This is a genomic window from Allobosea sp. NPDC003192, from assembly GCF_050275675.1.
Taxonomy (GTDB): domain Bacteria; phylum Pseudomonadota; class Alphaproteobacteria; order Rhizobiales; family Beijerinckiaceae; genus Allobosea.
Map to the genome: position 1 here is coordinate 57,555 of NZ_JBNNPK010000005.1, position 217,154 is coordinate 274,708.

Sequence of the window (217,154 nt, forward strand, 5' to 3'; positions counted from 1 at the left end):
CGGTCGATTTCGTCGACTACATGGTCTCGGGCGCGCAGTTCTACACCGTCACCGCCTTCGCCTCGACGATCAAGTCGGTCGAGGATCTCTGCGGCAAGAGCGTCGGCGCCAGCCGCTCGACGAACTGGCCGAAGCAGATCGGCGAGTGGAGCGAGGCCAACTGCGTCGCCAAGGGCAAGCCGGCGATCACCGTGGTCGGCACGGAGGGCTCGGTCGACGCCCGAACCCAGCTCAAGACGCAGCGCCTGCAGGGCGGCGTCCAGGGCAGCGAGACGATGAGCCATTTCCAGAAGCTCGAGCCGAACACCTATATCCCGCTCGGCGAGCCCTTCACCCGTTCGCTGACCGGCATCCCGTTCCCGAAGACGGCCGAGGGCGGCCAGCTGCGCGATGCGGTCAAAGGCGCGCTGGAGCGGCTGCAGGCGAACGGCACCTATGACGCGCTGATCGCGAAATACGTCCAGCCGAGCAATGCGCTGAAGCCGATCTCGGTCAACAAGGGCGAGTGAGGCGACTGTAGCGCTTTTTTGGCAGCTTCCCTTTTTGCGGGAGGCTGCCAATGGCCGCCGCGGTCAAGGACGGCGCTGACAGCCGGATGCTTGCCTGTTATACATTTCGTACAACAGACAAGCCCCAGAGCGCGCCATGAACAAGCCCGAGAAGCCGGCAGGCGAGCAGGCCATGGTCCTGCAGGTCCGCAAGATCGGAAACTCGGTGGGGATCATCCTGCCGAAGGAATTGCTGGCGCGGTTGAAGCTCGCAGAAGGCGACAAGCTGACGGTGGTCGAGCAGTCGGAGCTCGGCCTCAAACTGACGCGTTATGACGATACCCATGCGCGCGGGCTCGAAATCGCCCGACGCTCGTTCAAGACCTATGCCAACACTTATCGCGCCCTGGCGAAATGACCGAGCCCGTCTGGGTCAGCGTCGACCTGGTCGTCGATATTCACGCCGAGCAGCTCGCGTTGTTCGGCGGGCCGGCCGGCATTCGCGATCATGGTCTTCTTGAATCGGCGCTGGCACGAGCGCCGAACAAATATGCCTACGGTGAAGACGATCTCGCCGCCCTCGCTGCGGCCTATGCGTTCGGCGTTGCGCGCAATCATCCCTTTGTCGACGGCAACAAGCGGGCCGCATTCGCTTCTATGATCGTCTTCCTCGGGCTCAACGGCATCGACTTCCTCGTGCCCGAACCGGAGGCGACGGCGGCCATCCTCGCGCTCGCTGCCGGCGAGGTCGAGGAGGAGGGGCTGACGCGCTGGATCCGCGACAACTGGCCGAAGGATGCGCCGGCATGAGCAAGCCGATCTGGATCGAGGCTGCGATCAACGGCCCTTGGGGCAAGGAGCGCCAGCCCGGCATCCCCATCGCGATCGCCGACATCGTCGCGGACGGGATCGCTGCGGTCGAGGCCGGCGCCGCGATCGTCCATCTGCATGTCTATGATCTCGAGACCGGCCGCCAGCGCGACGACTGGGAGCTCTATGCCCAGGCGATCGAGGGCATCAGGGCCAAAGTCGATGCGATCGTCTACCCAACCATCCCGATCCTCGGTTCGGGCTATGCCGGCGACATGATCGGCTCGGGCCGCTACACGCATCTGGAGGAGTTGGCGAAGCGCGGCCTGGTCGAATGGGGCGTGCTCGATCCCGGCTCGTGCAACTGGACGACCTTCGCCGGCATCCCAGAGGGCGAGGCCGGCTTCATCTACCAGAACCCCGGCGAGCATATCCGCGAGGGGATGGCGGTGGCTCAGGCCCACAGGATCCATCCGAGCTACGCGATCTACGAGCCCGGTTTCACCCGGTTGGGGGCGGCGCTGGCCAAGGCCTACCCCGGCATGCCGACGCCGATCTACCGGCTGATGTTCTCCGACACCTTCGCCTGGGGCTTTCCGCCGAAGCCCTATGCGTTGGAAGCCCATCTTGCGCTGCTGGCGGACTGCGCGCCACAGGCTCCGGTGATGATCGCTGGGCTCGGCGTCGATCTCACGGAGATCGTCACCCCTGCGGTCGCGCGCGGCGTCCATGTCCGTGCCGGGCTGGAGGATGCGCCCTTCGGCGAGACGCGCAGCAATGCCCAATTGATCGCCGAGACGGCTCGCAAGGTCGAAGCGGCCGGTGGGCGAGCGGCGAGCGCGGCGGAGGTCAGGGCACAACTCGCGGGGTGACCGGAGCAGTAGCGGCGAACGTCACCAGCGATTAGCTTTTCGCGCTTCCGCAAGCGGGGAGGGCGCGATGGCGTCGGTGACTGTCGAGTTGCGCAATGTCGAGGGCACGCAGGCGGCGATGGGCTGGGCCGGCGCGCACACCGTCGTCGTCGATCGTCCCGAGGGCAAGGCCGGCGGCATGGGACTCGGCTTCAACGGAGCGCAATTGCTGGCGCTCGCGCTCGGCGGCTGCTTCTGCAACGATCTGCGCTATGCCGCGCATGAACTCGGCGTCTCGCTTGGGCGGATCGCCGTCTCGGTCACGGTCGAGCTGGAAGGCATGCCCTTGCTGACCAAAGCGGCGACGATGAGCGTCCGGTGCGAGATGCAGGACGGCTCGGACGCCGCTGCGGTCATCGAAAAGGCCAAGGCGATCTGCATGGTCGCCAACTCGCTCGGCCGCGGCTTCCCGGTGGCGATCGAGCAGGCCGGGCGCTCCTGAGACAGCGTGTCGGCTGGCTTTCCCCGCCGGAGCGCCTACATCGGATGCAGCCCGTCATGAGCCGCGCGAGCCCCGATGTCCGAACGCGATAGCGAAGCCAATCGATTCTCCGCCCGCGCGGCGCGCTATGCCCGCGTTGGCGCCAATGTCGGCGGGGTGGCGGCGCGGATCGCCGGCACGAAGCTGTTCGGGCTGGAGGGCCGCAACGCCACCAATGCCGAGGCGCTGGCCAAGGCGCTCGGCGGTCTGAAGGGCCCGCTGATGAAGGTGGCGCAGCTCGTCGCCACCATTCCCGATGTGGTCCCGCCGGAATACGCCGCCGAATTGCAGAAGCTGCAATCGGAAGCGCCGCCGATGGGCGCGGCCTTCGTCAAGCGCCGGATGCAGGCCGAACTCGGTGCCGCCTGGCGCGAGCGTTTCGCCGAATTCGATCTCAAGCCGGCCGCTGCCGCCTCGCTCGGGCAGGTGCATCGGGCGGTCTCGCTGGACGGCGCTCCGCTCGCCTGCAAGCTGCAATATCCCGACATGGAATCGGCCGTCGAAGCCGATATCTCGCAACTCGAAATCCTGTTCGGGCTGCACCGGCGCATGGGCGCGGTGATCGACACCAGCGAGATCGCCAAGGAGATCAGCGCCCGCGTCCGCGAGGAGCTCGACTATCGCCGCGAGGCCAAGCATGTCGCGCTCTACCAGCATATGCTCGCCGCGACGCCCGAAGTGCGCGTGCCTGAGATCGTGTCGGAGCTGTCTACACGGCGGCTCCTGACCATGAGCTGGCTCGACGGCGACAAGATCCTCAACCACAAGCAGGCGAGCCAGCAGGTCCGCGACCGGATCTCGACCGCGATGTTCCGGGCCTGGTGGCGGCCGTTCAGCCATCACGGCGTCATCCATGGCGATCCGCATCTGGGAAACTACACGGTCTTCCAGGAGGACGGCGAGCCTCAAGGCATCAACCTGCTCGACTATGGCTGCATCCGCATCTTCCCGCCGAGCTTCGTCGGCGGCGTGGTCGATCTTTATCGCGGCCTGCTCGAAGGCGACGACACCCGCGTCGTCCATGCCTATGAGGTCTGGGGCTTCAAGGGGCTGACCAAGGAGCTGATCGACATTCTCAACATCTGGGCGAAGTTCATCTACGGCCCGCTGCTGGAAGACCGCACGCGCCGGATCGCCGAAGGCGTCAGCCCGTCGGAATACGGCCGCAAGCAGGCCTTCCAGGTCCATTCGGCGCTGAAGGCGCGCGGGCCGGTGACGGTGCCGCGCGAATTCGTCTTCATGGATCGCGCCGCGATCGGCCTTGGCGGTGTCTTCCTGCATCTCGATGCCGAGCTCAACTTCCACCGGCTGTTCGAGCAGGAGATCGAGGCTTTCAGTGTCGATCGCGTTGCACGCGAGCAGGGCGCTGCTCTGGCCGCGGCCGGGCTTGCGGGCCACTGATCGCCGGAATCGTCAATTTCGCGCCTGCACGGCACAATCCCTCGGTGGAGGGATGCCATGCAGGACGCGAGCAAGGACGTTACAGCGCGGCGCGACTACAGCCTGTTCGTGCGGCGCAATCCCGGCGAGCTCGCGCTCAAGCTGTCGGATGAGGGCGTGGCGATTGCGGGTGGTTGCCTGCTCTGGGTGACCGAGGCCGGAGAGGATTCACGGCCACTTGCTGATGTCAGCGCGGTGCATCTCTCGGTTGCCCACATCGCCCGGCATGGCGATTTCGGCAGCTGCATCATCCACTTTGGTGGGGCTGCGCCGTTGCAGGTGGTCGGCAGCAGCGCCTTCGGCTTTCCGGATGAGGAGCGCGATCCGGCCTATGCCGCCTTCGTGCGTGATCTGCACGAGCAACTGGCGACGCGGCCGACAGGCGCCGTGCGCTTCTCGGCGGGCGTGAGCGATGGGCGGCTGCAGGTCATGCAGGTGATGCTGGTCATTGCCGGACTGTTCTTTGTCGCACTGCCGCTGGTCCTGCTGCTGCTCATCGGTGAACTGATTATGCTGGCCGCAGCTACGGCTGGCGGCCTCTTCGTCACCGGCATCTATGCCTCGATGCAGAAGAATCGGCCGCGCGGTTATGATCCGTGTCATATTCCCGCGGAGCTGCTGCCATAAGTCGCGCCGGCTGACTCAAGGCCCAAATGGCTGCAATCGGCGACATTCGCGCCCTTTTTCCCCGGCATTGGCCGCTGTCGTTCAGAAAATGGTCCTCATCGTTCCGGTGTTCCGTTGCCGACCCTTTTCAGGTGCGCTACAGGGCGTCAGGACAGGTTTGAATTCGGGACTTTCTTCATGGCCGATCACGGACACGCCGCCGACATTCCGGAGATGGATTATCCGGAGCACGAGCGCACCTATACCGGCTTCATCCACTTCGCCGAAGTCGGCACGGTCGCCTGCCTCGCCATCGTCGCGGCGCTCGCGGTCGGCGGCACCAAGCACGCCTGGGGCACTGCCATCATCGGCACGCTGCTGACCCTGGTCGGCACCGGTGTCGGCATCGCCGCCCCGTCGATCGGCTGGCGCGCCACGCTCGTCCCGCTCGTCCTGATGCTGCTGGCGCTGCTGCTCTATTGAGCCGGATGGCCCGGTACTGACGATATCGTCAAGGCGCTGGCCGATCCGGGCCCGGGCTTTCGTCATCGGAACGTTGTAAAGGGCCGGCTCGATGCCGGCCTTTTCGCTTTGGGCGAGGCCTAAGGTTGCGGATGATGCGCAGGCTCCTGAAGTTTCTCGCGGTCAGTGCGCTCTGCGGCTATGTCGCCGTGCTGGGGCTGCTCTATGTCAAGCAGCGCGACCTGCTCTATCCACGCAACCCGGCCCGCGCCGAGGTCGCCAGCGCCAATCTGCCGGGCGTCGAGGAAGCCACGCTGACCGCAGCGGACGGCGAGAAGCTGATCGCCTGGGTGGTGCCGCCGCGCGAGGGCAAGCCGGTGCTGCTGTTCTTCCACGGCAATGCCGGCAATTTCGCGGGATCGGGCAGGCAGTCGCTGTTCCGGCAATTGACCGAGGATGGAACCGGCCTGTTCGCGGTGAACTACCGGGGCTATGGCGGCTCGACCGGCTCGCCGAGCGAGGGCGGGTTGGCGCAGGATGCGCGCGCGGCCTATGCCGCTGCGAGCGCACGGTTCGGCCCAGATCGGCTGGTCGGCTATGGCGAGTCGCTCGGCACCGGCGTGGTGGCGAAGCTGGCGGCCGAGGTTCCGCTCAGGGCGGTGATCCTCCAGGCGCCCTATATGTCCACGGTCTCGGTGGCGCAGCTACGCTATCCCTATGTGCCGGTCGGCGGACTGATGAAGGACCAGTTCCGCTCGGATCTGGTGATCGGCAAGGTCAAGGCGCCGCTGCTCGTCATGCACGGCCAGCGCGACAGCGTCATCCCGTTCAGCCAGGGCGAGGCGCTGTTCGCCCTCGCCAATCCGCCGAAGCGCTTCATCAGCTTTCCCGACGGGAACCACAATGATTTGCGCCTGCATGGCTCGGTCGTAGAGGTCCGGCGCTTTCTCGCCGATCTGGGCGCGAACCGGCTGAGCGGCAGCGCGACGATGACTGCGGCGCGGCAATAGGCGAGGCGCTTCAGAGGCGGAACATGCCGCCACCGCCGCCGAGGCGGGCCGAGCCGGAGCGAGCGATCTGGTTGTTGCCGTCGAGGCCAAGAGCGCGCTGGTAGGCTTCGCTTGCCTCAGTCTTCTTGCCCTGCTTCTCGAAGGCGAAGCCGCGGCCGGCCCAGGCCGCAGCGTTGCGATTGTCGACATTGAGCGCCGCGGTGAAGTCTTCCAGCGCCGAATCGTATTTGCCGAGGGCGTTGAGGCTCTCGCCGCGGGCGATATAGGGCGGGGCGGTATAGGGGTTGCGGTCGATCACCGAGTCGAAATCGGTGACCGCCTGCTGGTGCTGGCCTTCCTTCTGATAGACCAGCCCGCGGGCGTGGAAGGCCTCGGCCGATTCCGGGTTGAGGCGGATCGCGGTGTTGAGGTCGGCCAGCGCCTGCTGGCTGTTGCCCTGCAGACGCAGCAGGTTGGCGCGGGCGACGAAGGCCGGGGCGTAATTCGGATTGGCGGTGGTGGCGCGGTTGAAGTCCTGCAGCGCCGCGTCGTTGCGCCCGCTCTGGCGCAGCGCCAGGCCGCGATTGGTGTAGGCCGGCGCGAAATTGGAATCGATCTGTACCGCCTTGGTGAAATCGGAGATGGCGTCGGAATAGCGGCCGATGCGGGCATAGGCGGCGCCGCGCGTGTTGTAGGCCTGCGGGTCGTTCGGATTGCGGTTGATCACCTCGCTCAGCGAGCCGATGTTGACGCTCGCGGCCTCGGTGTTCTCTGTCTGGAGCTCGGCGACGCCGGCTCCGGAGCTCATGCTCACCGTGTCGCAGCCTGCGAGCGCGAGCGCGAGGCCCGTCGCGATCAGCCAGTTCCTGCCCGTGAACATGCTCTTATCCATCGCCTTAAAACTCTCGTCTGCCATGCGCCGCGCCTGCTCCGATGCGCAGCCCATCCTCCAAAACGCCCAAGCCCTGACAAGGTTTGGTTAACGAGCCTACAAAAACAACAGCGCCCGGAGAAGCTCCAGGCGCCGGTATCAAAATGGCACTGGGGCGGCGGTAGCCAGACCTCTTGCGCGGGTCAGACCGCCGGCCGGGCGGGCCGCTCGGGGCGCTTCGGCTTGACCGGCGCCGGCAGCAGGCCTTCGCGCTGCAGCTTCTTGCGGATCAGCTTGCGGGCGCGGCGGACGGCCTCGGCCTTCTCGCGCGCCTTCTTCTCGGACGGCTTCTCGTAATGGCCGCGGAGCTTCATCTCACGGAAGATGCCTTCGCGCTGCATCTTCTTCTTCAGCGCCCGCAGCGCCTGGTCGACATTGTTGTCGCGAACGAGAACCTGCACGTCTCTTAGTCCGTCGTTGTCGGTGGCCCGGAATCGGGGCGGCGACCTTCCGCTGGGAAGATCGCCGCGAAGGTGGTGCGGATACCAGAATTCCCGTGGCCTGTCCACGCTGCAGCGCGTCAAAACACGCGCAAATGCGCGGTTTTCGCTGCGTTCGCGCCGCGTCCCTCAGCCGGCCTCGGGGAGGACGCGGGTAACGTGACCCATCTTGCGGCCGGGCCTTGCCTCGCGCTTGCCGTAGAGGTGCAGATGCGTGCCCGGCTCGGCCAGGATGGCGCGCCAGTCGTTCGCCTGATCGCCGATCAGGTTCTGCATGGTGACGCGGCCACGCCGCGCCGTCGCGCCCAGCGGGAAGCCGCAGACGGCTCGGACATGCTGGTGGAACTGCGAGGTCTGGGCGCCCTCGCTGGTCCAGTGCCCGGAATTGTGCACGCGCGGGGCGATTTCGTTGACGACGACCTGCTCGCTACTCTCGCCCTCGACCAGGAAGAACTCGACGGCGAAGACGCCGACATAGCCGAGCGCCTCGCCGATGCGCCGCGCCGCCTCGATTGCGGCGTCGGCTGCGGCCACGTCGATGTGGGCCGGCACCTGCGTGAGCGCCAGGATGTGGTCGCGATGCTCGTTCTCGCAGACGTCGAAGGCGGCGAAGGAGCCGTCGACAGCGCGGGCGGCGACGACCGAGACCTCGCGCGCGAAGGTGACGAAGCCTTCGAGGATCGCCGGGAAATGACCAATCTCGTCCCAGGCCTGCGCGAGATCGACGCCCTCGGCGATCTTGACCTGGCCCTTGCCGTCATAGCCGAAGCGGCGCGTCTTCAGCACGGCCGGGCGGCCGAGCCTGGCGACGGCCTTTTCCAGATCGGCGAGCGAGTCGACCGGCTCGAATGGCGCCACCGCGAGGCCGAGATCGGCGACGAAGCGCTTCTCGGTGAGGCGGTCCTGCGTCACCGCAAGGGCGCGCGCTCCCGGATGCAGCGGGGTGCGGGCGGCGAGGAAGGCGGCGGTCGCGGCCGGGACGTTCTCGAATTCGTAGGTCACGACATCGACCGCGTCGGCAAAGCTGGCGAGCGCCGCCTCGTCCTCATAGGCGCCGATGGTGTGGCGGGCGGCGACCTCATAGGCCGGGCTGTCGGGCTCGGGCGCGAAGATATGGGCGCGCACGCCAAGGTCGGCTGCCGCCAGCGCCAGCATGCGGGCGAGCTGGCCGCCACCGAGAATGCCGAGTACGGCGCCGGGACCAAGGCCGCGCGGATCGGGCTGGCTCATGCCTCATCCTTCGGGCGTTCGGCGACGGCGGCGCTCAGCTTGGCGCGCCAGGCGTCGAGGCGTTCGGCGAGCGCGTCATCGGAGAGGGCGAGGACGGCGGCGGCGAGCAAGGCGGCGTTGATCGCGCCGGCCTTGCCGATGGCGAGCGTGCCAACCGGGATACCTCCCGGCATCTGCACGATCGAGAGCAGGCTGTCCTGACCGGAGAGCGCCTTGGATTCGACGGGAACGCCGAAGACGGGGAGGGGAGTGAGCGATGCCGTCATGCCCGGCAGGTGCGCCGCGCCGCCGGCGCCGGCGATGATGACCTTGAAGCCAGCCGCCTTGGCGCCCTTGGCGAAGGCATACATCCTGTCGGGCGTGCGATGGGCCGACATGATGCGCGCATCGAAGGCGATGCCGAGCTCACCCAGTGTATCGGCGGCATGGCGCATCGTCGCCCAGTCGGACTGGCTGCCCATGATGATGGCGACGGGTGGGGTCGGCTCGGCCATGAAATCAGCGCTTCCCGGCAGGAGGGAGGAAGCGCGCGATCTAGACCGGCCGCAGCGTCACAGGCAAGCGCGGAATCGGGATTCCCGCGGAATTTCCGTGCCTAAGCGATGATGTCCGGCGTCAGCTGATCTTCGAGATAGGAGATGCGGTCGCGCAGATAGAGCTTGCGCTTCTTCAGGCGCTGGATCTGGATCTGGTTGACCGGGCCGAGTCGCTCGAGCGCGTCGATGGCGCTGTCGAGGTCGCGGTGCTCCTCGCGCAAGCGGGCCAGTTCCGCCTCCAGGACCTCGATCTCCTCCGCGCTCAATTCGAATCCCATGAAGCCGTCTCATCATCGCCGCGATCGGGCGTGACTATGCGCAGGCGCGGTCGGCGCGGCAAGGGTGCCGACCGGGCAGATGCGGGCCGGCTCGCTCGCATTCACGCGCCTCGGGAAAGGTCCCGGAAGGGATCACAGAAACTCATGGTGCAGTGCACGTCTGCCCCGCAGACGTGAAGCCGGCTCTGTGTCAGAGTTCACTTGCTAGAACGCTCATCAGGAGGATCCAGATGTCGCTGCAGACACATCTCGCCGAGCTCGAACGCAAGCATCGCCAGCTCGAGGAAGCCATCGCCCAGGCGGTGTCGAGCCCCTCGTCCGACGATCTCAATGTTGCCGAGCTGAAGCGGAAGAAGCTGCTGCTGAAGGATGAGATCGAGCGCGTGCGGCTGACCATGCCGTCACCGACATTGCACTGAGAGGACAGGCGGGCCGCGGCGGCTCGTGACGAATTCGCGCAAGGCGCGCTTCACCGGCCCCGAAAGGGGCCGGTTTTTTGTGGCCACGAGCGTTACGACTTGCCGCCGGCGTCGGTGGGAGGCCGGGCTTGGAGGAGATCGCGGGATCGTGCGAGAATGCGCCGAGCCTGGAAGGATACGCCGGTGGCCCGTGTCGATAGACACAATACGACCCGTTACTGGAACGCTCCCGGCGTCGACGGCCTCAGTTGCCTCCATGCCGATTTCACGACGCATGACTACGCGCCGCATCAGCACGACGCCTTCGTCGTCGCCGTGACGGAACATGGCGGTTCCGAGTTCAAGAGTCGCGGCCGCAGCGACGAAGCCCGCGAGAATGTGCTGCTCGTCTTCAATCCCGCCGAGCCGCATTCCGGGCGCATGGGCTGGAGCAAAAGCTGGCGCTATCGCTCGATCTATCTGACGCAACCTGCCATCGATCAGGTGATGGCCGATCTCGGGATCGTCCGGCCGGCTTACTTCATGCGCAATGTCCTTGCCGACACCGATCTGATCGCAGCCTTCGCCCGGCTGCACCGCAGCCTCGACGATGGAAACGACCTGCTCGAAGAACGCGAACTCCTCGTCGCCAGCTTCGGCCAGCTCTTCGTCCGGCATGGCGATGGCACTCGCTCGATCCCGACCGTGCCGCGCGACGAGGCGGCGGTTTCGCGCGTGGCGAGGCGGATGGCCTCGCAGCATGCGCAGAGCGGGCTGAGCCTGAACGAGATGGGGCTGTGGGTCGACATGACCCCATTCCAGCTCATCGGCCTGTTCAAGCGCACGATCGGGCTGACGCCGCACGCCTACCTGACCCAGCTTCGCCTGAAGGCGGCGATTCGGCAGCTCAAGGCAGGCGCACCCATCGCAGATGCGGCCCTGGCGAGCGGCTTCTACGACCAGAGCGCATTGAACAGGCACTTCAAGCGCTCCTTCGGGATCACGCCGCTGCAGTACCAACGGGCCGGCTCTGTCAGCCCGGGCCGCTGACCGTTCAATTTCCGCCAATACCGCGCTGATCGCGACCACCAGACTTCCCCTGAAAAGGAGTCTTCGCGTGACGCGCTATTTCTGCCTGGACGAGCCGGAGGTGTTCGCCCTCGAAACCGTAGTGACCGCTGCCGAGTCGGGGCGGGTGCTGCTCGATCGATCGCCGTTCTATCCCGGCGGCGGTGGCCAGTTGCCCGACAGGGGCACATTGCACTGGTCGGGTGGTGAGGTCGCGATCGCCGGTTTCGAGACACAAGCCGACGGCGTCTGGCACCTGCTCGCCGAGCCGGTGGCGCTTTCGGGTGCTGTCGCTGCGAAGGTCGATCGCCCGTTCCGGCAGCTCATGCGCGAGCTCCATACCGATCTGCATATCGTCAATGCGCTGGTCTATCAGGGTTTCGACGGCGCGCTCGTGACCGGCGTCCAGATGAACGAGGACGGCACGGCGCGGATCGATTTCGATCTGCCGGAAGCCGACAATGAGCGTCTGCGTGGCCTCGAAGGCGCGATCAACGACGTCATCAGGCAGGACCTGCCGGTCCGCGAAACCTATGTCAGCGAGGACGAGGCCTTCGACGAGCCCGGCCTGATCCGCTCGCGCTCGGTCACCCCTCCGCCGACGGCCGATGGCAAGATCAGGGTCGTCGATATCGTCGGGCTCGATCGCCAGGCCTGCGGCGGCACGCATCTGGCGACGACGGGGGCGTCGCGCCCGCTGCGCATCCTGAAGATCGACAACAAAGGCCGGCACAACCGACGCCTGCGCATCGGCCTCGACGGCGTGTGAGACCGGCCATGTCCGCGCTGTTGAAAGGACTCTGGGCGCGCCCGCTCCTGCTGCTCTGGCTGCCGCCGCTGTTCTGGGCGGGCAACCTCGTCCTCGGCCGCGCACTGGGCCCAAGCTTTCCGCCGGTCTCGCTCGCTGTCGGGCGCTGGCTCGTGGCGCTCGCCTGCCTCCTGCCCTTCGTTGGCCGGCAGGCCTGGCGGGAGCGGGCGTTGCTGCGGCAGCATCTTGCCCTGATCGTCGCCTGCGGCGCCTTCGGCATCGCCGGCTATAACGCGCTCGGCTACCTCGCCTTGCGGACGACGCCGGCCGCCAGCGTCGCCTTCCTGAACTCGACCCTGCCGCTGATGGTGCCGCTCGCCGCCTTCGCGCTTGGGGTCGAGCGCGTCTCCGGGCGCACGCTCGCCGGTATCGCAGTCTCCTTCGCCGGCGTGGTCTGGATCGTCGCGCGCGGTGACCTGCAACAACTAGGCGGATTGCGGGCCGATGGCGGCGAATTCCTGGTGCTCATCGCCGTCGCCAATTACGCGATCTATTCCGTCCTGCTGCGGCGCAAGCCCACAGCGTTGAGCCCGCTCATCTTCCTGGCGGCCACGATGGCGGCAGGCTTGCTGGTATTGGCGCCGTTCTGGACGTTCGAGCTGATGCAGGGCGCTCGCATCCCGACCGATGCGGGCTCGATCGCGGCGGTTCTCTATATCGGTGTCTTCGCCTCGCTCCTCGCCTTCATCCTCTGGGGGCATTGCGTCACAACGCTCGGACCTAGCGTCACCGGCGTATCGTTTCATCTGGTCGCGCTGTTCACGGCGCTGCTCGCGGTCGCGGTGCTGGGCGAGCCGGTGCGCGGCTTCCACCTCGCCGGCATGGCGCTGATCCTTGCCGGCTTTTTCCTCGCGACCGGCGGCGGGACGAGTGCCAGGTCGAGGCTGGTACCGCAGCCTGGCCAGTCCAGAGGCTGAGGTCGTGGATACGGTCGAGATCCTGCGCAGGCTTGTCGCCTTCGACACCACCTCGCACCGCTCCAATCTCGATCTGGTCAATTGGGCGGCCGACCATCTCGACAATGCGGGCGCGCGGGTCCGCCTGACCAGCGATGCCTCCGGCGAAAAGGCCAACATCCTGGCGACGATCGGCCCGGAGGGGCCTGGAGGCATCGTCCTCTCCGGCCATACCGATGTCGTGCCGGTCGACGATCAGGGCTGGGCGAGCGATCCGTTCCAGCTCGCGAGCCGGGATGGGCGCCTGCACGGCCGCGGCGCCGTCGACATGAAGGGTTTCGTCGCGGCTTGTCTTGCGGCCGTCCCGGGCTGGCAGGCCCGAAAGTTGCGGCGGCCGATCCATCTGGCTTTGTCCTATGACGAGGAGGTCGGCTGCCTCGGTGTTCCCCTGCTGATCGCCGACATGCTGGCACATTGCCCATCTCCGGCACTTGCCATCATCGGCGAGCCGACGCAGATGCGCATCGGGCTCAGCCATCGCGGCTTCTATGGCTATCGCAGTGTTTTCCATGGCCGTGCCGCCCATTCGAGCGACCCGCGCCTCGGCTCCAGCGCGATCGAGCCGGCGGCTGCCTTCGTCGCAGCGCTCGCCGGCTTCGGAAGGCAGGATGGCCGGGTGGCGACCACCGTCAACATCGGCAAGATCGCGGGCGGCAGCGCCATCAACATCGTACCGGAGCGCTGCGAGGTCGTCTGGGAGTTCCGCCCGCCGGGTGAGGCTGCCGTCGATGCCGTGCTCGCTGACGTCGAGCGCTTCGCGGCCGGGCTGCCTCCCGGCGTGAGCGTCGAGACGGTGCCGCTGGCGCGTGTGCTGCCGCTCGATTGCGCAACGGACAGTCCGGTGGTGGCCCTGACGCGCGAGTTTGGCGGGCTATGGCCGCCGATCACGATGCCATTCGGGACGGAGGCCGGTTTTTTCCAGCAGGCTGGAATTCCGGCCCTGGTCTGCGGCCCCGGCTCGATCGCACAGGCGCATCAACCAGACGAGTGGATCGCGAGCGCCGAGCTGGTGGCGGCGGATCGCTTCCTGGCACGTATTGGGAGTTGGACGGCCGAGAAGGGTGGTGTCTGAAAATTCCTTGTATTCCTTATTGATCCCTAATTTAGAATAAAATAGTTATTATTGGGATCAATAAGGATTTTTCTCGTGAACGTGTTTCATACCGTCGAGCAGGTTGCAGAGCGCCTCAAGCTGCACCCGAAGACCGTGCTTCGCTTCATTCGCGAGGGCCGGCTGCGCGCGACGCGGGTCGGCAAGTCCTATCGCATCGTCGCCTCCGATCTGGACGCTTTTGCCGGGGTGGATGGCGCTGCGCCCGCTGCGAAGCGGGCCGTTCGCGTCACCTCCGTTCTCGAGGTGAGCGATCTCGATCTCGAGGGGGCGCAGAAGATCGCGACCTTCCTGAGCGCGGCGATCATGAGCACGGAGGCGAGGCCGAATCCGATCCAGCTGACGACCGCGTTCGACAACGCCGCCAGGCTTCTGAAAGTCGTTGTGATCGGCACGCCCGCCGACACGAGCCAATTGCTTCAGCTCGTCCAGTTTCAGCTGGAGAACCTGCGGTGACAGTGGGAGCCTTCCGATCGGCCGAGGGCGCTGAAGCCGTACGGCGCCTCTACCGGAAGGTGCTGGACGACTGGCCGGTGCCGGCGTCCGAGTTGCGCCTGCCCACGCGCCAGGGCGAGACCTTCGTGCTGGCATTCGGCCGGGAGGACGGGCCGCCCATTGTCCTCCTTCACGGCGCACAGGCCAATGTCGCGGCCTGGCTCCTCGATGCGATGCCCTGGGCCGAGCGGTTCCGGCTCTACGCCATCGACATGATCGGGGAGGCGGGCTTCAGCGCGCCGGCCCGGCCGCCGCTCGCCTCGGAGGCGTACGCGCTTTGGCTCGACGATGTCATGTCCGGGCTCGGCCTGTCGCGGGCAGCGATTGTCGGCGTCTCGCTCGGCGGCTGGCTGGCATTGGATTATGCCAGCCGCCGGCCGGGTTTCGTCGAGCGCCTCGCCCTGATCTGCCCGGCCGGGATCGGCCGGCAGAAGAACTTCCTGCTGCGAGCCGCGCCCTTCCTGCTGCTCGGTTCATGGGGCAAGCGGCGGATGCGCGAGCTCGTCCTCGGACCGCAGGTGAGCGAGCCGCCGGAGGCGCTGAAGCCTGTCATCGCCCTGATGGAAGCGATCGGACGCTCGATCCGGCTTCGCCTCGGGACGATACCCCGCTTGAGCGACGCCGAGTTGGCGAGGCTGAAGATGCCCATTCTGGCGATCATGGGCGGGCAGGACGTGCTGATCGATTCAGACGATACCTGCCGACGGCTGCAGGAATTCGCGCCCCACGCCGAGATCAGCTTCCTGCCCGACGCCCGGCACTTCATTCCCGGTCAGTCGGAGCCGGTGCTGCGCTTCCTCGCCGACGAGCAGGCCCGCCATGGATAGCACGGTGCTGAAGGTCGCAGGACGCCGCATCCTGGTCTGTGCGTCGGCCGGCGCGGCGCTGGCCAAGCTAGGCGACGCCAATGACTTCCTGGCAGAGGCCTGGGCGCAGGAGGTCGACATGCTCGCCATTCCGGCGGCGCGCCTCGGCGAGGATTTCTTCGACCTGCGGACCGGGCTCGCCGGCGAGATCGGCCAGAAGTTCGCGAACTACCGGATGCCGCTCGCCATCATCGGTGACCTCACGCAATGGATTGCGAAGAGCCGCGCCTTTCGCGACTATGTTCGCGAGGCCAATGCGGGAAGCGGTCTCTGGTTCGTCGCCGATCAGGCCGCGCTGGTCGAGAAGGCGTCCGTGCGGCGCGGCTGATGCCGCTTCCGCCGCCATTGCAGGCCGCTGGCTGCTGCGAAGTCGAAGTAGAGAGGGGCTTGTTCTATTGGCGGGGAGCTCGCTCGCGTTGCCGAGTTTCCCCTGCGCTGCCTGGACCAGCACCTCCAGCGTCGGGCGCGTCGATGCTCTGCGCCTCGATCGGCACTCGGTCCTCGTTCCTTCCCACCCGCCCCGGTGCGGACGGTTTGCGTTTCAGAGAACGATGGCGAGAGAGAGCCTGTGGTCTTGCGGGCCTGAACTGACCGCGGGGGCCTCGACGCGGCAGGCGTCGTAGGTCGACGGCGTGGCGGCGATCCTGGTCAGGTCAAATCTGGAGCACAGCTTACCATGGCCCGGTGTCGCCACTGTGCCCGACATGCTTGAACCGCCTCGCCCGACCCGCCCGTGCAGGTCGACGGTGATGTAGCCGGCCGGCTGCTTGATCCAGCTGTTCCCGATGATATCGACGGCCCCGCGGCTTCCGATGCGGCCCGAGACGGTGAAGCAACCTTCAGGCACCGTGATGTTCTCGCGCACAGGGTAGAATTGGAAGACGCCGGAAAACGTATCGCCGTCCTGCCGATCGATCGTCAGCGTCAGCCCGGTCTTGCCCTGTGCGCAGACATAGGTGCCTCGCCAGTTGCCAGTAAGGGCGGTGGATGCGTCCTGCGCCCGAACCGGCGGCGCCAGCATCGCCATGAGTGCAAGCGCCAGAGCCGTGATCGAGCGCGCCATCACAGCGCCCGCGCCATCTCGCGCAGCTTGAACTTCTGGATTTTTCCCGTCGAGGTCTTGGGCACTTCGACGAAGACCACCGTGCGCGGGCATTTGAACGAGGCGAGCAGCGTCCTGCACCAGGCGATGATCTCGTCCTGCGTGGCGCTCTGCCCCGGCTTCAATTCGACGAAGGCGCAGGGCGTCTCGCCCCATTTCTCGTCGGGGCGGGCGACGACGGCGGCGGCCTGCACGGCCGGGTGCTTGTAGAGCGCGTCCTCGACCTCGATCGAGGAGATGTTCTCGCCGCCGGAGATGATGATGTCCTTCGAGCGGTCCTTGAGCTGGATGTAGCCGTCGGGATGCATCACGCCGAGATCGCCGGAGTGGAACCAGCCGCCCGCGAAGGCGGCGGCGGTCGATTTCGGGTTCTTGAGATAGCCCTTCATCACGACATTGCCGCGGAACATCACCTCGCCGAGGGTTTGCCCGTCGCGCGGGACACGCTCCATCGTCTCGGGGTCGAGCACGTCGAGTCCTTCCAGCGCCGGATAGCGCACGCCCTGGCGGGCCTTCAGCGCCGCCTGCTCGCCGCCGGGCAGCGCGTCCCAGGCGCCGTTCCATTCGTTGACCACGGCGGGGCCGTAGACCTCGGTCAAACCGTAGAGATGCACGACGTTGAAGCCGGCCTGCGCCATGCCGGCGAGCACGGCCTCGGGCGGAGGGGCGGCGGCGGTGAAGAAGTTGACCTTCTGGGGGAAGCTGCGGCGCTCGGCATCGGGCGCGTTGAGCAGCGTCGACATCACGATCGGTGCGCCGCACATATGGCTGACGCCATGGTCGGCGAGGGCGTCGTACATCGCCTTGGCCCTGACCTGGCGCAGGCAGACATGGGTGCCGGCGAGCAGCGAGATCGTCCAGGGGAAGCACCAGCCATTGCAGTGGAACATCGGCAGGGTCCAGAGATAGACCGGGTGCCGTCCCATGCCGCCGGTGAGGACGTTCGAGGTCGCAAGCAGGTTGGCGCCGCGATGATGGTAGACCACGCCCTTGGGATCGCCTGTGGTGCCGGAGGTGTAGTTCAGCGCGATCGCGTCCCACTCGTCCGATGGCATGATCCAGTCGAATTCGGGATCGCCCTGCTTGAGGAAGTCCTCATATTCGATGCTGCCGAGGCGCTCGCCCGGCCCGTCATAGAACGGGTCGTCATAGTCAATGACCAGCGGCTTCACCTTGCAGAGAGCCAGCGCCTCCTTGACCGTCTTGGAGAACTCGCGGTCGGCGATCAGCACCTTGGCCTCGCCATGGTCGAGCGAGAAGGCGATGATCGCGGCGTCGAGGCGGGTGTTGAGCGTGTTCAGCACGGCGCCGCACATCGGCACGCCGTAATGGCATTCGAGCATGGCCGGCGTGTTCGGCAGCATTGCCGCGACCGTGTCGTTCTTGCCGATACCGTGCTTGCTCAGCGCGGAGGCGAGCCGGCGGGTGCGGGCATAGAGCTCGGCGTAGTCACGCTTCAGCGGGCCGTGGATGACGGCGACATGGTTCGGGAAGACGCTCGCGGCGCGCTCGAGGAAGGGCAACGGCGAGAGCGGCTGGAAGTTCGCCGGATTGCGATCGAGATCGGTGTCGTAGGGAGAGAGCGGCATGGCGTTCGGCGTTCCCGGCTGTCGTTATCGACAAGCCTAGAAGCGCGCCCCGCCCGCGGCAATCAGCCGATGAGCGGACGCAGGCCGTCGAAGACCAGTTTCATGCCGACCGCGATCAGCAGCCAGTAGATGATGGTGTAGAAGCGCTCGGCCGGAACGCGCCGGACCAGCCAGACCCCGGCGATGGTCGAGAGGATCGCGACCGGGGCGAGCGCCGCCGAGGCCATCAGGTTCTGCGGGCTGAACTGGCCGAGGATGAAATAGGGCAGCACCTTGATCCAGTTCATCAGCGCGAAGAACAGCGCTCCGGTGCCGACGAAGACCGCCGGCGGCAGGCGCTGCGGCATGGTGTAGATCTGGAAGGGCGGGCCGCCGGCATGGGCGATCATGCTGGTGAAGCCGCAGATCGCGCCCCAGAGCGTGCCGGCCGCGTAGTTCGCCTTGGTGACGGGCTGAGCCGTCTTCTTGCCGGCGAGGAGGCGGCGGAGCGCGAAGCCGATCGAGATCACCCCGACGGCCAGGCCGACGACGGCGTCCGAGACCTTTGCCGCCAGGAGATAGCCGGCGAGCACTCCGAGCAGCATGCCGGGGATCAGGGTCGCGAGGTTCCGGCGGTCGAAGTCGCGGCGATAGGACCAGACCGAGACCACGTCCTGGATGATCAGGATCGGCAGCATGATCGCCGCCGCTTGCACCGGCGAGACGATCAGCGCCATCAGCGGCAGCGAGAGCAGGCTCAAGCCAGCGAAGCCGCCCTTGGACAGCCCCATCAGGATGACAGCCGGAACCATGACGGCGAAGAAGGTGAGGTCGAAGGTCATCGTTCCGCGCGGCTGCCGGCTGGACCGGCTGTGCAGCACAGCCCATGCGGTTGCGCTGAAAGTCTGACAGAGGAGCGCTTGCACGCAAGCGGCGGACATGGGCACGATCCCGCGCCAAATCCGGCCCGCAGACGGCCAGCCCGGAGTTCAGCTCTAGGCTCAATACCCGGCGAAGAGGAACGCTTTTCATGACTGCCAGCCATGCAAGCCGCTATGCGCAAACCTATGCCGCCTGGCAGCGCGACCCTGAAACCTACTGGGCCGAGATCGCCAAGGGGATCGAGTGGATCAAGCCGCCGCAGCAGATCTTCGATGCGAGCGCCGGCATCTATGGCCGCTGGTTCCCGGATGCGAGCTGCAACACCTGCTTCAATGCGCTGGATAGACATGTCCGCGACGGGCGCGCCGAGCAGACGGCGCTGATCTATGACAGTCCGGTCACCGGCACCAAGGCGAGTTATAGCTACGCCGAGATGCTCGACGAGGTGTCGACGCTCGCGGCCGTGCTGCAAGACCAGGGCGTCGGCAAGGGCGATCGCGTCATCATCTACATGCCGATGATCCCGGAAGCGGCCTTCGCCATGCTGGCCTGCGCCCGGATCGGCGCGATCCATTCGGTGGTGTTCGGCGGCTTTGCCGCCAAGGAGCTGGCGACCCGCATCGACGATGCCACGCCCAAGCTGATCATGACTGCGACCTGCGGCATCGAGCCGACCCGCGTGGTCGAATACAAGCCGCTGCTCGACGCCGCGATCGATCTCGCAAGCCACAAGCCCGATGCCTGCATCGTGCTGCAGCGGCCGCAGGTCGATGCCTCCATGCATGTCAGCCGCGACAGGAACTGGCGCACGCTCGTCGCCGCCGCGCGCGCCAATGGCCGCAAGGCGGGTTGCGTCGAGGTCGCGGCGACCGACCCGCTGTATGTGCTCTACACCTCCGGCACCACGGGGCGGCCCAAGGGCGTGGTGCGCGACAATGGCGGGCACATGGTCATGCTGGTCGCGACCATGACGCAGCTCTACGACGTCAGGCCCGGCGAGGTGATGTTCACCGCCTCCGATGTCGGCTGGGTCGTCGGCCACAGCTATATCGTCTATGGCCCGCTGATCCAGGGTGCGACCTCGATCCTCTACGAGGGCAAGCCGGTCGGCACGCCCGATCCCGGCGCCTTCTGGCGGGTGATCTCGGAGTACAAGGCGGTGGCGATGTTCACCGCGCCGACCGCCTTCCGGGCGATCCGCAAGGAGGACCCGCAGGCGACGTTCCTCAAGAACTACGACCTCTCGCAGTTCCGCACGCTCTTCCTCGCCGGCGAACGGGCCGATCCCGATACGCTGAAATGGGCCGAGGATGTGCTGAAGGTGCCGGTGGTCGACCATTGGTGGCAGACCGAGACCGGCGCCTGCATGGTCGGCAACCCAGTGGGACTGGGATTGCTGCCGATCAAGCACGGATCGCCGAGCGTGCCACTGCCCGGCTACGACATCCAATGCCTCGACGAGGGGGGCAGGCCGGTGCCTGCCGGAACGATGGGGGCGATCGTCGCCAAGCTGCCGCTGCCGCCCGGCGCACTGCCGACGCTGTGGCATGACGACGAGCGCTTCCGCAGCGCCTATCTCGAGACCTATCCCGGCTTCTACAACACTTCGGACGCCGGCTTCATCGACGCGGACGGCTATGTCTTCATCATGGGCCGTACCGACGACATCATCAACGTCGCCGGCCACCGGCTCTCGACCGGCGGCATGGAGGAGGTTCTGGCCTCGCATCCGGCCGTGGCGGAATGCGCCGTGGTCGGCATCAGGGACGCGCTCAAGGGCGAGCAGCCCTGCGGTTTCGTCGTGATGAAGGCTGGGGTGACGCAGTCGCCGGCCGAGGTCGAGAAGGAGCTGGTCGGGCTGGTGCGCGACAAGATCGGTCCCGTCGCCGCCTTCAAGCTGGCGATCACCGTGGCACGCCTGCCGAAGACCCGCTCGGGCAAGATCCTGCGCGCGACGATGAAGAAGATCGCCGATGGCGAGGAGTATGCCATGCCGGCGACGATCGAGGATCCGGCCGTGCTCGGCGAAATCGGAACCGCGCTGAAGGGCAGGGGGCTCGGCTGAAAGACCCGCCGCGTGGTCGACGAAAGTACAACTTTACGTTGTTTTAAACAGAGTTGTCCAAGATCGCAGGCGCTTATCCCGCCGGATTTAAACGATGGCGCTGCGCCCACGCGTCGGACCTCTGGCCTTGGCGATCGGTGCGTTGCTCGCGCCGGTCGGCGTCGTCCTCGCTCCGCGTGACGGAGCGCCCGTTCTTGTGCTTGCGGCGAGTTCCGCCGCAGCTGCCGAGGCGGTGAGCCGGGCGGATGGCGTCATCCTTGCGCCGGTCGGCCGCTTCGGCCTGCTGGCCCGCTCGGCGACCCCCAACTTCTCCACGCGCCTCTACCAGTCTGGCGCCGCGCTCGTCCTGGCCGGGCTGGGCGGCGGCTGCTCCGGGCAGGCGCGCGATCCCCTCACCCCAGCGAGACGGTCCCCATGAGCCAGAGCCTCGAGACGTTCCGCCGCGCCTTCGCCAAGCCACTGATGACAGGGCAATGGCTCTTGGTGCCGGTGACCTGCGCCGTCGGTTGGCTCGCCGGCCATCCGGCGCTTCTGGCGATCGGGCTGGTCTCGCTTCTGCTGGCTGCGGCCACGACCCTGGCCTGGCGCTCGGACGGGATTGGCCTGTCGACGCGCCTGATCTCGACCATTGCGATCAACGGGCAGGTCGCTCTGCTGGTCTTCGCCTGCGAGGGCACGCGCTACCAGATCGATATGCACATGGCCTTCTTCGCCGCGCTCGCGGTGATGACGGCCTGGTGCTGCTGGCGCTCGATCCTGGCCGCGACGGCGGTCGTAGCGGTGCACCATCTCGTGCTCAATTTCGCCTATCCGGCGGCGGTGTTCCCCGACGGCAGCGAGTTCGCCCGTGTCGTCGTTCACGCCGTCATCCTGCTGGCCGAGGCGGGCGCGTTGATCTGGATCGCGCATCGGCTCGCCACGGCACTGGACCAGGCAGACGAAGCGGCCTCGACGGCCCTACTCAATCAGGAGCGCGCCGAGACGCTGCGCCATGACAATGTTGCGAGCGAGACCGAGCGCGCCGCGGTCGAAGCGCATCTGCTCGAAGCCGTCGCCGGCGTCGTCGATGCGGCCAAGCGCGGCGATTTCTCGGCCAGGACCGTCCGCACTGACGATCTCGGCCGGTTCAGCGCGCTGGTGAGCGGCATCGACGAACTGACCGAGGCTTGCGAGTCCTTCCTCGACGAAGCCGATCGCGCGCTCTCGGGGCTGGCCAATGGCGATCTCGGCATCCGCATGTCGACGGGCTTCGAAGGGCGGCTCGCTGCCGTCGCCAGCAATTTCAACCGCTCGGCGGAGGCGCTCGCGGGAGCGCTCTCGGCGATGGCTGACAACGCCACGCAGACGCGCAGCGCCGCCGACGACATTCTCTCGGCGACGCTCGACCTGTCGCAACGCGGGCAGAGCCAGGCCAATGCGGTCCAGGATACCTCCAGCGTGATCGAGGAGATCGCGGCCACCGTGCGCCAGACCTCCGACATCGTCCAGGCCGCAGCGCGCAAGGCGCGCTCGACCGCCGACGATGCCGGCGCGGGTGTCGCGGTGGCGGGCCGCGCCGTCGAGGCGATCGACAAGATCGACCAGCAGGCGCGCCGGATCGTCGACATCGTCGAGGTCATGGACGGGCTCGCCTTCCAGACTAACCTGCTCGCGCTCAACGCCTCGGTCGAGGCGGCGCGGGCCGGCGAGGGCGGGCGCGGCTTCGCCGTGGTTGCGACCGAGGTCCGCCGACTCGCCCAGCAATCGGCCGATGCAGCGCGTGATGTCCGGGCGCTGATCAGCGAGACCAAGGTCCATGTCGACGAAGGCGTGAAACTGGTGCGCGAGGCCGGGGCCAGTCTCACCATGATCTCCAGCGAGGTTGAGGAGGTCGCGCAGGCCTTCGGCGAGATCAGCCAGGCGACGGCGGAGCAGTCGCAGGGCGTCGGCGCAATCGAACGGGCGCTGGTCGAGATCGACCGGGCCACGCAGGACAATGCCCAGGCGGCGGAACGCACCGCCGCGGCAGGGCGCGGCATGGCCGAGGCGGCTGAAGCGGTTGCGAGGCTGGCAGGTGGATTCCGGCTGGGCGGCGATCAGGCTTCCGCGGGATTGCGCCGGGCGGCTTGAACGGTTGCTCAGAACCCCAACGAGGCGCCGTTCCAGCGCAGCAGTCGCGCCGGCAGTTCCAGCCGCATCAGATCCTCGCCGACGATCAGCGGGCCGGCATAGCCGCCGGCCCGGATTTCGGCGAAAAGCGCTGCCGTATCGGCTCCCGGCGGGACGAGATGGGTCAGCGCCAGCGCCTTGACGCCGGCGCGGCTGGCGAGGCCGGCCACCACGGCCGGGGTGATGTGATAGCTCTGGACCGATGCCACCGTCTCGGCGGAGCGCACGCCGGCGGTGACCGGCATCTGGCTGTCGATGAAGACCTCGCAGACCAGGAGGTCGCAGCCCTGTGCGGCCTGTTCGAGCGAAGGTGTCAGACGGGTGTCGCCAGAGAAGACGACGCGGCTGCCATTGGCCGACAGTGATAGCCCGAATGCCGGTTCGACCGGCCTGTGATCGACCAGGAAGGCTTCGACGTTGAGATCGGCTAGGCCAGCAACAGGGCCCTGGCGCAACTCCTCGAACACGACTTCCAATCCGGTCGCATCCGGGCGTTTCTCGAAAGCGATGCGCAAGGCGCGCTCGCGGGCGAAGGCCTCGTATTGCCCACGCACATTGGCGAGTGCCGGCTCGGGCGCGATCACGCGCCAGGGCCGGTTGCGGCCCTGATGCCAGGACGAGACGATCAGCTGGTAGAAATCGACCAGATGGTCGGAATGCTCATGGGTGACGATGAGCGCGTCGATCTGCGCTCCGGCATGGCCGGCGGCGACGAGGCGCTGGCTGACGCCCGAACCGCAATCGACCAGAACCTTGACACCGCCCGCCTCGACAAGATGGGCCGGGCCAGCGCGGCGCAGGCTGACGGGTGGCGCGCCGCTGCCGAGAAAGGTGAAGGCGAGATCGGTCATCACGGTCACTCGCCTCCCACCCTTGTTGGCTTCGGCTCAGTAGCCGCCGTCCTCGTCCTCGTCGGCCGGGCGCTTGAGCTGCTTCAGCTTGGCGAAGACCGAATCGACGTCGATCTTCTCCTCGTCCTGCCGCTTCGGCCGGCTCATGTCGGCGAAGGGCTGCGAAGACGGCGCCGGCTCGGGCGCGGTGGTCTCCTCGGCCGGGAGCAGGGTCGAGCCGGTGTCCTGCAGGACCATGGCCGGACGCTCCTTGGCGGCGCGGGCCACCTCGAAGTCGAGGTCGATCTGCGAGGTCAGGCCGAGGCTGACCGGGTCGATCGGCTGCAGCTGCTGGGTGTTCCAGTGCGTGCGATCGCGGATCTGGGCGATCGTCGTCTTGGTCGTGCCGATCAGGCGGATGATCTGCGCGTCCTTGAGCTCGGGATGGTTGCGCAGCAGCCAGAGGATCGCGTTCGGTCGATCCTGGCGCTTCGAGACCGGGGTGTAGCGCGGGCCCTTGGTGCGCTTGATCTCCGGCACCTTGACCTTGCGCTCGGCCAGCTTGAGCTGGTGCGCCGGGTTCTTGGCGGCGCGCTCGAGCTCCTCGCGGGTGAGCTGGCCGGAGGTGATCGGGTCGAGGCCCTTGATGCCGGCAGCGACCTCGCCATCGGCGATGCCGCGCACTTCCAGCGGATGCAGTTTGCAGAACTCGGCGATCTGCTCGAAGGTCAGCGAGGTGTTCTCGACCAGCCAGACCGCAGTGGCTTTCGGCATCAGCGGCGTTTGTGACACGGGCCGTCTCCTGGAATGTCGCGGGCAATAGCTCTCAGGCGCCGACCGGCCGCCCCGGCCGGTCATCCAAATCATCGACGATGAGGAGGATGGCCGCCTTATAGGCAAAGCCGCGATGGCTGTCCATGGAAAGCAGAGATCGCCTCACACCGTCAGCACGATCTTGCCGATATGGGCGTTGCTCTCCATCAGCCGGTGCGCCTCGGCTGCCTGCGCCAGCGGGAAGCGGGCGTGGATCAACGGCTTGCAACGCCCTTCCGTCAGCAGAGGCCAGACCTTCTCTTCGAGCTCGCGCGCGATCGCGGCCTTCTCGGCGATCGTGCGCGGGCGCAGCGTCGAGCCGGTATGGGTCAGCCGCTTCATCATCAGGCGGCGGAAGTCGACCTCGGCCTTCGGCCCGTTGAGGAACGCGATCTGGACGATGCGGCCGCTCTCGGCGGCAGCATCGTAGTTGCGGTTGATATAGTCGCCGCCGACCATGTCGAGGATCAGGTTGACGCCGCGCCCGCCGGTTACAGCCTTGGCCGCAGCGACGAAGTCCTCGGTGCGGTAGTTGATGGCGTAATCGGCGCCGAGAGCACGGCAGGCGGCACATTTGTCCTCGGAGCCAGCGGTCGCCAGCACCGTCGCGCCAAAAGCCTTGGCGAGCTGGATCGCGGTGGTGCCGATGCCCGAGGTGCCGCCATGCACCATGAAGCTTTCGCCCTTCTTCAGGCCGCCGCGCTGGAAGACATTGGTCCAGACGGTGAAGAAGGTCTCGGGGATCGCGCCGGCTTCTTCCAGCGATAGCCCGGCCGGGATCGGCAGGGCGTTGTCCTCGTGGACCACGGCATATTCGGCATAGCCGCCACCGGCGACGAGCGCGCAGACCTGGTCGCCGACCTCGTAGCGCGAGACGCCTTCGCCGAGCGCGACGATCCGGCCTGCTATCTCCAGGCCGGGAATGTCTGAGGCGCCGGGCGGTGGAGCATAGCCGCCCATACGCTGCAACACGTCGGGCCGGTTGACGCCGGCGACCGCGACATGGACCAGGAGCTGGCCGGGGCCAGGCTGCGGCACCGGGCGCTGCTGGGGCTTCAGCACATCCGGGCCGCCGGGGGCATCGAAGCCGATGGCGGTCATGGTCTGGGGCAGGGCGGTCATGCGGTATCTCCTCGCCTGTGGTCTCGGCGCTTCCGTCCGATTAAGCTCCCGCGCTCCGAGGATGCAAGGCGAGGCTATGATGGCTGGATTTCTCGATGACGATCGTCCCGCGCCGAAGCGGGCTCACGAGATCGGGCAGGACCTGTCGCAGCTTTCCGTCGCCGAGCTCGGCGAGCGCATTGCGCTTCTCGAAGCGGAGATCGAACGGCTGAAGGAGATGCGCGAGAAGAAGTCGGCCTCGCGCTCGGCTGCTGACGCGTTCTTCAAGAAGGCCTGAGGCGAAAACGCGGCCGTCAACCAGATCGGCCGGCCCCGCGGTCATTTGCGAGCGGCTGAGTCCTTCCTGCCACGCGACAAGATGCGCCAGCAGATGAACGGATATTCATCTTCGCATCGCTGGCCGATGCATCTATCCTGAGGATGTAGACGAAAGGCGGCCGGATGCCGCCCGCCTGTGCCGATGCGTCGTCTTGGCCGGGACCGCTTCAGACAATGACAGCAGGTGGAAACGAGCGGAGAGACGGCTAGATGCCGTCGCCGGCCGCGCGCCTGCCTTTCGACAGGAGAGAAGACGATGCGCTTGCTCGCGCTCGCCATGGCCTTGCTCGCTGCCATGCCAGCTCTCGCCGTGGAGGACACAGCCCGGATCGGACTGCGCGAGGACGGCGGCAAGCCGCTCGCTGCCCTCCAACTGCGGTGGCCGCAGACCATCGTGATCATGCAGGCGCCGGTCACCGTGCTCGGCGGGCACAGCATCGAGATCCGGCGCGAGATCGCACCCAGCGTCAGCCTGGGAGGCACCTATCGCTATTCGCTGGGCGAGCGATTCCTGAGCGAGCGCTTCGGCCTGAAGCTGACGGTGACCCGGTAGCGAACGGCTTGCGTCAGGATCGTTCGAATTTGTCGCATTTTCGGGCGGCGTTAACGGCCGCTTAACGATTCCAAAGTATGAATCGCATTATCCAGTTTGTCTGGATGTCGAGTGGCTCCTGCCCACTCTGTTTGACGCCTCCCTGTTGACCTTCGAGCCGCCTTCGGGGCGGCTCTTTTTTTGGTCTGCAGCCCGATCCGGCCGGGCAAGGCGTGGCCCGGCCGGACCATCGCATCGTTAACCTTAACGACACGTTACCACGGCGCCGACATGGTCATGGCGTTATCCTTGCGACGTCCCGGCCAGTTCGGCGTCGAGTCTCTCGATCGCACGCCGCTGTACCGATTGGAGACATGGGATGACCGATTTGACGATGCTGAGGCCTGTGGCCGAGGACGGCGCGATCTCGTTTGCACGCGGCTTCGTCAAGTCGGACGCGTTCATGCAGCTGTTCCGCGAGGGGATGGGGCTGGTCGAGGCGACCGCCGCCTATCTCGATGGGGAGGGAAGGGCTGAATCGGCGGCGCTGCCGCGCGAGGTTTCTCTGACCTATGCGACCGAGAGCATGCGCCTGACGACGCGACTGATGCAGATCGCCTCCTGGCTCCTGGTGCAGCGCGCCGTCGCCGAGGGCGAGATGAGCGCCGAGCAGGCACGCAACGAGCACAGCAAGGTGCGCATCGCCGAGCCGATGCTGCAACCGAGCAGCGCCGAGGCGGAGCGCCTGCCGCAGCGCCTGCGCGACCTGATCGGCCATTCGATCCGCCTGCAGGAGCGCATCCGCAACCTCGACGAGCAGATGTCGGGCGCTGTCCGCCCCGCCGCAAACCCGGTGCGTGGCCAGCTCGAAAGCCTGCAGGCGCGCCTTGGCTTGCTGCGCTGACAAGCACGCGCCGCGGCCTATCGTCGCCACCAAAGCAAAAAGCCCGGCCGCGAGGCCGGGCTTTTCTGTTGCGGTCGCAGGCCCCGAAGGGCCGCGAAACCTGCGAATTACTTCTTGCCGAGGGCGCCCAGCGCGCCGAAACGCGAATTGAAGCGCGAGACGCGGCCGCCACGGTCCAGCATGTGCTGGGTGCCGCCGGTCCAGGCCGGGTGGGTCTTCGGGTCGATGTCGAGGTTGAGGGTGTCGCCCTCCTTGCCCAGCGTCGAACGCGTGAAGTATTCGGTGCCATCGGTCATGACGACCTTGATGGTGTGGTAGTCGGGATGAATGCCGGTCTTCATGGCGAAATCCTCAATTCGAAAAGCGGGTGGCCGGAACTCGGCGCACATCGCCGGCTCTTCGAACAATTCGTATGAGCCTGTCGTGAAGTCGGGTGCCCATAGCGCAGCCGCAGCGACGGTGCAAGCTTTTCAGGACAAATGAGCGTGGCGAACGAGAACAAGGAAGACCAGAAGGCGCGGCCGGATTTCAGCGCACTGCGCTCGTTCTGGCCGTATGCGATGGCCCAGAAGCAGCGGATCGCCTTCGCGCTCGTCGCCCTGATCGTCGCCTCGCTCGCGACGCTGGCCCTGCCGATGGCGGTCAGGCGCGTCATCGATGTCGGCTTCTCCGGCGGGGAGCAGCAGCTGGCGAACTCCTATTTCGCCATCCTGATCGCCGTCGTCGCCGTGCTGGCATTGGCGAGTTCGTTTCGATTCTATCTGGTGATGACGGTCGGCGAGCGCGTCGTCTCGCAATTGCGCTCCGATGTCTTCGCGCATCTGACCCGGCTCGAGCCGGCCTTCTTCGATGCCAGCCGCGCCGGCGACCTGGTCTCGCGCCTGACCGCCGACACCACGCAGATCAAGTCGACCTTCGCCTCGACCGCCTCGATCGCGCTGCGCAACGGCATCATGTTCCTCGGCGCGCTGGCGCTGATGATCTTCACCAGCCCGCAGCTCTCGGCGATCGTGATCGGCGCGATCCCGCTGGTGGTGCTGCCGCTGGTTTTCTCGGGCCGCAGCGTGCGCAAGCGCGCCCGCGCTGCGCAGGACCGGCTCGCCGACGCCTCCGCCTTCGCCTCGGAGGCGATCGGTGCGATCCGGACCATGCAGTCCTTCGGGGCCGAGCGCGCGACGACGCAGCGCTTCCAGGGCGCCTCGGACGATGCCTATGCCGCCTCGCGCGATGCGACGCGCTCGCGCGCCTGGCTTTCCGGCATCGCCATCTTCCTGGTCTCGGCCAGTGTCGTGCTGGTGCTCTGGGTCGGCGCGACCGAGGTCTTCGCCGGGCGGATGAGCGGCGGGCGGCTGTCGCAGTTCGTGCTCTACGCCGTGCTGGCGGCGAGCTCGCTCGGCCAGCTGTCCGAGGTCTATGGCGATATCTCCGCGGCTGCGGGCGCTGCCGGGCGGCTCGGCGAGATCCTCGCGACCAAGCCGGCGATTTCAGCGCCGCCGCATCCGAAGGCGCTGCCGACACCGCCGGTCGGGGCGCTCGCCTTCGAGGGCGTTTCCTTCCGCTATCCCGGCCGCAGCAATCTCGCACTCGCCGATCTCGATCTTGCGATCAAGCCGGGCGAGCGGGTCGCGCTTGTCGGCCCGTCCGGCGCCGGCAAGAGCACGGTGCTGCAATTGGCGCTGCGTTTCTACGATCCCTTCGCCGGCCGCGTCGTCGTCGATGGCGTCGCCGGGCCCGAGGCCGATCCGACCGATTGGCGCAGCCGCTTCGCGCTGGTGCCGCAAGAGCCGACCGTGTTCGGCGTCTCCGTGGCCGACAACATCGCCTATGGCCGCCCCGGCGCGAGCCGCGCTGAGATCGAGGAGGCGGCGCAGCTCACCGCTGCCGATGGCTTCATCCGGGCCCTGCCCGATGGCTACGACACCATTATCGGCGAGCGCGGCGTCACCTTGTCGGGCGGCCAGCGCCAGCGCCTCGCCATCGCCCGCGCCGTACTCAAGGATGCGCCGATCCTGCTGCTGGACGAAGCGACCTCGGCGCTCGATTCGGAAAGCGAGCGCGCCGTGCAGGATGCGCTCGACCGGTTGATGCAGGGGCGGACGACGCTGGTCGTCGCCCACCGCCTCGCCACCATCCTCTCCGCGGACCGCATCCTGGTGATGGAGGATGGGCGCGTGGTCGAGGAAGGCACCCACGCCGCCCTCGTCGCCAAGGGCGGGCTCTATGCGCGCCTCGCCGCGCTCCAGTTCGGGCTGGAGGCGGCTTAGCTTCTTTCTCCCGTCGGACCCACCTTCTCCCCCGAGGGGAGAAGGGAAGCTTCCAGCAGCGCCGCCGTATCCAACAACCCCCGTTTGCGCGCGACCTGCGCCGGCGTCAGCCCTTCCGCGTTCTGCACCGCCGGATCGGCACCCGCCGCCAGCAGGAATTCGACGAGGTCGCAGGCGCTGGTGTCGTCGTCGGGCAGGCAGAACAGCGGCGGCTCGCCCGAGCGGGCCGGTGCGTTGGCGAGTGCAGGAGCCTCGACGAAGAGCGTCTCCAGTCGCTCGATCTCGGCGGCCTGGCACAGGGCCTCGATGTCGCGGCTGCGCGAGGCCAGATAGATCTGCGCGGCGCCGGCGCCCTGATGGCGTGCCCAGCCGAGCGGGGTCGAGCCATAGCGGCGCTCGATCGGATCGATCTCCGCGCCCGCCTCGACTAAGAGCGCAACGATCTCGATCGCATCGCTTCCTGCCGCCTCATGCAAGGTGCGAATGCCGTCGTGGGTCTGCGCATCCGGCGAGACGCCAAGGTGTAGCGCCAGCGCTGCGATCTCCGGCTTGCCCTGCCTGATCGCGACGAACAGCGGCGCCGGACTGAGCAGGAAGTCGGGGTTGCCGGAGAGCCGTTGGCGCGCTTCGCCTTCGTCGCCACGAGCTACCGCTGCGGTGAAGGCTTCCTGCCCATCGAGCTTGATGGGACTCGCGCCATTGTCGATCAACAGGCGGACCAGATCGCTGCGGCCGTCGAGCATCGCCTGCTTGACCAGGCTCTGCTTCGAATAGGCGTTGAGTGCCTGTGCCTTTGCGCCATGGGCGAGCAGCCAGGCGGCGCGTCTGGGCTGGCGTGGCACGGCATTGCCGAGCAGATAGTCGAGCGGTGGCGCCGGCAATTCGCGCACTGGCTCGCGCCAGCGCCCGGTCTCGCCGCGCTTCTCCGTCTCGCTCCAGAGCAAATCGAGCCAGGTGACGTCGTCGGCGCCGAGCGAGGAGTTGTAGAGCGCCTGGCCGTTGAGCGGATCGGCGCCGCAAGCAATCAGGAGGCGGGCCAGCGCCTCGGCTTGAGGATGTGGCGGCTGGCCGTTCTCGCCGCCGCCGATGACGCCGGTCAGCGGGCTAAAATGGTTGCTGCCGTCGCTGAAGAGTGCGTTCGGATCGGCACCATGGTCGAGCAGGAACTGCGCGATCGCGATGGCGTTGTGCGCGAGAGCCTCGTTCGGCAGGCGAGTGAAGGCGAGGCGCACCAGCGGCGTCCAGCCATCGAATTCGCTTGGCTTCTCCGCGAGCGTGGCGTCCCTTGAGATGAAGCCGCGGATGGCGCCGAGATCATGCGCGGCGATGGCAGTGTGGATGCTGTCGCCAGCGATCTCGGGATGGCGTTCGAGCAGGCGCTGTGCCAGCGCTCCTCGTGCCGGCCGGTCGGCCTCGTAGTCGCCCCAGCTCTGCGTGCCGGGCCTGACGCCATAGCGCAGCGCCGACTTCTCCAGGAATAGCGCGACGAGTGCGGCGTGGCCGCGCGCGGCTGCTTCGCGCGCGGTAAGCTCCTGCTTCAAGGCTGCCCAGTTCGCCAGCCCGTAGTCGCGGGCGAGCGCGTGCTGGACCACGCGCAGCTTGGCCATGCCTGCATGGTTCGGGATCAGCTTGCGGAAACGGGCGAGTGCCTCGGTATCACCGGCCTCGATCTCCTTCAGCCAGCGCTTGGCCTGGCGACGGACGGTTTCGAGATTGGAACGAGGCGTGAGTTCGCGGGTGGGATCAGACATGGGTCTTCCTTCCGAGAAAAGCCTGATGTCCGCTCGACAGGCCGGAAGAAAGCGAAATGCGAGGTCTTCGCTCAATGTATGGGTGGGAGCAGGCTCCCTTGCCGCGGACTGGTGGCGCCCCATGCGCTCTGCGGCGATGAGAAGCGCAAGGCAGCGGGGAAGTCAATCGCGGGCGATGCCTAGCCGGTTTGGCCCGGCAGCAGGCTCTTCGCCACGGTCTCGATGCGCTCGGCCGCGGCGACGAGAGCCGCCGCCGCCTTCTCCTCGACCTCGCCGGCGCGCTGGTCGGCAAAGCCGGCATCGCCCTGCAGCGACTGCAGGCGGCCTTCCAGCGTCTCGACCTTCTTCTTCAATTCGGTGACCTCGTCGGCGACCATCAGCGCGGCCATGACGTGCAGGCGCATATCGCCGATCTCGCCGAAGGCCTGGCGCATCTCCTCGATCTTGCCGTCATAGAGCTGCGCGAGCGCCTCCAGATGCGGCTCCTCGCCCTCGCCGCAGGCCATGCGGTAGGCCTTGCCGGAGATGGTGACGTTGACCTGGGGCATCAGACGTCCTGCTCGGCTTCTTCGTCGGGGCGGGCTTCGACGCGGGCGATCACTTCGGCGAGCGCCGTCATCGCGCGGTCGAGCTTGCGATCGACCTCTTCCGCCACGCCCTGGACCTGGCCGACCCGGGCCATGGCGCCGTCCAATTCGACGGCTAGGCGAGCGCGGTCGTCCTGCATCAGAGTGAGTTCGGTTTCGAGATTGGCCCGGCCACGCTCGACCTCGAGCCGCCTGCGGGCGGCCGCTTCGAGTTGGCCGAGCGCGCCTTCGAGACGCGACAGGGCGTGATCCAGTCCTGGAGACGCCACGCTTCTTCCTCTGCAGGCCGGCGAAAGCCGGCTCATCCGATTCGGAAGCCTAGTTTAACAAATATCGCCGTGGAAAGCGCTTTGGGCATCCCGGGCTTCTGCATGCCATGTCGGCAGTGGATATCCTGCCCGAGCGTAGTTGTTTCAGGGAGAAGCACCGACGTCGGCTTGCATCTGCAAGGCGTGCTCAGGGCGCGTCCGGCGTGATTTCTCCTGCGCTTACAGCAGAGCCTCATGGTCGCGCGCGCTGTGCAGAACACGGACCACAAAGACCAGATCACCATCGACGCGATAGAAGACCTGATAGTTGTCATGCACGCAGCGACGGATGCCCCGCGCCTCGTAACGCGGGACAATCGCGTGGCCGAGCGGGATGTCGGCGAGGCTGGCGCACTTGTCGGTCAACTCTTTGATGAAGCTGTGTGCACGCGACGGATTGTCTCGCGCGATGTAGTCGCCGATCGCGATCAGATCCCGTCTGGCTTCAGACGAAAGCCGGACTTTCATGCGGTCCTGCTTGCAGCCGAGCCATAGCGCCGGGTGAGCTCATCGGTGACGTCCTCGAGCGCATGGGTGCGGCCCGCGTCGATATCGGCCAGGCCGCGTTCGAGAGCTGCGTCCAGCAGTGCAAGGCGCTTTTCCCTCTCCTCGACCAGCCGCACGCCCTCGCGCAACACCTCGCTTTTCGAGCCATAGCGCCCCGATTCGACCAGTTCCGCGACGTAGGCTTCGAGCTGCTTCCCGAGATCCGCGCTGATCATCAATGATGCCTCCGATACCGCTCGTAGCTAGGGTTGATAATAGTTATCAATAAGAGTGCTGCAAGCTTCACCGACCGGGAGCTTCGATAGCACGCGCCGTGCAGGTCTTGCGCACGGGAAAGGGCTTAGGCAGCTGCCGCAGGCGAATTGACTCCGCTTGAGCGGGCGGCCTATCGAACGCGCGACCTTTTCCATCTTCGCTGCTCGCCGCCGGCCGGCTCCGGCACGAGCCCTGTTCCCGCCCCGCCGGAGAGATTCCATGACGACGTCCGCGATCGACCGCGCCCAGCACGAGCGGCTCGCCAACGCCATCCGCTCCCTCGCCATGGACGGCGTCGAGCAGGCCAAGTCCGGCCATCCCGGCCTGCCGATGGGCGCCGCCGACGTCGCCACGGTGCTCTTCACCCGCATCCTGAAATACGATGCGGCCGAGCCGCGCTGGCCCGATCGCGACCGCTTCGTGCTCTCGGCCGGCCATGGCTCGATGCTGATCTACGCGCTGCTCTATCTCACCGGCACGCCCGGCATGGAGCTCGACGATCTCAAGAAGTTCCGTCAGCTCGAGTCGAAGACCCCGGGCCATCCGGAGAACTTCATGACTGCCGGTGTCGAGACCACCACCGGCCCGCTTGGCCAAGGTCTCGCCACTGCGGTCGGCATGGCGATGGCCGAGCGCATGCTCGCCGCCGAGTTCGGCAGGAAGCTGGTCGACCACAAGACCTATGTTCTCGCCTCCGACGGCGACCTGATGGAGGGTATCAGCCAGGAGGCGATCGCGCTCGCCGGCCATCAGAAGCTGAACAAGCTGATCGTGCTCTGGGACGACAACGGCATCTCGATCGACGGGCCGCTCTCGATCTCCGACTCGGTCGACCAGGTCGCGCGCTTCAAGGCCTGCGGCTGGAAGGCCGAGCGCGTCGACGGGCATGATCCCGATGCGATCGAGGCGGCGATCCGCCGCGCCCAGAAGTCGAACAAGCCGACGCTGATCGCCTGCAAGACCGTGATCGGCTTCGGCGCGCCGAAGAAGGCCGGCACCTCCAAGGCGCATGGCGAGCCGCTCGGCGCCGAGGAGCTTGCCGCCGCCAAGAAGGCGCTCGGCATCACCGGCGGGCCGTTCGAGGTCGCGGCCGATGTGCTCAAGGCCTGGCGCGGCTTCGGCGCCACCGGCTTTGCCGAGCGCAAGGACTGGAATGCGCGTCTGGCTGCGCTCTCCGAGCGCAAGCGCGGCGAGTTCGAGCGTCGCCTGAACCATACCGTGCCGCCCAAGCTCGCCAAAGCTCTGGTCGCGCACAAGAAGGCGCTGGCCGTGAGCCCGGTCACCGTCGCGACCCGCAAGGCATCCGAGCTGGCGCTCGACGTGATCGTGCCCGTGATGCCGGAGCTGGTCTCGGGCTCGGCCGACCTGACGCCGTCGAACAACACCCGCGCCAAGGGCTTCGAGGACTTCACGCCGAAGACCCCGAAGGGCCGCTATGTCCGCTACGGCATCCGCGAGCACGGCATGGCCGCGGCGATGAACGGCATTACCTTGCATGGCGGCTTCCGCACCGCCGGCGGCACATTCCTTGTCTTCGCCGACTATGCCCGTCCGTCGATGCGGCTCGCCGCGCTGATGGGGCTGCCGGTCGTCTACGTCATGACCCATGATTCGATCGGCCTCGGCGAGGACGGCCCGACCCATCAGCCGGTCGAGCAGATCGCCAGCTTGCGCGCGATGCCGAACATGCGCGTGCTGCGTCCCGCCGACGCGATCGAGACAGCGGAAGCCTGGCAGATCGCGCTGGAGCGCACGAACGGCCCGACCGTGCTGGCGCTCTCGCGCCAGAACCTGGCTCCGGTCCGCACCGACGCTTCGGCAACGAACCGCTCGGCCAAGGGCGCCTATGAATTGCTGGCGGCCGAAGGAGGCAAGGCGCAGGTCTCGCTCTTCGCCTCGGGCTCCGAGGTCGAGATCGCCGTGGCCGCCCGCAAGCTCTTGGCCGACAAGGGCATTCGCGCCCGCGTCGTCTCGGTCCCTTCGCTCGAAGCGCTGCTGGAGCAGGACGAGGCGACCAAGGCTGCGATCATCGGCGACGCCCCGATCAAGATCGCGGTCGAGGCTGCCGTGCGCTTCGGCTGGGATGGCGTGATCGGCACTGAGGGCGGCTTCGTCGGCATGTCCTCCTTCGGCGCGAGCGCGCCCTACAAGGAGGTCTATAAGCATTTCGGCATCACGCCGGAGGCGGTGGCCGAGGCTGCGATCAAGCGTCACAACGGCTGATCGCCTCAAATTTTTAAGGCCTGCCCTTGCGTTCCGCCTTGGTTTGGCCGATTTGCCCGCGTGAATGACGCCGGCTCTGCCGGCGAATGGCGAAGGAGAGGATTGAGATGACGGTCAAGGTGGCGATCAACGGCTTCGGCCGTATCGGGCGCAACGTTCTGCGCGCGATCATCGAGTCGAAGCGCAAGGACATCGAGGTCGTGGCGATCAACGATCTCGGCCCGGTCGAGACCAACGCCCATCTCTTCCGCTTCGACTCCGTGCACGGCCGCTTCCCCGGCACCGTCACCGTCTCCGGCGACACGATCGATGTCGGCCGCGGCCCGATCAAGGTCACTGCGATCCGCGATCCCAAGGACCTGCCGCACAAGGCGCTCGGTGTCGACATCGCGCTGGAATGCACCGGCATCTTCACCACCCGCGACAAGGCGGCGGCGCATCTGGCGGCCGGCGCCAAGCGCGTGCTGGTCTCTGCCCCCTGCGACGGCGCCGATCTCACGGTGGTCTACGGCGTCAACAACGAAGCCCTGACCAAGGATCACATCGTCGTCTCGAACGCCTCCTGCACGACCAACTGCCTCGCGCCGGTGGTCAAGGTGCTGCATGACGCCGTCGGCATCGACAAGGGCTTCATGACCACGATCCATGCCTATACCGGCGACCAGCCGACGCTGGATACGATGCACAAGGATCTCTACCGCGGTCGCGCCGCCGCGATGTCGATGATCCCGACCTCGACCGGCGCCGCCAAGGCGATCGGCCTCGTCATCCCCGAGCTCAAGGGCCGGCTCGACGGCACCTCGATCCGCGTGCCGACGCCGAACGTCTCGGTCGTCGACTTCAAGTTCATCTCGAAGCGCAAGACCACGGTCGAGAAGATCAACGAGGCCATCATCAAGGCGAGCAAGCGCGGCGCCCTGAAGGGCATTCTCGCCGTCACCGACCAGCCCAACGTCTCGATCGACTTCAACCACGATCCGGCTTCGTCGACCTTCGCGCTCGACCAGACCAAGGTCATGGACGACAAGTTCGTCCGCGTCCTCTCCTGGTACGACAATGAATGGGGCTTCTCGAACCGCATGAGCGACACCGCCGTCGCCATGGCGAAGCTCATCTGACATCCATGATCGCTGCGGCCGCGCCTTCCCGGTGCGGCCGCGCCCATGCCGCCTAGAGCGGGATGCGAAGAAGCGGGAACCGGCTCTTCGCAGAAATCCTGCTCTAAGATATTGGAATCGATCACGTTTATGATTCTGGATCGGTTCGATCCAGAATCATCGTGATCTCGGAACGGACCGCGCAATGAACAAGATCGAGCCGACCGTCGCCACGCCGGCCACGCCCACCGAGGCAGTCATCGTGCCGCCGGCGCCGAGCATGGCCGAGATCGCCGCTGCGCGCGCCACTGAGGCGAAGCCGGCCGAGCCGCTCGTCTCGAGCGACCCGCGCAAGCTCGACCAGCTTTCGCGCATCGAGGACAAGACGGCGCGGATCGAAGAGAAGTTCGCGCGTTACGAGGCGGTGCTGACCCGCGCCGAGGCCTCGCTGGAGCGCAGCGCCCAGAAGGTCGATCTGGCCGCCGGGACGATGGACTTCGCCGGCCTGCGCGAGGAGCTCTCGGCCCTGCGCCAGCGCGTCAACGCCACGCCGCGCTTCGGCGCGCTGCTGCTCACCGGCATCGTCACGGCGGTGCTGACCGTCATCCTGACGGTGATCGTGCTCAAGACCGGCGTCCCCGGCGTGCTGCCGCCGATCCTGCCGCGATGAGCTTCCGCCCGGCCGCCGATCTCGCGGACGGGCACAGCGTCCGCTGGCGGGCGCTGGAAGGCGACGGGCTCGAACATCTGACCTTGCGCGCTGAGGCGAACGGCCTTCGTGCCGATGCCGCCTTGGTCGGCGAGCGCGATGGGAGCCGCTTCGGTGCGCGCTATCGCATCGATTGCGACGTCGATTTCACGGTGCGTTCCTTCGAGGTCGCGACGACCGACGGGCGCCGGCTCTCCATGACCCGGCGCGACGGTGCCTGGCACGACAGCAGGCGCGGCCATCTGCCGGCCTTCGACGCCTGCATCGACATCGATCTTTCCGCCACGCCCTTCACCAACACGCTGCCGATCCGCCGCTGCGCCTGGCAACCCGGCCAGCAACGGCGCATCGCCATGCTGTTCGTGCCGTTCGACAGTTTCGAGCCCTTCGTCACCGAGCAGATCTACACCTGCCTTGCGCCAAGGCTCTTCCGGTTCGAGACGGCCGATGGCAGTTTCACCGCCGAGCTTCCAGTCGACGAGGACGGCCTCGTCATGGATTATCCCTGTCTGTTTCAACGCCTGTAAGAGAGCCCTCCATGCCCGCTTTCCGCACCCTCGACGACGCCGATCTCGCCGGCAAGCGCGTCCTCGTCCGTGTCGATCTCAACGTGCCGATGGAGGAGGGCAGGGTCACCGACACCACCCGCATCGACCGGATACTGTCGACGATCCGCGAGATCGCGCAGAAGGGCGGCAAGGTCATCCTGCTCGCCCATTTCGGCCGGCCGAAGGGGCGTGACGAGAAGAACAGCCTCAGGCAGGTCGTGCCGGCGCTGGCGCATGCGCTCGGCCAGCCGGTGATCTTCGTCGGCGACTGCATCGGCGCCGAGGCGCCGAAGGCGATCGCCGCCGCCAAGAACGGCGAGATCCTGCTGCTGGAGAACACCCGCTTCCACGCCGGCGACGAGACGAATGACCCCGAGTTCGTCAGGGCGCTCGCCGCCAACGGCGATCTCTATGTCAACGACGCCTTCTCGGCCGCCCACCGCGCCCATGCCTCGACGGAAGGGCTGGCGCATCTGCTACCGGCCTATGCCGGCCGCACCATGCAGGCCGAGCTGGAAGCGCTCTCGGCCGGGCTCGACAACCCGGCCCGGCCGGTAATGGCGATCGTCGGCGGCGCCAAGGTCTCGACCAAGCTCGAACTGCTCGGCAACCTCGTCCAGAAGGTCGAGGTGCTCGCCATCGGCGGCGGCATGGCCAACACCTTTCTTGCCGCGCGCGGCGTCAATGTCGGCAAGTCGCTGTGCGAGCACGATCTCGCTGACACCGCCCGCGAGATCGAGGCGAAGGCCAAGGCGGCCGGCTGCGAGATCCTGCTGCCGGTGGATGCGCTGGTTGCGCGCGAGTTCAAGGCCAATCCCGGCCATCGCGTTGTCTCGATCAACGAGGTCGGGCCTGACGAGATGATCCTCGATGCCGGCCCGCTCAGCGTCGCCGAGGTGGTGCTCAAGCTCAACACCGTGAAGACGGTGGTCTGGAACGGGCCGTTCGGCGCTTTCGAGCTGCCGCCCTTCGACACGGCGACTGTCGCGGTGGCGCAGGCGGTGGCGGAGCGCGTCCGCGACGGCAAGCTCGTTGCCGTCGCCGGCGGTGGCGATACGGTCGCGGCGATGAACCATGCCGGCGTCGCCGAGGACCTGACCTACGTCTCGACCGCGGGCGGCGCTTTCCTGGAATGGATGGAAGGCAAGGCGCTGCCAGGCGTCGAGGCGCTCCGGAAGGGCTGAGCGGCGGCGCAGCCTGCGGTTGCGCTGTGCGATGTTTATGCTATGTTCTCGCGCATGAGCGAGAACGTGCAAACGGCCATGTACGAGATCCTGAAGAAAATTCAGGCGCAGCTCTCCGAGCATGACAAGCGCTTCGACGCGGTCGAGAAGCGCTTTGACGATCTCGGTGATCTCGTTCGCAAGCAGCGCCGCGATACGGCTGGCCTGCTGGTCATGGCGAAGTCGATCACCGGCAACTTCGCCGAGGAACTGGCGGTGATCGAGGAGCGCGTCAGGGTTCTGGAAGCGCGCGGGCGCTGATCGCATTCACTTTTTGGCCGCTTTCGCTTTGCGTCCGCCACAGTTCGATTCTAAACCCTCCGGATAAAGCAGAGCCCAACCGGAGGATCATCGTGGCCCGCATCACGCTTCGCCAATTGCTCGACCATGCCGCCGAGAACGACTACGGCGTTCCGGCCTTCAACATCAACAACATGGAGCAGGCGCTCGCGATCATGGCGGCGGCAGACGCGACGGACGCGCCGGTGATCATCCAGGCCTCGCGCGGGGCGCGCTCCTACGCCAATGACATCATGCTCAAGCACATGATGGACGCGGTCACCGAGATCTATCCGCACATTCCGGTCTGCGTCCATCTCGACCATGGCAACGAGCCGGCGACCTGCATGACCGCGATCCAGGCCGGCTTCACCTCGGTGATGATGGACGGCTCGCTCAAGGCCGACGGCAAGACCCCGGGCGACTGGGACTACAATGTCGGCGTGACCAAGACCGTCACCGACATGGCCCATCTCGGCGGCATCTCGGTCGAGGGCGAGCTCGGCGTGCTCGGTTCGCTCGAAAGCGGCGAGGGCGAGAAGGAGGACGGGCACGGCTTCGAGGGCAAGCTCAGCCACGACCAGCTCCTGACCAACCCCGACGAGGCGGTGAAATTCGTCGCCGAGACCAAGGTCGACGCGCTCGCCATCGCCATGGGCACCTCGCACGGCGCCTACAAGTTCACCCGCAAGCCCGACGGCGCGATCCTGGCGATGCATGTCATCGAGGCGATCCACAAGCTGCTGCCGAACACGCATCTCGTCATGCACGGCTCGTCCAGCGTTCCGCAGGACCTGCAGGACGTCATCAACCAGTATGGCGGCAAGATGCCCCAGACCTGGGGCGTGCCGGTCGAGGAGATTCAGCGCGGCATCAAGCACGGCGTGCGCAAGATCAACATCGACACCGACAATCGGATGGCGATGACCGGCCAGATCCGCAAGATCCTGTCGGAGAACCCTGGCGAGTTCGATCCGCGCAAGTACCTGAAGCCGGCGATGGAGGCGATGACCGCCCTCTGCAAGAAGCGGCTGGAGGAGTTCAATACGGCCGGTCAGGCCTCGAAGATCAAGCGCGTCATCACGCTGGCCGACATGGCCAAGCGCTACGCCAAGGGCGAGCTCGATCCGACCTTCGGCGCCAAGAAGGCTGCCTGAAGACAGCATCGGCCGGTACTCCCGGCTTTGCAGAATGCGACGCCCGGCTCAGGCCGGGCGTTTGTCGTTCTGGTCGAGAGGCTTTGGTGCGGAGCACCCGCTCAGGCGGCGCGGTTCTGCTTCGTCAGATTCTCGAACGCCTCGGTCAGAGTCTCGGCCTGGCGCGTGAGCGCCTGGGCGAGACCGAGCATCTCGCCGAAGCCTGCCCCCGCGGCCTGGGCGGATTCGTTGACGCTGGCGATGGTCTGCGCCACCTCCTGCGTGCCCTGCGAGGCGAAGCTGATGCTGCGGGCGATCTCCTGGGTCGCAGCCCGCTGCTCGTCGACGGAGCTCGCGATCGTCAGCGTCGTCTGGTCCATGTCGCCGACGAAGCCGACGATGCTTTCGATCGCCTCGACCGCCTCCTGTGTCGCGGCCTGCATCGCCGGGACCTGAGCCGCGATCTCGTCGGTCGCCTTGGCAGTGCGGGCGGAGAGCTGCTTCACCTCCTGCGCGACCACCGCGAAGCCTCGTCCGGCTTCACCGGCGCGGGCGGCCTCGATGGTGGCGTTGAGGGCGAGCAGATTGGTCTGCGCGGCGATGTCGCGGATCAGGTCGACGATCGAGCCGATCGTCTGCGCCGACTGCGCCAGGCCCTTGACGATCGCCTCGGTCCGCAGCGCCGCGTTGCTGGCATCGTGGGCCTTGGTCGTGGCGCGGGCGACCTCCCCGGAAATCTCGCTGAGCGAGATGGACAGCTCTTCGGTGGCGCTGGCGACGCTGCCGACATTGTCGGAAGCCTCATCGGAAGCCCGGGCTGCGGCGACGGCCTGCAGGCCGGTCTCCCTGACGACGCTGTTCATCGTGTGCGCCGTCGCCTCGACGACGCGGGCGCCACCGGTCACGGCATCGACGACGTCGCGAACCGTGACCTCGAAAGCCGAGATCTCGCGTTGGACATTCTCGCGGCTCTGCCGCTGGATATGCGAATAGGTTTCGAGCAGCAGCTCGAGATCGAGCTGCACCGCCTTGTTCAAAGCGGCACGCAGGGCGATGCGCCGGTTGTACTCCTTGCTCTGCCAGACATGGCTGAGTTTGGCGAGACCGTCGCGCAGCAGGCCAAGCTCGGCGCCGATCGCATTGCCGACGATGGCATGGCAGATCGCGACGGCATGGGCGGGAACGCCATTGTCGTTGAAGGCGCTGGCGAGAGCATGCGCCGATTGCAGGTAGCCATCCTCGAGTTCGCCCGAGACCAGCCTGATCCAGTGCGCGAGCCGGAGTTCATGGACGTCCGGCCGCTGCATCGCCCGCAGGATCTCAGGCCAGGCCTCGAACTGCCCATGCAATTCCGGCAGCAGGGTCGGCAGGCGCCGGCGCGCGAACTCCGCCTGCTGCCGCAGCAGGCCGATATCGGTGGCGTCGATCCGGAAGGTTCGCAGGCGCGCCGTATGCTCGACGATGGCGTTGTTCATGGTGCGCGCTGGGTTCGCTTCCGCTCGATGGTTCCTTTCCGAACCTTGCAGGCAGTTCGCGAAGAAACGCTTAAGCATGGGGCGCAGCGGGCGTAAGCTGGAAAGGCCGCAGCCGCGCTTGCCTCGCGCCGAGCCGGCTGAGTATAAGCCGGCCGGCGCATAAACAGCGGAGATCAGGGCGTATGGCCGGTCATTCACAGTTCAAGAACATCATGCACCGCAAGGGCAAGCAGGACGCGGTGCGCTCCAAGCTGTTCTCGAAGCTGGCCCGTGAAATCACCGTCGCCGCCAAGATGGGCATGCCCGACCCGAACATGAATCCGCGCCTGCGCATGGCCGTGCTGGCGGCGCGGGCCGAGAACATGCCCAAGGACAATATCGAGCGCGCCATCAAGAAGGCGCTCGGCGGCGATAGCGAGAACTATGACGAGGTCCGCTATGAGGGGTACGGCCCCGGCGGCACTGCCGTGATCGTCGAGGCGCTGACCGATAACCGCAACCGCACCGCCTCCGCCGTCCGCTCCTATTTCACCAAGTCCGGCGGAGCGCTGGGCGAGAGCAATTCGGTCTCATTCATGTTCAACCGGGTCGGCGAGATCAGTTATGCGCCGGAAGCCGGCGATGCCGACAGGGTGATGGAAGCGGCGATCGAGGCCGGCGCCGACGATGTGATCTCGGACGAGAACGGCCACACCATCCTGTGCGCCTTCGACGCCCTGAACGAGGTCTCCAAGGCACTGGAGGCTGCGCTCGGCGCGCCGGCCTCGGCGAAGCCCGTCTGGCGGCCGACGACCACGGCGCCGCTCGACGAGGAGAAAGCCGCGTCGATGATGAAGCTGATGGAAGCGCTCGACAATGACGACGACGTCCAGAACGTCTTCGCCAATTTTGAGATCGCCGACGAGGTGATGGCCAAGCTCGGCGGCTGAGTTAGCGTCCGATCAGCACGTCCCAAAGCGGCAAGCTGACGAGCGCGCTCAGGAATATCGTCAGATAGGCGATGCGGCGGAAGGTCTGCTCCGAGGCCAGGCCAAAGGCGTGGGTGCCGAGCCAGAGACCGACGCCATAGATCGCGAAAAGCGGCAGCGCCATCAGCGCCGAGGCGAGCGTGATGATGCCTTTCAGCGCGAGGATCGCGCCGCTGACGAAGGTGCTCAGGCCGATATAGGCCTGCAGGTTGGCGCGGGTCCTGTGCCGGTCGTTGCGCTGGGCGCTGAGCCAGAACACCGCGAGCGGCATGCCGCCGATGCTGGCGAGGCCGTTGCACAGGCCGGACGCCGCGCCGACGCCCAGCGAGAGCGGGATGCCGGGCTTGCCGTGATAGCGCCAGCCCGAGCCCATCAGGGCGACTGCCGCCAGCACGAGCAGCGCCAGGATCCAGCGCATGGTCTGCTGGTCGAGCCAGGTCAGCAGGGCGATGCCGACCGGCAGGGTCAGCGTCGCGGCGATCAGCAGCGGGATGACCTCGCCCCACTCCGCGCGCTTGGCCGCCCTGAACCCGATGGGCAAGGCGAAGGGCATGTCGATCACCCAGATCAGCCCGAGCGCCGCGACGGGGCCGAGCACAGCCGAGGCCAGCGGCATGAACACCATGGCGAAGCCGAAGCCGGTGAAGCCGCGCACCAGCCCGCCGAGAAAGGTCGCGACGACGAGGACGGCGATACCCTGGGTGGTGACGCCTGGAAAGAGCAGGAGAAGGAGATCGGTCATCACGTCGCCGGAGAAGGATTTTCTTTCCTTCACCCAAGACGCGGGGCGATCAACCCCCTTTGCAGTGATGGCAGCGATGAGCGCTGTTCATCGGTGCGCGACGGGCGTTACGCTCGTCACCCGTTGACTTGGACGGTAGGCTAGACGGCGCGCTCGATACCTTACCAAACTGTAATGGAACCCATCATCCTGCGTTCATCTTGGCGGTCCTAGCGTCCCCTCTGCCGCGTGACCTCCCGGAATGTCCCGCCAGGCCGACGCAGCGCCCACCCGGCCCCATAGGGGGATGACGCTCATGACACGCACCAGATACGCGCTTGCCGCTGGCCTTCTCGCACTCAGCGGCGGCTTCATGCTGCAGACATCGTCGCCGGCGCTCGCGCTGTCGATGAAGGAGTGCAGCACCAAGTACAATGCCGCCAAGACCAACAACACGCTCGGCGGGCAGTCGTGGAACGATTTCCGCAAGGCGCAATGCGGCGACGCGGCTGCTCCTGCCGCTGCAACTCCTGCCACGGCGACCACGACCGCTCCGGCCAAGCCGGTTGCCAGTGCGCCCGCTACTCCCGCCAAGCCCGCAGCGGCCCCCACTTCGGCCGGCAACGCCACGTTCCCGAGCAAGGTCGATCCGAAATACTCGACGCTGTCGGCCGGCAAGCAGCGCTTCAAGACCTGCAACGACCAGTACAACGCCAACAAGGCCAATGGCGGCAATGGCGACTTGAAATGGATCCAGAAGGGTGGCGGCTACTACAGCCAGTGCAACACCCGGCTGAAGGGCGCCTGAGCAAGCCGTTCCGCGGTTGCGTCATGCAAGACGGGGTCGGGGCTCGCGCCTCGACCCCTCTCTCGCGGCGACAGGGTGCGTCGGAGCCAGATCGGGAATAGCGTTCGCGCATGTCCGATCCGATTCGCATTCTCGGCCTCGACCCCGGTCTCAGGAAGACTGGCTGGGGTCTCGTCATCAGTGAGGGAACCAAGCTCTCCTTCGTCGCCTGCGGCGTGGTCGAAAGCGACGAGAAGCAGCCCTTGGCCGATCGTCTCAGGCAATTGCACGAGGGCATAACCGAGGTGATCGCGCGGCATCGGCCGCAGGAGGTCGCAGTCGAGGAGACCTTCGTCAACCGCGACCCGCAATCGGCGCTGAAGCTCGGCCAAGCCCGCGGCATCGCTTTGGTCGTGCCGGCGCTGGCCGGGCTCGACGTCGCCGAATACGCCGCCAACCTGGTGAAGAAGACCGTGGTCGGCGTCGGACATGCCGACAAGAAGCAGGTGCAGGCGATGATCCGCGTGCTGCTGCCCAAGGCCGAGACGCGCAGCGCCGATGCGGCAGACGCGCTCGCCGTCGCGATCTGCCATGCGCAACACCGCGGCGCCCGGGCGCTGCTGGCACAGTATCAGCTGCGGAAGGCGTAGAGCTCGGCGTCCGGATCTGCCTTGCCGAGCAGGCCGGCGCGCACGATCTCTGCGCCGATGCGGCTATAGGTGATGCCGTTGCCGCCAAAGCCCATCACGGCCCAGCAATTCCTGAGGTCCGGCATTGGGCCGATGGTCGGCAGGCCGGTTTCGGAGGTTCCGAAGGTGCCGGTCCAGGCATAATCGACCTCGGTCGAGAGCTGGGGCAGCAACTTGCCGAGCTTGCGCTGGAGGTTTTTCGTCTTCTGCTCGATTAGGGCGTCACGCCTGTCCTCATCGACGAAATCCTCATCCTCGCCGCCGCAGATGACGCGGCCGTCGCGCGTGCTGCGCAGATAGAGGTAAGGGTCGGATGCTTCCCAGATGAAGCAGCAATCCGGCCAGAGCCGGCGCTTCTGCGGTTCTGTCGCCAGAGCCCAGGTCGAGAGGACCCGGTGGCCCTTCGGCAGCTTGCCGAAGGGCAGTTCATAGCCGGTCGCGAAAACGAGGTGGCGGCAACGGATATGGTGGCCGTCCTTGGTGCGCAGGCTTACCGAGCGCGGCCTTGCATCGAGGTCGACGATCTCGACCGGCCAGGCGAGACGTGCGCCTCGGGCGAGCGCAGCGCGCAGGAAGCCAGAGGCGAGACGCACAGGGTCGGCTTCGAGATTGTCGTAGCCGAGCAGAGCGGCGGGGCGTTCGATGCCGAAGCTCTCCTTCAGCGCAGCGGCGTCGAGGAGGGCGGTCTCCAGCCCGGCGCGGTTGCGGGCCTCGTGCTCCGGCGCGAGGGCATCGGCATCGAGCGCATTGCCGGCGAGGTAGAGCGAGTCACGGCGGGTGACCGGGGCGATCGACAGCGCCTTGATCCGTGCCGCCAGCCCGTCGACGGCAAGGCGCGAGCGGCGCCAGGCGCGGATCGCGGCCTCCTCGCCGATCTGCCGCGTCAGCTTGGTCAGAGGCTGGTCGATCTCGTATTGGAGCAGAGCGGTGCTCGCCGGCGTCGAGCCGCGGACCGGGCCGCGCCGGTCGACCACCAGCACGTCGAAGCCGGCGGCGCTCAGCGCGTCGGCCTGCATCGCGCCGGAGATGCCGGCGCCGATGACGACGACGTCGCTTTGCGAATCAGATGTGATCTCGTGCCTCGGAAAGCGCGGTGGCCGCTTGCCCTGCCAGACCGAATGGCCGGTCCGCAGATCCCTCGTCTTGGTCAGCACATCGAGCTCCCCGATTTCGCCGGTGGAGAACGCATGATCGCCGCGAATGATCCGGTCTGGCGGCGGGCTGCCGCCATGCTAACAGGAGGCATGATCGGAAAGCTCAAGGGCCTCATCGATTCGTATGGCGAGGACCATGTCATCGTCGACGTGCAGGGCGTCGGCTATGTCGTGCAATGCTCGTCGCGCACGCTGCAGCGCCTGCCCAAGATCGGCGAAGCCGCGGCCCTCTCGATCGAGACGCATGTCCGCGAGGATGCGATCCGGCTCTACGGCTTCATGTCGGACACCGAGCGCGACTGGTTCCGCCTGATGCAGATGGTGCAGGGCGTCGGCGCCAAGGTCGCGCTCGCCATCCTCTCGACGCTCGAGCCCGGCGCGCTGGCGACCGCGATCGCGACCAACGACAAGGCGGCGGTGGCGCGCGCACCCGGCGTCGGGCCCAAGCTCGCCCAGCGCATCTGCGCCGAGCTCAAGGACAAGGCGCCGGCCTTCGGCCATGTCGACCCGGCGCTGGCGCAGCTCTCAGGTGCGCTGGAGGACAAGAGATTGCCGCAGCCGGTGGCGGACGCCGTCTCGGCGCTGACCAATCTCGGCTATCCTCAGGCGCAAGCGGTGGCAGCGGTCGCGGCTGCCTCGCGCGAGGCGGGTGAGGGGGCCGGCACGGCCCAGCTGATCCGGCTCGGCCTGAAGGAGTTGGCGAAATGAGCAAGGGACCGACGGTGATCTTCCGGGAGATCGCCGACAAGTCGGCCTTTCTCGCGCTGATGATGCGGCACTGGGGCTCGCATCGCATGATGATCGGCTCGAAGCTTTATGACTGCGCCGAACTGCCCCTGATCGGCATGTTCACCGCCGAGGGCGAATTGCTGGCGGTGGCGAGTTGGGCCCGCGACGGCGACATTGCAGTGCTCTGCGCGCTGCATTCGCTGAAACCGGGGGAGGGCGCGGCCTCGCGCATGCTCGAAGCGGTCAAGTCGGCGGCCAAGGCGGCCGGCGCACGCAAACTCCGGGCGATGCTGACCAATGACAACATGCCGGCGCTGGTGTTCTACCAGAAGCACGGCTTCCGCTTCTCCGGGCTCTATATCGAGGCGATCGACGCCTATCGCGCGATGGTTCCGACGATCATCAAGACCGGCTACCAGGACATCCCGGTGCATGATGCGCTGGAGCTGGAGATTGAGCTGTGAGTGAGCCGAAGCGGCCCGGCCTGATGACGGCGGACAAGCGAGACGACGACAGCGAAGCCTCGCTGCGGCCGCTCTCGCTCGCCGACTTTACCGGCCAGGCGGCGGCACGGGCGAACCTGCAGGTCTTCATCAACGCCGCCCGCACGCGTGGCGATGCGCTCGACCACGTCCTGTTCGTCGGCCCACCCGGCCTGGGCAAGACGACGCTGGCGCAGATCGTGGCGCGCGAGCTCGGCGTCAGTTTCCGCTCGACCTCGGGGCCGGTGATCGCCAAGGCCGGCGACCTTGCGGCGCAACTGACCAATCTCGAAGAGCGCGACGTGCTCTTCATCGACGAGATCCACCGCCTCAACCCGGCGGTGGAGGAGATCCTCTATCCGGCGATGGAGGACTACCAGCTCGACCTGATCATCGGCGAGGGGCCGGCGGCGCGCTCGGTCAAGATCGACCTGCCGAAGTTCACGCTGGTCGGCGCCACCACCCGCGCCGGCTTGCTGACGACGCCGCTGCGCGACCGCTTCGGCATCCCGATCCGCCTGCAGTTCTACACGGTCGAGGAATTGCAGGGCATCGTTGCGCGCGGGGCGCGGGTGCTCGGCGTGCCGATGTCGGATGACGGCGCCAACGAGATCGCCAAGCGCTCGCGCGGGACGCCGCGTATCGCCGGGCGCCTGCTGCGGCGGGTGCGCGACTTCGCTATCGTCGACGGCGACGCGATCGTCACCCGCAAGGTCGCAGACAAGGCGCTCGGTCTGCTCGATGTCGACGCCATCGGCCTCGACCAGATGGATCGGCGCTATCTGACGACGGTCGCGATCAATTTCGGTGGCGGCCCGGTCGGGATCGAGACCATTGCCGCCTCGCTCTCCGAGCCGCGCGACGCCATCGAGGAGATCATCGAGCCCTTCCTGCTGCAGCAGGGCTTCATCCAGCGCACGCCGCGCGGCCGCCTGCTGACGCCGCACGCCTTCCGGCATCTCGGCATGCCGGAGCCAAGCCGCGAAGGCGCGCAGTTCGGGCTGTTCGGCAGCGAGGACGAGGACTGACGACCGATGCGCGGTCCCGCATTTGGATGATGCGGTATCCGCTTCACCATGATCTCATCGACATAGGTCAAACGATCCCGAGAGAGACAGCATGCGATCTGCGCTAGTGGCGCTCAGCCTGATGCTGGTTTCCGTGGCTGGCTACGCCGCCGAACCTTCCCCCGATGCTACCGTGCGCAAGGCCTATGAGGTCACGCAGAAGACGCTGGATGGCGGCGGCGAACCGCCCTGGCGGCCGCCGCATCGCGACGTGCTGATGAGCAAGGGCCTCGCGGCGCTGTTCGCCCGGGATGATCGCTACCAGGACGAGAGTGGCGATATCGGCCATGTCGGCGCCGACCCGTTCATCCAGGGCCAGGATGGCGAGGTGAAGAACCTCAAGGTGACGGTCACGCAGGCTCCGGCCGGCGGCAAGGCGCTGGTGACGGCGAGCTTCCGCAGCTTCGGCAAGGCGATGTCCGTGCCGTTCCGCATGGTCGAGGAGGGCGGGGGCTGGCGCATCGACGATATCGGCACGGGCAAGAACTCGGTCCGCCGCGAACTGGCGCAGCCCTATGATTGCGGCTCGTTCATGGGCAAACCCTGCAAGCGGTGAACGGCAAGCAGCTTGACCACGCGGTTGTCCGGGGAGTGCAGAGCGGTCTAGAACGCCCGCACATCTCGCAGAAGGACGACCATGGCCGGCGCCCACAGCATCTCCGTCCGCGTCTATTACGAGGACACCGACTTCTCCGGCGTCGTCTACCACGCCTCCTATCTGCGCTTCATGGAGCGCGGCCGCACCGAGTTGATCCGTAACCTCGGCATCGAGCAGCGCGAGCTCTTCGACGGCGACGCGGCGCTCGGCTTCGCGGTCCGGCGCATGCTGATCGATTTCGTCAGGCCGGCTGTGATGGACGATCTCCTCACGGTCGAAACCAGGCCGACCCTGGCGCGCGGCGCTACCATGGAGCTCGACCAGCGCATCATGCGCGGCGACGAGGTACTGGTCACGGCGCAGGTCAAGGTCGCCTGCGTCGGCGGCGGCAAGGCCCGGCGCATCCCGGACGTGCTGCGGCACCGCCTCGGCCTCGAAATCCTCTGATCGCTCCTGTGGTGGCTGGCATCGACGCTGGCGGATCGCCATGTTAGGGCCCGTAACATGAGCTGGAAGCGCAACGAGCCCGAGCAGCCGCGGGGATACCACCACGGCAATCTCAAGGAGGCGCTGGTCCGCGCCGCCCTCGGCCTGATCGGCGAGAAGGGGCCGAACGGCTTCACCTTCGCCGAGGCCGCGCGCATGGCCGGCGTCAGCCCGGCGGCACCCTACCGGCATTATCGCGATCGTGATGAGCTGCTCGCCGATGTCGCGGCCCGCGGCTTCGTCGCCTTCGAGACGGCGCTCGCCAAAGCCTGGGACAATGGCAGGCCCGATGCGGAGACAGCGTTTCACCGGCTCGGCCGTGCCTATCTCGCCTTCGCTCATGACGAGCCGGCCTTCTATTCGGCGATGTTCGAGGCCGGCGTGCCGCTCGACGCGAGTCCCGAATTGCGCGCTGCCGCCGACCGCTCCTTCCAGCAATTGCGCCAGGCGGCGGAAACGCTGATCGCAGCGCTGCCGCAAGGCAAACGCCCACCAGCGCTGATGATGGCGTTGCATATCTGGGCGATGTCGCACGGCGTCGCCGCCCTGTTCGGCCGCGCCGATGCCGGCCGGCGGCCACTGCCGATGTCAGCCTCCGACCTGCTCGAAGCGGGAATGCTGATCTATCTCAAGGGCCTGGGCCTGCCGCCCGAGCAGGCGGGCTGACTTCACCTCGAAAATTTTGATCCGGCCGTCTTGAAAGGCTTGGCAGTTGCGTCCAGATATGTGAATGTGATTTACATTCACACGGTCGGCGAGGGCCGGATCCGATCGGGTTGGATACCTGATCGGTGAATCCGTCCCTCACTTCAGATGGAGACCGTTTTGCCGATCAGCTTGCCGAGCAAGCTGGTCGGAACGGGCTCCGAGCCGAACGGGAGGTTGGCCGGCAGCGGCATCCGTCGCTGCCATTCAGGTTCGAGAGGAATCGATGCCGATCGTCGCGAAGCTTGATGAATACGGAAAGGGAGCCTGGATCGCGTTTGCGGTGCTCGGCTTCATCATCTTCTGGCCGCTGGGTCTGGCGACCCTGGTCTTTCTTTTCTGGAGTGGACGCATGGGACATGGTTGCGGACAGGCTCGCTACGAGCACCGAATGAGCCGCCTGCAGGACAAGATGGAGCGCCTGCGCGAGCGCATGGGCGGCGCCCAGCAGTGGGGTGGCCGCGGCGGCTTCGGCGGCTGGGGCCGCGGCCCGTCGTCGAGCGGCAACCGTGCCTTCGACGAATATCGCGACGAGACGCTGCGTCGCCTCGAAGACGAGCAGCGCGAATTCCATGATTTCCTCGGTCGGCTGCGTATGGCCAAGGACAAGGCCGAGTTCGACGAGTTCATGAACGAGCGTCGTCGCAACGGTACCGGCACGGATACTGTCGAAAGCGCCTGATCGCCCCTTTTCAGAGCTGTCGACCGTTGGCGACCCGCCTCCTCACGGAGGCGGGTCGTTCGCGTTTCCGCATGCGCGATGACCGATGATTGCTCCGGTTTCGGCTTTGTCGGCGGCTGGCGTGCCCGCGCTGCGCGGGACAGCTGCAAGGCCGTCATAACGCGATATTAACCATGCAGGCCCTTAACCTTGACGCCGACTTAACGGGACACAAGGCCTTTGGCGCACGGGAACATCGCCGTTTGGCCCATCTTTCGCCGAATTCAGCGGCAATTGGTGTCAATGGCATATCCCCGGAGCGCAGAAACGGGCGGCGGCGCGAGTTTCGCGGCGCGAAGAACAGGCTGCGCGGGGCCGCACTCGGTTTCGCGTCGGCCAGAGCCGGCTTCGACCAGGCGCTAACAGCTTGGCCGGTCGGGCTCGAGAGAGAAGGATGACAGGATGAACCCCGCCGTGGAGATCGCGCAGGCCGCGCCGCAGATCGACATGTCGTTCTGGACGCTGTTCTGGCACGCCCACATCGTCGTCAAGCTGGTGATGATGGGGCTGCTGGCCGCCTCGATCTGGTGCTGGTCGATCATCATCGACAAGACCTTGCTCTATCGCCGCACGCGCCAGGACATGGATGCGTTCGAGGAGGTGTTCTGGTCGGGCCGCTCGCTCGAGGAGCTCTATCGCGACCTCGCCAACCGTCCGGTCAACGACATGGCCGCCGTCTTCGTCGCGGCGATGCGTGAATGGAAGCGCTCCTTCGAGAATGGCGGGCGCTCGGTGGCGAGCCTGTCGGCGCGCATCGACAAGGTGCTCGACGTCACCATCCAGCGCGAGGCGGAGCGGCTCGAATCGAAGCTGCTGGTGCTCTCGACCATCGCCTCGGCGGCGCCCTTCATCGGCCTGTTCGGCACGGTCTGGGGCATCATGAACTCGTTTACCGCGATCGCGGTCTCGAAGAACTCCTCGCTCGCCGTCGTCGCGCCCGGCATCGCCGAGGCGCTGTTCGCCACCGCGATCGGCCTGTTCGCCGCGATTCCCGCGCTGATGGCCTACAACAAGCTGCAGGCCGAGGTCGCCAAGGCGCAGAACCGGCTCGAAGCCTTCGCCGACGAATTCTCCGCGATCCTGTCGCGGCAGATCGACGAACGTCTGGCGGCGTGAGGGTCTGAAGCATGGGCATGTCAGCCGCAGCCGGCGGGAAGGCCGGGGGACGCCGCGGGCGCCGGCCTCGTCGCCACGGAGCCATCGCCGAGATCAACATGACGCCGTTCATCGACGTCATGCTGGTGTTGCTGATCATCTTCATGGTCGCCGCGCCGCTGATCGCGACCGGCGTGCCGATCGACCTGCCGCAGACCGGTGCCAAGCCGATCAATGTCGATCAGAAGCCGATCACCATCGCCATCGACGACAAGGGCCAGATCTTCCTGCAGGACCAGCCGACGCTCGAGCCCGACCTGGTGCAGAAGCTGCAAGCCATCGCCAAGCAGGGCACGGACGAACGCATCTATGTGCGTGGCCATAAGCAGGTCGACTACGGCCGTGTCGCCTCGGTGATGGCGACGATCACCAGTGCTGGCTTCAGGCGGGTGGCGCTGGTCACCGAGCCGAACACGCATTGAACGAGGGGGCCCAGTCGCGTTGATGGTGTCTCGCTCCGAACCGGGCTTGGCGGTTTCCGCCCTGGGCCACGCGACCGTTCTGGTCGCGGGGCTGCTGGCCTTTGCCGGTGCGACGCCGCTGCCTGAGCATCAGGAAGCGATCGCCGTCGAAGTGATCGATCCTTCGGCGCTGAACCAGGTGACGCGCGGCGAGCGCCAGGCCGAGAAGGTGCAGGAGCAGCCGCAGCAGCGGGCCGAGCGCCAGTCCGAGATCGTCGAGCGCAAGGAAGCGGGCGAGGCCAAGCAGGACACGCCGGCGCCGCCCTCGCGCCCGCCCGAGCTCAAGGTCGCCGACGACAATGCCGCGGCACCGCTGCCGCCGGCTCGGCCCAATCTGCCCAAGCCCACGCCGCCGGCCGAGCCGGTGAAGCAGCCGCAAAAATCCGAGCAGGCTGCCGCGCAGGAAGCCGAGCAGCGCCGCGAGGAATTGGCGAAACTCGCTGAAGAAGCGGAGCTCGAGCGGAAGGCGAAGCAGGCCGAGCAGGAGGCCAAGGCCGCCGCCAAGGCGAAGGCCGAAGCCGAGGCGCAGGCGCGCGCCGAGGCGGCCAAGGCCGCCAAGCAGAAGGCGGAGGCTGAAGCCAAGGCGAAGGCGGAGGCCGAGCACAAGGCCAAGCTCGCGGCGGAGGCGAAGGCCAAGCGCGAGGCGGAAGCCAAGGCCAAGCGCGAAGCCGAGATCGCCAAGAATTTCAACGCGAACGACATCGCCAAGCTGCTGCAGTCGAAGGAGCAGGCGCAGTCGTCGGGATCGAGTGCACCCCAGATCAACCGCACCGCCTCGCTCGGCACCCAGACCGGCTCCTCGCAGAAGCTCTCGCCGTCGCTCAGGGCGCAGCTGATGGGCATCATCCAGGACCAGCTGCAGAAGTGCTGGAACGTGCCGATCGCGCTGCAGAGCGCCTCGAAGCCGGTGGTGCCGCAGGTGCGGATGAAGCTCAACACCGACGGTTCGCTGATGGGACAGGCGAGCGTGACCAATTCCTCCCCCGATCCGCTCTTCCGGCTCGCGGCGGATTCGGCGCTGACGGCGACGCGCCGTTGCTCGCCGCTGCGCATTCCCGCGCAATTTGCCGCCTATTACGACGATTGGCGCGACGTCATCGTGAATTTCGACGCCAGGGACGTGCTGTGACCGCCATGGACCGTATTGATCATTCCGCTCTTCGTCCGGCCGATACCGCCGCCGGGCTGACCCGTCGACATGCGCTCGCACTGGCCGGCTCGGGTCTGGTCCTGCCTGCACTGGTCGCCCCGGCCCGGGCCGAGCTGGTGATCGACCTGCGCAAGGGCACCTTCCAGCCGATGCCGATCGCGGTCGCCGATTTTGCCGGCGAGGGCGGGGCCCTGGTCTCCGGCATCATCACCAACAATCTGAAGCGTTGCGGCTACTTCCTGCCGATCGAGAAGGCGCGTCACCCGGAGAAGAATCCTCCCTTCGACGCGGCCCCGCAGTTCGAGGCCTGGAAGGCCGCTGGCGTCCAGGCGCTGGTTATCGGGCGGGTCTCGCGCGATGGCGGCCGGCTCCGGGCCGAATTCCGGCTCTGGGACGTGGTCGCCGGCCAGCAGATCGACGGCCAGCAATATTTCACCGACCCGAACAATTCCCGCCGTGTCGGCCACATCATCTCGGACGCGATCTTCACCAAGATCACCGGCGTCGGCGGCTTCTTCGACACCCGTGTCGTCTTCGTCGACGAATCCGGTTCGAAGGAGAGCCGGCGCAAGCGCCTCGCCATCATGGATCAGGACGGCGCCAATGTGCGCTACCTGACCGGTGGCGAGACCTCGGTGGTGACGCCGCGCTATTCGCCGGTGGCCCAGGAAGTGACCTATATGGCGCAGCGCACCGGCGAGCAGCCGCGCGTGCATGTGCTCAACATCGAGACCGGCCAGCGCCAGGTCGTCGGCAACTTCCCCGACATGACCACGAGCCCGCGCTTCTCGCCGAACGGCGCGCGCATCGCGCTCAGCCTGCAGCAGGGCGGCAACGCTAATCTCTATGCGATCGACATCGGCTCGCGCACGACGCAGCGGTTGACCTCGACTTCGGCGATCGACACCTCGCCCTCCTATGCGCCCGATGGGTCGCAGATCGTGTTCGAGAGCGACCGTGGAGGCTCGCAGCAGCTTTACGTGATGGGCGCCGGCGGCGGTGAGGGCAAACGCATCTCCTTCGGTCAGGGCTCCTATTCGCAGCCCTCCTGGTCGCCGCGCGGCGACCTCATCGCCTTCACCCGCCAGGGCGGCGGCAGCTTCGCGATCGGCGTGATGAAGCCGGACGGTTCGGGCGAGCGCATCCTGACCGAAAGCTTCCACAACGAGGCGCCGAACTGGGCCCCGAACGGACAGTACATCATGTTCTTCCGGGATCCCGGCGGACAGTCCGGCGGCAAATTGTACATGGTCGACATCACCGGCCGGGTCGAGGTGCCGGTGCCGACGCCGTCCTTCGCCTCCGATCCGACCTGGTCGCCGTTGCTGACGGCGGCGCGCTAGCGCCTGTCACGCTGATGCAGGAATGCAACATCGCCGAACGGCCGGGTTTCCGGCCACATTTGGTTAACCATACGCCGCAATGCCGCCACTTCGCCTTGTTCTGGCAAGGTCTCGTTTAGGTTGACACATCATTGATTGGGATAACGCGTGACGCCGCCCGGCGCGCTCCGCGCCCGACATTCGGAGAGAATTGACATGCTCGCCTCCTTCGCCGCCAGCGCCCGCACCGTGCGCATCGCCGCCGCCCTGACGGGCGCGCTCGCCCTCGGCGCCTGCGCCAAGGACCAGAATGCCGATGGTTTCGGCGCCGGTGGCGCCGCCACCCCGGGCAGCGCCCAGGACTTCGTCGTGAACGTCGGGGACCGCGTCTTCTTCGAGACCGACTCGACCGACCTGACCCCGACCGCGGTCGCGACCCTCGACAAGCAGTCGGGATGGCTGCAGCGCTATCCGCGCTACACCTTCACGATCGAAGGCCATGCCGACGAGCGCGGCACCCGCGAGTACAACTATTCGCTCGGCGCCCGCCGCGCCCAGACGGTCCGCGACTACCTGGCTTCGCGCGGCATCCCTGGCAACCGCATCCGCACCATCTCCTACGGCAAGGAGCGGCCGGTCGCGGTCTGCAACGACATCTCCTGCTGGTCGCAGAACCGCCGCGCCGTGACGGTGCTCGACGGCGCCGGCGGCGTCTGATCCGGCCGCTCGATAGAGGCTTGACGAAGCCGGCGCTTACCGCAAGGAAAGCGCCGGCTTTTCCATATTTTGGCCGCGGTATTCGCGTGTGATAGCGTTGATCTACGGGGCGATGCGGTTTGCTTGATATGAGCTTTGTGACGACTTCGATTTCGGGCCGGAAGCGGCCCTTGCTGCGGCATGCCCTGCTTGCCGGTCTTTCGGTGCTGGCGATCGGCCTGATCCAGCCTGCCGTCGCGCAGGATGCGGCCGATCTCGTGGTGCGCACCAGCCGGCTCGAAAACCAGCTGCGTCAGCTTTCCGGCCAGATCGAGCAGTTGCAGTTCGAGAACCGGCGCCTGACGGAACAGCTGCGCAAGATGCAGGAAGATGTCGACTTCCGCTTCTCGGAGCGCGGCGGCCAGCGTGGCGGCGCAGCGCCGGCGCCCCAGGCCACCCGCCCGGCCAATCCGCCACCGCCGCAGCCGGGGCGCGAGCGCCGCGGCGACGCTTTCGACCCCGCCGGGCAGCCCGGTGCAGCTGGCGCGCCGCGCCAGCTCGGCCAGGTGATCGACGAGGAATTCGCCGGAGATCAGGGGCAGGGCCCGATGGACCTCTCCAGCGTCGGTCGTCCGGTGCCGGACGGTGCGCTGCCGTCGGCGACGCCGCGCGGCCCCAGCGTCGCGGCGACCGGGCAGGCGGGCAGTCCGCGCGAGCTCTACGACGTCGCCTACGCCCATGTGCTGCGCAAGGAATACGAGCGCGCCGAAATGAGTTTCCGCGAGTTCCTGCAGAGCTATCCGCGCGACCGCCTGGCGGCCGATGCGACCTTCTGGCTCGGCGAGAGCTATTTCCAGCGGCGGCGCTATCGCGAGGCGGCCGAGCAGTTCCTGAAGATCTCGCGCGATTTTCCGAAGGCAGGCAAGGGCGCCGACAGCCTGCTCAAGCTCGGCATGTCCCTGAACGGGCTCGGTGCGCGCGACCAGGCCTGCGCCACCTTCGCCAAGGTCGGCGTCGACTATCCAGGCGCCTCGAACGCGGTGCGCCAGGGCGTCGAGCGCGAGCGGCAGCGCGCCCGCTGCGCTTGACCGCGGCGTCGACAGACCGGCCAGAACCTCGGCCCCTGACGGCGGCGGACGCCGCCGTCCTGTTTCATTCGCTCGCTGGCGATGAAGCGCTGATCGTCGCCGTATCGGGCGGGCCGGATTCCGTCGCCCTCCTCGCGCTGCTGGCCGAGTGGGCCGGCCAGGGGCGCCCGCGTCTCGTGGCGGTCACCGTCGATCACGGCCTGCGCCCGGAGGCGGCGCGGGAGGCGCTGATGGTCGGCGAACTTTGCGCCGGGCTCGGCGTCGAACACCGCATCAAGCGCTGGCTGGGGGATAAGCCGCAGACGGCGCTGCAAGAGAAGGCGCGTGCCGCGCGCTATGCGCTGCTGGCGGAGGAGGTGCGGGCGTTCGGTGCGACGGCGATCGTCACTGCCCATACCGCCGACGATCAGGCCGAGACCCTGTTGATGCGCATGGCCGCCGGCTCCGGCCTTGCTGGCCTCGCGGGTATGGCGCCACGCAGCGCGGTGAGCGGGATCGTGCTGGCAAGGCCGCTGCTTGGAATCGTGAAAGCGCGGCTCGTCGCGACCTGCCAGGCGCGCGGACTTTCCTTCGCGAGCGATCCGTCCAATGACGACCCGCGCTTCACCCGCATCCGCTGGCGCCGGCTGCTGCCGGAACTGGCGGAGGCCGGCTTGAGTGCTGGGCGCCTCGGCCAGCTCGCCCATCGGCTGGCGCGAGCTGACGAGGCCCTGGACAGGCTTGCGCTCCGCGCCCTGGCCGCTCTGCCGGCCGGTGGCGGGGGCGGACAGCGCTGGTTCGATTTCGCGCGGCTCAGCCAGGAGCCGGAGGAGATCGTCATCCGGGGCCTGGCGCTGGTGCTGGCGGCGGCACAGGACAGTGATGCGGAGGCCGAGGTGCCACGGCGTCTGGCGCGGCTCGAGGACTGCACGCAGGCGCTGATCGCCGCGGCGCGCGAAGGTAGGGCGCTGCGGCGCACGCTCGGTGGCTTTCGCCTGTCGCTCGCGGGGAACGGCGTTTTGTCGCTCGCGCGTGAAGGCAGGAGAAGCCGAGGCGTTCACCCTGCGACGGTATAACCCTAAGAAGGGGCAGGCTTCCCTTGGCAAGGGGGCATGGCGGCCCTAGATTAAGCTGCGAAAACCACAGGCTCGCGCGGCAATTCCGCCGGCGAGCGGATCGGAACCATAATGAATCCGAACTTCCGCAATTTCGCCCTCTGGGTGGTGATCTTCCTGCTGGTTCTGGCGCTGGTCACCTTGTTCCAGAGCCCGAGCCAGCGCGCCAGCACCAATGAAATTCCCTACAGCCAGCTGATCAACGAGTCCGAGGCCGGCCGCATCGCCAATGTGGTGGTCGCAGGCCAGGAGATTTCCGGCACCTTCTCGGATGGCCGCAGCTTCGTCACCTATGCTCCCTATGGCGACCCGGCGCTGCTGAAGACGCTGGCGCAGAAGGGCGTGCAGGTCTCGGCCCGCGCCCCGTCCGAAGGCACGCCCTGGTTCATGGCGCTGCTCGTCAATTCGCTGCCCTTCGTGATCTTCATCGGCCTGTGGATCTTCATGTCCCGCCAGATGCAGAACGGTGCCGGCCGAGCGATGGGGTTCGGCAAGTCCAAGGCCAAGCTCCTGACCGAGGCGCATGGCCGCGTCACCTTCGAGGATGTCGCCGGCATCGACGAGGCCAAGGAAGACCTGCAGGAGATCGTCGAGTTCCTGCGCGATCCCCAGAAGTTCCAGCGCCTGGGCGGCCGCATCCCGCGCGGCGTGCTGCTGGTCGGCCCTCCCGGCACCGGCAAGACCTTGACCGCGCGCGCTGTCGCCGGCGAGGCGAACGTGCCGTTCTTCACCATTTCGGGCTCGGATTTCGTCGAGATGTTCGTCGGCGTCGGCGCCAGCCGCGTGCGCGACATGTTCGAGCAGGCCAAGAAGAACGCGCCCTGCATCATCTTCATCGACGAGATCGACGCCGTCGGCCGCCATCGTGGCGCCGGCCTCGGCGGTGGCAATGACGAGCGCGAGCAGACGCTGAACCAGCTGCTGGTCGAGATGGACGGCTTCGAGCCGAACGAGGGCGTGATCATCATCGCCGCGACCAACCGGCCGGACGTGCTCGACCCGGCGCTGCTGCGCCCCGGCCGTTTCGACCGCCAGATCGTCGTGCCGAACCCGGACGTCGCCGGCCGCGAGAAGATCCTGCGCGTGCATGTGCGCAAGGTCCCGCTCGCTCCCGACGTCGACCTCAAGGTGCTGGCCCGCGGTACGCCCGGCTTCTCCGGCGCCGACCTGATGAACCTCGTCAACGAGGCTGCCCTGCTCGCCGCCCGCCGCGGCAAGCGCATGGTGACCCATCTCGAATTCGAGGACGCCAAGGACAAGGTCATGATGGGCGCCGAGCGCAAGTCGATGGCCATGTCCGAGGAGGAGAAGAAGCTGACCGCCTATCACGAGGCCGGCCACGCGATCGTCGGCCTCTATGTCCCGGCCGGCATCCCGGTCCACAAGGCGACGATCATCCCGCGCGGCCGCGCGCTCGGCATGGTCAAGTTCCTGCCTGAGGGCGACCGTTACTCGATGAAGTTCAAGGAGTTCACCTCGCAGCTCGCGGTCGCCATGGGCGGGCGCGTCGCGGAGGAGATTACCTTCGGCAAGGAGAACATCACCTCGGGTGCTACCGGCGACATCCAGCAGGCGACCAAGATGGCCAAGGCCATGGTCACCCAGATGGGTTACTCGGACGAGCTCGGTCTCGTCGCCTATGGCGACCAGCAGGAGGAGGTCTTCCTCGGCATGTCGATGGGCCGGACGCAGAACCTGTCGGAGGCGACCGCGCAGAAGATCGACAGCGAGGTGCGCCGGCTGGTCCATCAGGGCTATGTCGACGCCAAGGAGATCCTCAGCAAGCATCATGACGAGTTCGTCGCGGTGGCCGAGGCGCTGCTCGAATACGAGACGCTGACCGGCGACGAGATCCGCGACCTGATCGCCGGCAAGCGCCCTGCGCGCGACGACGCCGACACGCCGCACGCCCCGCGTGGCTCGGCCGTGCCGAGCGCCGGCAAGGGGCGCAAGCGCGATGAGCCCGATGCCGGGCTGGAGCCGCAGCCGCAGGCCTGAGCGGGCTCGATATCGTCAGCCTGATCGGGAAGGGCGGCTTTCGGGCCGCCCTTTTCGTTGGCCTGTCCCCGCATTTCACTCCGGACCGCGCTACCGGAGCTTGACGGATACGGTCCGACACAATTTGTGAGAAGCTGAGCAGGCGAAGAGCCTGTATGAGCTGAAAAAAAGCAACAGTTCGGACAGGGCTCCGAGGGCATTCCTGATGACACGCAAATATTTCGGCACCGATGGCATCCGTGGGCGCGCCAACGGCGTGATCACGCCCGATCTGGCGCTGCGGGTGGGCCAGGCGACCGGCATCGCCTTTCGCCGCGGCGAGCACCGCCATCGCGTGGTTATCGGCAAGGATACTCGTCTCTCGGGCTACATGATCGAGAACGCGCTGGTGGCGGGCTTCACCTCGGTGGGCATGGATGTGCTGCTGCTCGGCCCGATGCCGACGCCGGCGGTGGCGATGCTGACCCGTTCGATGCGCGCCGATCTCGGCGTGATGATCTCGGCCTCACACAACCCGTACGAGGACAACGGAATCAAGCTGTTCGGCCCCGACGGCTACAAGCTCAACGACGAGCTTGAGACGGAGATCACTCGACTGATCGATTCCGATCTCGGCAAACAGCTCTCGCCCTCGGCACTGCTCGGCCGGGCCAAGCGCATCGACAGCGCTCATGCCCGCTATATCGAGTTCGCCAAGCGCACGCTGCCGCGCAATCTCGGCCTGGACGGCCTGCGCATCGTGCTCGATTGCGCCAATGGCGCCGCCTACAAGGTCGCTCCGGAAGCGCTCTGGGAGCTGGGCGCCGAGGTCATCACCATCGGCGACGAGCCCGATGGCTTCAACATCAACAAGGATGTCGGCTCGACCCGGCCGGAGGCGCTCTCGAGCAAGGTGCGCGAATTGCGCGCCGATCTTGGCATCGCGCTCGACGGCGACGCCGACCGCGTCCTGATCGTCGACGAGCACGGCCAGATCGTCGATGGCGACCAGCTCATGGGCGTGATCGCGCGCAGCTGGCAGGAGGACGGGCGGCTGTCCGCACCGGGCATCGTCGCGACCGTGATGTCCAATCTCGGCCTGGAGCGCTATCTGGCGGGCCTCGGCCTGTCGCTGGCGCGCACGGCGGTCGGCGATCGCTATGTGCTGGAGCATATGCGCGCCCACGGCTTCAATCTCGGTGGCGAGCAATCCGGCCACATCATCCTTTCCGACTACGGCACGACCGGCGACGGGCTGGTCGCGGCGCTGCAGCTCCTCGCGGTGGTCAAGCGGCAGGAGAAGCCGGTCTCCGAGGTCTGCCATTGCTTCGAACCGCTGCCGCAGATCCTCAAGAACGTTCGCTACAAGCAGGGGCGGCCGCTGGAGGAGAAGCCGGTGGTCAGCGCGATCAAGGCGGCCGAGCAATTGCTCGGCGAGAGCGGACGGCTGGTGATCCGCCCGTCCGGTACCGAGCCGGTGATCCGCGTCATGGCCGAAGGCGACGATCGCGACCTTGTCTTGCGCGCCGTCGACGAGGTGGTCGAGGCGGTGGCCAAGGCGGCTGCCTGACGCATTCCGTCAGGGCTTCTTGGCTGTGCTTCTTGCCTCGCCTGGTCGGGGCCGGAAGGACAGCGTGTTCTCGAAAGAGTGGTCCGCCTCGATCGAACGGGCTTCGTGAAAACTGGCCTCCGGAAGTTGAAACGCCAGCGTTTACGGTTCGATAGGGTTAGTTTTTAGGGTTAAGTGTCGTTTAAGAAATCCGTGGCAAGGTTTCCCCATCGGTAACTCGCGCGCACTCGAGTCCAGCTGCGCGCAAACTCGAAGGGACCTGCCATGGGCAGCCTGAAAACCCTTGCGCTCGCAGGCGCCATGGCATTGAGCGCCTCCGCCATCGCCAGCGCCGCAGACTTTCCGGTCGCCCAGCCGATGGCCCCGCCGCCGCCGCCGGAACTACGCGGCACGATCTCGTCGGGTATCTATCTGCGCGGCGACGTCGGTGTCGGCTACCAGCAGATCGACAAGTACGAGCAGGCGAACGTCCGCGCCGATGGCGGCACCTTCTTCGGTGCGACGGATCAGAACACGACCTTCTTCGGCGGCGTCGGTATCGGCTATCGCTTCAACAACTGGTTCCGTGTCGACGGCACCTTCGAATATCGCGGCGGTGGCTCGATCGGCGTCAATGACCGCATCGACTACACCAATGCTGTAGGTAATCCGGGTATTCTCACCAATACCTACAAAGGCAACCTGTCCTCGATGGTCGCCTTGTTCAACGCCTATGTCGATCTCGGCACGTGGAACTGCCTGACGCCCTATATCGGCGCCGGTATCGGCTTCGCGAGCAACCGGATCACCGGCCTGACCGACCAGGGCGCCAACTGGGTCGACACCACGACCGCCATCATCCAGCCGACGCTCGGGACCGCCAGCAGCGGAACCAAGACCGGTGTCGCCTGGGCCCTGATGGCTGGTGTCGGCTACGAGGTGAACAAGAACCTGACGCTCGAAGTCGGCTATCGCTATCTCAACCTCGGCGACGCCCAGTCCGGGCCGATCCGCAACGCTTTCCTGAACGACACCTACGCACCGCTGAAGGTGAAGTCGCTCGACAGCCACGACATCAAGATCGGCATGCGCTGGAACTTCGGCGATCCCGATTGCTGCGGCCCGGTCGAGCGCCCGGTCACCTACGCGCCGGCTCCGGTTGTCCGCAAGTACTGATCAACCGACATTTCCGATCGGAGAGCCGCGCGAGCCCCGCTCGCGCGGCTCTTTCTTTTCGGAGCCTGGCATCGGCCGGCGCATGCCTGATGCGATGTCGCCGCGGCCAGGCTGCCTTCGGTTGACATACTCCCTAGGAGTATCTTAGCCCTATGGCATGACAGGCCATGCCGCATAGTCCGGACGAGAAGAAGCGAGCCATCTCCCGGCTGCGCCGGATCAAGGGCCAGGCGGAGGCGCTGGAGCGCGCGGTCGAGGCGGGCGTGGATTGCAGCGCGCTGCTGCAGCAGATCGCTGCACTGCGCGGGGCTGCCAACGGGCTGATGGCCGAGGTGCTGGAAAGCCACCTGCGCGAGACCTTCGATCTTGCGCGGGGAGATGGACGTCGCGGCGGAGAAGAGGCCGGTTTCGAGCCCGAAGCCGAGCTCGACGGGATCATACGGATGCTGCGAACCTATCTGAAATAGGTGCGGGCAATGCTCTCAAGGAGGATGCTGAGATGAAGACACGTGCCGCCGTGGCCTGGGAAGCCGGCAAGCCGCTGACGATCGAGACCATCGAGATCGGCGGGCCGAAGGCCGGCGAGGTGCTGGTCGAGGTGATGGCGACCGGCATCTGCCATACCGACGCCTACACGCTGTCGGGGATGGACTCCGAGGGCAAGTTCCCGGCGATCCTCGGCCATGAGGGCGCGGGTATCGTGCGCGAGGTCGGCGCCGGGGTGACGACCTTGAAGCCCGGCGACCATGTCATCCCGCTCTACACGCCGGAATGCCGCAGCTGTAAGTCCTGCCTGTCGCGCCGGACCAATCTCTGCACCTCGATCCGCGCGACGCAGGGGCAAGGCCTCATGCCGGACGGCACTTCGCGCTTCTCCTGCGATGGCGGCGAGGTCTTCCACTATATGGGCTGCTCGACCTTCGCGAACTTCACCGTGCTGCCCGAGATCGCGCTCGCCAAGGTGCGCGAGGACGCGCCCTTCGACAAGATCTGTTATATCGGCTGCGGCGTGACCACCGGCATCGGCGCGGTGATCTACACCGCCAAGGTCTGGCCCGGGGCGAACGTCGTCGTCTTCGGCCTCGGCGGCATCGGCCTCAACGTCATCCAGGGCGCCCGCATGGTCGGCGCCGACAAGATCATCGGCGTCGACATCAACCCGGCCAAGCGGGCGATGGCCGAAAAATTCGGCATGACCGACTTCATCAACCCGGCCGAGATCGGCAACGACAAGGTGGTGCAGGCGATCGTCGACCTGACCGGGGGCGGCGCCGACTTCTCCTTCGACGCGACCGGCAACACCAATGTGATGCGCCAGGCGCTGGAATGCTGCCATCGCGGCTGGGGCGAGTCGATCATCATCGGCGTCGCCGAGGCCGGCAAGGAGATCGCGACCCGGCCGTTCCAGCTGGTCACCGGCCGCGTCTGGAAGGGCACCGCCTTCGGCGGGGCGAGGGGGCGCACCGACGTGCCGAAGATCGTCGACTGGTACATGGAAGGGAAGATCAACATCGACGACCTGATCACCCACAAGCTCTCGCTCGACGAGATCAACCACGGCTTCGACCTGATGCACGAGGGCAAGTCGATCCGCTCCGTCGTGGTCTACTGACGACGATCACGATCCTCCGGGAACGCCTGCACCTGATCCGGGTTGATCGGTGCAGGCGTTCCAGCGGGGACAGGTCATGGCAACGAAAGTCGCAGCGCTCGGAAATCGTTCCGTCTTCACCCGCCTGTCGCAGGCGACTGCGCATTGGGCCGGCAAGCCGCAGACCTTCTTCGTCGCGCTCGCCATCATCGTCGTCTGGGCGGCGTCGGGTCCGTTCTTCAGCTTCAACGATACCTGGCAACTGGTGATCAACACCTCGACGACGATCGTCACCTTCCTGATGGTGTTCATCATCCAGAACAGCCAGAACCGCGATACGGCTGCGATGCAGATCAAGCTCGACGAGCTGATCAACAAGCTCGAAGGCGCGCGCGAGGAACTGCTCGATCTCGAGGAACTCGACGAGGACAAGCTCGAGGAGATGCGGGCCGAGTTCGAAGAGCTGGCGCGCAAGGCGCGCGCGCTGCGTGAGAAGCGCACCTCGCCTTGAGATCGGCCGGCTAAAGCCGCATTGGGCTGGCTGGACGCCGATGGGCGTGACGCTATCTTTCCCTTGCGCAACGTGGCGCGAATCTGCCGGAGACGGACGCCATGCGGGAGGCTGGTTGGCGCGGGCTTGGTCTGGTCATGCTGGCCTGTCTCGCCGCAAGCGAACCTGCCGACGCGGCTGAGCCGCTTCTCGACGTCCAGGATGTCGCCACGCTCCGCCACCTCGAAACGGCAGGCTATGCACTGTCCGATGTTCTCGGCAGCAGGCGGGCGGAGAGCACGGCCGAACTCGCCAAGGACAGCACCGCTTTTCGCACCATCGCTGTCCAGGTCGGCGATGACGTCACCGCGCTGCGGGCCGAAATGCTGGCCAATGGCCGCAGGCTCTACGAGGTCACCGACGGCAATGTCGGCCGGGTCATCGACCTGCGCTGGTTGCGTTCGCCGATCGCCCGCTTCCAGCTGACGGCAATCGTCAACCGGCTCGACCGGCAGGACTTCGCTGCACTGCTGGGCGAAACCGGTTGCGGCGAGGTGCGCCTGATCTACCGGCTCGCCTATGCCTTCGACGATGCGAAGCTGAAGCGCCGGCTGGCCTCGCGCCTGCCGTTCACGCTCAATGCTGTGTTCAGCGTCAAGGCGGGCGAGGGCGGCTCCTGCCGCGAGGCTGCGCAGGCTTGGTCGATCGCGCCCAGCGGCGATCCGGCCGCGCTGGCTCGGCAACTCGCCAGCGGGCCGCTGGCGAAGGAGCGGATCAGCCTCAAGCAGGTCGAACTCAACGCCCAGATCGTGCGCTTTCCCTCTGGCATGGAGACCGAGTTCGGCGGGCAGGCGGCCTATCTGCAGCGCATCTTCGCTGCCTCCAAGAGCGAAGGCGGCCTCACGCTGAAACCCAAGCCGCTGGAGAACACGCCGGATGTGGCGAAGCTGAAGAGCGATGCGGCGCTCCGGCAGGGCCTGATCGACTATGTCAGGACCAATCTCCCGGCGATCGACCGCGGCGTCTACCAATTGCCCGAGCGCTTCCTGGCGACCAAGGCGATCTCCTATTCGACCTTCGGCAGTGCTCGGCTGGCCAATCATCCCTTCACCGAGGCCGTGCCGGCGAGCGCGCTGGCCGGGCTCGATTTCGGCAGGACCCGGCTGGTACGCAACGAGAAGGCGCTGCTGGAGCGGCTCGACAACGGCTCCTGCGTGGGTTGCCATCAGGCCGGCGCCACCGCCGGCTTCCACATGTTCGGGCTCGACGACGGCTCGACCTCGGCGTTGAACCGGATCAAGACCGGCATCTCCCCGCATGTCTATGCCGAAGGTTTTCGCCGCGCCGCCTATGTCGCAGCCGTCGCTGATGGCGCCGAGCCGGAGCGCTATCGCCCGCCATCCTTCGCGCCGCCGGCGAGCTGGCAGGCGGGCCGGAACTTCGCCTATCGACCGGCCGCGCTGACCATGCCCTGCCTGACGGGCGAGAGCGCGAAGGCCTTCGGCGAGGGTTGGGGCTGCGCCGCCGGCTCGGTCTGCAAGCCGCTGGTCGAGAGCAAGGCGGTCGGGATCGAGCTCGGCCAGTGCGTCAGGCTGGACGAGGCCCGCAATTTCTCCGGCCAGCCCTGCCTGACCGGGGCGATCACCACCGCCGTCGGCAAGCCCTATCTCGACCGCTATCGCAAGACCGGGCAGTTCGGCGCCTTCGCCACCGGCTTCTCGCAGACGGCCTTCAACTGCCGGCCGGCCAAGATCGGCGTTCCCGCCGGGATGGCCTATCGCCAGTGCACGCCGGCCGACCGGACCTTCGCCGGTTTCGCCAATGGCAAGATGCCGGACGAGATCTGCGGGCTCGCCGGCGGCAAGGCCTTCGACGATTGCGTCGCGACCAACCGGTTCGACGACTGCCTGTCGAAGGCGGTGACGCGCGGCAATCGCGGCACCTGCAGCGCGACGAGCTTCTGCCGCGAGGACTATATGTGCCAGGCGATTCCTGACGATGTGCCGGGCGCGACCACGACGGTCAGGGATTACGGCTTCTGCTCGCCGACCTATTTCCTGTTCCAGATGCGGATCGACGGGCATCCCGACCCGCAGGCGCGGCTGTAGCGGCTCAGGCCGCCAGCACGAAGTCGAAGCGGCCGAGCTGGCCGCCTTCGGCCGGGCGGAGAGTCATCAGCAGCTTCTGGTCGAACAGGCCATCACGGCGGTTGCCGGGCTCGTCCGGGAAATAGAGCTGGGTGGTGAGCACCGGGCTCTGCGCGCCCGCTCGTACCTTCACATGGAGATGGCGGGTGCGGCCGGTATAGAGCCCGGGCGTGCGGGTGACGAGCTGGTAGCGCCCCTGCTGGTCGGCGAAGAGATGGCCGCGGAAGCGGAAGCCGCGATTGTCGTATTGTCCGGATGTGTCGGCGTGCCAGAAATCGAGGAGGGCGCCGGGCACCGGTCGGCATTGCCGGGTCAGCACGAAGCCGCTCAGCACCAGCAGCGTGCCGTCGCCGTCGCTGCGCAGGTCGGCGCGCAGCGGCGAAGCCGGCGTAAAATAGGGGCCTTCGGTCTGGCGCGGCGTGGCGCTGGCGTGCCCCTCGCAGGCCGGTGTCGTCGGCAATTCGGCGCCTTGTGCGAATGCCTCGGCCGGGAGTGCGAGGCTCGCGAAGCCCGCAGCCGAGAGGCGCGCGAGCAGGTCTCGGCGACTTGGAACATCCGACATGGTTTCTCCCTTGCGATGTCGCCATTCTTGCCATGCGGCTGATGTCCGATTTCGGGCAAAGGCTGGGCCTCGCCTAACTGTGATGATGGCGGGGGAGGAAGAGACTCCTGTGGGCACATTGCATCCATGTGCCCACGCGCTGGCGACCTGTCGCGTTTTTCGGCAATAGTCGCGCCCGCGAGGGAAATGGCCGACTGGGCGTCCCGTCGAGCAGGCTCTGAGGGACGGAATGTCGACCGATATCGAGATCGCCCGCGCGGCGAAACTGAAGGCCATCGGCGCGGTCGCCGAAGAAGCCGGCATTCCCGATGCAGCGCTGCACCCCTATGGCAAATACATCGCCAAGGTCGACACCGGTGCGATTCCGGGCTTTTCGGACAAGCCTGATGGCAAGCTCATCCTGGTCACCGCGATCAGCCCGACGCCGGCCGGCGAGGGCAAGACCACGACGACGGTCGGCCTCGGCGACGGGCTGAAGCGACTGGGCAAGCGTACCATGATCGCGCTGCGCGAGCCCTCGCTCGGCCCCTGCTTCGGTCAGAAGGGCGGGGCGGCCGGCGGCGGCTATGCCCAGGTCGTGCCGATGGAGCAGATCAACCTGCACTTCACCGGCGATTTCCACGCCATCACCAGCGCCCACAACCTGCTGGCGGCGATGCTCGACAACCATGTCTACTGGGGCAACGGACTCGATCTCGATGAGCGCCATGTCGCCTGGCGTCGCGTGGTCGACATGAACGATCGGGCGCTGCGCGCGATCGTCTCCTCGCTCGGCGGGGCCAGCAACGGTTTCCCGCGCGAGGACGGCTTCGACATCACCGTCGCCTCCGAGGTGATGGCGATCTTCTGCCTCGCCAACGATCTCGCCGATCTGGAGGAGCGGCTCGGGCGCATCGTCATCGGCCGCACTCGCAGCAAGCGCCCGGTCACGGCGGCCGAGCTCAACGCCCAAGGCGCTATGACCGTGCTGCTGCGCGATGCGCTGATGCCGAACCTGGTGCAGACGCTGGAGGGCACGCCCGCCTTCGTCCATGGCGGACCCTTCGCCAATATCGCCCATGGCTGCAATTCGGTGATCGCGACGCGCGCCGCGCTGAAGCTCGCCGACTACGTGGTGACGGAGGCCGGTTTCGGCGCCGATCTCGGGGCCGAGAAATTCTTCGACATCAAATGCCGCAAGGCGGGCCTGAAGCCGGATGTCGCGGTGGTGGTCGCGACCGTGCGGGCGCTGAAGATGCATGGCGGCGTCGCCCGCGACATGCTCGGCAGCGAGAACCTCAAGGCGCTGGAAGCTGGCCTCTCAAACCTCGCCCGCCATGTCGAGAACGTCCGCAAATTCGGCGTGCCGGCGATCGTCGCGATCAACCATTTCACCAGCGACACGCCGGCCGAGCACGCGCTGATCCAGAACTTCTGCCGCAATCATCTCGGCGTCGAGGCGGTGATCTGCCGGCATTGGGCGGAAGGCGGGGCGGGTACCGAGGAGCTCGCGACCAAGGTCGCGGCGCTGACGCAGAGTGGCGAGGCGGATTTCGCGCCACTCTATCCGGATGCGATGCCGCTGCGCCAGAAGCTCGAGACGGTCGCGCGCGAGATCTATGGTGCGGCCGGCATCTCCGCCGACGCCAAGGTGACCGCCCGTTTCGCCGAGCTCGAGGCAGCCGGCTACGGCAACCTGCCGGTCTGCGTCGCCAAGACGCAATATTCCTTCTCGGCCGATCCAACCCTGCGCGGCGCGCCGTCGGGCCACACCGTACCGGTGCGCGAGCTCCGGCTCTCGGCGGGCGCCGGCTTCGTCGTCGCGATCTGCGGGGACATCATGACCATGCCCGGCCTGCCGCGGCAGCCGGCAGCGGAGCGCATCTACATCGACGCGCACGGCCAGATCGAGGGGCTGTTCTAACCCTTACGGCCGGGCAGGCGCCCACCCTATTCGTCAACGAAACGTAAACCATATCGCGGCCACCATGCACCCGCGCGATTCCGAGCATGTCGGAGAGCGCGGGAGATGCCGACGAGATGGGTTTGCTGACCGCCTGGACCAATTCGGGCCTGAAGGCGCGCGTGCTCGTGCTCGTCCTGGCGACATTGGTCGCGATCGCGCTGCCGGCCTCCGGCATCTTCCTCTGGATGGTCAACGGCACGGTGGTGAAGCTCGGCACGCTCTTCGCCGAGAAGCAGATCCTGTTCGACCGCTATCGCGGGCTGGAAGCGCTGATGCGCGAGGTCTCGCTGGCCGAGACGGTGGCGCGCGCTCCGGTGATCGTCGAATGGGCGCAGGACGAGAGCGATCCGGAGAAGGCGAAGCGCGGCCTCGCCGAGCTCGAGCACTACCGGCTCTCCTTCACCGATCGTAGCTATTTCGCCGTGGTCGACAAGAGCGGCCACTACTATTTCAACGACAAGGACAACAGCTACGAGCACAATCGGCTGCGCTACACGGTCTCGCCGGATGCTCCCCAGGACGTCTGGTATTTCAAGACGCGCGCGCTCGGCAAAGGCTGCCATCTCAACGTCAATCGCGACGAGGTGCTCTCGGTCACCAAGGTCTGGATCAACTGCATCATCCAGAAAGACGGCAAGGTCCTCGGCCTGATCGGGACCGGTGTCGACCTGACGCAGTTCATCAAGGAGGTCGTCGAGTTCCCGCAGACCGGCGTGCAGAGCATGTTCGTCGACCTGCAGGGCGCGGTGCAGGCGCATCGCGATCCGCGCGTCGTCGACTTTCACAGCCTGACCAAGGATGCCACGGCGAAGAAGACGATCTTCCGCCTGCTCGACGAGGAGGGCGACCGCAAGGCGCTCGCCGGGATGATGCAGCGCGTCGCCAAGGGCGAGGCACTCGTCCTCTCGCGCTTCATGCAGATGGATGGGCATGAGGTACTGGTCGGCGTCGGCTTCCTCGATCGGCTCGGCTGGTTCAACGTCACGGTGATGGATGTCGATGCCATCATCGACCGCAAGCTGTTCGCGCCGATCGCCGGCTTGATGGTGGCGATCCTTATCGCCGTCGCCGGGCTGATGACCTTCCTGTTCAAGCGCAAAGTGCTCGACCGGCTGGCGCGGGTCGAGCAAGGTGTCGCCAGGGTCCGCTCCGGCGACTTCACCGCTGTCGCGAAAGAAGATGGCAATGACGAGATCGCCCGGCTGTCGCGCGCCTTCAACGAGATGGCCCAGGCCGTCGGCGACAATACCGGCCGGCTCGAGGCGATGGTCGCCGAGCGAACGCAGAAGCTGGAAAAGCTGGCACAGCACGACCCGCTGACCTCCGTGCTGAACCGGCGCGGCTTCGAAGAGGTTTTCGCGCGCGAGCAGAACCGGGCTCGGCGCGATGGCAAGATCTGCGGCCTCATCATCGTCGACCTCGACCGTTTCAAGCTGGTCAATGACGACTATGGCCACCATGCCGGCGACGAGGTGCTGGTTGCCTGCGTGCGCCGGATGCTTCCCGCCTTGCGCAGCCACGACGCCTGCGCCCGCTGGGGCGGCGACGAGTTCATCCTGCTGATCAGCGATTGCTCGGCGCAATCGCTGGCGACGGTCGCGAACAAGATCGCGGCGCTGCTGCGCGAGGCGCCGATCATGCTCAGCGACGGCCGTGCCGTGCCGATGACTGCGAGCCTGGGGGCGGCCATGGCGCTGCCTGAGGACAGCCTGACCGATGCCGCCGCCCGCGCCGACTCGGGCCTCTACCGCGTCAAGCATGGCGGCCGCGACGGCGTCGCGATCGACGAGCTGCAATCCGACGCGGCGTTGCGGCGGGTGGTCTGAGACCTCAGAAGGCCAGCTGCACCTTCATCGCCTTGGACTTGTCGGCGGCGAGGTCGAAGGCTTCGACCGCACGCTCGATCGGGATCGAGGCGGTCAGCAGCGGCGAGAGGTCGATGCGGCCGGACGCGATCAATTCGACCGCCCAGTCGAACTCCTCGTGGAAGCGGAACGAGCCGCGCAGGTCGAATTCCTTGGCGACGACCACGTTCATCGGAATGGTGAAATTGCCGCCCACGCCGATCTGGACGATCACCGCGCCGGGGCGCAGCGCATCGAAGGCGCCGGTCAGCGCATGCTGGTTGCCCGAGCATTCGAACATCACGTCGAAGGCGCCCTTCTCAGCACCGTAGTCGGCCTTGAGTCGCTCCGGCTCGGCCATGACGTTGATCACGGTGGTCGCGCCCATCTTGAGAGCGGTCGGCAGCGGACCGTCGACCACGTCGGTGACAACGATCTCGCTGGCGCCAGCGGCGCGGGCCGCGACCACGGTCAGCACGCCGATCGGCCCGGAGCCGGTGACGAGGACGCGCTTGCCAAGCAGCGCACCGGCCCGCTTGACCGCATGCAGGCAGACCGCGAGCGGCTCGGCGAAGGCAGCCTGCGCCGCGCCGACATGGCCGGGTAGCTTCACCGCCTGACGCTCCTCGATCACCAGGATCTCGCGGAAGCCACCCTGGACATGGGGGAAGCGCATGGCGCTGCCATAGAACAGCATGTCGAGGCAGTGCTGCTGCTGGCCGGCCTGGCAATAGCGGCAGCGGCCGCAGGCGCGGCTGGGATTGACCGCGACGAGATCGCCCGGCTTGACCCGGCTGACCTCGGAGCCGACTGCTTCGACGATGCCGGCGATCTCATGACCGAGGATCAGCGGCTCGCGCACTCGGATCGTGCCGAAGCCGCCATGCAGGTAATAGTGCAGGTCGGAGCCGCAGATGCCACCAGCCTTGATCGCGACCTTGACGCCGAGCGGGCCGAGCTCCGGTACGGCGGCGTCCTCGACGCGCAAATCCTTCTCGGCATGGATCACGACGGCGCGCATGGCGGAACTCCTGAAGGGACGGCAGCCATGCGGCTGCGACACGTCTGGCTGGTTGTCTAATCGTTTTAAAGCGCTTACCCAACCCTTGAGACGCTAACAAGCGGTAAGCTCAGGGCAAGTCCCGGGAGGATAGGATGTCGCTCAATCTGTTCAAGCTCGACGGGCGCATCGCGCTGGTCACCGGTTCCGGCCAGGGCATCGGCCTCGCCATCGCCGAAGGCCTCGCCGCCGCGGGCGCCCATGTCGTGCTGAACGGGCGTGACGCGGCCAAGCTGGAGAAGGCGCGCAGCGCCATTGCGGCCGCCGGCCACAAGGCCTCCGTCGCCGCTTTCGACGTCACCGACCAGAAGGCGGTCGAGGTGGGTGTGGCGAAGATCGAGGCCGAGGTCGGCCCGATCGATATCCTGGTCAACAATGCCGGCACGCAGAGGCGCGGCGCCTTCGTCGAATTCCCGGCGGAGGACTGGCACTTCCTGATGGCGACGAACCTGCACTCGGTGTTCTACGTCACCCAGGCGGTGGCCAAGCGCATGGCCCCGCGCAATCGCGGCAAGATCGTCAATATCGGCTCGGTGATGAGCAAGCTCGGCCGGCCGAGCATCGTGCCCTACACGGCGTCGAAGGGAGCGGTTGCCCTGATGACACAGGGGCTCGCCGCCGAGCTCGGCAAGCACAACATCCAGGTCAACGCGATCGGCCCCGGCTATTTCGTCACCGAATTGAACCAGGCGCTGCTCGCCGACGAGACCTTCTCGAACTGGGTCAAGAGCCGCGCCCCGGTCGGCCGCTGGGGTGAGACCAAGGAGCTGGCGGGCGCGGCGATCTTCTTGTCCTCGGAAGCCTCCGACTATGTCAGCGGCCATCTGCTGATGGTCGATGGCGGCCTGACCGCGGTGGTGTGAACAAGCAGGCGTCATGCTCGGGCTTGACCCGAGCATTTCAGGCCGGAGGAGGCTCCGGCTGGCGCCTCCTCGTCACGAGATTCTCGGGTCTGCGCTTCGCTTCACCCGAGAATGACGCCATTGCCTAGCCTTTCAGGAACGCATTCTGGGGGAAGAGGATCTTCCGCGCCTCGTCGTCGACCTCGGTCTTCCAGGCAAACTTGTCCTTGAGCGCGACGGCGCGCTGCGCGGCCGGCCGGGCCGAGATCTCGTCGAGATGGCGCCGGACATTGGCGAGCTTGGCGAAAGCCTCGTCGCCGAGAGCGAACTGCGCCCGCGTCGCCCAGCCCCAGACCGCCATGTCGATCAGCGTGTAGTCGTCGCCGAGCATGTAACGGTGCTTGCCGAGCTGGTCGTCGAGCAGGCCCCAATGCCGTTCGGCCTCGCGGGCATAGCGGTTGATGGCATAGGGCACCTTCTCCGGCGCGAAGCGCGAGAAATGCACGGACTGGCCGGTATAGGGGCCGATGCCGGTGGCGACGAACATCAGCCAGGACAGCATCTGGCCGCGCATTTCGGCCGTGTCCGGCGGCAGGAACTGGCCGGTCTTCTCGGCGAGGTAGAGCAGGATGGCGTTGCTGTCGAAGATCCTGACCTCGCCATCGGTCAGGGCCGGGGTCTTGCCGTTCGGGTTGATGGCGAGGAAGTCGGGCTTGAACTGGTCGCCCTTGCGGGTGTCGACGGGCACGAGCTCATAGGGCAGGCCGGCTTCTTCCAGGAAAAGCGCGATCTTCGCCGGGTTGGGCGAGGGGTGGTAGTAGAAGCGGATCATCTTGGGTCTCCTGGATAGGCGGGCTCAGCGGCGCGCGGCGACGTAAGGGACGAGTTCGGTCAGGGCCGAGATGGTGAGATCGGCACCCGCACCGAGCTGCTCCTCCTGCATGCGCAGCGCCTTGAACAGGCTCTTGGGGCCGATTACCGCTGCGCCTGAGAGTTCGTCGCGCAGGGCCTGCAAGGTTACACGCTCGATGCGCGCCACCGTCATGCCGTAGGCCTTGGCCCCGGCGATGTCGAAGCCGTTGGAGGAGACGAACAGGATTTCGTCTTTTGTCAGCCCAAGCCGCTCCTCGACCAGGCGATAGCCGCGCGGATCGGGCTTGTAGGTCTTGATCTCGTCGACGCTGATCACGGTCTCCAGCAGCCCGTCGATCCCGGCCTGCCGGGTAAGATTGGTCAGCATGGCCGGGCTGCCATTGGAGAAGATCGCGAGACGCGCCGGAGCAAGACCCTGCAGTGCGGCCAGCGCTTCCGGATAGAGCGCGAGCGCGTCATAGGCCGCGGCGATGCGGGCTAGCAGATCGGGCGTCGCCTCTAGCCCGAGCGTCCTCAGCGTGAACTCGAGCGAGGCCTGCGTCACGCTCCAGAAATCCTCGTAGCGGCCCATCAGGGCGCGCAGCCAGGTGTATTCGAGCTGCTTCAACCGCCAGATCTGGGTGATCGTCTCGCCATGGCCGGGGAAGGCGCCCTCGGTGACGCCGGCGACCGACTGCACGTCGAACAGGGTTCCATAGGCATCGAAGACGACGGCTTTGATCGGCATGGCTGCTTTCTCCCACGGAGCCTTTCGGCGCGCTGCGGCGTTATTCTTAGCGCTCGCCTTGGCCGCGCGGTGCGTGATATCCGCACAAGCAGTTTTTCGCAGATGCACAGGATAAGCGCATGCCCAGCCGCCCCGTCATGCTGATGATCCTCGACGGCTGGGGCTGGCGCGACGACAGGGACAACAACGCCGTCCTGCTGGCGAAGACGCCGAATTTCGACCGCTTCTGGGCCTCCTCGCCGCACGCCTTCCTGCGCACCTCGGGCCTCGATGTCGGCCTGCCCGCGGGACAGATGGGCAATTCAGAGGTCGGCCACCTCAACCTGGGCGCCGGCCGCGTCGTGATGCAGGACCTGCCGCGCATCAACCAGGCTGCCACCGACGGCACCCTGAGGCAGGCACTCGACGGTAGCGGGCTGATCGGCCGGCTCAAGGCCAGCGGCGGCACCTGCCATATCCTCGGCCTCGTCTCGCCCGGCGGCGTCCATGCCCATCAGGACCATGCCGTGGCGCTGGCCAAGCTCGTCGTCGCCGCCGGCGTGCCAGCGATGATCCATGTCTTCACCGACGGCCGCGATACGCCGCCGCGCTCGGCGGCCGAGTATGTCGCGGCGCTGGAAGCCGCGCTGCCGCCTGAGGTCAAGGTCGCGACGGTGTCCGGCCGCTACTACGCGATGGATCGCGACAATCGCTGGGAGCGCGTCGAGCTCGCCTGGAAGGCGCTGGCGCTCGGCGAGGGCGAGCGGATGCCGACCGCCGGCTCGGCGATCGAGGCGGCCTATGCGGCGAATGTCAGCGACGAGTTCATCAAGCCGGCGGTGATCGGCGGCTATCACGGCATGGCTGATGGCGACGGGCTGCTCAGCTTCAATTTCCGCGCCGACCGCATCCGCGAGATATTGGCGCCGCTGCTCTTCGCCGAATTCAGCGGCTTCCCACGTCCGCGCATGCCCAGGCTCGTCGGCGCAGTCGGGATGACCTCCTACAGTTCCGAGCTCGACCCGATCATGCCGGCGCTGTTCGCGCCGCAGAGCCTCGCCAATGGGCTGGGCGAGACCGTGTCGAAGGCCGGCCTGAAGCAGATCCGCTTCGCCGAGACCGAGAAGTACCCGCACGTCACCTATTTCTTCAATGGCGGACGCGAGGAGCCGTTCGAGGGCGAGGAGCGCAGCATGACGCCCTCGCCGAAGGTCGCGACCTATGACCTGCAGCCGGAGATGTCGGCGCCGGAGCTGACCGGCAAGGTCGTCGCTGCGATCGAGAGCGGCAAGTACGACCTTTTCGTGCTCAATTTCGCCAATCCCGACATGGTCGGCCATACCGGCGTGCTCGCGGCGGCGATCAAGGCGGTCGAGACGATCGATGCGAGCCTCGGCCAGATCGCCGACGCCATCCTCGCCAAGAGCGGGGCGCTCTTGGTCACTGCCGATCACGGCAATGCCGAATTGATGGTCGATCCCATCACGGGCAATCCGCATACCGCGCACACCACCTTCCCGGTGCCGGTGATGCTGATCGGCGGGCAAGCCAAGGGCTTGGCCGAGGGGCGTCTCGCCGATGTCTCGCCGACCCTGCTCGCGCTGCTCGGCCTGGAGCAACCGGCCGAGATGACCGGCCAGTCGCTGCTGCGCTAAGCCCTGCTCAAGCAGGCGCCATGCCGGGGAGCGTGGCGATCTCGGCCGCCAGGAAATCGATCAGCAGGCGGACGCGGGCGACTGCCGCCCGCTCGGGGACGATCAGCATGCTGAGCTGCACGCTCGACAGGGTGTAGCCGCTCAGGATCGGCTCCAGCTGGCCGGAGGCGAGCAGATCGTCGACGAGCCAGCGATGGGTGGGGGCGATGCCGCGGCCGGCGAGGAGGGCCTCGCGCACGGCCAGGCCGTGATTGACCCGCAGCCGTCCGTCGAAGGGTACGCTGTACTGCTCCCCGGCTTTGCCCGCGAAAGCGAGCGTGGCGCTGCCGGCGACGTTGGTCATGCGGATGCCCTGATGCCGGGCGAGGTCGTCCGGCGAGGTCGGGGTGCCATGTCGGGCCAGATAATGCGGCGCAGCGACGAACAGCCGCTGCGATCGGCCGAGAGGCCGCAGCTTCAGCGTGCTGTCGGCGAGAGGGCCGAGGCGGATGGCGATGTCGATGCCCTCGCGGACGAGGTCGATGCGCTCGTCGTTGAGGCTGAGATCGATGTCGATCCCAGGGTGCCGATCCTGGAAGGCGAAGAGCAGCCGCGTGACATGCAGGACGCCGAAAGAGGCGGTGCAGGAGAGCCGCACCGTGCCGGCAGGGGCCTCACCGGCGCTGCGGGCCTCGTCGCTCGCCTGCTCGACCAGGCGCAGGATGGCGAGGCAATGCTGATAATAGCGGCTGCCTTCATCGGTCAGCGTCACGCGGCGGGTGGTGCGGCTGAGCAGGGCGATGCCGAGCGCATCCTCGAGCTCGTTGAGCTGCCGCGTCACCGTGGATTGACCGAGGCCGAGCTCGCGCGCCACCGCCGACAGGCTGCCGCGCTCGGCGACGCGGACGAAGCTGCGCATCCGCTCCAGCGTGATGTCAGATTTATCCATGAAACGGCATAATCATATCCATTGCCCCGTTGTAGTGCAGGGCCGCCGCAGCGCCTAGCTGGAAAGCCTCATCCTCTCGGAAAGGCTCCGCCATGAAGGTCCTGCTCGTTTTCGCCCATCCCGAACGCCGTTCTCTCAACGGCGCGCTGCACGACGTAGCCATCGCCGAACTGGAGGCCCAGGGCCATGAGGTCCGCGTTAGCGATCTCTATGCCGAGGGTTGGAAGTCACAGGTCGATCGCGCCGATTTTCCGGGCTGGCCGGAGGGCGAACGCTTCGCCGCCGGCGCCGCCTCGAAGCAGGCTTTCGTCGAAGGCACGTTGACGGCCGACGTCAAGGCCGAGATCGAGAAGCTGCTCTGGGCCGACACGCTGATCCTGCAATTCCCGCTGTGGTGGTACACGATGCCGGCGATCCTCAAGGGCTGGGTCGACCGGGTCTTCGCCTATGGTTTCGCCTACGGCGTCGGCGAGCACAGCGACAAGCGCTGGGGCAATCGCTTCGGCGAGGGCACGCTGGCGGGCAAGCGCGCCATGCTGCTCGTCACCGCCGGCGGTTGGGAGGAACATTACTCGCCGCGCGGCATCAACGGGCCGATCGAGGACCTGCTGTTCCCGATCAACCACGGCGTCCTCTACTATCCCGGCTATGAGGTGCTGCCACCTCATGTCGTCTACCGGGTCGACCGGTTCAAGGAGGCTGATTTCGAGCGGGCCGCCGAGCAAGTACGCGAGCGCATGCGCACCTTGGAGACGACGGCGCCGATCCGCTACCGTCGCCAGAATTTCGGCGATTACCTGATCCCGGCGATGACCCTGCGGCCCGAGCTCGGCGATCCCGAGGCGCGCGGCTTTGGGCTGCATGTCGACGCAGCGACGGCAGGGTAGCAGCGTGCAATGGAACTCGTGAGGCAGGGGGCAGTTTTCTTGAACAAGAGGATTTCCCCATGCCGAACAAGCACAACAACCGCCTGACCGACACGCCTGCCGCTTTCGTGACTGCACCGCGCCCGGGGCAATCAGGTGCGCATGAACAGCGGCGGGCAGGGCCCAATCCGCGCTCGCCTCATCCGACAGGGCCGCATGCACCCTACGAGCCCAACGATCCTGAAGGCTTGGCCGCTGGCAAGCATGAGGGAAAAAAGACATCCGGCAAGCGCTGAAAGATCGAGCCTTGCAGGCCAAGCAGTCAACATGGCGCAGGCTATGCTGCTGGCCGGCTATGCACAGGTACATCTTGCAGGGCGAAAAGATTTAGATGATCTGAGCATGCTCAAGACTGAAACGAAATGCTCGCTTCGTGTCATATCAAACTATCGTTTGGTTTAAAATTTCGGCGATGACTATGGAATTTCAGCCTGAACGGCTAGGTTGTCGCCTTGATCCTTCGCGCAAGGGAAAGTAGTGACGGCGATCATGCGCTTCCGGATAGGTGCATGATCGATTCGGAGGGGGCGGGTCGTCGCGGATGCCGGGGACGGGCGGATCCAGGATGAAAGCGCGTAACGGAAGGCGGCCGGGCGGGGCCGATGTAGTGGAGACGGCGAAGCAGAAGCCGATGCGGATCGAGATTCTCGACGCCGCCGCCGAGATCATCGTCCGCGAGGGCTATGATGCCTGCACGATGCGGGCGGTGGCGGCGCTCGTCGATATGAAGGCCGGCAGCCTCTACTATCACTTCAGGTCGAAAGACGAGATCGTCGAGGAGATCCTCAACCAGGGGATCGAGACGCTCTATGCGCGGGTCGCGGGGACGATCCGCGACCTCCCCAAGGAAGCTCCCTTCGCGCAGAGGCTGTCGGCGGCGGTAGGCGTGCATATCGCCAGCCTGGTCGGCAAGGACCAGAAATATATGCACGTCTACGAGCACCTGCCGCCGACCATCAAGCGGCGCAGCCGCAAGATGCGCGAGAAATACGCACAGCTCTGGCACGATCTCTTCGCCGGTGGCATCGCCAGTGGCGAGGCCGATGCCGCGCACGACCTGCGGCTGCTGGTGCCGTATTTCCTTGGAGGTCTCAACCGCGTGCCGGAATGGAGCCGCGCCAGCGGCGCCAGCAGCGAGCAGATCGCCGAGCTGGCTGTCGCAACCCTTCTCGACGGAATCGGCGCCAGGCAGTAGCAGGGGAGGCGATACGGTCGCGCTGCGCGGCTGCCTCCGCCAACCGCCGACCGGAAGCCATGTCCGAGACCCTTGCCATCAGCCTGAACGGCACCACCGATCTGCCGGCCGGCAAGATCGCCGCGATCGTGACCTCGCTCGAAATGCTCGCGGCGCCCGCTCGTCGGGCCGATCCGCCCGGCGTCGAGGGCTTCTCGCTGGAAGAGATCGGGCGCGAGGACGTCCAGCGCTATCTCGCGGTCTATCGCCTGCTCGGCGAACGCTGGATGTGGTTCAGCCGGCTGGTCAAGCCGGTCGAGGAGCTCCAGGCGATCCTGTCCGACCCGGCGGTCTCGTTCTTCGCGGTCCGCTTCTCGAGGCGCGATGTCGGATTGCTCGAACTCGATTTCCGGGAAGCTGGCGAGGGCGAGCTCGCCTTTTTCGGTCTGGACGAGAGCGTCGTCGGCAAAGGCGCCGGGCGCTGGCTGATGAACCGGGCGCTGGAGCTGGCATGGTCGCGCCCGATAGGCCGCTTCTGGGTGCACACCTGCACGCTCGACCACCAGGGCGCGGTCGAGTTCTACCAGCGTTCGGGCTTTACGGCGTTCAAGCGCGGCGTCGAGGTTGTCGACGATCCGCGCCTCGGCGGGGCGATGCCGCGTGGCGCCGTCCCGCATTGTCCGGTGATCGAGTAGCTCAGGCGCGCGAGCGCAGGCCGATCGAATCCATCATCGCCTGGTCGCGGGCCGCCTCGGCGGCACGCTCGGTGGCGCGTTCGCGGTCGTCGAGGATCTCGACCTTCTTCATGTCCTCGAAGGCCTCCTGCAGCTCGCCCTTGGCCTCGTCGAGCTGGCCCTGCAGGTTGTCGGCGGACTGGCGCAGATTGTCGCGACGACCGAGGGCCGCCTTGGCATAGGTCGGATAGGCGAAATGGGCCGGGTCGGAAATGCCGGCGCGCGTCTCTTCGTTCTGAATCTCGCGATCGAGATCCCCGGCCATCCGGTTGAATTCCGCGATCATCATCTCAATCTGGCTCACCCGGCGGCGCTTCTCGTCCACCTGGAAGCGTTTGAGACGCAAAAGGGTCTCTCGCGACTTCATGTCGTCCCCAACTCCTGATTACGCCCGGAGCCCGCTCCTCGCCCGCTTGCATCGCAAGCCGACGGGTGAAACGGCCTCCAACTTCAGTTCAGAGACGGATTCGCCGATCGGGTTGGTCCAACCTGATCGGATCCGGCTCGTGTGGCGATGAGCCGACCCCTCGGCTCGCCGCCGCAGCACTTCCGCGAGACGAAAAGCACAATGGCGCAAGGAGGTTGATCGTTCCTTACCGGGATCGCTCGCTTTCGATGCATGCGAGCGGTGCATCCCAGGCCCTGCCGGCCGGGCGCTGACCACGCTAGTCTCGGGCGAATCAGAACAGGGGCGCGCAAATCGGCGCGCCGGACACGTCCTTGCCCGCCTCGCGCCACCTCCCCGAATACAGCCTGCTCCTGGCCGGCCTCGCTTTGACGCGGATCATAGGCTGGGGCTCGATCTATTATTCGCCATCGGTTCTGGCGAGCTATCTCGCGCGCGAGATCGGGCTCGGCCCGACGACTATCTTCGGCGGCATCACCATTCTCCTGGTGATCGGGGCGCTGATCTCGCCCATGCTCGGACGTCATCTCGATCGGCGCGGCACGCGGCAGGCGATGGCGCTGGGGGCGGTGATCTCGGCGCTGGGTCTGGCACTGCTGGCGCTGGCGCAGGGGCCGATCAGCTATCTCGCGACCTGGCTCGTGATCGGCGTCGGCCATGCGATGCAGCTCGCCAACACCGGCAATGTCACGGTGGCGCAATTGATGGGGGAGCGCACCCGCCGGGTGATCGGGCTGATGATGCTAGTGACCGGGCTCGCCTCCAGCGTGTTCTGGCCGCTGACCGCCTGGCTCAGCGCCGATTATGGCTGGCGCGCCTGCCTCTTCGTCTTCGCCGCGATCCAGCTCGTCATCGTGCTGCCGATACACCTGGCGATCCCGGCCTACCGCGCCAAGCCCTTGGCCGACCCCGGACCATCGGTGGTACCGGTCGAGGAGCAGGGCAGGGTACCGCCCGCCGAGCGGCAGCCGATCTTCTGGCTGTTGGCGCTGAGCTTCTCGGCAAGCGGCCTCGTCTCCTGGGGATTGCCGCTGCACATCATCGGATTGATGCAGGGCGCGGGGATCAGCGGTGCGACCGCGGTGACGATTGCCTCGCTGAGCGGCCCGGCGACGATGATCGCCCGGGCTGTCGATGCGGTGGCGGGCGAGCGCCTTCCCGTGGAGCGAGTGGCGCTGGCCGGGTTGACGCTCGGGCCGGCGGCCTGCCTGCTGATGGCGGTCGCGCCGGGCTCCAGCGCTCTCGCGATCGCCTTCGTCATACTGTTCAGCGCCGCGATGGGCGTGATCGCCGTGGCGCGGGCGACGCTGCCGCTGGCCTTGTTCGGCCGCGCGGGCTTCGGCGCGATGCTGGGCCGCCTGACCGTGCCGCAGAACCTGACCTTCGCCGCGGCGCCGTTGCTGTTCGCGCTGATGGTCGAGCGGCTCGGTGCATCGGGCACGCTGGTGGTGTCTGCGGCGATCCAGAGCTTCGCCTTGCTCGCCATGATCATGCTGGTGCGGCGGCTGCGTGCCTGACCTCGTCTCGGAAACGACAAGGTCGGCTGCGTCACTGACGCGATCGTGCATAGGGGCACGGCCCGGGCCGGCCTATCACGCCGCCGTTTCGACGCATGCGAGCCGAAGACCTGATGCCGTCCTGTTCAATGACCCGCCGCCTCGCCTTGCAAGCCTCGCTCGGACTGCTCGCGGGGCCGGCGGTCGCTCAGACGCGGCTGCCGCAGTTCCGGACCGCGCGCTACCAGTTCATCGAGTTCGATCCGGTCGAGCCGATGGCGCCGCTCACCCTGCAGGGACTGGACGGCAAGCCTTCCGTCGCCCAGTCGGTGCCGGGCAAGGTCTGCCTCGTCTATCTCTGGGCGACATGGTGCCCGGTCTGTCGAATCACCTTGCCGCGCTTCGAGCGCCAGCTCGCCGACTTCCGAGCCCGAAACGTCGAGATCGTCTCGATCAGCACAGATGAGCGCGAGCTTCCGCATGTCAGGGATTATCTGAAGCGCCTCGGCGTCAGGCGCTTGCCGGTCTTCTATGACCGGGCCGGCAAGGCGCTCGCGGCTGCAGGAGGCGGGCAACCGCTCTCGACTGCGGAGGGGCTACCGGTGATCTACGTCATCGACCGGCGGGGCGGCGTGCGCGGTTACATGCTCGGCGAGGCGGACTGGGCGTCAGAAGCGGCGCTGGCGCTGCTCGACCATGTCGGCCGGCTGTGAGTTCACATCCCCATGATTCGGGCGAGCCGGGCGTAGCCGTCGCCGAGGGCGGTCGCTTCGTCCTTGGCCTGCTTCAGGAAGGCTTCGAGCTCCGGATTGAGCCGGATCGCCTCGTCGACCTCGGCCGAGGCGCCCTGGCGATAGGCGCCGAGCCGAATCAGTTCCTCCATGTCGGCATAGGTCGCGAGCGTGGCGCGCGCCTTCTGGACGACGGGATAATAAAGCGGATCGCAGGAGCGCGGCATGGTGCGCGACACCGATTTCAGGATGTTGACCGCCGGGTAGCGGCCGCGCTCGGCGATCGAGCGCTCCATCACGATATGGCCGTCGAGGATACCGCGCACCGCGTCGGCGACCGGCTCGTCATGGTCGCCGCCGTCGACCAGCACGGTGAAGAGCCCGGTGATCGCGCCGTCGCCGGTGCCGGGGCCGGCGCGCTCGAGCAGGCGTGGCAGTTCGGCGAAGACGGTCGGCGTATATCCTTTGGTCGTAGGCGGCTCGCCGGCGGCGAGGCCGATCTCGCGCATCGCCATGGCAAAGCGCGTGACCGAATCCATCAGGCACATCACCTGCAGACCCTGGTCGCGGAAGAATTCGGCCAGCGTCAGCGTGGTCAGCGCCGCCTGCTTGCGCATCAGCGCCGGCTCATCCGAGGTCGCGACCACGACGATCGAGCGGGCGAGACCGTCCGGACCGAGATCGTCCTGCAGGAACTCCTGGACCTCGCGGCCGCGCTCGCCGACGAGGCCGATGATGTTGACGTCCGCCCGCGCATAGCGCGCGAGCATGGACAAAAGTACCGATTTGCCGACACCCGAGCCGGCGAAGATGCCCATGCGCTGGCCGAGACAGCAGGTCAGGAAGGTGTTGAGGGCGCGCACGCCGAGATCGAGCGGTGGGCCGACGCGCCGCCGGGCATGGGCCGGTGGCGGGTCGTTGCGGAAGGGGATGGTGTGCTCGCCCTGCGGCAAGGGCGGGCCGCCGTCGACCGGCCGGCCGAGCGCGTCGACGACGCGGCCGAGCCAGGCCATGGTTGGGCGCAGACCCGCTATGGTGCGGTCGACATAGGCGGGGCAGCCGCGGCGGACGCCGTCGAGCCCGCCATAGGGCATGACCAGCGCCTTCTCGCCGGAAAAGCCGATGACCTCGCAGGGGACGCGGACGTCGGGGGCGATCTCGATGCCGACGCGCCCGCCAAGGCTCATCGCCGCGATCGGGCCGGAGACTTCGACGAGCAGGCCGCGGACGGCGGTGACTCGGCCATAGACGGAGGTGGCCTCGAGCTCGCCGATCATGGTGGCGAGTGTGGATAACCGGTCCTGTCCGGGCGAAGTGCCGCTCATGATCCCTGCCGTTTACCTTCCATTAAGCGGAGTGATTAACACTACGTTTCGAAGCTGCGTCGTGGAACCGATCGATTTTCGCCCGTTTCCCCGATGCGAGCTTCCGCGAAAGGCGCTTTCGCGGCCGAAGCTCGAACGATCCGTGTCAAATTCGACTCACCTGGACAAGGATCGTCAACCTTCTGCCAAGAAGCGCTTGCGCCCGGGAATCAGGGTTTGTTAACCATTTCCCCGTAGCGTGTCGCGTGGCGTTTCATCGGGCAAGCGTTCGTCCCCAGGACTACGAGGGTCTTGGGTGGTTCAACGGGATCGCTGGCCTCGGGGCGAAATTGGGGACGTGACATGCGGGTTCTGCTGATCGAAGACGATAGCGCGACCGCTCAAAGCATCGAGCTGATGCTCAAGTCCGAGAGCTTCAACGTCTATACGACCGATCTGGGCGAAGAGGGCGTCGATCTCGGCAAGCTCTACGACTACGACATCATCCTGCTCGACCTGAATCTGCCGGACATGTCGGGCTACGAGGTGCTGCGCTCCCTGCGTGTCGCCAAGGTCAAGACGCCGATCCTGATTCTCTCCGGTCTCGCCGGCATCGAGGACAAGGTGAAGGGCCTCGGCTTCGGCGCCGACGACTATCTGACCAAGCCGTTCCACAAGGACGAGCTCGTCGCCCGCATCCACGCCATCGTGCGCCGCTCGAAGGGCCATGCCCAATCGGTGATCACGACCGGCGACCTCGTCGTCAACCTCGACACCAAGACCGTCGAGGTCGATGCCCAGCGCGTGCATCTGACCGGCAAGGAATACCAGATGCTGGAGCTGCTCTCGCTGCGCAAGGGCACGACGCTGACCAAGGAAATGTTCCTGAACCACCTCTATGGCGGCATGGACGAGCCCGAGCTGAAGATCATCGACGTCTTCATCTGCAAGCTGCGCAAGAAGCTCGCCAACGCCTCTGACGGCAAGAATTACATCGAGACGGTCTGGGGCCGCGGCTACGTCCTGCGCGAGCCCAGCGATGCCGAAGAGCGCATCCCGGCTTGATCTGCGTCATCACGGCGTCATCATCGACGCCTAACGGTTAGATCGCCTGATCGTCGGATGTACACGACAGGTGAACGGGGACCCCGCCGCGAGGCGGGGTTTTTGTTTGTCGGCCGAAAAGCCTTGAGAACTCCAGCGGGCCGTGGGGTGATCAGGGCCGCGCGATCTTCCGCGGAAACGCACCGCCGAGCTCGGGTGTAGCGGGGAAGGGCGGCCGGCGGACCTGCGCGGTCGAGGCGGCGTCGCGGTAGATGCCGCGATGCTGCGGGTCGGGCACCAGGGTCGTGGTGATGCCGATCACGGTCTCGGCCGCGCCGAGGATGAAGGCGCCGTTCCTGGCGAGCCGCTCGGCGAGCGCGGCCATGACCCGGGCCTTGGTCGGGACGTCGAAGTAGATCAGCACGTTGCGGCAGAAGATGACGTCGAATTGGCCGAGCTGGTGATTCGGCTCGAGCAGGTTGTGCTGCCTGAGCGTGACCATGTCGCGGATGCGCTCGGAGAGCCGCCATTTGTCGCCCTCCTGCCGGAAATGTTTGAGCAGGAGCTGGATCGGCAGGCCGCGCTGGATCTCGAACTGGCTGTAGAGTCCTTGGCGCGCCCGGTCCAGCACTTCGGTGGAGATGTCGGTGCCGAGGATCTCGATCGTCCAGCCGGCGAAGCGGTCGGTGGCCTCGTCGAGCAGCATGGCGAGCGAATAGGCTTCCTGGCCCGTGGAGACTGCCGCGCACCAGATGCGCAGCGTCCGGGTTTCGCCGTTGGCGGCGAGCTTTTCCGGAAGGACGATGTCTCGGAACAGGTCGAAAGGCGTGCGGTCGCGAAAGAAGAGGGTCTCGTTGGTGGTCATCGCCTCGATGACGGCGGCCTCGAGCTCCGACGCGGAGCTGGTGCGCAGCTGGATGACCAGGGCCGGTATGCTGGCGATGCCGCGGCGGCGGCAAAGCATGCCGAGGCGGCTCTCGACGAGATAGCGCTTCTCGGTGCTGAGGAAGAGGCCGGAGCGGCGCTGCAGCAGCACACGCAGGAAGTCGAAATCGAACTCGGTCATGCGGGCCGACTCCCGCCGACCAACGTGCGAATGGCCGGGCCGATGCCGCCGAGCGGCAGCACGGCGCTCGCCTGCCTGGCGCGCACCACCGAGCCCGGCATGCCCCAGACAGTGCTGGAGGATTCGTCCTGGGCGATCACGGCGGCACCGGCGCGACGCAGGGCGGTCGCTCCATCGGTCCCGTCGCTGCCCATGCCGGTCATGATCAGGCCGAGCGCGGCCGGGCCGAGATGGCGGGCGGCCTCGGCGAAGAGGACATCGACCGCCGGGCGGCAGAAATGGACTGGCGGACCGTCGCCGATGCTGGCGACGATATGGCCGAGCTTGCGCTCGATGCCGAGATGGCGCCCGCCCGGCGCTACATAGATCGTACCGCGGGCGAGCCGCTCGCCGTCATGCGGTTCGCGCGTCGGCACGCCGAGCTGCTGCGCGATCTGGTCGGCGAAGGAGGCGGTGAACAGCGGCGGCATGTGCTGGACGACCAGCGTGGTCAGGTTGGCGAGAGCATCGCCGAGGTCGGCGAGGACGCGCGCGACGGCGCGCGGGCCGCCAGTCGAGGCGCCGATGACGAGGTAGCGCGGCATCACCGAGACCAGCGGGCGCAGGTCGGCGACCCCGTTGGGCATCGCGATGGGGGCGCTGCTGTCGGGCGCGGTCTCGCCCTCGCGGAGGCGGGACTGGGCGATGCTGCCGAGCTTGGCGAGCAGCTCGCTACGGAAATCGAGCGAGAGCGTCAGGCCGCTACGGCTATCGGGCTTGGGCAGGACGTCGACGGCACCCATGCTCATGCATTGCAGCGCCAGCTGCGCATTGCGCTCGGTGAGCGTGGTGGTCAGCAGGACGGCTGTCCGGGGGCTCTCCTTGACGATCCGGGGCAGGGCTTCCACCCCGTCGAGCACGGGCATGTCGAGGTCGAGCACCATGATGTCGGGGTGATGGCGCCCGGCATGCTCGATGGCCGCCTCGCCGTCACCCGCGACGCCGACGACCTGGAAGCGGCCGCTCTCGCCGAGCCAGCGCGCGAACAATCCCCGCACCACCACGGAATCGTCGGCGATCACCACGGTGCTCGGGCGCGCTGCTGGCCGGTCGGCGAAATGCGGCGTGGCGGTCATGGGGGCAAGCGGTGGGAGAGCGGGACTGTCGAATGCGGCTCAACTCTAGAGCAGGCCGACCTGATGGAACTTCGAAGCGACGATCTCCTTGTCGAACGGCTTCATGATGTATTCGTCGGCGCCGGCATGCATGGCGCGGGCGATATGCGCGATGTCGTTCTCGGTCGTGCAGAACACCACCTTGGGCCGCTTGCCGCCCGGCATCTGGCGCAGATTCCGCAGGAAATCGTAGCCGTCCATGATCGGCATGTTCCAGTCGAGCAGGATCGCGTCCGGCATCTCGCCCTTGCAGGCGTCGATGGCGCGCGCGCCGTCCTCGGCTTCGGCGATGCGGAACTGCAGCCCTTCCAGGATGCGGCGGGCGACCTTGCGGATGACCGCCGAGTCGTCGACGACGAGGCAATATTTCATGACATGGCTCCAGGCGGCGGATCGTCAGGCGGCGATCGGCAATTCGATATTGAGGACGGCGTCAACGTCGATCACCACGAGCAGGCGATCGTCGAGGCGGTGGACGCCCTTGGCGATGGTCGCCCAGGCGCGATCGAGATGGATCGGCACGGGCTCGAAGGTCGTGCGGCTCAGGCGCATCACCTCGCCGACCGCGTCGACGATCAGGGCGAAGGCCTCGCCACCCTGGTCGAGTCCGACGGCGGTCAGCTCGTGCTCCTCGGCGCCGGTCGGTATGGCGTAGGTCTCGGCGTAGCGCATGCGCCGGCGCATGCAGATCGCGGTGACGACGCGCCCGCGCAGGTTGATCAGGCCGACGATCTCCTGCGGAGCCAGCGGCACCGGCGTGATGCGCGTGGCGATGAACACGTCCTGCACGCGCCCGATCGGCAGGCCGAGCAATTGCCCGCCCACCGTCACGGTGACGTAGTCGAGCGAGTCCTCGAAGGCCGAAAGACCGGATCTGCTCTCGTCATTCGGTTCGATCATGCGGCTCGCCTCAATCTGGGACGGGTTTCGGCGAGTTCCGCGATCAGCGCGCGCCGATCGAACTTGGCGACGACCTCGTCGAACCGCGCCTGGGCCGCGGCAACGTGCAGCTCCGGGGTCGGCAGGCTGGTGAGGCCGATGATGCGCAGTTCGGCATGCCGGTCCTCGGCACGCAGCCGCGCTGCGAGGGCGAAAGCCGCTTCGGCGTCGCGATCGAGGTCGACGACGATGGCGCTCAATTCGGCACTGCCCGAAGCTAGACCGGCCGCCATTGCCGGATCCGCAGCATGGATGATCTGCAGGCCGGCGGCCTTCAGCACGGGAGCGAGCATCTCGCGCAGGAATTCGGAGGGCTCGATCAGCAGGACGCGCGGGCCGTCCATATCGCCGCGACGCAGGTGCAGCCAGTTCGGATTGGCCTTCGGCAGGTAATGCGCGAGGTCGAGGATCTCGGTGGCGCGGCCCCGGATGATCGCCGAGCCGAGCAGCCCATGCTCGGGCATGGCCAGCATCTCGATGTCGAGCACCTCGTCGACGATATCGACGATGGCGTCGACCGCCAGCGCCATGCTGAAATCGCCTTCCGAGAAGATCACCAGCGGCTGCAGGCCGGTCTGGCGGAGCGCGCAGCCTTCGATCGGAACCACCGGCATGAGCCGGCCGCGGTAGTTGAGCAAAGTGCGTCCGGCGCCATTCTCGAACAGCCCGGCTTCGACCTCCTCGAGACGGGTGACGAGGGAGAGCGGAACGGCCTGCACCTTGTCCTTGCTCGCCCGGAAGACCAGCATCGTGGTGCGTTCGACCGGAGAGCCCATCTCGACGGGTTCATCCGCGGCGATCTCGTCCTGTCCCGCCGCCACGCCGACGAGGCGCGCCACGCCGTTGGGATCGACGATCAGCACCACGGCGCCGTCGCCGAGGATGGTGTTGCCGGAGAAGAGCGGGATGTGACGCAGGCGCGTCGACATCGGCTTCACCACGATCTCCTCGGTGTGGAACACGGCCTCGACGAGGATGCCGAACTGGCGCTCGCCGATCTGGGTCACCACGATGAAGCCGTCGTCGGCGATCGGGGCGTCGGCTGTCCTCGTCATCACCCCGGCCAGCGCGATGATCGGCAGCAGCCGCTCGCGCAGGCGCAGCACGGGAGCGTTGTTGATGCGCTCGATGCGGTGCTCGCCCTCGGCCTTGACCCGCACGAGCTCGCGCACGACCACCTGGGGGATGGCGAAGCGTTGCCCCTCGGTCGCAACGATGAGGGCCGAGACGATCGCCAGCGTCAGCGGGATCTTGATCGTGATCGTGGTGCCGGTGCCGGCGATGCTGGCGATGTCGATCATGCCGCCGATCGCGTCGACATTGACCTTGACGACGTCCATGCCGACTCCGCGCCCGGAGATCGCGGTGACGGAATCCGAGGTCGAGAAGCCCGGGTGGAAGACGAAGCGCAGGAGCTGCGACTCGCTCATCCGCTCGGCCTCGGCCTCCGTCGCCAGCCCGCGCTGGATCGCCTTGCGGCGGATGCGGGCGACGTCCATGCCGCGGCCGTCATCGGAGATCGCGATCGTGACCGAACCGCCCTCGTGATAGGCCGAGACGCGGATCGTACCGGTCTCGGACTTGCCCAGCGCAGCGCGCTCCTGCGGCTCCTCGATCGCATGGTCGGCGCAGTTGCGCACCATGTGGATGAGGGGATCCTTGATCAGGTCGAGCAACTGGCGGTCGAGCTCTGTCTCGGCTCCTTCCAGCACCAGTTCGATCTTCTTGCCGAGATCGGTGGAGAGATCGCGAACGATGCGCGGCAGCTTCGACCAGGCGTTGCCGATCGGCTGCATGCGCGTCTTCATCACGCCGTCCTGCAGCTCGGCTGTGATGAGGGAGAGCCGCTGCAACGGCGCCTTCAGGCCGGCATCCTCCTGTCGGCGCGAGATCTCGAGCAGCTGGTTGCGGGTCAGCACCAGCTCCGAGACCATGGTCATCAGGTGTTCGAGCGTATCGACATTGACGCGCAGCGTCGCCGGGCCGGCGATCTTCGCATCCCTGCCAGCCTCGCCATGGGCCATGCCGGGCTGGTCGAGCGGGCTTGGCGCCGTGCGGAAGACCAGGTCCATCTCGTCGGCGATGGGGCTCATCGCCATCTCGGCCGAGCGGGTCCCGGCCGTGCGCGCCAGATAGGCGGCGACCGGATCGAGCGGGGCCTGCGTCTGCCGCGCGGCCAACTCGTGCTTGGCCCGTTCCGCCAGGCCGCGCAATTCGTCGATCAGCTGGGCGTCGTGACCCGGCGGCTCCTGCCCCTTCTCGGCAAGCTCGGCCATGATCTCCTTGATCCGGTCGATCGTCTCCAGGATCGCGGTGACCGCGCTCGACGAGACGCTGGCGCCGTCCCGGAACTGGCCGATGACGGATTCGGCCGCGTGTGTCAGCGCTTCGAGCCGTGGCAGGCCGATGAAGCCGCAGGTGCCTTTGACGGTGTGGACGAGCCGGAAGATGTTACGCAGGATATCGCCGTTGTTCGGCTCCTGCTCGAAACGGACGAGCTCGCGATCGACCATGTCGAGATGCTCGCCGGTCTCTCCCAGAAACTCTTGCAGCAACTCGTCCATGCAAGGACCGCTCACTCACGCCACCGATGCTGCCGCGGATATTGCGGTGCAAGGGTTTATGATCTGTTGAGAGCGAGCGGAAACCGTGCGGAATACCGATCCGTCTGGCGCGTTCTTCCGGTGCTTCAGGCGGGGTCCGCGCCGATGCTGACGGTGTCCCCGTCGATCGCGAAGGCGATCTTCATTCCGGCGGCGCGGGCGACCATGCCGGTGTAGAGCGGCTGGACGGCGTGGGCGTCGATGGCGCCGGTCTCGGAACGTCCGGCGATCAGGTCCTCGACATGGGCGGGGATGCGCGCATGCGAGCCGGTCGCGGTGATGGCGAAGCTGCCCTGCTCGCCGGTGACGGTGCAGCGGCAGGTGATCTTGCCGCCGCGGGGGATTGCCTGCGTCGCCAGCACGAGCAGATTGAGCACCAGCTTGACCTGGTTCTTGGGCAGGAGAGCGCGCGGCGCTTCCCAATCGAGCGAGAGCTTCTCGTCGTTGAGGAAGCCGTTGGCGACGGCGCCGGCGTCGCCGAGATCGATCATCGCCCCTGCCGAGCCGGCCGCGCCGAAGGCGAGACGCGCAAATTGCAGCCGGGCGGAGGCGTTGCGGGCGCTCTTCTTGATCAGGTCGAGCGCGAATTCCTTCATCGAGGGATCGTCTTCCTCGAGGACTTCGAGCGCGTTGACGATGGCGCCGACCGGGCTGATCACGTCATGGCAGACGCGGCTGCAGAGAAGCGCGGCCAGATCGAGCGGCTCGAGTGAGATGGCGGTCATGATCCGGTCCTGCGGTCAAGAGAATCAGGGCGACGTTCGCCCCATGTCGATGGGCGCAGCATGCGCCGGGGTGGTTTGCAGCTGGTTAACCATAGCGGCGGCACACTCCCATGGCGTGCATATCCTTCGCCATGTCCGGGCAAGATGGCTGCCAGAAGGCGAGCCGGCTTTTACTTTGGCGTCCCATGCACTAGCTAACGGATTGATATCGCCGGAGGCGCCGCCCGGCATGGATGGATTCTGGCATTCGGCGCCGGCGAGACTGGTTCGACATGACCATCGCTCACGATGATCCACGCCTGACCGACCGGGACGGGCTCGCACGCTCGCTCGGCGAAGCGGCGCGGCGCACGGCTGCGGTGCTGCTGGCGAAGCGGGCGGCGCGCGACGTCAAGCTCAAGGCCGATGGCTCTCCGGTCTGCTCCGCCGACCTCGCCGCCGATTTCGCCGCCAAGCAGGCCCTGGGCGAACTCCTGCCGGGCTTTCCGGTGATCAGCGAGGAGAGCGTCGGCGAGGTTGCGCCGGCTTCCGTCTTCATCCTGCTCGACCCGCTCGATGGCACGCGCGAATTCCTCGCTTCAGGCGACAGCTATTGCGTCGCCATTGCTATCATCCGGGAGGGGCGCCCGCTCGCCGGGGCAATCGCCGCGCCTGCCATCGGCCGGCTCTGGTATGGTGGCGAGCGGAGCTTTTCGCAGGACCTCGATGCCGAGGCGAAGCCGCTCGGGGCTCCCCGGCAGGCCCTTGTCCGGACCGAGCCGGCGGAAGGGCCGCGGATGCTGGTCAGCCGCTTCCACGGCGATACGGTGAGCGCGGGCGTCGCGGCCGCGGTTGCAAAGGGGGATGGCGCGCCGGTGTCGTCGGCGGTGAAATTCGGGCTGATCGCCTCGGGCGAGGCCGATCTGCATGTGCGCGGCGGCCCGACCATGGAATGGGACATCGCCGCAGGCGATGCGATCCTCGGCGCTGCCGGCGGCGTGGTACTGACCCTCGACGGCGAAAAGCCGCTCTATGGCAATGTCGAGCGGGATTTCCGCAACCCTCCCTTCGTCGCTGCAGGCTGCGAGCGGCTGGCCCGGCTCGCGATCGAGAAGGCGGCGACCTGTCGTTGCTGAGCGAGCCTAGAGCAGGATGCGAAGAAGCGAGAACCGGTTTTTCGCAGAAATCCTGCTCTAAACCCCTAGAATCGATCACGCTTTATGATTTTGGATCGGTGCGATCCAAAATCACCGCGATCTAGCGTGCGACCAAGGTCGCCACGCTCGGCCAGCGCTCCTGAGCCTTCTTCTGCAGAGCCGCCTCCGTGAGGAAGCGCCGGCGGTTCTCGTCGCTGCGGAAGAAATACAGCCGCGAGCCGATGACCGCGAAGCGGCGCGGATCGGCATCGACCACGCGCCCATCTGCCACGCCGCTGGCGTCGAAGCCGCCGAAGCGCGGGGTGTAGACCTGCGGCGCCTCGCGGAAGGCGTCGCGATTGGCGGCGCTGGCGAAACGCCAGACCGTCCCTTCATGGACCAGTTCGTAGGCGGGCAGTCCGGGCACCGCGGCGTCGTTCAGGAAATAGGCGACGGGATCGAAGCCGGAGAGCGCAAAGCCAGTGCGGTTGTCGCGCTGCATGGCCTCGCCGAGATTGGGTAGGTCCGGCAGGCCCGGGGGGAGGGTGGAGGCTCGGCTCGTCGCCGCGGACACAAGGAGCGCGCAGCCTGTCACGATGCCGGCAAACAGGGATCCGGCATGCCTTGCTGCGGCCTTCATCGCCAACCAATCCTTGGTTCGTGTCGTGTCACGGCGTGTCCTGCGCCGCGGTTCACCGCTTGGATACACATACGGCGTATCCAGGAGGTTACCGTGATCGCGCTGATTCGCGCGGTCCGCCGTCGACGCCATCCCGGCAGGAGGCCGAATGCCCATGCCCGGCGCTTGCCTGGAGACGATGAGATGAACCATACCCGCCGTGCCCTGCTTGCCAGCGCCATGCTGCTCGGAGCAGGCTTTGCCGCCGGTCCCGCTGCCGCTCAGCAGAGCGAGCGTTCCTTCTCCCAGAACGAGCTGGTCACCTCTGGCCACCAGTTCTTCGGCAATGTCTCGCGCGGCCTCGCGCTGACGATCGAGGAAGCCGTGCGCCGCTGGGGCGAGCCGAACGGCTATGTGCTCGGCCAGGAGGCGTCCGGCGCCTTCGTCGGCGGTCTGCGCTATGGCGAAGGCACGCTGTTCACCCGCAATGCCGGCGACCGCAAGGTGTACTGGCAGGGGCCGTCGGTCGGTTTCGATTTCGGCGGTGACGGCGCCCGTACGATGATGCTGGTCTACAACCTGCCGAGCGTGCGCGCGCTCTACCAGCGTTTCGCCGGGGTCGACGGCTCGGTCTATTTCGTTGGTGGCTTCGGCTTTACCGCGCTGGCGGCCGAGGGGGTGACGATCGTGCCGATCCGTACCGGCGTCGGCTGGCGGCTCGGCGTCAATCTGGGCTACCTGAAGTTCACGCCCGAGGCGACCTGGAACCCATTCTGACCTGACAATTGCCGGCTGCTGGCCTTATCTATCAGGGCATGGCAGCCTGAGGCCAGGCTGATCGCAGAAACCGGAGCCGCCCCGCCTTGATCGAAGCCGTCATGCTCGTTGCGCTCGGCTTCCTGTGCGCCAGCCTGCTCGCCCTTTCGGCGTTGCCGGCGCTGAGCCGCCGGGCCGATCGGCTGGCGCGGCGGCGGGCCGAGGCCGCTTTCCCGCTGTCCCTCGCCGAGATCGCGGCCGACCGCGACCATCTGCGCGCCGAGCTGGCGATCCGCGAGCGGACGCTGGAGCAGAAGGCCGAGAGCGGCTTTGCCGCCAAGGCCGGCGCAATGAGCGAGATCGGCCGGCGCGACATGGCGATCGGCCGCCTGGAAACGGATCTCGCCGAGCGCAGGCGGCGGATCGAGATGCTCGAGGCGGAACTGGCGGAACGGACGCGGGAGCTGAAGGAGACGCGCGAGGCGCTGGCCACGGAGAGCGCCGGGCACCAGACGACGCAGGCGACCTTGTCGAGCCGCGTCGGCGATCTCGCGGCCGTGGAGGCGCAGCTAGCCGAGACCCGGCAGGCGCTGAGCGGCACTTCGGCCGATCTTGCAGCCCGCAGCCACGAGCTCGGCGAACTCAGGACCTTGCACGACAGCGCCGGTGCGACCCTCGTCGAGCGCGATCAGGCGCTCTCGGCCCTCACCAATGAGCATGATCGCCAGCGCCTCGCTCTGGTCGAGGCCGGCACGCTCAGGCTCAAGCTGGAGGGTGAGCGCGACGATTTCTCGGCGCGGCTCGCTACAGCGGAAGCGGCGCTGGCCGAGGCACGCGCGAGCCTTTCCGCGATGAAGCTGGATCGCGACAGCGAGCGATTGCGGGCCGACGCCCTTACGACACGGGCGAACGAGGCCGAGGCTACGCTGCGCGCGGCCGATGCCAACGCCGTCAAGCTCGGGGCGGAGATTGCAAAGCAGGAGGCGGCCATGACGCAGGCATCCGCCGACCACGCACAGACGCTGGAGAAGATCAAGGCGCTGGAGAGCAAGATCGAGGCTGCTGCCGCGGCCGAAGTTCGCTTTAAGGAGCAGCTCGCGAGCGAGGCGGCGGCTCATCGCGCGGCCCTGCGCGAGCGCGACGAGATGGTCGAGGCACTGCATGCCGAGCTCGGCACGGTCCAGGGCGCCCGCGACCAGGCCCGAGCCGATCGCGCCGGGCTCAAGCGCGAGCTCGCGGCGCTGCGCAAGCAGAACGGCGGCAAGGCGGCCGGGGAAGCAGCACTGCGCCAGGAAATCGTCAGGCTGGCTGATGCGCTGCTGGTGACGTCGGAGAGCCGCGAGGCGGCGGAATAGCCGCTTGCCGGTCAAAGCCTTTTGACCATGGCCAGCAATGCTCTAGTGAGAACACCCATCGCGCCTGCGGTCGCTCTTCTCGGTTTGGATTCATGACGGATATCGTTTGTATCGGTGAGCCCCTCGGCGAGTTCAACGCGACCCGGGGCGAGGCCGGCGCCTATCGCTTCGGGCTTGGCGGCGACACCTCCAATTGCGCGATCGCGGCGGCGCGGCAGGGGGCGAAGGTCGCCTATGTCGGCGCTCTCGGCGATGACGAGCCCGGCCGTACCTTCCGGACCGTGTGGGCCGAGGAGGGCGTCGATGACACCCATGTCTCGACGCATCCTTCGGCGCCGACCGGGCTCTATTTCGTCTCCCACGGGCCGCAGGGCCATGTCTTCTCCTATTTGCGCGCCGGTTCGGCCGCGAGCCTCTACGGTCCGGCGCAATTACCTAGGGATCTCATCGCCTCGGCCAAGGTGATCCAGGCCTCCGGCATCAGCCAGGCGATTTCGGCGAGCGCCTGCGATGCGGTGTTCGAGGCCTTCGCAACGGCGCGCGAGAACGGCGTGCTGACCGCCTATGACACCAATCTGCGCCTGAAGCTGTGGCCGCTGACGCGGGCGCGGGCAATCGTGCACGCCGCCTGCGAGATGGCCGACATCGTCCTGCCAGGCGATGGCGACGCCAAGCTGCTGACCGGGCTGGAGCAGCCGGACGCGATCGTCGATTTCTACCTCAAGCTCGGCGCCAAGGTCGTGGCGCTGACGCTCGGCCATGAGGGCTCGCTGGTGGCGACGCCGGACAAGCGCCAGCGCTTCGTGCCGATCAAGGTCGATGCGATCGACGCGACCGGCGCCGGCGACTGCTATGACGGCGCCTTCCTCGCCGAATATATCCGCACTGGCGACGCCTTCGCTGCCGGTGCCTATGCCAATGTCGCGGCGGCTTTGTCGACGCTGGGCTATGGCGCGGTGGCGCCGCTGCCGCGTCGCGCGCAGGTCGAGGCGCGGATCGCGCAAGAGGCGGCTGGCCGGGCATGAGCGTTCCAGTCCTGATGGAAGCGGGCGCGCTGCTCGCCCGCTACGACGTGCTAATCAGCGATGTCTGGGGCGTCGTCCATGACGGTGTGCTGGCGCTCGATCCGGCCTGCGAAGCCTTGATGCGCTATCGCGAGGGCGGCGGCACGGTGGTGCTGCTCTCGAACGCGCCGGGCCCTTCCGAGCAGATCGCCGGCGTGCTCGACGGCAAGCGCGTGCCGCGCGCCGCCTGGGACAGGCTGGTGACCTCGGGCGACGTGACGCGGGCGCTGATCGCCGAGACGCATCTGCGCAAGGCCTATCATATCGGCTGGCACGAGGACCGGGCGGTGTTCGCCGGGTTCGACATCGAGCTTGTCGATGAGGCCGAGGCCGAGTTCGTCGTCGCGACCGAGCTCAACGATTATCGCCGCGAGCAGCCGGAGCAGTACCGGCCGCTCCTGTCGCGCTTCGCCGCGCGCGGGCTGCCTTTCATCTGCGGTAACCCCGACCTCGTCGTTCATGTCGGCCATGATCTGCTGCCTTGCGCCGGCGCGCTGGCGACGATCTATGAGGAACTCGGCGGCCATGTCGCCTGGGCTGGCAAACCGCACCGCCCGGCCTATGACCTTGCGCTTGCCGCCGCCCGTGAGGCGCGCGGCGGACGCGAGGTCGATCCAGCCCGCGTGCTGGTGATCGGTGATGCGGTCCGTACCGATCTCGCCGGCGCGAAGATGATGGGCTTCGACAGCCTGTTCATCGCTGGCGGCATCCATCGCGACGAGACGATCCGCGACGGCGCGGTGGTTCCGGACGGGCTCGCGCGGGTGCTGGCGGCGCATCGGCCCTTGCCGGTCGCGGCGATGGCGGCACTCGGCTGATCAGACCGGCGGCGGGTTTCCCTTGCGGATCCGCGCGCCGATGGCGTGATAGAGGCCGTCGAGCGGGCGGAAGACGAAGCGCACCGTCGAGCGGCCGGGCGGCACCTGCACGGCCCGGAAGATGACGTTGGCGCGCAGCAGCTGCGCCGGCTTGCCGTCGACCTCGACCTGCCACCAGGGCTGCCAGACGTCGTTGAGCACGACGAAGCCGCCGCGCGGTGCGTCGACATCGAGCAGCACCTCGGTCGTGCCGTAATTGCGGATGCGGACGCTTCCGGCCTGCGTCGGTCCGGTCGGCAGAGGCGGCGCCGCCTTGTCGAAGAGGACGGTGCGGCGCGGGTCGAAGCCAACAGGCCATTGCCCACTTTTCAGGATGGCGCCGAAATCGGCCTGCTGCGCTTCGGTGACGAGGAGCACGCGTGGCAAGGCTCGCGGGTTCTCGTAGACATAGGCGTCCTTGGTCCGGGCAATCTGGACGAGGTCGCCGGGCTTCAGTCGCTTGTCGATTTCCTCGACCGGCACGCCGGTCGCGATGAAGCGCAGGCCCAGCATGTCGGCGAGCAGCGAGCGATAGGACGGCATCAGAGGCGAGAAAGTGCGCTGGTCGGGCAAGGCGACATGATCGCCGGCGCCGGTCGCCTGGCTGTAGAGGCCGAGCCGGAGCGGATTGTAACCCAGTGTATTGTCGAGCCCGTGGACGAGGCTGGCATTGGGCCAGTGGAAATCGATGCCGGCGAGCTCGATGCGATCGCGCCGGTCCGGGCCGGCGGTGCGGGCGGTCTCCCGCTTCAGCAGAGCGATGGTCTCGTTGCTGCTGTCGGCGCGCAGCACCTCGTACATTTCCGCCGGTAATGCGGTCGACTCGCTCGGGCCGTTGTTGACGCCGAGATCGACGACCATGGCGATGGCGAGGATGATGGTCGCGGCCATGCCGGCGCCCTGCAAGGCAAGCCCGCGCGCCGCGACCAGCGCGCCCGCGACCAGCATCAGGCAGAGCATGGCGGTGACGAGCGGCACGAAGGCGACGTGCAGCCGGCCGACCGTCCAGGCGAGCCAGATCGCGCTGCCAAAGCCGGCCAGCAGCAGCAGGATTTCGAGCGCGATCTGCCAACGGCTCGGGTGCGGCGCCGTGTCGGTCAGGACGAGATGGATGAGGTAGCCACCGAGGATCGAGAGCAGCGCGCCGAGGATGAAGAGCGCATCGGCCGGGCGGCGGTAGAAATCTATACCGGGTAGATGGAAGAGCAGGGCGAAGCCCGGCGTGTAGCGGCCGAGCGCGTAGACCAGCACGAGCAGCGCCGCCACGCTGAGGGCGACGATCTCCCGCCGCAGCAGGGCGCCGCGGACGGTGCCGACACCGACGACCAGCAGTATCGGCAGCAGGCCGAGATAGAGCTCGCCCATGTTGCGGGCGAGGTAGAGATCGAGCCGGCCGAAGCGCTGCTCCCAGGCGGGGCTGGGCGGGCCCCAGAAATTCTCCAGCGGTCCCGATGCGCCGTAGAGATTGGCGATCAGCCCAGTCAGCAGCGAGCCCGGATGCAGCGAGCCCTTGCCGGCTCCGGCGAGATCGATCACCGGCCGGTTCGATTCCTCGGCGAGGACGGCGGTGAGCAGGATCGGCACCGTTGCGACCAGCGTGGCGCCAACAATGCCGAGCAGCAGCGGCATCAGGCTGGCGCGCAGCGCCGCCAGCGGCCTGTCCGCCATGGCGATGGCCGCGAGCACCAGCCCGGCGAGGACATAGACGCCGAGCAGCGCGACCTGGTCTCGCCCGAGCACCATGAAGCCTGCGGCGAGGCCTGCGGCGAAGCCATAACGCCAGGAGCTGCGCTCGAGCGCGCGCGAGAGCAGCAGCAGCGTCACCGCGAAATAGGACAGGCTCAGCACCTGTCCGACATGCTGGATACGCCAGGCGGCGGCGGCGCCGAAGGCGAAGGAGAGGGCGCAGACGACCGCTCCGGCCGGATGCCAGCCGCGATCGCGGAAGAGCAGGACGAGGCAGAGCGCGCCGGTGAGCAGCGAGCCGAGCAGGGCGCCGTCGCTCCAGCGGAAATCCGGGCTGGGATTGAGCAGGGCGATCAGGAAGAAGGGCGGCGAGAAGATCAGCGATTGCGGATCGGCGACCTGCGGCGAGCCGGCGAAGACGAAGGGTGTCCAGAACGGCGAGAGCCCCTTGTGCAGGGCACTGGCGAGGAACTGCAACTGCGGGTGGAAATGCGCCTTGGCATCCCAGGGAATGGTGACGGCGCCAGACAGCCAGGGCCAGGACAAGGCTAGCCAGCCGGCAAAGACGAGTAGCATTACCCGGGCGGTCGGCCAGGGCGCGGGTGGCGGCTCGATGTTGTGATGGTCCCGATCGGACATGGCGGCTTCCTGCCCCATGCCCGGCGCGGGATCAATCCTTCGGAGCGGCACGCGCCATCAGCGCGTCCATGTCGATGAAGTGGCCGGCGCGATCGCGCTTCGAGGCGAGATAGCGGACATTGTGGACGTTCGGGCGGCCGAGCACGCGCTGGGTCGCGGCGACTTCCAGGCCGGCGGCCTTGATCGCTCCGACCTTGAGCGGGTTGTTGGTCAGTGCCGTGACGCTGGAGACGCCGAGTTGCTTCAGCATCGCGGCGGCGAAGTCGAAGTGGCGCTGGTCGAGATCGAAGCCGAGCACCTCGTCGGCGTCGTAGGTGTCCCAGCCCTGGCTCTGCAGCTTGTAGGCGCGCATCTTGTTGGAGATGCCGTTGCCGCGGCCTTCCTGGTCGAGATAGAGCAGGACGCCGCCCTCGTTCTCGGCCATCCACTGCACGGTCTCGCGCAGCTGGTCGCCGCAATCGCATTTCAGCGAGCCGAACAGGTCGCCGGTCAGGCAGGCCGAGTGCAGACGCACTGGCACGGCGGCGGAAAGATCCGGCTTGCCGACGATGATCGCGACCTGGTCACGCAGGCCCTCGCCGCCGCGGAAGACGACGAATTCGGTATCGGGAGCACCCTCGAGCGGCACCGGCGCGCGGCCGACGATCGCAAGGCGCGCAACCTGCGCGGCGCGGTAGCCGTTGACCGCCTCGATGGTGACCTCGATCAGCGGCTCGCCGGCGACCTGCGCGGCCGAGACCGGGACGAGGATCACCGCCGGCAGCACCAGCGAAAGGCGAGCGAGCTCCAGCGCGGCGTTGTCGAGCGCACCCGCCGGCCCGACGGGAGCGTCAACGCGGGCGTCGAGCTTCAGGGCCAACGTCTCGACGCGGGCAAGATCGATCACCGGCATGGCGAGGATGCCGGTCTCGGCGCGTCCCTTGGCGCCGAGGCGGCGCAGGCGCGCGGCGCTCAGCACAAGGCGAGCATTTCCGGCGGACAGGGAGTCGAGGCGGGCCGTGAGATCGGTTTCCGCGAGCTCGGCCGACAGGGCCAGCGCCAGTTCCTCGCCATGGCGCAGCAGCACGGGGCGGGCGGCGCGGAACTCGGCGAGAGCGCGGTCGACGGCGACCAGATCGGTTTCACCCGGCCGGCCGAAAAGCTTACGCGACTGAGGCATCGGAAGATCCGTCAGATTGCGCCCGAGGGCGCGGAGGAATTTGAGCTAGCTACGCGCGTCCCATCTGGACAGATGCACCTGATGCAACGTCGCGTTCCTACAACGTTTCCGTTTCTGCGTGGTTCCAAGGCAGCACTTGCAACAGGCATGATCGGCGACCGATTGCAGACTGGCCTATAAAAGCGCGAGATTGAACACCAGATGAATAGTCTCAGCGGCAGACCCTGACCAGATATGGCGACCGGGAGCGCGTAAGGGAAATGACGCAGGGACATGACCCGGTAACGACAGGCGCGGGACGCAGCACTGTCTACAGCCCGGTGGCGCGCATGCTGCATTGGCTTACGGTCGCGGCCGTGTTCGTGATGATCCCGCTCGGGCTCGCCATGACCTATCGCGGCAACACGCTCGACATCTGGGACGGGGTGACCGACGCGCTCTACTCCACCCACAAACTGCTTGGCTTCCTCGTGCTTTGGCTCAGTGCCGGCCGGCTGATCTACCGGCTGATGCACGGCGCGCCGCCTGACGAGCCGACGCTGGAGTGGTGGCAGAAGGCCGCCTCTCATCTCGTGCATTGGGCACTTTATGGCTTACTGCTGATCGTGCCGCTGCTCGGTTGGATCGGGGTTTCGCTGTTCCCGTCATTGATGGTGTTCAACCTGTTCGAGCTACCGGCTCTGGCCGCGCCGAACGAGGAGGTGGCCAAGCGAGTGCTGTCCATCCATGGCTGGCTCGCCATCCTGCTGGCACTGCTGGCCTGCGCGCATATCGGCGCGGCGCTCTTCCATTACTTCATCCGCAAGGACGGTGTGCTGCGCCGGATGTTGCCCGGGCTGAAATAGGGCTCAATACGAGCACTAGCCCTCATCCTGAGGAGCCGCGCAGCGGCGTCTCGAAGGATGGTCCAGCTGTCTCCGGAGCCCCCTGGAGCATCCTTCGAGACGCGCTCCTGCGGAGCGCTCCTCAGGATGAGGGCCGAGGGGAGATGTATGATCTTTACCTGCCTCTCACCACTCGTCCGGCCGCGCAGCCCCATCGATGATCTCCGCCAGCCGGCGCCTTGTGCCCGGCGTCGTCTTCTCCGGCAAGGCGGAGAGCGGGAAGAAGCGCGCCTCGGCGATCTCGCGATCCGGCTGCTTCGGCGCACTCTGCGCGAAGGCGCGCACGATGAAAACGGCGACATGGTCGCGCACCGAGACATGGCGGTTGAGGAAGACACCGTGCAGCTCGGCCGGGCCGGTCAGCGCGATATTGGTCTCCTCGCGCAATTCCTTGGCGAGAGCGTCGTGAAGCGTTTCGTTCGGCTCGACGCCGCCGCCGGGCAGGTGCCAGCCGGGTGTGTAGGTGTGACGCACCAGCAGGACCTCGCCGACCTCATTCAGCACGGCGGCGCGCACGCCGAGCGTCATGCCGCGCCGCACGCGAAAATAGAGGTGCAAGGTCTTCCCAGCCAGCCGCCGCAGGCCTTGCGGCACCCGCTCGATGCCCGATGCGCCGGAGCGCGGATCTGATCCGTCCTCGTTGCTCACGATTTGGGCAAATCCTGGTGCGGGATTAATTGTCTATGCATCAATTGCATATCAGAACTCTGTTTTTCCCCTCGCTATAACACAAACGCGCCATATATGAGGATCACAAACTTCGCACTACCGCTGGGGAATTATCATGCTTCTCGCCTTCATCACCTCTCGCCTGAACGCCAAGCCCCGCTTCGTCTGGAAGCCGGCTGTTACCCTGACCGATCCGCGCATCGTCTCGGAGCTGATGGGCTCGGCCAACTGAGCCTTTCAGGCTGCGTCATCTTCGCCCGCCGCCACCGTCATGCTTGACGCGGCGCGGGCGTTGAAGGCAAGCGCTGGAGCGTGTTCACGCTCGCGCATCTCTCCGACCCGCATCTGGGGCCGCTGACCAAGTTCTCGCTGCGCGAGCTGATCGGCAAGCGCGCGACCGGATATGTCAATTGGCGACGCAAGCGCCGCCATGCCCATGACATGGAAATCCTCGGGCTGATCGTCGCCGACATGCTGGCGCAGAAGCCCGACCACATCGCCTGCACAGGCGATGTCTCGCATATCGGCCTGCCGACCGAATTCAAGACGGCACTCTCCTTTCTCGACACGCTCGGTCCGCGCGATGCCGTCAGCTTCGTGCCGGGCAACCACGACTGCTATACGCGCTCGTCGCTTGCTGCGCTGTCGTATGAGCTCGCACCGTGGTGCGCCAGCGATGATGGGCAGGCGGGCTATCCCTGGTATCGCAGGCGGGGCCCGGTGGCGCTGATCGGGATGAATACCGGGATCCCGACCCTGCCGCTGATGGCGACCGGGCGTGTCGGCTCGGTCCAGATCGCTGTCACCGAGAAGCTGCTGGCACAAGCCAAGGCCGACGGGCTGATCCGCGTCGTACTGATCCACCATCCGCCCTATGTCGGTGGCGCCAGGCGCACGCGCGAACTGGTCGATGCCGACGCCTTCGAGGCGATGCTGCGCCGGGCTGGGGCGGAGCTCGTGCTGCACGGCCACAATCACCGCTTCTCGCTGGCCTGGCGGCCGGGTCCGGGCCATGATGTGCCGATCGTCGGCGTGCCCTCGGCCTCGATCGGCCCGCGCGGCGGCCATGGCGAGCTCGCCTGCTGGCATCTGCTGCGCATCGAGGGGCCGCCATCGGCCCCTCACATCTCTCTGGAGCGTCGTGCCTTCGATCTCGACGGCACGGTCAAGCAGCTGCAATTGATGCCGCTGACGGGCGGTGGGATCGTCTGACGCCTCAGACGCAGCGGCCGCCGTCGACCGCCAAGATCGAGCCGGTCACCATCTCGGACTCGTCCGAGCACAGGAACAGCGCGGCATTGGCGATGTCCTGCGGTGTCGAGAACCGACCCCAGGGAATCGTCGCGGTGAAGGCCTTGCGCTTCTCCGGCGTGTCCTCGCCCATGAAGGTCGCGAGCAGCGGCGTCTCGCCGGCGACGGGAGCAATCGCGTTGACGCGGATGCGGTCGGGGGCGAGCTCGACCGCCATCGACTTCGAGAGCAGGTTCGCGGCGCCCTTCGAGCCGTTGTACCAGGTCAGGCCGGGGCGCGGGCGCACGCCGGCGGTCGAGCCGATATTGAGGATGACGCCGCCGCCATGCTCGCGGAAATGCGGCACCGTCGCCCTGGCCATCAGGAAGATCGACTTCACATTGACGTCGAAGACGCGGTCGAACTCGGCCTCGGTCACGTCCAGCATCGGCTGGTTGCGATGGCTGATGCCGGCATTGTTGACGACGATGTCGAGCCGCTCGAAGCGCTTGATCACCTTGGCCACGGCCGCATCGACGCTCTTGGCCTTGCCGACATCGCAGGCGACGGCGAAGGCCTTGCGGCCGATCGCCTTGGCGGCCTCACGGGCCTTGTCGCCGTTGATGTCGAGCACCGCGACCCGCGCGCCCTCGCGCACGAAGGTCTCGGCGATGCCGAGGCCAAAGCCCTGCGCCGCGCCGGTGATCAGCGCCGTCTTGCCCTTCAATCTCATGGTGCTTCCTCGAGGATTCCATCTGCCCGCCGACTGTGGGACGATTTGGCCGGCCGGATAAATACGCTTTCGCGATTGGCCGGATAGCGGAATTGTATGGGGTGGGTCGGTTGCGGTGAGCGACGCCGCGCCGTCATGCTCGCCCTTGTGGCGAGCATCCACGTCTTGAACATGGCATGCGATCAAGGAAGCGAAGGCGTGGATGGTCGGGACAAGCCCGACCATGACGGGGTTACCATGATCGGAGCCGCTTCGATGCGGCTGGGTCAGGCCCCGATCTCCTCCCGCAGCATCTCCAGCTCGAGCCAGCGTTCCTCGGCCTCGGCGATCTCGCGGGTGACCTCGTCGAGCCTTGCCGTCGCCTTGGCGAAGAGCTTGGGATCGCGGGTGTAGAGATCGCCGGCCAGCGCTGCGTTGAGCTTGCCGGCCTCGGCCTGCAATGCGTCCAGCTTCCTCGGCAGCGTCTCCAGCGCATGCTTCTCGTTGAAGGAGAGCTTGCGCTTCGACGTGGCCGCCGGCGCGGCCGCTGCTTTCGGAGCCGCCTCGGCCGGCTGCTTCTCCGGCGCGACCTTGCTCCTGGCGCCGACGCCGCGGCCGCGCTGGGCCAGCATGTCGGAATAGCCGCCGGCGAACTCGGTCCAGACGCCGTCGCCATCCGAGATCAGCACCGAGGATACCGTGCGGTCGAGGAAGTCGCGGTCGTGGCTGACGAGCAGCACGGTGCCAGCATAGTCGGCGACCAGTTCCTGCAGCAGGTCGAGCGTCTCGATGTCGAGATCGTTGGTCGGCTCGTCCAGCACCAGCAGATTCGAAGGCTTGGCCAGGGCGCGGGCCAGCATCAGCCGGCCGCGCTCGCCGCCGGAAAGGGCGCCGACCGCCGTGCCGCGCTGCAGCGGCTGGAACAGGAAGTCCTTCATATAGCTGACGACATGACGCGGCTCGCCGCCGACCATGACCTGGTCGCTGCCGCCGCCGGTCAGCACGTCGCCGAGCGGCGTCGCCGGGTCGAGGCTTTCGCGGCTCTGGTCGAGAGTTACCATCTCCAGTGAGGTGCCGAGCTTGACCGTGCCGGCATCGGGCTTGAGTGCGCCGGTCAGGAGGTTGATCAGCGTGGTCTTGCCGGCGCCGTTCGGCCCGACGATGCCGATCCGGTCGCCGCGGGCGATGCGCAGCGACAGCGGCTTGACGATTGGCCGGTCGCCATAGCTCTTGGCGATGCCGACGGCCTCTACCACCAGCTTGCCGGAGGACTGCGCCTCGCTGGCCTCCAGTTTGACTGTGCCCACGGCCTTGCGGGCGGTGCGGCGCTGGTCGCGCAGCGCATGCAGCTCGCCGAGACGGCGCTGGTTGCGGGTGCGCCGGGCGCTGACGCCATAGCGCAGCCAGTCTTCCTCGCGGGCGATCTTGCGGTCGAGCTTGTGGCGGTCGAGCTCCTCCTGCGCCAGCACCTCGTCGCGCCAGGCCTCGAACTCGCCGAATCCGCGCTCGACCCGGCGGGTCTGGCCGCGGTCGAGCCAGATCGTGGCGCGCGAGAGATTGCTGAGGAAGCGGCGGTCGTGGCTGATCAGCACCATGGCCGAGCGCAACGATTTCAGCTCAGCCTCCAGCCATTCGATTACCGGCAGGTCGAGATGGTTGGTCGGCTCGTCGAGCAGCAGGATGTCGGGCTCGGGCGCCAGCACGCGGGCAAGCGCAGCGCGGCGGGATTCGCCGCCCGACATCGCCTGCGGGTCCTCCTCGCCGGTGAGGCCGAGTTCCTCGACGAGATAGCGGGCGCGATAGGGATCGTCGCCCGGCCCGAGGCCGGCCTCGACATAGGCGAGCGAGGTCGCAAATCCCGTGAAGTCGGGCTCCTGCGGCAGATAGCGGACGGTGACGCCAGGTTGAAGGAAGCGTTCGGCGCTGTCGGGCTCGATCAGGCCGGCGGCGATCTTGAGCAGCGTCGACTTGCCGGAGCCGTTGCGGCCGACGAGGCAGACCTTCTCGCCGGCGGAGACGGCGATCTCGGCCGATTCCAGCAGGGGCTGGCCGCCGAAGGTGAGCGCGACGTCGCGAAGATGAAGCAGAGGAGCCATGGCGGGCGGGATAGACTGCGGCGGCGCGCCTGTCACCATGCCGGGGCTTGCGAGGTAACTCAGCTTGATCCACTATGAGATACGTTTTGTATCTCATATGAGATTATGCAATGAAGCAGCCGGCCCTGCGCAAGCCTCGTCCCGCCCGCATCGGCGACAATGGCGGCCCGCCGCTCGAGGAGACGAAGCGCAAGCCGCGAACCAGTCGGGACGAGATCGGCCGGACGTTCGACTGGCGCTTCGCCCATCGCAAGGCCTGGAAGAAGCCGCGCGAGATCGCATTGAGGCGACAGGAGCGGGCCGAGGCACTCGGCCTGACCTATGAGGAGTATACGCTCGAAGTGCTGGAGCGCGGCTATTTCCCGCAGGAACAGCATGTCGAGACGATCGTCGCCAAGCGGCCGGAGCGCCGGCGCGACGGCGGCGTGGTCGGGCAGTCGCTGAAGGGAATGCGGCTGAAGAAGTAGAGCGTCATTCTCGGACGGAGCGAAGCGCAGATCCGAGAAGCTCAGGACCAGAACGCACTATCGGAGCCTCTTCCGGCCTGAGATGGTCGGGTCAAGCTCGACCATGACGACCCTCTAAGCTCGCAGCGCCCGCCGCAGCACCTTGGTCATCGGCCGCTCGAACCAGTGATAGACCGCCAGCGCCGCGAGCACAGCCGCGATCAGCGCCAGCACGATGAAGAGGCTGGTCGCACTCGGCGCGAGGCGCGCGAAGACCTCGCGCAGCGCCCGCATCGCGAAGGGGTGGACGAGGTAGAGCGCGTAGGAGGCGTCCCCCAGAATCGCCAGCGAACGCACCAATGCCGACGGGGCGGTGACGTTGCGCCCGCAGGCCGCGGCGGTGACGAGAAGGAGCGCGGCGGGCCCGCGCAGGGCGACGGCGCCCCAGGAAGTCTGGGCCCAGCCGTCACCGGCGGCGGCAACGAGCAGGGCGACACCAGCCGCTGCCATCAGCCAGCGGAGGCGGCCATCGAGGCGAAGACCGTTCCGGTGTAGCAGGCCGACCGCCATGCCGGCGGCGAATTCGAGCACGATTGGCTGGCCCCAGAAGCCGAAGGGCAGGGGCAGTGGCCCGGCAAGCGCTTGGGTTCCGACCAACGCGGCGAGGGCGATGCAGACCAGCGGCACGACCAGCCGGCCGGGCGCGAGCAGCGCTGCTCCGAACAGGGCGTAGAACAGCATCTCGTAATTCAGCGTCCAGCCGAGCGAATAGACCGGCTGAAGCTCGCCCGCGGCATTCGCCATCGGCCAGAACAGATAGGAGGCGGCGATCTGCTGGGGGCTCGGCGCACCGGAATTGAGTAGCGCGGGCGAGGCGAGCAGCACAAGGAGGAAGAGCGTCGTCGTGGCCCAGTAGAGCGGGACGATCCGCGCGATGCGCCGGGTGATGAACAGGCGCGCGCCGCCCGGCTGGCCGAACAGCCCGGCCGAGGAGTGCACCATGATGAAGCCGGAGATGACGAAGAACAGGTCGACGCCGGCATTCCAAGGCAGGGCATAGGACGGCGCGAACGCAATACCGGCTCGTGTCGCGAGGAAGGCGGCATCGGCCTGGACGTGATGGACCGCGACCATCAGCGCCGCAAGCGCGCGCAGGACCTGGATGCCGTAGAGCTGGGGCAAGGCGGGAATCGTCTTCGAAGGAGGCAGGGTGACCGCCGGAGTGCTCAGGCAAACCACAAGCGCGCGGGGTCGTCGAGGCCGAAGCGGCTTGGAGCGGCCGCGATGGCGGCGAGGCCCTGCTCGGCTGGGTCGTCGGCCGTGATCACGTTGAGTGCGAAGCGGGCGGCGAGGTCCTCGACCGGCGGCTTGCCGGCGAAGACGGCGTGGATCGTCGCTTTGTCGGCGAGCGGCAGGATGCGCGGCGCGATGCCGCCGGCGAGATAGACCCCGCCGGTCGCCTTGAAACCCAGCGCGAGATCGCCGGCAACGCGCGCCAGCAACCGCCAGAAGCAGACCACCGCCATCAGTGCGCCGGGATTGCCGTCGAGCGCCAGCGCGGTGACGTCGGCGGCGCTGACATCGGGCTCGGCCACGTCGGATTGCCGCATCACCGCCCGGTGGAGGCGGATGAGGCCGCTGCCGCTGAGGAGTTCCTCGATGGTGACGCGCGGAATGCCCTCGGCCAAAGCCGGCCAGAGCTTCACCTCGGTCGGATCCTCCGGGCCGATGCCGATATGGCCGGATTCGGTCGGAACCAGCATGCCGGTGTCGCCGCGCCGCAAGAGGGCGGCGGCGCCGAAGCCGGTGCCGGGGCCGAGCACGAGGCGCGGGCCTTCCGGCTCGGGCTTGCCGCGGACAAGATTGACGAGGTCGCGATCCCGGAGCACGGCGAGCGAGGCGGCGAGCGCCTCGAAATCATTGACCAGCAGACCCTGCTCGAAGCCAAGCACGTTGCCGAGCGCGGGACCGTCGAAATGCCAGCTGGCATTGGTGAGCTGGGCCTTGCGCCCGTCGAGCGGGCCGGCGACGGCGAGGATGGCCGAGCGCGGCTTCACCGTCAGCGTCGACAGCACCGAGCCGAGCGCAGCTTCCGGGGTCGGATGCGCGCCGGTGCTGATCCTTGCCAGCGGCTCATGCAGGGCGCCGGGCGTCGGCACCAGCGAGAGCCGGCAATTGGTGCCGCCGATATCGGCCACCAGCACCGGATGGGGGAAGCCCGGGCTCACGCGTGTTTCTTCCAGGGCGAGAACCAGCCGAGGCCTTCGAGCGTGCCGGCGCGCGGCCGGTACTCGCAGCCGACGAAGCCGGCATAGCCCAGCGAGTCGAGCTGGGCGAACAGCGCGGGGTAGTCGGGCCTTGGGCCGTCGGGCTCGTGCCGGCCCTCGGCATTGGCGATCTGGATATGGCCGACCAGCGGGTAGAGCGCCTCCAGCCGAGTGCCGACATCGCCGTGGATCAATTCGCAATGATACATGTCGAACTGCAGCTTGACGTTGGGCCGGCCGGCCTCGCGGACATAGGCCGCCGCCTGGTCGAAATCGTTGAGGAAATAGCCCGGCATGTCCTTGCCGTTGATCGGCTCGAGCAGCAGGTCGACGCCATGCTCGCCGAGCTTGTCGGCGGCATAGGCGAGCGAGGCGCGATAGGCCTTCTGAGCGGCGAGATCATTCGGGTCGGTGAGGCCGGCCATCATGTGCAGGCGCTTGACGCCGGTCTCGTGGACATAGGCCAGCGCAGTGTCGACGCCAGCGCGGAACTCCTCCTCGCGGCCGGGTAGGGCGGCCATGCCGCGCTCGCCCTTGGCCCAGTCGCCGGGCGGCAGGTTGAACAGCGCCTGCTCGAGCTCGCCGCCGGCGAGCGCCAGCCCGACCTTCTCGGGAGCATGCTCATAGGGAAACAGGAACTCGACCGCCTCGAAACCGGCCTCAGAGGCCGCCTTGAAGCGGTCGAGGAACTCCCACTCGTTGAACATCATCGAGAGATTGGCGGCAAAACGCGGCATGATTGATCTCATCAGTCGAATTGAGGCGGCAAGCTAGCCCGTTCGCGCGGGCACGTCATCGATAACCTGTAGAAGCGCGGGACGGTTCCGTCCGGTCAGCCGCCGAGCAGGCGCGGCAGCGACGAGGCCAGCAGCGCGATGCCCGACAGCGTCAGCAAGGTCAGCACGATGCGGCGGAAGGCCTGCTCGCTGATGCCGATATAGAGCTTTCCGCCGAGCAGCGAGGGAATCAGCATTGCCGGCGCGACGATGGCGAAGGCCGGCCACATCTGGCGCGTGACGTTCCCGGCCAGGACATAGCCGAGCATGGTCGCGGCGAGCATCGCGAGGTTGAAATTCTGGACGATGGAGCGCTGCACGTCCTTGTCCATGCGCCGTAGCGAGCACCAGAGCGTCGGCAAGACGCCGGTGAAGCCGCCGAAGCCGCCCATGACGCCTCCCATCAGGCCGATCGCACCGTCGGCCAGGCGTCCGCCGAAGCGGACCGGCGGCAGATGCGGCGCGAACAGCATGACCGGGCACCAGACCGCCAGCAGGATACCGAGGCCGGCCTTGAACAGGTTGGGCTCGACCAGCGGCAGCAGCAGGACGCCGACCGGGATGCCGGCGAGGCCGCCGAGCAGGAAGGGCCAGAGCCGGGCAAAGTCGAAGCCGCGGCGCACCGACAAGGCGGCGATGGTCTGGCCGGTCAGACCGCCGAAGACGGCCATCACCGCGGCGAGCTTGGGATCGAGCGTCCAGGCCCAGACCGACATGGCGACGAGGCTGAAGGCGAAGCCGGAGAGGCCCTGCACGAAGCCGGCGAGGGCGGCGCCGAGGACGAGGCTGAGGATGGTGGAGATATCCATGGGTCGGCCTGGTCGATCACTCGCCTCGGTATCAAGGCACCGGTCGTCCCGGGCGACCGGAGGGAGACCCGGGACCCATTCCGGAACCTCACCGAGAAGCGTTCCGGAATGGATCCCGGATCGGCGCCGCTGACGCGGCTTGTCCGGGACGACCAGTCGATAGTTTGAGGGAAGGCTACTTCTTCGCGTCCGGCTTGGCTGGCGGGTTCGGGTCCTTCGAGAACGCGCGGAAGACCATGTCCGGCGAGGAGGTGTTGTGGCGCGAATGGGTGGTGCGGCCCATCCAGACATCGGTCGCCTTGCCGCCGGTGAAGGGCATCAGAGGCTCCTCGCGCCAACCCTTGGCGCCGGGCTCGCGGATGGCGATGCGGGCGACGTCGTTGTTGAACTCGGTGACATACATCGAGCGCAGCGCCGCGAAGGCCTTGCCGCCGGTCACCGGCCTGTCGAGCACCGCGTCGAGCACCATGCGGTTCTCGTCGACGCTGTCGAGCTTCAGCGTGCCGGAAGAGCCATCCTTGAAGGCGAGCTTGAAGGAGAGCGTCTTGGGATCGAAGGCGATCTCCCTGATGTTCACGACGGGGCGCGCCCCATCCTGCTCGACCGGGCCGAACAGGAAGGAGGAGCCGTAGGCCGCGGCCGAGAGCTGCTGCGGCGGCAGCGGCCGGACGCGCCAGTAGCCGTCCTGCGGATAGACGACCAGCACCTCATAGGAGCCGGTCTTGCCGAGCTTCCAGAGCTGGACGAGATGCAGGCCCTTCTCGACGCGGTCGCCGACCCGGAAGGTCGTCTCGGCCGGACGCCAGAAGCTCTCGAAGGTGTAGCCGACCAGCCAGTACTCGATGCTTTCGTAGAAGGTGATGCGCTGCGGCGGTACCGGCGCCTTGTGGACGGGATCGCCGCTCATGTCGCAATCGGTCCAGTCGGCGTCCCAGTTGTCGCGCAGCAGGCCGGCGATATAGGCCGGGTGCGCCGCCTCGATGCGGAAGCGCCGGACCTCCGGCGAGATCGCCTTGATGGTGACGTTGTCCTTCTCGGCGCAGGCGACCTGCTCGGACTCGTTCTTGACCTCGACGGCGACGTCACCGGCGGCGTGGGCTGCGAAGGCGGTCAGCAGAAGCGTCATGGAGATGGCGAGCGGGCGAACGAGAGCGAACATGGTCATCCTTGGCCGGTTGCGTTCGTGGTCAGCCTGGGCAGCGCAAGATGAACGCAGGCTGAGCCGGGTCATAGAGCCGATGCGCTTGCGAAGAAAGCGCGACACCGTGGCAGCTTCCGCAATCGATGCAGGCGAGGCCAGATTGCCGTTGCGTGAAGCGCGCTTTGCGATCCTTCACGAGCCGGACCGCCTTCGATGCAGAACTACCTAGTCGCCGCAGGCGTGCTGATGATCCTGATCGGCCTTGCCCATTCCGTGATCGGCGAAATCCTGATCTTCCGGCAGCTGCGGGCGGGGACGATCGTGCCGCTGCTCGCACCGCCACCGCTGCGCGAGCGGCATCTGCGTATCCTCTGGGCGAACTGGCACCTGTGCTCGGTGCTGGGCTGGGGGCTGGCGGCGTTACTGATCGTGATCGCCATGGCGCCCGACCTGCCGGCCCATGCCCCTTATGTGCGGATCATCGCGATCGCGATGCTCGCCGGTTCGTTGCTCGTGCTCTACGCGACCAGAGGCCGGCATCCCGGCTGGTTCGGTCTGCTTGTTGCGGCTGGGCTCGCCTGGCTCGGGCAGAGCGGCGCGTAGGTCTCAGCGCGAGAGGAGCGCATAGACGTCGCCCGAGTTGGCCTCGTGCGGCAGATCGCGGAGGTAGCCGCGCATCGCCTCCGCATCGACCGCTTCGGCGAAGACGAGCTGCTGGCTCTCGCCGAGCGCGACGTTGAAGCGATAGGGGCCAAGCGCCGCGAGCCGGTCGAGGCAGGCTTCCGCGACATCGCGCTGGATCGTGGTGAACTCGAAAGAAAGGGCGGGTGGCGTCTGATTGAGGCCGGCGAGGACATGTGCCTCGAAGCCTTCGACATCGATCTTGATGAAGGCCGGCAGGCCGTGCTCTCCGATCAGCACATCGAGCGTGGTGCAGGGCACGGTGAGCTCGCGATCCCAGACCTGTTCGCGCCAGCCGTCCTGGCCGTGCGCCGCATCGACGAATTCGCCCGAGAGGGTCGAGACCGTCGGATTGGCGCTGTTGATCCTGAGAGTCGCAGTCCCCTCGCTGTCACCGCAGGCGGCCTCGACCATCGTCACCTTGGGATCGCGGCCATGGATGAGGCGCAGCGCCCGGGCGGGGCCGGGCTGCGGTTCGAGCGCGACGACGCGGGCGCCCAGCCGACGGAAGGAGGAGATGCGGTCGCCGACATGGGCACCGATGTCGAAGGCGAGGTCGCCGGCCCTGAGGAAGCGGGCATAGAGCGAATCCATCGCGACCTTGCGGACATGGTCGCCATGATAGACGCGCAGCGAGCGCGACAGGCTTTTCGCCGTGCCTCTAGGATAGGCGACCGGCTTCATCGCGCGGTGCCGCCCTGGATCGCGACGATCTCGGCCGGCGGGTCGAAATCCTCGGGGATGCCGCAAAGGCCGGTGCGGACGAAGAGAGCGCCCAGCGCCGGCGCCGCGGTCAGCATGGCGAAGGGGATGGCAAGCAGATAGCCGGCGGTCAGTGGCAGCGACCAGATCAGTACGGTCGGCGACAGCACCACGAGCGTTCCGAAGATGTAGAGCCCGAAGATGAGATGCGGCCAGAGGCCGGAGAAGGCGGTGGCGAAGGAGAGGGCGTGGGCATCGCGCGCCTGGCCGTTCCAGCCGATCTTCGCCTTGCCGAAGGCGAGGCCGATCATGAACAGCGTCGTCCGGAAGGTCGAGACCGCGCCCTGCAGGAAGGCGAAGACGATCTCGATCAGCGAGGAGGCGACGAAGCGCGCCGTGCCGCCATAGCGCTTGGTCCCATCCCTGGTCAGCAGGATGTCGGCGAAGCCGGCGAGCTTCGGCGACAGATACATCGCGAAGAACAGCACATAGAGGAAGGCGGCGAAGCCGGCGGGGTAATCGGCGACGGCGCGATCCTCCAGCACCTTCAGCGGCAGGAGCGCGATCATCAGCGTCCAGGCCGGCAGGCCGATGAACATCAGGATCGCCCAGGCGAGCTGGAAGCGGCTCATCGCCTTCAGGCCGGGGATATCCATGATCTTGAGGTACTGCAGATTGCCGAGGCACCAGCGCAGGTCGCGCCGGGCGAATTCGAGCATGGTCGGCGGGTTCTCTTCCCAGCTGCCGGCCTCGACCGGGAGCACGCGGACCTCATAGCCGGCGCGGCGCATCAAGGTCGCCTCGACCTGATCATGGCTCATGATGGGGCCACCGAGCGGTGGCCCGCCCGGCACGGTCGGGAGGTGGCAGTGATCGCGGAAGGGTGCGATCCGGACAAAAGCGTTGTGGCCCCAGAACGGGCCGCATTCGCCGATCCACCAGGCCGAGCCCATGGTGTAGGGCCGCATGCCGTGGCGCATGCCGAACTGGAAGATGCGGGCAAAGGCGGATTTGCTAGGCATGCCGACGACCAGGCTCTGCAAGATGCCGAGCTTCGGATAGGCCTGCATCATCCGGGCGAGCTTCACGATGGCGTCGCCGGACATGACGCTGTCGGCATCGAGCGGCAGCATCAGCTCGTAGCGATCGCCCCAGCGCTCGCAGAAATCGCGGACATTGCCGGCCTTGTAGCCGGCATTGTCGCTGCGGCGGCGATAGGTCAGGCGGCCCTGCTCGCCGATATGGGCGGCGAGGGCGGCTGCGAGTTCTGCCTCGACTGCGGCGACGTCGGGGTCGTTGGTGTCGGAGAGGACAAAATAGTCGAACCAGGCACCTTCGCCGCTGGCGTCGAGGCTCTGCTTGACGATTTCGAGCCGGCGGAAGGCGCGCGCGGGATCCTCGTTGCGCAATGTCATCAGCACGGCGGTGCGGATGGCGAGCGGCGTTTCAGCCTCGCCGGCGACGGCGAAGGGCGCGACCTGATCGAGCCCGTCATCGGTGCCGTGCAGCAGCCAGAGGCCGATTGCGGCGTTCCAGAAGCCGAGCACGGTCCAAGGCGCGCCGAACAGGAAGGCGATGAAGATCGCGATGTCGGCAAGGCTCCAGCCGCCGGCCGAAAGCACATGCGACAGGCCGGTGAGCAGGAACGCGAGCGTGACGAGGTTCAAGCCAGCGACGAGCCAGCGCCGTGCTCTAAGGGTTGAAACCGACTGCAGTCCGGCCGGCGTCAGCCTGCCGTCCTCTTGCGCCGCCGCCTGGAACGTGGTCGGAGCGGGACGCTGGTTCATGGCGGTTTCCGTCATGGGCTCGACAAGGCTGGCGGGGAACGGCGCGGAGGGCGATGCGTGGTAAAGCCGGCAATTGTGAATGAAGCAAGCGCAGAGACGCAGGCGACCGCGCTCTGGTATGCTGCGGCGCGTGAATGCGTCCTGAACACGGAAGAATTGCCGCAGCCGGGGCGGGGCGAATGCCTTGTGCGCACGCTCTGGAGCGGCATCAGCCGCGGCACCGAGCGACTGGTCTTCGAGGGACGTGTACCGACGAGCGAATACGAGCGCATGCGGGCCCCCTTCCAGCAGGGCGCGTTCCCCTTTCCGGTGAAATACGGCTACTGCGCCGTCGGTATGGTGGATGCGGGGCCGGCGGAACTGCTCGGTCGGACGGTGTTTTCCTTGCATCCGCATCAGGATCGCTTCGTCGTGCCGGCAGACCGCGTGGCTCTGTTACCGGAGAGGCTTCCGGCAAGGCGCGCTGTCCTGGCCGCCAATATGGAAACGGCGCTCAACGCACATTGGGATGCCGGCTCCGGCCCTGCTGACCGCATCGTTGTGGTCGGCGGGGGCGTGCTCGGTCTGCTCGTGGCCTTCATCGCGGCGCAGCTGCCGGGGGCGGAGGTGACGCTGGTCGATGTCGACGAGAGGAGAGCCCAGCTCGCGCAGACACTGGGCTGCCGCTTCGCGTTGCCGGCCGATTGCCCCGTGGACGCCGATCTCGTTTTCCATGCCAGCGCCAGCGCCGCCGGCCTCGCGACCGCGATCGGCGCGGCCGGTTTCGAAGCGCGTATCGTCGAGCTCAGCTGGTATGGCGAGGGCAGCGTCGCGGCCCCGCTCGGCGGCGCCTTCCATGCCCGGCGCCTGCAACTCGTCTCCTCGCAGGTCGGGCAGGTCTCGCCCGCACGGCGGGCGCGGTTCGACTACACCCGCCGGCTGCAGGCGGCACTGGCCTTGCTGGCCGATGAGAAGCTCGATGCGCTGATCACCGACGAGATCGCCTTCAAGGATGCGCCAGCGCGCCTGCCTGCACTGTTTGCGGGCGCAGGGCTGACTGCCATCCTGCGCTATTGATCCTTATCTCCGGTCATCCCGGACAAGCCGCGTAGCGGCGCTGATCCGGAATCCATGCCTGAACCGTTCCGGCATGGGTCCCGGGTCTCCCTTTGGTCGCCCGGGACGACGAGGAGGAGGGTAGGCAGAAGCGCAGGAGGGGCTTAAGCAGTCTGCGCTGAAGGAGACCGCCCCATGTTTTCCGTCGAAGTCCGCGATCGCATCATGATCGGCCATTCGCTGCCCGATCCGTTCTTCGGGCCGGCGCAGGCTATGCACGGCGCGACCTTCGTCGTCGACGTCGCCTTCTTCCGCGAAAACCTCACCCGCCAGAACGTCGTGGTCGACATCGGCGCGGCGCTCACCGTGCTGAACGAGACGCTGAAGCCGCTGAACTACAAGAACCTCGATACGCTGCCGCAGTTCGAGGGCGTGCTGACCACCACCGAATTCCTCTGCAAGTACATCTTCGATGCGATGGCCTTGGCGGCCCGCACCGGCAAGCTCGGGGCGGATGCCGCCGATCTCGCCAGGATCCGCGTCACCCTGCATGAGACCGACCTGGCCAGGGCGAGCTACGAGGGCACGCTCGCGTGAGCGAGATCGTCTTCGCCATTCCCGGCGATCTCTCGCTGCCGACCGGCGGCTATGGCTATGGCCGGCGGCTCCTGGCCGAGTGGCGCGAGATGGGGGTCGCGGCGCGGCATCTGCAGCTGCCGGGCGGCTTCCCGAACCCTAGCGAGACCGATCTAGCGGAGACTGGCCGGGCGATCCTGTCGCAACCCTATGACGGCGTGCTGCTGATCGACGGCCTCGCCTATGGCGCCTTCCCCGAGAGCATCGCGGCCGGGCTGGCCGGGCGTGTGGTCGCGCTGGTGCATCATCCGCTTGCGCTCGAGACGGGGCTGTCTCCGGAGCAGGCGGCAGAGTTCGCCAGGCGAGAGGCTGCGGCCTTGCGCCATGCGACCGCCGTCGTGGCCTCCAGCAAGACGACGAAGCGCTTGCTCGTCGCGGATTTCGCCGTGCCGGCCGATCGGATCACCGTGGCCGAGCCGGGCGTCGATCCGGCAGAGCGGGCGGGCGGTTCTGATAGCGAGGCAATCGAGCTGCTCGCCGTCGGCTCGCTCGTGCCGCGCAAGGGCTACGATGTTCTGATCGCGGCGCTTGAGAGACTGGCCGACAAGCCATGGCGCCTGACCATCGTCGGTGCCGATGAGCGCGCACCTGCGACCACGGCTGCTTTGAAGGCGCAGATCGCTGCCACCGGACTGTCCGATCGGATCAGGCTTGCCGGCGTGCTTGATCAAGACGAGCTCGACGCCGCCTATGCCAAGGCCGATCTCTTCGTCATGCCTTCGCTGTTCGAGGGCTACGGCATGGTGTTGACCGAGGCGCTGGCGCGCGGCCTGCCGATCCTGTGCACCACGGGCGGAGCCGCGGCCGAGACCGCGCCGGACGAAGCTGCCCTGAAGGTTCCGCCAGGCGATGCCGCGGCGCTCCGCGCCGGGTTGGCATGCTTGTTGGATGATGCGCATGAACGCCGGCGCCGGGCCGACGCCGCCTGGCAGGCGGCCGGAGCATTGCCGCGCTGGCGCGAGGCTGCGACGATCGTCGCGGAGGTATGTGCGAGGGTGTCCCCATGAGCGGATTTTCTCCCGATTGGCTGGCTCTGCGCGAACCGGCCGACCATGCCGCCCGCAATCCGCAGGTGCTGGCGGCCGTGGGCTCGACCTTTGCCGGGCGGCAATCGCTCTCGATCGTGGATCTCGGTTGCGGTGCCGGTTCGAACCTGCGTGGCAGCTACAGCGTGCTGCCCGTTCGCCAGCACTGGACGCTGGTCGATGCCGATAGCCGCCTGCTCTCGGTGGCGCGGCGCAAGCTCGCGGAGTGGGCCGATGAGGCGCAGGAGCAGGGCGAAGAACTCGTCCTGCGCAAGGACGACAAGACGCTGACGGTCGACTTCCGGCAGGTAGACCTGACCAGGGAACTCGAATGGGTGCTCGGCTGGCAGCCGGACCTCGTCACCGCCGCGGCGCTGTTCGATCTCGCTTCGGCGCGCTGGCTCGAGCGCTTCGTCGCCTCGCTCGTCAGCATGCGACTGCCGCTCTACACCGTGCTGACCTATGACGGGCGCGAGAGCTGGCAGCCGACGCACCCGGAAGACCAGCGCATGCTCACGGCTTTCCATCATCACCAGCACGGCGACAAAGGTTTTGGTCCTGCTGCCGGCCCCGATGCCACCGAAGCGCTGGCACAGGCCTTCCGCAAGGCCGGCTGCGCGGTCACGGTCGGCGAAAGCCCGTGGCAGCTCGGTGCGGCACAGTCCGATCTGGTTCGGGAACTGGCGGCGGGCATCGCCGCAGCCGTGACCGAGACCGGCCATGTCTCGCCGGACGCGGTCGCGAGCTGGCTGGAGACCAAGCGCGGAGCGGTATCGGTGCGCATCGGCCATCAGGATCTGTGGGCGCGACCAGTGTAAAGGCATTGCCATTTCAGCCGAATTCGGCCATGCCGCGATCCCGACCATGACCTCGCTTCCCCTCACCATCCGCCAGGAACTGCCGGGCGACGCCGCGGCGATCGAGCGCTTGCACGAGCGCGCCTTCGGGCCCGGCCGCTATGCCCGTACCGCCTCGCGCCTGCGCGAGGGCGCGCCGCATGATCCGGGGTTGTCCTTCGCCAGCCATGTCGGCACCTTCCTGGTCGGCTCGGTCCGGCTGACGCCGATCCTCGCCGGCGGAGGGCCGGGGCTGATGCTCGGGCCGCTGACCGTCGATCCCGCCTTCGAGGGGCGCGGCATCGGCGCGGCGCTGATGAGCGCTTCGATCGAGGCGGCGCGTGAGCACGGCCACGAGTTGATCCTGCTGGTCGGCGACGCGCCCTATTACGCCCGCTTCGGCTTCAAGCCGGTGAAGCCGGGGCATCTGATCCTGCCCGGCCCGGCCGATCCGGGGCGCTTCCTGGCGCTGGAGCTGAAGGACGGGGTGCTGGCGCAGCGCAACGGCGTGGTGGCGGCGCTGCGTTGATCAAGGCGTCATTCTCGGGCGGAGCGTAGCGCAGACCCGAGAATCTTATGACAAGAAGGCTCTATTGGAGCTTCTTCCGGCCTGAGATGCTCGGGGCAAGCCCGAGCATGACGGGGCAACTACGCCTCCCGCTTGAACCTGCGCCCGCTCTCGCCGATCCAGCCGGCGACCAGCGCTCCGAACAGGATGGCGAGGCCGATCAGCCCGACGAAGAGCGGCGAGATCGAGACGCCGCGGACGATGCCGGAATCGCTGATGCGCAGGCCGATCCAGTCGGCGCCGGCGAACTGACGCCCGGAGCGCACCGGCACGATGCGCGGGATGGTGACGCCGGAGCCGGTTTCCTGGCCGATCCGGCGCGAGGAGCCGCCGGTCGCCTCGGCCAGCGCTTGAAGCTTGCCGGGATCGCTGACCACCTCCATCAGCTCGCGCGGGTTCTCCGGGCCGACGCTGGCGAAGGCCGTCAGGTTCTCGGTGGTGATCTTGTGCAGGCCGAACTCGCTCGTGGCGGTGCGCGCGACGAAGAGGCCGGGGCGGCCGGCCTCGAAGGGCACGGTGCGGGTCGAGCCGTCGGGTGCGGTGATGATTGCGGGAGCCGGGTTGTCGCCGAGCGTCTGGCGCTCGATCTCGATATTGCGGCCGCGGGCGCTGGCGCGCAGCGCTTCCTCTTCCAGATCCGGCTCCTTCATCAGCCAGTGGCCGAGCCGGCGCAGCAGATCGAGATGCGGGCCGCCGTCGCGGAAGCCGCGGGCCCAGAGCCAGGCATGGTCGGAGAGGAAGAGCGCGACGCGGCCCTTCTGCTCCCTCGCCAGCAGCAATAGCGGGCGCTCGCCCGGGCCGGTCATCACGGTCGAGCCCGAGCGGGCGCGGGCGCCGACCAGGCGCAGCCATTCGCCCCAGCGCGGCGGCTCGACCTCGGAACCGGGCAGATCGCGGGTGACGGGGTGGCGCTTCCCGGGTTCGCTGACTCTCGCGCGATAGGCTTCGTCGAAGACGCTGCCATCGGGCTGCGCTGGCAGAATCTGGCCGAGCGGAGTGCGCGCCAGCGACTGGGCGCCGGAATATTCCGGCCCGGCTGCAATCAGCAGGGCGCCGCCGTCGCGGACATAGCGGACGATATTGTCGAAATAGACCAGCGGCAGGATCGACTGGTTGGCGTAGCGGTCGAAGATGATCAGGTCGAAATCCTTGATCTTGACCTGGAACAGCTCGCGCGTCGGGAAGGCGATCAGCGAGAGCTCGTTGATCGGTGTGCCATCCTGCTTCTCCGGCGGGCGCAGGATGGTGAAATGGACGAGATCGACATTGGCGTCGGCCTTGAGCAGGTTGCGCCAGGTGCGCTCGCCCGGATGCGGCTCGCCGGAGACGAGCAGGACGCGCAGCTTGTCTCTCACCCCGTCGATGGTGATGACGGCGCGGTTGTTGGCGAGCGTCAGCTCGTTGTCGAGCGGGGCGGCCTCGATCTCGATGACGTTCGGTCCGCCGCGATCGATGCGGACCGGGACCTGGACGGTCTCGCCGGCGATCGCCTCGCGCCGCGCGATGATCTCGCCATCGCGGCGCACCGTGATCGCGGCCCGGCCCGGCCCGCCCTTCTCGACGACGCGCAGGCGGACATTCTGCTCCTTGCCGACGATGCCGAAGCGCGGCGAATCGACCAGCACGATGCGCCGGTCGATCTCGCGCTCGCGGCCGGTGGTCAGCATATGCAGCGGTGCGCGCAGGCCGAGCGCCTCGGCATTGGCGGGTGCGTCATGAGCAAGGCCGTCGGTCAGCAGGATCGCGCCGGCGACACGCTCGGAGGGAACGTCGGCGAGGCCGGTGGCGAGCGCCTCGAACAGGCGGGTGCCGTCGCCGGCGCCCTGCTGATCGGTGACTTCGATCGTGCGGGCCTCGACGCCGGAGATGCCGCGCAGCTGCCGCTCGACCTCGGCCTGGGCGGCTTGCGTCTGCTGCGAGCGGTCGGCGAGGCGGTTCGAGGCGGATTTGTCGACGACGACGGCGACGACGTCCTTGACCGGCTCGCGATCCTCGAAGACGAGCGAGGGGTCGGCGAGGGCGACGGCCAGCACGGCGAGCGCCAGCGCCCGCAGGATCGCGCTACGGCCGGCCAGCACCAGCGCCATGCCAGCGGCAATCGCAGCCAGAACGGCGAGGCCGATCAGCAGCGGCAGCGGGACGAGCGGGGCGAAGGTCAGGCTCCACATCGGGCAGGATTTCCTTCGCTACTGACCGAGGCGTTCGAGCAGGGCCGGGACATGGACCTGGTCGGCCTTGTAGTTGCCGGTCAGCGCGTACATCACGAGATTGACACCGGCGCGCAGCGCCATTTCGCGCTGGCGCGGATCGGAGCCGGACATCGGCACGAGCGCCTCGCCGCGCCGCCCGACCGCCCAGGCGGCGGCGAGGTCGTTCGAGGTGATCACGATCGGCGAGACATTGTCGCCGGCACGCGCGGGTCGGCGGCCATCCTCGCTGGCCGGCGGGAGAACCTCGACCCAGGTGGTGCCGCTGTCATAGCGGCCGACGAAGCCGTCGAGGATGTAGAAGGTCTTGGTCAGGACGTGGTCGCGCGGGATCGGCTCGAGCTCTGGGATGTCGAGCGTCTGGAGCATGCGGCGGAGCTGGTCGCCTTCCGGCGTGGTGCCGCCGCCCGGTCGGGTGCTCATGGCGTCACGGGTGTCGAAGATCACCAGCCCGCCGCCCTTCATATAGGCCTCGACCTTGCGCAGCGTCTCGGCCGAGGGGATTGGCCGCCCCGCGACCACCGGCCAGTAGAGGATCGGGTAGAGGGCGAGCTCGTCGCGAGCGACGTCGACGCCGGCCGCTTCGCCCGGCTCCAGAGCGGTGCGGGCGCCGAGCACGATGTTGAGGCCGGCCATGCCAGCCTTCGACATGTCGTCGACGGATCTGTCGCCGGTGACGACATAGGCGAGCCGCGTCGCGCTCGCGGCGGTGACGAGATCGCGCGGCACCGGCGGGCGTTGCTGCTCAGCCGGTGGGGCCGGGGGCGCAGGCTGCTGCGCCTGTGCGGCCTCCTGAGCAGGCGCGGTCGCGAAGGCGACAGCGAGAAGCAGCGCGGCGGGCGCGGCCCGGCGGAAGCGGGCGAGGTTCATCCGGCCTCCGAGCCAGAGCGTCGCCAGCGTGTCGGCGACGAGCAGGAGCAGCGCCAGCACAAGAAGCTGCGGGCGGATATCGCGGGCGACCGGCTGATCGATCGGCAGCATCGGGGCGCCGAGCGCGGCGAGGTCGATAGCCGCCAGCGTATCGGCCGGCGCCAGCGTGTTGACCGCCATGGCGCCGTCAGTCGGTCCGTAGATGCCCGGCGGATGGGCGAGCGTGGCGCGGCCGGTGAAGTTGCGGGCCACTGGCTGCGCGGTCGCCGGAGGCGAGCGGAAGGCGCCCTGGCCATCGAGCACGCGGGTCGGCGACAGGGTCTCGACCCGGACCTCGCCGTTCTGGCCCTCGGTCGCGCTGGTGCCGGACATGGCGACGACCTTGCGCAGCATTTCGACGAAGAGGCCCGACAGCGGCAGGTTCGACCAGGTCGTGTCGGCGGTGACATGGACCATGGCGAGCACGCCGTCGCCGCGGCGTTCGCCGGTAACGACCGGCGTGCCGTCCTCCAGCGCCGCCCAGGTCTTGCGGGCGAGGTCGGGCTCCGGCTCTGCCAGGATCTGGCGGGTGACGCGGACGTCCTCGGCCAGGGACGAGCCGAAGAACGGGCTCTCGCGGGTGAAGGGGGCGAGCTTGCGCGGTGTCTCCCAGGAGAGGCCGCCGCCGAGCGTGCGGCCGCCACGGCGCAGGCGCACCGGGGTGAGCTCGTCGGATGAGGCGGCGAGCCGGGCGCCGGCAAAACGCAGCAGCACGCCGCCGCGTTCGACGAAGGCCGAGACCTTGGCGGCGGTGTCGCCGTCGAGCGCGCCGATATCGGCGAGGATCAGCACTGAGAGATTTTGCGCCAGCAATTCGCCGACCGGGTCGGTCGAGCCGGCGCGCGGCTCGCGGATTTCGGCGAAGGGCGAGAGGGCGCGAGAGACGTAATAGGTCGGCGACAGCAGCGGCTGGGCGGTGTCGGCGGTGGCGCCGGAGACGATGCCGACGCGGCGGCGCTTGGCGCGATCGTCGAGCAAGGCGACGGCGCCGGCGCTGCGCTCGCCGGCGATCTCCAGCCGGGAGACGGCGTTACGAACCTCGATCGGCAGGGTCAGGCGCGCGGTGGTTTCGAGCTCGTTGCCGCCGAAGACGAAGGGGGCGTCGCCGAGCGGCAGGCCCTTGAGGTCGAGGGCGCGGACTTGGCCGCTCGCGGCCGCATTCGTCGTCGGGCGCAGCACCTTGACGGTGAGCGCGCCGGCGAGGTTCTCGGGCGAGGCGAGGGCGCGCTGGTCGGCCGGGCCGGCATGGATCGAGAGCCGATTGGCATCGGCCTCCTGCTTCAGTCGGGCGAGGAAATCGGTATCGCCGGCACCGACGCCGAGTCCGTCGGCGACCCAGACCGTCTCGGCCTGGGGCTGGGCGCGCCAGAAGGCTTCGAGCCGCTGGAGATGGGTGCCGCGATCGGGTGCATGCGGCTGCAGGCCGAGTGCGCGCAAGCGTTCGAGCGCGCCTTGCGGTTCGGCCAGTGCGATCTCGGCTGGCGCTTCGGCTAGGCCGACGACTGCAACGGGACGGCCTTCGCGCCCTGCAGCCATGATCCGGCTCTCGGCGATGGCCTGGCGCTCCAGCCAGTCGGTGGCGGCGCCAAAACCATTATCGACCAGGAGCAGCAGCGGGCCGCGCAGGGCCGCGGCATCACGCACCGGATTCCAGACCGGTCCGGCGACGGCGAGGATCGCCAATGCCGCCACCGCCATGCGCAGCGCCAGCAGCCACCAAGGCGTATGCGCCGGCGTCTCGCGCTGCGGGATCAGGTCGCGCACGATCTTCAGGGGCGGGAAATCGATGCGCTTGGGGCGCGGCGGCGTCACCCGCAGGATCAGCCAGAGCACGGGCAGGACGGCCAGCGCGATCAGGGCCAGCGGCGCGGAGAAGGCGATCGGTAGGGATGACAGCATCGTCCTCTCCTCCCGTCAGCCGGCCGGCCCGCCGCGCGAGGCGGCGATCAGGCTGGCGATGCGCAGGACGCCTTCGCTGGCCGGGCGGTCGGTCCGGTGCAGCGTCAGCGTCCAGCCGGCATGGCGGCAGGCTTCGCGGATGGCGTCGCGATGAGCCTGCAGCCGCTCGCGGTAATCCTCGCCCCATTTGCCGGCATCGCCGACCCGGAGCGTCAGCCCGTCCTCCAGGTCGAACAGTTCGGCCTGTCCGGAGAAGGGAAAGGTTTCTTCGATCGGGTCGACGATCAGGAGAATATGACCCCTCGCGCCGCTGCTCGCCAGCGTGGCGATGCGCTTGGACAGCGCCGCGGCCGGCGTCAAGCCGTCGGTGATCAGGATCGCGTCGGCGAGGCGCGGCAGCGGCTCCTCCGGCGGCAGGTCGGCCTCGCCATTGCGACGGTCGGCGAGGATCGCCTGCGCCAGGAATTCGACGATGCGGCGCGACGCCACCGGCCGGGTCAGGCCGAGATGACCGACGCGCTCGCCGCCCTCGACCAGAGCCTCAGCCAAAGCGAAGCCGGCGATCAGCGCACGGTCGACCTTGCTGGTCTGCGCGAGCGAGGAAGCAAAGCCCATCGAGGGCGAGCGGTCGATCCAGAGCCAGATAGCGTGCGACGCCTCCCATTCGCGCTCTCTGACGAAGAGATGGCCGTCGCGTGCGGAGCGGCGCCAGTCGATGCGCGAGGCGGATTCGCCGGTGACCAGCGGCCGGTACTGCCAGAAGGTCTCGCCGGGGCCGGAGCGCCGGCGGCCATGGATGCCGTGCACGCTGGCCGAGACCCGACGCGCCTCCAGCACCAGCCGGGGCAGGCGCGCGGCAAGATCGAGCGAAGCCTTGAGGACCGGCTGGCCCGGCTGGCGCTCGGATTGGCCGAGGACGCGCGTGCGCAGCATCAAACTGTCCTCAACCCAGACGCTCCACCAGCTTGGCGACGATGCCCTCGACTGTCTCGCCGTCGGCGCGGGCAGCGAAGGTCAGCGCGATACGATGCTTCAGCACGGGGGCGGCGAGCGCGGTGACGTCGTCTATCGAGGGGGCGAGCCGGCCTTCGACGAGGGCGCGGGCGCGGCAGGCCAGAGTCAGTGCCTGGCTGGCGCGCGGGCCGGGTCCCCAGGCGAGCTTGTCGGTGATCGCCTTCTCGCCGTCGCCGGGACGGGCCGAACGGACGAGATCGAGGATCGCATCGACCACGGCATCACCGACCGGCAGCCGGCGCACCAGACGCTGCGTCGACATCAGGGTCTCGGCCGTCATCGCCTGCACCGGCTTGTGCTCGCTGGCGCCGGTGGTCTCGAGCAGGATGCGGCGCTCGGCCTCGCGGTCGGGATAGCCGACATCGATCTCAAGGAGGAAGCGGTCGAGCTGGGCTTCCGGCAGCGGATAGGTGCCTTCCTGCTCGATCGGGTTCTGGGTGGCGAGCACATGGAAAGGCGCCGGCAGGTCGTGGCGTTCGCCGGCGACGGTGACATGGTGTTCCTGCATCGCCTGCAGCAGGGCCGACTGGGTGCGGGGCGAGGCACGGTTGATCTCGTCCGCCATCAGCAACTGGGCGAAGACCGGGCCCTTGATGAAGCGGAAATGGCGCTTGCCGTCGGCGCTCTCGTCGAGGACCTCCGAACCGAGAATGTCGGAGGGCATCAGGTCCGGCGTGAACTGGACACGGCGGGCCGAAAGGCCGAGCACGGTGCCCATCGCCTCGACCAGCTTGGTCTTGGCGAGGCCGGGCACGCCGACGAGCAGGCCGTGGCCGCCGGCGAGCAAGGTGATCAGCGAGAGGTCGACCACCTTCTGCTGGCCGAAGATGACCTGGCCGATCTCGGTACGGGCGGCGCCGATGGCGGCAAGCGCCGCCTCCGCCGCCTCGACCACGCCGGTGTCGAGATTGATCGGGGCGTTGGCATCACGGGCTTGCGCCACCATGTCGATCTCCTTCAGCCGCACGCGCGTGGCCATCCTGTCCGATTCCAAACTCTGACCCTCGCAGGGAGCATGCTCAAGGGGCAGAGGGCGGCGGTGCACAACAGTCCGCTTCACGATTATGTAGAGTTCAAGGCGAGAGAGCGATGCAACCGGCATGCCGATGACGAAAGCGCGAGGTGAGGCGACGAACGAGGCCGCGGGCGCGATGAATCGCCTGCTGAGCGCGCTCGGGACGGGGCCAACGCGTGGATTGCCGCCGGTGGAGCGCTGGAACCCACCTTTCTGCGGAGATCTCGACATGCGGATCGCTGCCGACGGCACCTGGTTTTACCTCGGCACGCCGATTGGCCGGCCGGCTTTGGTCAAGCTGTTCTCCTCGGTGCTGAAGCGCGAGGGCGACGATTACTTTCTCGTGACCCCGGTCGAGAAGGTCGGGATCAGGGTCGAGGATGCACCGCTTCAGGCCGTCGAGATGGCGGTGGAGGGCGGGGGCGACGCGCGCAGCATCGCCTTCCGGACCCGCACCGACGACCTCGTCACGGTCGGGCCCGACAACGCCTTGCGCTTTGAAAGGGCTGCGAACGAGGGCGTGAAGCCCTATGTGCATGTCAGAAGCGGGCTCTGGGCCCGGCTCACGCGGGCGCTGACGTATGATCTCCTGGCGCTCGGTGAGATCAGCGAGAGCGACGGACAGGCGCAATTCGGCATCGCGGCCGGCGGCGGCTTCCATGTCGTCGCGCCGGCCAGCGAGATCGAGGGACTATGATGCAGCATCCTGCCAAGCGTCTGGCCGAGACGGCGCTCTGGAGCGGCGGCGATATCGAGGCGCTGCTGCTCCGAGCCCTGCGGGCGGAGCCGCCCGCCCATGGCGACCTGATCGCGCGGCCGCGCGGCGATCACGACCTGCAGCCCGAGCCGGCCGACATTCCCGACGAGGCCAGCGCCATCGAGGCGGCGGTGCTGATCCCGATCGTGCTGCATCCGGGCGAGCCGACCGTGCTGCTGACCCAGCGCGCTGCCGCCCTGCGCAGCCATTCGGCGCAGATCGCCTTTCCGGGCGGGCGCATCGACGCCACAGACGGGTCGCCGCTGGTCGCAGCGCTGCGCGAGGCGGAGGAGGAGGTCGGGCTTTCACCCGGCAAGGTCAGGGCGGTCGGCTATCTCGACGCCTACCTCACCGGCACCGGCTATCGCGTCACGCCGGTGGTCGGGCTGGTCGAGCCGCCGCTGGCGCTGACGATCAACCCGCACGAGGTCGACGAGGCCTTCGAGACGCCGCTATCCTTCCTGCTCGATCCGGCCAATCACCAGCGCCACGGCCGCGAGTGGAAAGGTCGCTACCGCACCTACTATGCGATGCCGCATGGCGATCGCTATATCTGGGGAGCGACGGCCGGCATGATCCGCAATCTCTACGAGCGGCTCGCCGGTTAGAGCCCGTTCCGATCTGCTTGCACCGCAAGCAGATCGGTAAAACGGTCTCTATCTAAAGTGAGAGACGGATTCACCGATCAGATTGGAACAATCTGATCGGATCCGGCTCTGGAGAGGTTACGCCGAATGCTGCGCACGCTGATCGAGGAGTTTCTGCTCTTCGTCCTGCCCTTCTGCCTGTTCGCGGGCTATCTCGTGATCAGGCGGCGCAATCCGTTCGACGTCGAGCATTGGAGCCGGCATCTGTTCTGGCTGTCGGTGGCTGGGCTCGTGCTCGGCATCGGCTCCTTCATCTATGCCGGCCTGGTCGCGCCGCGGCATACCGGCCCGTTCGTGCCGCCCCATGTCGAGAACGGCAAGCTGATTCCAGGCGAGTTTGATGACCGGCCGAAGCGATGACCGGGGTTGATAGGCAACGCCTCGTCGAACTGCTGGCGCGCGCCGATATCGCCGCCCTGCTCGCCGCGCTGAACCGCGACGGCGAGGAAGCGCGCGTCGTCGGCGGCGCGGTGCGCAATGCGCTGCTCGGCGAGCCGGTCGCCGATATCGATGTCGCGACCACCTGCCTACCCGACGAGACAATGCGGCGCGCACGTGCCGCCGGCTTCAAGGTGGTGCCTACCGGCGTCGAGCACGGTACGGTCACGGTGGTGATCGACGGGGCGCCCTTCGAGGTGACGACGCTGCGGCGCGATGTCGAGACCGATGGCCGCCATGCCGTCGTCGCCTTCGGCCGCGATTTTCGCGAGGACGCGCTCAGGCGCGATTTCACCATCAATGCGCTCGGGCTCGATGCAGCCGGCGTGCTGCACGACTATGCCGACGGGCTCGCCGATCTAGCGGAGCGGCGGGTGCGCTTCATCGGTGCCGCCAGCGAGCGGATCGCCGAGGATTTCTTACGCATCCTGCGCTTCTTCCGCTTCCATGCCCGCTACGGCGTGGGCGAGCCGGACCGGGCAGCGATCGATGCCTGCATCGCCGGGCGCGTAGGCTTGGACGGGCTGTCGCGCGAGCGGGTCTGGGCGGAGCTGCGCAAGCTGCTCGTGGCGCCCCGTGCAGCCGAAACCCTGCAGGCGATGGCGGGAGCCGGGCTGCTGATGCCGGTGATCGGTGGCGTGCCGCGCCTTTCGCGCTTTGCCGCGATAGCTGATGGTCCGGGAGAGGGCGTCTACCCGGCATTCCGGCTGGCGGCGCTCACGGTCGCGGTCAGCGAGGATGCGCTCAGGCTGCGCGAGCGGCTGCGGCTATCCAATGTCGAGTTCGAGCGCGTGTCCGGCATCGCCGCGGCGCTGGAGGCGCTATCGGGGAGAGGAAAGCTGCCGGAAATCGCGCGCTTGCGTCGCCTCGCTCATCGCATTGGGATGGATGCTGTCGCGGGTGGACTCGTGCTGCTGGGGACTGCCGAGACGTCAGCAGATATCCATGACCTGATTGCCGAGCTGGCGAGGACCCCGCCCTTCCTCCCCCGGGGGAATGATCTGGTGCTTCGCGGAGTCGCCGCTGGCCCGGCGGTTGGTACGCTGCTAGCGAATGTGCGCTGGCGCTGGATCAATGCTGGGGCTCCTGCGGATAGAGCGGCTCAATTCGCGCTGCTGGATGAAGAGCTGGTGGCTCACGGAGTTCGTAACGAGATACCGCCGTCGACGACGCCGACATAAACCGAACCCCCGACCGGATTTGCAGGATCGCCGTTGCGGGCGAGCTGGAAGATCGCACCGCCATGAAGGCCGAATTGCCTGCCAGAGACCGTCAGCCGTGCCCGTAAATAGGTTTCGTAGTCCCGTGGTTTCTCTCCACGGGTTTTGCGTTCGTCATTGTCGGCTTTGTGGTCGGCAGCATAGGTATTCTTCTGCAGCGCTCGACGAAAATCGTCGACGGGCAGATAGTTGCCACCTCCCGAGGGCTGGCTGAGCCGCACGTCCGTGTTGAGCTGCGGACCGCCCGTCGAACTTTGGCAGAGATCGAGAAGTACATAGCCGTTACGGTGGCGTACATCATTGATGAACTGGATATGGAGACCATTCGTCAGCATGACCACGCCGTATTTCTGGATGGCGCCAAGCGATTTGACGGGGCGGAAAGTCGACGAATAGTCGATGGGCAAAAGACCCTTGTAGCTGGCATGGAGTTTGGCTTCGACCATGTAGTTGCCCGTGAAGCCGATGCAGTCGATGCCGAAGACGCCATCGTCGGCCATTTCCTGCAGGAAGTCCTTGTTCGCGAAGTAAGGGGCGAAGTCTTTATCCTTCTTGATTTCGTCCCGGTTGAAGTTGACGATACCCATCACCAGCGCAAAGTCAGCGAGCGAGCCTTGGCCGCTGAAGACGCGGTTGAAGCCGGGCTGTTCAACCAACCAGGCATCGGGGCGACCTTTGGCGATGCGCCGGATGATATTCCTCAGCTTGCCAGCTTTCGCATTGCCACCGCTGCCGCCGCCGAACATTGGATTAGCGGACATGTAGGAGGTGATCGACACCAGTCCGCCAGGATAGCCCGTATATCCGGGAACGACGATCGCATGCAGCAGATCGACATATTCCTCCGGAGAGATCAACGCGGGTCTGGCCATAGCTGCCCCCAAATTGCGGCGGCACCAAATCTGTTCAAGCTGGCCGAGAAAGTCCTCATGCAAATGAACGAGTGCTTCCAACTCGTTCAACGACCATTTACGGCCACCTCACCGTCGGCGGCATCGAGGACAGGATCGAGGCGACGTTGCCGCCGGTCTTCAGGCCGAAGATCGTGCCGCGATCGTAGAGCAGGTTGAACTCGACATAGCGGCCGCGACGGACCTGCTGCTCATGGCGCTCGGCCTCGCTCCAGGGCGTCGCCAGATTGCCGCGCAGGATGCGCGGGTAGATGTCGAGGAAGGCTTCGCCCACGGCTCTGGTGAAGGCGAGGTCGGCGTCAGGGTCGCCGGACCAGAGATAGTCGTAGAAGATGCCGCCGATACCGCGCGGCTCGTTGCGGTGCTTCAAATGGAAGTACTCGTCGCACCATGCCTTGAAGCGGTCGTAGTCGGCGATGCCGGCATGAGCCTCGCAGGGTGCTCGCATTGCGGCGTGGAACGCCAGCGCATCGGAATCCTCCTGCGTGCGCCGGCGGTCGAGCACCGGGGTCAGGTCGGCGCCGCCGCCGAACCAGGGCTTCGTCGTCACGACGAAGCGGGTGTTCATGTGTACGGTCGGCGCATGCGGGTTCCAGGGATGGGCGATCAGCGAGATGCCGGTGGCGTGGAAGCGCGGGTCCTCCGCCGCGCCGGGGATCTGGGCGGCGAATTCCGGGGCGAAGCTGCCATGCACGGTCGAGACGTGGACGCCGACCTTCTCGAAGACGCGGCCCGACATCAGCGACATCACGCCGCCGCCGCCCGGTGCGCCGTCATGATTGCTGCGCTGCCAGGGCGTGCGGACGAAGCGGCCGGGCTTATCAGTTTCGGGCGGGAAGGGGCCGGCCGTCTCATCCTCGATCTGCTCGAAGGCGGCGCAGATGCGGTCGCGGAGGCTCTCGAACCAGGCGGCGGCGCGTGGCTTCAATGCCTCGACGACAGCGGGATCGACGGCAGGGGTTTGCGTGGCTTGTCCGGTCATGTGCGGTCTCTTCATCGGGCGTCGGCCGGCGCGGGATAAGCGCCAAGCTGACGCAGCGCCTCGCCCACTACCATCGCGGCGGCCATGGCGACATTGAGCGAGCGCAAATCCGGGCGCATCGGGATATGCACGGTTGCCTCGGCCGCAGCGTAGACCTCCGGCGGCACGCCGGCGCTCTCGCGCCCGACCATGACGATGTCGCCGGGCTGGAAGGCGAAGTCGGTATGGGCGCAGGCGCCGTCGGTCTCGGCCAGGACGAGGCGATGACCGGCCTCGCGCCGCCAGGCTTCGAAGGCGCGGAAGGAATCATGGCGCTTCACCGCGGCCCGCTCGATGTAATCCATGCCGGAGCGGCGGAAATTGCGGTCGGAGACATCGAAGGCGGCCGGCTCGACGATATCGACGGCGATGCCGAGGCAGGCCGCCAGGCGGATCATCGTGCCGGCGTTCTGCGGGATGTCGGGCTGGTAGAGGGCAAGACGCAGCATGGCGAGCGTCATGCTGCCCGCGCAGGGCGCACGTCAAGCACCAGCTCGGCCATGCTCTGGCCTTCATCTGGCAGTGGACCCATATAGCGAAGCGTCACTATTGCCATTGCCTGCCCGAGGAGGGCGATCCCACGTCCATGTTCGCCCCACTCTTCCGTTTCCTTGAAAGCCGTATCGACGTCTTCGCGCCATTCGACGAGCGCGAGACGCCGCCGACCGGCGTGTTCCGCTTCATGTGGCACCACATCAAGGGCGTGAAGGGCTGGATGGCCCTGATCATGCTGACCGGGCTCGGTTTTTCCGGCATCGAGGCGGCGATGTATCTGATGGTCGGCTGGTTCGTGGACCTGCTGACCAGGAACACGCCCGAGCAGGTCTTCGGCGAGCATGGCTGGCTGCTGATCGGTGCGGCGGTGCTGGTCACCGTGGTCAGGCCACTGATCTATTTCGCCAACCACGCCATCGTCGACCAGGTGGTGGTGCCGCAGATCACCAACCAGATCCGCTGGCGCAACCATGTCTATACGCTCGGCCATGCGCTCTCCTATTTCCAGAACGATTTCGCCGGCCGGCTGTCGTCGCGGGTGATCCAGGCCGGGCAGGCGATCCGCGGCGCGACGATCGAGGTCATCGACGATCTCTGGTATGCGCTGATCTTCGTCTCGGTCGCGCTCGGCTTCTTCGGTTCGACCAGCATCTGGCTGGTTCTGCCGGTGCTCGTCTGGCTTGCCGCCTATGTCACGCTGCTGGTCTATTTCGTGCCGCGGGCCAAGAAGCGCTCGGAGGCGAACTCGCTCGGCCGCTCGACCACGACGGGGCGCATCGTCGACGCCTACACCAATATCCTGACGGTCAAGCTCTTCGCCCGCGCCGATGCTGAGCGCTCGGCGGTGCGCGACTCGTTGACGCGCTGGAACGCTTCGTTCCTCAACCTGTCGCGATTGATCACCGGCGTCAGCGTCATCCTGCAGACGATGAACAGCCTGCTGGTGGTGGCGACGGCCTGGCTCAGCCTGCATCTGTGGAGCCAGGGCGAGATGACGCCGGGCGCTGTCGCCGCCGCGATCGGCCTCGTGCTACGCCTCGTGCAGATGTCGAGCTGGCTGATCCATCTGGTGCGCGGCGTCTTCGAGAACATCGGCTCGGTGCAGGAGAGCATGGAGACGATCGCCAAGCCGCATGATCTGCCCGATGCAGCCGACGCGGTGCCGCTCAAGATCGGGCAGGGCGGTGTCCGCTTCGAGCATGTCCGCTTCAATTACGGCAAGCCGCTGGGGTTGTTCGAGAATCTCGATCTCGAGATCAAGCCGGGCGAGAAGATCGGGCTGGTCGGCCCCTCCGGCGCGGGCAAGTCGACGCTGGTCAACCTCCTGCTGCGGCTCTACCCGCTCGATTCGGGCCGCATCCTGATCGACGGGCAGGACATCGCCCATGTCACGCAGGAATCGCTGCGCAGTCAGATCGGCATGGTGACGCAGGACAATTCGCTGCTGCACCGCTCGATCGGCGACAACATCGCCTATGGCCGCATCGGCGCGACGCAGGACGAGATCGCCGCTGCGGCGAAGCGGGCGGCAGCGCATGATTTCGTCCTCGGCCTCAGCGACCAGGACGGGCGCCAGGGCTTCGACTCGCGCGTCGGCGAGCGCGGCGTGAAGCTCTCCGGCGGCCAGCGTCAGCGCATCGCGATCGCTCGCGTACTGCTCAAGGACGCACCGATCCTGATCCTCGACGAGGCGACGTCGGCGCTCGATTCGGAGGTGGAGGCCGAGATCCAGGCGCAGCTTTCCACATTGATGGAAGGAAAGACTGTGATCGCGATCGCGCACCGGCTTTCGACCATCGCCGCGCTCGACCGGCTGATCGTGCTCGACAAGGGGCGGATCGTCGACATGGGCAGTCATGACGAATTGGTGCGGCGCGGCGGGCTCTATGCCCGCCTTTGGGCCCGGCAGTCCGGCGGCTTCCTGGCGCTCGCCGACAGCGAGCGGATTCCGGCCTGAGCCGACTGCACGGCGGCATTGCTGCGACGCAGTGGGCTGCGGCACGCGCGACAGTAGACTTCGTCAAAACTGCATGCCAAAGAGCGCGCAGGCGACGTGCCGTCGGAAGGCGGCCCTGCGTCCGCGCCCCCATGAGGGCGCTTGATTGTGTTTCAGCCGGCCAGGCCGGCAGCCGAGCAGGGAACTGGATCGTGGCGCAAGCGACCGATACGACTGGCACCGAACCCACCCGCCGCGATTTTCTGATGCTGACGACCGGCGCTTTCGGCGCTGTCGGCGCCGCCGCGCTCGTCGTGCCGCTGGTCAGCCAGCTGGCGCCGGATGCGCAGGTCGTCGCCGCCGGTGCCCCGATTGATCTCGATCTCGCCCCGATCGCCGAAGGTCAGGCAATCAAGCTGTTCTGGCGCGGCAAGCTGATCTTCGTGCGTAATCGCACCAAGAAGGAAGTCGACGAGGCCAAGGCCGTCGACATCGCGACGCTGCGCGACCCGCAGACCGATGAGCAGCGCACCAAGGCCGGCCATGAGAAGTATCTCGTCGTCTACGGCAGCTGCACCCATCTCGGCTGCGTGCCGCTCGGCAGCGCCCCGGGCGAGCCGAAGGGCGAGTTCGACGGCTGGTTCTGCCCCTGTCATGGCTCGCACTACGATTCCTCCGGCCGCATCCGCAAGGGTCCTGCGCCGCTGAACCTGCCGGTGCCGCCCTACGCGTTCACCGCGGACACCAAGATCAAGATCGGCTGAGCCTTTTCAAAGGCGAGGACGGCATCGAGCGGAATTGAGAGAGCTTGAGGCGAGCATGAGCGGTCACAGCACCTACCAACCGAAGACGGGGATCGAGCGCTGGCTCGATGCGCGCCTGCCGATCGTGCGGCTGATGCACGATTCGGCGGTTTCCTATCCGGTGCCGCGCAACCTCAACCTGCTGTGGACCTTCGGCGGCATCCTCGTGTTCATGCTGGTGGCGCAGATCATCACCGGCGTGATCCTGGCGATGCACTACACCCCGAACGCGACCATGGCCTTCAACTCCGTCGAGCACATCATGCGCGACGTGAATTTCGGCTGGCTGCTGCGCTACCTGCACTCCAACGGCGCCTCGATGTTCTTCGTCGCCGTCTACATCCACATCTTCCGTGGCCTCTATTACGGCTCGTACAAGGCGCCGCGCGAGGTGCTGTGGATCCTCGGCGTCATCATCTTCCTGCTGATGATGGCTACTGCCTTCATGGGCTATGTCCTGCCCTGGGGCCAGATGTCCTTCTGGGGCGCGACCGTCATCACCAACCTGTTCTCGGCGCTGCCGGTGATCGGCGAGACGATCGTCACCTTCCTGTGGGGCGGCTATTCGGTCGACAACCCGACCCTGAACCGCTTCTTCTCGCTGCACTTCCTGCTGCCCTTCATGATCGCCGGCGTCGTCGTCCTGCACATCTGGGCGCTGCACCATGTCGGCCAGAACAACCCGACCGGCGTCGAGGTGAAGGACGTCAAGAAGGACACTGTTCCCTTCACGCCCTATGCGACGATCAAGGACCTGTTCGGCATGGTCTGCTTCATGCTGGTCTTCGCCTGGTTCGTGTTCTACCAGCCGAACTTCATGGGCCACGCCGACAACTACATCCCGGCGAATCCCGCTTCGACGCCCGCCCACATCGTGCCTGAATGGTACTTCCTGCCGTTCTACGCGATCCTGCGTGCGATCCCGGACAAGCTTGGCGGCGTCATCGCCATGGGCGGCGCGATCGTGATCCTCGCCTTCCTGCCCTGGATCGATACCTCCAAGGTCAAGTCGATGACCTACCGGCCGATCGCGCGCCAGTTCTTCTGGATGTTCGTGCTGGTCTGCATCGGCCTCGGCTATCTCGGCGCCATGCCGGCCGACGAGCCCTATGTCACGCTCTCGCGGATCCTGACGGTGCTGTATTTCGGCTTCTTCCTGGCGCTGGCCCTGATCGGCATCTTCGAACGGCCGGCCCAGATGCCGACTTCAATCGCCGACTCGGTGCTCGGCGGCTCGGGCGCCCGCCTCGGCCACGCCACCGCTTCGGAACCGCAGGCCAAGGGCTGAACGAGATCATGAGCAAGATGTCCCTTCGCCTGTCGCTCGCTGGCCTCGTCACCGGCCTCGCCGTTGCGGTTGCCTCCCCTGTCCTGGCTGCCGAAGCCGGCCCGAAGCCGCCGGCGCAGAGCTGGTCGTTCTCCGGCCCGTTCGGCAAGTTCGACCAGGCCCAGCTGCAGCGCGGCTTCAAGGTCGCCAAGGAAGTCTGCGCCAGCTGCCATGCGATGAGCCTGATCCGGTTCCGCAACCTGTCGCAGCCGGGCGGGCCGGGCTTCACGCCCTCGCAGGTCGCGGCCCTGGCGGCGAGCTACACCAACATCAAGGACGGCCCGAACGAGTCGGGTGAGATGTTCGAGCGTCCCGGCCGTCCGGCCGACGCCTTCCCGGCGCCGTTCCCGAACGAGCAGGCGGCACGCGCCGCCAATGGCGGCGCCTATCCGCCGCCGATCGACATGCTCGCCAAGGCGCGCACCTATACGCGCGGCTTCCCCACCTTCGTCTTCGACATCTTCACCCAGTATCAGGAGCAGGGGCCGGACTACATCGTCGCGCTCCTGACCGGCTACAAGGACCCGCCGAAGGAGTTCCCGCCGCTGCTGCCGGGCCAGAACTACAACACCTACATGCCTGGCCACCTGATCGCGATGCCGAAGCCGCTCAATGACGGCCAGGTCGAGTATCCGAAGGGGCCGGACGGCAAGTCGCCGGTGCCGGAGACGACCGAGCAGTACGCCAAGGACGTCGCCGCCTTCATGATGTGGATGGCGGAGCCGCATCTCGAGGCGCGCAAGCGCATGGGCCTCCAGGTGATGCTCTTCCTCGCGCTCTTCGCCGGCCTGCTCTACTTCACCAAGAAGAAGATCTGGTCGCGTCTGCCCGAGCATGCCTCGACGCACTGAGTGAGACAGCCTCGAGAAGGGCCCCGGAAACGGGGCCCTTTTCGTTTGTGCGGCCTGTCAGGCCGGCCATCTCGGACCGGCGCAGCTTCGCCCGAACGACGGCGTTCGATCGTGCGCGCCGCCGTGTTACGGCTGTCACGAATCTCGATCCTTATCCGGGCAATCATCGGGGAGCTCACATGGCTGAAGCAGTTCTGGGCATCATCGGCGGCTCCGGCATCTATGACCTGCCGGGCCTGACCGACCTGCGCGAGGAGCGGATCGAAAGCCCCTGGGGCGAGCCCTCCGACGTGCTTCGGATCGGGCGAATGGGGGAGACCAGAATCGTCTTTCTGCCGCGCCATGGCCGCGGCCATGCGATCCCGCCCTCCGAGATCAACTACCGTGCCAATATCGATGTGCTGAAGCGGGCAGGTGTCACCGACCTCGTCTCGCTCTCGGCCTGCGGCTCCTACAAGGCCGAGCTCTATCCCGGGCTGTTCGTGCTGGTCGATCAGTTCGTCGACCGCACGGCCGGCCGCGCCAGCTCCTTCTTCGGCAAGGGCTGCGTCGCGCATGTCTCGGTGGCGCATCCGGTCGGCCCAGCCTTGCAGGAGCGGATCGCGGCGGCGGCGACGGCGGAAGAGCTGCCTTTCGTGCGAGGCGGGACGCTCGTCACCATGGAAGGCCCGCAATTCTCGACGCTGGCGGAATCGTTGACCTATAAGGGCCTCGGCTACGACCTGATCGGCATGACGGCGATGCCGGAGGCCAAGCTCGCCCGCGAGGCGGAGATCACCTACGCCACCGTCGCCATGGTCACCGACTATGACTGCTGGCACGAGGAGCACGGTGCGGTCGACGTCGCCTCCGTCATCGCCGTGCTGCACGCCAATGCCGACAAGGCGCGTCGGCTGGTGGCGCGGCTCGCCGCCGATTTCCCGCGCGAGCGCGAGATTTGCCCGGCCGGCTCGCACAACGCCCTCGACTTTGCCATCGTCACTGCGCCGGAGCACCGCGATCCCGCGCTGATGGCCAAGCTCGATGCGGTGGCGGGGCGGGTGCTGACGGCGCAGGGCTGACGCCGCGCCGGCTTTCCCGGAGCGGGCGCCTTGGGCTAAGAGAGGGCGCCTCAGCCGATGGACGATATGATGGACCGCAGCGCACTCGCCGACCTGAAGAATGCGATCCGGACGATCCCCGATTATCCGGCGCCGGGAATCCAGTTCCGCGACATCACCACGCTGCTCGGCGATGCCCGCGCCTTCCGCCGCGCCGTGGACGAGCTGGTGCAGCCCTTCGCTGGGCTGAAGATCGCCAAGATCGCCGGCATCGAGGCGCGCGGCTTCATTCTCGGCGGCGCCGTGGCGCACCAGCTCTCGGCGGGTTTCGTGCCGGTGCGCAAGAAGGGCAAGCTGCCGCATGCGACGGTCGGCATGCCCTATTCGCTCGAATACGGCGCCGACGAGATCGAGGTGCACAAGGACGCGGTCGCACGCGGCGAGCGCGTCCTCTTGGTCGACGATCTCGTCGCCACCGGCGGCACGGCGGAAGCGGCGGTGAAGCTGCTGTCCTCGCTCGGAGCCGAGGTTGTCGCCGCCTGCTTCATCATCGACCTGCCGGACCTCGGCGGGGCCGACAAGATCCGGCGGCTCGGCGTGCCGGTGCGCACGCTGGTCTCCTTCGCCGGACATTGAGCGATGAGGATCCACGGACGGCACTACCGCACCATCTGGCTCGACGATGATGGCTGGGCCGTTGTCGTCATCGACCAGACACGACTGCCTTTCCACTTCGAGACGACAAGGCTTTCGACCGCCGAGGAAGCCGCGCATGCGATCCGCCACATGACCGTGCGCGGCGCGCCGCTGATCGGCGCGACCGCGGCCTATGGTGTCGCGCTGGCATTGCGGGTCGATGCCTCCGATGCCGCGCTGGAGCAGGCGCTGGCGCTCCTGGGCGCAACCCGGCCGACGGCGGTCAACCTGCATTGGGCGCTGGCCAGGATGCGCAGGCGGCTGATCGAGTTGCCGGAAGCGGAGCGGGTCGCTGCGGCCTATGCCGAGGCCGGCGCGCTCTGCGACGAGGACGTCGCGCTCTGCCATGCCATCGGCGAGCACGGCCTCGGCGTGATCCGGCAGATCGCGGCGAAGAAGCCTGCGGGCGCGCCGGTCAACATCCTCACGCATTGCAATGCCGGCTGGCTCGCCACCGTCGACTGGGGCACGGCGCTGGCGCCGATCTATCTGGCTCACGACGCCGGCATCCCCGTCCATGTCTGGGTCGACGAGACGCGGCCACGCAACCAGGGCGCGGCGCTGACGGCCTATGAACTCGGCAGCCATGGCGTGCCGCATGCCGTGATCGTGGACAATGCCGGCGGCCATCTGATGCAGCACGGCCAGGTCGACATGGTGATCGTCGGCACCGACCGAACGACCGCGAGCGGCGACGTCGCCAACAAGATCGGCACCTATCTCAAGGCGCTGGCGGCCAGGGACAATGGCGTGCCGTTCTATGTGGCGCTGCCCTCGCCGACGATCGACTGGACGCTCGATGACGGGCTGAAGGACATCCCGATCGAGGAGCGCAGCCAGCGCGAGGTCACGCATCTCTTCGGCCAAGGCGAAGATGGCAGCACCGGCTTCTTCCAGATCGCGGCGCCCGGCAGCCCGGCCTGCAATCCGGCCTTCGACGTCACCCCGGCACGGCTGGTCACCGGACTGATCACCGAGCGCGGCATTGCGCCGGCGAGCCACGAGGGGCTGGCGAGGCTTTTTCCCGAGATGACCAGTGGTGTGGCGGCATGAGTGAACAGACATTGCGCGAGGAGATCGTCGCGGTCGCCCAGGCGATCGACAAGGCTGGCTTCTGCCCGTCGAAATCCGGCAATGTTTCCGCGCGCTTCGGCGATGGATTCCTGATCACGCCATCGGGGCTGCCCTATGCGCGGACGAAGCCTGAGGACCTGATCTACCTTGCCCTCGACGGAACGGTCCTGAGCGGCAGCCGCAAGCCATCTTCGGAATGGCCGTTCCATGTCGCGATCTACAAGGCGCGTCCGGATGCGCAGGCGATCGTCCACACGCATTCGCCACGCGCCACGGCGCTGTCCTGTGCGCGACGCGGCATTCCCGCCTTCCACTACATGATCGCGCTCTGCGGCGGCGCCGATGTCCGCTGTGCCGACTACGCCACCTTCGGCTCGCCGGAGCTGGCGGCGAACGCGGTCAGGGCGCTGGAGAGCCGCAAGGCGGTGCTGCTGGCCAATCACGGCGTGATCGCCCTCGGCGCGAGCCTCGCGGGGGCACATACCATTGTCGCCGAGGTCGAGAACCTGGCGGGACAATATCTCGACCTGCTGGCGTCCGGGCTAGAGCCTGTGATCCTCGGCGAAGCGGAGATGGTGCGCGTCAGCGCGAAATTCGCAGGTTACGGAAAGGTCGGCTGATCTTAAGAGCCGATCTCACCGGTTGTTAACGGCTCTCGTCTATTGAGGGCCGGATGAAGCTCTCGCGCTATCTGCTCGATTCGCTCGACGCCCTCGGTATCGGCGTTTGCGAATACGATGGAGAGATGAGAGCCCTCTGCTGGAACCAGACCTTCCTGCAGATCTTTCCCGAGGATGAGGGCGAGATCTATGTCGGCGAACCCTATGCCGACAATCTCACACGCTTCTATCGGCTCCGGCTGTCGCCTGAGGAGATGCCCGATATCGCACGACATGTCGCCGAAGGCGTGACGCGCCACGAGAACCAGACACAGCCCTTCGAGTTCATCCACAATGGCCGCAAGCTGCGCGCCTCCTCACTGCGCGCGCCGGACGGCGGGCGCGTGCGGCTGTGGCAGCCGCTCGACGTCGAGAGCCATGCCGAGACGGCGCCCGAGCTGGTGCTGCCGACCATGGATGCGCTGCGCTTCATTCCCGACGGCGCCACGATCCTCGACGCGAAGGAGCGGGTGATCGCGGCGAACGACGCCTTCCGGCGGCTTTATGACCTGCCGCGCGGCACCTCGGTGGTCGGCCGCACGCTGGACGAGATCATCGCCTGGTGCTGGCGTGGCGCTTCGCCCACGGGCGCCTGGCGGGCGGCGATCAGCAATGGCCTGCGCTATGACGGCGTGCCCTTCGAGATCGAATTGCCGGGCCAGCGCTGGCTCAGATTGATCGCACGGCACAGCACCGGTGGCGTCAGCTTCTTCACCCATGCCGACATCACCGTCGCCAAGCGCCAGCAGATGGAGCTGCTGGAGGCCCAGGAAGCTCTGCGCCGGGCCAATGCGGCGCTGGCGGAACTCGCCGAGACGGACGGGCTGACCGGCCTCGCCAATCATCGCCGCTTCGTCGCGCGCTTCGCCGATGCCGCCGCCCGGCGCGAACCGCTTTCGCTGATGATGATCGACGCCGACCATTTCAAGACGATCAACGACCGCTTCGGCCATCTGGTCGGCGATGCCTGCCTCAAGGCGATCGCCGAGGTCATCTCGGCACAGGTTCCGTCGACATCGGCGCTGGTGGCCCGGATCGGCGGCGAGGAGTTCGGCGTCCTGCTCGGCAATATGCCGATCGAGGCGGCCCAAGAGGTCGCGACGGCTATTCGCCGCGCCTTGCGACGGGTGCCGTGGCGCCTGCTCCACGACGAGCTGACAGGCGTGACCGTCTCGATCGGCCTGTGCGCGGGGGAAGGGCCGCTGGACGGCAAAAGCCTCCAGGCCCGCGCGGACGAGGCGCTCTATGCCGCCAAGCGCAATGGCCGCGATCGGATCGAGCTGGCGAACCCGCCGGCGGCGTCGCGACGCATCGCGAGCTGACCAGCGCCGGGCTCAGCTCGGCTTGCGCTCGATGAAGACGCAGCCGTCGAAGCTGAAGACGGTCTCGCCCTTCTGGTTGACGCCGGTGTTATGGTGGAAGAACAGGCCCCAGTCCGGGCGCGAGAGGCTCGGACGCTTGTCGGCCACGGTCGAGTGATAGGTGATGCGGTCGCCGGCATAGACGGGCTTCAGCCAGCGCAGGTTCTTGAAGCCGGGCGAGGGGCCGAGCCGCGGGGCGGCAGCCGGCGCGAGTGTCGCCTCCTGCCGGCGGCGGTGGCTGACCATTGCCGCCATCCAGCCGGCAGCCGTATGCCAGCCTGAGGCGCAGAGGCTGCCGAAGGAACTCTTCCTGGCCGCCTCCTCGTCCATGTGGAAGGGCTGCGGATCGAAGGAGCGGGCGAAGGCGACAATCTCCTCCGGCGTGAAGACCAGGCTGCCGAGCTCGTAGCTCTCGCCGATGATGAGTTCGTCGAAGAAGCCGGGAGGAGCCGTCGGCTTGCTGGGCGGCTCGACGCTGACGGTCGCCTGCGGCGGCTGGTAGCTGGCGGAGTGCTTCAGCCAGTCACCGCGCGCCGCCTCGAAGCCGGAGCCGCGGCGGCCGAACATGATCCAGTTGTTCTGCTCGACCACCGGCTCGCCGCGCTGGTTGATGAGCTCGAGGCGGAACTTGACCAGCCCCATCTCGGGGCGCGAGCGCGATTCCTTGGTCTCGACGACGGTCCAGCGCAGCGTCAGCACGTCGCCGGGCTTCACCGGCCGCAGCCATTTGACCTCCTCGATGCCGGGCGAGCCCATCGAGGTCGCGTCGAGGAGAAAGCCCTCCGCGACCAGCCGCATCAGCAGGGCGCAGCTGTGCCAGCCCGAGCCGATCAGCGCGCCGACAAAGCTCGCCTTCGCCTTTTCCGGGTCGATGTGGAAGTCCTGCGCGTCGAAACGCCGGGCGAAGGCGAGGATGTCATCCTGCGAGACGGAAAGCGCGCCGTATTCGTTCACGGCGCCGGCGACGAAATCCTCGAAGTAGCGCATCGTTAGCCCATCTCGCTGATCAGGCCCGCATTCTGCTCGCGCGGCCAGGCGGGATCGAGCCGAAAACGCGCAAACTCCGAATGCTCACCGAACATGGCGCCGGAGCGGATTGCGCTCCGGCGATGCAAGCTCAGTTGGCGAAGCGGAAGTGCAGCACATCGCCGTCGGCGACGACGTATTCCTTGCCTTCGAGCCGGAACTTGCCGGCCTCGCGCGCGCCGCTCTCGCCCTTGTTGGCGATGTAGTCGTCATAGGCGATGGTCTCGGCCCGGATATAGCCCTTCTCGAAATCGGTATGGATCACGCCGGCCGCAGCCGGGCCCTTGGTGCCGTTCTCGATCGTCCAGGCGCGGGCCTCCTTCGGACCCACCGTGAAATAGGTGACGAGGTTGAGCAGGGCGTAGCCGGCGCGGATCACGCGATTGAGGCCGGGCTCGTCGAGGCCGACGGCTTCGAGATAATCCTTCTGGTCGGCGGCCGGCAGCACCGCGATCTCGCTCTCGATCTTGGCGGAGACGACGACCGCAACGGCGCCTTCCTCGGCGGCGCGGGCCTTGACCTGTTCGGAGAAGCTGTTGCCCTTGTCGGCGCTGGCTTCCTCGACATTGCAGACATAGAGCACAGGCTTGGAGGAAAGCAGGCCGAGCATCTCAAAGGCGCGGCGTTCCTCGGCCGCGACCTGGACCAGGCGGGCGGGCTTGCCCTCGCGCAGCAGCACGAGGCAGCGGTTCATCAGATCGGCGGCTTCCTTGGCCTCCTTGTCGCCGGACTTGGCCTTCTTCTCCAGCGGCAGGACGCGCTTCTCGAGGCTCTCGAGATCGGCGAGCATCAGTTCGGTCTCGATCGTCTCGATGTCGGCGATCGGGGCGATCTTGCCCTCGACATGGGTGATGTCGCTGTCCTCGAAGCAACGCACGACATGGGCGATGGCGTCGCATTCGCGGATATTGGCGAGGAACTGGTTGCCGAGGCCCTCGCCCTTGGAGGCGCCGCGCACCAGGCCGGCGATGTCGACGAAGGTCAGCCGGGTCGGGATGATCTCCTTCGAGCCGGCGATGGCGGCGAGCTTCTCCAGCCGCTCGTCGGGGACGGCAACGTCGCCGACGTTCGGTTCGATGGTGCAGAAGGGATAGTTCGCCGCCTGCGCCGCCGCCGTCTGCGTCAGCGCGTTGAAGAGGGTCGACTTGCCGACATTCGGCAGGCCGACGATACCGCATTTGAAGCCCATGCTGGCTGGTCCGTTGCGTTTGCGACCGCACAGGGGCGGTGACGAGATGATGATGTGAATGCTCCGGGCCTTATTGGCGTCCGGGCGCCAAAAGACAAGATGGCGGAGGGAGAGGCCGCATCTGCAATGGCGATGGCGGCCGCCGAACGCGGCGATCCCGTGACGCGGCCGCCATGCCTCCCTGCCCCAGAGTTCCGTTGGTCTCAGTCTCGTCGTGACTGTTGAAAGGCGCCGAAGTTCCGCGATTTGAACAGTGGTTCACAAATCGTAAAGACCGGTGTCTCGGCATTCATCTTTGGCAACGTTAGGTTGCAGGCTCCGGCTTTCCGTGGAGTTCCTGGCCTATCATGGTTGCACTCGGTCGTTTTGGCGTGGTCCGTGCCCGAATAGCGGTCATGTCCACGGTGAGTCTGCTTGCGCTCGCCGCTACACCAGCACTGACGCAGACTTGGCAGGGCACCACGGCCGATTGGCATACGCCGGGCAACTGGTCGACCGGTGTTCTCCCGACCGCAGTCACTGCCGTCACGATCGGGTCCGGCTCGGCGATCGCGCCGACGATCACTGCACCCGGCGCCAGCACGAAGACGCTCGTCATCGGCGCCGCCGGAGCCGGCCAGTCCCTGACGGTGGGGGCTGGAGGGGAGCTCACCACGACCGACTACGTGACCATCGGCAATCTCGCCGGCGAGACCGGCGCGGCGCATGTCGATCGCGGCACCTGGAACGGGACCTATCTCGATCTCGGCTACAGAGGCAGCGGCACGTTCACCGTCTCGAACGGCGGGAGGGTGAGTTTCAGCCAGTTCGTCCGGTCCGGCGTTTTTCCCACCGGGAGCGGGGCCATCACGATCACCGGGGCGGGAACGTCCTGGTACAATGGCAATGGTCACGTCATCGGCGACCAAGGGCAGGGCACCTTCAAGCTCCTGGCCGGCGCCACGGCTGACGATCGTGCCGTGACCCTCGGCTACAATACCGCGGCGGTCGGAAGCGCCTCTGTCGATGCCTCGGCCTGGAACATCCGGGGCGGGTTCATGATCAGCCGCGAAGGCCGCGGCGATGTCGTCGTTTCAAACGGCGGTACGGTGACGACGACCAGCAATACTTATCTCGGCTGGCTGGCCGGTGGACGGGGATCGCTCATCCTCGACGGTGCCGGGTCGGCGATGACTGTCAGTGGTTTCACGGCTATCGGCGGAGGCGGCGAAGGCCGTGTCCTCGTCACCAACGGCGCGTCCGTACGCACGACCCAGGGCATCATTGGCTGGGAGACCGGCTCGCGCGGCGAATTGCGCGTGACCGGCGCGAATTCGCAATGGCTCGGCTCGATCTACCTGATGGTAGGCAATCTCGGCGTCGCGGAAGCCACGGTCGACAGCGGCGCCCTCGTTCGGGTCGACAATGGCGGCCTGCTGGTCATCGCGAACCGGGCCGGCTCGACCGGAACCCTCAACATCGGCGCCGCGTCGGGCGCCCAGGCCCGAGCCGCAGGATTCCTGGACGTATCCGAGATCCGCCTCGGCAAGGGGACGGCGCGGCTCGTCTTCAACCACACCGATACGAACTACATCGTTTCCGCCCGCATCACCGGCAAGGGCACCATCGTGCACGAGAGCGGCACGACGATCCTGAAGGCAGCGAACAGCTTCACAGGTGCGATGCAAGTGACCGGCGGCCTGCTCGTTGCCGAGGGGTCGCTCGCTTCGTTCGCCAATGTGACGATCGGGGAGGGAGGCACCATCGGCGGAACGGGGCAACTGCCGTCGACGACCGTGCTGGGCACGATCTCACCCGGCAACTCGCCGGGCACGCTGACGGTCAACGGCAATCTGACGATGGGTGTGAACTCGACCTATGTCGCCGAAATCCAGGGAGCGGTCGCCGACAGGATCAACGTCACTGGCACGGCGGCACTGGCGGGTACGCTGAAACTGGCCTTCCTGCCGGGCGCCTACAGCTTCGGCACCTCCTATACGTTGCTCTCGGCGCAAGGCGGCCTTGGGGGCACCCGCTTCGGCGCCGTCGATTCCTCCTCTGGTTTCGGAGCGGGAGTCGCCGCCAGTGTCGCCTATACCGCGAACGACCTGCTGGTCACGCTGTCGGCCAAGCCGCTCTCCGGTCTGGTCACCGGCCCCGCCAACGCTCATGCGATCGCCGCCGGACTCGACCGGGCGGTTGCGGGCGGGGCGGATCCGTCAGCTCTCTTCGGGATCTACAACCTGCCGTCGGCCGCGATGCCAGCCGCGATCAACCAGCTCTCCGGTGAAGTCCACACGGCGGTTCCGGCGATGGTCGTCTCGGCCTCCGACCAGTTCCTGCGGGCGATGCTCGATCCGTTCGCGGCGGGGCGCGAGACGATGGCGTCGGGGGCTGCGGCATTCTCCGATCTCGCGACGCGCAAGGGCGCGTCTGCGCAGGATCCCGCTCAGCCGCTGGCGCCGGCCTATACGGTCTGGGGCGCGGCTTTCGGATCGTCCGGGCGCAGCAATGGCTCCGCCTGGGTCGGCTCGGCGCGGCGCGATCTCGATGACGCGCATCTGGCTGTTGGCGCCGACCTGCGGATCGCGCCTGGCACGATGCTGGGCTTTGCGCTCTCGGGCGGCAGCGCCAATGCCTCGCTGGCAGGCGGGCTCGGCAAGGCCAACGCCGACGTCTTCCAGGCCGGCCTTTACGGCACGACACGGCTGGGGCCGCTCAACCTCGCGGCAGCCCTTGCTTATGGCGTGCTGGATACGGATGTGAAGCGCAGCGTGCCGTTGCTCGGCAGTTCGCTCTCATCGTCCTACACCACTACAGCCTGGAGCGGCCGGTTGCAGGCGAGCCTGGCGCTTGCCGACTGGGGCGGCTTCACCGTGTCGCCGCTGGCGGCGGTGCAGGCGGTACAGGCCCGCAGCCCGGCGCGTGCCGAGACGAATTGGGCGGGCGCGAATACAGGAGCGCTCGTCGTCGGCAAGCGCGATTACGTGAGCTCGCGCAGCGAGCTCGGCCTTCAGCTCGACTATGCCAGCGCTCTTGGGGGCCGGGCACTCGCCGGCTATCTGCGCGCGGCCTGGGCACATTACTATCAGCGTGAGGCCAGCCTGAGCGCCTCGCTGACCGGGTTGGCGGGGTCGGGCTTCGCGATCGAAGGCGCACGGGCACCGCGCAACAGCGCGTTTCTGGCGGCGGGGCTCGATCTCAGGCTCAGCCCATCGATGGTGATCGGCGCCCATCTCGACGGTGAACTCTCTGAAAACACCCGCCGCATCGGCGGACAGGCGCGGTTCAAGGTCAGCTTCTGAAGGAAGGCGGGCGCCGCGGGACGAAGGCTTCCTGATCACGCGAACGTGCATGGCGGCCCGGTTGGCGAGCGCGCACGGGTTGAGCGCGACTTGAAAGACCGGCTACCGGAGTTGCCCCATGCGCCTCGCCTCGCTCGCCCTGATCGGCCTCGTTACGGTCCTAGCAACTGGCGCTCAGGCGCAGACGCCGCAGACCCGTATCCGCGGCACGGTCGAGCGTCTCGACGGCCAATCGCTGACGGTGAAGACGCAAGAAGGCACGGCGACGGTCGCGCTCGCGCCCAATTACTCGGTCGGCGCGGTGGTCAAGGCTTCGATGGCCGATATCAAGAAGGGCAGCTTCATCGGCGTCGGCGCCCGCCCGCAGGCCGGCGGCTTGACCGCCGTGCAGGTCTTCGTCTTTCCCGAGGCGATGCGCGGCACGGGCGAGGGGCACAGGCCCTGGGCCGTGCTGCCGGACTCGACGATGACGAACGCGACGGTGGCCGACACGGTCTCGCGGGTCGATGGCAGCAGCGTCACGCTGACTTATCCGGGCGGCGAGCAGACGATTGCGATCACGCCCGAGGCCAACATCATCATGGCGGCTCCAGCACAGGCTGCCGATCTCGTCGCCGGGGCGCAGGTGGCGCTGACCGCGAGCCGGCAGGCCGATGGCAGCCTGTCGAGCGGCCGGGTGACGATCGCCAGGGCCGGCGCCAAGCTGCCGCTGTGAGGGCCGAATTCTAATCCGTCGCCTTCTCGCCGAGGCGCTTTACTGCGCTGTGGCCGCGCGCCTCCATGAAGAGGTGGACCTTGTTCTGGAAGCCGGCATCGTCATGGGCGGCGAGCTGGGCGGCATTGTCGGCGCAGGCGGAGCAGAGGTCCTCGACCCAGGGCTCCTCGGCCTTGCCGAAGTCGTTGAGCACATAGGAATGGACCAGCGCCTTGTCGCCGGGGTGGCCGATACCCATCCGGACCCGGCGATAGTCGTTGCCAATCGCGGCGGTGGTCGAACGCAGGCCGTTATGGCCGGCATTGCCGCCGCCGAGCTTCACGCGCAGCTTGGCGGGGGCCAGGTCGAGCTCGTCATGGAAGACGATGACGTCGGCAGGGGCGACCTTGAAGAAGCGCGCGGCTTCGCCGATCGCACGACCGGACTCGTTCATATAGGTCTGCGGCAGCAGCAGCAGCGCCTTCTCGCCGCCGATCGTCGCTTCACAGGCATAACCCTGGAAACGGCTGCGCCAGGGCGTGGCGCGGCTGGCGCGAGCGATCGCCTCGACCGCCATGAAGCCGATATTGTGGCGGTTGCGGGCATAGCGTTGGCCGGGATTGCCGAGGCCGGCGAAGATCAGCATCGTTCGGGTCCGCTAACCTGTCGTCAAAAGCAAAACGGCCGGGCATGCCCGGCCGTCCGTTGGTTTCGCCAAACTGACGAAAGACCGGCTCAGGCCTTGGGGGCCTCGGCCTCGGCCGCAGCCGGGGCTTCCGCCTCGACGGTCGGCGGCACGATGGTGACGAGCGTCGGGTTGTCGCGCGCCGTCAGCGTCACGCCGGCCGGCAGCTTGATCGCGTCGGCATGCAGGGTGTCACCGACCGCAAGGCCCGCGACCGAAACCTCGACGAACTCGGGGATGCTCTCGGGAGCGACTTCGATCTCGAGCGAGTGCTCGACGATCTGCAGGGCGCCACCGCTCTTCAGGCCGGGCGACTGCTCCTGGCCGACGACGTGCAGCGGAACCTCGACCTTGATGGTCTGGCCGGCGGCGACGCGCAGGAAGTCGACATGGATCGGGAAATCCTTGACCGGGTCGAGCTGGTAGTCGCGCGGAATGGCGCGCGTCTTCTTGCCGTCGACGTCGATCTCGAACAGCGTGGTCAGGAAGTGACCAGCATAGATCATCTGGCGGGTCTTGTTGGCATCGAGCGCGATGGCCACGGGCGCTTCGCCCGCACCATAGATCACGGCGGGAGTGAGGCCCTGGCGACGAACTTCCCGGGCGGCCCCCTTGCCGACCTGGGCGCGCGCCGAAGCCTGAATCTGCTTCACGGCGGTCATGTGTCTGATCCTTAGTTCTTCAAAAGACATGGCCGCCTGCCGGCGGCCATTGCGGTTCGCGCCCCTGCCTCCAAGGGTGTCAGTGGGGCGCAGGCAGGCTCATAGGCGAAACCGGGGACAATCTCAAGTCCGGAGCCGGATTTCAGGCGGCGGTGGCGGCCGGGCGCGCCGGCGCCCCTGAAGCTACCGGGCTGAAATTGCCGACGAAGGCGGGGACCGCCTCAGCCGGCATCGGCCGTGAATAGTGATAGCCCTGGCCGAGGCGGCAGCCCATCCCGGCCAGGCGCCGGGCCTGGCCCTCGTTCTCGATGCCCTCGGCCACGATCCGGATGCCGAGCCGGCCGGCGATACCGATCAGCGCCTCGACGATGGCGCCGTTCCTGGTCCCACCCTCGATGCCGGCGACGAAGGACTTGTCGATCTTGATCGTGTCGACCGGAAAGTCGAGCAGATGGGTGAGCGAGGCGAAGCCGGTACCGAAATCGTCGAGCGCAACCAGGATGCCGCGTTCGCGCAGCCCCTCCATGGTGCGGGCGACGCCGTCGCGGCGCCCGCCCATGATCACCTGCTCGGTGATCTCGACGACCAGATGCTCGAGCGGCACCTGCGCCCGCTCGAAGGTCCGGGCGATGCGCTGGACGAGGTCGCCTTTCTGGAAGTCGGCCGAGGTGACGTTGAGGCCGACGAAGGGAACCGGCAGGCCCTCGCGCAACCATTGCGCCATGTCGGCCGCGATCGCCGGCAGCATCTGGCTCGAGATACGATAGGCCAGCTTCGGATCGAGCAAGGCATCCTGGAACTCGCCGGCGGCGACGACACGCCCATCGTCGAGGCGTAGGCGCGCCAGCGCCTCCATGCCCCTGATCTCGCCGCTGTCGAGCCGGACGATCGGCTGGTAGTAGGGAATGAGGCGCCCGGCGCCGAGGGCGTCACCGACGCTGCGGATCGTCTGGATGCGGCGGGTCATCGAAGTCCGCAGCCCGCCCTTGAAGCGGACATAGCCGCCGCGCCGTGTCTCCTTGGCATGGTAGAGCGCGAAATCGGCGTTCTGGCGCAAGGTGACGCTGTCGGCGCCGTCGTCTCCGGCGATGGCTCCGCCGATGGTGACGCTAGGGGCGATGGTCGTCCCTTCGCAGTCGATCGGCGCCTGCATCGCGACGAGGATGGCGCCGGCGACGCCGCGCAACTCTCCGGCCTTGTCGCAGCCGGGCAAAAGGACGGCGAATTCGTCGCCGCCGATCCTGTAAGCCGTGCCGTTCGGCGCGACCGCCGCGAGCCGCGAGCCGACGGCTTCGATCAGCCGGTCGCCGACCGGGTGGCCCATGGTGTCGTTGACCGCCTTGAGGTGATCGATGTCGATCAGCAGCAGCCCGAAGCCTGTCCTGGTCTTGCTCGTCGTCTGGCCGATCGCGTCGTTGAACCGGGCCCGATTCGGCAGTCCGGTGAGCGTGTCGAAATAGGCGAGGCGATGATTGCGGGCATTGACCTCTTCATGCTCGATCGCGATGGCGCACAGATGCACGCAGGTCTCGACGATCCGGCGCTCGAAGAGCGTCGCTCCGCGCGGTTCGCGGTAATAGAAGGCGAAGCTGCCGACGACGCGGCCATCGCGCGCCGCGATCGGGCTCGACCAGCAGGCCTGCAGGCCGAGCGGCAGCACCAGTTCGCGATAGCCCTCCCAGAGCGGATCGGTGGCGATGTCGGTCACCTCGACCGGGGACTTTCGATAGATCGCCGTACCGCAGGAGCCGAGCCGCGGGCCTATCGGAACGCCCGACAGCGCTTCGCCATAGGCGGGCGGCAGGCTCGGCGCGGCGAGGGGGCGGAGGCTGAAATCGTCGTCCACCGCCACGACCGAGCAGACGACTCCTGGAGCGAGCGCCTCGACCCGCTCGCATAGAGCCGCGATGATCGCGGACAGTTCCTCGCCACGCGCAATCGATTCCAGTATGGCGTTTTGCAGGGATTGCAGACGCTCGACGGAATCAGGACGGCGCATCGGGACACTCGGCAGGACGGAAGGCGCCATTATGCCGCAGCGGCATGAAACCGCCGTTTCCCGCTTAGGTCGAATTGTCGCTTTTTCCGCCCCTCAGGCGGGAGAGAGCCCGATCCGCTCGTCGCGCCGGCGCAACAGATGCATCAGTGGCAGCGCCAGCAGCACCATCCAGGCCTTGCCGATGATCTGGCCGGTGAGGAAGTCGAGGCTGCCGAAGGCGAGCCAGAGGAAGACGAGACTGTCGACGACGAGCCCGAAGATGCTCGAGGCTGCGACCGCGGCGACGAAGTGGCGGCGCTGCAGTGGGGTATAGACCGCGAAATCGGCGAGCTCGGAGAGCAGGAAGGCCGTGGTCGAGGCCAGGACGATCGCCGGCGGGGCGAGCATGCCCGAGATCAGCGTGCCGATCGCGATCGCGCCGAGGCCGGCGAAGGGGCCGAGGCGCCGCTGGACGATGTCGCGCAGGACGAGCGCGAGCCCGACCATCAGCACGCCGCTCGGCGCCTTGATGCCGGGCGCGACGGGGACGAGGCAGGGGCCGTCGGGCACACAGACGGTGCCGACATTCCCGATCAGCCAATTGGCGAGCGGGATGGTCAGGGTGAAGAGGGCGAGGGCGACGTAGCCCTCGATCTGGCGCTGCCGATCAATCGTCATGTTTGTATCCGCTGTCGTCCGGCGCGGCCTCATAGGCCGCAAAGCCCCTGGCTCGCAAGTCGCATGCCGGGCAATGGCCACAGCCATAGCCCCAAGGGTGCCGCTTGCCGCGGTCGCCGAGATAGCAGCTATGCGTCTCTTCCACCACCAGGTCGAGCAGGGCATTGCCGCCGAGCTCCTTCGCCAGGGCGAAGGTCTGCGCCTTGTCGCGCCACATCAGCGGTGTGTGCAGCACGAGCCTTCGGTCGAGTCCGAGGCCGAGCGCGACCTGCATCGCCTTGATCGTGTCGTCGCGGCAGTCGGGATAGCCGGAATAGTCGGTCTCGCAGACGCCGAGCACGATGTGCTTGCAGTGGCGGCGATAGGCCAGCGCGGCGGCGAAGGTCAGGAAGATCAGGTTTCGCCCGGGAACGAAGGTGTTCGGCAGGCCGGTCTCGGCGAAGGCGATCTCGCTTTCGCTGGTCAGCGCGGTGTCCGAGATCGCGCCCAGCGTCTTCAGGTCGAGCAGGTGATCCGGCCCGAGCCGATCAGCGTAGACAGGAGACAGGCCCGGCAGCGTAGCCCGGATCGTCTCGCGGGAGGCAAGCTCGATGCGGTGGCGCTGGCCATAGTCGAAGCCGACGGTCTCGACCGCGGAGAAGCGCTCCAGCGCCCAGGCCAGTGCGACGGTGGAATCCTGGCCGCCGGAGAAGAGGACGAGGGCGCGGTCCGCGCCGGCCGTGATGGCCGCCATCGCGCCGCTCCCGTCAGTCGAACAGGCTGGAGACGCTCGACTCGCTGGCGGTGCGCTCGATCGCTTCGCCCATCAGCCCGGCAATCGAGATGACGCGGATATTGCGCGCGACCTTCACCGCCTCGGTCGGCATGATCGAGTCGGTGATCACCAGCTCCTTGAGCTTGGAGGAGGCGATGCGGGCGACCGCGCCGCCCGAGAGCACGCCATGGGTGATGTAGGCGTAGACCTCCTTGGCGCCCTGATCGAGCAGGGCCTCGGCGGCGTTCACCAGCGTGCCGCCGGAATCGACGATGTCGTCGAGCAGGATGCAGGAGCGGCCCTCGACCGTGCCGATGATGTTCATCACCTCCGACTCGCCCGGCCGGTCACGGCGCTTGTCGACGATGGCGAGCGGGGCATCGATGCGCTTGGCGAGCGCGCGGGCCCGCACGACGCCGCCGACGTCGGGCGAGACGACCATGGCGTTCTTCCATTCGAGCCGGTCCTTGATGTCGCGTGACATCAGCGGGGCGCCGAACAGGTTGTCGGTCGGGATGTCGAAGAAGCCCTGGATCTGGCCAGCATGCAGGTCGAGCGTCAGCACGCGATCGACGCCGGCATGGGCGATCAGGTTGGCGACGAGCTTGGCGGAGATCGGGGTGCGGCCGGAGGCGCGCCGATCCTGCCGCGCATAGCCGAAATAGGGGATCACCGCCGTGATGCGCCGGGCCGAGGAACGGCGCAGCGCATCGGTGATGATCAGCAGTTCCATCAGGTGGTCGTTGGTCGGGAACGAGGTCGACTGGATGACGAAGACATCCTGGCCGCGGACGTTCTCCTGGATCTCGACGAAGATCTCCATGTCGGCGAAGCGCCGGACCTGGGCCCGGGCGAGCGGGACGTCGAGATGGTTGCAGATGGCTTCGGCGAGCGGGCGATTGGAATTGCCGGCGACGACTTTGAAGGAGGAGGCCATGCCGGGTGCACCCGAAACGCAGATAAAGGCGAGCCGTCCGAGCGGGGGCGGCTCAGTTTCGAAGGGCTCATAACAGCGTGATGACGCCGAGTCGACCAAAGAGGCGCGGCATCCCCATGCAAATGCTGCACTGCACCGAGGCGTGCTGCACGTCGTGCGGGATATCGTGAATCGACTCGACCTGAAGGCGCTCCGGGCCGAATGCGAAAGCTCTAGCGATTCTTCTCTGGCGCCGCCTGGGCGGTGCGGGTCTTGCTCTTGGCGTCGGGCTTCGCCTCGGGCACCGGCGCCGTCGTCAGGAAGCTCGCGATCGCATCGGCCGATTCGGACGCGGCCTTGGCGACGATGGTCTGGTCGATGCCAGCCCACGGGTCGGCGCCGCCGCCGCGGCGGCCGAGGCTCTCGCCCTGGACGCGCTGGGCGCGCTTCTTGCTCTCGTCATAGACGTCCCAGACGAAGGCGAGGGCGGTCTGGCCGTCCTCGGTCGGCTGGGCGGTGAGATAGCCGCGGACGCGGAAACGGGCAGGCTTGTCGCCGGGGACGATCTCCATCTTGCGCTCGGCGGCGGCCTCGCCGAGCAGGCCGGCGAAATGCGCCGTCACCTGGTCCGGTGCGCCGGAGATGCTCTGCACCGAGACGGGAACGCCCGGCGCATCGACGCGCGGGCGAGCCGCGGTCGTGGTGGTTTCCTGGCAGCCTGCGAGCGCAAGCGCAGCGAGCGGCCCCAGAACGAGGCCGTAAAAACGAACCGACATGACGCCTCCCGCCCATTGTTTGGGCTCGGATTGCTGGTCTTCCCTGCGGCGACCGTTTTAGGCGCAACGATCCCCGAGGTCCAGATAGGGCGGGGGCGGGGCGAAACGAGGCGACTGTGCGGCGGCGATTGCGCTCCCGGCGCTCCTTCGCCATATCTCCCGCGAGGGCGCATGGAGCGCCTGCCGGAGAGCTTCGATGGTCAGCACGTCCAACCGTATCCTCGACGACATCGCCCGGCTGGCGACCGACGCCGCCGGCGCCGCGCAGGGTGTGCGCCGCGAGGTCGAGACCGTGGTCAAGACCCAGATCGAGCGGCTGCTGCGCGATCTCGACGTGGTGACGCGCGAGGAGTTCGAGGCCGTGCGCGAGATGGCGCTGCTGGCGCGCGAGGAGAACGACAAGCTCGCTGCCCGGCTGGCGGCGCTCGAGGCGAAGTCCGAGTCCAAGTAGGCACGAGGGCAAGAAGACCCGGCCGGTGGGCGGGCATCTTCGCGTTGTGGACAGTCCCTCAGAGGGATTGAGGCGAACGTCGAATCCGCAGAGCTTGCATCGCGTACCGGGTGCCGAAGGGCTCGATCGGAACCGCACAGGTTCTGTTAGGGCTCCAGACTCGCCTGAGCTATCGTCGATGAAGAGAGGTGATTCGTCGGTCTGCTCTACTTGAGAGCCGGCTGATGAAGCGAAGATCGCGCTAGAGCACGCTCCGATCTGCTTGCATCGCAAGCTGATCGGATCCGGCTTCAGCGATCTTCTGGTCGGGTTGTGTGCCTTACGCTTTTCCAGTCGCCGTGTTCCCGTTCTCGAACAGGCCGCGCCTGCCGTCAGGGCCAGCGCCGGCTGTTGGACCTTGGGCATGATGGACCTTGATCTGGACACCGAAACCGAACGCCCCTCGAATCCCCTCGATCTCGTCGAACGCCTCGCCTCGCTGAACGATTGGAGCTTCGATCGCGACAGCGATGACGAGCTCTCGGTCTCCGTCACCGGCGGCTGGGCCGATTATCATGTCGCGATCACCTGGCTGGCCGAAGTCGAGTCGCTGCACATCGCCTGCGCCTTCGACCTCAGGGTACCGGACCGCCGGCGCAACGAGGTGATGAACCTCGTCAGCCTGGTCAACGAGCAGCTCTGGCTCGGGCATTTCGACTTGTGGAGCCGCGAGAACGTGGTGATGTACCGCCACGCGCTGCTGCTCTCGGGCGGTGCCGAGCCGACCGAGGAGCAGGCCGCCGGCCTGATCAAGGCGGCGATCGATGCCTGCGAGCGTTACTACCAGGCTTTCCAGTTCGTGGTCTGGGCCGGAAAGAACGCGCGCGAGGCGCTCGAAGGCGCATTGCTGGAGACGGTCGGCGAAGCGTGAATCCCAATCGGCCCGGGCTTGACCCGGGCCGCGCTTGGCGGTTCAGGTCCGTGCGCAACCGCGCATCGACCGGAGAGACGCCATGGCCAGCCCGCTTCCGCAGACCCTTACCCTCGTCGGTGCCGGCAAGATGGGCGGCGCCATGCTGGAGGGCTGGCTCAGCATCGGCGTGAAGGGCGCCGGGATCACGCTGATCGATCCGCATATCTCCGGCGAGATGCAGGACCTCGCCGCCGCCCAGGGCATGAGCGTCAATCCCGCCGCTCCGAAGCCGGCCGAGGTCGTTGTGCTGGCGACCAAGCCGCAGATGCTCGACACCGCCGCCCCCTCGGTGCAGGCGCTGATCGGGCCGAAGACGCTGCTGATCTCGATCCTCGCCGGCAAGACGCTCGGCGATCTCTCGGCTCGCCTGCCCAATGCGAACGCGATCGTGCGCGCCATGCCGAACCTGCCGGCCTCGGTCCGGCGCGGCGTTACCGCGGCGGCGGCGGGCAAGGGCGTCAGCGAGGCGCAGCGGCAACTGGCGGACGCGCTGCTCGCCGGCGTCGGCAAGGTCGAATGGCTCGCTGACGAGGGGCTGATTGATGCCGTCACCGCCGTTTCGGGCTCCGGCCCGGCCTATGTCTTCCATATGGTCGAATGCCTCGCTGCAGCCGGCGTTGCGGCTGGACTGCCGGCCGACATCGCCGAGCGGCTGGCGCGCGCCACGATCGAGGGCGCCGGCGAGATGCTGTTCCAGTCGCCCTTGCCGCCGGCGACCTTGCGCCAGAACGTGACCTCGCCGGCCGGGACGACCGCTGCCGCACTCGAAGTGCTGATGGCCGATAATGGCCTGGCGCCGCTGATGCGACGCGCGGTCGCTGCCGCCAAACGCCGCGCCGAGGAACTTTCAGGCTGAGACAGCCTTTCAAGCGCCCCGGTCAAGGCCTAGCTTCTCTCTTATCGTTCGCGACAGGAGAGACCCCCGATGGCGCGCAAACCCGTTTCACCCGAGGCTGAGAAACCCGCGGCGAAGCCCGATCCACGGCGCGCGGTGGTCGACGCCCTGTTCCGGCTGGCGGCGACGCAAGGTTGGGACGAGATCGAGTTGCCGGCGATCGCCCGCGAGGCCGGGATCGGCCTTGCCGAATTGCGCGGGCTTTTTCCTTCCAAGCTCGCCATCCTGGGCGGCCTCGGCCGTATCCTCGACGAGGCCGTGCTGGCCGGCAGCTCCGAGGACCTCATGGAGGAATCCTACAAGGAGCGCGTCTTCGACCTGGTGATGCGCCGGCTCGATGCGCTGGCGCCCTACAAGGCCGGTCTCAAGGCGCTGATGCCGCATCTGCGGCGCCAGCCGCTGGCGCTTGCCGCGCTAGGCCGCAACTCCGTGAACTCCTGGCGCTACCTGCTGGCCTCGGCCGGCATTCCGACGGAGGACGACCTCGGCTCCGTGCGGGTCCGTGGTGCGACGCTGCTGATGGCGCGCGTGCTCGACACATGGCTCGAGGATGACGAGCCTGAACTGTCGCGCACCATGGCCAAGCTCGACCGCGAGCTGAAGACGGCCGGCCAGATCATGGCCCGCGTGGAGGATGTCCACCGGCTGACCGCGCCGTTGCGTGGCCTCGCCCGATCGCTGTGCTCGGGCGTCAAGCGCACTCCGCGGCGCGGGCGCATGCGCGGTGAGGACGACGACGACTACGCTCCGGCGATCTGATTGCAACCACCGGCTGCAACCAGCAACTGCTGATTGTGGCAAAAAAGTGACAGCGTTAAGCGGGCGTTAGCCGTTCCGCGCGAATGTGAAGAATCACGTTCGCGAGGGGCGACATGTCTGTGTTGAAGAAGCTTACTGCGCTGTCGATCGGCCGCTCATTCGGGCTGATCGCGATCCTGGCTGCCGTCGTCACCGTCGCGAGCGTCGCCATCACCTTGCGTCAGGCCCGGGTCGACATGCTCGAGCTGAAGCGGGCCGAGGTGAAGAACGCGGTCGAGGCGGCCGCCTCCACGGTGAACGCCTATGTGGCGAAGGTGGAGAAGGGCGAACTCAAGGACGCCGACGCCCAGAAACTCGCCATCGATGCCGTGACCAACGCCCGCTTCGACGACGGCAACTACTTCTTCGTCATCCGCTATGACGGCTTCAACATCGCCCATGCCAACCCGAAGCTGGTCGGCACCGACATGTCGCCGCTCAAGGATCCGACCGGCAAGCTTTTCGTCAAGGAACTGACCGACACCGCCCGCATCAAGGGGGCTGGCTTTGCCGACTACCTCTGGGTGAAGGCCGGCGACAAGGATCCCTCGCTGAAGGTTTCCTACGTGGTCGGTGTGCCGAAATGGCAATGGGCGATCGGCACCGGCATGCATGTCCATGCCGTCGATGCCTCCTTCTACGGCCTTATCAAGGACGTCGCGGTGGTTCTGGTGCCGCTGACGCTGCTGCTGCTCGGGCTCGTCATCTTCCTGAGCCGCCGGGCCTCGGCGATGCTGCATACCGTCGCCGGCAATATGAGCGTTCTGGCAGCCGGCGACCTCAAGGCTCCGATCGCCTATCAGGAACGTCAGGACGAGGTCGGCAGCATGGCGCGTGCGCTCGTCGTGTTCCGCGATGCGGCGCAGATGAAGCAGCAGGTCGAAGCCGAGAAGGCGCAGGCCGAAGCCGATGCGGGCGAGCAGCGCCGCGCCGCCGACACGCAGCGCAGCCTCAACGAGGCACAGCGTGGCGAGGAGGCGAAGAAGCAGGCCGTCGTGGTCGATGCGCTCGGCGCCGGCCTGGAGCGCCTGACTGAGGGCGACCTGACCTACCGGATCGAGGTTGCCTTCAGCGCCGAGTACGTCAAGCTCAAGAACGACTTCAACGCGGCGATGGCGCATCTCGAAGAGACGATGCGGCAGATCGCGACCAATACCGAGAGCATGAAGGCCGGCGCGGGCGAAATCAGCCAGGCGGCCGACGACCTCGCCAGCCGGACCGAGCAGCAGGCGTCCTCCGTCGAGGAGACCGCGACGGCGCTCGATCAGCTGACGGCGACGGTGCGCCAGACCGCCGAGGGCGCGCGCCAGGCGAGCCATGCGACGACGCAGGTCAAGGGCGAGGCCGAGCAGTCCGGCGAGATCGTCCGCGACGCCGTCGCGGCGATGGGCGGCATCGAGAAGTCGGCCGAGGAGATCTCGCAGATCGTCGGCGTCATCGACGAGATCGCCTTCCAGACCAACCTGCTCGCGCTCAACGCCTCGGTCGAGGCGGCGCGCGCCGGCGACGCCGGCAAGGGCTTTGCGGTCGTCGCCTCCGAGGTGCGGGCGCTGGCTCAGCGCTCGGCCGAAGCGGCCAAGGAGATCAAGGGCCTGATCACGGCGTCCTCGGTCGAGGTCGAGAAGGGCGTGACGCTGGTCGGCCAGACCGGCAGCGCCCTGGCCCGCATGTCGGGCGAGATCACGCGCGTCACCTCGCTGGTCGCCGAGATCGCCTCGGCGGCCCAGGAGCAGGCGACGGGCCTCCAGGAGGTCAACACCGCGGTCAACGAGATGGACCAGGCGACGCAGCAGAACGCCGCCATGGCCGAGCAGTCGACCGCTGCCTCCCAGGCCCTCGCCCAGGAGGCCGACAGGCTGGCGGCGCTGGTCGGGCGCTTCCGGCTCGGCGGCGATGTGGTTGCCTTGAAGGCGATGGCGGGCAAGATGGCGCAGGCTGCGGCGCCTGCGCCGCGCCCGGCGCGCGCCATGGCGGCAGCGCCCGCCCCGAGCCACGGCAACGCCGCACGCAAGGTCGCCAATGGCGGCGACAGCGGCTGGGAGGAATTTTGAGCACGCCTAACGAGATCGCTGCGCAGATCGGCTTCGACGATTTCCTCAAGGTCGACGTCCGCGTCGGCACCATCGTCGAAGCCGCTCCCTTTCCCGAAGCGCGTAAGCCGGCGATCAAGCTGGTGATCGATTTCGGCGGCATGATCGGCCGGAAGAAGTCGTCGGCGCAGATCACCAAGCACTACCGGCCCGAGGATCTCTTGGGCCGGCAAGTGCTGGCGGTGGTGAATTTCCCGCCGCGTCAGATCGGCAAGTTCATGTCGGAGGTGCTGACGCTCGGCGTGCCGGATGGCGACGGCGAGGTCGTGCTGATCGGCCCCTCGCTCGAGGTGCCCATGGGCGGGCGGCTGTACTGAAACAGCGGACTGAGTTCGCACGGAACCATCGCGTCATCCTGGGCGAGCGAAGCTCGGCCCGGGATCCATCGTAGAGCTTCGGAACCTTACGATGGATCCCGGAGCTGAGCCGCTTCGCGGCTTGTCCAGGATGACGGCGCGGTTCCGAGCAAGACCTGCGTCCTCTCATCAGGCGGCACGATCCTGCCGCCAGCTCCCTGTCGCCAAAGTCGTCGGGGCGGGCTCAGGCTCACTCCAGCGCAGAGGCAGCGCCGCCCTGCGTCGCCAGGCGCGCGTCACCTCGAACTGCAGCAGACGCTTGACGCCATCGAGCCCGGTCAGCTCTGCGCCGCTCCAGATGACCTCAGCCACACCCTGCAATTGCAGTACGTCGCCCTTGGCGAAGTCGATGAAAAGCAGAGACGTCGCCGGCTCGCGCAGCAGGTTGCCGAAGGTGTTGAAATAGCTGTTGCCGGCGAAGTCCGGCACGCTGAGCCGTCCACCTTCAATCCGAACAAAGCCCGACCTGCCGCCGCGATGCGAGATATCGAGCCCGCTCTCCGATCCACTGGCGATGAAGAGCGTATCCGCTTCCACGATCAGCGCGCTGGCCGCGGCATCGAGACGGCCCAGTTCTTCGGTGGCAGTCGTGGCAGCCGGCGCAATCTCGTGCTGCCGGGCCTGGATGTACTTGGCGCAGTTCCCGAAGCTCTGGCTGACGGCGATCCTCAGGCCGTTTCTGTCACGCTCGCTGATGACGCCATTGGCGCGATTGCGCCGGCGGGTGCGCAGGTCGAGCCCGAGCAGGCCGATCGGCGCGCCGGCGCTCAGAGCCGCATCTGCCGGATCGCCCGAAGCGGGCAGGGCGGCGATGGCGAGCTCGTTCGGCGTCGGGCTGGTGACGAAGCCGTCCGGGCCGGTGAGGATCGTCGCGATCGGCCTACCGGCGCCGTCGCGTCCGGCCGCGAACAGGTAGGGCAAGAGCGCGAAAAAGTCGCGGTGTTGGTCCGGCATGAAATCGCGAATGCCGGCGCCGCGCGAACTTTCGCCTGCGAGCGCCTGCGCCTCCAGCTCGCCCTCGTGGAACGGAGAGGCGTCCATGGCGTCAGCCTTTCACTGGAATGGGCGAGGGCGGGATCGGTTTGAAGAAGGGCAGGGCCTCGATACGCTTTAGCCAGGTCCGCACCGCCGGGTAGGGATCGAGCGGGATGCCGCCCTCCGGGGCATGCGCGACATAGGAGTAGCAGGCGAGGTCGGCGAGCGTCGGATGCTCGGCGGCGAGGAAGCTGCGGTCGGACAGATGCTCCTCCATGAAGGGGAGCAGGCGGGCCGCGATGCGCTCCGCACGGGCGGGATCATCGGGAAAGCCAAACTGGGCGATCATGCGGGCGATTGCCGGGCCGTGCATGACTTCGCCGGCGGCGATCGAGAGCCAGCGCTGCATCTGGGCTGCGGCGACCGGCTCCTGCGGAAGCCAGCCGCTGTCCGGGGCGTAGCGCCTGGCGAGATAGACCAGGATGGCGTTGCTGTCGGCGAGGGTGAGACCGCCGTCCTGCAGCACCGGAATCTGGCCGAGCGGGTTGAGCTTGCGGAAGGCCTCGCTGCGGCGAACATCCGCCGGGGCCGGCACGAAGTCGAAAGCGAGACCCAGTGCCCGCAGCAGCAATTCGACACGGTGGGTATGGCCCGACAGGGCGGTGCCGTGCAGCGTGATCCTGGTTTGGGTCATCGGGGCCTCGCGGTTGTGCGAGGAAATCTGATTGTTTCAGACGGGAGGCGAAAGCTGATAGGCTGACAAATCAGAATTCCGAACAGTGGAATGATCATGGATCGGCTCGACGAGCTCGCGATCTTCGTGGCGATCATCGATACCGGCAGCCTCGCCGGCGCGGCGCGCCAGCTCAGGCGCTCGCGCCCGGCGGTCACGCGAGCCTTGGCCGCGCTGGAGGAGCGCGCAGGCGTCAGGCTGATCGCGCGCACTACCCGCCAGCTGATGGCGACCGAAGCGGGGCGGGAGCTGGCGGCATCGGCCCGCAATATCCTGGCCGAGTATGATGCCTCGCTCTCCGGCGTCACGGCAGCGCCGATGCGCGGCCTGATCCGGATCACGGCGCCGACCGCCTTCGGCCGGCGCCATGTCACGCCGATCGTGGCGGAATTTCTCGATCTGCACCCGGAGATCCAGATCGAGCTGGTGCTGGCCGACCGCAATCTCGATCTGATCGAGGAAGGCCTGCATCTGGCGGTCCGGATCGGCCCGCTGCCGAGCTCGCGGCTGGTGGCGCGCAAGGTCGGCGAGGTCAGGCGCGTGCTGGTCGCGGCGCCGGCCTATCTGGAGCGTCGGGGAGTCCCGCAGCGGCCGGCTGATCTTGCGGCCCATGATACCGTCGTCAGCATCGCGGCCGGCCAGGGCATGCTCTGGCGTTTCGCCGGCGATGCGCGGAGCGCGACCGTCCAGATCACACCACGTCTGATCGTCAACGAGATCGAGTCGGTGCTGATCGCGACGCGCTCCGGTCGGGGCCTGGCGCGGGCTCTGTCCTATCAGGTCGCACCGGACATCGAGGCGGGCACGCTGGTGCGGGTGATGCGGGACTGGGAGCCGCCTGCCTCGCCGGTCCAGCTCGTCGTGCCGAGCGGCCAGTATCTCCAGCCAAAGGTGCGCGCCTTTCTCGACCACGCTGCCGGCCGGCTGCAACAACTGCCGGTGATCCGGCCGGAGCGCTGAGCTTCGACTCAACGCAGCTTCGTGTGCTGGGCCGCCTCCTCGTGAATCCAGCTCCGGAAGGCCGCGATCGCCGGGCGCCCGGCCGCGGCCTCGGGGCAGACGACATAGTACTGGTAGGCGCCGGGCAATTGTTGCGGGAACGGGCGGACCAGGCGCCCGGCTTCGAGATAGTCGCCGATCAGGGCGCTGGTCGCGAGTGCGATGCCCTGTCCCGAGGCGGCTGCCTGCAGAGCCAGGAAGGTGTGCGAGAAGCGCGGGCCATGCGACGCGTCGATGTCGTCGACGCCGGCAAAAGCGAGCCATTGCGGCCAGGTCACGTATTTCGGGATGCCCTCGGCGAGCTCATGCAGGAGAGTGTGGTGGCGCAGGTCGGAGGGCTCGCGCAGCGGTCGCTCGGGGTCGTTTAGGAGCGATGCGTTGCAGACGGGGAAGAAGGTCTCCGTCATCAGCAATTCGGAATGCAGGCCGGTATAGGCGCCCTCGCCATAGCGGATCGCGATGTCGATATCCTCGCGGGTGAAATCGGTGAGATGCAGCGAGACCGAGATGCGCACTTCCAGCTCGGGGTGGCGCTGCTTGAGCGAGCCGAGCCGCGGGATCAGCCAGCTCAGGGCGAAGCTCGGCATGGTGCTGACCGTCAGGACATTGGCGGTGTCGGGCCGCAGCGCCCGGGCGGTGGCTTCGTCGAGCTGGTCGAGCACCTGCGAGATCGCGGCGGCATAGCGCTGGCCGAGCCCGGTCAGCGCTATGCCCTTGCTCGGCAGCCGGGTGAAGAGCGGACGCCGAAGCCAGGCTTCGAGGGTCTTGACCTGCTGGCCGACGGCGCTGGCGGTGACGGCGAGCTCGTCGCCCGCCCGTTCGTAGTTCAGATGCCGTGCAGCGGCCTCGAAAGCGCGCAGCGAGGTCAGGGGCGGGAGATGGCGACGGACCATGGCTTGGCCAAGTTCTGCTTGGGCTGAGGCAAAGAAGTTCTCATTTGCTTCGAGGCCCTGCAACCTCCAAATTCCCTGGCAGAAATCGGATCAAAGGAGGCCGTTATGCCGGCCGGAGCCACCACAGAAAATCTTTCGCTTTCCTCGCACCATGTCGCACATGGCCTTGCTGGCTTGTTCCTGCGCTTCGAGGACTGGTTGACCGCGCGGGCCAGCGCCCGGGCGCTCTATCGCATGGACGACGCGGCGCTCCATGACATCGCCCTGTCGCGCAGCGATGTCGAGCGGGTGAACGACACGGCTCGTAAGGCTCCGTGGCGGCACTGAAATCGCTCCGCTCATTCCGGGGCGCGCCGAAGGCGTGAGCCCGGAACCCATCAACACTGGCCATTCCGATAAGGACGCAGCAGTTTTCGCGTCCTTATCTGGAGCGTCATGTTCATGGGTTCCGGGCTCTTTGCTGCGCAAAGCCCCGGAAAGACGGCGTGGTTCCGCGCCCGCCGGCCAGCCCGCTCAGACCGGCAGCCTGACCGTGGCGCGCAGGCCGCCGAGCGGCGAGTCGCTCAGGATGATGTCGCCGCCATGCGAGCGAGCGATGTTGCGGGCGATGGCGAGGCCGAGGCCGGTCCCGCCGCCGTCGACATTGCGGGCCTCGTCGACCCGGAAGAACGGCTTGAACACATCCTCGCGCAGCTCCGGCGGGATGCCCGGCCCGTCATCGTCGACCATGACGATCAGATAGCGCGCATCATGCGTCGCACGGATGGCGATGCGGTCGCCGAAGCGCGCGGCGTTCGAGACCAGATTGGTGAGCAGGCGCCGGATCGCATCGGGCCGGACGACGACGAGCGGATCGCCGACGACGGTGAGTTCGGTCTGGTGGTCCTGCCGCTCGGCATCGGCCTTGAGCGTTTCGAGCAAGGCGCGGATGTCTGTCTCGACCGGCGCCTCGCCGGCATCGCCGCGCGCGAAGGCGAGATAATCCTCGAGCATGCGGCTCATCTCGTCGACATCCTTCTCGAGCGCATCGAGATCGGGCGAGCGTTCGAGCAGGGCCAGTGAGAGCTTGAAGCGGGTCAGAATGGTGCGCAGATCGTGGCTGACGCCGTTCAGCATCATGGTGCGCTCGCCGATCGAGCGTTCGACGCGGCGCTTCATCTCGATGAAGGCGTTGCCGGCGCGACGGACCTCGCGCGCGCCGCGCGGCCGGAAATCGGCGTCGCGGCCCTTGCCGAAGGCCTCGGCGGCGTCGGCCAGGCGCAGGATCGGGCGGATCTGATTGCGCAGGAACAGCACCGCGATGGTGAGCAGGATCAGCGAGGTGCCCATCATCCAGAGCAGGAAGATGTGGCTGTTCGAGGCATAGGCCTGGCTGCGGCGGGTCAGCACCCGCATCACGTCCTTGCCAAGCTTGATCCTGATCTCGATCAGGCTGGAGCGACCGACCGTGTCGAGCCAGAAGGGCCGCTTGACCTGCTGGGCGAGCTCGGCCGAGAGCGCGCTGTCGAGCAGCGAGAAGAAGGGGCGGGTGCCGGGCGCCGGCAGGTCGGTATCGGGCAGGATCTCGACATCCATGCCGAGCCGCTCTTCGGCGATACGGCCGAGCACGGTCGCCTGCTCGTCCTGCGGATAACTCTCATAGACGTCGATGAGCGTCGCGATCTCGGAGGAGACCGCCGAGGACAGCCGCTGCGTCACCGTCTGCCAGTGCCGCTCCATGAAGACATAGGCAATGACCGATTGCAGCAGCACAACCGGCGCGATGACGATGACGAGGGCGCGCGGATAGAGCCCCTTGGGCATGATGCGCGCGACCGGCCGCAGCCAGCGGTCCGGTAGGCGCCATAGCGGTGTGATCACGGCCAAGAGCGCCGACGCGCCCTTGTTGCCGGCAGCGCGCAGCCTGGCCAGCGTCCGCGCCGCGAGCGGGACGAGACGACGCCTGAGCGAAGCGTCCGCCATGCCGGTCAGATCCTGTCGACGACGAGGCGGTAGCCGATGCCGCGTACGGTCTGGAGATAGAGCGGGTCGGCCGGGTCGCGCTCGATCTTCCGGCGCAGCCGGTTGATCTGTACGTCGATGGTGCGGTCGTTGGCGGCGGAGCCCTGGGCGGCGAGCTGCTCGCGCGGGACATGCTCGCCGGCGCGCTCGGCCAGAGCCGTCAGGATCTCGCGCTCGCGCTCGGTCAGGCGGATCGAGTCCTCGCCTTGGCGCAGTTCGCCACGGGCGAGACCGAAGATGAAGGGGCCGAAGCGGACATAGTCGGGCCGCGTCGGGGCAGCGGGCGCCTCGGGCTGGGCATTGCGCTTCAGGACATTGCCGAGGCGCAGCAGCAATTCGCGTGGCTCGAAGGGCTTGGCGAGATAGTCGTCGACGCCGATCTCGAGGCCGTTGATACGATCGCCCGACTCAGCTCGGGCGGTCAGCATCAGGATCGGCACCTGCGAAGTCTGGCGCAGGCGGCGGGCGAAGTCGAAGCCGTTTTCGCCCGGCATCATCACGTCGAGCACCATCGCGTCGAAGACGAGATGGCCGAGCCGGGTATCGGCATCGGCGGCGCTGGCGGCGGTGGTGACGCGGTAGCCGTGGTCGCCGAGGAAGCGCGCCAGCAGGTCGCGCAGGCGGCGATCGTCATCGACCACCAGGATATGCGGGGCCTCGTCGGGCACTGGCTTGAGCACGCTGGCCGCCATCTGGGCTCCTTTTTCCGCCTTCGGCGCCGGCTGGGCGCGCCATGTCCTTTCCATGAGGATAGCACAGGCTTTTCGGGCACTGGCCCGAGCTTGGTCAGGTCTCAGATAACATTGTCTAACGTTCTGCAACGCTTTCAGCGGGGCGCGATTGCCCGTATCGATCCGATCTTACCGACCGGCCTTGCTGAAAGTGACGCCCCTGTCGGTAACCTTCAGGCTGAAGCGGCCGTGCCCAGTCGGGCTGGCACGAGAATCGTTCGGTCCGAGCACCGTGCCGACATAGGTGATGACGCCCTGTCCGAACCGGACCTGGCGCGGCTCCGTGCCAACTGTCTCGTCGGCGCGGTCGACCGCAGTCCAGCGACCGCTGGCTTCCTTGAACACGATCGCCATCTGGCTCACGGCGTTGCCGGTCTGGTCGTACTGATAGCCGACGAAGGCGACCGCATGGGGTGTCGGATCGTTGCCGAAGCTGCCATGGAACAGGCTGGCATTGGTGGCCATGTCGATGATCGGGCATTTCTGCTCGCCCTTCCGGGTGAAGCAGGCAATGCGGGTCTGCTTGAGATAGCGGGCGACGCTCTCGGCGGCAGGACCCTTGAGATCTCCGGTCACGTCCTGTGCCGCCGCCACGGCCACGAAGCTCGCAAAGGCGGCGAGGCCGAAGAGAATCCTGCGCATCGTCATCCCGTGCTGTCGTCGCGTCTCACCGCGGTCCGGCGAGCAGGTCCTGCACTTTCCTGCGCTCGGACGGGTCGATCAAGCCCGCCAGATAACGTGCGACGATCTCGCCCGCCTCGGGTCCGACCTGGGCGAGGGCACCGTTGATGCGCTTGCCTTGGAGCTGCGCCAGCCTCACCGCAAGCTCGCGGCCGGCCTCGGTGGCGTAGAGATTGCGCTGGCGTTTGTCCTGCGTGCCCGTGCGCGACTCGACGAAACCGGTCTCGACCAGCTCCTTCAGCACGCGGTTGAGGCTCTGCTTGGTGATCTGCAGGATGTCGAGCAGTTCGGCGATGGTCAGCCCGGGCCGGCGCTGGACGAAATGCAGCACGCGGTGATGGGCGCGGCCGAAATTGTAATCGGCGAGGATGCGGTCGGGGTCGCCGACGAAGTCGCGATAGGCGAAGAAGAACAGTTCGATCAGTTCATAGGGGACGTCGGCGCGCGGCGCCTCGGGCGTGGCGGCAGAAGCTGGGTGCAATACGGGTGTGCTCACCGTCACGCTCATTTTTTATGTCAGCCTTGTTGACATATCTCAGACGTAAGATTACCGGTCAAGCACGTGGGACGACCGATTATGTCGCGAGCGCCAGTTCCGGCGCAGCAAAAATCCCGCGCTTGCGCGCCCTTCCGGCCTGTGGCGGAGTGCCTGCAAGAAAAGCACCTGGAGGACTGTACCATGTCTGTCATTCCTTTCGACCAGCGCGACGGCGTCATCTGGTTCGACGGCAAGCTCGTGCCGTGGAAGGAGGCCAAGGTGCACGTACTCACCCATGGCCTGCACTACGGCTCCTGCGTCTTCGAGGGCGAGCGCTCCTATGACGGCGTCATCTACAAGTGCACCGAGCACTCGCAGCGCTTCCACAAGTCGGCCGAGATCATGGATTTCACGATCCCGTATTCGGTCGCCGAGATCGATGCCGCCAAGTATCTCTGCCTGAAGGAGAACGGCCTCAAGGACGCCTATGTCCGTCCGGTCGCCTGGCGCGGCTCGGAGATGATGGCGGTCTCGGGCATGAACAACACCATCCACACGGCGATCGCAGTGTGGGAGTGGCCGAGCATGTTCGACATGGCGCAGAAGCTGAAGGGCGTGCGCCTCGACCTCGCCGAGTATCGTCGGCCCGACCCGGCCTGCGCGCCGGTCCATGCCAAGGCAGCGGGGCTCTACATGATCTGTTCGCTGTCCAAGCACAAGGCGGAGCGCGCCGGCTATGCCGATGCGATGATGCTCGACTGGGAAGGCAATGTCGCCGAATGCACCGGCGCCAACATCTTCTTCATCAAGGACGGCGTGGTCCACACGCCGCTGGCTGACCGCTTCCTGAACGGTATCACCCGCCAGTCGGTGGTCGATCTGTGCCGGAAGCGCGGCTTCGAGGTGGTCGAGCGCCGCATCCGGCCGGAGGAGCTGGAAGGCTTCGCCGAGTGCTTCATCACCGGCTCGGCCGCCGAGGTGACGCTGGTCTCCGAGATCGGCCCTTACAAGTTCGTCACCGGCAATATGGGCAAGGTGATCATGGAAGACTATTCGGACGAGGTCCGGCAGGCTTCCAAGGCCGCGGCCTGATCACATCCAGCTCGTCATGCTCGCCTCCGGCGAGCATGACGAGCTTGCGACGCATCATAGGCAGCCCTGCCAGGGAGCTGTGACCGGCCGGCAGCCGGATCGAAATGCCACAGATGCCGCGCGACAGGACAAGTGAGCGCTGTGCCGCCTTGACCATGGCCGGCCCCGTCGCCATCGTGCCGGCAGCGATCTCCTCCCTTACGAGGCCCCCATGCGCCGCGTTTCACTCCGTTCCGTCCTTGCTGCCGCGATCTGCCTGACTGGCCTTTCCGCCGAGGCGGCGGGCGGCCGCTACGTCAATCCCGCCGACCGGGCGGAAGAACGGATCATCCCGATGTACGGCAACCTGCCGGGCTGCGAGGACCCGGCCGTGCTCGGCGAGATCACCAGCTGGTTCAACTCGCGCGAGGCCAAGTTCTGGGGCCCGCTTCAACTCGGCAGTTTCGACCGCATCCGGCCGGTCGCCTGGCGTCCCTGGGGTGAAGACTTCATTCCGCGCCGGTTCTGCACGGCGCGCGTGCTGACCAATGACGGCGTGCTGCGCCGTGTCGATTATTCGGTGCGCGAGAATCTCGGCCTGTTCGGCTACACTTGGAACGTCAACTGGTGCGTCTCGGGGCTTGACCGCCACCGCTCCTATGCGCCCGATTGCAAGATGGCCCGCCCCTGATCCGGTCGCAGCCATGCGACTGAAGCGAATCGTCGCCGGCCTGCTGGCCCTATGCGCGCTCGGCGGCACGGCCTCGGCGCAAGGCCGCTATGATCGCGGCGGCACGCCGGGCGATTTCGATTTCTACGTGCTCGCGCTGTCCTGGTCGCCGGGCTTCTGCGAGATCGATGGCGGGCGCGGACGCAATCGCGAGCAATGTGCGCCGGGCGCCAATCTCGGCTTCGTCGTGCATGGGCTCTGGCCGCAATATGAGCGCGGCTATCCGAGCGATTGCGGCGCTTTCGGCCGGAGCCCGTCGCGCATGGCGATGGATCAGGTCGAGGGCCTGTTTCCGACCGAGAGTCTCGCGCGCTATCAGTGGCGCAAGCATGGCACGTGCTCGGGCTCGAGTCCGACCGACTACTTCGCCGATGTCCGCCGCGCCCGCGAGAAGATCAAGATTCCGCCGGCGCTGACGGCGGCCGATAGCGACCGGAGCTGGACGTCGCTTGATCTGGAACGCGCCTTCGTCGACGCCAATCCGGGCCTGCGCACCGACATGATGTCGGTGTCCTGCCGGCGCGGCGTGCTGGAGGAGGTCCGGATCTGCTTCAGCAAGGACCTGCGCGGCTTCCGCTCATGCCAGGAGGTCGACCGCTCGGGCTGCCGGGCGCGGGACTTCCGCGTCAACGCGATCCGCTGAGTCGATGAACTATCGCCACGGCTTCCACGCCGGCAATTTCGCCGATGTGCTCAAGCATGTCGTGCTGATGCGCATCCTCACGCATCTCAACGCCAAGGACAAAGCCTGGCGGGTGATCGATACCCATGCCGGCGCCGGCCGCTACGATCTCGGTTCCGAGGAGGCGCTGAAGACGCATGAATGGCGCGATGGCGTCGCGCGACTCGAGCAGGCGCCCCTCGCGCCCAAGGTCGAGGACTTGCTGAGGCCGTGGCGCGAGGCGCTGGCTGCTATGCGTACGCGGCATGGCGCGGAAACCTATCCCGGCTCGCCCTGGCTCTGCCGCCATGCCATGCGAGCCGATGACCGCCTGATCGCGGCTGAGCTTCACGAGAACACTTATCGCAAGCTCGCCCAGGCGCTCGGCCGCGACGAGCGCTGCAAGGCTCTGGAGATCGACGGGTGGACGGCGTTGCGCGCCAATGTCCCGCCGAAGGAGCGGCGCGGCCTCGTCCTGATCGACCCACCCTTCGAGGAGAAGGACGAGTTCGCGACACTTGCCGCCGAGTTCATCGCCGCGCATCGCAAATGGCCGACCGGCATCTATGCGCTGTGGTATCCGCTCAAGGACGAGCGTGCGGTGGAGGGGTTGCTCGATTCGATCCTCGATGCCGGCATCGGTCGTCTGCTCCGGCTCGAGATCGACGTCGACCGTCCGGATGCGGCCGGCGGCCTCAGTGCGACAGGGCTGCTCGTCGTCAATCCGCCCTGGTTGCTGGCGCAGGAGGCCGAGATTTTGCTGCCGGCCTTGTGCGAACGTCTCGCGCAAGGGCCGCGCCCGCGCTATCGCTGCGAGGCGATCCGCCCCGACGGCTGATTGCTTTCTCTCGCGAACCCGAAGGCTGCTCCGATGCTGATCCTGCGCTCCTCCCCGACCTCGCCCTTTGGCCGCAAGATCAAGATCGCCATCGCCGAGCTCGGACTGGAGGAGCGGGTCGAGGTGGTGCCGGCCGACACCAACGATCCGGCGGAATCGTTGCGCCGCCAGAACCCGCTCGGCAAGGTCCCGACACTCGTCTTCGAGGACGGTTCGACGCTGTTCGATTCGCGGGTGATCGCCGAATATCTCGACCAGCTCGCCGGCGGCGGCCAGCTCTTTCCGGCAGGGGAGGCGCGCTTCGCGCAGTTGCGCCTGCAGGCGCTTGCCGACGGCATCTGCGATGCCGGGCTGCTCCAGGTCTACGAGGTTCGCCTGCGGGCCGCCGAGGTGCGCAGCCAATCCTGGACGGAGAACCAGGCCGGCAAGGTTGCTCGCGCGCTTGCGGCGCTCGAGGCCATGCCGCCGGTCTACGACCGGCCGCGCATCGGCGAGATCGCGCTCGCCTGCGCCCTCGGCTATCTCGACCTGCGCTTCGAAGGAGCCTGGCGTGCCAACCATCCGGCGCTCGCCGCCTGGCTCGACGGTTTCGCGGTCAAGGTGCCGGCCTTCGAGGCGACGCGCTTCAAGGGCTAGAGCAGTCTTCGAGCAGACAGCTGAATCGTCGTCGCGAAAGGCGCAACGCTCACGCAATCCAGGCAAGCCAACGTTCGCCGTCGCTCGGAGCGCTTAGCTGTGCCCGCAATGGCGGATGTCCGGAGTTCAACGCCTGAAATGACAGTTCGACTCGACAAACAACAAAAAACCCGGTGGCCGAAGCCACCGGGTTCGCTCTGTCTCCGTGAGGAGAAAATCAGAACTTGTAGCTGAGGCGGGCGCGGACGACCGAGAAGTCGGTGCCGACCTTGGTGGCAGCGCCAGCGATGTTCTTCTCGCCGAGGTCGACGTAGAGGTACTCGACGCCGCCGATCAGGTTGTTGGTGAAGGCGTACTCGACGCCGCCGCCGACAGCGAAGCCGCCGGTGTGGGTACGGTCAGACGAGAAGGCCAGAGCCGGGATCGAGGTCTTGACGTTGCCGTAAGCCCAACCACCGGTGGCGTACACCAGGAAGCGGTCGAAGGCGACGCCAGCGCGAGCGCGGACGGTGCCGAAGTACTCGGTCTTGACGTTGACCAGGCCGAGGTTGCTGCCGCTGCTGAGGTCAGCGCCCTGGAAGTCAGCTTCCGCGCCGACCACGAACTGGCCGATCTGGTAGTTGTAGCCGAGCTGGCCACCGCCGACGAAGCCGTCGAGATCGCCGACATTGGCGAAGCCGTTGGCGTTCACGTTGCCGAAGCCGTAGCCGGCGTTGGCACCGACGTAGAAACCGGTCCAGGTGAAGACGGGAGCGTAAACGGGGGCAACGACCGGGCCCTTGCGGCTCGGCAGGTCGGCAGCGGAGGCAGCGCCGGCGGCGAGCAGGCCGAGGGCCGCAACGCCCGAGAGCAGATACTTCTTCATGACAAACTCCTTAGTCATCGCATTTTCCGGCGCTGGCCGGCGGGTGATCTCAGTAGCCTCGTTATAAGGCAGGTGGCGGGCCGTGTCTGTTGCGGCGAGAACACATCTGCTTGTCAGACCGAGGCGAAATTGCGGCACGATCCGGAACAGGCAAGGCATATTGATCAATTTCGGTTAGGCATTGTTAAGGTAGTCTGAATGCCTAACCGAATACTAACGCAACGGGAACGACTACGGACGGGCATCACATAATCGCCCAAGTCGGCTTTTGGTTCCATCGCCGGTGCAGTCCCGTTATGCGTCGACTGCTTGCGGACCGCCCCAGCACATGCTTTAGCCGACTCGCCCCGCCTTTCCGCCGAGACCTGCGTGCCCCCGCTTTCGATCTTCATCATCGCGCGCGACGAAGCCGACCGCATCGGACGCACGATAGCTGCAGTCCGCGCCCTCAGCGATGACATCGTCGTGATCGATTCCGGCTCGACCGACGGCACCCAGGCCATCGCCGCGAATCTGGGCGCGCGCGTGATCGAACGCGCCTGGCCGGGCTATGGCCCGCAGAAGCGTTTCGCCGAAGAGCAGTGCCGCCATCCCTGGCTGCTCAACCTCGACGCCGACGAGGTCACGCCGCCGGACCTGGCCGACGAGATCGCCGCGCTGTTCGCCAGGGGCGAGCCGACCAGCGACGCCTATCGCCTGCGCATCGCCGAGATATTCCCGGGGGAGGGGGCACCGCATCGCTTCGCCTATGCGCTCTCGCCGGTTCGTCTCTACCGGGCCGACAAGGGACGCTATTCGCCATCCCCGGTGCATGATCGCGTCGACCTCAAGCCCGGCGCCAAGGTCGGCAAGCTCAAGGGCACGATCCATCACTATTCGGTGCGCTCGCTCGGCGAGCAGATGCAGAAGCTCAACGCCTATAGCGATGCGCAGGCCGACGATCTCGATGCGCGTGGCGAGACGCTCTCGGTCTTCCGCCTCGTCGCGGAATTTCCGGCGAACTTCATCAAGGCCTATATCGGGCGGCGTCACGCCTTGCGCGGGGTCTACGGCTTCATGACCGCGATGAATTATGCCTTCTATCGCTATCTGCGCGTCGCCAAGCATTGGGAGCGCCGGCTCCAGCGCCGCAGCACCAACGGCAACGGACATGGCGGCTGAGGTCGCCCTCGTCACCGGCGGCGCCAGGCGCATCGGCCGCGCCATCGTCCTGCGCCTGGCTGGCGCCGGCTACGCGGTTGCGATCCACTGCAACACCTCACGCGCCGAGGCGCTGGCGCTGGCGGGAGAGATCGTCGACGCAGGCGGCCGGGCCTGTGTCATCGTCGCCGATCTCGTCGATCCCACAGCGGTCGAGCGGATCGTGCCGGAAGCCGAGGCCGCGCTCGGTCCGGTCAGCCTGCTGGTCAACAGCGCCTCGAGCTTCCTGGTCGACGACTTGCTGGCACTGGATGTCCCGACGTGGAATCGCCAGTTCTCGATCAATCTGCGGGCACCCTCGGTGCTCGCCGGCGCGATGGCTGGACGTCTGCCGGCCGACCGCCAGGGGGCGATCGTCAATATCGTCGACCAGCGTGTCTGGAAGCTGACGCCGCAATATTACTCCTACACGCTGACCAAGGCAGCGCTGTTGACCGCCACGACGACGATGGCGCAGGCACTGGCGCCGCGCATTCGCGTCAATGCCGTCGGCCCCGGCCCGACCTTCGCCAATCCGCATGACGGCGAGGCGCTGCTGGCGGCGGAAGCCGGCGGCACGCCGCTCGGCCGCAAGGTCGAGGCCGGCGACATCGCAGAGGCGGTGCTCTATCTGGCTCGCGCCAGGGCGATCACCGGCCAGATGATCGCTGTCGACGCCGGCCAGCACATCGCCTGGCGTACGCCCGACATCGTCGACTGAGAGAGGCCATCTAGATCGCCGCGTCGTTGCGATAGGCCGCCCGGCCGCTGGCAAGCGCATCGGCCAGGAGGTCGAGTCGGTCCTGCCCCCAGAATATCTCGCCGTCCAGCACATAGCTTGGCGCGCCGAAGACCCCGGTCTCGACCGCCTCCGCGATCGCCGCCTGATAGGCTTGGCTGGTCGCTTCGCCTCCGGCCGCCTTGATCAGGCCGGCGGGATCAAGCCCGGCGCGCTTCGCCGCGGCCAGGATCAGCTCGGGCTGCGACATGTCCTGATCGCGCGCCCAGACATCGGTGAGCACTTCGCCCATGAAGCCGGCCGGATCATCGCCGCGTGCGACGATCGCCAGCACGATCCTGTCGGCCAGCGAGACGTCATAGGGGAAGAACTTCGGGAACAGTGTCAGCGGGAGGTCGCGTTTGGCGCGCCAGCGCTGCAATTCGAGGATGCGGTAGCGCTGGCGCACCGGATGGCGCTTTGGCAGCGGCAAGCCACCGGTCTCGTCGAAGACCGAGCGCAGCGGCGTCGGCCGATAGCGGACGGAGAGGTCGTGCTCTTTCGCGAGTTCGATGAAGGCGCCGTGGCCGAGATAGGTCCAGGGCGAGAGGAGCGTGAAGTAATAGTCGATCTGGCGGGACATCGGAGCTCTCGGCAAAAAGGAGCCGCAACCTGCCCGTTGAGGGCGGGCTTCCGCAAGTTCGCCCGCCGTCAGTTGTCGTGATCGCTCCGATCGGCAGAGCAGGGGCGCCGCCGCCGAGGTGGCAGCGCCGCGGTGGAAGACTCAGGCCGCAGCCTTGTTCTTGATGGCGCCGATGATCGCGGTGAGGATCGCGCCGCCCGCGCCGCCGCTGATCAGGTTGGTAAGGATGCTGCCGACGCTGAGATTGCCGCCCATCGCTGCAGCCGAGATCGCCGGCAACACGATGGGGATGAGCTGGCCAAGTACACCGCCGCCGACCAGGCCGGCGATGGTGTTGCCGATGGTACCGATATCAAACGTAGGAGAGGCCTTGCCGGCCGCATTGCCACCGATCGCGCCTGCGACCAGATTCATCAGGATTTGTTCCATGTTCAATCCCTCAGCCAAGTGAGATGGCCGAGGAAGGATGCGCCTGCGTCAAAATGTGCGCAACTCGACATCGACGAAAGCTGGCCTTGCAACGCGGCGTTGCGCGGAATTAACCACCGGAATCGTCACCCGCTTCCCCGCGCGGGCTGGTTCGAGCAGGGCCTATCCGAGCGCGATCGCCGAAATCAGCCGCCCGTAATCGGCCTCCTGCCGGTGAGTCGTGCGGCGATAGCTGAAGAAGCGCGCCTCATCGCCATAGGTGCACAGAGCCATGTCGTAGAAGCGGCCGATGCCGGCCTCCTGCGCGCGATGGGCGATGAAGGCCGGCAGGTCGAACATCGCATGCGCCGGCCGCTCCGAGGCGTGGAAGAAGCGGGAAAAGGTCGCGTTCTCGCCCTTGAAGCGCTCGATGAATTCCGGGCCCACCTCATAGGCCGCGACGCTGATCGTCGGCCCGAGCACGGCGATGATTCGCTCGCGCCTTGCGCCGAGCTTCTCCATCTCGGTCACGGTTGCGCCGATCACGCCGGTGAAGGCGCCCTTCCAGCCGGCATGGGCCGCACCGATCACGCCGGCCTCGGCATCGGCGAACAGGATCGGGCCGCAATCGGCGGTGGAGATGCCGAGCGCGACACCGTGAGCGATCGTGACCATCGCATCGGCCTTTGGCCGCTCTGCCGGCCAGGGGCCGGTGACCACGGCGACATCCGGCGAATGCACCTGGTGGACGCTGACCAGCCGGTCGCGCTCGACGTTCATCTGCGCGGCCATGCGGGCGCGGTTCTCGGCAATATCTGCCTGATCGTCGTTCGAGCCGAGCCCGCCGTTCAGCGAGGCGTAGATCCCGGTCGATACACCGCCCTCGCGGGTGAAGAAGGCGTGGCGGATGCCGGGTTCGTTGGCGAGGTCGGGGGAGGTGATGAACATGGCGGCGCATCCATTGTGAGGTCAGCCCTGCTCTGGCAGGCGATGAAGGTCAAATCCGGGCAGGAGCGGCAGCTTCGGGTCGGCGACCGCCAGGACCTTGAAGAGCTCGCCCATCGCCGTCGGCCCGGTCTCGATCAGTCGCTCGACGCCGCGGGCGAGTGCCTCGCCTTGCGCCTCAGTCGCCCGACGCACTAGCGCCTCGAACCGCTGTCGCAGCCCCAGCGCCAACAGGAAATCGCGCTGCGCGACAGCACCATGGACTGCCGCCCCCGCGGCTAGGCCCGCCTGTGCCATTCGGGCGAAATCGACATGGACGGTGAGATCGGCATCGCCAGGCTCGGCCAGGACGTCGACGAAAGCGTGGCGCTTCAGCGCCTGCAGCGTGTCGCCGAAGCCGGAGTGGGCTGGGCCGTAGTCGATGAACAGCCCCGCGCCGCCTTGGGTTGCGACATGGCGGGCGACGAGCGCGACGGTCTCCAGCGCCGCGGCAGGTTGTTCCAGTACGGAGTTGGCGGGAGCCGCAACCGAGAGGGAAGTGTCGGGCTCGGCCGCCAGACCGAAGGCGAGTCCGCCTTCGCCGTGCAATCCAACCAGCCTTTCGCGCCAACCCTCCGGCGTGCGGACGAACTGGTCGAGCGGCAACGCGTCGAGGAATTCGTTGGCGACAGCGATCGCCGGGCCGTCCAGCGCCTGCTCGATCCGGTCATGCCATTGCGGCGCTGTGCCGCTCGACGCCAGCGTCTGTCTCTGCCGCTCGCGCAGCACCGGGCTGGTCTCGACCAAGTGAACCGACAGCGCGTCGCGGAAACCTGGCAAGGCCCGCGCCGCCCGCAGCATGTCCTGCATCAGCGTGCCGCGCCCGGGGCCGAGCTCGACGAGGCGGATCGAGTCCGGCGCGCCCATCGCCTGCCAGACGCTCGCGGCCCATATTCCGATCAGCTCGCCGAAGATCTGGCTGATCTCGGGGGCGGTGGTGAAGTCCCCGTCGGCGCCGAACGGGTACTGTTTCATGTAGTAGCCATGGCCGGGATGGCCGAGGCAGAGCGCCATGTAACGGGATATGCTGATCGGTCCGTCCTGGCGGATCAGCTCTGCCAGCTCCTGCGCCAGAGCGTTCACGCTGCTGCCGGCCCCTTCCGCCGCAGGACGAGGAACAGACCGGCAAGGAACAGCGGCACCGAGAGCACCATGCCCATGGTCAGCCAGCTCGTCCCGAACAGGAAGCCGAGCTGCGGATCGGGCTCGCGGAAGAATTCGCAGGTAGTGCGGGCGATGCCATAGCCCATGCCGAACAGTCCGGCGGCAAGGCCCGGCCGCTTCAACCCACCCACGCGGACCACGACCATCAGGATCACCAGCAGGAGAAGCCCTTCGCTGAACGCCTCGTAGAGCTGGCTCGGATGGCGCGGCACCGGCCCGCCATGCGGAAACACGATCGCCCAGGACACGTCCGGGGCGGGGCGGCCCCAGAGCTCGCCATTGACGAAATTGGCAATGCGGCCGAGGAACAGGCCGATCGGCGCCACCACGGCGCCGAGATCGAGCGCCGAGAGGGGCGGATAGCCGCGGCGCCGGGCGAAGACCCAGAGGCCCGCCGCGGCGCCCATCAGCCCGCCATGGAAGGACATGCCGCCCTTCCAGACCGCGAAGATCTCCAGCGGATCGGCGAGATATTCGGGCAGATTATAGAACAGCACGAAGCCGAGGCGGCCGCCGATCACCACGCCGAGCGCGGCGAATAGCAGGAAATCGTCGAGCGAATCGACCTCCGGCCGCTTGCGTCCGCCCCAGAGTGTCTCGGTTGCGGCGAGCTTGCGGGCATACCACCAGCCGCCGAGCAGCCCGGCGACATAGGCGAGCCCGTACCATTTGATCGAGAGCGGCCCGAGCTGGAGCGCGACCGGATCGATCACCGGGAAGGGAATGGCGAAGACGGGCATGGGCAAGGTCCGGGTTGCGCGCTGAGGTGATGCAGGCGGCGCGGGGCCCGGGTCAAGAGGTCAGAGAGCCGCGCTCAAGCCCGCCCGCGCGCTCGTGCCTCCGCCAGCATCGGCTCGGCGCCCAGTTCCGGCGAGGCCGGCGGCAGGTCTGTCGGCAGGTGGTCCCGGATCATCTGGCCGAGCTCGTCGAAGCCGTTGTCATAGCTCGAGATGCGCAGGCGCGGTCCGTCGAAGGAGGAAATCCAGAGATAGCTCGACCAGTCCACGCCGATCCGCGCGAGTTCGTTCCAGCCCAGGGAGATCGTCCGGCCGGTGATCGTGCGACGCTCGATGCGCTGGCTGTTCCAGCGCACCTGCTCGATCAGGGCCTGGATCGCCAGGAACAGCGTGAGCCCAGCAAAGGCGCTGGTGAAAAGCAGGCCGGAGTTTCGCTCGACCCGTCCGGCCGCGACCACCAGCGTCGCCACGGCGGTGATCAGCAGGCCGGCGAACAGGCCGAGCCAGAAATAGGGACCCGGTGTCAGATAGCGCCATTCGCCATGCCGCCGCGCCCGCCGCCGCTGCAGGCAGACACAGAGCGCCGTCACCGCCATGAAAGCCGAAACGAACAGCGCGGCCTTGGTCAGAACATCGATGGACATTGGCGGCCCCGGCCGAAGCGGAGCCTGTTTCTACCGTTCCTTGCGGGGCGCTTGAAGCACAGCCCATCGGAATGGCAAAGAAGCCGTTGCAGGATTCCGCCATGCTCCTGACATGACGAAGCGGCTGCGGCATCCTACATGCAGGCCATGAATCGCGAACGCCCAGACGACGTGCCGGAAGAAGAGTTCGAGGCCGAGGAGGAGATCGCCTCCGCGCCCGAGCCGGCGCTCGATCTCGGCGACGCCGCGCCCGGCGCGCTCAAGGCCGGCATCGAGGTGATCGCCGACTTCGCCAGGCACCTGCCGAACCGACCCGGCGTCTACCGGATGTTCGATCGCGCCGGCGAGGTGCTCTATGTCGGCAAGGCCAAGAGCCTGAAGAACCGCGTCACGGCCTATGCCCGCGGCATGGCGCACACCAATGCGGTGGCGCGCATGATCGCCGAGACCGCGAACATGGAGTTCGTCACCACCGGCACCGAGACCGAGGCGCTGCTGCTTGAGTCGAACCTGATCAAGCAGCTCAGGCCGCGCTACAATGTGCTGCTGCGCGACGACAAATCCTTCCCCTATATCTTCCTCTCCGGCGACCACCCGGCGCCGCAGATCGCCAAGCATCGCGGCTCGCGCCAGCGCAAGGGCGATTATTTCGGCCCCTTCGCCTCGGTCTGGGCAGTGGAGCGCACCATCGACGCGTTGCAGAAAGCCTTCCTCCTGCGCTCCTGCTCGGACAGCTATTACGAGAACCGCACGCGGCCCTGCCTGCTCTTCCAGATCAAGCGCTGCTCCGGCCCCTGCACAGGCGAGATCTCGCATACCGACTATCAGGGCCTCGCCGACCAGGCACGCGCCTTCCTCTCCGGCCGCTCCTCGGCGGTGAAGCAGCTTCTCTCCGAGCGGATGCAGGCGGCGGCCGAGGAGCTCGAATTCGAGAAGGCGGCGCGCTATCGCGACCGGCTGGCGGCGCTCTCGGCAGTGCAGGCCGGGCAGGACATCAATACGCAAGGGGTCGAGGAGGCGGATGTCTTCGCCATCGACGAGCAGGCCGGGCAGTTCTGCGTCGAGATCTTCTTCTTCCGCAACAAGCAGAACTGGGGTAACCGCGCTCTCTTTCCGCGCGCCGACAAGAGCCTCACCCCGGCCGAGGTGCTGGCCTCGGTCGTCACCCAGTTCTACGACGACAAGCCGCCGCCGAAGCTGGTGCTGGTCTCGCACGAACTGGCGGAGGCCGATCTCATCGCCGAGGCACTCTGCGCCCGCGCCGGCCGCAAGGTTGAGCTGGCGACACCCAAGCGCGGCGAGCGCCGCGACCTCGTCGCCCACGCCCAGAAGAACGCGCATGAAGCGCTCGCCCGCAAGCTCGCCGACAGCGCCGGCCAGCAGAGCCTGCTCGCGGCACTGGGAACCGCCTTTGGAATGGACAAGCCGCCGCGCCGCGTCGAGGTCTACGACAACTCGCACATCATGGGCACGAACGCGGTCGGCGGCATGATCGTCGCCGGACGGGACGGCTTCATGAAGAGCCACTACCGCACCTTCAACATCTCGGCCGATACCATCGCCGGCGACGATTTCGGGATGATGCGCGAGGTGCTGAAGCGCAGGTTCACGCGGCTGGCGAAGGAAGGCGGGACGGCTTCCGCCTTATCTGAGGAAGCGCGGGAGCCCTCCCCCCTTGTGGGGGAGGGTTGGGAGGGGGGTATCGCTCCCGCAAACGCCTCTGAGTCCGGCTCGCCCGAGGTCGAGGGTGGCATACCCGCCTCTCTAACTCTCCCCCACAAGGGGGGAGAGAACGCGCCTCTTTCGGCAGCATCGGAGTCCGTCGAGCCCGAAGACGACTCAGCCTTCCCCTCCCGTCCCGAGCTCGTCATCGTCGACGGCGGCAAGGGCCAATTCGAGGCTGCCCGCAAGATCATGGCCGAATGCGGCGTCACCGACATCGCGCTCGTCGCCATTGCCAAGGGCGAGGACCGCAACGCCATGCGCGAGACCTTTTTCATGGCTGGCAAGGAGCCGTTCAAGCTGCCGCCGCGCGATCCCGCCCTGTTCTTCATCCAGCGCCTGCGCGACGAGGCGCATCGCTTCGCGATCGGTACGCACCGCGCCAAGCGCAAGCGCGACATCAAGACCAACCCGCTCGACGAGATTCCGGGCATCGGCCCGTCGCGCAAGCGGGCGCTGTTGCTGCATTTCGGCACGGTGAAGGCGATCCAGCGCGCCAAGCTCGACGATTTGATGCGCACGCCCGGGGTCAATGCTGCGACGGCCAAGGCGGTCCACGCCCATTTCCATGAGCATTAACGCGTTCCTTCAATCGGGATTGGCAGAGTGACGAAAATTCGTGCCGGCTCAGGAATTTGAGCATCTTCTCGCCGCGAAGCTGCTGTCCTTGGTGCGGAGCGTGGTTGGCGAATGACCGGGTCACAGTCTTGCGTGTTGACGCTGTCATGAAGGCGCTGTTTTGGTGGATGTCGTGACGAGTCTCAACGAAGCCATCCGCCGCCGGGGCCCCTGGTCCCTGCCGAACCTCCTCACCTACGGCCGGATCGTCGCGATTCCGGCGCTGGTGGCGCTGCTGTTCTGGCCCTGGGACGACTGGGCGCGCTGGACGGCGCTGGGAATCTATGTCGTCGCCGCCGTCACCGACTATCTCGACGGCTGGCTCGCCCGCAGCTGGGGCCAGCAATCGGCGATCGGGCGCATGCTCGATCCGATCGCCGACAAGCTGCTGGTCTGCGCCCTGCTGCTGATGCTGGTCCACACCGAGACGATCAAGGGCTGGGCGATCTGGGCGGCGATCGTCATCCTCTGCCGCGAGATCCTGGTCTCGGGCCTGCGTGAATTCCTGGCCGAGCTGAAGGTTAGCGTGCCCGTCAGCAAGGTCGCCAAATACAAGACCACGGCGCAATTGTTCGCGCTCGGCTTCCTCGTGGCCGGCCCAGCCGGTGACAAGGTCCTGCCGTACAATACCCAGATCGGGATCGTGATGCTGTGGATCGCGGCGCTGCTGACGATCTATACCGGCTGGGACTATCTGAATTCCGGCATCCGCTACCTCGTCGAGGAGGACGAGCGCGCCTCATGAGCATGGCAACCGCCGAACCTGCCAGCCTGAAGCTGGTCTATTTCGCCTGGGTGCGCGAGCGCGTCGGCCTCACCGAGGAGACGGTGACGCCGCCGGCCGGCACGGCGACCATCGCCGATCTGGTGCGCTGGCTGAAGAGCCGCGGTGAGGGCTATGAACTTGCCTTCGAGAATGAAGCGGTGGTGCGCGCCGCGGTCGACCAGACCCATGCCAAGCCGGCGACGGCGATCGCCGGCGCCCGCGAGATCGCCTTCTTTCCGCCGATGACCGGCGGCTGAGATACAAGGCTAAGGCCATGACGCCGCTCGTTCGCATCCAGCGCGAGGATTTCGACATCGGCGCCGAGATCGCGGCGCTGACATCAGGCAATCCGAATATTGGCGCCGTCGTCTCTTTCGCAGGCCTGTGCCGTGACGAGAGCGGCCGGCTCGCCGCGCTCGAGCTCGAACACTATCCCGGCATGGCCGAGGCCGAGATCGCTCGTGTCGCAGCCGAGGCCGCCGACCGCTGGCCGCTCGCGGGCCTCCTCGCCATCCACCGCTTCGGATTGATCAAGCCCGGTGAGCAGATCGTGCTGGTGATCGCCGCATCGAGCCATCGCCGCGAGGCTTTCGAAGCCGCCGATTTCCTGATGGATTATCTCAAGACCCGCGCTCCGTTCTGGAAGCGCGAGCACCTCGCCGACGGCACGCTCGGCGGCTGGGTCGAGGCCAAGGCGGATGACGACGATGCGGCAGAGCGCTGGGAACAGGTGTCCTGAGGGACTGACGTCGCTTCTGCTCGGAGCAGGGCTCCTCGTCTTGCCAGGCCAAGTCATCCCGGGCCAGGCCCTGGCGGCCGGGCCTGAGCCGAAGGGCTTCCGCGACTGGATGGCGGGCTGCAGCAACACCTGGAGCTGCACGGCGCTGTCCGTACCCGGCGACGCTGTCGAAACAACCGCCTATCTGCGCCTGGAGCGCCCGGCCGGTCCTGATGGCGCCGCCAGCTTGGTGCTGCGGCTGCGCGGCGAGTGGAAGAAGCCGCCCATGGCGGTTCAGCTCAAGCTGGACGGTGCCGCCTTTCCGGCCGGCGGCAAGGCCATGCCTGTCACCGCCGATAGCGATCTCGCGTCAGTCACCTTCCAGCCGGCCGAGATCGCAGCCTTCATCGAGGCGGCGCGCAAGGCGACGAAGCTGTCTGTGGCGGCGCCCGGCCTGTCGGCCGAGGTCTCGCTCTCCGGCGCGGTCGCGGCGCTGCTCTGGATCGACGAGCAGCAGGGTCGCCTCAACTCCACCTCCGCCCTGATTCGGAAGGGCAGCGGCACGAGCGTCCCGCCGGCTCCGGCTGCACCGGTCATCCTGGCGAAGCCGGCGAGCGGCTCGCTCTCGGACAAGGACAGCAAGGCCCTTGCCGCCGCGCTGCGCAAGCAGATCGCGCAGCGCGATCCCGACCAGTGCGAGGATGGCGAGCTGACGACGAAGCACGACACGGCCTGGTCGCTCGACGGCAAGCGCAGCCTGGTCTCGCTGACCTGCTCGCTCGGCGCCTACAACGCCTCCAATGCCTTCTGGATTGTCGAGAACGGTGCGGTGGCCACGGCCAAGCCGGTCAGCTTCACGCGGAGCGACGAGAGCGAGAAGAACGTGCTGGTCAATGGCGAGTTCGACCCCAAGACCGGCCGCATCGACTATTTCGCCAGGGGACGCGGCATCGGCGATTGCGGCGCCATGGGCGGCTATGCCTGGATCGGCACAGGCTTTGCCCTGACCGGTTTCAGCATGATGGGCGAATGCCGCGGCATCGGCTCCGACGACTGGATCACGCTGTTCAGCAGCGAGGTCAGAACCGCGAAATAGGCGTTCTCACCAGCCATAGCCTCGGCCAGCAAAGACATCGCGTGCTCGGGGCGAGCATGGCGATGATGCATGGCCAGCTGCGAGAAGATGTCGAGCGAGACGGCAAGAAAAAAGGCCGGCATCCCGAAGGAGCCGGCCTAGAAGTTTGAAACATCCAGCGCAAAGGCGCCAAACATCTCAGAGGGGAACGGCTGGAACGAACTCAACGCCGGGAGGAGATGCGGAGCCCGTTCCGAACAACCGTGGACTGAATATCGGGCAGACCCTGCCTTTTCGCAATGCAGCATTGGGCGGGTCGGTTATGCGCTGGTAACATGACTCATTACTAGAATTCGTCACAATTGCCAGAAGACCGCGCGTGGCACGCATGCGCAGCCGCCATGGAGCAAGGCGCTGCCGGGATTTGCGGCAGCGCCTGCCTGTCTTTCAATACGTCCAGCGCTGGGCCTTCTGGATCAGGAAATCGCGGAAGACCTGCACGCGCGCCACCGATTTCATCTCCTCTGGATAGACCAGATAGCTTTCGAGCTGCGGCATCTCGGTCTCGCGCATCAGCTGCACGAGCGGCGAGCCGGCCTCGATCAGATAGTCGGGCAGGATGGCGATGCCGGCGCCCGAATCGACCGCGCGCTTCATCGCCGTGATGTTGTTGACGGTGAGATGGATCGGACGCGGGTTGCGCTGGTCGCGGCCGAGCGTGCCGAGCCAGTGCACCGCCGTCAGATAGGAGGGCGAGGAGGCGCCGAAGGAGAGGAGCCGATGGTTGTCGAGCTCCTCATAGCTCTTCGGTTCGCCGAAGCGCTTGATATAGGCCGGCGCGCCGTAGACGTGGAAGTGCACGGTGAAGAGCCGGCGCTGGATCAGGTCGGGCTGCTGCGGCTGGCGCAGGCGAATCGCGATGTCGGCCTCGCGCATCGAGAGGTCGAGCTCCTCGTCGGTGAGGATCAGCTCGACCTTGATGTCTGGGTAGAGATCGAGGAACTCGGCGAGGCGCGGCGTCAGCCAGTGGCCTCCGAGGCCGCGCGTGGCGGTGACCTTGAGCTCGCCGGAAGGGTGCTCGCGTGTTTCCGAGAGCTGGGCGCGCGTCCGCTCCAGGCGCTGCGTCATCTCGCGCGCCGCGCGCCAGAGCAATTCGCCCTGCTCGGTGAGAATGAGGCCGCGGGTGTGCCGATGGAACAGCGGTGCGCGCAATTCGCGCTCAAGCGCGCCGATCTGGCGGCTCACAGCCGATTGGCTGAGGCCCAACCCGTCGCCAGCTTTGGTGAAACTTCCCGATTCAGCAACCGTGTAGAAGATTCGGATGCGGTCCCAATCCACCGCTTTCCCCCCGTGTTATGCGTTCAACGCATGATGGGGGGATAGGAGTGCCCGGTCAACGACTCCTTTGCCGGGACCGTTGATTTTAGCCCTTAATATCGTGCTGGAATTGATCAATTCCAGTGATAGGTGTGCATTCTGGCTATTCGGCCGCTTCGCGCACGCCCAATTCCTGCGCCATCAGCCAGCGTTCGGCGTCGAGCGCCGCCATGCAGCCGAGGCCTGCCGCGGTCACGGCCTGGCGGTAATGCTCGTCGGTGACGTCGCCGGCGGCGAAGACGCCGGGCACATTGGTCTGGGTCGTGCCGGGCGTGACGTCGAGATAGCCCGAATCACGCATGGCGAGCTGGCCCGAGAACAGCTCGGTCGCCGGCTTGTGGCCGATGGCGACGAAGACGCCGTCGGTCGGCAGGTCCTGCACTGCGCCGCTCTTCAGGTTGCGCAGGCGCACATGCGTCACCGACGGGGGCTGCGTGCCGCCGAGGATTTCGGCGACCTCCGAATCCCAGACCACCTCGATCTTGGGATGCTTGAACAGGCGCTCCTGCATCACCTTCTCGGCGCGCAGCGAATCGCGCCGGTGCACCAGCGTGACCTTGCTCGCGAGATTGGCGAGATAGAGCGCCTCCTCGACCGCGGTGTTGCCGCCGCCGACCACGACGACCTGCTTGTTGCGGAAGAAGAAGCCGTCGCAGGTGGCGCAGGCGGAAACGCCGAAGCCCTGGAAGGCCTGCTCGGAGGGCAGGCCGAGCCACTTCGCCTGGGCGCCGGTCGAGACGATCAGCGCATCGCAGGAATAGGTGTCGCCGCCATCGCCCCAGAGCCGGAACGGGCGCTGCGAGAGGTCGACGCGCGCGATATGATCGGAGACCATCTTGGTGCCCATGTGCTCGGCCTGGGCGCGCATCTGCTCCATCAGCCAGGGGCCCTGGATCACGTCGGCGAAGCCGGGATAGTTCTCGACATCGGTGGTGATCATGAGCTGGCCGCCAGCCTGCAGGCCGGAGATCAGCACCGGCTCGAGCATGGCGCGGGCGGCATAGATCGCGGCGGTGTAGCCGGCCGGGCCGGAGCCGATGATCATCACCTTGGCGTGGATATGGGCCATGTCTTTGCTTCCTGAGCCGGCGCGAGCCGGTGATATCGGTATCGGGGCGGCCTTATGCCAGCCCCATCGCAGTCTTGTGACGCCGCCAGCCCTCATAGACGGCGGCCGCGATCGTTCCGGTCGAATCTAGCGGTTCGTAGCGGGCGCCTTCAAGCTTGCCCTGGAAATGATGCACAGCGCCGTAGCGCTTCAGGGCCTCCAGGAACCTGGCCAGCTTGCCATGACCGCCATGCGGCTCGAAGACGAGGATCGGTACGCCGGTGGCGGCGGCCTCGCCGATCATGTTGGTGGAATCGGCGGTGGCGACGATGGCGTCGGCATTGGCGAGCAGCGGCACATAGGGGTTGGCGCCGGACCCGTCCCACCACCAGCCGCCATGGCGGCGGAAGACCTCGCCGATCGCGGCGTCGAGCGCCGGCGGGGTGCGGCGCGAGCGCGAGCCCATGAGGGCGACGCCGGAGGCGGCGAGGGCGTCGAGCTCGCGCGCGAAGCGCTCGATATCCTCGGGCCGAAAGCTGTGATGACGGCTGTCGCCGCCGACGAGCACGGCAGCGCGCGGCGAGGGCAGGGCGGCGATCTCGGGCAAGGGCATGGCCCGAGCTGCAGCCAGCGCCTGCGGTGCCAGCCGGTGCGGCGAGGTGATCGTCACCAGCACGTTCTGACCGCGCAGGCGGTCGTGCTCAGAAACCCAGATCAGGTCGGCGGTTCCGATCCCGGTGCGCGGGTCCTTGAGGAAGACGGTGAAGGTCGCCCCGTTCGAGGCCTTCTTCACAGCGCGCAGATAGGCAACCGCGCGCCGGCCCGAGGCGATGGCGATGTCGGGGAAAGGCGGCCGGATCGGGCTGTTCGGCCGGTCGGGCGCCTCGCGCGGATCGATTGGCCCGCGCGGCATCAGCCAGCTCCAGGGCTTGCCGGGATTGACCCGGCGGATCTCCGGGACGACGCCGATCCGCTCGGCGACGCCGAGGCATTGCACCTCGTCGCCGGCCTTGCCGTCGGTCAGAACCCAGAGGGAAGGCGGCGTTTCTGTCGGCACGGCGAGTTGGCTCGGGATTGGCGTGGTCGATGCCTTGTAACGCGTCGATGGCACGTCTACACCTGCGCGTCCGATTTTCAGGAGGATTTGTGCGCTCCAAACTCGACGAGATCGATCTCCGCATCCTGACGGAGCTGCAGAGCGACGGGCGCATGACCAATGTCGAGCTCGCGAGCCGGGTGGGTATCTCGCCGCCGCCGTGCCTGCGTCGCGTGCGTGCGCTGGAGGAAGCCGGCGTCATCACCGGCTACCGGGCGCTGCTCGACGAGCGCAAGCTCGGCATCGAGGTCGTCTGCTTCGCCTTCGTCCACCTCGCCAGCCAGGCCGAGGCCGATCTCGCCGCCTTCCAGGAGCGGATCCGCGACTGGTCCCTGGTGCGCGAATGCTGGACGCTGTCGGGCGACATCGACTTCATCCTGAAATGCGTCGCGACCGACCTTAAGGCCTTCCAGGACTTCGTCGCCGACCTGACGGCGCTGCCAAACGTGCGCAATGTCCGCACCGCGCTGGCGCTCGACCGGGTCAAGGACGCGCCGATCGCGCCGCTGTGAGAAGGCCGTCTTGCTCGGGCTTGACCCGAACATCTCAGGCCGGATGAGGCTGCGATAACGTCTTCTCGTCGTGAGGTTCTCGGGTCTGCACTTCGTTCCGCCCGAGAATGACGGCCGGGGCCTAGCCGCCGACCGCGCGCCTGATCCATTGGGTGTTGCTGGCGACCAGGGCTTCGATCCGGCGCTGGTTCACGTCCGGCCGATACCAGGCTCCGCCATAGCTCGGCGCCATGATGGCGAGGATCGGGTAGCGGGCGATCTCGCGCCCGTCGGCGCCGATCAACCGGGCTTCGCTTTCGAGCGTGTCGCTGCCGAGCGTGACGGCCTGCCCGCCGGCATAGCTCGTCAGGTATAATCCGGTGACGCTGACCAGCAGGGTCGCGCCGTCTCTCCCTGCGCTGCGAAGGCCGGCGAGCTCGCGCTCCAGCATCGGCTTGATCAGCGCTGCGGTGGCGCTTGCCCCCTTGGCGGCCAGGGGGGCGGTGTCGACACGTATGGCCGCGATGGCGACGGGCGGAGCAGTCTGAGCCGTGGTCTGGCAGCCAGCCAGCAGGGTGGCGGCAAGGCTCGTCAGCAAGGTGCGGCGCGCAAGCATCCGCTCAGGCTCCGAGATAGCGCTTGATCCACTGGGCGTTGTTCTCGAGCAGCGCGGCGACGCGGCGCTGGTCGATATCCGGCCGGTACCAGGCGCCGCCGGAGCTGGACGGCATCATCGAGCGGATTTCGCGGCTGAAGAGCACGCGGCCGCGATCAACCACTTCGGCGAGGCTGTCCATATTGTCGTTGCTGTCGGAGTCGCCAGGGCTGCCGCTGCCGACCGCCGCGGCGAGCCACAGGCCCTGAAGCGCGACATGGAGGGTGGGGCCACCGCGCTGCCGCAGCGGTGCGAGCTGGCGGGCGAGCTCGAGCTCCATGGCGCGCGCGATTCGAGGAGCGTTCTCACCCCAGCCTTGCGGGCCGAGCCGGCGCGCATCGACGCGGATCCCGCCGATGGCGATACCCTGGGCCAGGGCCGGAAACGAAACGAGCCCGCCGGCAGCGAGCACGGCGGACCCGGTGAGAAAAGCGCGGCGCGTGGTCATGGCGGTGGTCTCCGGCGGCAGTCAGGTTCCAATGTAGGAGCTGCCGCCGGGCTGGCCAAGTCGTCACGCTCAGCGGAAGGCGACGCTGACGACCTCGTAGGACTTGCCGCCGCCGGGCGTATTGACCTGGACGGAGTCGCCGACCTTCTTGCCGATCAGCGCGCGCGCGATGGGCGAGCCGATCGAGACCTTGCCGGACTTCACGTCCGACTCCGGCTCGCCGACGATCTGGTAGAGTTTCTCTTCCTCGGTATCGTCGTCGATCAGCTTGACGGTCGCGCCGAACTTGATGGTGTCGCCGCCGAGCTTGCTGACATCGATGATGTCGGCGCGGCCGATCAGCGATTCCAGCTCCATGATGCGGCCCTCGTTCAGCGACTGGGCCTCCTTCGCAGCGTGATACTCGGCATTCTCCGAGAGATCGCCCAGCGCGCGCGCTTCGGCGATCGCCGTGATGATGCGCGGGCGCTCGACCTGCTGGCGCTGCTTCAACTCGACTTCCAGGGCGGCGAAACCGCCAGCCGTCATGGGAACCTTGTCCATCGTTCCGTCCCAGTTATGAAAAGCGATCGGTCACGCGCCAGCTTAAGGCCGACGCGCCCGAATCGCTCCCGATCGTCGGAAAACTACTTCGCCGCGCGGCCGGTCAGGCGGCGCGGGCGAAATAGGATTGCAGCGACCTCACTTCGAGATCGCCACTGCAATAGGCCTTGATGCCCTCCGCCGCAGCGATCGCTCCGGCCAAGGTGGTATAATAGGGCACCTTGTGCAAGAGGGCCGCCCGGCGCAGCGAGCGCGAGTCCGCCAGCGCCTGTGGACCGTCGGTGGTGTTGAAGACGAGCTGGATCTCGCCGTTCTTGATCGCATCGACGACGTGCGGGCGGCCTTCCAGCACCTTGTTGATCTTGCTGGCGCGGATGCCGTTGTCCTGGAGCAGGCGCAGCGTGCCGCCGGTCGCGACGATCTGGAAACCGAGCTCGGCCAGGATCGCGATCGAGGGCAGGATACGCGGCTTGTCCTCGTCGCGGACCGAGACGAAGACCGTGCCCTTGACCGGGACCTTGGAGCCGGCACCGAGCTGGCTCTTGGCGAAGGCGACGTCGAAGGAGCGGTCGAGGCCTATGACCTCGCCGGTCGAGCGCATCTCCGGCCCGAGCAGGACGTCGACGCCGGGGAAGCGGGCGAAGGGGAACACCGCCTCCTTCACGCCGACATGCCGGAGCTTCTCCTGCTTCAGGTTGAAGCTCGCGAGCTTCTCGCCGGCCATCAACCGGGCCGCGATCTTGGCGATCGGCTGGCCGATCACCTTGGCGACGAAGGGCACGGTGCGCGAGGCCCGCGGATTGACTTCGAGCACGTAGATCTCGCCGTCCTTGATGGCGTACTGCACGTTCATCAGGCCGCCGACGTCGAGGGCGAGCGCCATCGCCTTGCTCTGGCGCTCAAGCTCGGCGATCAGCTCCGGCGAGAGCGAGCGCGGCGGCAGCGAGCAGGCGGAATCGCCGGAATGGATGCCGGCCTCCTCGATATGCTCCATGATGCCGGCGATGAAGGCGTCCTTGCCGTCGCAGAGGCAGTCGACGTCGACCTCGATCGCGTCCGAGAGATAGCGGTCGAACAGCAGCGGGTTCTTGCCGAGCACCGTGTTGATCTGGCCGGTCTTGTCGTTCGGGTACTTGGCCTTGACCTCGGACGGGATCAGCGAGGGCAGGGTGCCGAGCAGGTAGTCCTCGAACATCACCTCGTCGCGGATGATCGCCATGGCGCGGCCGCCGAGCACATAGGACGGGCGCACCACGAAGGGCAGGCCGAGTTCGGCCGCGATCAGGCGCGACTGCTCGACCGAATAGGCGATGCCGTTCTTCGGCTGCTTGAGATGGAGCTTGTCGAGCAGGCGCTTGAAGCGGTCGCGGTCCTCGGCGAGGTCGATCGCATCGGGCGTGGTGCCGAGGATCGGGATGCCGGCCTGCTCCAGCGCATGCGCCAGCTTCAGGGGCGTCTGGCCGCCGAACTGGACGATGACGCCGTGCAGCGTGCCGGCCTGCTTCTCGGTCTCGAGGATCTCGAGCACGTCCTCGGCGGTCAGCGGCTCGAAATAGAGCCGGTCCGAGGTGTCGTAATCGGTCGAGACCGTCTCGGGATTGCAGTTGACCATGATGGTCTCGTAGCCGGCGTCGCGCAGGGCATAGCAGGCATGGCAGCAGCAATAATCGAACTCGATGCCCTGGCCGATGCGGTTCGGGCCACCGCCGAGGATGACGACCTTCTTGGCGTCCGAGGGCTTGGCCTCGTCGGCGGGCGCGCCGGCGAACGGCATGGCGTAGGTCGAGTACATATAGGCGGTCGGCGAGGCGAACTCGGCGGCGCAGGTGTCGATGCGCTTGTAGACCGGGCGCACCTTCAGCGAGCGGCGCAGCGTCCTGACCTCGGCCTCGCTCTTGCCGGAGACGGCGGCGAGGCGCTTGTCGGAGAAGCCCATCGCCTTGAGCTGGCGGAAGGCGATCGGCGTCTGCGGCAGGCCATGGGCGCGGATCTTCTCCTCGGTCTCGACGATGCCGCGCATCTGCTCGAGGAACCAGGGATCGACCTTGCAGCTCTCATGGATCTGCTCGTCGGTGAAGCCGGCGCGCATCGCCTGGGCGATCTGCAGGATGCGGTCCGGCGTCGGGGTCGAGAGCGCCGCCTTGATCGCGTTGCGGTCGTCGCCCTGGCCGATGCCCTCGATCTCGATCTCGTCGAGCCCGTCGAGACCGGTCTCCAGCGAGCGCAGCGCCTTCTGCAGCGATTCCTGGAAGGTGCGGCCGATCGCCATGGCCTCGCCGACCGACTTCATCGCGGTGGTCAGCGTCGGCTCGGAACCGGGGAACTTCTCGAAGGCGAAACGCGGGATCTTGGTGACGACATAGTCGATCGTCGGCTCGAACGAGGCCGGAGTGGCGCCGCCGGTGATATCGTTCTCGATCTCGTCGAGCGTGTAGCCGATGGCAAGGCGCGCCGCGACCTTGGCGATCGGGAAGCCGGTCGCCTTCGACGCCAGCGCCGAGGAGCGCGAGACGCGCGGGTTCATCTCGATGACGATCATGCGGCCGGTGGCGGGATCGACCGCGAACTGAACGTTCGAGCCGCCGGTCTCGACGCCGATCTCGCGCAGCACCGCCAGCGAGGCGTCGCGCATGATCTGGTATTCCTTGTCGGTCAGCGTCAGCGCCGGGGCGACGGTGATCGAATCACCGGTATGGACGCCCATCGGGTCGAGGTTCTCGATCGAGCAGACGATGATACAGTTGTCCGCCTTATCGCGGACGACCTCCATCTCGTATTCCTTCCAGCCGAGGACGCTCTCCTCGATCAGGATCTCGCTGGTCGGCGAGGCGTCGATGCCGCGCTCGCAGATCTCGATGAACTCGCTCTTGTTGTAGGCGATGCCGCCGCCGGTGCCGCCCATGGTGAAGGACGGGCGGATGATCGTCGGCAGGCCGATATCCTCCAGCGCCTCCAGCGCGGCGCCGAGCGTCTTGACGTGGTGCGAGCGCGGGGTCGAGAGGCCGATCTTGGTCATCGCCTCGCGGAAGCGCTCGCGATCCTCGGCCTTGTCGATCGCGTCGGCGGTGGCGCCGATCATCTCGACGTCGAACTTCTCAAGGACGCCCATCTTCTCCAGCGAGAGCGCGCAGTTGAGCGCGGTCTGGCCGCCCATGGTCGGCAGCAGGGCGAAGCCGCCCGGCAGGACATTGCGCTCCTTCTCGATGATCTTGGCGACAACCTCGGGCGTGATCGGCTCGACATAGGTCGCGTCGGCCAGCTCCGGATCGGTCATGATCGTCGCCGGGTTCGAGTTGACCAGGACGATGCGGTAGCCCTCGGCCTTCAGCGTCTTGCAGGCCTGGGTGCCGGAATAGTCGAATTCGCAGGCCTGGCCGATGATGATGGGGCCCGCGCCGATGATCAGGATCGTCTTGATGTCTGTGCGCTTGGGCATGGTCTCGACCGGTTCCGTGCGGGCGCGCACGGCCCGTCCGATCGCAAGGAGCGGAGGCCAGCGAGCGCCAAAGATGAATGCTAGGCGCTCGCTATAGACGGGCGAGGCGGCGGGGGAAAGCGGAAAGCGCGTCTTCCTGTCATGCGCACACAGGTCCTGCGCGCACGAAAGGCGTATTTCACCCTTTGCGTAGTTGAGCGCTGGTAGGCGGGGTATAGCATCCGCTTCCGCGATGGCGTCGAGCCGGTTCGCGTCAGACCCGGCCACGTCCTCCCCAACCAGAGGAGCTTGGCCATGCGTCAATCCGATCCGCAAAAGCTCGATGCCCTCGTCGGACGTCTCGTCGGGGACGTCGGGGCCTGCGTCACCGGCTCGCTCATCGTCCTCGGCGATCAGCTCGGCCTCTACAAGGCGATGGCCGATGGCAAACCGGTCACGGCCACGGAACTCGCCAGCCGGACCGGCCTGAAGGAACGCTATGTTCGCGAATGGCTCTCGGCCCAGGCCGCGGCGGAGTACATAGAGTACGATGAAGGGAGCGACAGTTTCAGCCTGTCGCCCGAGCAGGCCATGGCTTTCGCCGACGAAGGCAGCCCGGCCTTCTTCGCCGGCGCCTTCGAGGTCGTGCAGTCGATGTGGGTCGACGAGCCCAAGGTCGAGCATGCCTTCAGGACCGGCGCGGGCCTCGGCTGGCACGAGCACAGCAACTGCCTGTTCCGTGGCACCGAGCGCTTCTTCCGGCCGGGCTACAACACCAATCTGGTGAGCAGCTGGATTCCGGCGCTGGATGGCGTCAAGGCCAGGCTCGAGGCGGGGGCCGTCGTCGCCGATGTCGGCTGCGGCCATGGCGCCTCGACCATCCTGATGGCGCAGGCCTATCCGAAGTCGCGCTTCTACGCCTTCGACTATCACGAGCCCTCGATCGAGAAGGGCCGGGAGGCGGCGGACAAGGCAGGCGTCGGCGACCGCATCGTCTTCGAGCGGGCGAGCGCCAAGGATTTCCCGGCCGCGAGCTACGACCTCGTCGCTATGTTCGACTGCCTGCACGACATGGGGGATCCCGTTGGCGCCGGCCGCCATGTCAGGGAGACGCTAGCCGAAGGAGGTACCTGGATGATCGTCGAGCCCTTCGCGCACGACAGCCTGAAGCAGAACCTCAATCCGGTCGGCCGGATCTATTACGGCGCCTCGACGATGATCTGCACGCCGGCCTCGATGGCGCAGGAAGTCGGGCTCGGCCTCGGTGCGCAGGCCGGTGAGATGCGTCTGCGCAAGGTCGCAATGGATGCCGGCTTCACCCGCTTCCGCCGTGCCACCGAGACGCCGTTCAACATGGTGTTCGAGGTCCGGGCCTGAACCGGGAACGACAAACCCGCCCGCCGTTATGGCGAGCGGGCTGAGCGATCGATTGGCTGATGTCGATCAGCGCGCAGTCGGAGCGACCGCGACCTCGCTGACGCGGGCGGCCTCGCGCGCCGCCGCCTTGCGCCGCTGCGTCGCGATCAGCAGCAGGCCGAGCGCGCCGAGCTCGCAGGCCGCACCGACGAAGCCGAGCTCCCAGGAGGCGCCGTGGCGCAACACCTGCTGGCCGAGTGCGGCACCGGCGGCGATGCCGATATAGAGAGCCGAGGCGTTGAGCGAGAGCGCGACCACGACCGCATCGGGCGCCATCGCCGCGAGGCGCGACATCTGCGAGGGATGTCCGGCCCAGCCGGCGCCGCTCCAGATCATCAGGATCGCCGGCAGGACGAAGATCGCCACCGCTGGCGGCAGCGTCACCGCGACGAGCGAGGCGGCGGCGAGCGAGGCTGCGAGCAGGGTCAGGACGAAAGTCAGCGTCGGCACGGGCCCGAAGCGGTCGCTGGCCTGGCCGCCGAGCTGGTTGCCCAGCGCCGAGCCGATGCCGGTGACGACCAATGTGGCACTCAGCCAATGGCCGGAGATGCCGGCATGGGCCGAAAGGAAGGGCGCGACATAGGTGTAGAGCGTGAAGGCGCCGGTGGTCCAAAGCGCGGTGGTGCCGAGCGCCAGCAGCACGTCGCCGCGGCGCGCGACCTGCAGCCGCTCGGCAAGCGTATTGGCGCCGCGCGGCAGGCCGGCGGGCATCTTGAACAAGAGGCCAGCGAGGGCGAGCGCGCCGAACAGCGCCACGACCAGGAAGGGGAAATGCCAGCCGAGCGTGGCGACGGCGGTGCCGAGCGGCACGCCGAGGATCAGTGAGACGGTCATGCCGCCTGTGACCAGCGCGATGGCGCGGGCCCGGCGCTCGGGCGGCACGAGCGCCACTGCGACGGCGTTCGCCGCCGGCATGAACACGCCCGAAGCGAGCGCCATGACGATGCGCGCCAGCATCAGCGAGGAGAAATCGCTGGTGAAGGCGGCGACGACGTTGGCGAGAGTGAAGACGGTGAGCGAGCCGACCAGCACGAGCTTGCGTTCGACGTTGCCGAGCAAGGTGGAGAGCACCGGCGAGCCTATCGCGTAGGCGATGGCGAAGATCGAGATCAGCAGGCCGGCCGTGTCGACGCTGACGCCGAAGGCGGCGGCGAGATTGGGCAGGATGCCAGTGATGACGAGGCTGCCGGTGCCGATGGCGAAGGCGCCGCCGGCGAGCAGAAGGAGACGGATATCCATGGCAATGCGCTCCGTGTGGAGTTGCCGACAATTTCAATGATTGTTGAAACATGGGCGTCGGCCGACCATGAGTCAATCCTAAATTCAAGGATCATTGAAACTTGTCAGGAGCGGCCGATGCAATTAAGTCGGAGGTGATGAAGCAGCTCTTCCATCCCGAGATCGAGGACGTCCTGCCGGCTGACGTGTTCGCGGCGCTGGGCGATCCGATCCGGCTCGGCATCCTGGTCTCGCTCGCCGATTGCGACGAGGTCGACAAGGCGCGCTGCGGCGCCTTCACCGAGCTGGCCTCGCCCTCGCTGCTGTCTTACCATTTCGCCAAATTGCGCGAGGCCGGGATCACTCGGTCGCGGGCGGAGGGGACAGTGCGCTTCCTCAGCATCCGCCGCGAGGAGTTCGAGCGGCGCTTTCCCGGCCTGCTCGACAGCGTGATCGAGACGGCGCGGCGCGACCCGTCGGTGCCGCGGATCAAGATCGAGGTTTGATTGTCCTCTCCGTCATGGTCGGGCCGACCGGCGGCTTCCGGCTCGTACGATGCGGCGACGCTTTCCAGAAAGGCGATGAAAGACCTGTCATGCGCGGGGAACCCTCTCCTGTAAGGAGAGGGCAGGGTGAGGTGTAGGCCGCCAGACCAGTTTCGTGAGCGTTCACCGCGCGGTCGGGGGCAGGCCAGCGTTTTCAGTCCGAACACCTCACCCCTACCCCTCTCCTTTCAGGAGAGGGGATCCCGCGCCAATCTCGTCTATCGGGAGTATCGCGGTCAGCCTAACCGCAGCACGGACACCCAGGCCCGAACACCGCCCGGCTGCCGAGTGCCGCCAGCTTTCCGCGCCAGCCCGGTACCTTCTCCCTGATCCGCGCCATCGTGCGCTCGCGGTCGAGGCGGGTCGGGCGGCCGTCCTCCACGACGAGCGCTCCGTCGACGATGCTCGTCACCACATCGCTCGCCCTGGCGTAATAGACCAGCGCGGCGTAGTCGCCGTAATAGGGCTGGAGGTGCGGGCGATCGATGTCGACCATGATCAGATCGGCCTTCTTGCCTTCCTCCAGCGAGCCGATCTCGTCCTGCAGGCCCATGACGCGGGCGGCGCCGATCGTGTGCAGCTCCAGCGCCTGCGCGCAGGAGAGGGCGGTTGGGCTCCCCAGGCGCAGCCGCATGGCGTTGAGGGCGTTGCGCATGCCCTCGAACGGGTCGTTCAGCATCCAGTCGGTGGCGAAGCCGGTCGGAATGCCGCGCGCCATGATCTCCTCGAGCGGCGGATAGCGGCCGCGGCGCGGATAGATCGTCGGGCAATGGGCATAGGTCGCGCCGCTCTGCTGGACGGCGTCGAGATCGCCCATTTCGGCGAAGACGAGATGGGCGAGCACGACATCCGGACCGAGCATGCCGACATCCCGGAGGAACTCGACCGGGCCGCAGCCATGGGCCGCCTTGATCTGCTCGACCTCGGCGACGCTCTGGGCGGCGTGGATATGCATGCCGATGCCGAGCCGGTCGGCTTCGGCGCGGGCCGTCCGAAGCAGGTCGGCCGAGCAGGTGTCGGTCGCGTGCGTGCCGATGCGCGCGGTGATGCGGCCATCGGCGGCGCCGTGCCAGCGCTCGGCAAAGGCGACGCCGTCGCGCAGTCGTTCCTCGCCGATCTTGGGGTGATGGGTGTAGTCGCCGCGCCAGAGCTCGTGCAGGCGGACGTCAAAGACCTTGTGGGCGATCTGGGCGCGTAGCCCGCAGGCCTCGACCGTCTGCGCGAGCCGGTGCGGCGCGTACCAGATATCGTTGATGGTGGTGATGCCAGACTGGAGCATGTCGGCGCAGCCCGCTTCCGCCAGCAGCGCCCACTCGTCTTCGCTGATGTCCTTCTCCATCCGGAAGGCGACTTCGAGCAGCGCAGCCTTGGCGGCGTGGTCGTCGGTCTGGCTGCGGAAGACCAGTGACGCCGCGTGCGAGTGGCAGTTGACGAAGCCGGGGAGGACCGCCCGCCCGGAGCCGTCGATGGTGCGGGCCGGCGACCAATGCCCCTCTGGCTGGCGCGGACCGGCATGGAGGATGCGCCCGCCGGCGATCGCGACCTCGCCATCGGGGATCACCGGCGTGCCGGGACTGACCGGATAGAGGAATTCGGCACGCACCAGCAGGTCGATCTCGATCATGGCGCGGGCTCCTCCATCGGCAAGGGAACGGAGAGCTTAGGGCGCGCGCTGTGGAAGGCCAGCAGCGCGCCTGCACGGCAGCCTTGCATCCGCAATTTGCTCTCGCTATGAAATGTTACAACGTAACAAAATATGAGATCCGAGATGGATGGCCGCCTTCCCGTCACCGTGCTTTCCGGCTTTCTCGGCGCCGGCAAGACGACGCTGCTCAACCACGTCCTCAACAACCGCGAAGGCCGGAAGGTCGCGGTCATCGTCAACGACATGAGCGAGGTAAACATCGACGCCGACCTCGTCCGGGCGGGCGGCGGCGATCTCTCGCGCACCGACGAGAAGCTGGTCGAGATGAGCAATGGCTGCATCTGCTGCACCTTGCGTGACGACCTCCTGGCCGAGGTCGGCCGGCTCGCCCGCGACGGCCGCTTCGATTATCTGCTGATCGAGGGCACCGGCATCGCCGAGCCGCTGCCGATCGCTGCCACCTTCGAATTCCGCGACGAGGACGGCTTTTCGCTCTCCGACCTCGCCCGGCTCGACACCATGGTGACGGTGGTCGATGCGATGAACCTGCTCAAGGACTATGGCTCGCGCGACTTCCTGCGCGAGCGCGGCGAGACCGCCGGCGAGGGCGATGAGCGCACGCTGGTCGATCTCCTGGTCGAGCAGATCGAGTTCGCCGACGTCGTCGTGCTCAACAAGGTCGCCGATGCCGGGCCGGAGGCGGTGGCGCAGGCGAAATTGGTCATCCGGGCGCTCAATCCGGATGCACGATTGATCGAGGCCGATTTCGGCCGCGTTAGCCTCGACCAGATCCTCGATACCGGTTTGTTCGACCATGAGAAGGCGCAAGAGCACCCGCTCTGGCACAAGGAGCTCTACGGCTTCAAAGACCATGTGCCGGAGACCGAGGAATACGGCATCTCGTCCTTCGTCTACCGGGCGCGCCGGCCGTTCCATCCGGAAAAGTTCAATGCCTTCCTCGCCCGGACTTGGCCGGGGCTGATCCGGGCCAAGGGCCATTTCTGGCTGGCGACCCGGCCGGAATGGGTCGGCGAGATGTCGCTCGCAGGCAGCATCTGCCGGACCGAGGCGATGGGCTTCTGGTGGGCCGCGGTGCCGCGCCCGCGCTGGCCCGATCATCCCGAATGGCGCGCCATCCTGAACCGGCATTGGCACTCGGTCTGGGGCGATCGCCGGCAGGAGCTGGTCTTCATCGGCTCTCGTCTCGACGAAGCAGCCATCCGCGCCGGGCTCGATGCCTGTCTCCTCGGCGAGACCCCGACCATCGCCTTCAAGCCCGAGCGCTATCGCGATCTGCCCGACCCGTTCCCGGCCTGGCGCCGCGCCACCGCCGCTTGAACCCTTCCCCTTTCCCGTCCGTCCTGGAGATTGCCATGCGCCCGCTTTCCCTGTTGTCCTCGCTCGCCCTCTCGGCCGTGCTGTCGAGCCTGCCGGCCCTCGCTCATGACCACGCCGTACTGCGCGGCCGGCTGGTCTTCGCCGACCATGAGAAGCCGGTCGTGCGCGTGCTCGATCTCGACAGCGGCGAGGTCACGCACAGCTTCGACCTGCCCAAGGCCAATCCCGGCTTCGCCACTGCGCAGGGCGGCCGCTTCGTCGTGATCAAGACCGGCGACGATGCCGGCACGATCCGCTTCCTCGACACTGGCCTGACGATCGAATCGCATGGCGACCACAACGACATCGAGAAGGGGCCGGTGAAGCTCACCGACCTCGTGCTGACCGGCCAGAAGCCGGCTCATGTCATCTCCGGCCATGGCCAGCTCGCATTGTTCTATGACGGCATCCGCCCCTGGGACGGGCCAAGTACGGCGAAGGCGGTGCTGGTCGCGATCAACGATCTCGGCAAGGACAAGCCGCAATTGACGGAATGGCCGAGCCCGGGGCCGCAACACGGCATCGTCGTGCCGCTGGGCGAGGGGCGCTGGCTGATGTCGGTGCCGAACCCGGTCTATGTGAAGGGTGAGGACAAGAGCGCTTCGTCGCGGCCGGACGGGTTCGAGATCCTCGACCGGACCAAGGGCGGCTGGGCGAAGCTCGCTTCGTTCAACGACCCGGCCAAGCCGGACGCCTCCTGCAAGCTCTATCACGGCCATGCCGCCGCCGATGGTCGCCATGTCTTCGGCTGCGCCGAAGGGCAGGGCGGCGGCATGCTGGTACTGTCGCAGGCCGGTAGCAAGTTCGCCGCGCACAAGCTCGCCTATCCCGACGGGCGCCGGATCAGCGCGATCAAGGCCAAGGCGGGCGCCAAGTTCATGGTCGCCAATTACGGCAAGACCTCGCCCTATGACGGCCTCATCCGGGTCGATCCGACCGCCAAGTCGCTGTCCTCCGCCGACATCCTGCCGGTGCCGGGCGGCCAGTCGGCCTGCCAGTTCGAGCTTTCCGCCAATGGCCGGCGGCTCGCCAATCTGACGCCGGACGGCAAGCTTCGGGTCTATGACGTCGCCAACTGGAAGGAGCTCGCCAGCTTCGACGCGGTGCCAGCCTTCGACTGCCAGTACGGCGCGAAGACACCGACGCCCTCGCTCGCGGTGGTCGGCGGCAGTGCCTATGTCAGCGACCCCACGAATAGCCGCATCCGCGAATACAATCTCGAGACGCTGAAGCAGGCGCTCGATCTGCCAGTCGAGGGCATGCCGGCCAACCTCGCCGGCAGCGATGCGGGCTGAGCTTCGACCTGCATCATAAATGCCGAGTCGTCCCGGGCGGAGCGAAGCGCAGACCCGGGAGCCATTCCGGAACCTCTATCGGAAGGGCTCAGGAATGGATCCCGGATCGGCGCGGCTCCGCCGCTTGTCCGGGATGACTCAAACAGTGGAATCGTGAGGCGTATAGGCTTCCGTTCAGCATCCGGGGTATAGGCATCCCGGATGCTGAACCGTCTTTCCCGTCATACGCGCCAGGTCATCGCCTACGCCTTCTCCGGCGTGATGGCGGCGGTCGCGCATTACGGATTGCTGATCGGTCTGGTCGAGCTCGGCGGGGCCGATCCCGTTCTGGCGTCGCTCGCCGGTTTCGTCCTCGGCGGCGTCGTCTCCTACGTGCTGAACCGCTGGCTGACCTTCGAGGCGACCCGCACCCATGGCGAGGCGAGCTGGCGCTTCGGCCTGATCGCCTTCGGCGGCTTCCTGCTCACCGGCGTGCTGATGCACCTCTTCGTCAAGGTCGCCGGCCTGCCCTATCTACCGATGCAGGTGGTCACTACGCTGATCGTGATGATCTTCACCTTCGGCGGGCACAAATTCTTCTCCTTCGCCGACCGCGAAGGCGCCTGATCAGATTCGACCCGAGGATATTTGGCCGGCGGTGTAGAGCGCCCAGCCGACCAGCAGCAGGCTGGCGAAGCTCGCGCCCGTGCGGACATGGTTCCACAGCGTCCACGGACGGGAATAGCTGTGCCACAGGGTCCGCGCCTGCTCGGGGTCAGTCGGGATGGTGGCGATGGCGAGCGCCTCGTTCATCGGTACATTGACGACGATAGTCAGCAGGAAGGCGCCGGCCAGATAGACGATGGCGGCGAGGGCCAGCAGCAGCGCGACTTGCCCGGCATCCGTCTTCCACCAAAGCCCGGCCGCGATCAGCGCCACCACCGGCGTGCCGAAGAAGGCCGGGAAGAAGATCGCGTTGCGCACGGCGATGTTGATGCTCTGCATCGAGGCGATCGCGGCCCTGGGGTCGACGGCATCGAGCGCCCACATCACCGACATCGAGTAGGCATAGAAGAAGCCTGCCATGGCGCCGGCCAGCGCCAGCGTGACGACGGTGAGAGTGAGCGCGAGCGCGGTCATGGCGTTGCAGCCTCCAGCGCCAGCGGCTTGCGGGCCGAAAAGGCCATGCGATGCGGGTTATGGCCGAAATTCGTGCGGCGTGTGACGCCCTTGAAGCCGGCCGCCTCGACCAACGCGGTGATGCCGACGGCACTGTAGGTCGAGAGCCCGTATTGCGCCCGCAGCTTGCGGTAGTCCGAGAAGACGGTGCGGACGAGGCCGCCGAGCGCCGCGACGAGGAAGCCGCCGCGCCAGGCGAAGCCGAGCAATTCGGTCGCGTCGGTCAGCGGCGAGAGGTCGGGCGGGATCACATCGGCGAGGATAAGCTCGCCGTCGGGCTTGAGCTTGGCGAGCCAGGTCGCCAGTGCCCGCTTCAATTCGTCTTCGCTCAGATACTGGATCAGCGAATTGGCGACGACGAGGTCGAGCGAATCATCCGGCAGCGCCTCGACCTCTTCCGGCGAGACCACCGAGAGGCTGGCGAGCGCGCCGAAGCGGGCCCTCAACTTGTCGCGGACGGTTGGCGCTGCCTCGCACAGGATCAGCTTGCCGCTGGCCGCGGCGACGAGATCGGCCGAGAGTGCCTCGCCGCAGCCGACATCGAGCACGGCGGCGTCTTTTGACGGCACGGCGGCGGCGATATCCTGCGCGATACGGCGATAATGCAGGGCCTTGTGGCGATCCGAGACATAGATCGCATGCTCGCCATTCCAGAAATCACGCCAGGACATCGGGTCTCCATATCGAGAATGGCGCAGGGCGGCGCCTTCGCCCTAAGCCCTAGCATGGCTGCGATGACTGTGGAGTCAGGTTGATTGCACGCAAGGTTTGTGCTGCCTCAGGCGAGCCAATAGCCCGCGCCGACCGACCGGAGCCTGCCCGACCATGCTGCTGTTGCCGAAACTGCTGAAGCGTTCGATCCGCAAGGGCCGGCTGACCGTGATCGCTCCGGATGGACAGCGGCATGTCTTCGGGCCGGGCCGGACCGAGTTCACCTTCGCCGGAAAGCCCGTCGTCGCCGGCGAGGTGACGGCGCGTTTCAAGGATACGAAGATCGAGCGCGAGCTCTTCCTCAATCCGGAGCTGGCGCTGGCCGAAGGCTATATGGACCAGCGGATCGAGTTCGAGGACGGCTCGACGATTCATGACCTTCTGACGCTGTTCTGGATCCAGCGCGGCGAACTGCGCAAGCACCCGCTGCAGGCGGCGATCCGCAAGATGCGTTTCAAGATAAGGCGCTGGCGGATGCACAATCCGCTCGGCGTCGCCGGCAAGAAGGTCAAGCACCACTACGACATCCCGACCGAGTTCTACCGGCTCTGGCTCGACGACACCATGACCTATTCCTGCGCTTACTGGCACAGCCCCGAGGTTGGGCTCGAGGCCGCGCAGAAGGCCAAGCTCCGGCATCTCGCCGCCAAGCTGAAGATCGAGCCCGGCATGCGCGTGCTCGACATCGGCTCGGGCTGGGGCGAGCTCTCGATCTATCTCGCCAAGGCTTGCGGCGCGAAGGTGACCGGCCTCAACGTCTCGCCCGACCAGATGGCAGCCGCTCAGAAGCGGGCGGAAGCCGCCGGCGTCGGCGATGCCGTCAGCTTCATCAACAAGGACTATCGCGAACTGACCGGGAGCTTCGACCGCGTGGTCTCGGTCGGCATGATGGAGCATGTCGGCGTCGCGCATTACCTCGAATATTTCGAGAAGATCCGCGACCTCTTGACCCCCGACGGGATCGCGCTGGTCCATTGCATCGGCCGCGTCGGCCCGCCCGGCTTCACCGGCCCGTTCTTCGACAAGTACATCTTCCCCGGCGGCTATGCGCCGGCGCTGTCGGAGGTCTTCGCCGCGGTCGAGCAGACCGGGCTCTGGCATTCCGACTGCGAGTTCTGGCGCCGGCACTATCACTGGACGCTGGAGGCCTGGCGCGAGCGCTTCATGGCGCACCGGCCGGAGGTGGTCGCGATGCTGGGCGAGCGCTTCGCGAGGATGTGGGAGTTCTACCTCTCCGCCTGCTCGATCTCCTTCGACATCGGCGGCGACATGGTCTTCCAGCTGCTGCTCGGCCCGCACAAGAGCGCCGTGCCGGTGATCCGGGATTATATCACTGAGGCGGAAGCCGAGCTGGAGGCGAGGGGATTTTGACAGCGCTGTCGAATCCAGTTGGCCCTCGCATCAGCCCGGTCTCAACACGAAGGCGGCCTGTGACGAGGTGGATAAGCCATCTGCCAAAACTTCTGTTGATCTGCATAATCTGGGCCGCTGGCGTCTGCGGCGCGGCGGCTCAGGCTTCGCCGCTCACGGCGGAACAGACCGCGGAGCTCTACTACCGGGCATGGCTCAACTACGATCGGACGAGCGCCTTGCGCCTGCAGCGCGAATGGGGCGCTTCGAACGGCGGGATCAACTATATCGACCTGAAGCGGACCGCCGATCCGATCGGCTGGACTCTCAAGCATGCCATGTCGAGGCCTCCGGCCGGCGCCGGCCGCGAGCAACTGAAGCTGTTCGCGCGGCTTATGGTCGAGGCGAGCAAGCGCGTCCGGTGCCAGGCGGAGGCAGCGCATGTCGGGGCGCAATTGCCGACCGGTTCTCACCTGGCGAGGGTCGAGCTCGCATGCGCGGTGCCGGATGCCGTGCCGGCGCTTCGCCAGTTGAGGGCTCGCGCCGGAGCGAGCGAGATCGGAGGCGCTGACAGCATGCCCTCGACAGTCATGCTGCGCGGCATGGTCGACGCTTTCGCGACAGCGCCGCTGACACGTCAGGTTGCGACTGAGATCGTGCTGACCGGAGACGCGGACAAGCGGGTCTGGCGAGCAGGGCCGACCGAACTCGGCGTCGAGCGCGTCTCGGCCGATCTCTCACGGCAGCTCGTCCAGGCGGGTTTCCTGCAATGATGGCGAACATCTGGATTTCAGGAGCAGCTCGACCATGCTGATCGAACAGGTTTCGGACGTGCTGCGCGAGGTCGCGGCCGAGGTGGTGATGCCGCGCTTCCGGAAGCTGGGTGAGACCGAGGTCCGGGTGAAATCGCCGGGCGAGGAGGTCACGATCGCCGACGAGGAAGCCGAGCGGCTGCTCAATGTCCGGCTTCCGGCGCTGTTGCCCGGCTCGCGGGTGATCGGCGAGGAAGCTGTCTCGGCCCGGCCGGAGCTGCTCGAAGGGCTGGGGGAGGGCACGGTCTTCGTCGTCGATCCCGTCGACGGCACCGCCAATTTCGTCAAGGGCAGCCCGTGCTTCTCGATGATGGTGGCGCTGCTGCGCGAGGGCGAGCCCGTCGCCTCCTGGATGCTGAGCCCGGCGACCGGGGCGCTTCACGTCGCCGAGCGCGGCTCCGGCGCCTGGATCGATGGCGAGCGCGTCAGGGTCGGGCAGCCGCCGCACTGGGCCGGGCTGCGCGGCGGCGTGCTCACCCGCTTCCTGCCGGCGGAGACCACGGCGCGGGTGCAGGCCAATGGCCGCGACCTCGCCGCCATCCTGCCCGGCATGCATTGCGCAGGCGAGGAATACCCGGCGATCGTGCGCGGCGAGCAGCATTTCGTGGTGTTCTGGCGTGGTCTGCCCTGGGACCATGCGCCGGGCACGCTCTTCCTCGAAGAGGCCGGAGGTCGGGCGGCCCGCTTCGACGGACGCCCCTACAGGCCGGCCGAGCAGGGCTTCGGCATCCTGGCGGCGCAAACGCCGGAGCTGTGGGACGAATTGCAGCGGCGGCTGTTTGCGGAGGCGTGAGCCAAGCCTCGCGCGCTGGTCAGGGCCTGCGCCAGACATAGCGGATGTCGGGCTCGCGCTCTTCATTGCGCACCCCGTCGGTCAGTTCGGCCGCGACGAAGCCTTGTCTCTCATAGAAGCGCCTGGCGATGGCGTTGCGTTGGAACGTCCAGAGGCTCAGCTCGGAGTGGCGAGCCTGCGCGACCTCCAGCAATGAGCTGCCGATACCACGGCCCTGATAGGCCGGCAGCACATAGAGCTGATCGATCCAGCCGGCGCGGAAGGCGATGAAGCCGGTCAGCGCCGGCTCGTCGAACGTGCCCCATACCTCGCATTCGTCGAAGACGGCGCTCCGGAAATAGGCGCGATCCTCCTCGGGCGTGTGCAACCCGGCGAGCCAGGGCAGGCGTTCGGCGAAACTCGTACGGTGCACGATCGCTGCGGCGTCCATGTCGCTGCGTTCGAGCCGTTTCGGGGGCTCGGTCATCCTGCATCGGTAGCAAGGGTTTGCTCTTATGGGGAGCGTTGATGCCGTGTTTTTAAAACTAAGGAATTGACCTAAGTATTGAGTCCACCTATCAAGGCCGCCGGCACAGGGGAGGATGTCGTGACACCGCAGATCGGCACGGGTGCACCACAGGCGGCCGATGCCGTCATCGTCGACCAGATCTTCCGGGCGCTGTCGGACCCGACGCGGCGCAATGTGCTGGAGCGCCTGACCGCGCGGCCGGCCTCGGTGAGCGAGCTTGCCGCGCCATACAAGATGGCGCTGCCGTCCTTCGTCGAGCACCTCAAGGTGCTCGAGACCAGCGGCCTCGTGCGCTCGCACAAGGCCGGGCGGGTCAGGACCTACGAGCTCGCCGCCGATCAATTGAAGCTCGCCGAGGACTGGCTCGGGCGTCAGCGCAATCTGTGGACGCGCCGTCTCGACCGCTTCGACGCCTATGTCATGAGCCTGAAGGAAGAGGAGAGCAAATGACCCTGTCTGCGATCACCATCAATCCCGAGCTCGACCTGGTGCTCGAACGCAAGCTCGATGTCCCGGTCGAGCTCGTCTGGCGTGCCTGGACGACGCCGGAGCACCTGCGCAACTGGTTCGCGCCCAAGCCGTGGGTGATCACCGCCTGCGACCTCGACCTGCGTCCCGGCGGCGCCATCAACTTCACCATGCGCTCGCCCGAGGGCGAGGAATATCCCAACACCCAGTGCTATCTCGAGGTGAAGCCGCTGGAGCGGCTGATCATGACCGACACGCTGCTCGGCGGTTATCGGCCTTCGCCGAACCCGTTCTTCACCGCCATCCTGGACCTCGCCAGGGACGGCAGCGGCACGCATTATCGGGCTGTCGCTATCCATGGCAGCGATGGCAGCCGCAAGCAGCACGAGGAAATGGGCTTCCACGATGGCTGGGGCACGGTGGTCAACCAGATGGTCGAGTACATCAAGGCCGGAGGCCTGAAGGCCTGACGGCGAGGCAAGCCGGTCGACCGAGAGGGCAGCGCTCTGCGCTGCCCTTTTTCTTTTTTGGGGAGAGGCTCGCGCCTGCTCAGCTCGCCGGCATCGCCGCCATGTCGGCGAAGACCGCCTCGAAAGTGTGGCCGTCGGCGTCTTCGAAGGCGCGGTTATAAAGCCAGCCCAGATCGGTCGCGGGGCGCGGATCGGCCTTGCCACCGGCGGCGGCTGCCGCCGCAACCATGGCGTCGACCTCGGCGCGGCTCTCCAAGGTGAGCGCCAGCAGCACCTGCGCCCCGGCATGGGCGTCGGCAACGGGCTTGCTGATGAAGGTCGCGAAGAAGTCGCGGGTCAGCAGGTGGAAGGTGATCGTATCCGACCAGACCATGCTGGAAGCCTGGTGGTCGCTGAAATCCGGGTTCTGCTTGCAGCCGATCGCTTCGTAGACGCGGGTCGCGGCGAAAAGGTCGGCGACGGGCAGGTTGACGAAGAGCATCTTGGGCATGGTGGTTCTCCCTGGTGTGGTCGGTGATCGTCAAAGGTTCTGCTGCAGAATCCGCTCGTTCGGGTGGACGCAGATCAGTTCGAGCCGGCCTTCGCCAACATTCTCGAAACGGTGCGGGACATCCGGCGCGGCGACGACGATGTCGCCGGCATGGCCGCGGGTGGTCTGCCCCCCGACTGTGAACTCGGCCTCGCCCTTCCGGACGATCCAGGTCTCGGAATAGGGGTGGACGTGCAGCATCGAGCCCTGGCCCGGCTCGGCGTCGACGATGAAGAACGAGACCGGGCCGCCGAGCGCCTCGCCCTCGAAACGCACCGTGCGGTTGGCGCCGCGCTGCTGATCTTCGGACCGAAGGACGTTGAACATGACTGCCTCCCTGGCTGGTCGTGAAGTGAGTTATCTTTGCGAGAAGATATCTAATCGAGAGATATCTTCTCGTCAAGATAATTATCTTCGCGTCGAGATATCTTGGCGGTGGCCGGCGCGGCGTGTATGTCTGTTTGCTGGGAACCCAACAGCCAAGGCGCTGAAATGGCAGACGAATCGCAGAACCAAGATCGTATGATGGAGGATCATGTGGATCGGCTGCGCCGGCAATGGGCACGGGAGCTGCCCGATCTGAACACCGAGCCGATGGCGATCCTCGGCCGCGCCTTCCGGCTCGGCAACATGATCCGGCCGAGCATCGAGGCGACTTTCGCGGGCTTCGGGCTCGACCGCGGCGAGTTCGACGTGATCGGGACGCTGAAGCGCTCGGGGCCGCCCTACCGGCTGACGCCGACGGAGATGTATGCGCTCCTGATGATTTCCTCGGGTGGGCTGACCCACCGGCTCGACCGGCTGGAGAAGGCCGGGCTGATCCGGCGCGAGAAGTCGCCGAAGGACGGGCGCAGCGTGCAGGTGGCGCTGACCGAGGCGGGCGCGGCGCTGGCCGAGCAGGCCTTTCGCACGGACATGGCGAGCGAGCTGGCTTTTTTGCAGCCGCTCGATGCGCAGGAGCGAGAGGTGCTGGCGGGGCTGCTGCGCAAGCTGATTTTGGGGATCGAGGCGAACTCGCGACAGAACGAGGAAGAGCGCGGGGAACCCTCTCCTGGAAGGAGAGGGCAGGGTGAGGTGTAGGCGATTGGACCAGTGCCGCGAGGGCTCACCGCGCGGTCAGGTTCAAGCCAATGTTTGCAGTCCGAACACCTCACCCCTACCCCTCTCCTTCCAGGAGAGGGGATCCCGCGCGGGCTGGTCTCACCGCTTCAGGTTGACGAGCACCACCCCCGCAAGCGCCATGGCGCCGCCGATCAGGCCGAGCGCGGTCGGGACCTCGCTGAGCCAGATGAAGCTGATCAGCATCGCGGCCGGCGGCACGCAGTACTGGAAATTGGCGGCGCGGGCGGCCGGCAGGCGCGATAGGGTGATCGCCCAGGTGCCGTAGGCGACGACGCTGGAGACCAGGGCAAGCCAGACCACCGACCAGATCGCCTGCGACGGGGCCGCCGGCAACTGCTCCAGCGCGCCGGGCAGGAAGGGGGTGAGGGCGACGCCGCCGATGGCCATGTTCCAGGCCGCGACGGTGAGCGGCTTGTGGCGGGCAAAGAGCGGCTTCTGCACCACGGTCGAGACCGAGTTGCACAGCGCGGCGCCGAGGATCAGCAAGACGCTGACGCCGATATTGAGGTCGAGCCCGTTGCCGACGGCGATCACGCCGATGCCGGCGAAGGCCAGCGCGGTGCCGGCCCAGGCGAGGGCGCTGAAGCGCTCGTTCAGGACCAGCATGGCGAGCGCCGCCGTCATGATCGGGTTGGTGTTGATGATGAAGCTCGCCGCGCCCGCCGGGACGACGCGCTGGCCGAGATTGAGGAAGATCGCATAGAGCGCGATGAAGACGATGCCGCCAGTGAGGAAGCGCCAGATGTCGGCGCGCTCGGGCAGCTTCGGGCGCGTCACGGCCAGGAAGAGCGCGGCGAAGACGCCGGCGATGGCAAAGCGCAGCGCCGCCAGTTCGAGCGCGCCGAAGCCGGCAAGGCCGGCCCGGATCGCCGGGAAGGAGGAGGCCCAGGCGATCACGGTGAAGGGGATGGTGAAGAGCAGCATGGCGTCGAGGGTGGAGCCGGGTCGGGTGGCCGAGGGGACGGTTGTCATGACGGGCCTCATCAAGGGCGAATGACGGTTCGCCTCCGATAAGCGCCTCGGCGAGCTGATTGACAAACGAGTAATTCAATGACGAGCTGTGAGCATGGATCACAGCTCGCCACTTCCGCCCTTAGACACGCTGCGCGCCTTCGAGGCCGCTGCCCGCTCCGGCAGCTTCTCGGCCGCGGCCGAGGCACTGAACCTGACGCATGGCGCGGTCTCGCGGCAGGTCGCCAAGCTCGAGCACTGGCTCGGCCTGCGCGTGTTCGAGCGGCAGGCCCGCGGCGTCGCGCTGACGCCGGAGGGGCAGCGCCTGTTCCAGCGCACGCAGGAAGCCTTCTCGGTCTTCGCGGATTCATCCGATCGCTGGAGCGAGCCGCGCGGGGCGGCGGTGGTGCGTTTCAGCGCGACGCCGTCGGTCTGCTCGCTCTGGCTGATGCCGCGCTGGCAGCGTCTGGAAAGCGGCGATCCTGCCGTGCGGATCATGCTGCAGGTCGACCATCGCAAGGTCGACCTTGAAGAGGAGGGGATCGACCTTGCCATTCGCTGCGGCCGGGGTGGCACGCCTGGCCGGGTCTCGGTGCAGCTCTTCGAGGAATGGTGCTACCCCGTCGCCTCGCCCGAGCTGGCCAGGGCGATCGGCGAAGGCAAGCCGGAGCGCTTCCTCGACCAGCCGCTGATCCATGATTCGGACGCCGCCGGCTGGCGCGCCTGGTTCAATGCCCAGGGGCTGGATTTCCGGCCCCGTGTGAACGACCGCCGTTTCGAGGACTACAATCTCGTGCTCGACGCTGCTGCCTGTGGGCTCGGCGTCGCGCTATCGCGTCCGCCCCTGGCGCAGGCGCAAGTCGATGCCGGGCGGATCGTCAGGGTCGATCAGCGCACCGCGCTGAACCCGGTCTCCTACTGGCTCGACCGGCCGATGGGCCAGCCGCGCCCCGCCGCCGTGGCATTGGCGACAAGGATCGCGACCGAGGCCGGGCTGCCGGCGAGCAAGCTGGCGGGTTTCCTGAGGACCGAAGCGAAGGCAGCCTGAGCGATCGCTGGTCGAAAGGGCGCGGGGAACCCTCTCCTGGAAGGAGAGGGCAGGGTGAGGAGTAGGAGATCAGACCAGCCCAGCGAGGCCCGACCGCGCGGTTGAGGGCACGCTAACGTTTTTAATCCGAACACCTCACCCAACCCTCTCCTTCCAGGAGAGGGCTCCCGCTCTTCGCTGGTTGAACGGTTCTGCAGCATCCCGGTTGAGGTGCGTCCGCATCTCCTCGGCGAGGGCGAAGAAGCGGTCGCGCACCGGCCTCGCATGCGGGTTGGCCTGCTCGATGGCGAGGAAGACGGCCGGGCTGTCATGGCGGACCATCTCGGTCGCGCGCATCAAAAGATCGAAGCTCGCCGTGGTCATCCGGCGTGGCAAGGGCTCCATCCGGACCAGGATCTTGGCGATGAGATGGGTCAGGCCCTGGACCATGGCCGCCTCGCGGTCATGCGCCTCCGGCGTCGTCATGATGACCTTGAGGCGCAGCACCCGGCGCAGGAAGGCTGCGATGTGCCAGGCGCTGGCGCCGCGGATCGGGCAGATCGCGATCTTCAGGCCGGCAATGCCATTGCGTCCGCTCTGCGGGCCGAACAACGGATGGGTGCCGACGATCTCGACGTCATCGGGCAGCTCGGCAAGCATGGTCGCGGCCGGGCCGATCTTGACCGAGCCGACATCGACGACGATCGCGCCGGCGCGCAGATGCGGCCGCAAGGTCGCGATCGCCTCGGAGAGGGCTGCAACCGGCACGGCGAGGATGACGATGTCGCAGGCGGCGATCTCGGCCGGATCGGCGGCGATGATCCCGCCTGAGGCGGCATCGGCCGGCAATGCCGGGTCGAAGGCCAGCAAGCGGCAATGCGGCTTGAGGTGGCGGGCGATCAGGCGGCCGAAGGCGCCGAAGCCCATCAGGCCGACGGAGAGATTGGTGGTGTTCGGGGTCAGCATCGCGTTTTCCTCTGGAGGGGCCGCGATGCCGGGTGACTGCCTGATTTCAACCGCCAGCGCGGCGGTTGAGACATGAAGATGCCACCGCCTCTATGAGGACGGGGCGTAATAATTGCGGGCGAGCAGGCAGGCGAAGGTCATGGCGTGCTTAGAGCGCGGGCGCGGCGCCCTGTCAATCACAGCGGCCAATCACAGGGGCGGCGAATAGTCGGTCGGCAGCAGCACCCGGTCCTCGATCGCGCCGACGAGGTCGCCGTGCTCGATGACGCTGACGCGCTTGATCTCGATCCATTCGGGATCGGCCATGAAGCTCGCCCAGCGCGCCGCCTTGGTCTCGAGATCGGGCCAGGCGAGGAGATAGGCGAACTCCGTGCGACCGGCGCTGCGCGTCTCCCACATCGACAGGATGCGGAAGCCGTGGTGGGCCATGATCCGGCTGGCATGATCACGGAAGCGGGCGTGGAATGCCGCCTTGTTGCGCTCGAAGATCTCGTTGATGCGCAACTGGTGGATCATGGCACCCTCCGTGATCAGGCGGCCTTCTTCGCCTTCTCCGCTTCCATCAATTCGACGAAGCGGGTGAAGAGATAATGGCTGTCCTGCGGGCCCGGCGAAGCTTCCGGATGGTGCTGGACGCTGAAGGCCGGGCGGTCGTTCAGGGCGATGCCGCAGTTCGAGCCGTCGAAGAGCGAGACATGGGTCTCGGTCGCGTTGGCCGGCAGCGTCGCCGGATCGACGGCGAAGCCGTGGTTCATCGAGACGATCTCGACCTTGCCGGTGGTCTTGTCCTGGACCGGATGATTGGCGCCGTGATGGCCCTGCTTCATCTTCATGGTCTGGCCGCCGATGGCGAGCGCCAGCATCTGGTGGCCGAGGCAGATGCCGAAGGTCGGGATCTTCAGGTCGAGGAGTTCCTTGATCACCGGCACGGCATATTCGCCGGTCGCGGCCGGGTCGCCCGGGCCGTTCGACAGGAAGACGCCGTCGGGATTGAGGGCGAGGATGTCCTTGGCCGAGGCGGTCGAAGGCACGACCTCGACCTCGCAGCCGGCCTTGGCCAGCAGGCGCAGGATGTTGCGCTTGACGCCGTAGTCGATGGCGACGACACGGTGCGCCGCGCTGTCGCGCTTGCCGTAGCCGCGCGGCCACTGCCAGGGTGTCTCGTCCCAATCATAGCGCTGGGTCGCGGCGACGAGGGGCACGAGGTCGAGCCCGGCCATGTCGGGCAGGGCCGCGGCCTCCTTCTTCAGGGCCTCGATGTCGAAATTGCCGGCCGGATCATGAGCGATGACGGCGTTGGGCATGCCGTTCTCGCGGATCAGCGTAGTCAGCGCCCGGGTATCGACGCCACAGATGCCGACGATGCCCCGGGCCTTGAGCCAGGCGTCGAGATGCTTGGCGGCACGCCAGTTTGAGGGCTGGGTGACTTCGGCATGCAGCACGACGCCGCGCACGCCGGAGGAGGCGGCGGCGTTGACCGTCTCGGTGTCGTCCTCGTTGACGCCGACATTGCCGATATGCGGGAAGGTGAAGGTGATGATCTGCCCGGCATAGGACGGGTCGGTCAGGATCTCCTGATAGCCGGTCATCGCCGTGTTGAAGCAGACCTCGCCGGGAGCCTGCGCGACGGCGCCGAGGCCGAAGCCCTCCAGCACCGTGCCGTCGGCCAGCACCAGTACCGCAGTAGCGCGCGGCTCAACCCAGCCCTCTTGCCAGCCTTGCGAGGCGGGGTTTCCTTCGTGAGCGGTCATGTCTATGTCTCGTCCAGGCCGCTGGAAGCTGCGGCAAGCGTGAAGGCTGCGCGCATATTGGCGCGGCCGGTCTGGAGCGCGAGCCTTAATCGGCTGACCGTGCTCCGTCAATGAATGAAGAAGGTTCGTAACATCATGTCCAACCTGCGCGAGCAGTTCACCGCCGACCTCAAGACCGCGATGAAGGCCGGCGAGAAGGGCAAGGTCGCCGCCATCCGCCTGGTCCAGGCGGCGCTGAAGGACAAGGACATCGAGGCGCGCGGCGCCGGCAAGGGCGAGGCCTCGGCCGACGAGATTCTCGCCTTGCTGCAGAAGATGATCAAGCAGCGCCAGGAATCGATCGCGATCTACGACGCCAATGGCCGTCCCGAGCTCGCCGAGGGCGAGCGCGCCGAAGTCGCGGTGATCTCCTCCTATTTGCCCAAGCAGATGAGTGACGAGGAGATCAAGGCGGCGATCGAGGAGGTCATCGCCGAAACCGGCGCATCCGCAGTGAAGGACATGGGCAAGGTGATCGGCGCGCTGCGCGGGGCCTATGCCGGCCAGATGGACTTCGCCAAGGTCTCCCCTATGGTAAAGCAGTTGCTGGGCGGCTGATCAGCCGGAGCGGCATTTCCGCCATGTCGACGGGGCTGCGTTTCGGCAAAGGAGGCTTCCGATGTCGAAACAGTGGGTTGCTGTCATCGCGCTCGGCCTCGCCTTGCAAGGTCCCATTGTCCTCGCCCAGTCGGAGGGCTGGGGCACCGGCTACCAGATGGGCACCTCCTATGCCGGGGTGAGCGGCGCCGACGGGACGCGGCTCACCTTCTATTGCGGGGATCCAGCGGCGGCGCGCGCCAATCCGGCGATCGCGGCCGGTCCCTATCTGATGGCCGTCCTGCCCAAGACGCAGCTCAAGGATGCCTTGCCGTCGGCGATCGAGATCGTGGCCGACGGCAAGGCGACGCGCGTGCCGGTCAAGGCCCAGGCTGGCGTCGACGAGGTCGAACTGACCTGGACGCCAAGTCGCGACTTCGGCCTCTCGGAGATGCAGCCGGTCGTGACGGATCTGCGCGAGGCGAAGAGGATCGAATTGCGCGCCGCCGAAGCCTCGGTCCTGCTGCCGACGGATGGCGTGGCAAAGGCCCTGGCCGGCGATCCGCTGAGCTGCCCGTAGGAGCCGGCTGCTTACGGCGAATAGCTCGTGCGCCGCATCACCCGCTCCTCGATCGCGCCGACCATGCGGCCGTGCTCGGCGGCGCTGCTGTCCTTGATCTTCGACCACTCCGCATCCTGCATGAAGCGGGCCCAGCTTTCGCGCATCGTCGCCTCGCTCGGCCAGCGCAGCACGTAAACGAACTCGGTTCGGTCCTTGGTCTTGGCCTCCCACATCGTCGCGATGTCGAAGCCATAGGTCTTCATGATGCGGGCGGCGTGGTCGCGGAAGCGGGCGTGGAAGGCGTCCTTGTTGCTCTCGAAGATCTCGTAGATACGCAGTTGCTCGATCATGGTCGCTCGTTCTGTTGCCGAGGTCGGGATGGTGACAAGGGTGGCTGCGGTCAGGGCCGCTGCGATCAGGCCCCATCGTCGCAAGCGGGGTGGCATGGCGAAGACTCCTCGCTGGTTGCTGTCGAGGCGAAGGTGCCAGCCGCTATGGTCGTCGTAAAATATATTGTTCGTTCTATTTTGATATGAATTACATATCGCGCGCGACCTGCCTGAGCACGGCGAGGAAGTTGTTTCGCGCCGGCGAGCCGCGTGTCGCATCCCAGGCGGCGATCAGCTCGACATGCCTCATCTCCGGCGGCGCTTCGACAGCGATCGGCCGGAAGGCGACGCCGGCGCGTGGCATCAGCGCAAGCGAGGCCGGGATCAGTGCGACGCCGAGCCCGCTTGCGACCAGGCTGGCGATGGTCTGCATCTGGCGGGCTTCCTGGATGATGCGTGGCGAGAAGCCGGCGAGGCGGCAGAGCCCGATGATCTGGTCGTGAAAGCCGACGCCGAGCTGGCGCGGCGTGCCGATGAAATCGTCGCCGGCAAGCGCGGCGAGAAGGATGTTCGCCTGCCCGGCGAGTGGGTGATCGTCCGGCAATGCGGCGAGGATCGGCTCGCGCAGCAGGCATTCGCTGGCGAGCTGCGCGACGATGATGCCGGGATGGCGCATCAGGCCGATATCGGCCTCGCCTGAGGTGATCGCCGCGAGCTGCTCGCCCGTGGTCGCCTCGCGCAGGATAATCTCGATGCCGGGATATTCGGCGCGGAAGCGGCGCAGCGCCGTCGGCAGCAGGTCATGGGCGGTGCCGACGAAGCCGATCGCAAGCCGGCCGGCCTTGCCGGAGGCGACGGCCTGCGCCTCGCGGATGCCTTCGTCGAGCTGGGCCAGGACGCGCCGGGCGCTGCCGAGGAAGGCCGCGCCTGCGGGCGTCAGCGCGACGCTGCGATTGCTACGCTCGAACAGAGATAAGCCGAGCGTGTCCTCAAGCTTGCGGATCGCCTGGCTGAGCGGCGGCTGCGCCATGTGCAGCCGTTCGGCGGCACGGTGGAAGTTGAGTTCCTCGGCCACGGCGGTGAACTGGCGCAGCAGCCGCGTCTCGACCGCGGGAGGCATCAGGCCCGCTCGATATCGGTCTGGGTGAAATCCTCACCCTTGTAGAGCAGGGGCCAGCCGCGCGATTTGGCGAGAGCGTATGCCGCGCAGTCGCCCATGTTCAGCTTGGCGGGATGGCGGCCCTTGCCGTAGCGGCGATAAGCGTCGAAGGCGAGATTGGAAAGCGGTTCGTCGAAGGCGATGACCTCGATGTTTTCGTTCGCCAGGAAATCATCGACGATCTCGGCGGGAATGCCCTTCGAGAAGACCAGAACGAGGCGTGCTTCCAACAGGTTGACGCTCGACATGAGGCGACGCCGGGCGAGTGCTATTCTCCTGGCGAACTCGGCAGCTTCCGGCTCATCGGTCAGGCAGGCGACCACTGCTGAGGTTTCGATGACGATCACGACCAGATGCCGTTCTCGTCATAGCCGAGGATATCGTCCATCTCTTCCTTCGTCATAGCGCGCTCGGCAGGCTTGACGTTGTATTTCTTGTAGAGCGCTTGCATCCGCTCATGCGCCGCCGCCACCCGCCGCGCCTTCTCCTCCTCGGACAATTCATCCTTGTCGAGCTCGCTCCTGACGGCCATGCGCACGGCTTCGGTCAGGCTGAGCCCGCGCCGGCGCGCCAGCTGGCGCACCACCTTCTCGGTCTCCGGGTCCTTGATGTTGAGCGCCACGGCTTTCTTCCTTTTCCGTGATTTTCTTTATCATATGGGGCTTGCTGTGGATATGGACCATAAGCTCGGCCTCGGCGGTTTCCGCGGTTGGCAAGCCGGCTCGCAGCAGCCAGATAGGAAGCCATGAAGTTCCCGCCCTCCGTCCTTGAGGAGATCAAGGCGCGGCTGCCTGTCTCGGCGGTCGTGGGCAAGCGCGTGCGCCTCGCCAAGGCCGGCCGGGAATGGAAGGGGCTCTCGCCCTTCAACGCCGAGAAGACGCCGTCCTTCTTCGTCAACGACCAGAAGGGCTCCTTCTTCGATTTCTCCTCCGGCAAGAATGGCGACATCTTCAAGTTCGTGATGGAGACCGAAGGGCTCTCCTTCCCCGAAGCGGTCGAGAAGCTCGCTTCCGAGGCCGGTGTCACCTTGCCGAAGGTCTCCTTCGAGGCGCAGGCGCAGGAGGAGAAGCGTAAGGGGCTGCACGAGGTCGTCGAGCTGGCGGCGCGCTTCTTCGAGGCCGAATTGCAATCCGAGCGTGGTGGGCTGGCGCGGCGCTACCTGTCAGGGCGCGGGCTCGAAGGCGAGGCGCGCAAGCTCTTCCGCATGGGTTATGCGCCGCCCGACCGATTCGCGCTGCGCGACCATCTCGCGGCCAAGGGCGTCGGCGTCGATGCGATGATGGAGACCGGGCTGCTGGTGCATGGCGAGGAGATCGCCGTGCCCTATGACCGCTTCCGCGACCGGATCATGTTCCCGATCCATGATGCGCGCGGGCGGGTGATTGCCTTCGGCGGCCGGGCGATGAGCGCCGACGTGCCCGCCAAGTACCTGAACTCGCCGGAGACGCCGCTCTTCCACAAGGGCGCGCTGCTGTTCAACCACCATAATGCCCGGAAAGCCGCGCACGACACCGGCCAGGTGATCGTGGTCGAGGGCTATGTCGACGTCATCGCCATGACGCTTGCCGGCTTCCCGCAGGTGGTGGCGCCGCTCGGCACGGCATTGACCGAGGATCAGCTCGGACTGCTCTGGCGGATGGCGGGCGAGCCGGTGATCTGCCTCGACGGCGACAAGGCCGGCCGCAAGGCGGCGGGGCGGGCGATCGATCTTGCGCTGCCGCTGCTCGAGCCCGGCCGCTCGCTTTCCTTCGCGCTGTTGCCGGAAGGCCAGGACCCCGACGACCTCGCCCGCTCGGGCGGCAAACCCGCCGTTGCCGAGGTGATTGGGGCGGCAAAGCCGCTGGTCGATATGCTCTGGGCCCGCGAGTTCGAGGCGAGCCAACTCGATACGCCCGAGCGGCGCGCCGCCTTCGAGCGACGGCTGAAGGAGCCGCTCGGCCTGATTCGTGACGAGGCGACGCGCCGGCACTATCGCCGCGAGATCGACGAGC

At 67.1% G+C, this 217,154-nt stretch carries 229 protein-coding genes (2 of these 229 cut by a window edge); 131 read left to right on the plus strand and 98 right to left on the minus strand.

Going from position 1 to position 217,154, the window contains the following annotated elements; translation table 11 throughout:
• From ACQKLX_RS08705 to ACQKLX_RS08745, 9 genes are all read left to right on the plus strand, one after another.
• Nucleotides 1-509 carry the 3' portion of an ABC transporter substrate-binding protein gene (locus ACQKLX_RS08705; RefSeq protein WP_092161263.1) on the plus strand. The gene continues 322 nt to the left of window position 1, outside the view, so 509 of the gene's 831 nt are visible here — the last part of the coding sequence; the start codon falls outside the window, past its left edge; it ends in the stop codon at nucleotides 507-509.
• A gap of 136 nt (nucleotides 510-645) precedes the next feature.
• Nucleotides 646-906: an AbrB/MazE/SpoVT family DNA-binding domain-containing protein gene (locus ACQKLX_RS08710; RefSeq protein WP_427361189.1), complete on the plus strand. Its 261-nt coding sequence runs from the start codon at nucleotides 646-648 to the stop codon at nucleotides 904-906.
• Nucleotides 903-1,298 carry a type II toxin-antitoxin system death-on-curing family toxin gene (locus ACQKLX_RS08715; protein ID WP_427361190.1) on the plus strand — a complete coding sequence of 132 codons (396 nt, stop codon included), beginning with the start codon at nucleotides 903-905 and terminating at the stop codon, nucleotides 1,296-1,298. Before ACQKLX_RS08710 ends, ACQKLX_RS08715 begins: the two co-directional genes overlap by 4 nt.
• Nucleotides 1,295-2,170 (plus strand): beta-keto acid cleavage family enzyme, encoded by an 876-nt coding sequence (locus ACQKLX_RS08720; RefSeq protein ID WP_427361191.1) that lies wholly within the window; start codon nucleotides 1,295-1,297, stop codon nucleotides 2,168-2,170. Before ACQKLX_RS08715 ends, ACQKLX_RS08720 begins: the two co-directional genes overlap by 4 nt.
• 67 nt (nucleotides 2,171-2,237) lie before the next feature.
• Nucleotides 2,238-2,651 (plus strand): OsmC family protein, encoded by a 414-nt coding sequence (locus ACQKLX_RS08725; RefSeq protein ID WP_427361192.1) that lies wholly within the window; start codon nucleotides 2,238-2,240, stop codon nucleotides 2,649-2,651.
• A gap of 75 nt (nucleotides 2,652-2,726) precedes the next feature.
• Nucleotides 2,727-4,091 (plus strand): ABC1 kinase family protein, encoded by a 1,365-nt coding sequence (locus tag ACQKLX_RS08730; protein WP_427361193.1) that lies wholly within the window; start codon nucleotides 2,727-2,729, stop codon nucleotides 4,089-4,091.
• Nucleotides 4,092-4,148: 57 nt separating this feature from the next.
• Nucleotides 4,149-4,757 (plus strand): hypothetical protein, encoded by a 609-nt coding sequence (locus ACQKLX_RS08735; RefSeq protein ID WP_427361194.1) that lies wholly within the window; start codon nucleotides 4,149-4,151, stop codon nucleotides 4,755-4,757.
• 177 nt (nucleotides 4,758-4,934) lie between these two features.
• Nucleotides 4,935-5,219, plus strand: a complete 285-nt coding sequence (locus ACQKLX_RS08740; RefSeq protein WP_427361195.1) for an aa3-type cytochrome c oxidase subunit IV — start codon at nucleotides 4,935-4,937, stop codon at nucleotides 5,217-5,219.
• A 134-nt stretch (nucleotides 5,220-5,353) separates the two neighbouring features.
• Nucleotides 5,354-6,208 carry an alpha/beta hydrolase gene (locus tag ACQKLX_RS08745; RefSeq protein ID WP_427361196.1) on the plus strand — a complete coding sequence of 285 codons (855 nt, stop codon included), beginning with the start codon at nucleotides 5,354-5,356 and terminating at the stop codon, nucleotides 6,206-6,208.
• A 10-nt stretch (nucleotides 6,209-6,218) separates the two neighbouring features.
• Here ACQKLX_RS08745 and ACQKLX_RS08750 read toward each other — a convergent pair whose 3' ends face one another.
• The 5 genes from ACQKLX_RS08750 to ACQKLX_RS08770 form a co-directional block, all read right to left on the minus strand.
• Nucleotides 6,219-7,067, minus strand: a complete 849-nt coding sequence (locus ACQKLX_RS08750; RefSeq protein WP_427361197.1) for a tetratricopeptide repeat protein — start codon at nucleotides 7,065-7,067, stop codon at nucleotides 6,219-6,221.
• Between the two features lie 194 nt (nucleotides 7,068-7,261).
• Nucleotides 7,262-7,519, minus strand: a complete 258-nt coding sequence (gene rpsU / locus ACQKLX_RS08755) for a 30S ribosomal protein S21 (RefSeq protein ID WP_092161278.1) — start codon at nucleotides 7,517-7,519, stop codon at nucleotides 7,262-7,264.
• Nucleotides 7,520-7,687: 168 nt separating this feature from the next.
• A complete protein-coding gene (locus ACQKLX_RS08760; protein ID WP_427361198.1) occupies nucleotides 7,688-8,788 on the minus strand; it encodes a 5-(carboxyamino)imidazole ribonucleotide synthase in 1,101 nt (366 codons plus the stop codon).
• Nucleotides 8,785-9,282 carry a 5-(carboxyamino)imidazole ribonucleotide mutase gene (purE, locus tag ACQKLX_RS08765; protein ID WP_427361199.1) on the minus strand — a complete coding sequence of 166 codons (498 nt, stop codon included), beginning with the start codon at nucleotides 9,280-9,282 and terminating at the stop codon, nucleotides 8,785-8,787. Before purE ends, ACQKLX_RS08760 begins: the two co-directional genes overlap by 4 nt.
• A gap of 101 nt (nucleotides 9,283-9,383) precedes the next feature.
• A complete protein-coding gene (locus tag ACQKLX_RS08770) occupies nucleotides 9,384-9,602 on the minus strand; it encodes a YdcH family protein (RefSeq protein WP_427361200.1) in 219 nt (72 codons plus the stop codon).
• 230 nt (nucleotides 9,603-9,832) lie between these two features.
• Here ACQKLX_RS08770 and ACQKLX_RS08775 point away from each other — a divergent pair, with 230 nt between their 5' ends.
• From ACQKLX_RS08775 to ACQKLX_RS08810, 8 genes are all read left to right on the plus strand, one after another.
• Nucleotides 9,833-10,021: a YdcH family protein gene (locus ACQKLX_RS08775; protein ID WP_427361201.1), complete on the plus strand. Its 189-nt coding sequence runs from the start codon at nucleotides 9,833-9,835 to the stop codon at nucleotides 10,019-10,021.
• A 156-nt stretch (nucleotides 10,022-10,177) separates the two neighbouring features.
• On the plus strand, nucleotides 10,178-11,050 hold the full coding sequence (locus ACQKLX_RS08780) for an AraC family ligand binding domain-containing protein (RefSeq protein WP_427361202.1): 873 nt from the start codon (nucleotides 10,178-10,180) through the stop codon (nucleotides 11,048-11,050).
• A gap of 67 nt (nucleotides 11,051-11,117) precedes the next feature.
• Nucleotides 11,118-11,837: an alanyl-tRNA editing protein gene (locus tag ACQKLX_RS08785; RefSeq protein ID WP_427361203.1), complete on the plus strand. Its 720-nt coding sequence runs from the start codon at nucleotides 11,118-11,120 to the stop codon at nucleotides 11,835-11,837.
• An 8-nt stretch (nucleotides 11,838-11,845) separates the two neighbouring features.
• Nucleotides 11,846-12,793, plus strand: coding sequence for a DMT family transporter (locus ACQKLX_RS08790; RefSeq protein ID WP_427361204.1), 948 nt, complete (start codon nucleotides 11,846-11,848; stop codon nucleotides 12,791-12,793).
• Nucleotides 12,794-12,797: 4 nt separating this feature from the next.
• A complete protein-coding gene (argE, locus tag ACQKLX_RS08795; RefSeq protein ID WP_427361205.1) occupies nucleotides 12,798-13,904 on the plus strand; it encodes an acetylornithine deacetylase in 1,107 nt (368 codons plus the stop codon).
• Nucleotides 13,905-13,955: 51 nt separating this feature from the next.
• Complete coding sequence (locus tag ACQKLX_RS08800) at nucleotides 13,956-14,399, plus strand: helix-turn-helix domain-containing protein (protein WP_427361206.1); 444 nt, start codon at nucleotides 13,956-13,958, stop codon at nucleotides 14,397-14,399.
• A complete protein-coding gene (locus ACQKLX_RS08805) occupies nucleotides 14,396-15,265 on the plus strand; it encodes an alpha/beta fold hydrolase (protein WP_427361207.1) in 870 nt (289 codons plus the stop codon). The genes ACQKLX_RS08800 and ACQKLX_RS08805 overlap by 4 nt, the downstream gene beginning before the upstream one ends.
• Complete coding sequence (locus ACQKLX_RS08810; RefSeq protein WP_427361208.1) at nucleotides 15,258-15,632, plus strand: DUF4180 domain-containing protein; 375 nt, start codon at nucleotides 15,258-15,260, stop codon at nucleotides 15,630-15,632. The genes ACQKLX_RS08805 and ACQKLX_RS08810 overlap by 8 nt, the downstream gene beginning before the upstream one ends.
• A 213-nt stretch (nucleotides 15,633-15,845) precedes the next feature.
• On the opposite strand, the gene ACQKLX_RS08815 is transcribed toward ACQKLX_RS08810, so the two are convergent.
• From ACQKLX_RS08815 to ACQKLX_RS08825, 3 genes are all read right to left on the minus strand, one after another.
• Entirely contained in the window at nucleotides 15,846-16,367 is a 522-nt protein-coding gene (locus ACQKLX_RS08815) for a hypothetical protein (protein ID WP_427361209.1), read from the minus strand.
• The gene (locus ACQKLX_RS08820) at nucleotides 16,367-17,995 is read right to left on the minus strand and encodes an acyl-CoA synthetase (protein ID WP_427361210.1); all 1,629 of its coding nucleotides are present in this window, start codon (nucleotides 17,993-17,995) and stop codon (nucleotides 16,367-16,369) included. The genes ACQKLX_RS08815 and ACQKLX_RS08820 overlap by 1 nt, the downstream gene beginning before the upstream one ends.
• Before the next feature lie 62 nt (nucleotides 17,996-18,057).
• Nucleotides 18,058-18,816 (minus strand): sulfite exporter TauE/SafE family protein, encoded by a 759-nt coding sequence (locus ACQKLX_RS08825; RefSeq protein WP_427361211.1) that lies wholly within the window; start codon nucleotides 18,814-18,816, stop codon nucleotides 18,058-18,060.
• Between the two features lie 188 nt (nucleotides 18,817-19,004).
• Here ACQKLX_RS08825 and ACQKLX_RS08830 point away from each other — a divergent pair, with 188 nt between their 5' ends.
• From ACQKLX_RS08830 to ACQKLX_RS08840, 3 genes are all read left to right on the plus strand, one after another.
• Complete coding sequence (locus ACQKLX_RS08830) at nucleotides 19,005-20,921, plus strand: propionyl-CoA synthetase (RefSeq protein ID WP_427361212.1); 1,917 nt, start codon at nucleotides 19,005-19,007, stop codon at nucleotides 20,919-20,921.
• Between the two features lie 94 nt (nucleotides 20,922-21,015).
• The gene (locus ACQKLX_RS08835) at nucleotides 21,016-21,339 is read left to right on the plus strand and encodes a hypothetical protein (protein WP_427361213.1); all 324 of its coding nucleotides are present in this window, start codon (nucleotides 21,016-21,018) and stop codon (nucleotides 21,337-21,339) included.
• Nucleotides 21,336-23,030: a methyl-accepting chemotaxis protein gene (locus ACQKLX_RS08840; RefSeq protein WP_427361214.1), complete on the plus strand. Its 1,695-nt coding sequence runs from the start codon at nucleotides 21,336-21,338 to the stop codon at nucleotides 23,028-23,030. Before ACQKLX_RS08835 ends, ACQKLX_RS08840 begins: the two co-directional genes overlap by 4 nt.
• Before the next feature lie 8 nt (nucleotides 23,031-23,038).
• Here the strand turns inward: ACQKLX_RS08840 and ACQKLX_RS08845 are convergent, their stop codons facing one another.
• The 3 genes from ACQKLX_RS08845 to ACQKLX_RS08855 form a co-directional block, all read right to left on the minus strand.
• On the minus strand, nucleotides 23,039-23,920 hold the full coding sequence (locus tag ACQKLX_RS08845; RefSeq protein WP_427361215.1) for an MBL fold metallo-hydrolase: 882 nt from the start codon (nucleotides 23,918-23,920) through the stop codon (nucleotides 23,039-23,041).
• 36 nt (nucleotides 23,921-23,956) lie between these two features.
• Nucleotides 23,957-24,691 (minus strand): DUF1013 domain-containing protein, encoded by a 735-nt coding sequence (locus tag ACQKLX_RS08850; RefSeq protein WP_427361216.1) that lies wholly within the window; start codon nucleotides 24,689-24,691, stop codon nucleotides 23,957-23,959.
• A gap of 144 nt (nucleotides 24,692-24,835) precedes the next feature.
• Nucleotides 24,836-25,834, minus strand: a complete 999-nt coding sequence (locus ACQKLX_RS08855; protein WP_427361217.1) for an NAD(P)H-quinone oxidoreductase — start codon at nucleotides 25,832-25,834, stop codon at nucleotides 24,836-24,838.
• Nucleotides 25,835-25,913: 79 nt separating this feature from the next.
• On the opposite strand from ACQKLX_RS08855, the gene ACQKLX_RS08860 reads away from it, so the two are divergent.
• From ACQKLX_RS08860 to rcdA, 3 genes are all read left to right on the plus strand, one after another.
• Nucleotides 25,914-26,111, plus strand: coding sequence for a DUF1192 domain-containing protein (locus ACQKLX_RS08860; RefSeq protein ID WP_427361218.1), 198 nt, complete (start codon nucleotides 25,914-25,916; stop codon nucleotides 26,109-26,111).
• 297 nt (nucleotides 26,112-26,408) lie between these two features.
• Complete coding sequence (locus tag ACQKLX_RS08865) at nucleotides 26,409-26,705, plus strand: hypothetical protein (RefSeq protein WP_427361219.1); 297 nt, start codon at nucleotides 26,409-26,411, stop codon at nucleotides 26,703-26,705.
• Nucleotides 26,706-27,063: 358 nt separating this feature from the next.
• Nucleotides 27,064-27,588 (plus strand): protease adaptor protein RcdA, encoded by a 525-nt coding sequence (rcdA, locus tag ACQKLX_RS08870; RefSeq protein ID WP_427361220.1) that lies wholly within the window; start codon nucleotides 27,064-27,066, stop codon nucleotides 27,586-27,588.
• A 107-nt stretch (nucleotides 27,589-27,695) separates the two neighbouring features.
• Here the strand turns inward: rcdA and rpmE are convergent, their stop codons facing one another.
• Nucleotides 27,696-27,929, minus strand: a complete 234-nt coding sequence (gene rpmE, locus ACQKLX_RS08875; RefSeq protein ID WP_066471911.1) for a 50S ribosomal protein L31 — start codon at nucleotides 27,927-27,929, stop codon at nucleotides 27,696-27,698.
• 138 nt (nucleotides 27,930-28,067) lie between these two features.
• Here rpmE and ACQKLX_RS08880 point away from each other — a divergent pair, with 138 nt between their 5' ends.
• The gene (locus ACQKLX_RS08880) at nucleotides 28,068-29,852 is read left to right on the plus strand and encodes an ABC transporter transmembrane domain-containing protein (RefSeq protein WP_427361221.1); all 1,785 of its coding nucleotides are present in this window, start codon (nucleotides 28,068-28,070) and stop codon (nucleotides 29,850-29,852) included.
• On the opposite strand, the gene ACQKLX_RS08885 is transcribed toward ACQKLX_RS08880, so the two are convergent.
• From ACQKLX_RS08885 to ACQKLX_RS08905, 5 genes are all read right to left on the minus strand, one after another.
• Nucleotides 29,849-31,603, minus strand: a complete 1,755-nt coding sequence (locus tag ACQKLX_RS08885) for an ankyrin repeat domain-containing protein (RefSeq protein ID WP_427361222.1) — start codon at nucleotides 31,601-31,603, stop codon at nucleotides 29,849-29,851. The two genes, ACQKLX_RS08880 and ACQKLX_RS08885, sit on opposite strands and share 4 nt — an antisense overlap.
• A gap of 179 nt (nucleotides 31,604-31,782) precedes the next feature.
• Nucleotides 31,783-32,151, minus strand: a complete 369-nt coding sequence (locus tag ACQKLX_RS08890; RefSeq protein ID WP_427361223.1) for a cell division protein ZapA — start codon at nucleotides 32,149-32,151, stop codon at nucleotides 31,783-31,785.
• The gene (locus ACQKLX_RS08895; protein ID WP_427361224.1) at nucleotides 32,151-32,459 is read right to left on the minus strand and encodes a DUF4164 domain-containing protein; all 309 of its coding nucleotides are present in this window, start codon (nucleotides 32,457-32,459) and stop codon (nucleotides 32,151-32,153) included. The genes ACQKLX_RS08890 and ACQKLX_RS08895 overlap by 1 nt, the downstream gene beginning before the upstream one ends.
• Nucleotides 32,460-32,678: 219 nt before the next feature.
• Nucleotides 32,679-32,966, minus strand: a complete 288-nt coding sequence (locus tag ACQKLX_RS08900; protein ID WP_427361225.1) for a type II toxin-antitoxin system RelE/ParE family toxin — start codon at nucleotides 32,964-32,966, stop codon at nucleotides 32,679-32,681.
• Entirely contained in the window at nucleotides 32,963-33,220 is a 258-nt protein-coding gene (locus ACQKLX_RS08905) for a type II toxin-antitoxin system ParD family antitoxin (RefSeq protein WP_427361226.1), read from the minus strand. Before ACQKLX_RS08905 ends, ACQKLX_RS08900 begins: the two co-directional genes overlap by 4 nt.
• A 259-nt stretch (nucleotides 33,221-33,479) precedes the next feature.
• Between ACQKLX_RS08905 and tkt the strand changes: the two genes are divergently transcribed.
• The 7 genes from tkt to fba all read left to right on the plus strand — a co-directional run bounded on the left by tkt (nucleotide 33,480) and on the right by fba (nucleotide 40,496).
• Nucleotides 33,480-35,483 carry a transketolase gene (gene tkt / locus ACQKLX_RS08910; protein WP_427361227.1) on the plus strand — a complete coding sequence of 668 codons (2,004 nt, stop codon included), beginning with the start codon at nucleotides 33,480-33,482 and terminating at the stop codon, nucleotides 35,481-35,483.
• 107 nt (nucleotides 35,484-35,590) lie between these two features.
• On the plus strand, nucleotides 35,591-36,601 hold the full coding sequence (gene gap, locus ACQKLX_RS08915) for a type I glyceraldehyde-3-phosphate dehydrogenase (protein WP_427361228.1): 1,011 nt from the start codon (nucleotides 35,591-35,593) through the stop codon (nucleotides 36,599-36,601).
• A 184-nt stretch (nucleotides 36,602-36,785) separates the two neighbouring features.
• Nucleotides 36,786-37,250: a hypothetical protein gene (locus ACQKLX_RS08920; protein WP_427361229.1), complete on the plus strand. Its 465-nt coding sequence runs from the start codon at nucleotides 36,786-36,788 to the stop codon at nucleotides 37,248-37,250.
• Nucleotides 37,247-37,816, plus strand: coding sequence for a putative glycolipid-binding domain-containing protein (locus ACQKLX_RS08925; RefSeq protein WP_427361230.1), 570 nt, complete (start codon nucleotides 37,247-37,249; stop codon nucleotides 37,814-37,816). The genes ACQKLX_RS08920 and ACQKLX_RS08925 overlap by 4 nt, the downstream gene beginning before the upstream one ends.
• Before the next feature lie 11 nt (nucleotides 37,817-37,827).
• Entirely contained in the window at nucleotides 37,828-39,021 is a 1,194-nt protein-coding gene (locus ACQKLX_RS08930) for a phosphoglycerate kinase (protein WP_427361231.1), read from the plus strand.
• Between the two features lie 54 nt (nucleotides 39,022-39,075).
• Nucleotides 39,076-39,321 (plus strand): hypothetical protein, encoded by a 246-nt coding sequence (locus ACQKLX_RS08935; protein ID WP_427361232.1) that lies wholly within the window; start codon nucleotides 39,076-39,078, stop codon nucleotides 39,319-39,321.
• Nucleotides 39,322-39,413: 92 nt separating this feature from the next.
• The gene (fba, locus tag ACQKLX_RS08940) at nucleotides 39,414-40,496 is read left to right on the plus strand and encodes a class II fructose-bisphosphate aldolase (protein ID WP_137879971.1); all 1,083 of its coding nucleotides are present in this window, start codon (nucleotides 39,414-39,416) and stop codon (nucleotides 40,494-40,496) included.
• A gap of 101 nt (nucleotides 40,497-40,597) precedes the next feature.
• Here fba and ACQKLX_RS08945 read toward each other — a convergent pair whose 3' ends face one another.
• The gene (locus tag ACQKLX_RS08945; protein WP_427361233.1) at nucleotides 40,598-41,950 is read right to left on the minus strand and encodes a methyl-accepting chemotaxis protein; all 1,353 of its coding nucleotides are present in this window, start codon (nucleotides 41,948-41,950) and stop codon (nucleotides 40,598-40,600) included.
• Nucleotides 41,951-42,132: 182 nt separating this feature from the next.
• Here ACQKLX_RS08945 and ACQKLX_RS08950 point away from each other — a divergent pair, with 182 nt between their 5' ends.
• A complete protein-coding gene (locus tag ACQKLX_RS08950; RefSeq protein WP_427361234.1) occupies nucleotides 42,133-42,879 on the plus strand; it encodes a YebC/PmpR family DNA-binding transcriptional regulator in 747 nt (248 codons plus the stop codon).
• A gap of 1 nt (nucleotide 42,880) precedes the next feature.
• On the opposite strand, the gene ACQKLX_RS08955 is transcribed toward ACQKLX_RS08950, so the two are convergent.
• On the minus strand, nucleotides 42,881-43,660 hold the full coding sequence (locus ACQKLX_RS08955) for a sulfite exporter TauE/SafE family protein (RefSeq protein WP_427361235.1): 780 nt from the start codon (nucleotides 43,658-43,660) through the stop codon (nucleotides 42,881-42,883).
• Nucleotides 43,661-43,955: 295 nt separating this feature from the next.
• Between ACQKLX_RS08955 and ACQKLX_RS08960 the strand changes: the two genes are divergently transcribed.
• Together ACQKLX_RS08960 and ruvC are read left to right on the plus strand one after the other, a co-directional pair.
• Nucleotides 43,956-44,447: a hypothetical protein gene (locus ACQKLX_RS08960; protein WP_427361236.1), complete on the plus strand. Its 492-nt coding sequence runs from the start codon at nucleotides 43,956-43,958 to the stop codon at nucleotides 44,445-44,447.
• Between the two features lie 110 nt (nucleotides 44,448-44,557).
• On the plus strand, nucleotides 44,558-45,076 hold the full coding sequence (gene ruvC, locus ACQKLX_RS08965; RefSeq protein WP_427361237.1) for a crossover junction endodeoxyribonuclease RuvC: 519 nt from the start codon (nucleotides 44,558-44,560) through the stop codon (nucleotides 45,074-45,076).
• Here ruvC and ACQKLX_RS08970 read toward each other — a convergent pair.
• Complete coding sequence (locus ACQKLX_RS08970; RefSeq protein WP_427361238.1) at nucleotides 45,058-46,269, minus strand: NAD(P)/FAD-dependent oxidoreductase; 1,212 nt, start codon at nucleotides 46,267-46,269, stop codon at nucleotides 45,058-45,060. The genes ruvC and ACQKLX_RS08970 overlap by 19 nt on opposite strands.
• A gap of 90 nt (nucleotides 46,270-46,359) precedes the next feature.
• On the opposite strand from ACQKLX_RS08970, the gene ruvA reads away from it, so the two are divergent.
• The 21 genes from ruvA to ACQKLX_RS09075 all read left to right on the plus strand — a co-directional run bounded on the left by ruvA (nucleotide 46,360) and on the right by ACQKLX_RS09075 (nucleotide 66,914).
• Nucleotides 46,360-46,977 (plus strand): Holliday junction branch migration protein RuvA, encoded by a 618-nt coding sequence (gene ruvA, locus ACQKLX_RS08975; RefSeq protein WP_427361411.1) that lies wholly within the window; start codon nucleotides 46,360-46,362, stop codon nucleotides 46,975-46,977.
• Nucleotides 46,974-47,462, plus strand: coding sequence for a GNAT family N-acetyltransferase (locus tag ACQKLX_RS08980; protein ID WP_427361239.1), 489 nt, complete (start codon nucleotides 46,974-46,976; stop codon nucleotides 47,460-47,462). Before ruvA ends, ACQKLX_RS08980 begins: the two co-directional genes overlap by 4 nt.
• 23 nt (nucleotides 47,463-47,485) lie before the next feature.
• On the plus strand, nucleotides 47,486-48,508 hold the full coding sequence (gene ruvB / locus ACQKLX_RS08985; RefSeq protein WP_427361412.1) for a Holliday junction branch migration DNA helicase RuvB: 1,023 nt from the start codon (nucleotides 47,486-47,488) through the stop codon (nucleotides 48,506-48,508).
• A 91-nt stretch (nucleotides 48,509-48,599) separates the two neighbouring features.
• A complete protein-coding gene (locus ACQKLX_RS08990) occupies nucleotides 48,600-49,103 on the plus strand; it encodes a DUF3828 domain-containing protein (RefSeq protein WP_427361240.1) in 504 nt (167 codons plus the stop codon).
• An 81-nt stretch (nucleotides 49,104-49,184) separates the two neighbouring features.
• On the plus strand, nucleotides 49,185-49,592 hold the full coding sequence (gene ybgC, locus ACQKLX_RS08995; protein ID WP_427361241.1) for a tol-pal system-associated acyl-CoA thioesterase: 408 nt from the start codon (nucleotides 49,185-49,187) through the stop codon (nucleotides 49,590-49,592).
• Between the two features lie 57 nt (nucleotides 49,593-49,649).
• Entirely contained in the window at nucleotides 49,650-50,297 is a 648-nt protein-coding gene (locus ACQKLX_RS09000) for a TetR/AcrR family transcriptional regulator (protein WP_427361242.1), read from the plus strand.
• A 265-nt stretch (nucleotides 50,298-50,562) separates the two neighbouring features.
• On the plus strand, nucleotides 50,563-51,018 hold the full coding sequence (locus ACQKLX_RS09005; RefSeq protein WP_427361243.1) for a DUF2852 domain-containing protein: 456 nt from the start codon (nucleotides 50,563-50,565) through the stop codon (nucleotides 51,016-51,018).
• A 441-nt stretch (nucleotides 51,019-51,459) separates the two neighbouring features.
• A complete protein-coding gene (gene tolQ, locus ACQKLX_RS09010; RefSeq protein ID WP_427361244.1) occupies nucleotides 51,460-52,173 on the plus strand; it encodes a protein TolQ in 714 nt (237 codons plus the stop codon).
• 11 nt (nucleotides 52,174-52,184) lie between these two features.
• Nucleotides 52,185-52,634, plus strand: a complete 450-nt coding sequence (tolR, locus tag ACQKLX_RS09015; protein WP_427361245.1) for a protein TolR — start codon at nucleotides 52,185-52,187, stop codon at nucleotides 52,632-52,634.
• A gap of 46 nt (nucleotides 52,635-52,680) precedes the next feature.
• Nucleotides 52,681-53,802: a cell envelope integrity protein TolA gene (gene tolA / locus ACQKLX_RS09020; RefSeq protein WP_427361246.1), complete on the plus strand. Its 1,122-nt coding sequence runs from the start codon at nucleotides 52,681-52,683 to the stop codon at nucleotides 53,800-53,802.
• A gap of 5 nt (nucleotides 53,803-53,807) precedes the next feature.
• Nucleotides 53,808-55,166: a Tol-Pal system beta propeller repeat protein TolB gene (gene tolB, locus ACQKLX_RS09025; protein ID WP_427361247.1), complete on the plus strand. Its 1,359-nt coding sequence runs from the start codon at nucleotides 53,808-53,810 to the stop codon at nucleotides 55,164-55,166.
• Nucleotides 55,167-55,361: 195 nt separating this feature from the next.
• Nucleotides 55,362-55,862 (plus strand): peptidoglycan-associated lipoprotein Pal, encoded by a 501-nt coding sequence (gene pal / locus ACQKLX_RS09030; protein ID WP_427361248.1) that lies wholly within the window; start codon nucleotides 55,362-55,364, stop codon nucleotides 55,860-55,862.
• A 170-nt stretch (nucleotides 55,863-56,032) separates the two neighbouring features.
• Nucleotides 56,033-56,929, plus strand: a complete 897-nt coding sequence (gene ybgF, locus ACQKLX_RS09035; protein ID WP_427361249.1) for a tol-pal system protein YbgF — start codon at nucleotides 56,033-56,035, stop codon at nucleotides 56,927-56,929.
• Complete coding sequence (tilS, locus tag ACQKLX_RS09040) at nucleotides 56,926-57,984, plus strand: tRNA lysidine(34) synthetase TilS (protein WP_427361250.1); 1,059 nt, start codon at nucleotides 56,926-56,928, stop codon at nucleotides 57,982-57,984. Before ybgF ends, tilS begins: the two co-directional genes overlap by 4 nt.
• Before the next feature lie 111 nt (nucleotides 57,985-58,095).
• Complete coding sequence (gene ftsH / locus ACQKLX_RS09045) at nucleotides 58,096-60,021, plus strand: ATP-dependent zinc metalloprotease FtsH (RefSeq protein WP_092156102.1); 1,926 nt, start codon at nucleotides 58,096-58,098, stop codon at nucleotides 60,019-60,021.
• Nucleotides 60,022-60,226: 205 nt separating this feature from the next.
• Nucleotides 60,227-61,570 carry a phosphoglucosamine mutase gene (gene glmM, locus ACQKLX_RS09050; protein ID WP_427361251.1) on the plus strand — a complete coding sequence of 448 codons (1,344 nt, stop codon included), beginning with the start codon at nucleotides 60,227-60,229 and terminating at the stop codon, nucleotides 61,568-61,570.
• Between the two features lie 264 nt (nucleotides 61,571-61,834).
• Nucleotides 61,835-62,725, plus strand: a complete 891-nt coding sequence (locus tag ACQKLX_RS09055) for an outer membrane protein (RefSeq protein WP_427361252.1) — start codon at nucleotides 61,835-61,837, stop codon at nucleotides 62,723-62,725.
• A 167-nt stretch (nucleotides 62,726-62,892) separates the two neighbouring features.
• Nucleotides 62,893-63,192: a metal/formaldehyde-sensitive transcriptional repressor gene (locus ACQKLX_RS09060; RefSeq protein WP_427361253.1), complete on the plus strand. Its 300-nt coding sequence runs from the start codon at nucleotides 62,893-62,895 to the stop codon at nucleotides 63,190-63,192.
• A 32-nt stretch (nucleotides 63,193-63,224) separates the two neighbouring features.
• The gene (locus ACQKLX_RS09065) at nucleotides 63,225-64,337 is read left to right on the plus strand and encodes an S-(hydroxymethyl)glutathione dehydrogenase/class III alcohol dehydrogenase (protein ID WP_377008800.1); all 1,113 of its coding nucleotides are present in this window, start codon (nucleotides 63,225-63,227) and stop codon (nucleotides 64,335-64,337) included.
• 76 nt (nucleotides 64,338-64,413) lie between these two features.
• Nucleotides 64,414-64,827 (plus strand): low affinity iron permease family protein, encoded by a 414-nt coding sequence (locus ACQKLX_RS09070; RefSeq protein WP_427361254.1) that lies wholly within the window; start codon nucleotides 64,414-64,416, stop codon nucleotides 64,825-64,827.
• A 101-nt stretch (nucleotides 64,828-64,928) separates the two neighbouring features.
• Entirely contained in the window at nucleotides 64,929-66,914 is a 1,986-nt protein-coding gene (locus tag ACQKLX_RS09075) for a hypothetical protein (protein WP_427361255.1), read from the plus strand.
• A gap of 4 nt (nucleotides 66,915-66,918) precedes the next feature.
• On the opposite strand, the gene ACQKLX_RS09080 is transcribed toward ACQKLX_RS09075, so the two are convergent.
• Nucleotides 66,919-67,515, minus strand: a complete 597-nt coding sequence (locus ACQKLX_RS09080; protein ID WP_427361256.1) for a dioxygenase family protein — start codon at nucleotides 67,513-67,515, stop codon at nucleotides 66,919-66,921.
• Between the two features lie 229 nt (nucleotides 67,516-67,744).
• Here ACQKLX_RS09080 and ACQKLX_RS09085 point away from each other — a divergent pair, with 229 nt between their 5' ends.
• Entirely contained in the window at nucleotides 67,745-69,418 is a 1,674-nt protein-coding gene (locus ACQKLX_RS09085; protein ID WP_427361257.1) for a formate--tetrahydrofolate ligase, read from the plus strand.
• 116 nt (nucleotides 69,419-69,534) lie between these two features.
• Complete coding sequence (locus ACQKLX_RS09090) at nucleotides 69,535-71,286, plus strand: sensor domain-containing diguanylate cyclase (RefSeq protein WP_427361258.1); 1,752 nt, start codon at nucleotides 69,535-69,537, stop codon at nucleotides 71,284-71,286.
• Between the two features lie 4 nt (nucleotides 71,287-71,290).
• On the opposite strand, the gene ACQKLX_RS09095 is transcribed toward ACQKLX_RS09090, so the two are convergent.
• Nucleotides 71,291-72,325, minus strand: a complete 1,035-nt coding sequence (locus ACQKLX_RS09095) for an L-idonate 5-dehydrogenase (protein ID WP_427361259.1) — start codon at nucleotides 72,323-72,325, stop codon at nucleotides 71,291-71,293.
• Between the two features lie 134 nt (nucleotides 72,326-72,459).
• On the opposite strand from ACQKLX_RS09095, the gene ACQKLX_RS09100 reads away from it, so the two are divergent.
• Nucleotides 72,460-73,227 (plus strand): glucose 1-dehydrogenase, encoded by a 768-nt coding sequence (locus ACQKLX_RS09100; protein ID WP_427361260.1) that lies wholly within the window; start codon nucleotides 72,460-72,462, stop codon nucleotides 73,225-73,227.
• Nucleotides 73,228-73,351: 124 nt separating this feature from the next.
• On the opposite strand, the gene ACQKLX_RS09105 is transcribed toward ACQKLX_RS09100, so the two are convergent.
• A complete protein-coding gene (locus tag ACQKLX_RS09105; protein WP_427361261.1) occupies nucleotides 73,352-74,038 on the minus strand; it encodes a glutathione S-transferase family protein in 687 nt (228 codons plus the stop codon).
• A gap of 24 nt (nucleotides 74,039-74,062) precedes the next feature.
• The gene (locus ACQKLX_RS09110; protein WP_427361262.1) at nucleotides 74,063-74,806 is read right to left on the minus strand and encodes a haloacid dehalogenase type II; all 744 of its coding nucleotides are present in this window, start codon (nucleotides 74,804-74,806) and stop codon (nucleotides 74,063-74,065) included.
• 119 nt (nucleotides 74,807-74,925) lie between these two features.
• Here ACQKLX_RS09110 and gpmI point away from each other — a divergent pair, with 119 nt between their 5' ends.
• Nucleotides 74,926-76,440: a 2,3-bisphosphoglycerate-independent phosphoglycerate mutase gene (gene gpmI / locus ACQKLX_RS09115; protein WP_427361263.1), complete on the plus strand. Its 1,515-nt coding sequence runs from the start codon at nucleotides 74,926-74,928 to the stop codon at nucleotides 76,438-76,440.
• A gap of 7 nt (nucleotides 76,441-76,447) precedes the next feature.
• Here gpmI and ACQKLX_RS09120 read toward each other — a convergent pair whose 3' ends face one another.
• Nucleotides 76,448-77,368, minus strand: a complete 921-nt coding sequence (locus tag ACQKLX_RS09120) for a LysR family transcriptional regulator (RefSeq protein ID WP_427361264.1) — start codon at nucleotides 77,366-77,368, stop codon at nucleotides 76,448-76,450.
• Between the two features lie 92 nt (nucleotides 77,369-77,460).
• Between ACQKLX_RS09120 and ACQKLX_RS09125 the strand changes: the two genes are divergently transcribed.
• The 4 genes from ACQKLX_RS09125 to ACQKLX_RS09140 all read left to right on the plus strand — a co-directional run bounded on the left by ACQKLX_RS09125 (nucleotide 77,461) and on the right by ACQKLX_RS09140 (nucleotide 80,163).
• A complete protein-coding gene (locus tag ACQKLX_RS09125) occupies nucleotides 77,461-78,255 on the plus strand; it encodes an NAD(P)H-dependent oxidoreductase (protein WP_427361265.1) in 795 nt (264 codons plus the stop codon).
• Nucleotides 78,256-78,314: 59 nt separating this feature from the next.
• On the plus strand, nucleotides 78,315-78,530 hold the full coding sequence (locus tag ACQKLX_RS09130) for a hypothetical protein (protein ID WP_427361266.1): 216 nt from the start codon (nucleotides 78,315-78,317) through the stop codon (nucleotides 78,528-78,530).
• Between the two features lie 329 nt (nucleotides 78,531-78,859).
• Nucleotides 78,860-79,489, plus strand: coding sequence for a TetR/AcrR family transcriptional regulator (locus tag ACQKLX_RS09135; RefSeq protein ID WP_427361267.1), 630 nt, complete (start codon nucleotides 78,860-78,862; stop codon nucleotides 79,487-79,489).
• A 59-nt stretch (nucleotides 79,490-79,548) separates the two neighbouring features.
• Nucleotides 79,549-80,163, plus strand: coding sequence for a GNAT family N-acetyltransferase (locus tag ACQKLX_RS09140; protein WP_427361268.1), 615 nt, complete (start codon nucleotides 79,549-79,551; stop codon nucleotides 80,161-80,163).
• A gap of 1 nt (nucleotide 80,164) precedes the next feature.
• Here the strand turns inward: ACQKLX_RS09140 and fliJ are convergent, their stop codons facing one another.
• Entirely contained in the window at nucleotides 80,165-80,569 is a 405-nt protein-coding gene (gene fliJ / locus ACQKLX_RS09145; protein ID WP_110488737.1) for a flagellar export protein FliJ, read from the minus strand.
• Nucleotides 80,570-80,922: 353 nt separating this feature from the next.
• Between fliJ and ACQKLX_RS09150 the strand changes: the two genes are divergently transcribed.
• Together ACQKLX_RS09150 and ACQKLX_RS09155 are read left to right on the plus strand one after the other, a co-directional pair.
• Nucleotides 80,923-82,125 carry an MFS transporter gene (locus ACQKLX_RS09150; RefSeq protein WP_427361269.1) on the plus strand — a complete coding sequence of 401 codons (1,203 nt, stop codon included), beginning with the start codon at nucleotides 80,923-80,925 and terminating at the stop codon, nucleotides 82,123-82,125.
• A 113-nt stretch (nucleotides 82,126-82,238) separates the two neighbouring features.
• On the plus strand, nucleotides 82,239-82,817 hold the full coding sequence (locus ACQKLX_RS09155) for a TlpA disulfide reductase family protein (RefSeq protein ID WP_427361270.1): 579 nt from the start codon (nucleotides 82,239-82,241) through the stop codon (nucleotides 82,815-82,817).
• A gap of 2 nt (nucleotides 82,818-82,819) precedes the next feature.
• Here the strand turns inward: ACQKLX_RS09155 and fliI are convergent, their stop codons facing one another.
• A complete protein-coding gene (gene fliI / locus ACQKLX_RS09160; RefSeq protein ID WP_427361271.1) occupies nucleotides 82,820-84,160 on the minus strand; it encodes a flagellar protein export ATPase FliI in 1,341 nt (446 codons plus the stop codon).
• Between the two features lie 342 nt (nucleotides 84,161-84,502).
• Here fliI and ctrA point away from each other — a divergent pair, with 342 nt between their 5' ends.
• On the plus strand, nucleotides 84,503-85,204 hold the full coding sequence (ctrA, locus tag ACQKLX_RS09165) for a response regulator transcription factor CtrA (RefSeq protein ID WP_291633241.1): 702 nt from the start codon (nucleotides 84,503-84,505) through the stop codon (nucleotides 85,202-85,204).
• A 151-nt stretch (nucleotides 85,205-85,355) separates the two neighbouring features.
• On the opposite strand, the gene ACQKLX_RS09170 is transcribed toward ctrA, so the two are convergent.
• The 6 genes from ACQKLX_RS09170 to chpT form a co-directional block, all read right to left on the minus strand.
• Nucleotides 85,356-86,249: a CheR family methyltransferase gene (locus ACQKLX_RS09170; RefSeq protein ID WP_427361272.1), complete on the minus strand. Its 894-nt coding sequence runs from the start codon at nucleotides 86,247-86,249 to the stop codon at nucleotides 85,356-85,358.
• On the minus strand, nucleotides 86,246-87,364 hold the full coding sequence (gene cheB, locus ACQKLX_RS09175) for a chemotaxis-specific protein-glutamate methyltransferase CheB (protein WP_427361273.1): 1,119 nt from the start codon (nucleotides 87,362-87,364) through the stop codon (nucleotides 86,246-86,248). Before cheB ends, ACQKLX_RS09170 begins: the two co-directional genes overlap by 4 nt.
• A 45-nt stretch (nucleotides 87,365-87,409) precedes the next feature.
• Nucleotides 87,410-87,775 (minus strand): response regulator, encoded by a 366-nt coding sequence (locus ACQKLX_RS09180; RefSeq protein ID WP_057190702.1) that lies wholly within the window; start codon nucleotides 87,773-87,775, stop codon nucleotides 87,410-87,412.
• Between the two features lie 24 nt (nucleotides 87,776-87,799).
• Nucleotides 87,800-88,303, minus strand: coding sequence for a chemotaxis protein CheW (locus tag ACQKLX_RS09185; RefSeq protein WP_427361274.1), 504 nt, complete (start codon nucleotides 88,301-88,303; stop codon nucleotides 87,800-87,802).
• On the minus strand, nucleotides 88,300-90,906 hold the full coding sequence (locus ACQKLX_RS09190) for a hybrid sensor histidine kinase/response regulator (RefSeq protein WP_427361275.1): 2,607 nt from the start codon (nucleotides 90,904-90,906) through the stop codon (nucleotides 88,300-88,302). The genes ACQKLX_RS09185 and ACQKLX_RS09190 overlap by 4 nt, the downstream gene beginning before the upstream one ends.
• Nucleotides 90,907-91,031: 125 nt before the next feature.
• Nucleotides 91,032-91,670: a histidine phosphotransferase ChpT gene (chpT, locus tag ACQKLX_RS09195; RefSeq protein WP_427361276.1), complete on the minus strand. Its 639-nt coding sequence runs from the start codon at nucleotides 91,668-91,670 to the stop codon at nucleotides 91,032-91,034.
• Between the two features lie 272 nt (nucleotides 91,671-91,942).
• Here chpT and ACQKLX_RS09200 point away from each other — a divergent pair, with 272 nt between their 5' ends.
• Nucleotides 91,943-92,785: a 3'(2'),5'-bisphosphate nucleotidase CysQ family protein gene (locus ACQKLX_RS09200; protein ID WP_427361277.1), complete on the plus strand. Its 843-nt coding sequence runs from the start codon at nucleotides 91,943-91,945 to the stop codon at nucleotides 92,783-92,785.
• 121 nt (nucleotides 92,786-92,906) lie between these two features.
• Here the strand turns inward: ACQKLX_RS09200 and ACQKLX_RS09205 are convergent, their stop codons facing one another.
• The gene (locus tag ACQKLX_RS09205; protein ID WP_427361278.1) at nucleotides 92,907-93,617 is read right to left on the minus strand and encodes a YHS domain-containing (seleno)protein; all 711 of its coding nucleotides are present in this window, start codon (nucleotides 93,615-93,617) and stop codon (nucleotides 92,907-92,909) included.
• Here ACQKLX_RS09205 and ACQKLX_RS09210 point away from each other — a divergent pair.
• The 4 genes from ACQKLX_RS09210 to ACQKLX_RS09225 all read left to right on the plus strand — a co-directional run bounded on the left by ACQKLX_RS09210 (nucleotide 93,609) and on the right by ACQKLX_RS09225 (nucleotide 97,397).
• A complete protein-coding gene (locus tag ACQKLX_RS09210; protein ID WP_427361279.1) occupies nucleotides 93,609-94,181 on the plus strand; it encodes a DUF1134 domain-containing protein in 573 nt (190 codons plus the stop codon). The genes ACQKLX_RS09205 and ACQKLX_RS09210 overlap by 9 nt on opposite strands.
• A gap of 86 nt (nucleotides 94,182-94,267) precedes the next feature.
• Nucleotides 94,268-95,515 (plus strand): coiled-coil domain-containing protein, encoded by a 1,248-nt coding sequence (locus ACQKLX_RS09215; protein WP_427361280.1) that lies wholly within the window; start codon nucleotides 94,268-94,270, stop codon nucleotides 95,513-95,515.
• Nucleotides 95,516-95,607: 92 nt separating this feature from the next.
• Nucleotides 95,608-96,540, plus strand: a complete 933-nt coding sequence (locus tag ACQKLX_RS09220) for a sugar kinase (protein ID WP_427361281.1) — start codon at nucleotides 95,608-95,610, stop codon at nucleotides 96,538-96,540.
• Nucleotides 96,537-97,397: a TIGR01459 family HAD-type hydrolase gene (locus ACQKLX_RS09225; protein ID WP_427361282.1), complete on the plus strand. Its 861-nt coding sequence runs from the start codon at nucleotides 96,537-96,539 to the stop codon at nucleotides 97,395-97,397. The genes ACQKLX_RS09220 and ACQKLX_RS09225 overlap by 4 nt, the downstream gene beginning before the upstream one ends.
• Here the strand turns inward: ACQKLX_RS09225 and ACQKLX_RS09230 are convergent, their stop codons facing one another.
• Together ACQKLX_RS09230 and ribA are read right to left on the minus strand one after the other, a co-directional pair.
• On the minus strand, nucleotides 97,398-99,761 hold the full coding sequence (locus tag ACQKLX_RS09230) for a hypothetical protein (RefSeq protein WP_427361283.1): 2,364 nt from the start codon (nucleotides 99,759-99,761) through the stop codon (nucleotides 97,398-97,400). It lies immediately after the preceding gene.
• 31 nt (nucleotides 99,762-99,792) lie between these two features.
• A complete protein-coding gene (ribA, locus tag ACQKLX_RS09235; protein ID WP_427361284.1) occupies nucleotides 99,793-100,920 on the minus strand; it encodes a GTP cyclohydrolase II RibA in 1,128 nt (375 codons plus the stop codon).
• Between the two features lie 260 nt (nucleotides 100,921-101,180).
• Between ribA and ACQKLX_RS09240 the strand changes: the two genes are divergently transcribed.
• Entirely contained in the window at nucleotides 101,181-101,765 is a 585-nt protein-coding gene (locus tag ACQKLX_RS09240) for a cytochrome b (protein ID WP_427361285.1), read from the plus strand.
• Between the two features lie 165 nt (nucleotides 101,766-101,930).
• Here the strand turns inward: ACQKLX_RS09240 and ACQKLX_RS09245 are convergent, their stop codons facing one another.
• Complete coding sequence (locus ACQKLX_RS09245) at nucleotides 101,931-102,452, minus strand: NUDIX domain-containing protein (RefSeq protein ID WP_427361286.1); 522 nt, start codon at nucleotides 102,450-102,452, stop codon at nucleotides 101,931-101,933.
• A 333-nt stretch (nucleotides 102,453-102,785) separates the two neighbouring features.
• On the opposite strand from ACQKLX_RS09245, the gene ACQKLX_RS09250 reads away from it, so the two are divergent.
• On the plus strand, nucleotides 102,786-103,685 hold the full coding sequence (locus tag ACQKLX_RS09250; protein WP_427361287.1) for a metallophosphoesterase family protein: 900 nt from the start codon (nucleotides 102,786-102,788) through the stop codon (nucleotides 103,683-103,685).
• Nucleotides 103,686-103,689: 4 nt separating this feature from the next.
• On the opposite strand, the gene ACQKLX_RS09255 is transcribed toward ACQKLX_RS09250, so the two are convergent.
• Both ACQKLX_RS09255 and ACQKLX_RS09260 read right to left on the minus strand, forming a co-directional pair.
• The gene (locus ACQKLX_RS09255; protein WP_091839171.1) at nucleotides 103,690-104,436 is read right to left on the minus strand and encodes a glucose 1-dehydrogenase; all 747 of its coding nucleotides are present in this window, start codon (nucleotides 104,434-104,436) and stop codon (nucleotides 103,690-103,692) included.
• 266 nt (nucleotides 104,437-104,702) lie between these two features.
• Nucleotides 104,703-106,511, minus strand: coding sequence for an ABC-F family ATP-binding cassette domain-containing protein (locus ACQKLX_RS09260; RefSeq protein ID WP_427361288.1), 1,809 nt, complete (start codon nucleotides 106,509-106,511; stop codon nucleotides 104,703-104,705).
• Nucleotides 106,512-106,621: 110 nt separating this feature from the next.
• Here ACQKLX_RS09260 and ACQKLX_RS09265 point away from each other — a divergent pair, with 110 nt between their 5' ends.
• The gene (locus ACQKLX_RS09265; protein ID WP_427361289.1) at nucleotides 106,622-106,978 is read left to right on the plus strand and encodes a hypothetical protein; all 357 of its coding nucleotides are present in this window, start codon (nucleotides 106,622-106,624) and stop codon (nucleotides 106,976-106,978) included.
• Between the two features lie 114 nt (nucleotides 106,979-107,092).
• Here ACQKLX_RS09265 and ACQKLX_RS09270 read toward each other — a convergent pair whose 3' ends face one another.
• The 5 genes from ACQKLX_RS09270 to ACQKLX_RS09290 all read right to left on the minus strand — a co-directional run bounded on the left by ACQKLX_RS09270 (nucleotide 107,093) and on the right by ACQKLX_RS09290 (nucleotide 111,968).
• A complete protein-coding gene (locus ACQKLX_RS09270) occupies nucleotides 107,093-108,139 on the minus strand; it encodes an acyltransferase family protein (RefSeq protein WP_427361290.1) in 1,047 nt (348 codons plus the stop codon).
• Between the two features lie 44 nt (nucleotides 108,140-108,183).
• Nucleotides 108,184-109,185 carry a glucokinase gene (locus tag ACQKLX_RS09275; RefSeq protein ID WP_427361291.1) on the minus strand — a complete coding sequence of 334 codons (1,002 nt, stop codon included), beginning with the start codon at nucleotides 109,183-109,185 and terminating at the stop codon, nucleotides 108,184-108,186.
• Nucleotides 109,182-109,961, minus strand: coding sequence for a 2-oxo-tetronate isomerase (gene otnI, locus ACQKLX_RS09280; RefSeq protein ID WP_427361292.1), 780 nt, complete (start codon nucleotides 109,959-109,961; stop codon nucleotides 109,182-109,184). Before otnI ends, ACQKLX_RS09275 begins: the two co-directional genes overlap by 4 nt.
• A 95-nt stretch (nucleotides 109,962-110,056) precedes the next feature.
• Complete coding sequence (locus ACQKLX_RS09285; protein ID WP_427361293.1) at nucleotides 110,057-110,809, minus strand: sulfite exporter TauE/SafE family protein; 753 nt, start codon at nucleotides 110,807-110,809, stop codon at nucleotides 110,057-110,059.
• A 175-nt stretch (nucleotides 110,810-110,984) separates the two neighbouring features.
• On the minus strand, nucleotides 110,985-111,968 hold the full coding sequence (locus ACQKLX_RS09290; protein ID WP_427361294.1) for a hypothetical protein: 984 nt from the start codon (nucleotides 111,966-111,968) through the stop codon (nucleotides 110,985-110,987).
• Between the two features lie 195 nt (nucleotides 111,969-112,163).
• Here ACQKLX_RS09290 and ACQKLX_RS09295 point away from each other — a divergent pair, with 195 nt between their 5' ends.
• The gene (locus ACQKLX_RS09295) at nucleotides 112,164-112,553 is read left to right on the plus strand and encodes a hypothetical protein (RefSeq protein WP_427361295.1); all 390 of its coding nucleotides are present in this window, start codon (nucleotides 112,164-112,166) and stop codon (nucleotides 112,551-112,553) included.
• Between the two features lie 3 nt (nucleotides 112,554-112,556).
• On the opposite strand, the gene ACQKLX_RS09300 is transcribed toward ACQKLX_RS09295, so the two are convergent.
• Both ACQKLX_RS09300 and mdoH read right to left on the minus strand, forming a co-directional pair.
• Nucleotides 112,557-113,315, minus strand: a complete 759-nt coding sequence (locus tag ACQKLX_RS09300) for an FkbM family methyltransferase (protein WP_427361296.1) — start codon at nucleotides 113,313-113,315, stop codon at nucleotides 112,557-112,559.
• The gene (mdoH, locus tag ACQKLX_RS09305) at nucleotides 113,312-115,120 is read right to left on the minus strand and encodes a glucans biosynthesis glucosyltransferase MdoH (RefSeq protein WP_427361297.1); all 1,809 of its coding nucleotides are present in this window, start codon (nucleotides 115,118-115,120) and stop codon (nucleotides 113,312-113,314) included. Before mdoH ends, ACQKLX_RS09300 begins: the two co-directional genes overlap by 4 nt.
• 75 nt (nucleotides 115,121-115,195) lie before the next feature.
• Here mdoH and ACQKLX_RS09310 point away from each other — a divergent pair, with 75 nt between their 5' ends.
• From ACQKLX_RS09310 to ACQKLX_RS09330, 5 genes are all read left to right on the plus strand, one after another.
• Entirely contained in the window at nucleotides 115,196-116,176 is a 981-nt protein-coding gene (locus ACQKLX_RS09310; RefSeq protein WP_427361298.1) for a zinc-dependent alcohol dehydrogenase, read from the plus strand.
• A 174-nt stretch (nucleotides 116,177-116,350) separates the two neighbouring features.
• Nucleotides 116,351-116,752, plus strand: a complete 402-nt coding sequence (locus tag ACQKLX_RS09315; protein ID WP_427361299.1) for a 6-pyruvoyl trahydropterin synthase family protein — start codon at nucleotides 116,351-116,353, stop codon at nucleotides 116,750-116,752.
• Nucleotides 116,749-117,798, plus strand: coding sequence for a glycosyltransferase (locus ACQKLX_RS09320; RefSeq protein ID WP_427361300.1), 1,050 nt, complete (start codon nucleotides 116,749-116,751; stop codon nucleotides 117,796-117,798). Before ACQKLX_RS09315 ends, ACQKLX_RS09320 begins: the two co-directional genes overlap by 4 nt.
• Nucleotides 117,795-118,634, plus strand: a complete 840-nt coding sequence (locus ACQKLX_RS09325; RefSeq protein WP_427361301.1) for an SAM-dependent methyltransferase — start codon at nucleotides 117,795-117,797, stop codon at nucleotides 118,632-118,634. The genes ACQKLX_RS09320 and ACQKLX_RS09325 overlap by 4 nt, the downstream gene beginning before the upstream one ends.
• Before the next feature lie 46 nt (nucleotides 118,635-118,680).
• Entirely contained in the window at nucleotides 118,681-119,181 is a 501-nt protein-coding gene (locus ACQKLX_RS09330; protein ID WP_427361302.1) for a GNAT family N-acetyltransferase, read from the plus strand.
• 119 nt (nucleotides 119,182-119,300) lie between these two features.
• On the opposite strand, the gene ACQKLX_RS09335 is transcribed toward ACQKLX_RS09330, so the two are convergent.
• Genes ACQKLX_RS09335 through ACQKLX_RS09350 form a run of 4 tightly spaced genes read right to left on the minus strand, consistent with a single transcriptional unit; the run spans nucleotide 119,301 to nucleotide 126,195 of the window.
• On the minus strand, nucleotides 119,301-121,388 hold the full coding sequence (locus ACQKLX_RS09335) for a hypothetical protein (protein WP_427361303.1): 2,088 nt from the start codon (nucleotides 121,386-121,388) through the stop codon (nucleotides 119,301-119,303).
• Between the two features lie 18 nt (nucleotides 121,389-121,406).
• Entirely contained in the window at nucleotides 121,407-124,232 is a 2,826-nt protein-coding gene (locus tag ACQKLX_RS09340; RefSeq protein ID WP_427361413.1) for a DUF4159 domain-containing protein, read from the minus strand.
• 18 nt (nucleotides 124,233-124,250) lie between these two features.
• A complete protein-coding gene (locus tag ACQKLX_RS09345) occupies nucleotides 124,251-125,168 on the minus strand; it encodes a DUF58 domain-containing protein (protein ID WP_427361304.1) in 918 nt (305 codons plus the stop codon).
• Nucleotides 125,169-125,178: 10 nt separating this feature from the next.
• A complete protein-coding gene (locus ACQKLX_RS09350; protein WP_427361414.1) occupies nucleotides 125,179-126,195 on the minus strand; it encodes an AAA family ATPase in 1,017 nt (338 codons plus the stop codon).
• 160 nt (nucleotides 126,196-126,355) lie between these two features.
• Here ACQKLX_RS09350 and ACQKLX_RS09355 point away from each other — a divergent pair, with 160 nt between their 5' ends.
• From ACQKLX_RS09355 to ACQKLX_RS09370, 4 genes are all read left to right on the plus strand, one after another.
• Complete coding sequence (locus ACQKLX_RS09355; RefSeq protein WP_465247607.1) at nucleotides 126,356-126,961, plus strand: DUF1285 domain-containing protein; 606 nt, start codon at nucleotides 126,356-126,358, stop codon at nucleotides 126,959-126,961.
• The gene (locus ACQKLX_RS09360; protein WP_427361306.1) at nucleotides 126,961-127,629 is read left to right on the plus strand and encodes a CoA pyrophosphatase; all 669 of its coding nucleotides are present in this window, start codon (nucleotides 126,961-126,963) and stop codon (nucleotides 127,627-127,629) included. Before ACQKLX_RS09355 ends, ACQKLX_RS09360 begins: the two co-directional genes overlap by 1 nt.
• Nucleotides 127,630-127,755: 126 nt before the next feature.
• The gene (locus ACQKLX_RS09365) at nucleotides 127,756-128,028 is read left to right on the plus strand and encodes a DUF6111 family protein (RefSeq protein ID WP_427361307.1); all 273 of its coding nucleotides are present in this window, start codon (nucleotides 127,756-127,758) and stop codon (nucleotides 128,026-128,028) included.
• Nucleotides 128,025-129,287, plus strand: a complete 1,263-nt coding sequence (locus ACQKLX_RS09370; protein ID WP_427361308.1) for a CCA tRNA nucleotidyltransferase — start codon at nucleotides 128,025-128,027, stop codon at nucleotides 129,285-129,287. The genes ACQKLX_RS09365 and ACQKLX_RS09370 overlap by 4 nt, the downstream gene beginning before the upstream one ends.
• Here the strand turns inward: ACQKLX_RS09370 and ACQKLX_RS09375 are convergent.
• From ACQKLX_RS09375 to ACQKLX_RS09385, 3 genes are read right to left on the minus strand one after another with little or no spacing between them, the layout of a single operon-like run.
• Nucleotides 129,242-130,288: a hypothetical protein gene (locus ACQKLX_RS09375; protein WP_427361309.1), complete on the minus strand. Its 1,047-nt coding sequence runs from the start codon at nucleotides 130,286-130,288 to the stop codon at nucleotides 129,242-129,244. The genes ACQKLX_RS09370 and ACQKLX_RS09375 overlap by 46 nt on opposite strands.
• 7 nt (nucleotides 130,289-130,295) lie before the next feature.
• Complete coding sequence (gene hemF, locus ACQKLX_RS09380) at nucleotides 130,296-131,219, minus strand: oxygen-dependent coproporphyrinogen oxidase (RefSeq protein WP_427361310.1); 924 nt, start codon at nucleotides 131,217-131,219, stop codon at nucleotides 130,296-130,298.
• Nucleotides 131,220-131,230: 11 nt separating this feature from the next.
• On the minus strand, nucleotides 131,231-131,707 hold the full coding sequence (locus tag ACQKLX_RS09385; protein ID WP_427361311.1) for a tRNA (cytidine(34)-2'-O)-methyltransferase: 477 nt from the start codon (nucleotides 131,705-131,707) through the stop codon (nucleotides 131,231-131,233).
• 137 nt (nucleotides 131,708-131,844) lie between these two features.
• Between ACQKLX_RS09385 and ACQKLX_RS09390 the strand changes: the two genes are divergently transcribed.
• The 9 genes from ACQKLX_RS09390 (at nucleotide 131,845) to ACQKLX_RS09430 (ending at nucleotide 141,461) form a co-directional block, all read left to right on the plus strand.
• A complete protein-coding gene (locus ACQKLX_RS09390) occupies nucleotides 131,845-133,710 on the plus strand; it encodes an ABC transporter ATP-binding protein (protein WP_427361312.1) in 1,866 nt (621 codons plus the stop codon).
• A 191-nt stretch (nucleotides 133,711-133,901) separates the two neighbouring features.
• Nucleotides 133,902-134,453: a ubiquinol-cytochrome c reductase iron-sulfur subunit gene (gene petA / locus ACQKLX_RS09395; RefSeq protein ID WP_427361313.1), complete on the plus strand. Its 552-nt coding sequence runs from the start codon at nucleotides 133,902-133,904 to the stop codon at nucleotides 134,451-134,453.
• A gap of 55 nt (nucleotides 134,454-134,508) precedes the next feature.
• Nucleotides 134,509-135,780 (plus strand): cytochrome b, encoded by a 1,272-nt coding sequence (locus tag ACQKLX_RS09400; RefSeq protein ID WP_427361314.1) that lies wholly within the window; start codon nucleotides 134,509-134,511, stop codon nucleotides 135,778-135,780.
• Between the two features lie 8 nt (nucleotides 135,781-135,788).
• Nucleotides 135,789-136,670 carry a cytochrome c1 gene (locus ACQKLX_RS09405; protein ID WP_427361315.1) on the plus strand — a complete coding sequence of 294 codons (882 nt, stop codon included), beginning with the start codon at nucleotides 135,789-135,791 and terminating at the stop codon, nucleotides 136,668-136,670.
• A gap of 179 nt (nucleotides 136,671-136,849) precedes the next feature.
• On the plus strand, nucleotides 136,850-137,731 hold the full coding sequence (locus ACQKLX_RS09410; RefSeq protein ID WP_427361316.1) for an S-methyl-5'-thioadenosine phosphorylase: 882 nt from the start codon (nucleotides 136,850-136,852) through the stop codon (nucleotides 137,729-137,731).
• A gap of 69 nt (nucleotides 137,732-137,800) precedes the next feature.
• Nucleotides 137,801-138,346, plus strand: a complete 546-nt coding sequence (locus ACQKLX_RS09415) for an adenine phosphoribosyltransferase (protein ID WP_427361415.1) — start codon at nucleotides 137,801-137,803, stop codon at nucleotides 138,344-138,346.
• Between the two features lie 3 nt (nucleotides 138,347-138,349).
• Entirely contained in the window at nucleotides 138,350-139,459 is a 1,110-nt protein-coding gene (mtnA, locus tag ACQKLX_RS09420; protein WP_427361317.1) for an S-methyl-5-thioribose-1-phosphate isomerase, read from the plus strand.
• Nucleotides 139,456-140,100, plus strand: coding sequence for a class II aldolase/adducin family protein (locus tag ACQKLX_RS09425; protein WP_427361318.1), 645 nt, complete (start codon nucleotides 139,456-139,458; stop codon nucleotides 140,098-140,100). Before mtnA ends, ACQKLX_RS09425 begins: the two co-directional genes overlap by 4 nt.
• A 53-nt stretch (nucleotides 140,101-140,153) precedes the next feature.
• Nucleotides 140,154-141,461 (plus strand): GGDEF domain-containing protein, encoded by a 1,308-nt coding sequence (locus ACQKLX_RS09430; protein ID WP_427361319.1) that lies wholly within the window; start codon nucleotides 140,154-140,156, stop codon nucleotides 141,459-141,461.
• A gap of 12 nt (nucleotides 141,462-141,473) precedes the next feature.
• Here ACQKLX_RS09430 and ACQKLX_RS09435 read toward each other — a convergent pair whose 3' ends face one another.
• A complete protein-coding gene (locus ACQKLX_RS09435) occupies nucleotides 141,474-142,487 on the minus strand; it encodes a MaoC family dehydratase (protein ID WP_427361320.1) in 1,014 nt (337 codons plus the stop codon).
• Nucleotides 142,488-142,617: 130 nt separating this feature from the next.
• Complete coding sequence (gene ychF, locus ACQKLX_RS09440) at nucleotides 142,618-143,715, minus strand: redox-regulated ATPase YchF (protein ID WP_427361321.1); 1,098 nt, start codon at nucleotides 143,713-143,715, stop codon at nucleotides 142,618-142,620.
• Between the two features lie 395 nt (nucleotides 143,716-144,110).
• On the opposite strand from ychF, the gene ACQKLX_RS09445 reads away from it, so the two are divergent.
• Nucleotides 144,111-146,999: an autotransporter outer membrane beta-barrel domain-containing protein gene (locus tag ACQKLX_RS09445; protein ID WP_427361322.1), complete on the plus strand. Its 2,889-nt coding sequence runs from the start codon at nucleotides 144,111-144,113 to the stop codon at nucleotides 146,997-146,999.
• 118 nt (nucleotides 147,000-147,117) lie between these two features.
• Complete coding sequence (locus ACQKLX_RS09450; protein ID WP_427361323.1) at nucleotides 147,118-147,714, plus strand: hypothetical protein; 597 nt, start codon at nucleotides 147,118-147,120, stop codon at nucleotides 147,712-147,714.
• 10 nt (nucleotides 147,715-147,724) lie between these two features.
• Here the strand turns inward: ACQKLX_RS09450 and pth are convergent, their stop codons facing one another.
• The 7 genes from pth to ACQKLX_RS09485 all read right to left on the minus strand — a co-directional run bounded on the left by pth (nucleotide 147,725) and on the right by ACQKLX_RS09485 (nucleotide 154,142).
• Nucleotides 147,725-148,339 carry an aminoacyl-tRNA hydrolase gene (pth, locus tag ACQKLX_RS09455; protein WP_427361324.1) on the minus strand — a complete coding sequence of 205 codons (615 nt, stop codon included), beginning with the start codon at nucleotides 148,337-148,339 and terminating at the stop codon, nucleotides 147,725-147,727.
• Between the two features lie 89 nt (nucleotides 148,340-148,428).
• Entirely contained in the window at nucleotides 148,429-149,040 is a 612-nt protein-coding gene (locus ACQKLX_RS09460; protein WP_427361325.1) for a 50S ribosomal protein L25/general stress protein Ctc, read from the minus strand.
• A gap of 142 nt (nucleotides 149,041-149,182) precedes the next feature.
• Nucleotides 149,183-151,039 carry a putative bifunctional diguanylate cyclase/phosphodiesterase gene (locus tag ACQKLX_RS09465; protein ID WP_427361326.1) on the minus strand — a complete coding sequence of 619 codons (1,857 nt, stop codon included), beginning with the start codon at nucleotides 151,037-151,039 and terminating at the stop codon, nucleotides 149,183-149,185.
• A 93-nt stretch (nucleotides 151,040-151,132) separates the two neighbouring features.
• Nucleotides 151,133-151,696, minus strand: coding sequence for a VUT family protein (locus tag ACQKLX_RS09470; RefSeq protein ID WP_427361327.1), 564 nt, complete (start codon nucleotides 151,694-151,696; stop codon nucleotides 151,133-151,135).
• Nucleotides 151,686-152,429, minus strand: a complete 744-nt coding sequence (gene queC, locus ACQKLX_RS09475; protein ID WP_427361328.1) for a 7-cyano-7-deazaguanine synthase QueC — start codon at nucleotides 152,427-152,429, stop codon at nucleotides 151,686-151,688. Before queC ends, ACQKLX_RS09470 begins: the two co-directional genes overlap by 11 nt.
• 13 nt (nucleotides 152,430-152,442) lie before the next feature.
• On the minus strand, nucleotides 152,443-153,387 hold the full coding sequence (locus ACQKLX_RS09480) for a ribose-phosphate pyrophosphokinase (protein ID WP_427361329.1): 945 nt from the start codon (nucleotides 153,385-153,387) through the stop codon (nucleotides 152,443-152,445).
• 212 nt (nucleotides 153,388-153,599) lie between these two features.
• Nucleotides 153,600-154,142, minus strand: coding sequence for a hypothetical protein (locus tag ACQKLX_RS09485; protein WP_427361330.1), 543 nt, complete (start codon nucleotides 154,140-154,142; stop codon nucleotides 153,600-153,602).
• Nucleotides 154,143-154,338: 196 nt separating this feature from the next.
• Here ACQKLX_RS09485 and ACQKLX_RS09490 point away from each other — a divergent pair, with 196 nt between their 5' ends.
• From ACQKLX_RS09490 to ACQKLX_RS09515, 6 genes are all read left to right on the plus strand, one after another.
• Nucleotides 154,339-154,593: an accessory factor UbiK family protein gene (locus tag ACQKLX_RS09490; RefSeq protein WP_057190753.1), complete on the plus strand. Its 255-nt coding sequence runs from the start codon at nucleotides 154,339-154,341 to the stop codon at nucleotides 154,591-154,593.
• Nucleotides 154,594-154,996: 403 nt separating this feature from the next.
• Nucleotides 154,997-155,503: a type III secretion system chaperone family protein gene (locus tag ACQKLX_RS09495; protein WP_427361331.1), complete on the plus strand. Its 507-nt coding sequence runs from the start codon at nucleotides 154,997-154,999 to the stop codon at nucleotides 155,501-155,503.
• Nucleotides 155,504-155,585: 82 nt separating this feature from the next.
• Complete coding sequence (proC, locus tag ACQKLX_RS09500; RefSeq protein ID WP_427361332.1) at nucleotides 155,586-156,401, plus strand: pyrroline-5-carboxylate reductase; 816 nt, start codon at nucleotides 155,586-155,588, stop codon at nucleotides 156,399-156,401.
• A gap of 69 nt (nucleotides 156,402-156,470) precedes the next feature.
• Nucleotides 156,471-157,199 carry a TetR/AcrR family transcriptional regulator gene (locus ACQKLX_RS09505; protein ID WP_427361333.1) on the plus strand — a complete coding sequence of 243 codons (729 nt, stop codon included), beginning with the start codon at nucleotides 156,471-156,473 and terminating at the stop codon, nucleotides 157,197-157,199.
• 113 nt (nucleotides 157,200-157,312) lie between these two features.
• A complete protein-coding gene (locus ACQKLX_RS09510; RefSeq protein ID WP_427361334.1) occupies nucleotides 157,313-159,289 on the plus strand; it encodes a methyl-accepting chemotaxis protein in 1,977 nt (658 codons plus the stop codon).
• Nucleotides 159,286-159,645 carry a tRNA-binding protein gene (locus tag ACQKLX_RS09515; RefSeq protein ID WP_427361335.1) on the plus strand — a complete coding sequence of 120 codons (360 nt, stop codon included), beginning with the start codon at nucleotides 159,286-159,288 and terminating at the stop codon, nucleotides 159,643-159,645. Before ACQKLX_RS09510 ends, ACQKLX_RS09515 begins: the two co-directional genes overlap by 4 nt.
• A 168-nt stretch (nucleotides 159,646-159,813) precedes the next feature.
• On the opposite strand, the gene ACQKLX_RS09520 is transcribed toward ACQKLX_RS09515, so the two are convergent.
• Together ACQKLX_RS09520 and ACQKLX_RS09525 are read right to left on the minus strand one after the other, a co-directional pair.
• On the minus strand, nucleotides 159,814-160,725 hold the full coding sequence (locus ACQKLX_RS09520) for a pyridoxamine 5'-phosphate oxidase family protein (RefSeq protein WP_427361336.1): 912 nt from the start codon (nucleotides 160,723-160,725) through the stop codon (nucleotides 159,814-159,816).
• Nucleotides 160,726-160,729: 4 nt separating this feature from the next.
• The gene (locus ACQKLX_RS09525; protein WP_427361337.1) at nucleotides 160,730-161,353 is read right to left on the minus strand and encodes a glutathione S-transferase family protein; all 624 of its coding nucleotides are present in this window, start codon (nucleotides 161,351-161,353) and stop codon (nucleotides 160,730-160,732) included.
• Nucleotides 161,354-161,449: 96 nt separating this feature from the next.
• Between ACQKLX_RS09525 and ACQKLX_RS09530 the strand changes: the two genes are divergently transcribed.
• The gene (locus ACQKLX_RS09530; RefSeq protein ID WP_427361338.1) at nucleotides 161,450-162,352 is read left to right on the plus strand and encodes a LysR family transcriptional regulator; all 903 of its coding nucleotides are present in this window, start codon (nucleotides 161,450-161,452) and stop codon (nucleotides 162,350-162,352) included.
• 8 nt (nucleotides 162,353-162,360) lie between these two features.
• Here the strand turns inward: ACQKLX_RS09530 and gcvA are convergent, their stop codons facing one another.
• On the minus strand, nucleotides 162,361-163,284 hold the full coding sequence (gene gcvA, locus ACQKLX_RS09535; RefSeq protein ID WP_427361339.1) for a transcriptional regulator GcvA: 924 nt from the start codon (nucleotides 163,282-163,284) through the stop codon (nucleotides 162,361-162,363).
• Nucleotides 163,285-163,389: 105 nt separating this feature from the next.
• Here gcvA and ACQKLX_RS09540 point away from each other — a divergent pair, with 105 nt between their 5' ends.
• Nucleotides 163,390-163,611 carry a DUF1127 domain-containing protein gene (locus tag ACQKLX_RS09540; RefSeq protein ID WP_427361340.1) on the plus strand — a complete coding sequence of 74 codons (222 nt, stop codon included), beginning with the start codon at nucleotides 163,390-163,392 and terminating at the stop codon, nucleotides 163,609-163,611.
• A gap of 186 nt (nucleotides 163,612-163,797) precedes the next feature.
• On the opposite strand, the gene ACQKLX_RS09545 is transcribed toward ACQKLX_RS09540, so the two are convergent.
• The 4 genes from ACQKLX_RS09545 to ACQKLX_RS09560 form a co-directional block, all read right to left on the minus strand.
• Nucleotides 163,798-165,246 (minus strand): ATP-binding protein, encoded by a 1,449-nt coding sequence (locus ACQKLX_RS09545; RefSeq protein WP_427361341.1) that lies wholly within the window; start codon nucleotides 165,244-165,246, stop codon nucleotides 163,798-163,800.
• Nucleotides 165,247-165,251: 5 nt separating this feature from the next.
• On the minus strand, nucleotides 165,252-165,977 hold the full coding sequence (locus tag ACQKLX_RS09550) for a response regulator (protein ID WP_427361342.1): 726 nt from the start codon (nucleotides 165,975-165,977) through the stop codon (nucleotides 165,252-165,254).
• Nucleotides 165,978-166,145: 168 nt separating this feature from the next.
• Nucleotides 166,146-166,658 (minus strand): hypothetical protein, encoded by a 513-nt coding sequence (locus tag ACQKLX_RS09555; RefSeq protein ID WP_427361343.1) that lies wholly within the window; start codon nucleotides 166,656-166,658, stop codon nucleotides 166,146-166,148.
• A gap of 25 nt (nucleotides 166,659-166,683) precedes the next feature.
• Nucleotides 166,684-167,205, minus strand: a complete 522-nt coding sequence (locus tag ACQKLX_RS09560; RefSeq protein WP_427361344.1) for a MarR family winged helix-turn-helix transcriptional regulator — start codon at nucleotides 167,203-167,205, stop codon at nucleotides 166,684-166,686.
• 171 nt (nucleotides 167,206-167,376) lie between these two features.
• On the opposite strand from ACQKLX_RS09560, the gene ACQKLX_RS09565 reads away from it, so the two are divergent.
• The 5 genes from ACQKLX_RS09565 to ACQKLX_RS09585 all read left to right on the plus strand — a co-directional run bounded on the left by ACQKLX_RS09565 (nucleotide 167,377) and on the right by ACQKLX_RS09585 (nucleotide 171,111).
• The gene (locus ACQKLX_RS09565) at nucleotides 167,377-168,267 is read left to right on the plus strand and encodes a branched-chain amino acid aminotransferase (RefSeq protein WP_427361345.1); all 891 of its coding nucleotides are present in this window, start codon (nucleotides 167,377-167,379) and stop codon (nucleotides 168,265-168,267) included.
• Between the two features lie 211 nt (nucleotides 168,268-168,478).
• Nucleotides 168,479-168,937, plus strand: a complete 459-nt coding sequence (locus ACQKLX_RS09570; protein ID WP_427361346.1) for a hypothetical protein — start codon at nucleotides 168,479-168,481, stop codon at nucleotides 168,935-168,937.
• A gap of 13 nt (nucleotides 168,938-168,950) precedes the next feature.
• The gene (locus ACQKLX_RS09575) at nucleotides 168,951-169,619 is read left to right on the plus strand and encodes a ribonuclease T2 family protein (protein WP_427361347.1); all 669 of its coding nucleotides are present in this window, start codon (nucleotides 168,951-168,953) and stop codon (nucleotides 169,617-169,619) included.
• 4 nt (nucleotides 169,620-169,623) lie between these two features.
• The gene (locus ACQKLX_RS09580; protein WP_427361348.1) at nucleotides 169,624-170,475 is read left to right on the plus strand and encodes a 23S rRNA (adenine(2030)-N(6))-methyltransferase RlmJ; all 852 of its coding nucleotides are present in this window, start codon (nucleotides 169,624-169,626) and stop codon (nucleotides 170,473-170,475) included.
• A 33-nt stretch (nucleotides 170,476-170,508) separates the two neighbouring features.
• Nucleotides 170,509-171,111 (plus strand): glutathione S-transferase family protein, encoded by a 603-nt coding sequence (locus ACQKLX_RS09585; protein ID WP_427361349.1) that lies wholly within the window; start codon nucleotides 170,509-170,511, stop codon nucleotides 171,109-171,111.
• 217 nt (nucleotides 171,112-171,328) lie between these two features.
• Here ACQKLX_RS09585 and ACQKLX_RS09590 read toward each other — a convergent pair whose 3' ends face one another.
• Nucleotides 171,329-171,976, minus strand: coding sequence for an outer membrane protein (locus tag ACQKLX_RS09590; protein WP_427361350.1), 648 nt, complete (start codon nucleotides 171,974-171,976; stop codon nucleotides 171,329-171,331).
• Nucleotides 171,977-172,345: 369 nt separating this feature from the next.
• On the opposite strand from ACQKLX_RS09590, the gene ACQKLX_RS09595 reads away from it, so the two are divergent.
• Both ACQKLX_RS09595 and ACQKLX_RS09600 read left to right on the plus strand, forming a co-directional pair.
• On the plus strand, nucleotides 172,346-173,137 hold the full coding sequence (locus tag ACQKLX_RS09595) for a glycosyltransferase family 2 protein (RefSeq protein ID WP_427361351.1): 792 nt from the start codon (nucleotides 172,346-172,348) through the stop codon (nucleotides 173,135-173,137).
• On the plus strand, nucleotides 173,127-173,876 hold the full coding sequence (locus ACQKLX_RS09600; protein WP_427361352.1) for an SDR family oxidoreductase: 750 nt from the start codon (nucleotides 173,127-173,129) through the stop codon (nucleotides 173,874-173,876). The genes ACQKLX_RS09595 and ACQKLX_RS09600 overlap by 11 nt, the downstream gene beginning before the upstream one ends.
• Before the next feature lie 10 nt (nucleotides 173,877-173,886).
• Here ACQKLX_RS09600 and ACQKLX_RS09605 read toward each other — a convergent pair whose 3' ends face one another.
• The 6 genes from ACQKLX_RS09605 to ACQKLX_RS09630 form a co-directional block, all read right to left on the minus strand.
• Nucleotides 173,887-174,516 carry a 2-hydroxychromene-2-carboxylate isomerase gene (locus tag ACQKLX_RS09605; RefSeq protein ID WP_427361353.1) on the minus strand — a complete coding sequence of 210 codons (630 nt, stop codon included), beginning with the start codon at nucleotides 174,514-174,516 and terminating at the stop codon, nucleotides 173,887-173,889.
• Between the two features lie 141 nt (nucleotides 174,517-174,657).
• Nucleotides 174,658-174,945, minus strand: a complete 288-nt coding sequence (locus tag ACQKLX_RS09610) for a hypothetical protein (RefSeq protein ID WP_427361354.1) — start codon at nucleotides 174,943-174,945, stop codon at nucleotides 174,658-174,660.
• A 162-nt stretch (nucleotides 174,946-175,107) separates the two neighbouring features.
• Nucleotides 175,108-175,872, minus strand: coding sequence for a peptidoglycan editing factor PgeF (pgeF, locus tag ACQKLX_RS09615; protein WP_427361355.1), 765 nt, complete (start codon nucleotides 175,870-175,872; stop codon nucleotides 175,108-175,110).
• A 21-nt stretch (nucleotides 175,873-175,893) separates the two neighbouring features.
• On the minus strand, nucleotides 175,894-176,991 hold the full coding sequence (locus ACQKLX_RS09620; protein WP_427361356.1) for a class I SAM-dependent methyltransferase: 1,098 nt from the start codon (nucleotides 176,989-176,991) through the stop codon (nucleotides 175,894-175,896).
• Entirely contained in the window at nucleotides 176,988-177,812 is an 825-nt protein-coding gene (lgt, locus tag ACQKLX_RS09625; RefSeq protein ID WP_427361357.1) for a prolipoprotein diacylglyceryl transferase, read from the minus strand. The genes ACQKLX_RS09620 and lgt overlap by 4 nt, the downstream gene beginning before the upstream one ends.
• Before the next feature lie 74 nt (nucleotides 177,813-177,886).
• On the minus strand, nucleotides 177,887-178,453 hold the full coding sequence (locus tag ACQKLX_RS09630; protein WP_427361358.1) for a hypothetical protein: 567 nt from the start codon (nucleotides 178,451-178,453) through the stop codon (nucleotides 177,887-177,889).
• 147 nt (nucleotides 178,454-178,600) lie between these two features.
• Here ACQKLX_RS09630 and uvrC point away from each other — a divergent pair, with 147 nt between their 5' ends.
• The 5 genes from uvrC to ACQKLX_RS09655 all read left to right on the plus strand — a co-directional run bounded on the left by uvrC (nucleotide 178,601) and on the right by ACQKLX_RS09655 (nucleotide 183,373).
• Nucleotides 178,601-180,754 carry an excinuclease ABC subunit UvrC gene (uvrC, locus tag ACQKLX_RS09635; protein WP_427361416.1) on the plus strand — a complete coding sequence of 718 codons (2,154 nt, stop codon included), beginning with the start codon at nucleotides 178,601-178,603 and terminating at the stop codon, nucleotides 180,752-180,754.
• A 160-nt stretch (nucleotides 180,755-180,914) separates the two neighbouring features.
• The gene (gene pgsA, locus ACQKLX_RS09640; protein WP_427361359.1) at nucleotides 180,915-181,538 is read left to right on the plus strand and encodes a CDP-diacylglycerol--glycerol-3-phosphate 3-phosphatidyltransferase; all 624 of its coding nucleotides are present in this window, start codon (nucleotides 180,915-180,917) and stop codon (nucleotides 181,536-181,538) included.
• 26 nt (nucleotides 181,539-181,564) lie between these two features.
• Nucleotides 181,565-181,816, plus strand: coding sequence for a molybdopterin converting factor subunit 1 (moaD, locus tag ACQKLX_RS09645; RefSeq protein WP_427361417.1), 252 nt, complete (start codon nucleotides 181,565-181,567; stop codon nucleotides 181,814-181,816).
• 17 nt (nucleotides 181,817-181,833) lie between these two features.
• Nucleotides 181,834-182,298 carry a molybdenum cofactor biosynthesis protein MoaE gene (locus ACQKLX_RS09650; protein WP_427361360.1) on the plus strand — a complete coding sequence of 155 codons (465 nt, stop codon included), beginning with the start codon at nucleotides 181,834-181,836 and terminating at the stop codon, nucleotides 182,296-182,298.
• 40 nt (nucleotides 182,299-182,338) lie between these two features.
• Nucleotides 182,339-183,373, plus strand: a complete 1,035-nt coding sequence (locus ACQKLX_RS09655) for a DUF1176 domain-containing protein (RefSeq protein WP_427361361.1) — start codon at nucleotides 182,339-182,341, stop codon at nucleotides 183,371-183,373.
• Nucleotides 183,374-183,799: 426 nt separating this feature from the next.
• Here the strand turns inward: ACQKLX_RS09655 and ACQKLX_RS09660 are convergent, their stop codons facing one another.
• The 3 genes from ACQKLX_RS09660 to ACQKLX_RS09670 form a co-directional block, all read right to left on the minus strand.
• Complete coding sequence (locus tag ACQKLX_RS09660; RefSeq protein ID WP_092155998.1) at nucleotides 183,800-184,690, minus strand: LysR family transcriptional regulator; 891 nt, start codon at nucleotides 184,688-184,690, stop codon at nucleotides 183,800-183,802.
• Between the two features lie 142 nt (nucleotides 184,691-184,832).
• Entirely contained in the window at nucleotides 184,833-185,798 is a 966-nt protein-coding gene (gene trxB, locus ACQKLX_RS09665) for a thioredoxin-disulfide reductase (RefSeq protein ID WP_427361362.1), read from the minus strand.
• A 52-nt stretch (nucleotides 185,799-185,850) separates the two neighbouring features.
• Nucleotides 185,851-186,888, minus strand: coding sequence for a mitochondrial fission ELM1 family protein (locus ACQKLX_RS09670; protein WP_427361363.1), 1,038 nt, complete (start codon nucleotides 186,886-186,888; stop codon nucleotides 185,851-185,853).
• A gap of 35 nt (nucleotides 186,889-186,923) precedes the next feature.
• Here ACQKLX_RS09670 and ACQKLX_RS09675 point away from each other — a divergent pair, with 35 nt between their 5' ends.
• Entirely contained in the window at nucleotides 186,924-187,385 is a 462-nt protein-coding gene (locus ACQKLX_RS09675) for an Lrp/AsnC family transcriptional regulator (protein WP_175506710.1), read from the plus strand.
• A gap of 121 nt (nucleotides 187,386-187,506) precedes the next feature.
• On the opposite strand, the gene ACQKLX_RS09680 is transcribed toward ACQKLX_RS09675, so the two are convergent.
• From ACQKLX_RS09680 to carB, 4 genes are all read right to left on the minus strand, one after another.
• Nucleotides 187,507-187,980, minus strand: a complete 474-nt coding sequence (locus ACQKLX_RS09680; protein WP_427361364.1) for a hypothetical protein — start codon at nucleotides 187,978-187,980, stop codon at nucleotides 187,507-187,509.
• A gap of 4 nt (nucleotides 187,981-187,984) precedes the next feature.
• Nucleotides 187,985-188,467 (minus strand): hypothetical protein, encoded by a 483-nt coding sequence (locus ACQKLX_RS09685; protein ID WP_427361365.1) that lies wholly within the window; start codon nucleotides 188,465-188,467, stop codon nucleotides 187,985-187,987.
• Nucleotides 188,468-188,536: 69 nt separating this feature from the next.
• On the minus strand, nucleotides 188,537-189,010 hold the full coding sequence (gene greA, locus ACQKLX_RS09690; RefSeq protein WP_092155992.1) for a transcription elongation factor GreA: 474 nt from the start codon (nucleotides 189,008-189,010) through the stop codon (nucleotides 188,537-188,539).
• A gap of 103 nt (nucleotides 189,011-189,113) precedes the next feature.
• On the minus strand, nucleotides 189,114-192,446 hold the full coding sequence (carB, locus tag ACQKLX_RS09695; RefSeq protein ID WP_427361418.1) for a carbamoyl-phosphate synthase large subunit: 3,333 nt from the start codon (nucleotides 192,444-192,446) through the stop codon (nucleotides 189,114-189,116).
• A gap of 294 nt (nucleotides 192,447-192,740) precedes the next feature.
• Here carB and ACQKLX_RS09700 point away from each other — a divergent pair, with 294 nt between their 5' ends.
• Nucleotides 192,741-193,802 (plus strand): class I SAM-dependent methyltransferase, encoded by a 1,062-nt coding sequence (locus ACQKLX_RS09700; protein ID WP_427361366.1) that lies wholly within the window; start codon nucleotides 192,741-192,743, stop codon nucleotides 193,800-193,802.
• Nucleotides 193,803-193,868: 66 nt separating this feature from the next.
• Here the strand turns inward: ACQKLX_RS09700 and ACQKLX_RS09705 are convergent, their stop codons facing one another.
• Nucleotides 193,869-195,080: an MFS transporter gene (locus tag ACQKLX_RS09705; RefSeq protein ID WP_427361367.1), complete on the minus strand. Its 1,212-nt coding sequence runs from the start codon at nucleotides 195,078-195,080 to the stop codon at nucleotides 193,869-193,871.
• Nucleotides 195,081-195,217: 137 nt separating this feature from the next.
• Between ACQKLX_RS09705 and ACQKLX_RS09710 the strand changes: the two genes are divergently transcribed.
• A complete protein-coding gene (locus tag ACQKLX_RS09710; protein WP_427361368.1) occupies nucleotides 195,218-195,565 on the plus strand; it encodes an ArsR/SmtB family transcription factor in 348 nt (115 codons plus the stop codon).
• Between the two features lie 280 nt (nucleotides 195,566-195,845).
• Here the strand turns inward: ACQKLX_RS09710 and ACQKLX_RS09715 are convergent, their stop codons facing one another.
• Nucleotides 195,846-197,228 (minus strand): amidohydrolase family protein, encoded by a 1,383-nt coding sequence (locus ACQKLX_RS09715; RefSeq protein ID WP_427361369.1) that lies wholly within the window; start codon nucleotides 197,226-197,228, stop codon nucleotides 195,846-195,848.
• 144 nt (nucleotides 197,229-197,372) lie between these two features.
• Here ACQKLX_RS09715 and zigA point away from each other — a divergent pair, with 144 nt between their 5' ends.
• The 3 genes from zigA (at nucleotide 197,373) to ACQKLX_RS09730 (ending at nucleotide 200,527) form a co-directional block, all read left to right on the plus strand.
• Nucleotides 197,373-198,587, plus strand: a complete 1,215-nt coding sequence (gene zigA / locus ACQKLX_RS09720; protein ID WP_427361370.1) for a zinc metallochaperone GTPase ZigA — start codon at nucleotides 197,373-197,375, stop codon at nucleotides 198,585-198,587.
• Nucleotides 198,588-198,622: 35 nt separating this feature from the next.
• Nucleotides 198,623-199,921 carry a YncE family protein gene (locus tag ACQKLX_RS09725; protein ID WP_427361371.1) on the plus strand — a complete coding sequence of 433 codons (1,299 nt, stop codon included), beginning with the start codon at nucleotides 198,623-198,625 and terminating at the stop codon, nucleotides 199,919-199,921.
• A 201-nt stretch (nucleotides 199,922-200,122) separates the two neighbouring features.
• Nucleotides 200,123-200,527, plus strand: coding sequence for a GtrA family protein (locus tag ACQKLX_RS09730; RefSeq protein WP_427361372.1), 405 nt, complete (start codon nucleotides 200,123-200,125; stop codon nucleotides 200,525-200,527).
• Here the strand turns inward: ACQKLX_RS09730 and ACQKLX_RS09735 are convergent, their stop codons facing one another.
• Both ACQKLX_RS09735 and ACQKLX_RS09740 read right to left on the minus strand, forming a co-directional pair.
• Complete coding sequence (locus ACQKLX_RS09735; protein ID WP_427361373.1) at nucleotides 200,528-201,040, minus strand: anthrone oxygenase family protein; 513 nt, start codon at nucleotides 201,038-201,040, stop codon at nucleotides 200,528-200,530. It abuts the gene before it with no gap.
• Nucleotides 201,037-201,750 carry a class I SAM-dependent methyltransferase gene (locus ACQKLX_RS09740; protein WP_427361374.1) on the minus strand — a complete coding sequence of 238 codons (714 nt, stop codon included), beginning with the start codon at nucleotides 201,748-201,750 and terminating at the stop codon, nucleotides 201,037-201,039. Before ACQKLX_RS09740 ends, ACQKLX_RS09735 begins: the two co-directional genes overlap by 4 nt.
• 154 nt (nucleotides 201,751-201,904) lie before the next feature.
• Between ACQKLX_RS09740 and ACQKLX_RS09745 the strand changes: the two genes are divergently transcribed.
• The 3 genes from ACQKLX_RS09745 to ACQKLX_RS09755 all read left to right on the plus strand — a co-directional run bounded on the left by ACQKLX_RS09745 (nucleotide 201,905) and on the right by ACQKLX_RS09755 (nucleotide 204,745).
• Entirely contained in the window at nucleotides 201,905-203,161 is a 1,257-nt protein-coding gene (locus tag ACQKLX_RS09745) for a class I SAM-dependent methyltransferase (protein WP_427361375.1), read from the plus strand.
• Between the two features lie 95 nt (nucleotides 203,162-203,256).
• A complete protein-coding gene (locus ACQKLX_RS09750; RefSeq protein ID WP_427361376.1) occupies nucleotides 203,257-203,913 on the plus strand; it encodes a hypothetical protein in 657 nt (218 codons plus the stop codon).
• A 34-nt stretch (nucleotides 203,914-203,947) separates the two neighbouring features.
• Nucleotides 203,948-204,745, plus strand: a complete 798-nt coding sequence (locus ACQKLX_RS09755; protein ID WP_427361377.1) for an inositol monophosphatase family protein — start codon at nucleotides 203,948-203,950, stop codon at nucleotides 204,743-204,745.
• A gap of 19 nt (nucleotides 204,746-204,764) precedes the next feature.
• Here the strand turns inward: ACQKLX_RS09755 and ACQKLX_RS09760 are convergent, their stop codons facing one another.
• Nucleotides 204,765-205,211, minus strand: a complete 447-nt coding sequence (locus tag ACQKLX_RS09760; RefSeq protein WP_427361378.1) for a GNAT family N-acetyltransferase — start codon at nucleotides 205,209-205,211, stop codon at nucleotides 204,765-204,767.
• Nucleotides 205,212-205,331: 120 nt separating this feature from the next.
• Here ACQKLX_RS09760 and ACQKLX_RS09765 point away from each other — a divergent pair, with 120 nt between their 5' ends.
• Entirely contained in the window at nucleotides 205,332-205,703 is a 372-nt protein-coding gene (locus ACQKLX_RS09765; RefSeq protein WP_427361379.1) for an ArsR/SmtB family transcription factor, read from the plus strand.
• Nucleotides 205,700-206,191: an SRPBCC family protein gene (locus ACQKLX_RS09770; protein ID WP_427361380.1), complete on the plus strand. Its 492-nt coding sequence runs from the start codon at nucleotides 205,700-205,702 to the stop codon at nucleotides 206,189-206,191. Before ACQKLX_RS09765 ends, ACQKLX_RS09770 begins: the two co-directional genes overlap by 4 nt.
• A gap of 79 nt (nucleotides 206,192-206,270) precedes the next feature.
• Here ACQKLX_RS09770 and ACQKLX_RS09775 read toward each other — a convergent pair whose 3' ends face one another.
• Nucleotides 206,271-206,681, minus strand: a complete 411-nt coding sequence (locus tag ACQKLX_RS09775) for a VOC family protein (RefSeq protein ID WP_427361381.1) — start codon at nucleotides 206,679-206,681, stop codon at nucleotides 206,271-206,273.
• A gap of 30 nt (nucleotides 206,682-206,711) precedes the next feature.
• Entirely contained in the window at nucleotides 206,712-207,047 is a 336-nt protein-coding gene (locus ACQKLX_RS09780) for a cupin domain-containing protein (RefSeq protein ID WP_427361382.1), read from the minus strand.
• Between the two features lie 165 nt (nucleotides 207,048-207,212).
• Between ACQKLX_RS09780 and ACQKLX_RS09785 the strand changes: the two genes are divergently transcribed.
• Complete coding sequence (locus ACQKLX_RS09785) at nucleotides 207,213-207,800, plus strand: MarR family winged helix-turn-helix transcriptional regulator (RefSeq protein WP_427361419.1); 588 nt, start codon at nucleotides 207,213-207,215, stop codon at nucleotides 207,798-207,800.
• A gap of 120 nt (nucleotides 207,801-207,920) precedes the next feature.
• On the opposite strand, the gene ACQKLX_RS09790 is transcribed toward ACQKLX_RS09785, so the two are convergent.
• The gene (locus ACQKLX_RS09790; protein ID WP_427361383.1) at nucleotides 207,921-208,814 is read right to left on the minus strand and encodes a DMT family transporter; all 894 of its coding nucleotides are present in this window, start codon (nucleotides 208,812-208,814) and stop codon (nucleotides 207,921-207,923) included.
• A 94-nt stretch (nucleotides 208,815-208,908) separates the two neighbouring features.
• Here ACQKLX_RS09790 and ACQKLX_RS09795 point away from each other — a divergent pair, with 94 nt between their 5' ends.
• Complete coding sequence (locus ACQKLX_RS09795) at nucleotides 208,909-209,841, plus strand: LysR substrate-binding domain-containing protein (protein WP_427361384.1); 933 nt, start codon at nucleotides 208,909-208,911, stop codon at nucleotides 209,839-209,841.
• A 135-nt stretch (nucleotides 209,842-209,976) separates the two neighbouring features.
• On the opposite strand, the gene ACQKLX_RS09800 is transcribed toward ACQKLX_RS09795, so the two are convergent.
• From ACQKLX_RS09800 to carA, 3 genes are all read right to left on the minus strand, one after another.
• Nucleotides 209,977-210,786 carry a prephenate dehydrogenase/arogenate dehydrogenase family protein gene (locus tag ACQKLX_RS09800; protein ID WP_427361385.1) on the minus strand — a complete coding sequence of 270 codons (810 nt, stop codon included), beginning with the start codon at nucleotides 210,784-210,786 and terminating at the stop codon, nucleotides 209,977-209,979.
• Nucleotides 210,787-210,975: 189 nt separating this feature from the next.
• On the minus strand, nucleotides 210,976-211,302 hold the full coding sequence (locus ACQKLX_RS09805) for an NIPSNAP family protein (protein WP_427361386.1): 327 nt from the start codon (nucleotides 211,300-211,302) through the stop codon (nucleotides 210,976-210,978).
• A 14-nt stretch (nucleotides 211,303-211,316) separates the two neighbouring features.
• Entirely contained in the window at nucleotides 211,317-212,537 is a 1,221-nt protein-coding gene (carA, locus tag ACQKLX_RS09810) for a glutamine-hydrolyzing carbamoyl-phosphate synthase small subunit (protein WP_427361387.1), read from the minus strand.
• A gap of 135 nt (nucleotides 212,538-212,672) precedes the next feature.
• On the opposite strand from carA, the gene ACQKLX_RS09815 reads away from it, so the two are divergent.
• Together ACQKLX_RS09815 and ACQKLX_RS09820 are read left to right on the plus strand one after the other, a co-directional pair.
• Entirely contained in the window at nucleotides 212,673-213,134 is a 462-nt protein-coding gene (locus ACQKLX_RS09815) for a GatB/YqeY domain-containing protein (protein WP_427361388.1), read from the plus strand.
• Nucleotides 213,135-213,195: 61 nt separating this feature from the next.
• Nucleotides 213,196-213,693 (plus strand): hypothetical protein, encoded by a 498-nt coding sequence (locus ACQKLX_RS09820; RefSeq protein ID WP_427361389.1) that lies wholly within the window; start codon nucleotides 213,196-213,198, stop codon nucleotides 213,691-213,693.
• Between the two features lie 11 nt (nucleotides 213,694-213,704).
• Here ACQKLX_RS09820 and ACQKLX_RS09825 read toward each other — a convergent pair whose 3' ends face one another.
• The 4 genes from ACQKLX_RS09825 to ACQKLX_RS09840 form a co-directional block, all read right to left on the minus strand.
• Nucleotides 213,705-214,121 (minus strand): NIPSNAP family protein, encoded by a 417-nt coding sequence (locus ACQKLX_RS09825; protein ID WP_427361390.1) that lies wholly within the window; start codon nucleotides 214,119-214,121, stop codon nucleotides 213,705-213,707.
• A gap of 91 nt (nucleotides 214,122-214,212) precedes the next feature.
• Nucleotides 214,213-215,124, minus strand: a complete 912-nt coding sequence (locus ACQKLX_RS09830) for a LysR substrate-binding domain-containing protein (protein ID WP_427361391.1) — start codon at nucleotides 215,122-215,124, stop codon at nucleotides 214,213-214,215.
• Nucleotides 215,124-215,510: a type II toxin-antitoxin system VapC family toxin gene (locus ACQKLX_RS09835; RefSeq protein WP_427361392.1), complete on the minus strand. Its 387-nt coding sequence runs from the start codon at nucleotides 215,508-215,510 to the stop codon at nucleotides 215,124-215,126. The genes ACQKLX_RS09830 and ACQKLX_RS09835 overlap by 1 nt, the downstream gene beginning before the upstream one ends.
• A complete protein-coding gene (locus ACQKLX_RS09840) occupies nucleotides 215,507-215,785 on the minus strand; it encodes a type II toxin-antitoxin system VapB family antitoxin (RefSeq protein WP_427361393.1) in 279 nt (92 codons plus the stop codon). The genes ACQKLX_RS09835 and ACQKLX_RS09840 overlap by 4 nt, the downstream gene beginning before the upstream one ends.
• 123 nt (nucleotides 215,786-215,908) lie before the next feature.
• Here ACQKLX_RS09840 and dnaG point away from each other — a divergent pair, with 123 nt between their 5' ends.
• Nucleotides 215,909-217,154: the 5' portion of a DNA primase gene (dnaG, locus tag ACQKLX_RS09845; protein WP_427361394.1), read on the plus strand. Its footprint extends 644 nt past the window's final position; the window shows 1,246 of its 1,890 coding nt (coding positions 1-1,246); it begins with the start codon at nucleotides 215,909-215,911; its stop codon lies beyond the right edge, outside the window.

Excerpts from the sequence above, each read along its gene's own strand:
- ruvA (WP_427361411.1), top strand. The coding sequence starts at position 46,360 with ATGATCGGAAAGCTCAAGGGCCTCATCGATTCGTATGGCGAGGACCAT.
- ACQKLX_RS09825 (WP_427361390.1), bottom strand. The coding sequence starts at position 214,121 with ATGCCACCCCGCTTGCGACGATGGGGCCTGATCGCAGCGGCCCTGACC.
- ACQKLX_RS08830 (WP_427361212.1), top strand. The coding sequence starts at position 19,005 with ATGACTGCCAGCCATGCAAGCCGCTATGCGCAAACCTATGCCGCCTGG.
- ACQKLX_RS08935 (WP_427361232.1), top strand. The coding sequence starts at position 39,076 with ATGAGCGAGAACGTGCAAACGGCCATGTACGAGATCCTGAAGAAAATT.
- ACQKLX_RS09390 (WP_427361312.1), top strand. The coding sequence starts at position 131,845 with ATGTTCGCCCCACTCTTCCGTTTCCTTGAAAGCCGTATCGACGTCTTC.
- mtnA (WP_427361317.1), top strand. The coding sequence starts at position 138,350 with ATGAGGATCCACGGACGGCACTACCGCACCATCTGGCTCGACGATGAT.
- ACQKLX_RS09745 (WP_427361375.1), top strand. The coding sequence starts at position 201,905 with ATGCTGCTGTTGCCGAAACTGCTGAAGCGTTCGATCCGCAAGGGCCGG.
- ACQKLX_RS09190 (WP_427361275.1), bottom strand. The coding sequence starts at position 90,906 with ATGGACGAGTTGCTGCAAGAGTTTCTGGGAGAGACCGGCGAGCATCTC.
- ACQKLX_RS09415 (WP_427361415.1), top strand. The coding sequence starts at position 137,801 with ATGGACCGCAGCGCACTCGCCGACCTGAAGAATGCGATCCGGACGATC.
- ACQKLX_RS09465 (WP_427361326.1), bottom strand. The coding sequence starts at position 151,039 with ATGCGCCGTCCTGATTCCGTCGAGCGTCTGCAATCCCTGCAAAACGCC.
- cheB (WP_427361273.1), bottom strand. The coding sequence starts at position 87,364 with ATGACCGCCACGCCGCATTTCGCCGACCGGCCAGCAGCGCGCCCGAGC.
- ACQKLX_RS08750 (WP_427361197.1), bottom strand. The coding sequence starts at position 7,067 with ATGTTCACGGGCAGGAACTGGCTGATCGCGACGGGCCTCGCGCTCGCG.
- ACQKLX_RS09760 (WP_427361378.1), bottom strand. The coding sequence starts at position 205,211 with ATGACCGAGCCCCCGAAACGGCTCGAACGCAGCGACATGGACGCCGCA.
- ACQKLX_RS09210 (WP_427361279.1), top strand. The coding sequence starts at position 93,609 with ATGAACCATACCCGCCGTGCCCTGCTTGCCAGCGCCATGCTGCTCGGA.
- ACQKLX_RS09105 (WP_427361261.1), bottom strand. The coding sequence starts at position 74,038 with ATGATCCGCTTCTACTACCACCCCTCGCCCAACCCGGCGAAGATCGCG.
- ACQKLX_RS09580 (WP_427361348.1), top strand. The coding sequence starts at position 169,624 with ATGAACTATCGCCACGGCTTCCACGCCGGCAATTTCGCCGATGTGCTC.
- ACQKLX_RS08945 (WP_427361233.1), bottom strand. The coding sequence starts at position 41,950 with ATGAACAACGCCATCGTCGAGCATACGGCGCGCCTGCGAACCTTCCGG.
- ACQKLX_RS09575 (WP_427361347.1), top strand. The coding sequence starts at position 168,951 with ATGCGACTGAAGCGAATCGTCGCCGGCCTGCTGGCCCTATGCGCGCTC.
- ACQKLX_RS09070 (WP_427361254.1), top strand. The coding sequence starts at position 64,414 with ATGGCAACGAAAGTCGCAGCGCTCGGAAATCGTTCCGTCTTCACCCGC.
- ACQKLX_RS09805 (WP_427361386.1), bottom strand. The coding sequence starts at position 211,302 with ATGATCCACCAGTTGCGCATCAACGAGATCTTCGAGCGCAACAAGGCG.
- ACQKLX_RS08845 (WP_427361215.1), bottom strand. The coding sequence starts at position 23,920 with ATGACCGATCTCGCCTTCACCTTTCTCGGCAGCGGCGCGCCACCCGTC.
- ACQKLX_RS09060 (WP_427361253.1), top strand. The coding sequence starts at position 62,893 with ATGCCGCATAGTCCGGACGAGAAGAAGCGAGCCATCTCCCGGCTGCGC.
- ACQKLX_RS08890 (WP_427361223.1), bottom strand. The coding sequence starts at position 32,151 with ATGCCCCAGGTCAACGTCACCATCTCCGGCAAGGCCTACCGCATGGCC.
- ACQKLX_RS08900 (WP_427361225.1), bottom strand. The coding sequence starts at position 32,966 with ATGAAAGTCCGGCTTTCGTCTGAAGCCAGACGGGATCTGATCGCGATC.
- ACQKLX_RS08780 (WP_427361202.1), top strand. The coding sequence starts at position 10,178 with ATGCGCCGAGCCTGGAAGGATACGCCGGTGGCCCGTGTCGATAGACAC.
- proC (WP_427361332.1), top strand. The coding sequence starts at position 155,586 with ATGGCCAGCCCGCTTCCGCAGACCCTTACCCTCGTCGGTGCCGGCAAG.
- ACQKLX_RS09650 (WP_427361360.1), top strand. The coding sequence starts at position 181,834 with ATGACGCCGCTCGTTCGCATCCAGCGCGAGGATTTCGACATCGGCGCC.
- pgeF (WP_427361355.1), bottom strand. The coding sequence starts at position 175,872 with ATGTTCATCACCTCCCCCGACCTCGCCAACGAACCCGGCATCCGCCAC.
- ACQKLX_RS09820 (WP_427361389.1), top strand. The coding sequence starts at position 213,196 with ATGTCGAAACAGTGGGTTGCTGTCATCGCGCTCGGCCTCGCCTTGCAA.
- chpT (WP_427361276.1), bottom strand. The coding sequence starts at position 91,670 with ATGACCGCCATCTCACTCGAGCCGCTCGATCTGGCCGCGCTTCTCTGC.
- ACQKLX_RS09800 (WP_427361385.1), bottom strand. The coding sequence starts at position 210,786 with ATGCTGACCCCGAACACCACCAATCTCTCCGTCGGCCTGATGGGCTTC.
- ACQKLX_RS08855 (WP_427361217.1), bottom strand. The coding sequence starts at position 25,834 with ATGACCGCCCTGCCCCAGACCATGACCGCCATCGGCTTCGATGCCCCC.
- ribA (WP_427361284.1), bottom strand. The coding sequence starts at position 100,920 with ATGCCTCAGTCGCGTAAGCTTTTCGGCCGGCCGGGTGAAACCGATCTG.
- ACQKLX_RS08860 (WP_427361218.1), top strand. The coding sequence starts at position 25,914 with ATGGCTGGATTTCTCGATGACGATCGTCCCGCGCCGAAGCGGGCTCAC.
- ACQKLX_RS09200 (WP_427361277.1), top strand. The coding sequence starts at position 91,943 with ATGACCATCGCTCACGATGATCCACGCCTGACCGACCGGGACGGGCTC.
- ruvB (WP_427361412.1), top strand. The coding sequence starts at position 47,486 with ATGACGGCGGACAAGCGAGACGACGACAGCGAAGCCTCGCTGCGGCCG.
- ACQKLX_RS09225 (WP_427361282.1), top strand. The coding sequence starts at position 96,537 with ATGAGCGTTCCAGTCCTGATGGAAGCGGGCGCGCTGCTCGCCCGCTAC.
- ACQKLX_RS08715 (WP_427361190.1), top strand. The coding sequence starts at position 903 with ATGACCGAGCCCGTCTGGGTCAGCGTCGACCTGGTCGTCGATATTCAC.
- ACQKLX_RS09130 (WP_427361266.1), top strand. The coding sequence starts at position 78,315 with ATGCCGAACAAGCACAACAACCGCCTGACCGACACGCCTGCCGCTTTC.
- ftsH (WP_092156102.1), top strand. The coding sequence starts at position 58,096 with ATGAATCCGAACTTCCGCAATTTCGCCCTCTGGGTGGTGATCTTCCTG.
- ACQKLX_RS09725 (WP_427361371.1), top strand. The coding sequence starts at position 198,623 with ATGCGCCCGCTTTCCCTGTTGTCCTCGCTCGCCCTCTCGGCCGTGCTG.
- ACQKLX_RS09090 (WP_427361258.1), top strand. The coding sequence starts at position 69,535 with ATGGGTTTGCTGACCGCCTGGACCAATTCGGGCCTGAAGGCGCGCGTG.
- ACQKLX_RS09490 (WP_057190753.1), top strand. The coding sequence starts at position 154,339 with ATGGTCAGCACGTCCAACCGTATCCTCGACGACATCGCCCGGCTGGCG.
- ACQKLX_RS09085 (WP_427361257.1), top strand. The coding sequence starts at position 67,745 with ATGTCGACCGATATCGAGATCGCCCGCGCGGCGAAACTGAAGGCCATC.
- ACQKLX_RS09110 (WP_427361262.1), bottom strand. The coding sequence starts at position 74,806 with ATGCCGATCAAAGCCGTCGTCTTCGATGCCTATGGAACCCTGTTCGAC.
- ACQKLX_RS09365 (WP_427361307.1), top strand. The coding sequence starts at position 127,756 with ATGCTGCGCACGCTGATCGAGGAGTTTCTGCTCTTCGTCCTGCCCTTC.
- tolQ (WP_427361244.1), top strand. The coding sequence starts at position 51,460 with ATGAACCCCGCCGTGGAGATCGCGCAGGCCGCGCCGCAGATCGACATG.
- ACQKLX_RS08740 (WP_427361195.1), top strand. The coding sequence starts at position 4,935 with ATGGCCGATCACGGACACGCCGCCGACATTCCGGAGATGGATTATCCG.
- ACQKLX_RS09335 (WP_427361303.1), bottom strand. The coding sequence starts at position 121,388 with ATGTGGAGCCTGACCTTCGCCCCGCTCGTCCCGCTGCCGCTGCTGATC.
- ychF (WP_427361321.1), bottom strand. The coding sequence starts at position 143,715 with ATGGGCTTCAAATGCGGTATCGTCGGCCTGCCGAATGTCGGCAAGTCG.
- ACQKLX_RS08710 (WP_427361189.1), top strand. The coding sequence starts at position 646 with ATGAACAAGCCCGAGAAGCCGGCAGGCGAGCAGGCCATGGTCCTGCAG.
- ACQKLX_RS09410 (WP_427361316.1), top strand. The coding sequence starts at position 136,850 with ATGGCTGAAGCAGTTCTGGGCATCATCGGCGGCTCCGGCATCTATGAC.
- ACQKLX_RS09185 (WP_427361274.1), bottom strand. The coding sequence starts at position 88,303 with ATGATCGAACCGAATGACGAGAGCAGATCCGGTCTTTCGGCCTTCGAG.
- ACQKLX_RS09240 (WP_427361285.1), top strand. The coding sequence starts at position 101,181 with ATGACGCAGGGACATGACCCGGTAACGACAGGCGCGGGACGCAGCACT.
- ACQKLX_RS08905 (WP_427361226.1), bottom strand. The coding sequence starts at position 33,220 with ATGATCAGCGCGGATCTCGGGAAGCAGCTCGAAGCCTACGTCGCGGAA.
- ACQKLX_RS09400 (WP_427361314.1), top strand. The coding sequence starts at position 134,509 with ATGAGCGGTCACAGCACCTACCAACCGAAGACGGGGATCGAGCGCTGG.
- tolB (WP_427361247.1), top strand. The coding sequence starts at position 53,808 with ATGGACCGTATTGATCATTCCGCTCTTCGTCCGGCCGATACCGCCGCC.
- ACQKLX_RS09075 (WP_427361255.1), top strand. The coding sequence starts at position 64,929 with ATGCGGGAGGCTGGTTGGCGCGGGCTTGGTCTGGTCATGCTGGCCTGT.
- ACQKLX_RS08840 (WP_427361214.1), top strand. The coding sequence starts at position 21,336 with ATGAGCCAGAGCCTCGAGACGTTCCGCCGCGCCTTCGCCAAGCCACTG.
- fliI (WP_427361271.1), bottom strand. The coding sequence starts at position 84,160 with ATGAGCGGCACTTCGCCCGGACAGGACCGGTTATCCACACTCGCCACC.
- ACQKLX_RS09795 (WP_427361384.1), top strand. The coding sequence starts at position 208,909 with ATGGATCACAGCTCGCCACTTCCGCCCTTAGACACGCTGCGCGCCTTC.
- ACQKLX_RS09345 (WP_427361304.1), bottom strand. The coding sequence starts at position 125,168 with ATGCTGCGCACGCGCGTCCTCGGCCAATCCGAGCGCCAGCCGGGCCAG.
- ACQKLX_RS09000 (WP_427361242.1), top strand. The coding sequence starts at position 49,650 with ATGAGCTGGAAGCGCAACGAGCCCGAGCAGCCGCGGGGATACCACCAC.
- ACQKLX_RS09255 (WP_091839171.1), bottom strand. The coding sequence starts at position 104,436 with ATGAGATTGAAGGGCAAGACGGCGCTGATCACCGGCGCGGCGCAGGGC.
- ACQKLX_RS09585 (WP_427361349.1), top strand. The coding sequence starts at position 170,509 with ATGCTGATCCTGCGCTCCTCCCCGACCTCGCCCTTTGGCCGCAAGATC.
- ACQKLX_RS09560 (WP_427361344.1), bottom strand. The coding sequence starts at position 167,205 with ATGAGCGTGACGGTGAGCACACCCGTATTGCACCCAGCTTCTGCCGCC.
- ACQKLX_RS08960 (WP_427361236.1), top strand. The coding sequence starts at position 43,956 with ATGACACGCACCAGATACGCGCTTGCCGCTGGCCTTCTCGCACTCAGC.
- pth (WP_427361324.1), bottom strand. The coding sequence starts at position 148,339 with ATGCTGATCTTCGCCGGCCTCGGCAATCCCGGCCAACGCTATGCCCGC.
- ACQKLX_RS09425 (WP_427361318.1), top strand. The coding sequence starts at position 139,456 with ATGAGTGAACAGACATTGCGCGAGGAGATCGTCGCGGTCGCCCAGGCG.
- ACQKLX_RS09265 (WP_427361289.1), top strand. The coding sequence starts at position 106,622 with ATGAAGCAGCCGGCCCTGCGCAAGCCTCGTCCCGCCCGCATCGGCGAC.
- ACQKLX_RS09290 (WP_427361294.1), bottom strand. The coding sequence starts at position 111,968 with ATGTTCGCTCTCGTTCGCCCGCTCGCCATCTCCATGACGCTTCTGCTG.
- greA (WP_092155992.1), bottom strand. The coding sequence starts at position 189,010 with ATGGACAAGGTTCCCATGACGGCTGGCGGTTTCGCCGCCCTGGAAGTC.
- ACQKLX_RS09610 (WP_427361354.1), bottom strand. The coding sequence starts at position 174,945 with ATGGAACAAATCCTGATGAATCTGGTCGCAGGCGCGATCGGTGGCAAT.
- ruvC (WP_427361237.1), top strand. The coding sequence starts at position 44,558 with ATGTCCGATCCGATTCGCATTCTCGGCCTCGACCCCGGTCTCAGGAAG.
- queC (WP_427361328.1), bottom strand. The coding sequence starts at position 152,429 with ATGGCGGCCATCACGGCCGGCGCGGACCGCGCCCTCGTCCTCTTCTCC.
- ACQKLX_RS09140 (WP_427361268.1), top strand. The coding sequence starts at position 79,549 with ATGTCCGAGACCCTTGCCATCAGCCTGAACGGCACCACCGATCTGCCG.
- ACQKLX_RS09230 (WP_427361283.1), bottom strand. The coding sequence starts at position 99,761 with ATGTCCGATCGGGACCATCACAACATCGAGCCGCCACCCGCGCCCTGG.
- ACQKLX_RS09775 (WP_427361381.1), bottom strand. The coding sequence starts at position 206,681 with ATGCCCAAGATGCTCTTCGTCAACCTGCCCGTCGCCGACCTTTTCGCC.
- ACQKLX_RS09605 (WP_427361353.1), bottom strand. The coding sequence starts at position 174,516 with ATGTCCCGCCAGATCGACTATTACTTCACGCTCCTCTCGCCCTGGACC.
- ACQKLX_RS09735 (WP_427361373.1), bottom strand. The coding sequence starts at position 201,040 with ATGACCGCGCTCGCGCTCACTCTCACCGTCGTCACGCTGGCGCTGGCC.
- ACQKLX_RS08745 (WP_427361196.1), top strand. The coding sequence starts at position 5,354 with ATGCGCAGGCTCCTGAAGTTTCTCGCGGTCAGTGCGCTCTGCGGCTAT.
- ACQKLX_RS08810 (WP_427361208.1), top strand. The coding sequence starts at position 15,258 with ATGGATAGCACGGTGCTGAAGGTCGCAGGACGCCGCATCCTGGTCTGT.
- ACQKLX_RS09510 (WP_427361334.1), top strand. The coding sequence starts at position 157,313 with ATGTCTGTGTTGAAGAAGCTTACTGCGCTGTCGATCGGCCGCTCATTC.
- ACQKLX_RS09005 (WP_427361243.1), top strand. The coding sequence starts at position 50,563 with ATGCCGATCGTCGCGAAGCTTGATGAATACGGAAAGGGAGCCTGGATC.
- ACQKLX_RS08760 (WP_427361198.1), bottom strand. The coding sequence starts at position 8,788 with ATGAGCCAGCCCGATCCGCGCGGCCTTGGTCCCGGCGCCGTACTCGGC.
- ACQKLX_RS08815 (WP_427361209.1), bottom strand. The coding sequence starts at position 16,367 with ATGGCGCGCTCGATCACGGCTCTGGCGCTTGCACTCATGGCGATGCTG.
- carA (WP_427361387.1), bottom strand. The coding sequence starts at position 212,537 with ATGACCGCTCACGAAGGAAACCCCGCCTCGCAAGGCTGGCAAGAGGGC.
- ACQKLX_RS08880 (WP_427361221.1), top strand. The coding sequence starts at position 28,068 with ATGAGCGTGGCGAACGAGAACAAGGAAGACCAGAAGGCGCGGCCGGAT.
- ACQKLX_RS09055 (WP_427361252.1), top strand. The coding sequence starts at position 61,835 with ATGGGCAGCCTGAAAACCCTTGCGCTCGCAGGCGCCATGGCATTGAGC.
- ACQKLX_RS09590 (WP_427361350.1), bottom strand. The coding sequence starts at position 171,976 with ATGAAGAAGTATCTGCTCTCGGGCGTTGCGGCCCTCGGCCTGCTCGCC.
- ACQKLX_RS09080 (WP_427361256.1), bottom strand. The coding sequence starts at position 67,515 with ATGTCGGATGTTCCAAGTCGCCGAGACCTGCTCGCGCGCCTCTCGGCT.
- ACQKLX_RS09170 (WP_427361272.1), bottom strand. The coding sequence starts at position 86,249 with ATGACCGAGTTCGATTTCGACTTCCTGCGTGTGCTGCTGCAGCGCCGC.
- mdoH (WP_427361297.1), bottom strand. The coding sequence starts at position 115,120 with ATGAACCAGCGTCCCGCTCCGACCACGTTCCAGGCGGCGGCGCAAGAG.
- ctrA (WP_291633241.1), top strand. The coding sequence starts at position 84,503 with ATGCGGGTTCTGCTGATCGAAGACGATAGCGCGACCGCTCAAAGCATC.
- ACQKLX_RS09830 (WP_427361391.1), bottom strand. The coding sequence starts at position 215,124 with ATGCCTCCCGCGGTCGAGACGCGGCTGCTGCGCCAGTTCACCGCCGTG.
- ACQKLX_RS09470 (WP_427361327.1), bottom strand. The coding sequence starts at position 151,696 with ATGACGATTGATCGGCAGCGCCAGATCGAGGGCTACGTCGCCCTCGCC.
- ACQKLX_RS09295 (WP_427361295.1), top strand. The coding sequence starts at position 112,164 with ATGCAGAACTACCTAGTCGCCGCAGGCGTGCTGATGATCCTGATCGGC.
- ACQKLX_RS08825 (WP_427361211.1), bottom strand. The coding sequence starts at position 18,816 with ATGACCTTCGACCTCACCTTCTTCGCCGTCATGGTTCCGGCTGTCATC.
- ACQKLX_RS09360 (WP_427361306.1), top strand. The coding sequence starts at position 126,961 with ATGCAGCATCCTGCCAAGCGTCTGGCCGAGACGGCGCTCTGGAGCGGC.
- ACQKLX_RS09815 (WP_427361388.1), top strand. The coding sequence starts at position 212,673 with ATGTCCAACCTGCGCGAGCAGTTCACCGCCGACCTCAAGACCGCGATG.
- ACQKLX_RS09685 (WP_427361365.1), bottom strand. The coding sequence starts at position 188,467 with ATGACCACGCGCCGCGCTTTTCTCACCGGGTCCGCCGTGCTCGCTGCC.
- ACQKLX_RS09705 (WP_427361367.1), bottom strand. The coding sequence starts at position 195,080 with ATGGATATCCGTCTCCTTCTGCTCGCCGGCGGCGCCTTCGCCATCGGC.
- ACQKLX_RS09285 (WP_427361293.1), bottom strand. The coding sequence starts at position 110,809 with ATGGATATCTCCACCATCCTCAGCCTCGTCCTCGGCGCCGCCCTCGCC.
- ACQKLX_RS09125 (WP_427361265.1), top strand. The coding sequence starts at position 77,461 with ATGAAGGTCCTGCTCGTTTTCGCCCATCCCGAACGCCGTTCTCTCAAC.
- ACQKLX_RS09460 (WP_427361325.1), bottom strand. The coding sequence starts at position 149,040 with ATGACCGCCGTGAAGCAGATTCAGGCTTCGGCGCGCGCCCAGGTCGGC.
- ACQKLX_RS09525 (WP_427361337.1), bottom strand. The coding sequence starts at position 161,353 with ATGACCCAAACCAGGATCACGCTGCACGGCACCGCCCTGTCGGGCCAT.
- ACQKLX_RS09540 (WP_427361340.1), top strand. The coding sequence starts at position 163,390 with ATGCCGGCCGGAGCCACCACAGAAAATCTTTCGCTTTCCTCGCACCAT.
- hemF (WP_427361310.1), bottom strand. The coding sequence starts at position 131,219 with ATGACCGGACAAGCCACGCAAACCCCTGCCGTCGATCCCGCTGTCGTC.
- ACQKLX_RS09570 (WP_427361346.1), top strand. The coding sequence starts at position 168,479 with ATGCGCCGCGTTTCACTCCGTTCCGTCCTTGCTGCCGCGATCTGCCTG.
- ACQKLX_RS09755 (WP_427361377.1), top strand. The coding sequence starts at position 203,948 with ATGCTGATCGAACAGGTTTCGGACGTGCTGCGCGAGGTCGCGGCCGAG.
- ACQKLX_RS09600 (WP_427361352.1), top strand. The coding sequence starts at position 173,127 with ATGGCGGCTGAGGTCGCCCTCGTCACCGGCGGCGCCAGGCGCATCGGC.
- ACQKLX_RS09790 (WP_427361383.1), bottom strand. The coding sequence starts at position 208,814 with ATGACAACCGTCCCCTCGGCCACCCGACCCGGCTCCACCCTCGACGCC.
- tolR (WP_427361245.1), top strand. The coding sequence starts at position 52,185 with ATGGGCATGTCAGCCGCAGCCGGCGGGAAGGCCGGGGGACGCCGCGGG.
- ACQKLX_RS09315 (WP_427361299.1), top strand. The coding sequence starts at position 116,351 with ATGTTTTCCGTCGAAGTCCGCGATCGCATCATGATCGGCCATTCGCTG.
- ACQKLX_RS08980 (WP_427361239.1), top strand. The coding sequence starts at position 46,974 with ATGAGCAAGGGACCGACGGTGATCTTCCGGGAGATCGCCGACAAGTCG.
- ACQKLX_RS09770 (WP_427361380.1), top strand. The coding sequence starts at position 205,700 with ATGACCCTGTCTGCGATCACCATCAATCCCGAGCTCGACCTGGTGCTC.
- ACQKLX_RS09485 (WP_427361330.1), bottom strand. The coding sequence starts at position 154,142 with ATGTCGGTTCGTTTTTACGGCCTCGTTCTGGGGCCGCTCGCTGCGCTT.
- ACQKLX_RS09155 (WP_427361270.1), top strand. The coding sequence starts at position 82,239 with ATGCCGTCCTGTTCAATGACCCGCCGCCTCGCCTTGCAAGCCTCGCTC.
- ACQKLX_RS08835 (WP_427361213.1), top strand. The coding sequence starts at position 21,016 with ATGGCGCTGCGCCCACGCGTCGGACCTCTGGCCTTGGCGATCGGTGCG.
- ACQKLX_RS09710 (WP_427361368.1), top strand. The coding sequence starts at position 195,218 with ATGAAGCAGCTCTTCCATCCCGAGATCGAGGACGTCCTGCCGGCTGAC.
- ACQKLX_RS09065 (WP_377008800.1), top strand. The coding sequence starts at position 63,225 with ATGAAGACACGTGCCGCCGTGGCCTGGGAAGCCGGCAAGCCGCTGACG.
- ACQKLX_RS08770 (WP_427361200.1), bottom strand. The coding sequence starts at position 9,602 with ATGGGATTCGAATTGAGCGCGGAGGAGATCGAGGTCCTGGAGGCGGAA.
- ACQKLX_RS09700 (WP_427361366.1), top strand. The coding sequence starts at position 192,741 with ATGCGTCAATCCGATCCGCAAAAGCTCGATGCCCTCGTCGGACGTCTC.
- ACQKLX_RS09220 (WP_427361281.1), top strand. The coding sequence starts at position 95,608 with ATGACGGATATCGTTTGTATCGGTGAGCCCCTCGGCGAGTTCAACGCG.
- ACQKLX_RS08725 (WP_427361192.1), top strand. The coding sequence starts at position 2,238 with ATGGCGTCGGTGACTGTCGAGTTGCGCAATGTCGAGGGCACGCAGGCG.
- lgt (WP_427361357.1), bottom strand. The coding sequence starts at position 177,812 with ATGCCCGTCTTCGCCATTCCCTTCCCGGTGATCGATCCGGTCGCGCTC.
- ACQKLX_RS09260 (WP_427361288.1), bottom strand. The coding sequence starts at position 106,511 with ATGGCTCCTCTGCTTCATCTTCGCGACGTCGCGCTCACCTTCGGCGGC.
- ACQKLX_RS08950 (WP_427361234.1), top strand. The coding sequence starts at position 42,133 with ATGGCCGGTCATTCACAGTTCAAGAACATCATGCACCGCAAGGGCAAG.
- ACQKLX_RS09135 (WP_427361267.1), top strand. The coding sequence starts at position 78,860 with ATGAAAGCGCGTAACGGAAGGCGGCCGGGCGGGGCCGATGTAGTGGAG.
- glmM (WP_427361251.1), top strand. The coding sequence starts at position 60,227 with ATGACACGCAAATATTTCGGCACCGATGGCATCCGTGGGCGCGCCAAC.
- uvrC (WP_427361416.1), top strand. The coding sequence starts at position 178,601 with ATGAATCGCGAACGCCCAGACGACGTGCCGGAAGAAGAGTTCGAGGCC.
- ACQKLX_RS09355 (WP_465247607.1), top strand. The coding sequence starts at position 126,356 with ATGACGAAAGCGCGAGGTGAGGCGACGAACGAGGCCGCGGGCGCGATG.
- ACQKLX_RS09350 (WP_427361414.1), bottom strand. The coding sequence starts at position 126,195 with ATGGTGGCGCAAGCCCGTGATGCCAACGCCCCGATCAATCTCGACACC.
- zigA (WP_427361370.1), top strand. The coding sequence starts at position 197,373 with ATGGATGGCCGCCTTCCCGTCACCGTGCTTTCCGGCTTTCTCGGCGCC.
- ACQKLX_RS09520 (WP_427361336.1), bottom strand. The coding sequence starts at position 160,725 with ATGGACGCCTCTCCGTTCCACGAGGGCGAGCTGGAGGCGCAGGCGCTC.
- ACQKLX_RS09405 (WP_427361315.1), top strand. The coding sequence starts at position 135,789 with ATGAGCAAGATGTCCCTTCGCCTGTCGCTCGCTGGCCTCGTCACCGGC.
- ACQKLX_RS09385 (WP_427361311.1), bottom strand. The coding sequence starts at position 131,707 with ATGCTGCGTCTTGCCCTCTACCAGCCCGACATCCCGCAGAACGCCGGC.
- ACQKLX_RS09565 (WP_427361345.1), top strand. The coding sequence starts at position 167,377 with ATGTCTGTCATTCCTTTCGACCAGCGCGACGGCGTCATCTGGTTCGAC.
- ACQKLX_RS09505 (WP_427361333.1), top strand. The coding sequence starts at position 156,471 with ATGGCGCGCAAACCCGTTTCACCCGAGGCTGAGAAACCCGCGGCGAAG.
- ACQKLX_RS09740 (WP_427361374.1), bottom strand. The coding sequence starts at position 201,750 with ATGTCCTGGCGTGATTTCTGGAATGGCGAGCATGCGATCTATGTCTCG.
- otnI (WP_427361292.1), bottom strand. The coding sequence starts at position 109,961 with ATGCCGCGTTTTGCCGCCAATCTCTCGATGATGTTCAACGAGTGGGAG.
- ACQKLX_RS09680 (WP_427361364.1), bottom strand. The coding sequence starts at position 187,980 with ATGCTTGCGCGCCGCACCTTGCTGACGAGCCTTGCCGCCACCCTGCTG.
- ACQKLX_RS09630 (WP_427361358.1), bottom strand. The coding sequence starts at position 178,453 with ATGTCCATCGATGTTCTGACCAAGGCCGCGCTGTTCGTTTCGGCTTTC.
- ACQKLX_RS09445 (WP_427361322.1), top strand. The coding sequence starts at position 144,111 with ATGTCCACGGTGAGTCTGCTTGCGCTCGCCGCTACACCAGCACTGACG.
- rpmE (WP_066471911.1), bottom strand. The coding sequence starts at position 27,929 with ATGAAGACCGGCATTCATCCCGACTACCACACCATCAAGGTCGTCATG.
- ACQKLX_RS08955 (WP_427361235.1), bottom strand. The coding sequence starts at position 43,660 with ATGACCGATCTCCTTCTCCTGCTCTTTCCAGGCGTCACCACCCAGGGT.
- ACQKLX_RS09530 (WP_427361338.1), top strand. The coding sequence starts at position 161,450 with ATGGATCGGCTCGACGAGCTCGCGATCTTCGTGGCGATCATCGATACC.
- ACQKLX_RS09100 (WP_427361260.1), top strand. The coding sequence starts at position 72,460 with ATGTCGCTCAATCTGTTCAAGCTCGACGGGCGCATCGCGCTGGTCACC.
- ACQKLX_RS08930 (WP_427361231.1), top strand. The coding sequence starts at position 37,828 with ATGCCCGCTTTCCGCACCCTCGACGACGCCGATCTCGCCGGCAAGCGC.
- ACQKLX_RS09330 (WP_427361302.1), top strand. The coding sequence starts at position 118,681 with ATGACCTCGCTTCCCCTCACCATCCGCCAGGAACTGCCGGGCGACGCC.
- ACQKLX_RS09785 (WP_427361419.1), top strand. The coding sequence starts at position 207,213 with ATGGCAGACGAATCGCAGAACCAAGATCGTATGATGGAGGATCATGTG.
- ACQKLX_RS09435 (WP_427361320.1), bottom strand. The coding sequence starts at position 142,487 with ATGCGCTACTTCGAGGATTTCGTCGCCGGCGCCGTGAACGAATACGGC.
- ACQKLX_RS08790 (WP_427361204.1), top strand. The coding sequence starts at position 11,846 with ATGTCCGCGCTGTTGAAAGGACTCTGGGCGCGCCCGCTCCTGCTGCTC.
- ACQKLX_RS08990 (WP_427361240.1), top strand. The coding sequence starts at position 48,600 with ATGCGATCTGCGCTAGTGGCGCTCAGCCTGATGCTGGTTTCCGTGGCT.
- tkt (WP_427361227.1), top strand. The coding sequence starts at position 33,480 with ATGACGACGTCCGCGATCGACCGCGCCCAGCACGAGCGGCTCGCCAAC.
- ACQKLX_RS09545 (WP_427361341.1), bottom strand. The coding sequence starts at position 165,246 with ATGGCGGACGCTTCGCTCAGGCGTCGTCTCGTCCCGCTCGCGGCGCGG.
- ACQKLX_RS08730 (WP_427361193.1), top strand. The coding sequence starts at position 2,727 with ATGTCCGAACGCGATAGCGAAGCCAATCGATTCTCCGCCCGCGCGGCG.
- ACQKLX_RS09325 (WP_427361301.1), top strand. The coding sequence starts at position 117,795 with ATGAGCGGATTTTCTCCCGATTGGCTGGCTCTGCGCGAACCGGCCGAC.
- ACQKLX_RS09715 (WP_427361369.1), bottom strand. The coding sequence starts at position 197,228 with ATGATCGAGATCGACCTGCTGGTGCGTGCCGAATTCCTCTATCCGGTC.
- ACQKLX_RS08775 (WP_427361201.1), top strand. The coding sequence starts at position 9,833 with ATGTCGCTGCAGACACATCTCGCCGAGCTCGAACGCAAGCATCGCCAG.
- ACQKLX_RS08925 (WP_427361230.1), top strand. The coding sequence starts at position 37,247 with ATGAGCTTCCGCCCGGCCGCCGATCTCGCGGACGGGCACAGCGTCCGC.
- ACQKLX_RS09095 (WP_427361259.1), bottom strand. The coding sequence starts at position 72,325 with ATGCGCGCCGTCGTGATCCATGCCGAGAAGGATTTGCGCGTCGAGGAC.
- ACQKLX_RS08820 (WP_427361210.1), bottom strand. The coding sequence starts at position 17,995 with ATGCCGCTCTCTCCCTACGACACCGATCTCGATCGCAATCCGGCGAAC.
- ACQKLX_RS09180 (WP_057190702.1), bottom strand. The coding sequence starts at position 87,775 with ATGAAATATTGCCTCGTCGTCGACGACTCGGCGGTCATCCGCAAGGTC.
- ACQKLX_RS09495 (WP_427361331.1), top strand. The coding sequence starts at position 154,997 with ATGATGGACCTTGATCTGGACACCGAAACCGAACGCCCCTCGAATCCC.
- ACQKLX_RS08920 (WP_427361229.1), top strand. The coding sequence starts at position 36,786 with ATGAACAAGATCGAGCCGACCGTCGCCACGCCGGCCACGCCCACCGAG.
- trxB (WP_427361362.1), bottom strand. The coding sequence starts at position 185,798 with ATGGCCCATATCCACGCCAAGGTGATGATCATCGGCTCCGGCCCGGCC.
- ACQKLX_RS09730 (WP_427361372.1), top strand. The coding sequence starts at position 200,123 with ATGCTGAACCGTCTTTCCCGTCATACGCGCCAGGTCATCGCCTACGCC.
- gcvA (WP_427361339.1), bottom strand. The coding sequence starts at position 163,284 with ATGGTCCGTCGCCATCTCCCGCCCCTGACCTCGCTGCGCGCTTTCGAG.
- ybgC (WP_427361241.1), top strand. The coding sequence starts at position 49,185 with ATGGCCGGCGCCCACAGCATCTCCGTCCGCGTCTATTACGAGGACACC.
- purE (WP_427361199.1), bottom strand. The coding sequence starts at position 9,282 with ATGGCCGAGCCGACCCCACCCGTCGCCATCATCATGGGCAGCCAGTCC.
- ACQKLX_RS08865 (WP_427361219.1), top strand. The coding sequence starts at position 26,409 with ATGCGCTTGCTCGCGCTCGCCATGGCCTTGCTCGCTGCCATGCCAGCT.
- pal (WP_427361248.1), top strand. The coding sequence starts at position 55,362 with ATGCTCGCCTCCTTCGCCGCCAGCGCCCGCACCGTGCGCATCGCCGCC.
- ACQKLX_RS09430 (WP_427361319.1), top strand. The coding sequence starts at position 140,154 with ATGAAGCTCTCGCGCTATCTGCTCGATTCGCTCGACGCCCTCGGTATC.
- gap (WP_427361228.1), top strand. The coding sequence starts at position 35,591 with ATGACGGTCAAGGTGGCGATCAACGGCTTCGGCCGTATCGGGCGCAAC.
- fliJ (WP_110488737.1), bottom strand. The coding sequence starts at position 80,569 with ATGAAGTCGCGAGAGACCCTTTTGCGTCTCAAACGCTTCCAGGTGGAC.
- ACQKLX_RS08885 (WP_427361222.1), bottom strand. The coding sequence starts at position 31,603 with ATGTCTGATCCCACCCGCGAACTCACGCCTCGTTCCAATCTCGAAACC.
- carB (WP_427361418.1), bottom strand. The coding sequence starts at position 192,446 with ATGCCCAAGCGCACAGACATCAAGACGATCCTGATCATCGGCGCGGGC.
- ACQKLX_RS09550 (WP_427361342.1), bottom strand. The coding sequence starts at position 165,977 with ATGGCGGCCAGCGTGCTCAAGCCAGTGCCCGACGAGGCCCCGCATATC.
- ACQKLX_RS09205 (WP_427361278.1), bottom strand. The coding sequence starts at position 93,617 with ATGGTTCATCTCATCGTCTCCAGGCAAGCGCCGGGCATGGGCATTCGG.
- ACQKLX_RS08720 (WP_427361191.1), top strand. The coding sequence starts at position 1,295 with ATGAGCAAGCCGATCTGGATCGAGGCTGCGATCAACGGCCCTTGGGGC.
- ACQKLX_RS09450 (WP_427361323.1), top strand. The coding sequence starts at position 147,118 with ATGCGCCTCGCCTCGCTCGCCCTGATCGGCCTCGTTACGGTCCTAGCA.
- rcdA (WP_427361220.1), top strand. The coding sequence starts at position 27,064 with ATGACCGATTTGACGATGCTGAGGCCTGTGGCCGAGGACGGCGCGATC.
- ACQKLX_RS08735 (WP_427361194.1), top strand. The coding sequence starts at position 4,149 with ATGCAGGACGCGAGCAAGGACGTTACAGCGCGGCGCGACTACAGCCTG.
- ACQKLX_RS09300 (WP_427361296.1), bottom strand. The coding sequence starts at position 113,315 with ATGAAGCCGGTCGCCTATCCTAGAGGCACGGCGAAAAGCCTGTCGCGC.
- ACQKLX_RS09780 (WP_427361382.1), bottom strand. The coding sequence starts at position 207,047 with ATGTTCAACGTCCTTCGGTCCGAAGATCAGCAGCGCGGCGCCAACCGC.
- ACQKLX_RS09120 (WP_427361264.1), bottom strand. The coding sequence starts at position 77,368 with ATGGATAAATCTGACATCACGCTGGAGCGGATGCGCAGCTTCGTCCGC.
- gpmI (WP_427361263.1), top strand. The coding sequence starts at position 74,926 with ATGCCCAGCCGCCCCGTCATGCTGATGATCCTCGACGGCTGGGGCTGG.
- ACQKLX_RS09555 (WP_427361343.1), bottom strand. The coding sequence starts at position 166,658 with ATGCGCAGGATTCTCTTCGGCCTCGCCGCCTTTGCGAGCTTCGTGGCC.
- ACQKLX_RS09480 (WP_427361329.1), bottom strand. The coding sequence starts at position 153,387 with ATGGCCTCCTCCTTCAAAGTCGTCGCCGGCAATTCCAATCGCCCGCTC.
- ACQKLX_RS09370 (WP_427361308.1), top strand. The coding sequence starts at position 128,025 with ATGACCGGGGTTGATAGGCAACGCCTCGTCGAACTGCTGGCGCGCGCC.